Below are 222,491 nucleotides of genomic sequence, written 5' to 3' on the forward strand. Positions count from 1 at the left end.
AGGAACAGCACCTTGCGCGCGCTCTGGCGATACCAGTTCAGCGCGTTGTCGTGGAAGGGCGCGTACAGGTGGGGGTCGGATTTCAGCGTGGCGGTGAAACCGGCCTTGTAGTCCGGGGTGCGGCCCATGAAGCCGTAAGTCAGCCGCGACCAGTGGGCAATGGCGTCGCGGGCCTTGAGCAAGTCCTCACAGGAGCGGCTGGGCATGAAATAGCGGTGGGTGCGATAGCCCTCCGGGTCGATGTCGGTCATCAACTCCTGGCTGTCCGGGTGGTGCAGCGCCTCGTACAGCCGCGACATCGAGTAGGCGCTGTTGCGGAAAGCCGGGTGCCGGCTGACGTCCGCCACCTTCTGGCCGTAGATGTAAACTTCGCGGCCGTCGTTGAGGCTGGCCAGATACTCTTCCGGCGTCATCATTTCGTTCAATGCAGCATGATTCACTTGGCACTCCTCATCATTGTAAGAGCAGCAAACACACTCCCGGACTGCGGGCGACAGCGGGCCCTCCCGTCAGGGATGAGAGAATCGGCGCCATGAGCGCGGCCGCGCGTGGTCGCGACCGGGGGATGGCTACAGCGGTATTGCGTAGTGGGGGTCGCTCAGCATCTGTTTACGATCGCTGCGCATTGGCGATACGGCGTTGAAAACCCCTTCGAAATGCTTGTGTACCATCTGTACATTCCGCTTTCTCAGCGGTTTTCACCTGATCTCGCCTTGGCTTGCGAGAGCGTAAACACATTCTCAGTGGCTGAAGTAACGGCCTAGCAGGACGATGCCGGAAAACAGGACGACGGTATTGATCACCCGGATGAATTGTTCACGTGTCAGCCGCAGGGTGATGTGGCGGCCGGCGAACACCCCGCACAGCATGGCCGGCGCTAGAATCAGCGCCAGCAGCAGCAGGGAGGCATCCATATAGACGCCGGCCAGCGCGAACAGCACGACCCGGGTCAGGGTGCTCAGGCCGATCAGCGTGGTTTGGGTGATGCGCAAGTGTTCTTTTTGTTCGATGCGGCCGGATAGGTAAATGGCGTAGATGAAGCCGCCGCTGCCGAACAGCGCGCTGAACACGCCGCCTACCAAGCCGAAGGGGACCGCCGCGCGTGGCTGGAATTGCCGCTTGGGACTGAGGCCGCTGAGCGAATAAAGAGAATAAGCCACCACAAACACGCCCAAAGCCAGCAGCAGCGCGTCCGGCCGTGTTTTCAGCAAGATGGCGGCGCCGATCAGGCTGCCGGCCACCATGAGCGGAATCAGGCGTTTCAGTTCGCCCAGGTCCGCCTTGCGGCCGTCGCGCAGGATATTGCTGAAGGCGGCGAACATGTCCATCAGCGCCAGCAACGGCACGATCTTGGATACCGGGATGAAAATGGCCAGCACCGGGCTGGCGACCAGGGCGGTGCCAAAACCGGCCACGCCGAAAATCACGTAAGCAATGGTGACCGCCGCAAAGATGGCGCTCAGGTCTTGCCATGGCAAATCCAGCAACATAGGGGTTTCTCCTGGCCCGCCGGTCACGCGTACCCATGGGGGGTGAACCGACGGCTCCTGCTATTTCTCTGACGGCTATTTTGTATTGGATCAGCCGTTCTCAAGTGTTTGCATCCTACTGATTTGCCATGATGTATGTCAAATGGGAATGTTTGTTATTGTAGTATTTGAATTGCATTTAATGATTAATATATTTGTAGAAAAAGTTTTACGCGCGACAACGGCGCTAGTCGGCGAGCCGGACTCGCCGCGACGGGGAGAGTCCGCTATCATCCGCGGCGGATGAAAGGCGAGGAAGCAAGATGAGCGATGAACTGCAAATCACCGATTTGGTGGAAGGCGCAGGCAAGGAGGTGGTCAAGGGCGCCTTGATCACCACGCAGTACACCGGTTGGCTGGAAGACGGCACCGAGTTCGATTCGTCCCACGCGAAAGGAAGGCCGTTCCAGTGCGTGATCGGCACGGGCCGCGTGATCAAAGGCTGGGACCAAGGGTTGATGGGCATGAAGGTGGGCGGCAAGCGCCGGCTGTACGTGCCGGCGCGCTTGGCTTACGGCGAGCGTCAGATCGGCGCTCACATCAAGCCCAATTCCAATCTCTTGTTCGAGATCGAGCTGCTGGAAGTGCTGACCCGCGATGATTGAGGCGGCATGGCGAACAACACACCGGCGCTGGGGCCAGGTGTTGTTCGCCATGGTTCTTAGTCCAGCAGTTTCCAGGCCATGCTTTCCCCGGCGCGCAGCGGCACCAGCGCGTCGCCGTCGTAGGGCAACGTGTCCGGCACCGTCCATGCTTGCTTGGCCAGGGTCACGCGCTCTTTGTTGGCCGGCAGACGGTAGAAGGCCGGGCCGTTGAGGCTGGCGAAGGCTTCCAGCTTGTCCAGCGCGCCCGCTGCTTCGAAGGCCTCGGCGTACAGCTCGATGGCGGCGTTGGCGGTGTACATGCCGGCGCAGCCGCAGCTGCTCTCCTTGGCGTGGCGCGCGTGCGGCGCGCTGTCGGTGCCGAGGAAGAACTTGGCGGAGCCGCTGGTGGCGGCCTTGAGCAGCGCCTGGCGGTGCAGCTCGCGCTTGAGTACCGGGAGGCAGTAATGATGCGGGCGGATGCCGCCGACGAACAGCGCATTGCGGTTCATCAGCAGGTGGTGGGCGGTGATGGTGGCGGCGACGTTGTCCGGCGCGGCGGCCACGTATTCGGCGGCGTCGCGGGTGGTGATGTGCTCGAACACCACGCGCAGCGAGGGCAGTTTGGCCAGCAAGGGTTGGAACACCTGTTCGATGAAGGCCGCCTCGCGGTCGAACACGTCGATGGCCGGGTCGGTGACTTCGCCGTGAACCAGCAGCGGCAGGCCGGTTTCGGCCATGGTTTCCAGCGCCGGCATGGCTTTGTTGACGTCGGACACGCCGAAGTCCGAATTCGTGGTGGCGCCGGCCGGGTAGAGCTTGACCGCGTGGACGAAGCCGCTGGCCTTGGCCTTGCGGATTTCCGCCGGCGAGGTGTTGTCGGTCAGGTACAGCGTCATCAGCGGCTCGAAGCGGCTGCCGGCCGGGCGCGCGGCCAGGATGCGCTCGCGGTAGGCGGCCGCGGCGTCCACGGTGGTCACCGGCGGCTTGAGATTGGGCATGATGATGGCGCGGCCCATCTGGCGACAGGTGTCGGGTAATACGGCGGCCAGCGCCGCGCCGTCGCGCAGGTGAAGATGCCAGTCATCGGGGCGGATCAGGGTCAGGGTTTGCGTCATGGTCTTGCCTGCGGGTAGCGATGAAAAAGGCGGCGGCCAAAAAGAACCGGTTTACAAGCTGCTGCGTGTCGTGAAACGAGGCACGGTGAGCAGGTTTTCAGAATGCTCATGTACCGTGTGTACATTCCGCTTCTTCAGCCGCTTGCGCGCTGTCTCGCCTTTGCTTGCGAGCTTGTAAACAGGCTCTGAGCCATCAGGGTTATTTCCGTTTCAGCACCATGCGGAATTTGCCTTCCGCCGTGGTGTCCGAGGTTAATAGCGCGTTGCCGGTCTGACGGCAGAAGGCTTCGAAGTCCTTGGGCGCGCCGGGGTCCGTGGCGATCACCTCCAGCACCGCGCCGCTGTCCATTTCCGCCAGCGCCTTCTTGGCGCGCAGGATGGGCAGCGGGCAGTTGAGGCCGGAGAGGTCTATGGTTTTGTCGAAATTCATGGTCCGGCTTCCTCAGCCTTATCAGTTACAATGGAGAGAAGCCCGGCCGCTTGAAATCCGTTCGAGGCCGCATCGCCAACGCGCGGCGGACATTGAGCGGAATACAGGCCTGGTCGGAACTGTCCGCGGCTGCTCCCTAAACCCTAAGTTTACGCGAGTCGCCAAGCCATCCTCAAATCGGTCTTCATCATGTGCGTGATCGCTTTTGCCTATAAGACCCCCGGACTGGGCCAGCTGGTGTTGCTGGCCAACCGGGACGAATACTATGCGCGTCCGACCGAACCGCTGGATTGGTGGCCGCAATATCAGAATACGCTGGGCGGCCGCGACGCCGAGTCCGGCGGCAGCTGGCTGATGGTGGACGGCCGAGGGCGCATTGCCGCGGTGACCAATATCCGCGACGGCCATCCGGTCAAAGCGGAACGCTCGCGCGGGGAGCTGGTGGAGCGTTTCGTCGCCGGCGACGAGGATCCGTTCGCCTTCGCCGATTGGCTGCGCGCCGAGCAAGGCCGCTACGCGCCGTTTAACCTGCTGTTCGGCTATACCTCGGACCTGTTTCATTTCCACAGCCGCGGCGGCCAGATCGCCCGGGTGACGCCGGGCATCCACACCTTGTCCAACGCCACGCTGGACACGCCGTGGTTCAAGAGTGAGCGGCTGGCGGAATATTTGCGCGAGTTTCAGCGCGTGCCCACCGAGGATCAGGCTTTCGTCGCGCTGTCCGACGGCACCCCGGCGCCGCTGGGGCAGTTGCCCAATACCCGCATCGGCTCCGCGCTGGAGCGGGTGCTGTCGCCCATCTTCATAAAAGGCCGCGACTACGGCACCCGCGCGTCCATGCTGCTGACGGTGTCGGCGCGCGGCGACATGCAGTTTTCGGAATTAAGTTGGGGCCTGGCCGGCAGGGAAACCGGCCGCCGCCGTTTCACCTTGCGTCCGGGCCAGCCAAGCGCGGCTCCGGCGCGCTGAACGAGGAGTAGTGATTTGAAGACCTTTGCCGCCATCATCGTGCTGGCCCTGTGCGCCGCGCAGCCGGCGTTGGCCGACAACAAGATCAAGAAGAACATCGATTTCGCGCCGGAAGTGCCGTGGCAGGAGGCCGACTACCAGTTGCCGCCGTATCCGGCGCAGCCGGATTGGATCGCCGTGAGCACTGATAATCTGCAGACCAACCAGTATTTCGTCGACGCCAAGACGCTGAGCGCGGGCGAAGACGGCGTGGTGCGGATGATCGTGCGGGTGAAGAGCCCGGCCGGCGCGGAGAATTTGAGCTTCGAGGGCCTGCTGTGCAATGAGGGCAGCTATCGCGCCTACGCCTTCGGCAACAGCATCGATAAAAACTGGATCCGTTCCAACAAGGCGGTGTGGCGCAAGATTGATCATGACGACAAGCTGCGCCGTTCGCTGCGCGATCTGGCCTGCCCGGACAAGCGCGCGCCGCGCGACGCCGAGGAGGCGATCAAGCGTTTGCGTCAGGGCTGAGGCCGCTGAAAATAAAAAGGCCCGCGCCGGATGTCCGGCGCGGGCCTTTTCGCGTCAGGCGCGCAGCGCGCGCCGCCTTTCCCGCCAGGCCGCGTGGCGTTGCGCCAGCGCGTCGAAGTACAGATAGAGCACCGGGGTGATGTAGAGCGTGACCACCTGGGAGAACACCAGGCCGCCCACCACCGCCAGGCCCAGGGGCTGGCGCAGCTCGGCGCCGGCACCCAGGCCCAGCGCAATGGGCAAAGCGCCCATCAAGGCCGCCAGCGTGGTCATCATGATGGGCCGGAAACGTAGCAGACAGGCAGCGTGGATGGCCTGCTCCGGCGACATGCCCTGCTTGCGCTGCGCTTCCAGCGCGAAGTCGATCATCATGATGGCGTTCTTTTTGACGATGCCGATCAACATCAGGATGCCGATGCTGGCGATCACGGTCAGTTCCTGGCCAAACAGCATCAGCGTGACCAGCGCGCCGATGGCGGCGGAGGGCAGGCCGGACAGAATGGTCAACGGGTGGATATAGCTTTCGTACAGCACGCCCAACAGCACGTAGATCACCGCCACCGCGATGCCCAGCAGCAGGATTTGGCTGCCCTGGGTTTCCTCGAAGGCGGCGGCGTCGCCGCTGTAGCTGGTGGCGATGGACGCGGGCAGGGCGATGCGCTCTTTGAGCTGGCGCAGGTGTTGGTCGGCCTGGCTCAGCGGGATGCCGGGCGCCAGGTTGAAGGACAGCGTCACCGCCTGCAACTGGCCCTGGTGGTTGACCGAGATCGGGCCGACGGTGCGTTCCACCGAGGCGATGCTGGACAGCGGCACCAGTTGGCCGTCGGCGGCGCGAACCCGCAGTCGCGAGAAGTCGAACTCGTTGACCTTGAACGGGTCGTCCGCCTGCAAGATCACCTGATAGTTGTCGCTGGCGGTATAGATGGTGGAAATCTGCCGCTCGCCGAAGGCGCTGTACAGCGCGCTGCGTATGCTCTGGATGTCCACGCCCAGCAGGTTGGCCTTGTCGCGGTCTATGTTCAGCTTGGCTTGCAAGCCCTTGAGCTGGGAGTCGCTGGTGACGTCGCGGAAGATGGGATCGGCCTGCATCCGCTGCAAGAGTTTGTCGGACCAGGTGTTCAGGCTTTCCGCCTGTATGCCCTGCAGAGTGTACTGATAGCGGCTTTTGCTCTGGCGGCCGCCCAGGCGCAGGTTCTGCGTGGGGTTCAGGTAGACGCTGAGCCCCGGCACCGCGCGCAGGTCGCGGCGCAGGCTTTCCATGGTCGGGTCCAGTTTGGCGCGTTCGCCGCGCGGTTTGAGCTGGATGAACATGCGGCCGGTGTTGCCGCCGGACAGCGAGGAGGTGGCGAAGGCGACGTTGGGGTTGGCCTGGGTGATGGCGGCGGCGCGTTGCTGCAGTTTGAGCATGGCGTCGTAGGAGATGTCTTGCGCCGCCTCGGTGCTGGCCATGATCTGGCCGGTGTCTTCTGTGGGGAAGAAACCCTTGGGAATTGTGTTGAACATCAAGGCGGTCAGGACAAAGGTGGACAGCGCGCCGGCCAGGGTCAGACGGCGATGCTTGAGCGCCAGGTCCAGCGTGCGGCGATAGCCGGCCAACACCGCGTCGAAGCCGTTCTCCAGCGCGGCGGCCAGCCGGCCGCGCTGGGCTTGGTGTCCAATCGAGTCGGCGCTGAGAAAGCGCGAGGACAGCAAGGGGATCAGGGTTAGCGACACCGCCGCCGATACCAGCACCGCCAGAGACACCACCACGGCGAATTCGTGGAACAGCAGGCCGATCACGCCCTGCATGAAGAAGATGGGGATGAAGATGGCCACCAGCGACAGCGAAATCGACACGATGGTGAAGGCGATTTCACGCGAGCCCCTCAGCGCCGCCTCCATCGGCGACAAGCCCTCTTCGATGTAACGGACGATGTTTTCCAACATCACGATGGCGTCGTCCACCACCAGGCCCACCGCCAGCGTGATGCCCAGCAGCGAGATATTGTCCAGGCTGTAGCCCAGCCAATACATCAGGCCTATGGTGCCGATCAGCGAGATCGGCAGCGACAGCGCCGGAATCACCGTGGCCGCCATGCGCTGCAGGAACATGAAGATCACCATGATCACCAGCGCGATGGTGAGCAGCAGGGTCAGCTTGACGTCGTGGATGGCTTCGCGAATGGACTGCGAGCGGTCGTTGAGCAGGTTCAGCCGCACCGAGCCGGGCAGCTGCGCCTGAAGTTTCGGCAGCTCCTTGCGGATGGCGTCCACCACCGCCACGGTGTTGGCGTCGCTCTGACGCATCACCGCCAGCACGATGGAGCGCTCGCCGTTGACCCAGCTGCCGGTCTTGAGGTTTTCCACGCTGTCTTCCACCACGGCCACGTCGGACAGTCTCACCGGCAGGCCGTTGCGGCTGGCGATCACCAGCTTGGCGAACTGGGCGGCGTTTTGCAGCTGGCGGTTGGCTTCCACCGTCATCAGTTGCGATTTGCCCTCCAGCATGCCCACAGGGGTGTTGACGTTGGCCGCGCGGATGCTGGCGGCCACATCGTCCAGCGTCAGATTGCGCGAGGCCAGCTTGCCCGGATCGGCCTTGATCCGCACCGCGTAGCGCTTCTGGCCGAAGATGTTGACCTGGGCCACGCCCTTGAGGGTGGCGATATTGGGCGAGATCCAGTTCTCGGCGTAGTCGTTGAGGTCGGACAGCGACATGGACGGCGAATTGAGCGCCAGCAACAGCACCGGCGAATCCGCCGGGTTGACCTTGCGGTAGGACGGGGTCGAGGTCATTTCCGTCGGCAGCGAACGCTGCGCGCGCAGCAGCGCCGCCTGCACGTCCACCGCCGCCAGGTCGATATTGCGATCGTTGTCGAACTCCAGCGTGATGGAGGTGCTGCCCAGGGAGCTGGACGAACTGATCACCGAGATGCCGGGAATGGTGGAAAGCTGCTTTTCCAGAGGCGCGGCCACCGAGGAGGCCATGCTGTCCGGGCTGGCGCCGGGCAGGCTGGCGGAGACGTTGATGGTGGGCGTATCGAAGCTGGGCAGCGCGGCGATCGGCAGTTTCTGATAGGCGATCAGGCCGGCCACCACCAGGGACAGGCACAGCAGCACCGTCATCACCGGACGGCGGATGCAGAGCTCGGAGATTTGCATCATTGGCCTCCGCTGGCCGGGCCGGCCGCGGCCGCACGCACCTTGTCGCCGGGGCGCAGATTGAGGCCGCCGTTGGACACCACGGCGTCGCCGACGCGCAGGCCTTTGACAACGGCTTTTTCCTTATGAATGGCCAGCAGTTCCACCGGTACGCGCTTGACGCTGCTGTCGGCCTGCACCGCGTAGCTGAATTTGCCTTCCGGCCCGGTGAGCAACGCCGCCACCGGAATGGTGGTGGCCTGCTGGTAGCGGCCGGCGCCCAGTGAGACGGTGACGAACTGGCCAGGCCACAGCTTGCCGTCCTGGTTGGAGAACTCCGCTTTCAGCGTGAGCGTGCCGTTGGCGCTGTCCACCGCGCTGTCGATGAAGACCAGCTTGCCGTCCACGCTGTCCCCGCTGTCCGGCAGCGTGGCGCGCACCTGCAGCTTGCCGGCGGCCTGGGCCGCGCGCACCGCGCCCAGCTCGCGCTCCGGCAAGGTGAAGGTGGCGTTGATTGGATGAATGCGAGTGATGGTCAGCATCGCCGCGGCCATGCCCGGTTGCGCCAAGGTGCCCGGATAGACGTTGATCACGCCGATGCGTCCGCCGATGGAGGCCCGCAGCGTTTTATAGTCCAGCGCCGCCCGCGCCGCTTCCACTTGGGCGCGGTCGGCGGCGACGGTGGCGCTGAGCGCGTCTGCCTTGGATTGATTGGCGTCCACCACGCTTTGCGAGACGAAGTTCTTCGCCAGCAGGTCGCGGCTGCGCGCCAGGTCGCGTTCGGCGTTTTTCAGCTGCGCCTGGTCACTGAGCGTCTGCGCCTGGGCTTTTTTCAACTGGGCGATTTCCGCCGCCGCGTCCAGCGTGAACAGCAATTGGCCCGGCGCCACGTTTTGGCCTTCCTTGACATGGACTTTGGCCACCACGCCGGAGACCTGAGGCTTGACCTCCACTTTTTCAATGGCGGTGACATTGCCGGTGGCGTTCAGCTCGATCGGCAGATCCTCCGCCGTCACTTTGGCGATGCCAACGGCAATCGGCGGGCGCGCCGCGGTTTTTGCTGCGGCCGCGGTCGTTCTGGAGCCATACCAGCCGGCTAGGCCGGCCGCAGCCAGAGCAAGCGCGGCAGCGCTTGCAACGACTCTTTTATTCATCTTTTATTCTCGCTCTTGGGGCGGGCGCCTAACCCGCCGTGTGGATGCCAGGCGTCGTCCCATCGATACCTGTCGGCGCATGCCTGCATTGCCGCTTGCCGTGGACATGAGTCCGGAGGCGAGCCGCGTTTCCAGGGCGTCCCTCCGCCGCTGGACGCGCGGCCCGGAAGACCGGGCCGGACTCCGTCCGCTCATTGGAATGATAGGGCTGAATAAGCCTTGCGGATCAGGAAGATGCGTTGGCGGGGCGACCTGGGCGCCAGAGGGCTGCGGCCGGAAAGCCGGCGCGGCGCGCGGCATGCGTCCGGTCGAGCTTACTCAAGCCCTTACGTTTTCGCCAAGCGCAAAAGCGTTAATGATTTTGGAAAAAGCTGTTAAATGAAAAATTAGACCATACTGATATGTCCATGGATTAATTGTATAGGCTGATTTGGCCGGGCCATGAGTAATGCGTATGAGAGCTAATAATTTTTAGAATGCCATGGCGGGTGAAGTGAAAAACCACCGCAAAATCATAAGGCTGTGGCAGCTAATGCGGGAAAGGATAGTCAATTTGCGACTAAAACGTTAAATCGCTCGCCGCGGCGTCGTGCTTAGCACTTGAAGTATTCAAAATCCTCAGCGCATAATGGCCGCCAACCACTCTGGATACAATCGAGTGAAGATTCTGATCGTCCCGCGATATCGACGGGGTCGACAATACTTAGGAGAGTAGGCGAGATGGCTGATAAGAAATCGCTACAGACAATCGCGGCCGCCGTGGCGCTGGCCCTGACTTCCGGCGCGGCCCTGGCCGCCATCGTGCCGCCGGGCACCAAGCTGGCCGCCAAGCAGGAATTGGTGCGCTCCAACGGCTCCGAACCGGAGTCGCTGGACCCGATGGTGGTGGAGGGCGTGCCCGCCAACATCATCACGCATGACCTGTTCGAAGGCCTGACCGCTACCGACAACGAAGGCAAACTGCAGCCCGGCGTGGCCGAATCCTGGAAACAGACCGGGCCCACCACCTGGGTGTTCAAGCTGCGCAAGAACGCCAAATGGTCCGACGGCAGCGGCGTCACCGCCGACGACTTCGTCTACGGCATCCGCCGGCTGGTGGATCCCAAGCTGGCGGCTCCTTATGCAGGCACCTTCGGCATCTTCTTCCAAAACGGCGAGGCGATTGTGGCCGGCAAGAAGCCGGTGACCGCCATTGGCGTCAAGGCCCTGGACAAATACACCGTACAAGTGGATACCGCTTTCCCGGTGTCCTACCTGCCGGAACTGATGTCCAACGCCCAACTGGGCCCCGCGCCCAAGGCGGTGATCGACAAGTTCGGCAAAGACTGGGTCAAGCCGGGCAAGATGGTCAGCAACGGCCCCTTCGTGCTGAAAGACTGGCAAGTCAACAGCAAGGTGGTGATCGAGAAAAACCCGCAGTACTGGAACGCCAAGAACGTGCAGCTGACCCGCGTCAGCTTCCTGCCGATCGAAGACCAGAACGCGGATCAGAAGCTGTATCAGTCCGGTCAGACCGACATGACCTATGAGATCCCGCCGGGCAGCTTCGACAAGCTCAAGAGCACCATGCCCAAGGATCTGAAAACCTCCACCATCCTGGGCCTGCGCTATTACAGCCTGAACAATAAGGATCCGCTGCTGAAGGATGTGCGCGTGCGCAAGGCGCTGTCCATGGTGGTGGACCGCGACCTGATGGCCAAGAAAATCACCGGCGACGGCCAACTGCCGTCCTACAGCGTGATGGTCAAGGGCGTGCACGGCGGCCAGCCCACCAGCTACGACTGGGCGCAATGGCCGATGGCCAAGCGCGTGGACGAGGCCAAGAAGCTGCTGGCCCAAGCCGGCGTCAAGCCGGGCACCACGCTCAAGCTGTCCTACAATACCAGCGACTACCACAAGAAGATGGCCATCTTCGTGGCCTCCGAGTGGAAGAGCAAGCTGGGCTTCAATACCTCCATGGAAAACATGGAGTTCAAAGTCTTCCTGAAGAAACGCCACGACGGCGACTACCAAGTGGCGCGCAACGGCTGGCTGGCCGACTATAACGACGCCACCACCTTCCTGGCGCTGGTTCAGTGCGGCAATACCCAGAACGACAACTTCAACTGCAACAAGAAAGCGGAAGAGTTGATCAAGCAGGGCAATGAAAGCACGGATCAAGCCAAGCGCACCCAACTGCTGACGCAGGCCACCAAACTGGTGATGGACGACTACCCGATGATCCCGGTGCTGCAGTACACGCTGCCGCGCCTGGTGAAACCGTATGTGGGCGGCTACTCGCTGAAGAATCCGGTGGATCGTTACCGCAGCAAGGATCTCTACATCATCCAGCATTGATCGGCCGGCTTCGCGCCGACGCCTGAACGCCTCCAGTCCCTAGCGGGACCGGAGGCGCGCTGGCGGACGCGCGTTAGGCTCTGATCTGAAAACGGGGGCAACCCCGGTGTGTTGAGCGGGCCGCCGTGGCAAACGGCGCCCGCCCGTGACTGTCGGTGTCAATCGCCGTTGGTCCGTCCGCAGCCCGCGCATCGCGCCGGCGCGCGTCGGGCGCGGCGAGTCGGAGTAATTTGCAATGTGGTCCTACACTTTACGACGCGTGCTGTTGACGATTCCCACCGTGTTGGCCGTCATCACCGTCTGTTATCTGCTGCTGCACATGACCCCTGGCGGCCCCTTTGACGGGGAGCGCAAAGTTTCCGAGGCGGTATTGGCCAATTTGCAGGCCAAATACCATCTCGACCTGCCCTTGTGGCAGCAATATCTGTACTACCTGAAGAGCCTGCTGCAAGGCGATCTGGGCGCATCCTTCCGTTATTCGGACTGGAGCGTCAACGACCTGGTGGCCAAGGCGCTGCCGGTGTCGGCGGCCATTGGAGGCAGCGCCATCCTGATCTCGCTGGTGATCGGCGTGGTCCTGGGCATCGTCGCCGCGTTGCGTCAGAACAGCGTGGTGGATTATCTGGTGATGCTGATCAGCAATATGGGCAGCGCCTTTCCGTCCTTCATCATCGGGCCGGTGCTGGTGCTGGTCTTCGCCGTCTCCCTGCAATGGCTGCCGTCCGGCGGCTGGAACGACTTTGATCCCCGCTACATGATTCTGCCGGTGGCGCTGCTGACCTTCATCAACGTGGCCACCATAGGCCGGGTGATGCGCGGCAGCCTGATCGAGGTGCTGGGCAGCAACTTCATCCGCACCGCGCGCGCCAAGGGCCTGCCGATGCGCACCATCATCGTTCGCCACGCATTGAAGCCGGCCTTGATGCCGGTGGTGACCTTGCTGGGGCCTCTGACCATTTCCTCGATCACCTCCGCCGTGGTCACCGAGTCCATCTTCTCCTTGCCCGGCCTGGGCAAGCTCATCGTCAACGGCGCGGCCAACCGCGACTACACGCTGGTGCTGGGCCTGGTGGTGCTGGTGACTGTGATTGCCGTGTTGCTCAATCTGCTGGTCGACCTGGCTTACGCCTTCCTCGATCCCAAGATTCGCTATTGACGCGCGTGACCGCGAAGGATTTCCCATGTTGAGAAGCAAACAGAAGCAAGCGGCGATCGCGCTGGAGACCCGTCTGGACGATGCCGCCGTTGAAGGCCGCAGCCCGTGGCGCGATGCGCGCATCCGCTTTTTCCGCAATCGCGCGGCCGTGGTCAGTCTGATCATCCTGTCGCTGATCGTGCTGGCCTGTATCTTTGGGCCGATGTTCCTGCCCCATACCTATGACGACACGGACTGGGACGCCATCAGCCTGGCGCCCACCTGGCAGGGCATGCACTGGTTCGGCACCGACGACTTGGGCCGGGACCTCCTGGTGCGCACCCTGATAGGCGGCCGCATCTCGCTGATGGTGGGCGCGCTGGCCACCGTCGCCGCGGTGATCATAGGCGTGTTGTGGGGCGCCAGCGCCGGCTTCCTCGGCGGCAAGATAGACAACCTGATGATGCGCATCGTGGACATGATGTACGCGGTCCCCTATCTGCTGATCGCCATTCTGATGGTGACCCTGTTGGGCCGCGAGTTTTATCTGGTGGTGCTGACCATCACCATCCTGGCCTGGATGGACATGGCCCGGGTGGTGCGCGGCCAGACGCTGTCGATCAAGTCCAAGGAATATGTGGAGGCCGCGCGCGCCATCGGCGTGTCAACCGCCAACATCATCGCCCGTCACATCGTGCCCAATTTGCTGGGCATTGTGGTGATCTACACTACGGTAACGGTGCCGGGGGTGATTCTGACCGAATCGGTGCTGTCCTTCCTGGGCCTGGGCGTGCAAGAGCCGATGACCAGCTGGGGCGTTTTGATCGGCGACGGCACCAAAACCATGGAAACCCAGCCCTGGCAGCTATTGTTCCCCGCCGGCATGTTGTCGCTGACGCTGTACTGCGCCAACTATATCGGCGACGGCCTGCGCGACGCGCTGGACCCGAAAGATCGATGAGCCCGAGGTAGAACCACTATGAGCATTTTGAAAGTCAGCAATCTCGGGGTCCAGTTCCAGACCAACGACGGCATGGTCAACGCCGTCAACGGCGTCAGCTTCGAACTGGACAAGGGCCAGACCCTGGGCATCGTCGGCGAGTCCGGCTCAGGCAAGAGCCAGACTGTGTTGTCCATCATGGGCCTGTTGGCCCGCAACGGTTCCACCACCGGTGAAGTGCTGTTTCACGGCAAAGACCTGCTGACCATGGGCGCGCCGGAACTGAACGCCATTCGCGGCGACCGCGTGTCCATGATCTTCCAGGACCCGATGACCTCGCTCAACCCCTACCTGACGGTGGAGCGGCAGATGACCGAGGTGTTGGAACTGCACAAGGGCATGAGCCGGCGCGCGGCCAAGAAGCGCGCGATCGAGCTGTTGGAAGCGGTGCGCATTCCGGAAGCGGCGCGCCGCGTGGACATGTACCCGCATGAATTTTCCGGCGGCATGCGCCAGCGGGTGATGATAGCGATGGCGCTGCTGTGCGAGCCGGAAGTGCTGATCGCCGACGAACCCACCACCGCGCTGGACGTGACGGTGCAGGCGCAAATCCTGACCCTGCTGAAGGATCTGCAGCGCGATTTCGGCACCTCCATCATCATGATCACCCACGATTTGGGCGTGGTGGCGGGCCTGTGCGAAAAAGTGATGGTGATGTACGGCGGCCGGGTGATGGAGTACGGCGACGCCGACAGCATCTTCTACCACCCCAGCCATCCTTACACCATCGGCCTGCTGGGCGCGCTGCCGCGGCTGGACCACGACGGTAGCGAGCTGGTCAGCATCCCCGGTAATCCGCCCAATATGGCGCGCATGCCCAAGGGCTGCCCGTTCTCCGAGCGTTGTCAGCACAGCACCGAGCGCTGCGCCGACGAACTGCCGCTGCTGCAGGCCAGCAGCCACAATCCGCAGGTGATCCGCGCCTGTCACAAGCCGGCTGCGGAGCTGGCGCAAGCAGCCCAGGAGGTGGCCCATGTCTGAACAAGCCAAACAGGCCATTCTTTCGGTGCGCGACGTCAAAGTGCACTTCCAGGTCAAGGGCAACGATAGTTGGCCGTGGAGTCCCAAGAAAACGCTGAAGGCGGTGGACGGCGTCAGCTTCGACCTCTACGCCGGGGAAACCCTGGGCGTGGTGGGCGAATCCGGCTGCGGCAAATCCACGCTCAGCCGCGCCATCCTGAACCTGATTCCCGCCACAGACGGTGAAATCGTCTGGATGGGCAAGGATCTGCGCAAGGGCAGCGACAAGGATTGGCTGGCGGTGCGCAAGGACATCCAGATGATCTTCCAGGATCCGCTGGCCTCGCTCAATCCGCGGATGACGGTGGCTCACATCATCGGCGAGCCGCTGCGCGTGCACAAGCCGGAGTTGGGGCCGGAGGAAGTGATGCGCCGGGTCAAGGCGATGATGGCCAAGGTGGGCCTGCGCGAGCAGATGATCAACCGCTATCCGCACGAGTTCTCCGGCGGCCAGTGTCAGCGCATCGGCATTGCCCGCGCGCTGATCCTGGAGCCCAAGCTCATCATCTGCGACGAGCCGGTATCGGCGCTGGATGTGTCCATCCAGGCGCAGATCATCAACCTGCTCAAGGAGTTGCAGCGCGAAATGGGCTTGGCGCTGATTTTCATCGCCCATGATCTGGCCGTGGTCAAACACATCTCCGACCGCATCCTGGTGATGTATCTGGGCCGCGAAATGGAGCTGGCGGAAAAATCCGCGCTGTACGACGCGCCTTCGCACCCGTACACCCGCGCCTTGCTGTCGGCGATTCCCATCCCGGATCCGAAGCTGGAAAAGACCAAGGTGATCCAGATCCTGCAAGGCGACTTGCCCAGCCCGATCAACCCGCCTTCCGGCTGCGTGTTCCGCACCCGTTGCCCGCAGGCGGAGGCGCGTTGCGCTCAGCAGGCCACGCCGCTGCGCCGCGTCAGCGAGCAGAGCCAGTCCTCTTGCCTGTTGGCCTGAGCCGGCTTTGCCCTGCGACAAACCGCCCTTAGGGGCGGTTTTTTCGTCTCAGAACTGTTCACGATATGCTGCGCGTCGTGAGACGTGGCACGGTGAGTACCGCTTCGAAATGCTCATGTACCACTCGACCATTCCGCTTTCTCAGCGGTTTTCGCCTTGTCTCGCTCTTGCTCGCGAGATCGTAAACACGTTCTCAAGAGCCCGGCCTTCGCTATAGTGGCGAGGTGGCATCAAGTAAAATCCAAACATGAAAACCACGTTCAAAATCGCCACCGGCCTGCTGGCCGCGTTGGCCTTGGGGTACTCGGCGCTGCTCTGGGCCGATTCCGACGCCTTATGGAACATCGTCAACCGGCAGTGCCTGCCCAACCAGCAAGCGACCGGCCAGCCGGCGCCCTGCGCCGACGTGAACTTGAGCGGCGGCGAGGCCGGCGGTCACGCGGTGTTGAAAGACCGCAACGGTTGGCTGCAATACCTGCTGATTCCCACTGCCCGTCTCAGCGGCATCGAAAGCCCGGAGCTATTGAGCGAGCGAGCGCCGGATTACTGGGGGGCGGCCTGGCGCGCGCGCAGCTTTCTGGAGCAGCGCTACGGGCGGCCGATTCCGCGCGAACTGCTGTCGCTGACGATCAACTCCCAGTACGGGCGCACGCAAAACCAGTTGCACATCCATATTTCCTGCACCGACGCCACCGTGCGCCAGCAGCTGGACGATCTGAAGGACAGCCTGAACGAAGAGTGGCGGGAACTGCCGGTGGAATTGCAAGGCCACGCCTACTGGGCGCGCACATTGGCCGCCAAGGCTGACGGCGGCCCGGAAGTGGATCCGTTCAAGGCGCTGGCGGCCGGCCTGCCGGAAGCCGGCCTGGCAATGGGCCGTTACGGCTTGGCCTTGGTGGCGACGCGGCTGGCAGACGGGCGCGACGGCTTTATACTGCTAAGCAGCCGCGCCAGCCTGATCGGGGCCAACCGCGCTTCGGTAGAGGAATTGCAGGATCACGCGTGTCCGGCGCTGCGCGCCGGCAAGTGAGCCGTGTCCGCTAGTGGTTCGTATGCGTTGCGTCTCCGCGACAACCCTTCGCATCCCTCTTCTCCGCCAGCTTAGCTCGGTTTCGGAAAAACCTTTGCGCTGGCAAGGGCTTGCCGGTTTAAGCGGGCAGGGGGCCGTGAATCGGAAATGGCGGGTAGTTATGCCAATCGCTTTTCAAGCGGCGGCAAAGCGGATAGCATCCGTCTGCTTTATTTGTACATTGAATTTATTGATTAAATGAGATTAAACAATATGAAAAAATTCGCTCTGACAGTTCTGGCTGCTGCTTGCTTCTCCGCTCCGGCGCACGCTTTCGATCTGGGCTCCATGATCAGCGCCGGTTCCGACCTGGTGAAATCCGCCACCCTCAGCGACGCCGACGTCAAAGCCATGGCGGCCGAATCCAGCGTGATGATGGACAAGAAAAACAAAGTGGCTCCGGCTTCCAACGCCTACTCCAAGCGCTTGGCCAAGATGGTCAAAGGCCTGGACAGCGAAGACGGCACCAAGCTGAATTTCAAGGTTTATCTGACCAAGGAAGTCAACGCCTTCGCCATGGCCGATGGCACCGTGCGCGTGTACAGCGGCCTGATGGACAAGATGAACGACGATGAAGTGCGCTTCGTCATCGGCCATGAAATCGGCCACGTGAAACTGGGTCACACCAAGAAAGCCATGCAACTGGCCTACGCTACCTCCGCTGCGCGCAAAGGCGCGGCCGGCAGCGGCAACGCCGTGGCCGCCAACCTGTCCGAATCCGAGCTCGGCGGCTTTGCCGAGGCGGTGGTGAACGCGCAGTTCTCCCAATCTCAGGAAAGCGATGCCGATGCTTACTCGGTGGGCTTCCTCAAGCGCCACAACTACAACGTTCAAGGCGGTCCGGCCGCCTTGCGCAAGCTGGCGGACTTGTACGGCAACGACAGCAGCCTGCTGTCCAGCCACCCGGCGCCGGGCGACCGCGCAGTAAAACTGGAAAAGCAGATCCAGAGCCTGTAAGCGGCATTCCCTCGCAAGCAAAAAGCACCGCCCAGGCGGTGCTTTTTTCATGACAGGCTTCAACGCCTCTTTCTATCCACTCCGCCACAGCGCAGCAGATCGTAAACAGACTCTTAGCCTCGCTTGACCTTGGGCGGCTTGGCCAGCTGCTTCAGCGCCTGCGCCACCGCCACCAGGCCGAAGCTGGCGGTGACCGTCATCGCCGCGCCGAAGCCGGCACAGGACAGGCCCTGCGGGCCGCGCGCCGCTGTCGCGTCGCAAGCTTGTTGTTCCGGTGTGTTCGGGTAAACCAGCTGTTCGGTGGAGAACACGCAGGGAACGTGCAGCTTCTTGCCGGGTTCGCGGCTGAACTGATGGTGACGGCGCAGGTTGTAGCGCAGCTTGGACAGCAGCGGGTCGTAAGTGACCTCGCCCAGGTCCGCCACCCGGATCAGCGTGGGATCGGTCTGGCCGCCCGCGCCGCCGGACACGATGAAAGGCTGGCGACGGCGCACGCACCAGGCGGCCATCGCGGTCTTGATGCGCAGGCTGTCGATGCAGTCGATGATGAAGTCGTAACCCTGGCCCAGCAGCTGCTCCAGATTATCCTCGGTGACGAAGTCCTCGATCTCTATTACCTGGCAGGCGGGGTTGATCGCGCGCGCGCGATCGGCCAGCGCCGTGACCTTGGCCATGCCGTAGTTGGGGTCCAGCGCGGGCAACTGGCGGTTGGTGTTGGACTCGGCGACATTGTCCAGATCTATCAGAGTCAGCTTGCCGATGGCGCTGCGCGCCAGCGCTTCCACCGCCCAGGAGCCGACGCCGCCGACGCCAACCACGCAAACGTGGGCGGCCTGGAAGCGGGCCAGCGCCTCCTGCCCGTAAAGACGGGCGATGCCGCCGAAGCGACGTTCCAGATCTGCGTTGTGGGTGTCCATGCTTGCAATCGTCAACAATCAAATCGGCGAAGGATACTGCAAGCCCCGGCAACTGACCAGTGCGTCGGCCATGGACGCGGGGCTTGCCCGCGGTCAAAAAAACCACAGTTAAGTGGCTGATTGCTGGGAACCTTTCGTCGGCGGGGCTATCCTTCATTTCAGGTCGGCCATGAAGCGCTTCCTGCTCTTCCTCTGGCCGGCCGGCCTTTGTCACAGCAAGGGAGATTCCCATGAAGCAGCAAAGATTCGATATTGATCTGGACAAGCATTACAACGCCACCGTCGTGGTCGCCTGCGAGGAATGCGGCCATGAAATCCGTCATCATCTCAAGTCCCTGCACCCCGACAGCGTGTTGCGCTGCCATTGCGGCGCTCATGTGAGCATGAGTCCGCTGACCGTTCAACAGGCCGAGCGCCGCGTAAGCGAGATCAAGCAATCGTATCGAATCCATTAAGCCACTGCTGACAATCTGAGAGTGTTTCCACCGGCCGTTCCGGGCCGGATTCGCCGGGCATAACCCGGCCTCCCGCAGCAGCGACACGGCGACCGCAAGGTCGCCGTTTGTATTGGCCGGCCTGGCGGAGTGGTCGGTTCAGCCCGCGGACAGCTGCGCGTCGTAGTCGCGGAAGCCGTCTTCCACCGCCGGCAGAATGTCGACGAACTCGAAATAAGGCTCGGTGACGAGTTTGCTGTCGCGCAGCGCGTCGATCAGGTAATAGAAATCCTTGATCGATTCCGTTTCAAACAGCGCGATATCGCTGCAGCGGGTGGTGAAGGCTTCGGCGTCGAACCAGCGCATGCGCACCGCCGGATAGCGCGCGTAGATCGGACGCAGGGTTTCCGCTTCGAATTGCCGGCGTTCGGGCCGGCTCAAGCGCAGCCAGTTGGGATGGACGCGCAGCAGCGCGAAGAAGGCGTAGCTTTGGCTCATGGTTCCGCTTTCAGGGTGGGTTGGAGTCGCTTTCAATGTATCCGCCCTTGTCAGCCGGCAAAACTCGTGTTCTGCTAAGCCTTTGTCGCCGTCTTCTCGCCGCAGGTCCCGTTGCCGCGGCGCAGGCCTCCCGCCCTTACGGACCGCCGCATGCCCATGATTCCGCAAGCCCGAAAACAACCCGGCCAAGCCCGCTCCCGCCACGTGGTGGCGGCGATTCTGGAGGCGGCTGCTCGCATTCTGGAGCACGACGGCTATGCCGGGTTGACCACTAATAAGGCGGCGGAGCTGGCCGGTGTGAGCATCGGCTCTTTGTATCAGTACTTTCCCAATAAACAGGCGCTGGTGGCGGCGTTGCACGGCCGTCACGGCGAAGAGACCCTGGCCACGGCGCGGGAGGCTTTGCGCCTGAGCGACGGCCTGCCGTGGCAGGCGCAACTGGCGTGTCTGGTGTCCGCGTGCCTGCGCTTGCATCTGGCCGCGCCCGGGCTGCACCGGGTGCTGGAGCGAGAGTGGCCGCAGTTTGATTTGCCGCCGGCGGACAATCCTCAGGACGCCGCGTTGCTGGACTGCGTGGCGGAGTGGCTGGCCGGCTGCGGTTTGCCCGCCGAGCGCGCGCCGCGCCTGCTGCGGATGGCGGACAGCCTGATTCACGGCTTGGCGCTGGAGGACGCGCCGGACGAGGCGGAATTGACACGCTGCGTCGCGGCCGCCTTGGCCGCCTACCTGACCTTGCCGCGACAAGGGCCCGAGATTTCCACTTAGCGAAGGAGCTAATCATGCAATGGATTGATGTACGCAGCGACACCGTGACCCAACCGACGCCGGCAATGCGGGAAGCGATGTTCAACGCCGAGGTGGGCGACGACGTCTACGGCGACGATCCCACGGTGCAAGCGCTGGAACAACTTGCCGCGGAGAGGCTGGGCAAGGAAGCTGCGCTGTTCGTGCCCACCGGCAACTTCGGCAACCAACTGGCCATCTTCACTCATTGCCAGCGCGGCGACGAGGTGATTCTGGAAGAGGGTTGTCACATCGTCTGGCACGAAACCGGCGGTGCGGCGGTGATAGGTGGCGTGCAGCTGCGCACCATCGCCGGCGTGGACGGCGTGATGTCGCCCGAGGCGATTGAACAGCGCATCCGCGTTGGCGAGGATATCCACTGGCCGCGCACCGGCTTGATCTGTCTGGAAAACGCGCACTGCAACGGCCGCGTGATTCCTTTGGAAGCGATGGCCGCCAGCGCAGAGGTGGCGCGTCGCCACCATGTGCCGGTGCATCTGGACGGCGCGCGTATTTTCAACGCCGCGGCCCATTTGGGCTGCGATGCGCGAGACATCGCCCAATACGCCGACACGGTGATGTTTTGCCTGTCCAAGGGCCTGGCCGCGCCGGTGGGCTCCATCCTGGCCGGCAGCGCGGATTTCATCGCCCGCGCGCGCCGCAACCGCAAGCTGTTGGGCGGCGGCATGCGCCAGGCGGGGGTCATCGCCGCGCCCGGCATCGTGGCGCTGAACGAGATGGTGGATCGGCTCAAGGACGACCACGCCAACGCCCGCTACCTGGCCGAGCGGCTGGCCGCGCTGCCCTGCGTCGAGGTGAAGCTGGAAGACGTGCACATCAATATGGTGTGGTTCCGCTTTACCGCCGACATCGACGTGGCCGAGTTGATGGCCGCGTTGCGCCAGGCCGGCGTCAAGGCCAATCCGCCCGAGGGCGGCCTGATGCGCATCGTCACCCACTGGCAGGTGCGGCGAGAGGATCTGGATAGGCTGGTGGAGGCGTTGCAACGGGTGTTGTCCGACTGAACGGAGATCCGACGGCTATAAATTAAGCAGCTGCGGCGTGTGAAAAGGAGGCGGGATGAAACGATGGTTGAGCGCCTGCTGCGCCGCGCTGGCTTGCGGCGGCGCTCTGGCGGGCTCTCTGGACGAGGTGAGGCTGTTCAGCAGCGGCGATCCTCCCTATGTGGAAGTGGGGCCGGACGGCCGGATCAGCGGCGGGCTGGCGGTGGCGCCCGTGTTGGCCATTCTGGACCATCTCGGCCTGCCGCCGTCGCGCATCGAGACGGTGCCGTGGGCGAGGGCCTACGAGGAGGCCAAGACCCGGCCGGGCGCGGCGATCTTTCCTATCGCCAAAACCCGGGAGCGGCTCAAGCGCCTGAACTTCGCCGTCAAGCTGCTGGATTCTGATGTGTATTTCTATCAGTTGGCGACGCGCCGGGATATCCAGGCTCCGACGCTGGCGGCGGCCAAGCGCTATTCGGTGTGCGTGGTGTTGGGAGATTACCGGCAAGAGTATCTGAAGACGGAGGGCTTTCCGAGACTGGATCCGACTTCCGATGCCAGCATCAACGTCAAGAAGCTGGTGTCCGGCCGCTGCGACCTGCTGCCCTCCACCGAGATAGGCATGCGCCGCAAGCTCAAGTCTCTAGGGCTGGACGCGGCGTTGGTGCGGCGCGGCATGAAGCTGTCCCAGCTGGACAGCGCCCTGTACGCCGCCTTCAATCGCGGTACCGCGCCGGAGGTCATCGCCCGTTTCAAAGCCGCCGCGCGGAGCGTGGATTAGCGCCGGGTTTGGCGTCGGCGGCGCGGAGTGCTAACCTCGCGGCCATTGATCCGCAACCGTGATGACGCCGATGTCCGACTATAACGCTCCCGATCCCCACGCCTGGCTGGAAAACCTGGACGACCCCGCCGCCGCCGAATGGGTGGCCGAGCAGAACGCGCGCGCCCAGGCGCGGCTGGACGCGGACCCGCGTTTCGCCGGCCTGCGCGACGAGATCCTCGCGCACCTGCGCGACACCCGCCAGATCCCGTTCTGCGCCGAGCACGACGGCTGGCTGTACAACTTCCACCAGGACGAAGCCCATCCGCGCGGCATTTACCGCCGCACCACGCTGGCGGCCTACCGCGCCGTCGAGCAGGACTGGCAGATCGTGCTGGACATCGACGCGCTGGCCGAAGCCGCCGACGAGGACTGGTATCTGGACGGCGTGTCTCACTGCACGCTGGCACCCTTGCAGGCCATGGTGCATTTGACCGCCGGCGGCGGCGACGCGGGCATTGCGCGCGAATACGATCTGGCCGCCGGGGCATGGCGGGCGGACGGTTTCAGCTTTCCGGAAGGCAAGAGCCATGTGGCTTGGCGGGATCCGGACAGCGCCTGGGTTTGCCCCGGCTGGCCGGGCGCGCCGCTGACGCGTTCCGGTTATCCGCGCGAAGTGTGGCTGGTGGAGCGCGGCGAGGAAGGCCGGCATGCGTGGAGCCAAGTGTTCGCCGCCGGCGAGGACGCGATGATGGTGGCCGCCTGGCGCTTCCTCGACGCCGACGGCGCGACGCTGGACCTGATCGAGTGCTCGGACAGCTTCTACAGCAAAACCTACCATCTGATCGACGAAGCGCTGGACGTCCATGCGCTGTCGCTGCCGGCCAAGGCCGAGCTGGAAGCCTATCTGCATGGCGACCTGATCGTTAAGCTGGCCGAAGACTGGGACGCCGCCGGAACCCGCTATCCGGCCGGCGCCTTGCTGGCGGTGGCGCTGGCGCCGCTGCGGCAGGGGCGGATCGCCGCGCAATTGCTGGTGGCGCCGCAGCCGCGCTTGGCGGTGGAGTCCGTGGAGACCACGCGCGCCAGCGTGGTGGTGAATCTGTTGGACCAGGTTAAAAGCCGGCTGCTGGCCTTCGACAAGGTCGATGGCCTCTGGCGCGAGCGCGCCCTGCCCACGCCCAGCGGCGGGGTGATCGAGTTCGCCGACCAGCCCTGGGACAGCGATATTCTGTGCTACAGCTTCAGCGACTTCCTCACCCCCACCGGTCTGTACCGGCTGGACGTGGCCAGCGGCGCGCAGGAATGCCTGCGTCGTCAGCCGGAGGCTTTCGATCCGGCTGATTTCATCGCCGAGCAATGGCAGGCGCGCGCGCCGGACGGCGAAAGCATTCCCTATTTCGTGGTGCGTCGGCGCGACGCGCCGCTGGACGGCTCCACGCCCACCTTGCTGTACGGCTACGGCGGTTTCGAAGTGCCGATGATGCCTTACTACGTGGAGAACTTTGGCCCGCACTGGCTGCAGCGCGGCGGGGCCTTCGCGCTGGCCTGCATCCGCGGCGGCGGCGAATTCGGCCCTGGCTGGCATCAGGCGGCGCAGGGGGTGAACCGCCAAGTGAGCTTCGATGACTTTATCGCGGTGGCGGAAGACATGGTGGCGCGCGGTCTGACCGCGCCGGCCAGGCTGGGCATCGAGGGCGGCAGCAACGGCGGCCTGCTGGTGGGCGCCTGCATGACGCAGCGGCCGGAGTTGTTCGGCGCGGTGGTATGCGAAGTGCCGCTGCTGGACATGCTGCGCTATACCGAGCTGCTGGCCGGCGCCAGCTGGATAGACGAATACGGCGACCCGGACGATCCGGCGCAACGTCCGGCGCTGGCGGCGTACTCGCCCTACCACCGGCTGCGCGGCGATCTGGCCTATCCGCTGGCGCTGTTCACCACCAGCGCCAAGGACGACCGCGTGCATCCGGCGCACGCGCGCAAGATGGTGGCGCGGATGCGGGAGTTGGGCCACGACGCGCTGCTATTGGAAACCGAGGCCGGCGGCCACAGCGGCAACGCCGGCCAGGAACAGACCGCGCAGGAACTGGCGCGGGTGCTGGTGTATTTGTATCAGCGGCTGATGGATTGAGCGGTGGAGGGGGCTGCGGCAAGCGCCGGCAGCTCCTCCAGGAAAGCCGCGCGCGAGCGCACGCCGGCGGTGCCCGGCTCTTTCTTGTCGTCCTGGATCAGGCGCACGAAGACCAGCGAGCGCTCGCCCTTATTGGCCCAGCCCACATACCAGCCGTAAGGGTGTTCTTCGTCGAACTCGCCGTCCGCCTTGCGCGGATAAGCCATGCCGGTTTTGCCGTGAGCCTGCCAGCCGTCCGCCGCGGCGCTGGTTTCCACGATCTTCATTGTCAGTTCCTGCGCGCGCTTGGACACCGGCAGTTCAAGGTTGACCAGTTTGCGCACAAAGGCCAGCTGTTCCAGCGGCGACACTTTCAGCGAAGAAGCGATCCAGGCGCGCTCCAGGCCGTTGTGCTTGCCCGGGTCGCCGCTGAAGTCGGCGTTGCCGTAGCCGAAGGCGTCGGCGTAACGGCTTAGCCGCTCTTCGCCCAAGGCCTGGGCGATCTGCTGCGAATACCACACCACAGAGTATTTCAGCCAGCGCACCGGATCGGTGGGCTGTTTCCAGTTATCGCCGCCCCAGTCCACATAGCCGTCCCGATAAGGCAGCGCCGGCTGGTGTTCGCTCTGAAGGAAGCCGGAGTCGAAGCCCATCACGCTGAGCGGAATCTTGAAGGTGGAGGCCGGCGTGTAGCGCTGTTCGCAGTTGCCCTGCTGCAGCAGGATGTCGCCGCTTTTGGCGTCGGCCAGCAGGGTGCACAGCGTGGCGGCGTGAGCCGGCAGGCTGAACAAGCCGGCGCAGATCAGGCCGGCGGCGGCGAGGCGTGGTGCATTCATGATGTTTCCCTATGGTGGATTCGGCGCGGCGCGTCCATTGGATCGCCGCGGTCTGGAGTCAGATGGGGGGGCGGATTCCAAAGTTCCACGCGTGGCGCTGTTCAAATTGCCGCCTGTTGTTTCAACCAATCGCTGGGCGGCAGCCCAAGTCGTTGGGCAAACACCCGGCTGAGCGCTGCGGGGCTGGCGTAGCCCACTTGGGCGGCGATGCGCTTGATCGCGTGTCCCTGGCGCAACTGGTGGCGGACGACGGCCAGCCGCCAGTCGGTCAGATAATCCAGCGGGGAGAGGCCGACTTGTTCGCGGAAGCGGGCGGCGAAGCGCGCGCGCGACATGCCGGCCTGTTCCGCCAGCAGTTCCACGGTCCACCCGCGCTCCGGGCGCGCATGGATGGCGTTGACGGCGCGCGCCAGTTTGGGGTCGGTCATGGCGGCGAAAATGCCGCTGTGGATTTGGCCGCTGTCTATCACCGCGCGTATCGCTTGAATCAGAAAGTATTCCATTAGCCGGTCCAGCGCCGCTTGACGGGCGAAGCGCTCGGAGAAGGCTTCGTCGAACAGCAGTTGCAGCGTGGGCAGCAGGTTGGGGGCGTCGTCCAGGTAAAGCACCAGGCATTCCGGCAGCGCCATCGCCAGCGGGCCGCCGGTCTTGAAGCCCAGGTCCAGCGTGGCGCAGACCAGGTCGGCGCCGCGTTCGCCCACCGGCAGCAGGGTGTGGGCGCTGGGGCGCGGAAACAGCAGCGCGCAAGGGCGGTCGGTATCCAGCACCAGGGTGTCGCGCAGCGTGCAACTCAGGCGGCCGCCTTTGAACAAATGCAGATGACCGGCCATTGCGCCAGGGTCGAAGTCCGCCAGATGGCATAGATTGCCATGATGGAACACGCGCGCGGAAAACGCGCTTTGCTGCAACAGGGGCGTCAACAGGTCCATTTCGATACGATCTGCAAAGTTTTCGAGACGATATGACATCGATTGTATTGCAATATGGCTTCCGTGCAGTCCCTATCGTTGTTCAACTTGAATGTCTGGAGCCCATTATGTCCCGCATCCCCACCGTAAACCGCAATCAGGCCAGCCCGGAACTGGGCGCCACCCTGGACGCCGTCAAAGCCAAACTGGGCATGGTGCCCAATCTGTTCTCCACCTTCGCCCAGTCGCCGGCGGTGTTGAACGCTTATCTGGGCTTCTCCGAAGCTTTGGCCAAGGGCAGGCTCAGCGCGCGTCAGCGTGAAGTGATCGCTTTGGCGGCCGCCCAGGCCAACGCTTGCCAGTACTGCCTGTCCGCCCATACCTTGATGAGCAAGGGCGCGGGTTTGAGCGAGACGGACATCCAGGCGGCGCGGGCAGGCCAGGCCGCGGATGCGCAGACCGACGCGATTGCCCGCCTGACCGTGCAAATCGTCGGCCAGCGCGGGGTGCTGTCCGATCAGGACCTGGCCGCGGCGCGCGCCGCCGGCGTCGACGACGGCCTGCTGGTGGAGGTGATCGCCGCGGTGGCGCTGAACACGCTGACCAATTACGCCAATCTGGTCGCCGGCACCGAGATCGATTTCCCGGTGGTGGCCTTGTAGGCGGCGGTTGCCGCTGATTGAGCGAGGCCGAGGCTTGGCCGGCGTATTCGAGCATGCCGGCGGCCTCGGCCGTTTTCGTGCCGACCTTGTCCTGCTCAGCAATGCAGCCGGGCGTGACGCTGGCGCAGCGCTTGCGGCGCAAAGGCCGACGCTGTTGGTTCAGGCGCGCGGCAGCACCGCTCGGCGCAGTCGCTGATGCGTTCCAGCTGCCGCTGGAGCGCCGCGGCGTCGCAATGCGCCAGCGGCTGGCGGTTCCACAGCACCCAGTCCTGGCTGTGCGCGGATTGGCCGATCACTGGCTTGAGCGGATCGTCGCTGAACAGGTTCTGCCGCAGCGGCGACGCGTCCGCTTGCGCCTGCTGCGGAGACAGGCAACAGAACATCAGCAGCTGACGCGCGGGCTGCTCGCTCAGGTGCACCGCGTGTTCGCCCACTTGCAGGGTGAAAAGGCTGTCGTCCATCTGATCCGGAGGCGGAAGCGACAGGGATTGGCAAAGTTCGACGACGGCGTGTTGGAAAGGCGTGGACATGTTTTTTTCTTCTTGGACGGGTGGATGGAAGCCGGCCGCGGGCGGCGGCCGGGGCATGGCGCTTATTCCGAGCGCTGTGGACGCTGGGTGAGCAGTTGCTTCATGACCGTGGCGTACTGAGCACGCCACGGTTCCGTCGTGACGGGTTTATCCGCCGGGGAGGAAGGATGCTCGGCTGACGAGTCCGCAGGGGCGGCAGGCGTGTTCAGCCAACTTTGCAGGATGGCTTTGCGGATATTGGATTGAGTCTCCGAGCGCTGCGTGCCGAGCATCGAGTTTTTCAAAGGATCCAAGTTGCTATCGTACGCTCAAGACCGCGTGGGCCTTGCCGCGGCTTTCAGCGCTGTCGTCTATGCGCACCGGCTTGCCGTTAAGGCTGCCGGTCTGGACGGCGGGAGTTTCGGGGGCCGGGGCGTGCGAGGGGCTGGCGTGGGGCCGGACGGAGGGAAGCCGAGAGGCAATAGCATGATGGCGCTCCAGTGGCGTTGAAATGGCCGCCATTACATCGCGCCGCTCCGGCGACGGCTTTCAGGAAGCGCTCAGAACCTGTTTACGAGCAACTGAGCCCTTATGCGATGAGAGCCGTCTTCAAAATGCTCACGCGCCGCGCGCGCACCCTGCTTGCTCAGCCGCAACGCCTTGTCTCGCTCTAGCTCGCCAGGTCGTAACTACCTTCTCAGCCGCCGTCTTGACCCGGCGGTTGGGCCGGGGGTTCGCCGATCAGGTAGCGCGGCCCATCGCCCTGGCTGGCCGCGCAGTCACCGGGGTTGTACAGCGCGCATTGGCTCAGAGACAGACAGCCGCAGCCTATGCAGTTGCCCAGCCGGTCGCGCAGCCGGGTCAGTTCGTCTATGCGCTGTTGCAGGCGCGGCAGCCAGTCCGCGGACAGCGCTTCCCAGTCGCGCGGGGTGGGCGTGCGCTGGCTGGGCAGGGCGGCCAGCGAGCCTCGGATGTCGTCCAGGCTGATGCCAGACGATCTGGGCCGCGCGGATGAAGGCGACGCGGCGCAGCGCGTCGCGCGGGTACCGGCGCTGGCCGCCGGCGGAGCGGGCGCTGTGCAGCAGGCCTTGGCTTTCGTAATAGCGCAGGGCGCTGGCGGCCACGCCGGAGCGGCGCGCCAGCTCGCCTATGCTGAGCCAGGGGAAGGGTTTGGCAGTGGGAACAGCAGGCATGCGCGGACTCGCTTGACTTAAAGTTGACTTTAACTTTTATCGTGAGGCCAAGATTTTTTCAAGGAGGACGCCATGAACGCGCCAAGCCGTCACACGGAACTGCATGCCTTGCTGGACGCCAACCATGAGTTTTCGCTGATGCACAGCGACACCACCAACCATTGCCCGATGGCGCTGACCGCCTTGGCGGAAATGGGGGCGGAGCCGCACCAACTGCGCGCATTTTTCGATTTTTGGGAAAGCGAGCGCGCAGAGCCTGCGGAAGCGACGCGCTACGATATCGGCTGGGGACGGTGGGACACGGCCGTGGGGCGGTTGGACGCTTTCCCGGCGCTGCTCAGGGTGATGGAGGAGAGAGTGGCGGCGTGCGGCGTGGAAGAAACCGTGCGCGAGGTGCTGGGCAGCCTGCCGTTTTCGCCCGGCGGCGGCGCTTTCCACCCCTTGATCCGGCTGGCTTTCGCTCTGCGCGCCGATCACGACGGAGAGGCGGCGGCGGGTCTTGCCTATTATCTGAGCAGCTATCTGTGCCTGCCCGCCGGTTTGAATGCGAATGCGCCGGTGGCTTCGGTGGAGGATGGGCTGGCGAGCTTGTCGCGGGCGATGGGCGGCTGGAACAGCGCGGATGACTGGATACACGAGCGTTTCGACGCGGTGTTGGCCGATCCGCGTTTCGCCGCCGCGCTGCCCGGCGCGCCGAAAACGGCGAACTGGCTGGACGCGCTGGCGCGGATGGCGCTGCGGGTGTATTGGCAGACCGACAATTTCACCGCGCTGCACATGGTGACGGCGACGCTGGCGCTGCGCGACGTGCTGGAGCATCTGCCCGGCTTGCCGGCGGAAGCGTGGCGCCCTGCCTTGTGGCAGACTTTCTGCGTCGCCTATGTGTCCATCGGCGCGCCGGCGCTGGAGGCGGAGGAACTGCCGGAGGCGCAGCCGGCTTGGCCCTTATTGCTGCAGCGCGTGCTGAACGTGCGCAACGAACATGTGATCAAGCTGGTGTACGCCTGCCAGCGGGAGTTCCAGCGCAGCGGCGACGTTTTCTATCACGCGGCGGCGGCGCGGGCCTTGTGGGACGCGGTGTGAATCACCAGTCCTCCATCTCCTTGGGCACGCCGCCGGACAGAATCGCGTCCTGCATCCATTGAGTCATCATGCTCTCAATACCGATATTGCTCACCAGCGAGGTCATCAGCGCGGTGTGCAGCGGTGAGGCGGCGTCAAGCTGTTCCAGCGTGCGCTGGATCATGTCGTTTTGCTCTTGCAGTGTTCGGAAGGCTAGTTCGCCGGAGGCTGGGTCCTTGAAGTCGCGCAGCAGCCTGCCGACGGCATCGGCGTAGCGCTGTTTGTCCTCTTGCGAGTCGGACGCAGGCGGCGGCAGCTCGCGTAGCGCCGCGAGGAAGGCTATCGCTACTGGATCGGACTGGAAATCCGGCCATTTGTGCGGCGGCGGCTCCACCGGCTTGGCGTCGTCGGTCTCCGGCGTTTCGGCCGGCGGCGCGGCGCCGTCGACGTCTTGCGCCGCGGCCAGCAGCCGCTGTTGCAGCGGGATGAGGTCGTCGCCGGGCGCGGCGGCGCGGCCCATGGCGTAAGGGGTCAGCGAGGGGATCATTCCGGGCTCCTGCCTGCGGCGGCCAAGGCCGCCAGGTCATGTTCCAGTTGCGCGATCAAGCCGCGCAGCGCCTGTTCCGACAAACGGCGGCAGTCCTGGGGCAAGGGCTCCAGGCATTGCAGCAACTGGCGGCTGGCTGGTTCCACGTACTGTTCCGGCGAGAACTCCGCCGCCTGGTCCGCGCAGCGCATCATGAAGCGCGCGTCGGCGTGGTAGTCGATCTGGATGGCGCCGGGCCAGTTTTCCGCCAGCAGCGTCATCAACTGAGGCTGCAGCGCGCGGGTGCGCTTGGGCAGCTGGAGATAGAGGGTGGCGTCCGGCTGATCCAGGCCGCGCAGCCATTCGTCCAGCAGGAGCAGCAGCGTGTCCGGATGGTCCACCGCGGCGGCCAGCATGGCGCGCGCCTCTTGCTCCAGCCGCTCGCGCCAGTTCCAGGCCATGGCCTGGCTGGCGGCCAGATGGGCGGCCGCGTGTTTCAGCGCGGCGAGCATGCCTTGCTGGTAGCCCTCCTGGCTGGCTTGCCGGCGCAAGGATTCGGCCTGGCGCTCGGCTTCGCGCAGCACGCGCTGCGCCTGTTGCCGCGCGTCGCGCTCCAGTTGGTCGGCGCGAGCGGCGCGGCGCAGCTGGCCGCGGCGCACCAGCACGCCTTCAGCGGCGGTCGGCGGGCGGGGTGTGGGGATGTCTCTGGGCATGTTGTAGGGCCAAGGTCAAAATCAGGGCATCGGCCGCCGGTTGCGGCGGCGCGGCGTCGGCCTCCGGCGGGAACAGCAGCGGCAAGCGTTGCGCCAAGGGGCGCGGCAGCCGCTCGCGCCAAGCTTGCAGACGGCCGTAGCCGGTGAGCAGCAGCGCGCCGTGGCTGAGCGCCGGCCGTTGCGCGGCGGCGGCGTCCGGCGGCAGCGCCACGGCGGCGAATTCCTGAGCCCAGTCCGGCAGCCGCAGCAGACCGGCCTGCCAGCCCAGGCCGGCGCGCAAGGCGTGGCAGCCCAGCAGATAGGCGGTTTGCGGCAGCCGCCGCCAGTGGCGCAGCCATTGCCGCGCCAGCGGGTCCAACTGGGCGTCGGCGCAGTCGCTGTCCAGCCGATAGGCGGAAATCACCAGTTCATTGGCCGCGGCGCGCGCGGCGGCGGAGGCGGTCAGCGCCGATGGCAGGACCAGCCTCCGCGGGTGGAGATAGGCCAGCGGGTCGTACAGCAGCGCTTGCAGCGCCGGGGAACGGGCGGCGGGCGGCTTACTCATGTCCGGTCTGCGGCTCGGAGGCGGGGGGCTCGGCGGCGGGTTTGGGCGCCCGGCGCTGCCACAGCCAGCCGGCGGCCGCGCCCAAGAGCGCGATCAGCGCCACGCCGGCCATCAGCCAACTCAGGCCCGAGCCGCGCTCTTCCGCCGGGGCGGTGGGCGCCTGCTGCTGCGCTTCGCTGCGCCGCGACAGCACCACCGAGATATTGTCGTAATCGATGTCGGCGAAGCTGTTCTTCAGGAAGCGCTTGATGTCGTTGACCATCTGCTCCGGGTCCACGTCGCGGTCGTACACCGCCAGCGCGGACAAATGGATGGGCTTGGCGGCGCGGCCGCCCTCGCCGGAATCCAGGTCGTAGCTGACGTGCACGCGCGCGGACAGCACGCCGTCCATGGTTTGCAGCGACTGTTCCAGCCGCTGCTCGATGGCGGAATACAGCCGCGCCTTCTCCGCGCGCGGCGAGGACACCAGGGAATCCGCCGGGAACATCTGCGCCACTTCCACCCGCGGCCGCGACGGCAGGTTGTAGGCCTTCAGCCAGTCCACGGCGGCGGCGAAGTCCGGCTGCGCCACGGCGATGCTGAAACCGGCCTTGCCGCGGTCGGTCTTGTCGGCTTCGATATTGTGGCGTTGCAAGACGGCAATCACTTCATTGGCCTGCTGCTGGTCCAGGCCCTTGAGCAGGTCTTTCTGCTGGCAGCCGGTCAGCAGCAATGCCAGCAATACGGCTTTGAAACCATGGCGGATCATGAGCGCAGCAGGCTTTCTACCGCGCCCACGGTCTTGCGGGTGAGGGTGCTGATCATGGACACCTCCAGGTTGTAATTGGAAGTGCGCTGCTGCAGTTCCATCAGCACGGCGGGGTTGCTCAACAGACCCGGCTGTTCCAACCGTTGCAGAATAGCGTCCTTCTCCATGCCTACATTGACGGCGTTTTGAGAGAAGGCCTGGATCAGGCGGTCGTCCAGCGACACGAGATTGTGCTCGGAACGGGTGATGTCGCTGACCTGAGCGGTCAGCGCGTCCAGAGACTGGGCGGCGATGGGGGTCATGGGGCGGACTCCTGAAGCGCCGGCGCGTGGCCGGCGTCGAGGTTTAGCGGAAGTTCTGGATAATGGCCGCGTCGATGTCCTTGAACACCTTGACGGTGTTGGATTGCGCATTGCGGTACAGGTTGTATTCGGACAGCTTGCTCTGGTAGTCGGCCAGGATCTTGGGGTTGGACGGGTTCTTGTTCAGGTCGTCCAGCGCGGTTTTCAACTCCTCTTGCAGTTGCGCTACGCCGTTGTCGAACTCGCCGGACATATCGCTGAGTGTCCAGTCTTTGTTAGGGAGATCGATTGCCATGGTGAATTACCTTGTGGTTCTAGAGTGGTTTGGGGAAATACCAGTGGCCGGTCGCCATCTTGACGTAACCCTGGTTGCCGTACTTGAAGGACTTGCCCTTGAGCCAGTCGTCCTTCAATTCAATGGCGAATTGCACGTAGCGGCCGCCCCATTGGCGGTAGTAGTCGTCGACGAAGCGACGCGCGCGCAACAGTTCGCCGTCGTCCAGCGAGCCCTGGATCACGAAGGTGACGCCGTTGGGCTGCTCGCTGCGGGTGAAGGGCAGCGCCTGGCGCGACAGGCCGGTTTCGGCCTGACTCGCGGCGGCGGCGTCGTCCACCGGCACAATGTCCACCGCGTCGGCGTAGGGCATCTGCTCGGCCAGCCGCTGCGACAGTGCCTGACTGGCCGGTCCGCCCAGCGCGGCGCGCTGTTGGCTGACCCAAAGCTGAGGCCGGCGCGGGTTGTCCAGCTGCAAGCGGTAATAGGGCAGGTGCGGGTAGTGATCCGCCAGCCAGCGGCCGACGCGTTCGTTTTCCTGCCGCGGGCTGAGCACCCGCGCCGGGCGGTTGTAATCGCCGCGCGCCAGTACCTGCCGCGCCCAGGCGCTATCCCGCTCATTGGCGGCGGAGACGTAAAACACGCCGTCGCGGCCGGGCAGCACCTGGAAGCGTTGGCTGTCGCGTCCCAGCAGCGCGTTCAATTCCGAGGCCTGGCGTTGAGGGGTGTTCCACAGCCAATAGCCGCCGCCGGCCAGCAACAGGACGGCGAGCACCGCCAGCGCCACCGCGGCGGCGGCGTGGCGACGCGCGGGTTTTTGTTCCGGCTGGGGCGCGTCCTGGCCGTGACCCAGCACCTCCGGCGACCAGGACAGGTGCTCCGGCCGCAGCGCCAGTTCCAGCGCGCCGATGCGCAGCGGGCGGTTGAATTCGGCCGGGCGCTTGTCCACGCCGGCGTCGCCCAGTTCGCGCAAAGTCACTCGGTCTGGCTCGGCGCGATCAATCAGCACTTCGAAATTGACGCCCCCCTGTTCCAGGGGAATGAACAGCGCGTCGGCCGGCAATTCCGGCAATTGGCCGGCTTCGGTCAGGGCGGCGGCCGGGCCCACCAGAAACAAGGTCTTGCCCGGTTGCAAAAGGAATTCGCAGCCGCGCAGCGGACTGTTGAGCAGGCGGACCACGATGGGCGCCGGCGCGGAGAGAGTAATGTCTTCAGCTGCCATGGTGTCTGTCGGTGAGTGCGCAAGGTTCTGCGATATTGGCATTCACTTTACGGACAAGACGGAACGGATTCCTGATGGAAAACCGATGAAATCTCGGGTGGGGAATCAGATTCGGGGAGGAGGGAAAAAGCATGGCGGCGTGCCGTGGAAGCGGCGGCCGCCATGTAAAGGGGGATCGGGGACGGCGCGGGTTTAGCGCTCTTGGGCGTCAGCGGCCCGTGCCGCCATTCTTTGTTCTCTAAGGGCCTGCCGTTCTTTCAATTCCTTGATGAGCTCATTTCCCGCCGGCGAGGCGGCCGAGGGTTTAGAACCCGGCTCCTTGCACAGTTTTTGGCTTTGCTCGTCGCGTAATTGCTGTATATCCGCTGCGCTGGCCGCCGCGATCTTGTTCCAGACGCGCGCCGGGCCGGCAGCCGGGGCCGCGGCGGGCTGCGGGCGCGGCGGGGGAAGCGAGCGAATCATGAGAGCTCCTTGCTTGGGGGTGGGGCGGCTTGACGCAGTTTCTGATAGCGCCGCCACACTTGCTCGGCGTAACGCATGCGCAAGGCGCGGCGGCTGGGCGCGGTGCCGGCGTTGTAAGCGCCCACCGCCTCCCAGGAGTAACCGTAGCGTTTCATCATCTCGGCCAGGATGGAGGCGCCGACGATCACGGACAGACAAGCGTCGCCCATCAACTGCGGTTCGGTGACGCCCAACTGGCGCAGCCGCGGCAGATGAGCGCTGTTGATCTGCATCAGGCCCAGGTCCCGGCTGCCGTCGCGGTTGCGTCCCACCGCGTCCGGCTTGAGCCCGGACTCCTGCTGGGCGATGGCGTAGAGCAAGTCCGGCGCGATGTTGAACATGCGGCCGGCGCGATCCCAACAGTCCGCCCGCGCCCCGCCGGCGCACAACAAGAGAGCGGACAACAGGCCGACGCGGATCACGCGGCCTCCGGCTGGCAAGGCTGGGCCTGTTCCGCCAGTTCGCTCAGACGCGGATCGTGGCGCCAGGCCTTGATCCACAGATAGCCTTCGGCCTGCAATTGGCGCCAATGCTGGACTGCGGCCTCCGGGCCTTGCGCGGCCAGAATCAGCGGCAGCAGGCTGGACCGCACCTGGCGGCTGTCCACCTTGGCGAGGAAGGCCCGCAGCGCGGGCACCGCCGCGTCGCCGTGTCGGCAGTAATCGACATAGCAGTGATTGAGGGCGAGCAGGCCCGCTTCCTCGCCGGAGTCCCGCACCGCCTGCACCAGCTCGTCGGCTTGCGCGTACTGGCCTTGCAGCCCCAGCAACAGCGCCAGCACGCTTTGCAGCACCGGATGGTTCTGGCCGTATTGGCAGAGCTGGCGCTTGCCCAGCGACACCGCGTCTTCGATGCGGCGCTCGTAATAGGTCAGCCACAGTTTGAGAATGCTGGCGGAGATGCGCGAAGGATCGCGCTCCAGGCAGGCGTCCAGCGCTTGTTGCGCCTGGGCCAGCTTGCCGGACAGGAATAAATGCCAGGCGTGGTAGTAATGGATGTCGACGGCATCCGGCGCCAGCAGCCGCGCCTGTTCGAACAGGGCCTCGGCCACCGCCTGCTGAGAACGCATGCTGCTGAGCAGGGCCAGCAAGCCCAGCGCCTGCGGGTTGGCCGCGTCCAGCTCCACCGCCTTGTTCACCGCCTGCTGCGCCTGGCTCAGCGCCTGGGCCTGGTCGAACAGTCCCAGCTGGGCCAAGGTCAGATAGCACTCGGCCAAGCTGCAATAAGGCAGCGCGTGGCTGGGGCCCGCGTTGACGCACTGACGCAGCAGCATCAGCGCGCGGCGCAGGCTGGAGGGGGTGTGTTGTTGCAGTTCGTGGCGGCCGTTCAGATAGGTGATGGCCATGTCCAGCGAGCCCAGTTCATTGTTTTGCCCCTGATTCCAGCGCAGGCCGGGAATGCGTTGCGGCAGCAGGCTGGCCAGCCGGGTCTGCAGCGCGGTGATGGGCTGTTCCGGGCTTAGCTCTATGCTTTCATGGTGAATCAGTTGATGGCCGACGGCGCGCACCAATTCCACCCGCAGCTTCCAGACGCCGCCTTGTTGTAGAGTCTGGCCGGCCAGGTAGTAGTCCGGGCGAAGCTGGTCGATCATCGCCACGATGTCGGTGACGTCGCGGCAGTTCTGGGTGATGGTGGCCGGCAGCACGATCAGGCCGAACGGCGAGTAGCGCGACAGACATTGCACCAGAGCGTTGTGCAGGCTGACCGCGTCCAGTTGAGGGTGGGTGCGGAAAGGCAGCACCGCCACCGAGCATTGAGCCGCGAGCGGCGTGGGTTTGGACACCATGGCCACCGGACGGCTGAAGCGATAGCCCTTGCCGTAAACGGTGTCGATGTAGCGGCAGTCCTTGGTTTCCAGCAGGATGCGCCGCAGCGCGTAGATGCAGCGGGTCAGCGATTCCTCGTTGACTTCGCCGTCCGGCCAGACGCGGTCCAAAAGCGCGTCCTTGCTGACCAGCTCTCCCGCCGCTTCCAGCAGAGCGGTCAGCACCGCCAGTTCCTTGGGCGGAATGCTGATTTGCTGCTCGCGATGCAGCAGCATGCCGTCGAAGTGCAAGACGAAGTCGCCAAAAACAAATTGCCTGTTCATGAAGCCATCTTTATGTAACGCCATCTTCTAGTTCCTCTTGCGCGCACGGCGCAATAGCGCACGGCGGACCATGCGGATCGAGTCGACCAATGCCGCGACTTGTGTGCTATTCCCCGTAGCATCGCTGCATGTCGGCGTGTTTTTTGTTCGGTGGATCTGTTGGGTGATTTGCGCTGGTTCTTGGGGCCGGCTGCGGATTCGCATCGCGCGACGTGTATCCGCCGCTTCCCGCCCGCTATCGCCTGGAATTGCCAGTGTCGTCAACTGACGCTCAAAGCCTTTATCCGGTCATAAAAACAGAGAGAGTGGATGGTACTTTTGCCGACGAGGGCCAGCTTGCAAAAAATGTTCAGCGAATGACATGGTCTTGTTCATCCTGTTCTTATGCCATGAGGTTGATAAATAGGGTTTTGATTTCCTTCGCATAAATTTGGGGTGTGTAGGAATACTACGTGAGGGAGTGCTTGCTACAAATGGGAAAACTCTCAAAAACGAGGGGTGCGGCGGGGGCTGGGCCGCGGCCGATTTATGCAAGTTCGGACAGGCGTGTTGGGGTAGTTTGACGCTGTCGCCGGGCATGCGCCGGCGGCCTCTCATCACCGTCGTTCTGGCCTCGCCGCCAAATCAGGAGCGTTTGAAATGCCTTTTAATGTTTCGTCGAAGCCGATCGCCAATCCCCCCGGTTTGGGGGGGCTGTCCGAGCCGCAGCCAAGCGTGGCGTCCGCGCGGCCGCAAAGCCTGCTCGCGGCCGCGCTGAGCGGCGGCGGCATGACGGCGCAGGCGCCGGCTGTCGAACAGAAGCCGGGAACCTGCGACGCCGACGTCTGGCAGGCAGTGCAAGCCGGGCTGGCTCGGGACTGTGCCAAATATTGCGATTTGGCGGCCCAAGGCGCGGCAGATAAGACAATCAGCGCTGAGACGCGCGGGCAATTGCAAGAGCTGCTGCCGAGCTTGACGGAGCTGAAGCAGCGGCTGCAGTCGGAAAGGCTGTCGCCACTGGCGATGGCCGCGAACTTGAAGGCCGGCAACGGCGAAAACTAGACAGGCGCGCGGGCTCGGCCCGGCGTTTGAGCCGCGATGCGGCGCGAGGAGGCATCCATGTTGGACACAGTTGCAAGCGGGGCGGGTACGGTGCGGTTGCAGGGCTTCCGCCGTTTATCGGAATCTTCGGCCTCGCGGCCGGCACAAGGCCTGGCCGCGGCGTTCAACGGCGCGCGGGGCGCGGCGGAACGCAGCGTGGAAGACGCGCCGCCGGCGCGGGGCGGCCAGGTGGTGCTCAGCGACGACAAGCTGCGTTTGCGGCGCGAGGACCTGGGCCAGACCTTGCTGGCGATGAAACGCGAAGCGTATCGCCAGGCGGAGCCGGAGCGCTCGCGCTGGCCGCGCTGGGTGCAGGCACTGAACATCCTTCCGCGCAGCCACGCAGTGACGCCCAAGACGGTGGCCATCGTGGAAAGCTTGCGGCGGACGCTGGCGGCCGGCGATGCGCGGACGCCGCTGGACATCAAGGAATGCGCGCGGCTGTCGCTGGACATGGAGGCGTTGGCGCGCACGGCGACGCCGGGCAGTCCGCTGGCGGAGCTGAGCCAGCGGCTGGCCCTGTTGGGCCAGGCGGCCTGGGCGCAATTGGCGCGGACGGAGGCGGAAGCGCAGCTGCTGCCGCAATTCCAGCGCTTTGATCAGCCGGGCGCCAGCCAGGAACGCAGCGTCGGCGGTGCGGTCGGCGTCGGCCTGGGGCTGGGAGAAGCCGGAGCCGGGGCCAAGGCCACTCTCAGCGTGGGCCTGGCCTGGAGCCGCGGAATGGACAACGACGACGAAGGCTTCGTGTTCCAGAACCAAGGCAAGGCGGTGTCCGCGCGCGCAGGGGTTCAGGGCGGCGTCGGCGTCGCCTCCTTGTCCGGCGCGGTGGAAGGCCGCCGCCAACGCACCGTGGCGACCGAATACGCCAGCGCCACCGCCTTCGTCAAACTGAAGGCGGACCAGTTGGCTCACGGCTCGCGCCGCGACACCTTGGGCCTCAGCGCCCGCACCGCGGTGGGGGCGCTGATCCGCCTGTTCCGCCCCAGCCACGGCAATGAATTGCGTCAGTACCAGCAACTGCAACAGCAGGCTGCGGATCAACAACAACGGCTGGGCGTGTTGCTGGGCTGGCTGGGGCAGCGCGACAGCGCGGCGTCCCTGCCCGGCGCGCAGGTGCCCTATCTGCCGCCCAGCAAGGTGGACAGCGTCAAGGGCAGCGCTTCCGCCCGCGCCGAAGCGGTCGGCGTCGGGGCCGGCGTTGGCGCGGCGGTGGAGCGCATCGACATTCAGGCCGACGCGCTGACGCCGATCTGGCAAGGCCTGCGCCAGGAGCAGGGCGCGGCGCGCAACGCGACGATCGCCCAGCAACGGCTGGCCGGCATTGAACAAAAAGCCGCCGCGCTGATGGGCGCGGACGCGCGCAATCATCCGCTAAGCGGACTTAGCGGCGCGCAGAACATGGCGGCGCTGCGCGAACTGGCGCCGGAGAAGCTGCGCGACGCGGCGGACGGTTTGCGCGCCGAATTTGAACATTTCTGCGCCGTTGCCCAGCAACTGGACGCCGGCATCGGCAAGCGCCAGGGCGGCGCGGCGGTGGAGCGCTCGATTCAGGCCGCCTGGCGCGCGGGAAGCCGCGAGGAAACGTTGGCCAATATGGCGCTGGCCCACGCCGCGTTGACGCTGACCGCGGCGGGCAAGGGCGACGAGAGCCTGTTGCAAAGCCTGGACCAATTGGCGCCGCGTTTGTACGCGCCGCCCATCCGACACGACGCGGCGGCGCTGGCCAAGCGCACCAGCTTTCACGACATGCTGCGCCTGCAAATCCGCGACCGCAGCATCGCCTTGGACCTGGGCGGCGCGCTTGGCCCGCTGGGCCTGAAAGCGGAAGCCTCGCTGACCGAGCGCACCCGGGTGCATCACAACCCGGTGAGAGCGGGGGATTACAAGGACGTGAGACTGAGCCTATCCGGTAATCTGAGCGGCTCTTGGCCGCTGGACGCCTTGCGCGACGCGCTGAGCGCGCAGCTTGCGCCTCACGGCCTGGCAGCCGAAGTGCCGGCTGCGCTGGCCGGGCTGCAAAGTTCTGTGGGCTTGCAAGGCGGCGGCGCGCTGACCCTGCTGCTGCGTTTTTACCGGCCGCAATACCAGACCCAGGCGGATTTCCCGGCGGAGGCCGCCGGCTTCCGGCTCCAATTGAGCCGGGTTAGCGCCAGCGGCAACCTGGGTGTGTCCGCCTCCGGCGGCGTGCCGCTGCAGCCGGGGGTGTCGCTGGAACTGGGCCTTAACGCCGGCTCCTCCGCCACCGCGGTGCTGGGCGAGCGTTGGGGCGACAACAGCCTGAGTGCGCCGCTGATGCACTATTTGCACCTGAAGGCGGTGGATGAGAGCGAGCGCTGGCCGGCCATGAGAGAGGCGCAGCGGCCGGCGCTGGAAGCTCTATGCCGCAAGCTGGCCGAACCGGACTCCGCGGTGCGGCAAGAGGCCGGCTATTACCTGAAGCGCCAGGGCGTGGACGGCGTGGATTTCTTCGCCGCGATGGAGCGCTTCGCGGCCAGCGGCTCCAAGCGCGCCGGGGACGCCGCGCTGGACGCGCTGGACGCGATGATGGAGCGCCAGCTCCCCTTATGGCAGGCGGACAAGCAGAGTTTCGCCGGCTGGGAAGAACTGCCGCTGGCGCGCTAGCGGGCATGGACAACGAACAAGAGGACACATTCTGATGAGAGTCACGGCAAGCGGCGCGGCCACGTTGCCGCCGCGCCCGGAAGCGCCGCCGGCGGCGTCCAGCCGGCTGGCGCAAGCGGTCAAGGGCGTCGACAGTGTTTGCGAACCCGCGCCGCGCCCCTTGGAGCGTTTCCGCGACGCCGCCCGCTTCGTCGCCGCCCTGATGCCCAGAGAAGGCGAAACCGGACTGGTGGACGAAGAGCTGCGTGAAGTGCGCGACCCGCGACATCGCTACCGGGAGTACGCGCAGTCGGCGCACCGGCAATGGGTGGCCAGCGGCGACAATGCCAGGGAAAACTTCTTCGCCTGGATGGATGCCCGCCCTCAGCTGGAAATCAATCTGGCGAGGCCCGGTCAGCCGCCGCGCATGGCGCGCCTGGGCGACGCGCCGCAAGTCAGCTATCTGAGCGACGCCGCCGCGCTCAAGCCCTATTTGGCCGAAGTGGTCGATGGCGTATGGCGGCGGCCGGACGGCGCGCTCATCGACACCGCCGGATCCAACGGCAAGCTGGGCATGCCTGGCTACGCCATCCTGGTGCTGGATCGAGACGACAGGCTGTTCGTCCACGACGCGGTGCTGGGGCGCTTGCACCACACCAGCACCAGCGCCGGCAAGCCGGTGCGGGCGGCGGCGATGATAGAGCTGCGCGACGGCAAGGCCCGGTCGCTGGTGCTGTCGTCCGGCCACTATATGAGCGATCTGGACGATCTGGAACGGCTGCTGGCCTTCCTGGACGGCAAAATGGATCTGTCCAAGCTGGCGGTGCTGGCTCCGCACGAAGACAGGGCGGAACTGGCGGAGGTGATGGCGCCTTACCGCCAGGCCGGGTGCTGAAGCCGGAGCGTTTTCACAGGCAGGCGGCGCGCTGTTTTATGATGAGATGTAGACGGTAATGACCTTCTCTACCTTTCTCCCCGCCATGCCGCCACCCTTCTGCCCTGTTCAAAGGCAACGCGCGGCTGTTCCGTGTGCCGAGAAGGCCCAGCCTGTTTTCGTTTACGCGCCGCCGCCGTCCGCGGCCAGCCAGCCCGCGCCGTTGCGGTCCAGCTCGCGTACCGCTTGCTCGCCGATGCACAGCCCCAGTTTGCGGTAACTCTCGAACTGGGATTCGTCGAACCACTGATTGAGCGTGGACTGGTGCGGGAAGGTCGGATGTTCCGCTCGGTATTGCTGCACGTCCACCGGCTCCAGGCCATGACCCTGAAGACAGGGTTTCAGATAAAGCAGGTGGCCGTTGGCGCCGGAAGCGTAGCGGATGTAGCCGACGGCGAAGGCGGCCCGGCTGAGGCCGGTGGCCGGGTCCCGGCGGATGGCGTCCACGTCGATGTGGATTTCCGCGCCCAGGTCTATCCGGCATTTGCGGATGGCGTTGCCCAGGTCTTCGAAAGTCATTTGCTCGTCCTGACCGGCGTCGCTAATCACGATCAGCCTGCATTCCCGCCGCAGCAATTCATACAGCCCCAGGTTTTCGAAATGGCCGCCGTCGCTGAGGTAGACGAAGTCCGAACGGGCATTGGTCTGGCCCAGCAATTCCTTGAGCAGGTAGATCCAGCCCTGCGGCGGAGACATCGCTTGCAGGTCCGCGCCGGGCTTGCCGGGATTGGGGCACCAGCGCCCCAGCCGCACATTGAACACCGTCAGCAGGAAGGTTACCGCCGGCGAGCTGTGATAGCCCTGGTTGGGGCTGACCGCCGCGCCGGACACCGCCATCAGCGAACCCAGCATCGGCCCCCGGTCCATGCCGGAGACATCGTCCAGCATATAGGCGTTGGTGGGCGCGAAGGCGTCGATGGCTTCCGGCGCGCCGTCCGGAAACTTGTAGCCGCAGTGCCGAGGGGTGAAGGTGAAGGAGGCGGCCTTGCGCTGCTGCCAGGCCAGGTCGTCGCCGGCCACCAGGTTGAGGGCGGTGTTGATCAGGTGGTAGGGCCGTTGCGGCGGCGCGCCGTCCCGGCCGGCCAGTTCGGCCAGCGGCAGGTCGTCGCCGGCGTTGAAGCCGGTGAAGCGGTTGACCGTGTCCGTCCGTTGCGGCGCGCTGGCGCCCAGGTAGCCGCGCGTCAGCCGGTTGCGGTAGAAGTTGTGCAGGGAGAACAGATTGATGTCGAAACGGGAGGAAGCGAACACCGCCAGTCCCAGACAGGCCAGGATCAGCGCCGCGTAGAGCCCGCCGCCCAGGCCCTGCTGTTCCGATGCGGCGAAGTGCAGCGTGGTCCAGTCGCTGAGGTCGCAGTGGCGGAAGCCGCATAGCTGTTGGCGCAGTTGCCAGCCGCCGGCGCGCACCTCCAGCGCGGTCAGCAGCCAGCTGAGGCCTGCGCTGAGCAGGATCAACAGGCCGGCGATGAAGACATAAGGCCCGATGCGGGCGAGCAGGTCGCGCCAGCCGGCGTTTTGCATGCCGCCGGTGCGCGCGGACTGGCCTTGCCACACCGCCGCCAGCGTGGTCAGCAGCCAGGCCGGCAGCGTTAGCGCGCGCAGCCAGTCGGCGCTCACCGCCAGCAGCGGCAGGGACAGCGCCACCACGACGAACAGCAGCGCCAGCGCCAGGTCCAGCGCCAGCAGCAGGCCGCCCAGACGGGACCACCATTCGCGTTGCAGGTCGGAGAAGCTGCGCTTGACCAGGCCGATGTGCAGCGCGGCGGTCAGGGCGAACACCGGCGGCAGCACAAGAAAGACGCCGCCCACCAAATACCAGGCTTGGGCCAGCGGCGCGCGGATGCCCAGGCCGTAATCCAGCGCTTGCAACGCCAGCCACAGCTTGCCGCCGCCGGCCAGGCCGGCCAGCAGCGCCCACAGCACGCTGCGCAGGTAGCCATTGCCGCGCAGCTGGCTGAAGCCGCGCGCCAGCAGGGCCCAGTAGCCGGCGTAAGCCAGACTGGACCCCAGCGCCACTCGCCACAGCGGCAACTGGTGCCAGAAGTCGTCGCGGCTGTCCAGGCGGTTGAGCGTGAACACCGCCATTGCGTAACAGAACAGCAGCAATAGAGCGACGCTGGCGCTGGCGGCGCCGGGCGGGGCGGCGTCCTTGCCGTCGCGGGTGGTGGCGCGCGCCAACAGGGCGGACAGCACGGCGGCGGCGGCGGCCACGGTCAGCGCGGCGGGGCCCGCGTAAGGGGTGGAGGCGATATTGCGCGCCAAGTCCACCAGGAAGTGGGGGCCCAGCAGCAGCGCCAGCAGCAGGCTTTGCAGCACAACCTGGTTGAGGATGAAGTTGCGCCAGTAGGTGATGACGGCGGACAGGGTGTCCAGGCTGAACAAGCCGGTTTTGGGGGTCAGGTAGTTGCTGTAGTCGCGCAGGAACTGGATGGCCGGCTGGCGGCCTTGATGGTCGCGCAGCGTTTGTTCCATGCCGGCGTTGCCGGCGCGGTGTTTGAGCGCGGACAGCCAGCCGCCCAGGTAGCCGCCGCCGGAGACGGTGGACAGATAGTCGAACTCGCGCAGCCAGCGGCTGCTCGCCAGTGCTTGCAGCACGCCCAGATTGAAGGTGGCGCTGCGGATGCCGCCGCCGGAGAAGGCGAGGCCGGCTTGCGGCGCTTCATCGCCGCCCGGACGGTCCACGCCTTCGTCCGCGCGGGCGGCGGCCAGGCCGGCGCGTTCGTCGGCGTGGACTTGGGAGAAGGGCTGGGTCGGGGTGCTCATCGGGTTCTTTCCGTTGGTCCGGCTTTGTCGGCGGGTGTTGGACTGGCAACCATTTCGTCGAGGTGGCTGATGATATTCATGGCCCTGAATCCGCTGCGCGGATGATGATTTTGATTGCCGGGGCTGCCCGGCGGGCAGGGAAAGGATATTTGTTTGGCCAAATATCCTCTCCACTCCTAAAGGCCACCCTGCAAGCCTAGCCTGCGGCTTCCCGCCGGGTCCCGTCAGGCCCGAGGCGCGGCTGAACTCGCGATTTGCTAGCGTCAAATCGCTCAAACAGGCAGCCGCTTAAGACCTCGGGCCTGCCACCCGGCGGCAGGCTTGAAGGGACCCGGGGCGCGTCGGATATGTAGTGTTTTTGGCGTTTTTCTAGTGGCTTCACATTGCTAGCTAAAACCGTGACTCGCCCTCCCTCAACGCCTGGCGTCCTCCAGAATCACCTCCGCCGCCTTCTCCGCGATCATGTACACCGCGGAGACGATGAAGAAGCCGGGGATGCGCGGAAACACCGAGGCGTCCACCACGCGCAGGCCGCTGACGCCGTGAACCCGGAAGCGGCTGTCCAGCACGCCGCCGGCTTCGCGCGCGCCGATGGCGCAGCTGCAGGAGGCATGGTGGCCCCAGGCGTTGTCGCGGACGAATTGACGCAGTTCATCGTCGCTTTGCACGGCCTCTCCGGGCAGTTCCTCTTCCGCGATCAGGTTTTGTTTTTTCAAGTCGGCGGTGAGGCTGCGCACGAACTTGATGCCTTCCACCACTGAGTCCAAATCCTGATCGCCGCCGGGGCTGCCTTCTTCGAAGTAGTGGAAGTTGATGTCCGGCGGGTCGCGCGGGTCGGCGGATCGCAGCGTCACCGTGCCGGCGCGGTTATTGGTATGCGCCTTGAGAATGGCCCAGGTCAGGTAGTTCAGGTGTTCGGGAAACAAGCGGGAGTAGCCGGGGAAATAGCCTTTGAACAGGCCCAGCAGCGCGAAGCAGAACAAGTCCGGCAGCGGCCGCTCTTGCGCCGAACGGCGGATGACCGCCAGCACCGCGCCATTGGTGGTGTAGACGCCTTTGCGGCCTTCCTCCCATTGCTTGTATTGCGGGTCGCCTGGGGCGAACTCCGCGCCTTTCAGCACTTCCCAATGCTTGAAGTTCATCCGGTTGACCACGCCCACTTCGTAGCGGTCCTGCAGATTCTGGCCGACGCCGGGCAGATCCACCCTCGGCGCGATGCCGCGCTCTTGCAAGTGGGCGGCCGGGCCGATGCCGGACAGCATCAGCAGTTGCGGGCTGTTGAAGGCGCCGCCGGCCAGGATCACTTCGCGGCTGCAGCGCGCCTCGCGGCGTTCGCCGGGGGCGTTGCTGACCCGGCCGCTGGCGCGGTAAAGGCCGGCGCCTTTCAGGTATTCCACGCCCACCGCGCGAAGATTCTCGTCGAACAACACCCGGGTGGCCAGCGCGTCCAGTTCTACGCGCAGCCGGTCCGGGTGGCGCGCCGCCGCGTCCAGCACCCGTTCTCGGCTGCCGTTGCGCTGATGGTTGCGGGTGGCCAGCGGCGGGTAGCAGACGCCGACGGCGTTGTCGCGCACCAGCCGCCAGTCGTTGGGATCGGCTTGGCCTTGCAGCAGCCAGCGCCAGCTGCGGTGCGGCACGTCCACTTCGTCGAAGACCTTGTCCACCGACACCAACAAGGTGTCCACCAGGCCGGCGTCGCCCAGCGCGGATTCCGGAATCGCCTTCTCGGTTTGCAGCCAGCCGCGCCAGCCGTGGCGGGTGGGATTGACGCCGAGCAGGCCCAGCCAGCGGTACAGCGGGCGGTGGTGGCAGTTTTCCAGCCGTTCGAAATAGCCGCGCATGTGGTCCGCGCGCCAGCTGTCGTCGCCGGTGAGTTGGGCGATGCCGTCCCAGTCCGCGTTGTGCGGATAGACGGTGATCATGGCGTTGTGGGCGGTGCAGCCGCCCAGCGCGCCGGCGCGCGGGTAGAGCACGCCGTCCACTTTTTGGCCGTTCCATTCCGCGCGGTATTTGGGGTCGCGCTTTTGCTGGGCGTCGTTGGCGTAGTGGCGGACGAAGTAGTCCAGCTTCATCGCCTCGTTTTCCGAAGCCAGCGCGTGGAACACCGGCACGTCGTAATCGTCGGGCAGCCGTTCCGCCTGGGGCTGCCAGGCGTCGCCGCCCTTGAGCGCGCGCGGGTCGCCGCCGGCCTCCAGCAGTAAGACCCGATGCCCGGCTTCGGTCAGCCGCGCCGCCAGTGTGCCGCCGCCGGCGCCGGAACCCACCACGATGTATTCGTATTCGTCCATGGCGCGCGCTTTAGAAGGTTTTCAGGAATTCGATCAGCGCGTATTTGTCGCTGTCGCTGAGGCCGGGCTCCTGAGTCTGGTAGCCGGTGCCGAAGTAATGGCCGCGGTTGACCACGAAGTCCGGGCAGGTGCTCAGTTCCAGCATCGGCTGCGCCAGGTTGGCGAACACCTTGCGCGCTTCTTCGTCGCTGGCGCCCGGCGGCAAGGCCTTGAGGTCGTGCTTGATCTTCAGCAGCAGCTCCAGCAATTTTTTATCGTGCTTGAGCCGTTCGCCCAGCGAGGGATTGTCCAGCGTCACTTGCAGGTTGGCGATCAGGTTGACCGGGGTGCCGGCCGGGATGGGCCCCAGCTCCACGCCGTCCTTGCCGAACAACCAGGGCAGATAGCGTTGCAGCGGGCCTTGCAGTTCTTGCAGCGCATCCGGCAAGTAGCCGACGGGCACGCGCAGATAGCTGCGGGCGGTGGTGCGGTCGATCACGCCGGGCACCTTGTCGCCCAGCATCTTGTCCTTCTCGCGTTTTTCCGGCCACAGCAGTTTCTGGATGGAGTCGTTGAAGGAGTCCATGCGCGCCGCCACCGACGGGCTGGGGTTGAATTTGCCCAGGCTGTTGTTGAGCAGGAAGGGCGCGGTGGACCAGACGCTGATCAAGGAAGCCGGGCGGGTATAGCCGCGGCCGCCGGCCGGCATCTTGTACTGCCAGGGCGCGCCGGTGAAGGGGTTGTGCACGGTGATTTCGCCGACAGAGGGCAGGTCCTTATAGGTTTTGGACGAGAAGTTGTCCCAGATATTGCCCTTGAGCGCGTTGGTGGCCAGCGGGCTGCAGGCGTTGGTCTGCAACAAGGTCACCGGCACGCGCAGTTCGGTGGACAGGTAGTTGTCTTTCAGGAAGTCGTCGGCCTGGACGATCTGGCGCATCTGCGATTTGAAGTCCTCGGTCTTGGTCCATTCCCAGTATTTGTTGAAGCAGGCCAGGTAGCCCGGGCCGGCGCAGCCGGCGGTGGGGTCCAGCGGCGGGACTTTGGGCGGCAGCTTGCTGGAGTGGCAGCGCGCGCAGTTTTCCGCGAACACCGTTTTGCCGCGGCTGAGCTGAGCGGCGTCGCGGCTCAGGTATTGCTCGCCGCCGGGTGCGTCCTTCAGCTTGTGCGGGTCCGTGCTCTTCAGGAAGAACAGCGCCATGTTCACTGTCTGCTGTTCGGTGGACTGCCAGTACACCGAGTTCTTGCGCGCGTCGGCGATCTGGATCGGGGTGATGGTTTTGCCGCCCACCAAGGGGTTGAAGTGGAGCAGCCATTCTTCGCTGAACAAGCCGATATTCAGATAGACGCGGTTCAGCGCGCCCAGCGCGCCCACCGAATCCGAGCCGTCCTTCAGCACTCGCGGCGTCCACACGGTTTTGGGCGGCAGGAAGAACTGAGTCAACGGGCCGTCTTTGACGAAGTCGTTGAACTGCTTGTTGTTAAGTTCGCCGCCGGCCAGGGTTTCCTTGCCCCAGCGCTTGGCGATGTCCAGCCGCGGCCCCAGGCCGTATACCGCGTTCATGGTGCGCGGGTTGTTGATCGAGTCGGTGGAGATCAGCGAGGTGTCCAGCGCGCCGGGGCGCGAGGTGTGGAACAGCTGGAAGGGGAAGCTGCTGGGGTCCGCCTGCCAGGAGAAGATGCGGTCCACCCAGAAGTACTGAGCGCCTACGTTGGAGCTGAGGTTTTCCCACTTAGGATGTTCCGGGTCCGCCGGCGGTTTCACCGGATTGGGGCCGACGTGGCAGAACGCACAGGACATGCCCACGCGGTAGGGGCGGATCAGGTCTTTGTTGTTGTAATACGCCGGGTCTTCGTAATAGCGCTTGGCGTCCCATTTCTTGGCCGCGGCGTCGTCGAAAGCGGGGTTGGGGAACAGGCGCAGGCCCACCACGCCGGTGGCGTAGCCGTAGAAGGAGCCGGCGGGCAGGTTCTTGCCGCGAGCGCCTATGGCCACGCCCGGATATTTTTGCTCGTTCTCGAACGGGTCTTTAGGGCAATCGGCGCGGCGCTGGTCCAGCCACAGGCCGAAGCGTTTATCGTCCGGGCCGCCTGCCTTGTCGAAACAGGGTTCGTTGACCAGGCCCAGGTAGTTCCAGCGGTTGTCGCGGCTGAACTTGAGGCTGGGATGGGAGGACAGGGTCTTGAGCAAGTCCAGGTTGCCGACGCTGACGGTGGACAGTTTGTCCCACAGCCTGTCGTTGCCCCCGGTCCACACCAGCCAGGTGTTGCGCCCCTTGATCTCGGCGGGGTTCAAGGCCACCGCGCCGTCCATGTCCTTGAAGTAGTCCTCGTCGGCGGCGGGGAAGGATTCCACTGTGCGCTGAGCCAGCTTTGCCTCGTCCTGCACGGTGCCGGGTTTGGGCTGATCGTCCCGGCAGCCGGCCAGGCTCAACAGCAATAGCAGCGCCGCTCCCCGGCGCAAGGTGAGGTTCATCCTAGCCATCGCATTTTCTCCAGTGGGCATCGCGGTGTTTTTGATTTTAAGAATTCATTTGGCATTTTAGAGCCTATCTCTGCCTATAGCACGGCTGTGGCCGCGGCGGCGCCTGCGTAGCTTTGCTGAGCGTTATTACTGATGGCGAAAAGCGGCCGGCATGATCGATAGTTGAAAGTTACCCGCGGCGGGGAAAAGGATAATCGCGACGCTGATTAAAGCCGCGGGGGAGGCGTGAGCGTGCTCGTAGCGGCTTTTGTCGCGCGGGCGCCGCAGCGGCGGGCCTGTTCTTTGTGTCTGGCGGGCGCCCGAGCGAAAACTCCGGCTCCCATCAGATTTGCATCAGGATTCGCCCGCGGGGCTGGGGGACACTTTCCCGGTCCAAGCACGAGCCCGGCAGGGCGTTTGACCGATGACCGATAACGATGTGTTGCACCCGCTGGAGACTTTGGAGGCCGCCGCCAAGCGCTGCGCGCCGGCCCAGGACGTCTGGTTGCTGCCGCCGCGCCGGGAAGAGGCGCGGTTGGAATTGAGCTGGGAAGACGGCGCGGAAGCGCTGACCCTGGCGGCGGATTGGCAGGGCCTGCTGTTGCTGGACCGCGTGGAAGTGAGCGTGGTGGCCGGCGCGCTGCCGTTTCAGCCTGTCCGATTGGAGGCGTTCAGCAAGCTGCTGGCCTTCGTCGACGAAGCCAAGGCCGATGAGGCGCGAGACGCGGACGCGCCTGCAAGCGAGGCGCGCTGCGCGCAATTGCCGCTGGTCGATCTGGCGGCCTGGCAGGACCGCAAGCGTTGCGAGTACTGGTTCTTGCTGCAAGTGTTGACGCCGTCGCCGGCCTTCGCCGCGCTGCTGGCGCTGCTGCGCCGCAGCGAGAGCTACTGGCTGGTGCGTTTCCTGCTGGCCCAGTCCGCCTGCGGCGACAAGTTGCAGGCGCTGGGCGAGCGCTACGGCGTGTCTTACTCCCACTTCCGCCGCTTGTGCCGCCATGCGCTGGGCAACGCGGCCAAGACCGAGCTGCGAGACTGGCGCATGGCCCGTTCGCTGCTGGACGTGGCGGAGGGACGGGAAAACCTGACCCAGGTGGCGCTCAAGCACGGCTACGCCTCGTCGTCGCATTTTTCCAATGAAATCAAGGGGCTGATCGGCGTTTCGCCTCGCGGTCTGTCCAACATCATTCAACTGGCCACCAAATGAATCGAAGCTTTTTATCCGCCGCGCTGCTGGCCGCGGCGCTGCTCGCGTCCGTGCCGGCCGCCGCCGCGCCGGAACCGGCGCGCGCCGCCGACTCCGCCGGCTACGTTGCCAAGAAGGAGGGCCTGCGTTCTTTCTTCGACGCGATTTCCTCGCGGCTGAAAAAGCCGGTGATCGTCAGCAAGCAGGCGGCGCGCAAGCAGATCAGCGGCGATTTCGACTTGGCCAACCCGCAGGCGTTGCTGGACAAGATGACCCAGCAGTTGAGCCTGATCTGGTATCACGACGGCCAGGCCATCTATGTCTACGACGCCAGCGAAACCCGCAATGCGGTGGTGTCGCTGCGCAATGTGTCGCTCTCCGCCTTCAACGACTTCCTGCGCAAGTCCGGCCTCTACGACAAACGCTATCCGCTGCGCGGCGATAGTCGCAGCGGCACTTTCTATGTGTCCGGGCCGCCGGTTTTCGTGGATCTGGTGGTCAACGCCGCCGGCTTCATGGACAAGCAGAGCGACGGTATCGAACTGGGCCGGCAAAAGATTGGTGTGGTGCGGCTCAACAACACCTTCGTCAGCGACCGCAGCTATGAGTTGCGCGATCAGAAAATCGTCATCCCCGGCATGGCCACGGTGATCGAAAAGCTGCTGCAGGGCGAAGACAAGCCCTTGCAGACCGCCGGCGTGAATCCGGTACGGCCGCCGGCGCGGGGCAGCGACATCCCGGCGATGCCGGACTTTCCCGCCAGCGGCGAGCTGAAGGCGCCGGCCTACCAGGCCGGCCTCAGCCTGCCGGACGCGCTGAAGCAGGACGCGGCGGCCGGCGACATCAAGGTGATCGCCTATCCGGACACCAACAGCCTGCTGATCAAGGGCACCGCCGAACAGGTGCGCTTCATCGAAAACCTGGCGCTGGCGCTGGACGTGGCCAAGCGCCACGTCGAGCTGTCGCTGTGGATCATAGATCTGGACAAGGGCGATCTGGACCAGTTGGGCGTCAACTGGAGCGGCAGCGTCACCGTGGGCAACAAGCTGGGCGTGGCGCTGAACCCCAGCAGCTCGATCAGCACCCTGGACGGCACCCGCTTCATCGCCTCGGTGATGGCGCTGTCGCAGAAGAACAAGGCCAATGTGGTGTCGCGCCCGGTGGTGCTGACCCAGGAAAACGTGCCGGCCATCTTCGACAATAACCGCACCTTCTACGCCAAGCTGGTGGGCGAGCGCAATGCCAGCCTGCAACACGTGACCTACGGCACCCTGGTCAGCGTGCTGCCGCGTTTCTCCGCCGACGGCCAGATCGAGATGTCGCTGAACATCGAGGATGGCCGCGAGGCCAAGACACCTGATTACGACAGGGACCCGCAGGATGCCTTGCCCGAGGTGGGCCGTACCCGCATCAGCACCGTGGCGCGAGTGCCGCAGGGCAAGAGCCTGTTGATAGGCGGCTACACCCGCGACGCCAATATCGAACAGAACAACAAGGTGCCGTTCTTGGGGAGCTTGCCCTTGGTGGGCGGCCTGTTCCGCTACCGCAGCCAGAACCAGAGCAATACCGTGCGCGTGTTCCTGATCCAGCCGCGCGAGATCGACGACCCGTTGACGCCGGACGCCAGCGATCTATCGGCGGCGGTGGCCAAGGAGGGCGGTATCGCCAGCGATCCGCTGCAGCAATGGGTGCGGGACTACCTGGACCGCGAGCAACGCGCCGAGGGCGCGGCCAAGGGCGCTACGCGTGGACATTAGCGGCCGTCCGCCACCGGTCTTTGGCGTCCGCTCGCCCAAGCACCAGGCCAAGCTGGACGCTCAGCGCGACGCCCAGCGTCAGGGCGAGGCCCGGCAGGCGGACGCGCAGCAGGTGGAGGACGCCAGCCCGGCGGCCGAGGTGCAGCGCTTTGTCCAATCCACCGATGAAATGTCCGCGGCGCTGACCCAGTTCCGCAACCGCCGCGATTACGACAAGAAGCTGGGCCATCTGGCCGACAGCTTCGAACGGGTGCTGGACGAGGAGGCCCAGCCCAAGGCGCAGCAGATCGTGAACGTGGCCAAGTCCCACGGGGTCAGCGCCGAGGAGTTGCTGCGCCAAGCGCGCTCCTTGTTCCCGGACGACAGCGATCTGGTGCTGGTGCTGCGCGAACTATTGCGTCGCCGTCAGCTGGACGAGGTGGTGCGCAAGCGCCTGCAGGCCCTGCTCAAGCAGGTGGAGGACCAGGCCGAGGCCAAGCCGTTGAAGGCCGGCATCAATTGCGCGCTGAAGGCGAGGCTGTTCGGCAAGGCGCTGTCGCTGAGCCCCGGCCTGCTGCGCGCCAGCTACCGCCAGTTTCTGGAGAGCGAGGCGGCGGAAGTGGAGATTTACGCCGACTGGGTGGGCAGCTACGGCTACCAACGCAGAGCGGTGGTGTTGGACTTCATCGAAGGCGCGTTGCTGGCCGACATCGATTCGCTGGACGCCAGCTGTTCGCGGCTGGAGTTCGGCAATCTCCTGGGCAGGCTGAGCCAGCTCAAGCTGCTGCGTTCGGCCGACGCGCTCTTCGTCGGCCGCATGTTGAGCAATCCGCAGGTGTGCGCCTTCAACCCCAGCGAGGCGGACTGGTTGTTGTTTCTGCTGTCGCTGCTGCAACAGCCGCAGCAACTGGACGGCTTGCTGGCGGAGACGGTGGGCGACACCGCCTTGCTCAGCCGCCACAGCGAGCATTCCACCTTGTTGCAGGCGCTGTACCAGGCTTGCAAGGCGCTGCCGCCGCAGCTGTTCGTCGACGAACGCTGGCTGGACGCCTTGCAGGAGGAGTTCCGCCATCTGGCGGCCATCGCTTACCGCCACGAACTGGCCGAGCGCCGGCGCGAGGCCGAGGGCGGCGGCGCGGAGTAAACGAGAGCCGCCAGGCAAGGCGGGGAGATACGTCCCGTCTTGCCTGGCTGTTTTTCCCGGCGGGCCGCGGCCCGCCGCCAATATCGAATCGCTTGGATGACTAACGGTGTTTAATTCCCTGCTCAACGGCGCGCGCTCGCGGCCGGAATTGCTGATCCTGCTGTTGATGGTGATGATCATCGCGATGCTGATCATCCCCTTGCCCACCTATTTGGTGGACTTCCTGATCGGCCTCAACATCGTGATCGCCGTGCTGGTGTTCATGGGCTCGTTCTACATCGACCGCATCCTCAGTTTTTCCACCTTTCCCTCGGTGCTGCTGATCACCACGCTGTTCCGGCTGGCGCTGTCCATCAGCACCAGCCGCCTGATCCTGATCGAGGCCGACGCGGGCGAGATCATCAACACCTTTGGCCAGTTCGTCATCGGCGACAGCCTGGCGGTGGGCTTCGTGGTGTTTTCCATCGTCACCGTGGTGCAGTTCATCGTGATCACCAAGGGTTCGGAACGGGTGGCCGAGGTGGCGGCGCGCTTCTCGCTGGACGGCATGCCCGGCAAACAGATGAGCATCGACGCCGACCTCAAGGCCGGCATCGTGGACGCCGACGGCGCGCGCGAACGCCGCAGCGTGCTTGAACGCGAAAGCCAGCTTTACGGCTCCTTCGACGGCGCGATGAAGTTCATCAAGGGCGACGCCATCGCCGGCATCATCATCATCTTCGTCAACTTCATCGGCGGCATCGCCGTGGGCATGACCCAGCATGGCATGGACCTGTCCACCGCGCTGTCCACCTACACCATGCTCACCATCGGCGACGGCTTGGTGGCGCAGATTCCCGCGCTGCTGATCGCCATCAGCGCCGGCTTCATCGTCACTCGCGTCAACGGCGACAGCGACAATATGGGCCGCAACATCATGAGCCAGTTGCTGGGCAACCCGTTTGTGCTGGTGGTGACCGCGGTGCTGGCGTTGGCGGTGGGCATGCTGCCCGGCTTTCCGCTGATCGTGTTCCTGATCCTGGCCGCGGCTTTGGGCGGCCTGTTCTATTACAAGCGCCGCATGGCACGCAAAGGCCCGTCGGGCGCGGCCCAGACTCCCGCGAGCGCGGCCGCCGGCGCGACGCCGGCGGGCGGCAAGGACAGCACCTTGGGCCTGATAGGCAATCTGGACAAAGTGGCGGCGGAGACCGTGCCGCTGATCCTGCTGGTGCCCAAGGCGCGCCGCGCCGCGCTGGAACAGGCTCAGCTGGCCGAGCGGCTGCGCAGTCAGTTTTTCATCGACTACGGCGTGCGGCTGCCGGATATGCTGCTGCGCGACGGTGAAGGCCTGCCGGACAACCGGGTGGCGGTGCTGATCAACGAAATCCGCGCCGACGAGTTCGAGCTGCATTTCGATCTGGTGCGCGTGGTCAATTACTCGGACGAGGCCGCCGCGCTTGGGGTGCGGCCGGTGTTCAGCACCCAGGGCGCCAGCCAGTGCGCCTGGGTGCGTCCGGCCGACGGCGACAAGCTGACCAAGCTGGGTTACCAGCTGCGCCCGGCGCTGGATGAACTCTACCTATGCCTGGCCGCGCTGCTGGCGCGCCACGTCAACGAATACTTCGGCGTCCAGGAAACCAAGCACATGCTGGACCAACTGGAAGCCAAATACCCGGACCTGCTCAAGGAAGTGCTGCGCCACGCCACGGTGCAGCGCATCGCCGAAGTGCTGCAGCGTCTGCTGGCCGAACGCATTTCGGTACGCAATATGAAGCTGATCATGGAAGCGCTGGCGCTGTGGGCGCCGCGCGAGAAGGACGTGATCAATCTGGTGGAGCACGTGCGCGGCGCGCTGGCGCGCTACATCTGCCACAAGTTTGCCAGCGGCGGCGAGTTGCGCGCGGTGATGATGTCTGCCGAGGTGGAGGACATGGTGCGCAAGGGCATACGCCAGACCTCGGCGGGGGCCTTCCTCAACCTGGAGCCGGCCGCCTCGGATGAACTGATGGACTTGTTCGCGCTGGGTCTGGACGGCATGGGCATCGCTCACAAGGACTTAGTGCTGCTGGCCTCGGTGGATGTGCGGCGCTTCATCAAGAAACTGGTCGAAACCCGCTTCCGCGATCTGGAAGTGGTGTCCTTCGGCGAAATCGCCGACAGCGTGTCGGTGAACGTGATCAAAACCATCTAACCCCGGTTCCTTTAGAACCGATAGCGCGACAAACGTATCGGTTTTAAAGGGGACTGGAATCAAAAAGGAATCCGCCTATGTTCGCCATCGATATTGCCCAACTGGTCCGCTCCGCGTTGGAAGAGAGCGGCTGCGATCCCGCCCTGCTGGGCGAATTGGACAGCCATTCCACCATCGCGCTGGACTTGCACGATCTGCCCAGCATCCATGTCAGCGCTCAGGACGGCGAGGTGTGGCTGTGGTCGCGGGTGGGCGAGCACAACGAGGCGGTGTTGGCCCAGCGCGCCGCCCAGCTCTTGCAGGACCTGATGCAGGGCTGCCATTTTGCCCGCGGCGGTCAACTGCAACTGGCCGCCAATGAGGGTTATCTGGAACTGAAGGCGATGGCGCACCCGGATTATCTGGCCGACGGCAAGCGCTTCTCCAAGGCGCTGAACGGCTTCTTCGACGCGCTGGAGCGCTTCAGCGAGTCGCTGCTGCGATGAAAGCGCCGCGCCTGTTGCGCCGGCTGGCGTATCCGCAACGCCTGTCCGGCCCCATTCTGGAAGCCGCGCTGCCCGAGGTGGCGATAGGCGAGCTGTGCGACATCCGCCGCAGCTGGCAAGACCGCGACGTGGTGGCCCGCGCCCAGGTGGTGGGCTTTCAAGGCCCGCGCGCGGTGCTCAGCCTGATCGGCAACGCGCGCGGCCTGTCGCGCGAGGCAGTGTTGCAGCCCACCGGCCGCGCCTTGGCCGCCTGGATCGGCGAGTCCGCGCTGGGCGCGGTGCTGGACCCCACCGGCCGCATCGTTGAGCGCTTCGCGCCCGAGGCCGGCGTGGGCGGCGAGGAGCGCGGCATCGATGCCGACCCGCCGCCGTACTCTCGGCGCGTGGGCATACGCGAGCCGCTGGCTACCGGGGTGCGCGCCATCGACGGCCTGCTGACCTGCGGCGTGGGCCAGCGCGTCGGCATCTTCGCCTCCGCCGGCTGCGGCAAGACCATGCTGATGCACATGCTGATCGAGCAGAGCGACGCCGACGTTTTCGTCATCGGCCTGATCGGCGAGCGCGGCCGCGAAGTGACGGAGTTCGCCGAATCGCTGCGGGCCTCGCCCAAGCGCGATCGCTGCGCGCTGGTGTTCGCCACCTCGGACTTCTCCTCGGTGGACCGCTGCAACGCGGCGCTGCTGGCCACCACGGTGGCCGAGTACTTCCGCGATCAGGGCAAGAAAGTGGTGCTCTTCGTCGACTCCATGACCCGCTACGCCCGCGCGCTGCGCGACGTGGCGCTGGCCGCGGGAGAACCGCCGGCTCGGCGAGGCTACCCGGCCTCGGTGTTCGACAGCCTGCCGCGGCTGCTGGAGCGCCCCGGCGCCACCCGCGGCGGCAGCATTACCGCCTTCTACACCGTGCTGCTGGAAAGCGACGACGAGCCGGACCCGATGGCGGACGAGATCCGCTCCATTCTGGACGGCCACATCTATCTGAGCCGCAAGCTGGCCGGCCAGGGCCATTACCCGGCCATCGACGTGCTCAAGAGCGCCAGCCGCGTGGCCTGCCAGGTGTGCGACAGCGGCCATCTACAGGCGGCCTCGGCGCTGCGCGCCTTGATGGCGCGGCTGGAGGAGCTGCAAGTCTTCATCGACCTGGGCGAATACCGCCCGGGCGAGAACTCGGACAACGACCGCGCGATGAACGCCCGCGACACGCTGCGCCGCTGGCTGTGCCAGCCGGTGGACGAGGGCGCGGGGTTCGCCGACACCCTGCGCAGCCTGCATGAGCTTGTTGCCTAAGCTGGGCGCGCTGCTGCGCCGTTGTCAGGCGGCGCAATCGCGTTGCGAGGCCGAGCTGGTTCAGCTGGCGCGCCAGGACGGCGCGTTGGCGGCGGAGCAAGAGGCGTTGGCTTCGCAGGGCCAGGGCCTGCGCCAATTGCTGCTGGCGCAACGACCGGCCGGGGCGATGAGCCGCGGCCAGCTCTTCGCGTTGCAGCGCAAGCAGGCGGTGCTCCGCCGCCAGTTGCAAAACCTGGACCTGCAAAGCGGACAGTTGGAGGAGCAGCGCCAAGGCCTGGCCGGCCGGCGCGAGGAACAACAGGCTTTGCGCCGGCAATGGCTGCGCAAGGAAGACAAATATCAACGCTGGGCCAAGTTGCAGCGCCGTCAGGAACGCATGCGGCGTTTGCGGCTGGACGAGGCCGAGCAGGAAGAGAGGACGATATGGAAGCGATGACGCCCATTCCCGCGCCGAGCGCGGACACCCGGCCGGCCACCGCGGCCGACGCGGACGGCGCCGCCGAGGCCTTTGCACGCGAAGCCCAAAGACAGCGGCGAGACGCCGCCGATCCGGACCGCGACGGCGAGGACGTGGCCGGCGAACGCGAGCAAGACCGCTCCCGCCTGCCGGCAGGAACCTTGTGGCAACCGCCGCTGCCGCCGCATTGGCATGCGGCGCGGTTGAACGCCGGCGGCCGCCGCGCGGCGGAGGCCGCTTTGTCGGCGCCGGGCAAACGGGGGCAGGCGCCTTTGGGCGACGGAGAACGTCCGTCCGCCGATGCCCGCGGCAAGACCGCCGCCGGGCCGCAGGGCCTGCGCGCCGCGGCGGCGCTGGCAGCTGAGCACGCCGCCAGCCTGACGCCGGCGGCCGACGCGCCGGTCAAAGTCGGGGCGCAGACGCTGGGGGCGCTGTTCAAGGCCGAGCCGGCGCCGCGAAAAACCGAGCACGCGCCGGCCAAGGGCGAGGTCGCGCTGCCTGGGGCCGCCGCGCGCGTAGAAGCGTCTATCGCCATGTCCACGGCTACGCCGACGCCGCATGGACGGAGCGCGCCGAAAGCAGACGCCGCCGCGCCGGCTCCCGCGCCGACGCCGGCCGTCACGCGCGAAGGCGGCGAGGCGCGCAAGAACGAGACCGCGCCGGCGGCCGCCGCGCCGGTTGCGCCGCAGCAGGCCCAAGCGTCCGCGCCGGCGACGCCGCCGCGCGATACTGCGCCGCCGGCGCGGCCGCGCCAGGACCCGACCCCGGCTCAGGCACAAACGACCTTGTCCGCGGCCAGCGCGCCGGAACCGGCCCAGCCGGGCCTGACCTACCGCTTCCAGCGCTGGGGCGGCGAACACGCGGTGAACGTGCAAAGCCAGCCCGGCGGCGTGCTCAGCCTGCAGCCGTCGGACAGCCTGGTGCAACAGCGTTTGGGCGAGCAATGGCAGTCCGGCAACCCGCAGCAATGGCAGATGGCCCGCGACGACGGCCGCGAGCAGGGGCGGCAGCAGCCGCAGCGGGATGAGGAGGAGGACGCCTGATGCTGGCGCTCAGACAAATCGACGCGCGCGAGCGCGCTTTGCAGCGCGCCGCCGCGGCCTGGAGGCGCCAGGGTTGGGACGCCACGCTGGAAACGCCGCCGCGCGGCGGCTTGTGGTTGTCGGTGGCCGACGCCGAACAGCGCTGGCAGGGCTGGCTGCAACCGCGCGCGTGGCTGGAGAGCGCCGCGCCGGAACTCGCGCGGCTGGCGCTGTCCGCCGGCGTGGAGGCGCAGGCGGCGCAATGGCTGGCGGCGGCGGAACGGCCGTTGACGCCGCCGATGCCGGAGCTGGCCTATCAGCGCTTGAGCCTGGGCGAAGCGGGGCCGGGCGACGCTTTGCCGCGCCAGGCGCTGCTGCGGGTGATGTGCGCGGAGGGGCCGCTGTGGCTGGAGCGCGCGCCGGCGTTCGAGGCGGGAGACGCGCTGGACCCGGCGCCGTTGCTGAGCTGGCCGCTGCGCTTCGTCATCGGCGACAGCCGCCTCAGCCTGGGTCTGTTGCGGGGGGTGGCGCGGGGCGACGTGCTGCTGATCCGCGAGCAGACGGCGGCGGTGCGCTGCCACGACCGCGCGCTGGGCACTTATCAATCGTATGAGGAAGGAATCGTCATGGAATGGGATGAATCGCAACAGACTACGGAGCAGGAAGCGCCGGCGCGAGACATGGGGCAGCTGCCGGTGGAACTGGAGTTCGTGCTGCATCGCGGACGGGTGACGCTGACGGAGTTGCAGGACTTGTGTTGTGGCCAGTTGTTGAACCTGCCGGCGGATGTTGAGCGGCGGGTGGAAGTGCGCGCCAACGGCGCGCTGCTGGGACGCGGGGAACTGGTGCAGCTGGCCGGTCATCTGGGGGTGGAAGTGACGGAGTGGCTGGGCGGAGCCGCCGATGTCGAATGATATTTCGCTGATCGCGCTGCTGGCTTTCGCCACGCTGCTGCCTTTCCTGATCGCTTCCGGCACTTGCTTCATCAAGTTCTCCATCGTGTTTGTGATGGTGCGCAACGCATTGGGTTTGCAGCAGGTGCCGTCCAATATGACGCTCAACGGCATCGCGCTGATGCTGTCGATGTTCGTGATGCTGCCGATCGCTCAGCAGGCCTACAGCCATTACCAGGAAGAACAGGTCAGCTTCAACAGCGTGGAGTCGGTGAGCAACTTCGTTGAGAACGGTCTGGACGGCTATCGCGGCTATTTGCAGAAGTATTCCGATCCGGAACTGGTGAGCTTCTTTGAAAAAGCCCAGGCGCAGCGTACCGAACGCGAAACCGGCAATGCGGCCGAGGACGAACAGCCGTCCATTTTCGCCTTGCTGCCGGCCTACGCGCTCAGCGAGATCAAGAGCGCGTTCAAGATCGGCTTTTATCTCTACCTGCCCTTCGTGGTGGTGGATTTGGTGATCTCCAGCATCTTGCTGGCGCTGGGGATGATGATGATGAGCCCGGTGACGATATCGGTGCCGATCAAGCTGGTGCTGTTCGTGGCGCTGGATGGCTGGACTTTGTTGTCCAAGGGACTGGTGTTGCAGTACCTGGACCTGGCGACGTAATGGGCGGCAAAACCGCCAATGCTGCGTTGCGCCTCCTTGCCGTGCTAGATGCACTGTCTGCGTCGGCGCGCCTTGCCTTGGCCGCTGCGCGCGGTTTTGCCGCCCATTACCTAGACCTGGTGATTGTATGAATGAAAAACCGCCGATGCTGCGTTGCGCCTCCTTGTCGTACGACGGGTACTGCCTGCGTCGGCGCGCCTTGCCTTGGCGGCTACGCTCGATTTTGCTTCCTGAGTCTTGGAGAGCTGAATGGCTTTAATGGCGCGGGCGGAGTGCCGCGCTGTCCATGCCGGCCGCCTCAATTTTGGAGTTTTGCTATGAATGATCTGGTGTTCGCCGGCAACAAGGCGCTGTATCTGGTGCTGCTGATGTCGGCCTGGCCCATCATCGTCGCCACCGCCATCGGCCTGCTGGTGGGCCTGTTCCAGACCGTGACCCAGTTGCAGGAACAGACGCTGCCCTTCGGCATCAAGTTGTTCGGCGTCAGCCTGTGTCTGTTCCTGCTGTCCGGCTGGTACGGCGAAACCCTGCTCGGCTTTGGCCGGGAGGTGATGCGCATGGCGCTGGCCCGGGGCTGAGACGGATGCAGTTTGGCCTGTTCTTCGAAATCCACGGCTGGGTGGCCTCGGCCGCGCTCGGTTTCGCCCGCGTGGCGCCGGTGTTTTTCATCTTGCCCTTCCTGAACAGCAATGTGCTCAGCGGCGTGGTGCGCACCTCGGCCACCATGCTGGTGGCGCTGGGGCTGTGGCCGCATCCGGTGGAGGCGCTGCCGGCCTTTCAGGCGCTGCCCTTCCTCGCGATGATCGCGCGCGAGGCCGCGGTGGGCCTGCTGCTGGGCTGCCTGCTGGCCTGGCCGTTCTGGGTATTCCACGCTCTGGGCAGCATCATAGACAACCAGCGCGGCGCCACCTTGAGCAGCAGCATAGACCCGGCCAACGGGGTGGACACTTCGGAATTGGCCAATATGTTCAATCTGTTCGCCGCCGCGGTTTATCTGCAAGGCGGCGGCATGAGCCTGATGCTGGACTTGTTCCGTCAGAGCTATCAGCTGTGCGACCCGCTGGGCGTTTGCACGCCGGCGCTGCAGCCGACGCTAAGCCTGCTCAATCAGGTGATCAGCAAGGCGGTGGTGCTGGCCAGTCCGGTGGTGGCGGCCTTGCTGTTGTCCGAGGTGGTGTTGGGCCTGCTGTCGCGTTTCGCGCCGCAGATGAACGCCTTCGCGGTGTCGCTGACGGTGAAGAGCGCGGTGGCGCTGTTGATCATGCTGATGTATTTCGGCCCGGTGTTGCCTGATACGGTGACGCGGCTGGCCTTCCCGCCGGAAGCGCTGCCCGGCTGGCTGAGCGCGCCGGTGCGTTGAGATGTCGAACAAGACCGAACAGCCCACGCGCAAGCGCTTGCAGGACGCGGCCAAGAAAGGCCAGTCCTTCAAGAGCCGAGACCTGGTGGTGGCCTGCCTGACCCTGTGCGGCGTCGCCTATCTGGTGTCCTTCGGCTCGCTGGTGGAGCTGATGGGCGCTTTCCGCCAAGTGATCGCCGGCGGCTTCCAGCAGGACATGCAGGGCTATGCCCAGGCGGTGGCCTGGCTGGGCATCAAGCTCTTGCTGCCCATCTTTTTGCTGTGCATCGTCGCCTCCGCCTTGCCGTCTCTGCTGCAAAGCGGCTTCGTGCTGGCCAGCGAGGCCTTGAAGCTCAATCTGGAAGCCTTGAATCCGGTCAACGGCTTCAAGAAGTTGTTCAGCCTGCGCACGGTGAAGGAGGCGGTGAAGGCGCTGCTGTACTTGACCAGTTTCGTGGTGGCGGTGCTGGTGCTGTGGCACAAGCACAAGGCGCTGCTGTTCGCCCAGCTCAACGGCGATCCGATGGGCATGGCGGCGATCTGGCGCGAACTGCTGCTGGCGCTGGTGTTGACCTGCCTGGGCTGCATCGTGGCGGTGCTGGTGCTGGACGCGATCGCCGAGTACTTCCTGTTCATGAAGGACATGAAGATGGACAAGCAGGAGGTCAAGCGCGAGATGAAGGAGCAGGAGGGCAATCCGGAGATCAAGTCTCGCCGCCGCGAGGCGCATATGGAGATCCTGTCCGAGCAGGTGAAGTCCGACATCGAAAACTCGCGCTTGATCGTGGCCAACCCCACCCATATCGCCGTCGGCATCTATTTCAAACCCGAACTGCTGCCCATCCCCTTCATCTCGGTGATGGAGACCAATCAGCGCGCGCTGGCGGTACGGGCCTACGCGGAGAAGGTGGGCGTGCCGGTGGTGCGCGACATCCCGCTGGCGCGGCGCATTTTCGCCAGCCATCGCCGCTATTCCCTGGTCAGCCTGGACGAGGTGGAGGAAGTGCTGCGCTTGCTGATGTGGTTGGAGCAGGTGGAAAACGCCGGAGCGGAGGCGTCTCCGGAGCCGCCGCAGGCGGAGCAGGGGACGGGCGCGTGCGCCGCCGGCTCTGCTGTGGATAAATCCGCCGGCACGCCCGCTTCTGTGGATAAGCGGGATGCTCAGGAGGGCTGAGCGCATTCACGTCCTCAAAACGCGCGGGACCGTGAACAGGCCCTCGCCTGGCTAAGCCAGCCTCTTCCCTGGCCGCTGCGGTCCCAAAGCCGGCAGGACCGTATTGAACAAGCCCGGATATCCGATGCGCCCCCGCCATGAGCGATTCCTGAATGTTTCCCCTCGTCGGCCGCTGTTAAATGACAGCGGCGACGGTCATTTCACACCCAAGACAACCGTCGTCTCTAGCCAGCTCTGCCGGGTTGGTGACAGCGATTAGGAGATGTTTGATGAACCCTGAAGACAATGTCAGCGACGACCGCCTGGCAGAGATGGTCTGGGAAGCGGTAAGCGCAGGCGCCACCCTGAAAGACGTGCACGGCATTCCGCCGGACATGATGGAAGGTCTGTACGCCCACGCTTACGATTTTTACAACAAGGGAAGGCTCGACGAAGCGGAAACCTTCTTCCGCTTCCTATGCATCTACGACTTCTACAACCCCGACTACATCATGGGGCTGGCCGCCGTGTGCCAGCTCAAGAAACAGTTCCAGAAGGCCGCCGATCTGTACGCGGTGGCTTTCGCCCTGAGCAAGAACGACTACCGGCCGGTGTTTTTCACCGGACAGTGCCAGTTGTTCATGCGCAAGGCGGCCAAGGCCAGGCAATGTTTCGAGCTGGTGTGCGAGCAAAGCGACGATGAGTCGCTGCGCGCCAAGGCCCAAGTGTATCTGGACAGTTTGCAGGAGACGGAGGCCGAGCAATCCCGTCAGCAGGAAAAGGAGCAAGCATGAGCGGTAACACTATCGGTCAAGGCTTCAATCTTGGCAGTGCTGAGCTGGCGAAAGCGCTTTCGGGCAATACCCAGGCGAGCGAGAAATTCGTCGACGCCGCGCAGAAGTCTGCGCAAGCGCTGTTCACGATGCGCGTCAGCGATGACGCCGGCGCCGCCAAGCCGCGCGGCGACCTGAACACGCCGCCGCTGACCCAGCCCACGGCCAAGGCCAAGGAAGAGCTGGACGGAGCGGGCAAGCTGACGCTGCTGCTGGGACAGTTGATGTCCTTGCTGGGCAACGTTTCGCTATCGCAGCTGGAAAGCCGCATCGCCACCTGGCGCGCAATGATGGACGCGCAAGCGGCGATGGGCCAGAAGCTGTCGGACGAATTGCAGCAGGCGATAGGCGAGGCGGAACAAGCCACCGAAGCCTACCAGACGGCGCTGGGCGATTTGAAAACGGCCAAAGAAACGTTGGAAGCGGCCAAGCAGAAACTGGCCCAGGCCCAGGCCAAGCTGGATGGCCTGACACCGGAAGACGCCGGCTACCAGCAGGCGCTGGCGGCGCGCGATCAGGCCGCCAACGAGGCGCAGGCCGCCAAGCTCAAGGCCGACAAGGCGGAACAGGCCGCCACCGACGCGCACAATCTGGCCAAGGACAAGACCGCCAAGGCCGACTCGCTGTTGACCCAGGCTCAGGGGCTCAATACCAAGGGCGGCGCGGTGCAGCAAGGCGCGGAAGACCACCTGACCGGCGTGGCCAAACTGACCATGCTGATGGCGATGTTCGTCGAGATGGTGGGCAAGAACAGCGAAGAAAGCCTGAAAAATGATCTGGCATTGTTCCAGGCCATGCAGGAAGGCCGCCAGAAGGAAATGGACAAGAAATCCGCCGAGTACCAGGAAGAAGTGCGCAAGGCGGAAGAACTCAATCGCACCATGGGGTGCATTGGCAAGATTCTAGGCGCGGTGCTGACGGTGGTCAGCGTCGTGGCCGCAGTATTTACCGGCGGCGCCAGCCTGGCGCTGGCCGCGGTGGGCCTCGCGCTGATGGTGGCGGACGAGGTGGTCAAGGCCACTACCGGCGAATCCTTCATGGAAAAGGCCATGAAGCCGATCATGGACGCCGTCATGACGATGCTGAAGCCTCTGATGGACCTGGTGGGCAAGATCGTCAGTGAAACGCTCAAGGCATTCGGCGTGGATAAAAACCTTGCGGATACCATCGGCTCCATCGCCGGCATGATTTACGCCGCGGTTGCCATGGTCTTTGCGGTGGTGGCGATCTCCATGGTGGGCAAGGGCGTCGCTAGCAAGCTGGGCGGGGCTCTGAGCAAGATGATGGGCGATTCGATGCGAAAGATGGTGCCCACCCTGCTCAAGGAGATGGCCAAGAACGGCAGCAAGGTGTTGACCCAGGGCTTCCAGCGCCTGGCCAACAGCCTGGGCCTGCCCAAGGACGCAGCGGCCAAGCAACTGATGGCCAACACCCTCAACCGCGTGGTGGTGGGCGGGGAAGTGGCGCAAGCCGCCACCCAGGCCGGCGGCAATGTGGCGCAGGGCGTGTTCATGAAGAACGCCAGCGACATGTTGGCGGACTTCACGCTGGCGCGCGCCGCGATGGAGCAGATCGAACAATGGCTGAAGCAGGCGGTGGAAGTCTTCGCCAGCACCCAGAAAGTCACCCAGGACCTGACCACGATGATGTCTTCCGCGCTGCAGCAGAATGCTGAGGCCGGCCGCTTCGTGCTGCGTCAGAGTCACGCTTGAGTTAGGAGAGAATATTATGGCAACCATTATTGGCAGTGTTTCCACCCACAATCCGTTTCCGGCGGCGCTTGAATCCGGCGCGGCTGAAAAATCCTCCGTCGCCAAGTCCTTGGTGGACATCAAGGACATCCTGCCCATCCTGAACAGCGCCGGCCGCGACGGCAAGGCGCTGGCCGAAGTGATGAGCGGCCCGCAACTGCGCCCGCCGTCCGCCGAGGTGAGCAAGCAAGTGACCGACGCGCTGAAGAGCTATTTGAGCGAAAAAGCCCAGGACCCGGCTTTTGTTCAGGACCTGGGTGCTGTGTATCGGAAGGTTGAGTCCGGCGTCAGCAAGCTGGTGGACGACAAGGTCAAGGAGCAGGCCGAACAGGGCAAGCCCTTCGACATCAGCGGCATGGCGCCCAACGGCGCGGCCTTGATGGTGGCCGCCATTGTGCTGATGTCGGCGCTGCGTACCGCCGACAACACGCTGAGCAGCAAGCTGTCGCTGGTGGGCTTCGACGCCACCAAGGCCACCGCCGCCTCCATGGTGCGCGAGGGCGTGGCCAATCTGTCCAGCAGTGTTGTCCAGAGCGTCGGTCAGATGGCCATTACCGGCGTGGGCGCCAAGAAGAGCCTGAGCGGCATCAACGCCGAGCGAGGCGCGTTGAAGAACAACGCGCCCAAGCTGGCCAAGCTGGGCGATGAGGGCCGCAACATCCAGTCCACGCTGGGCCGCCAGAACACCGTCAAGCTGGGCACCGACGCCGACGGCCTGAAGCAGGTGGGCTTGAAGCCGCAGCAGCCTGGCGCGGCCAAGCCGGGCGCGGGCGAGTTGAACGCGCAGTCCAACGCCGCCGGCAGCGTGGCGGACGGCATGGCCGGCGACAAGATCGGCCTGCAGTCCAGCAACCAGCGTTTGGCCAAGGAGCATGAAACCGCGCTGCGCAGCGCCGGCGAGAACTTGTCTGTGAAGGGACAGGCGGAACAGCTGGCCATGGACGACACCAAGCTCAAGGCTCAGGCCAAGCAAACCACAGGCAAGGCGATCATGGACAGCTCGTCCGCGGCCAGCAATATTGCCGGAGGTTCCGGCCGCTACGCCGCCACGCTGGAGCAGTCCGAGCAGCAGATCAGCCAGGCTTCCAGCCGCGTGGCCAACACGGCCTCCGAGGAAACCCGCGAGAGCAGCCGCAAATCCGACAGCTTCATCCAGGAGCTGCTGCGCACCTTGGACAACATCAGCCAGTCCAAGAACGCCGCCATGGGCGCGGTGGCCGGCAACATTCGCGCTTGATCCGCTAGCCCGGAACCGGACGGGACCATCCCAGGCTCCGTCCGCCGGCCCGGCCATCCCGGTCGGGTCGGCCTTCCATACCATTCATCCCGCCAGCGCCTGGGCGCCTGCCTCGGCGCTGGCCATGCAGGGGAATCCCCATGAACGGCATTCAAACCACTCTTTCCACGCCGCTGACGCGGCCACAGCTTGCTGAAACCCCGGCCGCCGCGCCGCGCGCCGATGTCGCCGGCGTTGCTGTCGAAACCCGCGCCGCCGCGGCGCAAGGACCGGAGCTGTCCGCGCTCAATACCGCCCAGGGCAAGGCCGACGCGCTGCGCCAGGCCAACGAAACCCTCCGTCGTGTCGTGGAAGGGCAGACCGCCTATGAAAGCAAGCTGGCGGATCAGCGCTGGCAGGCGGCGATTGCCGGCGGCGAACAGCCGCCGGCCGAGCGCGTGGCATTCCAGCGCGGCGCTTTGACGCGGGCGCTGGACCAGGCTCGCGACACGCAGACCCTGACGACTCAGCAGCTCAGCGGCAGCTTGAATAGCGTGGCGCAGAGCGGCTACGTGATGTCCGCCGAGCAAAAGTCGAAGTTGCAGGCCGATATCGCCGACACGCTGGCCGATGCTCCGCCGACGGCGCGCGAGTTTGCCGCGCCGATGCTGTTCTCGGCGCCAGGCGCGACCGGCGACGTGATTTCCGACCGCGAACTGTGGGAAATGATCGGCGACTCCATCGGCAATATCAAGGACGGCTACCTGGGCGTGTATGAGAACGTGGTGGGCAAATACATCGAGTTCTACCAAGAGTTCAGCGACATCCTGTCCCAGATGGCCGGTTGGATCTCATCCAACGACAAGGGCGACAAAGTCACCCTGAGCGTGGGTGAACTGTACGACGCGCTGAAGCAATTGAAGGCGAAATACGAGAACACGGAGTTGTTTGCCAGCACCGCCGATACGCCAGAGAAGGCCAAGGAAGAAGCGGAAAAATGGGCCGCGGAACTGGGCTTGCCCAAGGAGTGTGTGAAGGAACAACCCAAGGGTTCAGGCAGGTACGTGGTGGTTATCGACACCGGTCCGGTGCAGAAAATGATGACGGCGCTGGAAGGGCTGGCGGGCGGCGTGCCGGCGAAAGACAAAAAGGTGGAAATGGACAACGCCAAGTTCCAGTCCTGGCAGTCCGGCTTCAAGGCGCAGGAGGAAAACCTGAAGAACACCCTGCAAACGCTGACCCAGAAATACAGCAACGCCAACTCGCTGTTCGACAATCTTGTCAAGGTGCTCAGCAGCACCATCAGTAGTTGCACGGAAACCGCCAAGTCCTTCCTGCAAGGCTAAGAGCGGCAGACAAAACTCCCGCGATGCCGCGCGCCGATTTGCCGTACGACGGCTACCGTCGGCGCGCCTTGCCTCAGCCGTAAAACCGACTTCTGTTAGCCGCTCTATAAGGCTAAGGAGAACCACATCATGCCCATTACCGGAGCATCCCCTCTACTGACCCGCTCGCTGTCCATGCCGGCGGACGCGTCGCGGCGGCCGGCCACCCCGCTCTCGGAGCGTTTCAGCGGCGGGCGCAGCAGCGCCGCCATGCCGGCGCGTCGCCACTCGGTGAGCGATCCGGCCAGTTTCAAGGCCCAGCATACCCGCGACAGCGTGGCGGCCTTGTTCGCCGCCTCGACGGACGCCAAGGCGCTGGACAAGCTCTACCTGGCTTCGCCCAATGTCTACGCCAAATTGGAAATCGAGGAGTTCGCCAAGGTTTACGCGCAGCTTAAGCAGCAGCTGGATCTCAGTCCGCAGGACGCAAAGTCCCTGGACGATCTGGCGCAGCAATACACCGCCCGAATCCTGAAAGACGGCCTGGGCGCCAAATCCGCCTTCGGCCCGTGGACCCAGAGCACCAATAAGCAATACCAGCTGCGCAATCAGCTGGAGCACAAGCTGGCGCTATTGGCGCACCAGCATTGCGGCGGCGACACCATGAAGCTGGGCAACGACTTCATGCAGCGCGAGGTCAGCACCTTCATCCTGTCCTATGTCGAAACCCAACTGGGGCGTTCACTGGATGCAGCCACCGGCGAGCAAGTGATGGAACTGGTGGACAGTGCGGCGAAGCTGGCCTTCGACGCGCTGCGTCAGAGCCGCGGCGAGATGCTGGGACTGAGCGGCACGAGCCTGGGACGGCAGGCGCGCGACCTCGACACCGTGGCGATTCTGCCGCAGCTGCTGCGCAGCGTGCTGGCGGGGCTGGGGCAGGAGACGCCGCCGCGAGCGACGCCGGATCTTCCCGACGCGCCCAAGGGGCCGGACGCTCCCAAGCCCGATCCCTCCACCGCGCCGGCGGGCGGGCCCAATATCACCATCAATGTCGGTGGCATCAACATCGATAACAGCGTGAATATCACGGGTAGCGGCAATACCTCGGATAGCGGCAACAGCAGCCGCAGCCAGCGCCCCGCCCGTGTAGGGCGAGATCCAAACAGGCTGGTGCAACGTTTGAATCTGAAGATGCATCAGCAGCAGCAAGGCGCTCAGCGCGGGTCGGAGAGCGGCGATGAACAGACCCGCCGCGCGGCCGCCTCTGGCGATGGCGCAGGGCGTTCGTTCCGCTCCATGGAGACGCAAACGGAGGCAACCGGCGGTCGCGATGGAACGTCGCGTACGACCGAAGTGCAAACGCCGGTGACGGATCTGGGCACCTCGCGCATCACCGTCAGCTCGACGGATGCCGAGCGCGTGGTGATCCCCGCGGATGCGTCCACGCAGGCCGACGACACCGCCGCCGCTTCCCCGCTGTCTTTCAAGCTTTGGCGCAGTAGTTTCCCCGAGGTGGTGTTGAAGTCCGTCATTTACCAGTCCGATGCCAACAAGGCGGCCGGCGCGTTGGCGCAGGACATCCGCACCGCCATGCTGCTGGACAGCCGCAGCGAACTGGACCGCGGCCCCCTGGTACAGGCGCGAGATGCTTTTTTACCCAAGCCCGGCTCAAGCGAGGACGAAAAACTTTATGGTGCGGCCATGTCGGAAACAGCGTGGCAGCATTTGCGGCAGGGACTGGAACAGCACCCGCAGCAGGCGCAGCTGCGCGGCCAGATCCTGAAAACAGCGCGCTTGACCAGCATCGGCAAGTTCGAGGGCGACAAGGACTGCGTGATCCGGCGCTTGCTGAACTGGGCGTCCGTCCAGGCGCCGACGGCCGGTCAAGCGACCACTGGCGCCGGCCAGCGCGTGGAAGGGGTGTTGCGGAGAGATCCCTTCAATGTCCAGAATCTGTCCAGCCAGCCGGTAGCCCATGCGGCCACGGCGCAACGCAGCCAGCCGCTGACGGCGCCGACGCGGACGGATACCCCGCCGGTCCAGGCCGATGGCGGCGTGGAACCGGCGCGCGCAGAACCCAAGGCGATGGATCTGCGCAGGCAAGCCTTCCTGCAAGGGATGCTGAACGGTGCCACCGCCGCGCCAGCGGCCCAAGAAGTGGAACGGCTTCAGTCCGCAAGACCTGATCTGGACGCGGCGGAGCCGACCACGGAGTATTTCTCGCCGGTGATTATGAACGAATCGACGGTCAAAGTGGCCGAGCTGAGGAAGAACAAGGGCTTGGAGCAATTGTCCGTCAACACATCCTTGATGGATGGACTGAGCGGGGCCTCGAAGCCCGCGGATAGCGTGCCGGCCGAGCTGACCTCGATGCGTTTCCAGCCAGTGACCATGAGCAAGCTAGGTGTCAAAGTGGCCGAGCTGCGTCGGAACAAGGCCTTGGATCAGCTGTCGGCCAGCCAGGCCTTGATGGATGGATTGCGCGCAGCCTTGAAACCTGTGGACGACACTCCGATTGAGACGCAACAGAGCTGGGGAAGCCTACTGGTTGAAGCCTTGTCGGAAGGCGCTTTGAAGCAACAGGCCGCTCTGCCGGAGACTTTGAGGCAAGCGTTGAGCACGCATCCGCAGCGCCTGGTATTGGCGGAGTTCGCCCAGCGGTTACGAGACCAGACAAATCTGTGTCCGTCTGTTGCTGGGGGGCCTTATCCCTTGGTGGGGGCTTTGTTGGAGGGGCTGGGCGTTAGTGCCAAAGCGCCGTCCCGTGTTATCACTACCGTGGATGGCAAGTATTTTGATGCCAGCGGTGTGAAGGGAGCGGCGCAGTGAGCCCCAAACTTGAGCAACAAGTGGTGGCGGTAATGGCCTGTTGCCTTTCGGTGGAGGAGTCCAAGCTGCAGCCGCAGGCGTTGCTGGTGGATGAGTTGTACGCGGACTCGATGGAGCTGCTGGACATGGTGTTGCTGTTGAACGACGAGTTCGGCATCGAGATCGGCGTCGACGACATCGTCGACATCAAGACCGTGGCCCATGTCTGCCAGGTGGTGGAGCGGCAGCTGGCGCGCCGTGTCGCTCAGTCGCCGCTAGGCTCCGCTTGCGGCAGCGCGGCCTCCAGCGCCTGAAGCAGATCCCGCAGCCGGGCGGAGTCCGGTTGCGGCAGGCGCAGCGCGGTTTGCATTTCCGCCGCCAGGGCGGGCAAGCGCGGCAGGCCGGCGCTGAGGGCCACGCCGTGCAGGCGGTGCGCGTAGTGTTCCGCCTGCGCCCAGTCCCGCGCCTGCAAGGCCTGGCGCAGCGCGGCGGCGTCGGCGTCGCAGCTTTGGCTTAGCAATTGCGTCAGCTCGCCGTCGGGCGGGGCCGGCGCGGCGGGCTGCGGGCCGGGGCGGTGGTCCAGCCACAGCGTCATGATCTGTTCCAACTGGGCCAGCCGCAGCGGCTTTGTCAGGCAGCTGTCTATGCCGCTGTCCAGACACCGCTGCTGGTGTTCTATGCCGGTGGTGGCCGAGATGGCGATGATGGGCAGATAGGGCTGCCACTGCAGCGCCGGGTGGCGGCGCAGCCGCAGCGCCAGTTGATAGCCGCTGATGCCGGGCAGGTTGCAGTCCAGCAGCGCCATCGCAAAGCGCTGGCCCTGATCCAGCAAGGCCAGCGCGGCGGCGCCGTTGTCCGCCGTCACCGCGCGGTAGCCCAGCTGCAACAACTGCTGGGCGATGATGAAACGGTTGGCCGGCTGGTCCTCCACCACCAGGATGGGGTCGCAGGCTTCCTTGAGCGCCGCCGGCGCGCTGACGGCGTCCGGCTCTGCGTCCGCGACGGCTTCGGCCGGCGCATGGCGCACCGGCAGCCACAGCGTGACCGTGGTGCCGCGCTCCGGCTGGCTGTCCAACGCGATGCGGCCGGACATCAACTCAACCAGTTGCCGGCAAATCAGCAAGCCCAGCCCGGTGCCTCCGTAACGCTGCTGGGTGTTGTCCGCCTGCGCGTATTCTTGAAACAAGCGGGCCTGCTGTTCCGGCGCGATGCCGATGCCGGTGTCGCTGACCTGGATGCACAACAGCGCCCGTTCCTTTTCTATTTCCTGCAGTTCCAGCCGCAGGCTCACCCCGCCCTGACGCGTGAACTTGACCGCGTTGCTGAGCAGATTGCTCAGAATCTGGCGCAGGCGCACCGGGTCCACCACTAGCAGGCGGCCGCACAGGCCCAACATTTTCAGCTCTAGCTCCAGCCCCTTCTTTTCCGCGCAGGCGCGATAGATCGCCGCCACGCCGCTGGCCAGCGCCGCCGCGTCGGTGGCCAGCGGCTCCAGGCGCAGCCGCCGGGCGTTGAGCTTGGACACGTCCAGCACATTGTCCAACAGCTCCAGCAAATTCACCGCCGAGGCGTTGGCCAGCGCCGCCAGCTCGCGTTCGCGCGGCGGAAGTTCTGCCTGGCGCAGCAGTTCCACCGAGGCCAGCACCGCGTTCATCGGCGTGCGAATTTCATGGCTCATTACCGCCAGAAAGGTGGATTTCTCCGCCTCGCTGCGTTGGGCGGCGCGGCGGGCGGTGTGGGCGCGCTGAGCGAACACCAACAGCAAGAGCAGGACTAGGCCGACGCCGGCCAGCTCCAGCGCGTAGTAGCGGGCGATGGAGTGCCAGGAGGGCGCGCCGTAATCGGTGGTTTGCAGCCAGTCTTCCAGCATGTGCTCGGTGTCGTCCGCGGTTAGCTGCGCCAGCGAATTATTGATGATGGACAGCAGCTGCGGGTGGTCCTTGTTAACGGCCATCGACACCAGTCTGGGCATTTCGCTGACGCTGCCGGCAATGCGCAGCGAGCCGTAATAGCGGCGGCGGATCATGGACTGCATTACCGCGTCCAGCCCCACCGCGGCGTAGGCCTTGCCGTCCGCCACCGCGTCCAGCGCCGCCAGCGGCGTGGGCGTGGCCACAATGTTCACGGCGGGAAAATTCTCGCGCAGGAAGTATTCGTAAGGGTCGCCGCTTTCCACCGCGATGGTCTTGTTGGACAGCTTGGTGGTGCTGAACACGATGGGCTTGTCCGGCTGGGTGACCAGCACGGTGCTGCCGGAAAAATAAGGATCGCTGAAGCGTATGCGCCGTCCCGCTTCCGGCGGGATCAAGCCGGAGGACAGCGCGGTGAGCAGATCGATGCGGCCGCTCAGCATCATGTCCACCGCTTGCTGGCGGTTGGCCACCGGCACCAGCTCGAAGCGCAGGCCGCTGATATCGGAAATGCGGCTCAGATAAGCCTGGGTCAGGCCGCGGTGCTTGCCGTCCTCCAGGTATTCGATAGGCCAGCCGTGCGGGTCTATCGCGTAACGCACCACCGGGTGCTTGGCTAGCCAGGCGCGCTCCGCCTTATTGAGGCCGGCGCGGCAGAAGCCGGCGGGTAAGCAGAACGCCAACAGCAGACAGGAGAAGAGCAAGAGGCGCGCGCGCATGGCTTTAGTGGCTGGCCAGCCGGCTTTGCAGTTTGAACAGTTCGTTGTCGCTGCGCAGGCCCAGCTTTTTCAGCGCCGATTGCTTCTGGTTGCTGATGGTTTTGATGCTGCGGGAGAACTTGACGGCGATGTCGCTGACCGTCATGCCGTCCAGACAGCAGCGCAGCACCTCGCGCTCGCGCGGGGACAGTTCCGGGTGATCCAGCAGGCTGCGCAGCATGGCTTTCTGCGGCGCAGGCAGGTTGGCGCAGCTCTCGTCCAGCGCGGCGCTCATGTCCGGGCTCAGATAGCCGTGGCCGTCGGCCAGCAGGCGGATGGCCGCCACTAGCTCGTCCAGGCTCTGTTCCTTGCCGATGAAACCGTGCGCGCCGCAGCGCAGCGCCAGCGCCACCGTGGCCGGGGTGTAATAGGCCGACATCACCAGGATGCGCACTCGGGCGAAGCGCCGGCGCAGCCCGCGGATCAGGCTGAAGCCGTCGATGTCGCCGGGGCTGAGCGCGTAGTCGGTGACCACGACGTCGACGCCGTCGTGCTGTTTCAGATGCTGGATCAGCGGCGCGCTGCTGGTGAACTGTCCAGCCACGTTCAGGTCGGTTTCATTGGCCAGGCGGCCGGCCAGGCTGTTCAGCACCATCAGGTGATCATCCAGCAACGTGATCTGTATCGGCTGGCTCCGCAATGATTTGGCATCAGGCATATGAGTATCCCAACAGATGGCGGCGCGGCTGCGCCTTGCGCCATGGTTATGTCTCTGAACCTGTGTACTCTGTTGCGCGGGCGGCGGCTCCGGTTTCGCTCCGGCATCAGGCTTGGTATAGGCCATTACGCAAAGGTTTGGCGGCTTGGAACGCGTGCGCCGCGGGTCTGGCCGGTTGAGGAAACTGAGGGTGGAATGGCGGGACGGGCCAGGCGCTGCGGCGCGGCCGTCGTTGCCTGCGGCGGGGCCGGAGGCGAAGGCGTGCGCATTCGTGATCTCGTTCCCCGGATTGTTAAAGACGGCCAGCAGGCCATTATTCCGTGCCCGCTGCGCCTTGTGAAGCGATTTCGATGCATGCCGGCGGCGTTTAGCGCGCCGGCATGGAGTCGGCGGCGAGAGCCGCCGCCGGAGTGAGGGGGGATGCGCTGATTAGAACGTGTTCATGATCTCGCGAGCTAAGGCGAGACAAGGCGAAAACCGCTGAGAAAGCGGAATGGTCGAGTGGTACATGAGCATTTCGAAGCGGTTTTTAACGCGGTATCACCGAAGCGCAGCAGACTTTGAACAGGTTCTTAGAAACCCGAGAGCACGATCTTGCCCTTGGCCCGGTTGCTCTCCAGCAAGGCGTGGGCGCGCTTCAGGTTGGCGGCGTCGATGCGGCCGAAGCGCTCGGCCACCGTGCTGCGGATCAGGCCGGCGTCCACCAGCTCGGCCAGCCGGTTCAAGAGCAGATGTTGTTGAATCTGGTCGTCGGTGCCAAACAGCGAACGGGTGTACATGAACTCCCAATGCAGCGACACGCTCTTGCGCTTCAGCTCGCGCACGTCCAGCGCCGCCGGGTCGTCAATCAGCGCCAGCTTGCCTTGCGGCGCGATGGCGGCGGCGATCTCCTTGAAGTGGGCGTCTGTCTGATTCAGGCTGGCCACGTAATCCACCTGGGCGTAACCGATGCGCTTGAGCTCCTCGCTCAGCGGGAGACGGTGGTCGATCACATGGTGAGCGCCCAGCTCTTTGACCCAAGCCTGGGTTTCCGGCCGCGAGGCGGTGCCGATCACGGTCAGACCGGTCAACTGGCGAGCCAACTGAACCAGGATGGAGCCGACGCCGCCGGCCGCGCCCACCACCAGCAAACTCCGGCCGCTGGGCGCGCGGTTGTCCAGCACTTGCAGCCGGTCGAACAACAGCTCCCAGGCGGTGATGGCGGTCAGCGGCAAGGCGGCGGCCTGCTCGAAGTCCAGGCTGTGGGGCATGCGGCCGACGATGCGCTCGTCCACCGCGTGCAGCTCGCTGTTGGCGCCGGGACGGTGCAGCGCGCCGGCGTACCATACCTTGTCGCCGGGTTGGAACAGGCTAACCTTGCCGCCCACCGAGCGCACCACGCCGGCGGCATCCCAGCCCAGCACCTTGGCTTGGCCAGCCTCCGGCGCCGCGCCGGCGCGGACCTTGGTGTCCACCGGATTGACCGAGATGGCCTTAACCTCCACCAGCAGATCATGCTCACCGATGACGGGCTCGGGCAACTGCACGTCCCGCAGCGATTCCGGATGCTCGATAGGCAGGTTCTGGTAATAAGCGACGGCTTTCATATTCGTATTCTCCATAGTGCGGGGGCCGATAGCGCCCAGTGTTGATGGAGTGGATGTTATTCCTGTTTTTACGGGCGAAAAGCCAGCTAAAATTCGATTCAGTTTCAAAGAAATTTTGACAATCATGGTCCGTTTCGAAGATTTGCAGGTATTCGTCCGCGCCGCGGACAACGGCAGCCTATCCGCCGCGGCGCGTCAGCTGGACCTGAGCCCGGCGGTGGCCAGCGCGGCGCTGAAGCGGCTGGAAAAAACCGTGGGCGCGCAATTGCTGGCGCGTTCCACCCGCAGCCTGCGGCTGACACTGGCCGGAGAGCGCTATCTGGCCCATGCGCGCGCGGCGCTGGAGGCGGTGGAAGCCGGCGGCCAGGCGCTGGCCTTGCAGCGGCAGGCGCTGAGCGGGGAATTGTCGCTGTCCATGCCGTCGGACCTGGGGCGCAGCCGGCTGCGCGGCTGGCTGGACGCTTTCCTTGAGCGGCACGCCGGCTTGCGCCTGCAATTGCGGATCAGCGACAGGGTGGCGGATTTGTACCGGCAGCCGGTGGACGTGGCCTTGCGCTACGGCGTGCCGGAGGATTCCAGCCTGGTGGCCTTGCCGCTGGCGCCGGACAACCGCCGGGTGTTGTGCGCATCGCCGGACTATCTGGCGCGCCACGGCCGGCCGCAGTCGCCGCAGGAACTACGCCGCCATCAATGCCTGCGCTTGGTGTTGGGCACTGCGCTGCACGAGCGTTGGAGTTTCAGCCAGGGCCAACAGCGGGAGCTGGTGACGGTGGACGGCCGTCGCCAGAGCGACGACGGCGAAGTGGTGAGGCGTTGGGCGCTGGAGGGTTTGGGGATTGCCTATAAATCGCGGCTGGACGCGCTGGACGACTTGCGCGCCGGCCGTCTGCTGCCTTTGCTGGAGGACTGGCAGACCGAGGCCGCGCCGCTGTGCTTGGTGATTCCGCATCGCCTGATGCTGTCGCCGGCGGTGGTGGCGCTGCGCGAGCATTTGCAAGCTTGCTTGCAGGATTACCTGGCTGCGCCTTGAGCGTTGGTTTTCGGTGGGGGAGTGTGGTGGGTATCGCCTGTCGGCTCCCTCATCCTACAAACTATCCTGCGATAGCGCGGGGGGCGCCGTCTTCTTCCTGCCCGCTGGACGGAACCGGTCCTAAAGCGTCCATTCAACAGAATAATCATCGCGATAGGCGTCAGGCTCACAACCTCATCCCCACCCGACCTCAGCCCCCGGCCGTGCGCGCCTGCCAAGCCGGATCGCTGGCGAACCGCTCCACCAGAAAATCCAGCATCGCCCGCAAAGTGGCCGGCATCTGCCGGCGCGAAGCGTAAATACCGTAAATGCCCAATTCCTGCGGCTGATACTCCGGCAACAAAGCCACCAACTGACCGCTGGCGATTAGCGGCGCGGCGGAATACAAGGGTTGCAAGGCGATGCCCGCGCCGGCCGCGGTGGCGGACAACAACACCATGGACTCATTGGCGCTCAGATTGCCGCTGACCGGCACCGCCAACTGCTCGCCGTGACGCTGAAAGCGCCACAGGCTCTTGCCAAAGTAGGAGTAAGTCAGACAGTTGTGCAGCGACAAATCCTCCAACCGCTTGGGCGCGCCGTGGGCGGCCAGGTAGGCGGGAGAGGCGCAGATCACCGACGCGCAACTGGCCAGCGGCCGGGCGATCAGACTGGGGTCCAGCGCGTTGGTGATGCGGATGGCCAGGTCGATTCTTTCTTCCACCAGATTGACCGCGCGGTTGCTGATCTGCAAATCAATGGCGGTTTGCGGAAAGCGGCGCAGAAACTCGGTCACCGCCGCCGCCAGCGCGTCCTGCGCCAGCGACTGCGCGCAACTGATGCGCAGCAGCCCCTGCGGCTGGCCAGGGTCCGCGCTGTTGGCCGCCGGCATCTGACCGGCGATTTCCAGCATCTGCCGGCAACGCGCCAGCGTCTCCTCGCCGGCCGGGGTCAGGCTTAGCCGCCGCGTGGTGCGGTGCAGGAGGCGGGTGCCGGCCCATTCCTCCATCTCCGCCAGATAGCGGGTGATCATCGCCCGCGACATGTCCAGAGTCTCCGCCGCGGCCACCAGGCTGCCGCGTTCGGTAATGGTCACAAACACTTGTGCGGCGGTGATCCTATCCATGATTCGCTCGATTTATGCAACTAACCATTGCTTATTATCCGGTTTTTGATTCGAAAATAGCAATCTATGATTCACATCAGGCTTGCTACCAAGCCGACCGATCTCAAATTCACCAAATGGAAACCATCATGATCCAACACCGCATTTCCGGCAGCTTTGTAGCAGGCGCCCTGTTGATGTCCGCCGCCTTCGCCCAAGCCGACGCTTTGAAAGTCGATGTCTACAACCCCGGCGCCAAGAGCCTGTTCCCGGTGTCCTCGGAACTGGTCACCGGCAAGAGCGAGGCTGTGCTGATCGACGCTCAGTTCCAGCGCAACGACGCCGAGGCCCTGGTAGCCAAGGTCAAGGCCAGCGGCAAGAAGCTGACCACGGTGTTCATCTCCCATCCGGACCCGGACTTCTACTTTGGTCTGGACGTGATCAAAGCCGCCTTCCCGGACGCCAAGGTGCTGGCCACCGCGTCCACCATCGAGGCGATCAAGGCTTCCAAGGACGGCAAGATGGCTTACTGGGGCCCGATCCTGAAGGACAACGCGCCCAAGACCGTGATCGTGCCGGAGCCCATCCAGGGCGACACTCTGAAAGTGGACGGCCAGAAGTTGCAAGTGATGGGTCTGAAAGGCCCGACTCCGGACCGCACCTATATCTGGGCGCCGTCGATCAAGACCGCAATGGGCGGCGTGCTGACCTACGGCAATATGCATGTCTGGACCGCGGACACCCAAACTCCGAAAGACCGCGCGGACTGGCAGAAGTCGCTGAAGAACCTGCAGGCGTTGAAGCCCAAGGTCGTGGTGCCGGGCCATTTCCTGAACAATGCGCCGCACACCCTGGCTTCGGTGAAGTTCACCAGCGACTACCTGAAAACGCTGGAAGCGGAACTGCCCAAGGCCAAGAACTCGGCCGAACTGGTGACGGCGATGAAGCAGCGCTATCCGAAGCTGGAAGGCGTGGCGGATTTGGAGCTGAGCGCCAAGGTGCTCAAAGGCGAGATGAAGTGGCCGCAATAAGGCTCTGAGGGCCGCCAGCGAAAGTCCTGATGCTGCACGGCGCCGACTTGCCGTACTTCATGTACGGTCGGCGTCGGCGCGCCTTGCCTCAGGATTGGTTTGCCGCCCTTTATGCTTTCTACGCCTGAAGATTTGAATGTATGGCCGCCCGCGTTGCGGGCGGCGCAAGAAAGGAAACCGCCATGTCCGGCATTGTTTTGCACACTATTTTTGATCCGCTCTGCGGCTGGTGCTACGGCGCCGCGCCCTTGCTGGAAGCCGCGCGCGGCGTGCCGGGCTTGACGGTGGCGCTGCACGGCGGCGGCATGATGGTGGGCGCCAATCGTCGCCGGGTCAGCCCGGAGTGGCGCCAATTCGTATTGCCGCACGACCGCCGCATTGCCGAAGTCTCGGGCCAGCCTTTCGGCGAGGCTTATTTCGACGGCTTGCTCAAGGATCACGGCGCGGTGATGGATTCCGCGCCGCCCACCACTGCTGTTCTGGCGGCGGAGGAAACGGCCGGCAGCGGCTTGGAACTATTGCATCGCATTCAGCGCGCCCACTTCGTGGAAGGCCGTCGCATCGCGGAATTTCCGGTGCTGGCCGAGCTGGCCGCCGACATCGGCCTGGACGCGGACGCTTTCGCCGCGGCTTACCATCGTTTGGAGGGCGCGGCCACCGACGCTCACTTCCAGGAAAGCCGCCGGCTGTTGGCCCAGGCGGGCGGCCAGGGCTTCCCCACGCTGGCGTTGGAGGAAAACGGCCGCTTGACGGTGCTGGATCTGGGCGCCTACCTGGGCCGGCCGGACGCCTGGCGCGCTCGTCTGAGCCAAGCCGCCTCCAGCGCGGCCCCGGCTGCGACGCAGGCGTTGGCCTGCGGCCCGGACAGCTGTGTGTTGCCGCAATGAGGGAAGGGCATGAGCAAACCGATTTTTGGATGGAACAACATGAACGCTAATCAAACCCCGGGCCAGGGCCACCTGAGCAATGTGGACATCGTCCGCGCCACTTACGAAGGCGATTCCGAGGCCAACGGCCGCAATCTCTTGGCCGCGTTGGCGCCGGACGCGGAGTGGACAGAAGCCGCCGGCTTCCCCTACGCCGGCACCTATGTGGGCGCGGAGTCCATCGTCAAGAACGTGCACGAGCGGTTGGGCCGCGAGTGGGAAGGCTACCGTGCGGCGGTGGACAGCTTTTACGACGCAGGCGAACACGTGATCGCCCAAGGCTTCTACCATGGCGTCTACCGCGCCACCGGCAAAGGCTTTGTCGCCTCTTTCGCCCACATCTACACGCTGCGGGACGGCAAGATCGTCAAGTTCGTGCAGATTGTGGACAGCGCCAAGGTGCTGGAAGCGATGCGGGCCTGAGAACCTGTTTACGATCTGCTGCGCGTCGGCGATACGGCGTTGAAACCCGCTTCGAAATGCTCATGTACCACTTGTACATTCCGCTTTCTCAGCGGTTTTCGCCTTGTCTCGCCTTAGCTCGCTAGATCATGAACCGGTTCTGAAAACCGGGTCCGCCAATAAAAAACCGCCAGCCGGCAACGGTTGGCGGTTTTTTTGCGTAGAGCAGGCGCTCAGGGGCTGATGGCGAAGAACACGAAGGACGCAAAGATCACCAGATGGACGATGCCCTGCAAAATGGTGGTGCGGCCCACGGCCAGCGACATCGAACTGACCAGCAGGGTCAGCACCAGGAAGATGGTTTCCTTGTTTTCCAGGCCCAGGATCAGCGGTTCGCCCATAACCACGAAGATCAGCGCCACGGTGGGGATGGTCAGGCCGATGGAGGCCAGCGCCGAACCCAGGGCCAGGTTGAGGCTGGTCTGCACCCGGTCCGCGCGCGCGGCGTTGGCGGCGGCCAGGCCTTCCGGCAGCAGCACCAGCGCGGCGATGATGATGCCCACCACGGCGGCAGGCGCGCCGGCCGCTTCCACAAAGCCTTCGATCGACGGCGACAGCAGCTTGGCCAGGCTGACCACGCCCACCAGGCAAACCAGCAGCAGCGCCAGGCTGATCAAGGTCACTTTGACGGACGGCGGCGGAGCGTGTTCGTCCTCGCTGTGGCTGCCTTCCAGCAAGAAGTAGTCGCGGTGGCGTATGGTTTGCACAAAGACGAAGGCGCCGTACAGCACCAGGGACACCACGCCGGTGAAAGCCAGTTGCGAGGAGGATAGCAGCGGACCGGGCTCGCTGGTGCCGTAGTTGGGCAAGACCAGCGCCAGCACCGAAATGGCGGCCAGCACCGTCAGCGCCACCTTGGCGCCGCTGAGCTGGAAGTTCTGTTCGCGATGGCGCAGGCCGCCCAGCAGCAGGCAGATGCCGACTATGCCGTTGCAGGTGATCATGATGGCGGAAAAGATGGTGTCGCGCGCCAGCGCCAGCTTGCTTTCTCCGCCGGCCAGCATGAAGGAGACAATCAGGGCGACTTCGATCACGGTGACCGCCAGCGCCAGGATCAGCGTGCCGTAAGGCTCGCCCACCTTGTGCGCCACCACTTCAGCGTGGTGGACGGCGGCGAAGACGGTGCCGGCCAACAGCACCGCCAGCAGGGCGATGAACAGCGAGGAGGCGGCAAAGGTGGGTGCGGCCACGATTGCGGCCCAGGCGACAAGCGGGGCGGCGACGGTCCAGTGGGGAATGGTTTTCAGAGACATTGTTTTCCTTGTTATTGACGGGTTGGAGTCAAGCCGCGGCGCGGGCGCCAACAGACGGGTGCTATCACTATACGAATCGGCCTGCGTTCTCGCGACCCCAACGTAACACGGGGCGCGAGGGCGGCCGGGAACCGGCCGGGGCTCGGGAGCAAAGGGGCGCGGCGCTTGCGCGCGAAGGATATAGACAATGGCAATTGGAAGCGGTTCGCCAATGCCTAAAAAAAATGGCCGGATTTCCGGCCATTGGTTGAGAACGGTGGCGATCAGGCTGCGGTTGCCAGGTTCTCTTGACGTTTCAGGCGCTGGAAGGCGCCCCACAAGGCCAGCGCGGCCGCCGTGCCCAGCAGCAGGTTGACCAGCGGCATCGCCAGCCAGACGCCGTCCAGCTTCAGCCACAGCGGCAACAGCCACAAGGCGGGCAGCAGCAGTATGGTTTTGCCTATGGTCAGCAGCAAGGCCGCCCGCGTCAGCGCCATCGCTTGCAGGGCGATGATGCCGATGATCACCAGGCCGTCGAAAGGTATGGCCAGCAAGTGCAGGCGCAACGCGTGGCTGCCGGCGGCGATCAGCGCCAGGTCTTCGCTGTTGTACATCCGCACGATCAGCGTGGGGAAGAGCTGTACCGCCGCCAACGCCGTCAGACCCAGCAGCATGGTGACGCGCAATCCGTAGCGCAGCGCTTCGCGGGTGCGCTCCGGGCGGCCGGCGCCGGTGGAGTGGCTGAGCAAGGGCTGCAGGCCCACCGCCAGCCCGTGCACCACCAGGGTGAACAGCGCTTCGCTGTAGCCGGCGGTGGCGTAGGCCGCCACGCTGAGGTCCGTGCCCCAGCGCAGCAGCTGGAAGTTGTGGGCGAACATCAGCAAGGCCAGGTTGAACTCCATCAACAGGCTGGACAGGCCCAGCGCCAGGACGGGGCCGCAACAGCGCCAATCCAGCCGCCAGTTCGCCAGCCGCAGGCGCAGCCGCGCGTGGCGGGTGAAAAAATAGCCAAGGCCGGCCAGCATCACGACGGATTCGGACAGCAAGGTGGCCTGGGCCGAGCCGGCCAGGCCCAGCTTGAGCACGCCGACGAACAGGTAGTTGAAGACCACGTTGAGCAGCGAGCCTATCACCATCAACAGCGTGGCCAGCCGCGGGCGGCCGTCGTTGCGCAGCAGATAGGTGGCCACCATTTGGCCCATGGTGAACAGCGCGCCGCCGAGCATCCATTGCAGATAGTTGCGCGCCTCCGCCATCACGATAGGCTGCTTGTCGGCTTGCAGCCATTGCAGCAGGGTGTCCAGATATGTGAGGCCCAACAGCGGGATGGCCAGGCTGATCAGGGCCAGCAGCGCCAGCGCCGCCACCAGGGTGGCGCGCGCGCGCTCGTAGTCGCCGCCGCCTTGCAGGATGGCGATGCGGGTGGCCGCGCCCATGCTCAGCATGGCGCCCAGGCCCACTTGCATCATCACCAGCGGATAGGCCAGGGCGATGGCCGCCAAGCCGTGGCTGCCGACGAAGTGGCCGACGAAGATGCCGTCGATGACCACGTAAAGGCCGGTGGCCAGCATGCCGGCTAGGGAGGGAATGGTGTATTGCCAAAACAGTTTGGACACCGGCAACGTGTCCAGGTCGCGGTGGTTTGTTGTTGTGTGTGACATGGTAGTGCCTAAGGAGAGTTTCAAAAGATCGAAGGACGACCGGGCGGCGCGCCTTGCCTGGGCGGGCCGGATGTTGTCCATTCAATTAATCAATCACGGTTGATTAATTAATTCTTTGAGGTAGCATCTGGGGAAAAGTTCAGAGGCGGATATGGCCAGGAAAACCAAGGAAGAATCGCAAAAGACCCGGGATGCCATCCTGGACGGAGCGGAGCGGGTGTTTCTGCTGCAAGGCGTCGCCAATGCCACCATGGCGCAGATCGCCGACGCGGCCGGCGTGTCGCGCGGCGCGGTCTACGGTCATTACGACAACAAGATGGAAGTGTGCCGGGCAATGGTGGACCGGGTGTTCGAACTGGACGCGCTGCGTTTCCCGGCGGAGCAGGCGTCGGCGGGCGAAACCCTGGTGGCGGTGGGTATGTATTATTTGCGCCAGTTCCACGAGCCTGGCCCGGCGCAACGGGTGACCGAGTTCCTGTATCACAAGTGCGAGCGCAATGAGGAAAACCGAGGCATCCTGCGCCGCCGCGAGCTGATGGACCGCGCCACCATGCATTATGTGCGCCGCCAGTTGAGACGCGCCATCGCTCTGGAAGAGCTGCCGCAGGACATCGAGGTGGGCATCGCGGCCGAGTTCCTGGTGCGTTTGTTCGAAGGCATGTACGGGATGATGGACGGCGGCAAGGCGCCCTTCGCGGCTTGCGAGCGCATTTTGCGCGGGGCTTGGCTGAGTCTGGCAACGGTGCCGGCCTGGAGGGGCCGGGGCTCGCATTCATCCGCATCAATATGAACATTGGGCATTAGGTATGGGTTGCCGCCGCGCGGCCATCTAGACTGGCTCCTCACCCCGGCCGGACCGGGGAACACAGGAGGAGACCATGCAACAAGATCACAAGCGGGAAAGGCGCGCGCAGCGCTGGTTGGAAACGCGCTCCATTGATTATGTCCCGGCGGAGGAGCGGCGCGGCAAAGCCTGGCACCAGGCGCCGTTCTGGTTTGCCGGCAATTTCGTGCTTACCACCATGATGGTCGGCTTCGCCGGGCCACTGCTGGGCCTGGGCGTCGGTTGGTCCATTCTTGCCATTGCGCTGGGCGTGGGTTTGGGCACCTTGTTGATGGCCTGCCACGCCAACCAGGGGCCACGCCTGGGTTTGCCGCAGATGATTCAGTCGCGCGCCCAGTTTGGCCGCCGCGGCGCCGTTCTGCCGTTCATGGCGGCGGTCTTTGTTTATATCGGTTTTAATGTGTTCGACGTGATCCTGGCGGCCGATGCCATCGCCGTGGTGTTTGAAGCGCCGCGGCCGGCGAGCTATGCGGTCTTGATCGCTGCGGCGGGCATTGTGTCCATCGTAGGTCACGATCTGCTGCATGTGGTGCAGCGCTGGCTGACCTGCGTGTTGATTCTGATATTCGGTACGCTGAGCATTGCCCTATGTGTCAGGCTGGCCGCCGCCGGTGGCGTGGAGATGGGCGTTTTCGCCTGGTCGGCCTGGTTGGCGCAGATGTCGGCGGCGGCCGGCTATCAGCTTAGCTACTCGGTGTATGTATCGGATTATTCTCGTTATTTGCCCGAGGAGACGCCGGCCGCGCGGCTGATCGCTTGGACTTGGCTGGGCGCAGCCGGTTCGGCCTTGTGGCTGATGTCGTTGGGCGCGGTGTTGGCGGGGGAGCTGGCGCCGTCGAATGTCATAGAGGGCCTGAGACAATTGGGCGAGGCGCTGGCTCCGGGGTTTGGCGTTTTAGCCGTGCTGATTGCCGCGCCAGCCTTGGTGGGCATCATGGCGGTGAACTTCTACGGCGCCATGCTGACCGGGCTTAGCGCATTGGACGCGATGCGGCCTGTGCCGCGTGGGCTGATTTTCCGCGTGGGCGGAATAACGGTTTCCGCCGTGGTGGTGTGGTTGTCGGCGCTGGGCTTGTCGGCGGATTACCTGGCCAGCTTCAATGTCTTTGTGTCGTTGATGCTTTATCTGCTGGTACCCTGGAGCGCGGTCAATCTGGTGGATTTCTATTGGGTGCGACGCGGGCGCTATGCGATCCGCGACATCTGTCTAGCCGACGGCGTTTATGGGCAATGGTCGCGCCCTGGTCTGTTGTCCTATCTTGGCGGTCTGCTGGCCATGTTGCCCTTTGTGGTGCTGGGGGCCTATGCCGGGCCGGCGGCGAGCGCGTTGGGCGGTGTGGATTTGTCATGGGTGGTGGGGCTGCTGGTGTCCGGCGGCGCTTATTGGATGTTGAGCCGCCAAGAGGCGGCCCAAGCGGCATGGGAGCGGTGAGATGAACAAGATCAAAGTAGCCTGTTGCCAGGTGGCACCGGTATTTGGCGATGTCGATGGCAATTTGGCGCGCGCCGAGCGGGCGCTGGAGTCGGCGGCGGCGCTGGGCGCGCAAGTGGCGGTCTTGCCGGAACTGGCCAATACCGGCTATGTATTCGCCAGCCGCGAGGAGGCGCAGGGCTTGGCCGAGGCGGTTGATGGCCGCAGCGTGTCAGCCTGGGCGGCGCTAGCGCGGCGGTTGGGCATGGCGGTGGCGGCGGGTTTTTGCGAAGCCGGCGCCGATGGCGGTCTGTACAACAGCGCGGTCTTGTTGGGGCCGGATGGCGAACAGGCCTGGTATCGCAAGGCTCATCTGTGGGATGCCGAAAAGCTGATCTTCGATTTGGGCGACCAGCCACCGCCGGTGTTGGATACGCGGTTTGGTCGGCTGGCTCTGATGATCTGCTATGACTTGGAGGTGCCGGAGTGGGTGCGTTTGCCGGCCTTGGCCGGCGCTGAATTATTGTGCGCGCCGGTGAATTGGCCCGTGTTGCCGCATCCGCCGGCGGAGCGGCAGGCCGAGCGTTTCAAGGCTCAGGCCAACGCGGCGTTCAACCGCTTGCCGATCGCGGTGTGCGACCGCCATGGCCGCGAGCGCGGCGTGGACTGGAGCGGCGCTTCGTTGATCGTCGACGCTAACGGCTATCCGCAGGCGCTGGCCGAGACGGGGTTGAAGTCGGACCAGTTATTGCTGGCGGAGCTGGACCTGGCGGCCAGCCGGGACAAGTTCATCAGTCAGCGCAATCATGTGCTTGATGACCGGCGGCCCGGATTGTACTGGGCGCCGCAAGATGAGGACCGCCGGGGGGCGGTGTCCGCAGGCGCAATTGGCGCGGGCTGAGGCCGAACATCTGCCGGCACAGCCGGGTTAGCGCGCTTTGATCGGAAAAGCCGCAGCTTGCGGCGATGTCGGCCAGCGGCCGGCCGCTGTGCTGGATGGCGTGACAGGCGGCTTCCATTCGTGTGAGGCGGATGAACTCGCCTACGCTGGCCTGAAACACCCGCTTCATGCGCCGGTCCATCTGGCCGACGCTGAGACCGGACAGATCGCACAATTCCTCCAGGTGCAAGGGTCGGTCGTAATGGGTCTGGATATGGTCGACGCAGGCGGCGAAGCGTTCGTCCAGCAGCTTCTCGCGGGTGAGCTCGGTCAGGTCCTTGGAAATGCAGACCAGTCCGATCAAGCGACCGTCAGGATCGTGCAGCGATTGTTTGTTGGTCAGACACCAGCCGGGCGCACGATCATGGTAGACGGTGAGGTCCAGCCGGTTGCGCACCGGCCGCTGCTCCGAGAAGACTTGCAGATCCTGGCTGCGGTAGCGGTTGGCCATGGCGCTGGGAAACAACTCGTGCGCGGTCAATCCTTCCGCCTGCCATTTGTTGCGCAGCGCGCAACGTCCCACGCAACCCTCGCTCAAGGCCAGGTAGCGGCTGTTCAGGTCTTTGACCGCGAACACCACATCGGGCAACTGATCGAACAAGACGGCCATCGCCTGCATGGCGTTCAGGTCGCTGACGATGTAGGGGCGTTGCGGCGGCATGGGCATGGCGGGCGGCCTTATAAGCGGTTTACGGTGTGTTGCGCTCCAAAGAAACAGCCAGCCGCCGACGGCGGACCGGACTATCTAATCTTAATGTCATTCATTAATCATTTTTTGAAAACAAAGTGCATTAATTCAACCCATTTTGCAAGTCCGCCGCGGACGGGCCGCGGCGGCTTGGATTGACGTTGCTAGCGCGAGGCTTTTAACCGCTCGCTAATCGTAGCTGGCGCTGACCGTGACGTTGGCGAAAGGTTGACGCGCTTGCAGCGTCAGGTAGTACCAGCGGCCGGCCTGCGGCGCGGCGATGGCCACGCTCTCCTCGTTGCCTGACCCGGCGGATGCGTAGTCGTAATTGCCGGGGGTGGGGTAGCGGTCCAGCGCTACGTAGAGATCGACGTCCCCGCTGCCGCCGCTGGTCCACAGCTTGAGGTTGCGCGCGCCGGCTGGCAGCATGATGGTGGCGTAGGCCGCGCCGGAAGCGGAGGCTGAGAGGCCGCTGATGGAGCAGTTCTTGCCCAGGTAGCTGGGAGAGGTTTCCTTGCACGGCGGCAGCCCCGTGTCGGGCGGCAGCGGCGGCTGGCCGGAGGTGGTGGCGCTTTGCGCCCAACTGGCGAACTCTGCGTCGTAGCGGGCGCCTATCTGCTGGATCTGGTTGCGATAGCCGTTGTAATCGCCGCTGCGGAAGCGGGCGAGGAAGCCGTCCACATCGCCGCGGTGGCGCTCCATCATGAAGCGGGTGGCCATATAGCCCCAGCGGTAGGCGCGGGTGACGTAGTCCGTCATGTCGTAGGTGTTGCCGAAGATCTGGCTCAGCGTGTAAGTGCCGCTGCGGGCGGCGTCAATGGCCGGCTGGTTGCCGTTGCCCAGCGACAGGTATTCGGCCAGCCCTTCTATCCACCATACCGTGGGCAGGCGGGTGCTGGCGCTGAAATCGCCGTACATGTCGAAGCGGCCGTCCAGGTAGTGGATGTATTCGTGTTCCAGGTTCCAGACCTTGAAGGTTGGGCGCAGCCAAGAGGCTTCGTGAGCGATGAAGCGCGCTTGGTTGCCGGCCGCGGCCGGGTCGCCTTCCAGATACATGCCGCCGTTGTCGGTGCTGATGCCGTAGATGATGGAGGCGTACTTGGCGTAGTTGTTGTAATCGTCGAACACCACTACTTCCAGCGAGGTGTTGTTGTCGTTGGCCACCGGCTGTTTGCGGGTTTGCAGCATCTGGTGGAAGTAAGACTCCTCTTTTTGCAGCAGCGCGCAGGAGGACTGCAACTGGTCCAGGGTCATTTCCTGGGAGCGGATGCGGATACTGGCGCTGCAGGTGTAGCGATTGACCAGGATGGCGTCGGCGAGCCGGGTTTCGAAGTCGCAGGTGCCGTAATCGGCGCAGCTGGCGGCGTCGTAATACTTCACCGCCTCGGCGGCGGCCAGCCACAGCTCGTTGTCGTTGCCGGTCATGCTGCTGCCGGAGAGAATGGCCTGGACCTGGGGTTTGATCGCGGGCTTCAGCGCCGGGTATTGCATGAAGCGCAGCCCTTCGCGGGTGGCGTCGCCCAGCTGGAAGGCGCTTTCGGTGCCGAGCAGGGCGCTCTTGTTGGCCAGGGCGAAGCGGGTCAGCGCCGCCGAGTAGCTGCCGTCGTTCTGCAACAGCGGCGTGGCGTTGGCGCGGCCGTGGGCGTAGAAGAACACCGTCAGCGCGCCGGTGAAGCCCTGGCTGGCGGTGGTTTCACGCAGAGCCTGGGCGGCGTTGGGCTGGCTGGCGCTATTGGTGTAGCGCTGCACGATGGCGCGCATGCTGGGCAGATAGTAAGCCTCGTCCGCCATATTGGTGATCAGCTTCATCACCTCGCCGGCGGTCGTGGAGGCCTGGGCGTTGGCGGAGAACAGCGTGTTGCCGTCGGCCAGTTGCTTGATGCCGGGGCGCAGCACGGAGAGCAGATTGGGGTCCAGAGCCGGCAGGGCGCCGCCGCTGGCCAGGTAATAGCCGGCGCGCAGATAGAGGGTGAGGTTGACCAGAGTCATCGAGCCGGCGTTGTACGCCGCGGCTTCTTGGGCAAAGCGTCCGGCGACGGCGTTGAGGTTGGCCGCGCTGTAGAGCGTGGCGGCCAGCTTGCTGTCCACCGAGAACAGGCCGTAGGCGCAGGTGTAGTCGGGCAGGCCGGCCAGGTAGTTGGCCAGCGCCGCGCCGCTGTAGCCGGCCATCGCTTTCACGTCCGGGCATTGCACAACTGCGGCGCGGCGGATCAGCTTGCTTTTGGGCTTGCCGATCACGGTGCGGTCGTCCGGCAAGCGGTAGCGGGATTGCGCGTCGCTTGGCGGACGCTGTTGCCATTGCCGCGGCGGCGGCGCTTGTTTCGGCCGGGCCTGAGCCTGATGAGGGGCTTTTTGCAGCTTGGGCGCGGCCAACGCCGGCTGCGTCAGCAAGGCGGCGGCCAGGCTTAGGCTCAGCGCGGCGAGAGGAATGATCTGCATGGCTTGTCTCCGTGTGTCAGGGCGTGTCCCTGATGGCGAGATCATGCCAATGGCACAGCGGGCTTTCTTGGCGCGCTTGAGCGTCCGCGCGCGCAGATTTGCCAAATCCGCTGCCGGCACAGGGCAGCAGGCTAAGAGCCTGTTCAAAGTCTGGCGAGCCAGGGCGAGACAAAGCGAAAACGAGCTAAAAAGCGGAATGGCCGAGTGGTACATGAGCATTTTGGGCTTGTGCTCACCGTGCAATGCTTCATAAAGCGCGGCAGATCGTAAACACGCTCTACGGGTTTTCGCTAGGCGGTGATTGACGTGGGCGGCGCGAGGCTATATCATGCGCGTCTCTCTGGAGGGGTTCCCGAGCGGTCAAAGGGATCAGACTGTAAATCTGACGGCTCTGCCTTCGAAGGTTCGAATCCTTCTCCCTCCACCAGATTCAACAAAAAAGCCAGGCGTTGCCTGGCTTTTTTGCGTTCCATCGTCTCACAGACCAAGGTGGCGGGCGTGGAAACGCAGCTGTTCCTCAATCAGGCTGGCGACGAAGTAATAGCTGTGGTCGTACTCGGCGTGGCGGTGCAGCTCCAGCGGGTAGCCGCAGTCCCGCGCCGCCCGTTCCAGCGCCTCCGGTTGCAATTGCACGTCCAGAAAGCTGTCGGCTAGGCCAATGTCCACGCGCAGCGGCAGTTGTCGCTGCGCGTGTTTGAGCAACAGGCTGGCGTCCCAAGCCTCCCAGGTGGCGCGGTCTTCGCCCAAGTAGGCGGCGAAGGCCTTCTGGCCCCAAGGCGCGTTGACAGGATGGCAGATCGGGCTGAACGCCGATGCCGAGACATAGTCCTGCGGCCGCTTCAGCGCGCAGATCAGCGCGCCGTGACCGCCCATCGAGTGGCCGGCCACCGCGCGCTGCTCGGTGACGGGGAAGTTGGCTTCGATCAGCGCCGGTAGTTCCCGGCTGACGTAGTCGTACATCCGGTAGTGACGGTCCCACGGCGCCTGGGTGGCGTTCAGGTAGAAGCCGGCGCCCTGGCCCAGGTCGAAAGCCTCGTCGTCCGCCGCTTCCGCGCCGCGCGGGCTGGTGTCCGGCGCGACGATGGCCAATCCCAGTTCCGCGGCGACGCGTTGAGCGCCGGCTTTTTGCATGAAGTTCTCATCGGTGCAGGTCAGGCCGGACAGCCAGTACAGCACCGGCACGCGCCGGTTGGCTCCGGCTTGCGGCGGCAGGTAGACGGCGAAGCGCATCCGACAGCCCAGCGTCTCCGAATCGTGCAGATACTGCCGGTGCCAGCCGCCAAATGATTTGTTGGCGCTGATGTTTTCCAGGTTCACGCGCGTCTCCGGCTCAGTAGTGGATCACGGAACGAATGCTCTTGCCCTCGTGCATCAAGTCGAAGGCTTCGTTGACGCGCTCCAGAGGCATGGTGTGGGTGATGAAGTCGTCCAGACGGAATTCGCCCTTCAGATAACGCTCCACATAGTCTGGCAGTTCGCTGCGGCCGCGCACGCCGCCAAAGGCGGAGCCGCGCCATACTCGGCCAGTGACCAGCTGGAACGGGCGAGTGGAGATTTCCTGCCCGGCCCCGGCCACGCCGATGATCACCGATTCGCCCCAGCCTTTGTGGCAGCATTCCAGCGCCGCGCGCATCACCTTGACGTTGCCTATGCATTCGAAGGAGAAATCAACGCCGCCGTCGGTTATCTCCACGATCACGTCTTGGATGGGCTTGTCGAAATCATTGGGGTTGACGCAATCGCTGGCGCCCAGCTTCTTCGCCAGTTCGAACTTGCTCTCATTGATGTCGATGCCGATGATGCGGCCGGCGCCGGCCATGCGCGCGCCGATGATGGCGGACAGGCCGATGCCGCCCAAACCGAAGATGGCCACGCTGTCGCCGGCCTTGACCTTGGCTGTGTTGATCACGGCGCCCATGCCGGTGGTGACGCCGCAGCCCAGCAGGCACACTTCTTCCAGCGGCGCGGCCGGATTGACCTTGGCCAGAGAGATTTCCGGCAGCACTGTGTATTCGGCGAAGGTGGAGGTGCCCATATAGTGGTAGATGGGCTTGCCGTCTTTGGAGAAACGGGTGCTGCCGTCCGGCATCAGGCCCTTGCCCTGGGTGGCGCGGATCTTCTGGCACAGATTGGTTTTGCCGGACAGACAGAATTTGCATTCGCGGCATTCCGGGGTGTAGAGGGGAATCACGTGGTCGCCCACCGCCACGCTGCTGACGCCGGGGCCGACGGATTCTACGATGCCGCCGCCTTCATGGCCCAGGATGCAGGGAAACACGCCTTCCGGGTCTTCGCCGGACAGGGTGAAGGCGTCAGTGTGGCACACGCCGGTAGCCACCATTTTCACCCGCACCTCGCCAGCGCGAGGCGGCTGCACTTCCACTTCTTCAATGCTCAGCGGCTGACCGGCGGCCCAGGCCACGGCGGCCTTGCACTTGATGATGTCCTGGCTCATGAGCCCTCCTTGGTGTTGGATCGACGCCGTCGGCGGTTTTTGGCCGTCGGCGGCAAAACTTCAATTGTATTTCTCGTGTTTGAATAGATAATCGTGGCAATTGGTAAATGATTTTCTCCGAGGTGGAATAATGTTGGGTTGGGAAGGCATTTGCGAATTCGTCAGCGTGGCGGAACAGGGCAGTTTCACCAAGGCGGCGCAGGCGTTGGGGATTTCCGTCGCTCAGGTCAGCCGTCAGGTCACGCAGCTGGAGCAGCGGCTGGGCGCCAAATTGCTGTATCGAACCACCCGCCATCAGGCGCTGACCGAGATCGGCGCGTTGTATCTGCGCCACTGTCGGCAGTTATTGGATTCGCTGGCGGAGGCGGAGCAGGCGATTTCGCGTCATCAGGCGCAGCCGCAGGGCAAGCTCAAACTCACCGCGCCGCTGGCTTATGGCGAAAGCCATATCGCGCCGTTGTTGACTCGATTTCTACAACGCCACCCGCAGCTGGAGGCCAGCCTGAACTTGTCCAACCAAGTGCTGGATCTGGTGCAGGACGGTTACGATCTGGCGATCCGCATCGGCCATTTGAGCGATTCCACGCTGATAGCGCGAAGGCTGGCCTCGCGTCGCCATCATGTCTGCGCCGCGCCGGCCTATCTGGAGGGCTGCGGCATCCCCTTGGAGCCGGCGGACCTGGAGCGTCACAACTGCCTGTCTTTGGGGGGCGAGCACTGGCATCTGCTGGAAGGCGGCCGCAGGCGGCAGGTGAGGATCAAGGGCAGCTTGCGTTGCAACAGCGGCCACGCCTTGGCGCACGCGGCGCGCTTGGGCCTGGGGTTGGCGCAATTGCCGGATTATTACGTCGCCCGCTTTTTGAGCAGCGGAGAGCTGATCGAGGTGCTGGCCGACTACCGCGAGCCGGAAGAGGGCATCTGGGCCTTGACGCCGCACAACCGCCAGCTGTCGCCCAAGGTCCGGCTGCTGATGGACTTCCTGGCGGACTCCCTGACCGACGATCCGCTGGCCTTGCCGGAATAGCAGGCCGCTTTCGCGGTTGCCAAGCCCGGACGTAGTGGCAATAATCGCGCATTCGATTTTAGGCGAGAGCGTGGAAATGTTGGCGATTGGCGAATGCAGGGTGGAGCGCTTGGTGGTGCACCGGGTGGGCAACGCCGCGCGCGGCGAGGGCGCGCGCTTGTCCGAACGGACCAGCTCCGTGGACGAGGAAGTGTCCTCCTTGTTGTTGGGCGGCTATTTGAAGAACATCGTGTCGGATAAGCGCCAGCATCAGTTTTTCCACGAGTCCGATCTTAATCTGAACGAGATTTACCACTATACCCGCCAGTTTTTCCGCGGAGAGCTGGACTTCCTGGCGGTGTCCCAGCGCATCGCCAAGCATCTGTACGCGCGTTCGCAGCACCCTAACATCAATGCCGGCGACCTGTTGGTGATTTTGTTTTCCGGCCTCAACGACGGAGACCGCGAGCTGCGTGCGCTAGGGGTGTTCAAATCCGAGATCCGCGATGATTTCCTCACCGTGGTGGAGTCCGGCGACGTATTCGACATCAGCCACGCGTCCGGCATCAACCCGCGTTTGATCGACAAGGGCGCGTTGATTTTGGAGCATGGCCCCACGGTGTACGCGGTGGACCGGCTCAGCCGCGAGGCCAAGTTCTGGCTGGACGATTTTCTGAAAGCCATGCGGGTGCCGGACAAGGCATCCAGCAGCAAAATGATGGCCAGCGTGGTGGAGCAGTTGTCGGAGGAGATAGAGGACCCGCTGCAACAGGCGCGCTTCAAGGACGAGTTCCTCAACCTGGTGAGCCGCGAGGAAGACGTGTCGGCCAAGCAACTGGCCAGCGCCGCCGAAAAGTTCGTCCCGCGCGAACAGGTGGATCAGGCCATGGGCTCCGCCGCGGAGTCTTATGGTTTCGCGCTGGACGAGGAGGCTAAATTGCCGGCCAAGGGGATGGCGCGGCAGTTGGAAAAAACCTTGTCCAAGTACGGCGTCGGCCACGGCATCAGCGTGCTGCTGCCCAGCGGCATTACCTTGAAGAACATCCAGTCGCAAAATGACGGCGAAGGCGAATTGACCCTGACCCTGCGCCTCAACAAACGCGGCTGATCGCCAGCCGCGCTTGTGTCTTGCCGCGCCGGTAGCGTGACCGGCGCGAAATCTTTTGTCGTGTTTCCGCATCAAGCAGGGGGCGGGCTAATCGCCTTGCCCTGCTTAGAACCTGTTCACGATCTGCGGCGATACGGCGTTAAAAACAAGCTCAAAATGCTCATGTACCACTTGACCATTCCGCTTTTTCGCTCGTTTTCTCCTTGTTTCGCTCGTGCTCGCGAGATCGTGAACAGCTTAGGCTTGCAGCGCCAGCGTGCCGCTGCGGCCGGGAATCTCTCCCATCACCACGCGGCCGGCGGGCAGCGCGGCCGTGTCCAGGCTGCTGAACAGCTCGATGCAGCTGCACAACTGATAACCCTGGGCTTTCCAGCCCACCAGCAAGTGCTCAAAGGTATAGCCCAGGCGCAAGCCTTCCAGTTCGGCGTGCAGCGTGTACACATGGCCGGTGGCCGGGGCTTCCTCCGTCAGCGCCAGGATGTGGTGATGAACATTGTCGGCGGTAAGTCCGTCCAGGCCGATCAGCTCGTCCAGCGTAGGCAGCGTGGTGGGCAATTGCGGCACGCCCAGCGGCTGGCCGGCGGCGTCCACCGGCTGGAACGGGTGAGTGCCGCGGCCGTCGGACGCATACAGCATGCCTAGCTCGCGCTCATAGGCCAGCGCCGCGTCGTTGATCTGCCAGCCGGCAGCGCCGTGGGTGCGCGCCGGTTCGCCGAAGATCTGTTCGAAGCGTTCGGCCGCCTTGCGCATTTCGGCGCGGGTCCAGGCGGCGTCCTTGCCGGCGACATAGTCCTGCCACTTGATGTGGTCCCAAGTGTGGATGCCGACTTCGAAGCCCTGTGCGCGCACTTCGCGCATCAGCTCGGCTTCGCGCTTGCCGATGTCAGGGCCGGGCAGCACGGTGCCGTACAGCAGGGTGCGGATGCCGTAGTGTTCCACCACCGAGGTGCGCGACACCTTGGACAGGAAGCCGGGGCGGAACACCCGTTTGATCGCGCGGCCGGTATGGTCCGGGCCCAGGCTGAACAAGAAGGTGGCCTTGGCGTGGTGCTGCTGCAGCATGTGCATCAGCCGCGGCACGCCGTCGCGGGTGCCGCGCCAGGTGTCGACGTCGATTTTAAGAGCGAGTTTTCTCATGAAGGATCTCTGGAGCCGGCGCCAGGCCGTGGATCTTGGGGCGGCGCCGGGAACCGCTTACTGGGACAGGTCGCGGCTGGCGGCCACTTGGTCGCGGTAGTAGTCGTAGATGCCGCGCAGCGCGTCGGCCATGGTCACGCTTGGTTTCCAGTCCAGGTCCGTCATGGTGTTGTCGATCTTGGGCACGCGGTTCTGCACGTCCTGATAGCCCTTGCCGTAGTAAGCGCCGGACGTGGTTTCCTCGATCTTCACCTTGTCGGCGTTCAGTTGGTATTCCGGGTAGACGCGGGCCAGGTCCAGCATCATCGAGGACAGTTCGCGGATGGAATAGTTGTTGGCCGGGTTGCCGATGTTGTAGATCTGACCGGAGGCCTTGCCGTCTTTGTTCTCGATGATCTTCATCAGCGCGCTGATGCCGTCGTCCACATAGGTGAAGGCGCGTTTTTGATGGCCGCCGTCCACCAGCTTGATGGTCTCGCCGCGCACGATGTGGCCCAGGAACTGGGTGATCACGCGGCTGGAGCCTTCCTTCGGGGTATTGATGTTGTCCAGTCCGCCGCCGATCCAGTTGAACGGACGGAACAGCGTGTAGTTCAGGCCTTCTTGCATGCCGTAGGCGTGGATCACGCGGTCCATCAGCTGCTTGGAGCAGGAGTAGATCCAGCGCGGCTTGTTGATCGGGCCGCAGATCAACTCGGAGTTCTCCGGATCGAACTCTTCGTCATGACACATGCCGTAGACTTCCGAGGTGGACGGGAACACCAGGTGTTTCTTGTACTGCACGCACTGGCGCACGATGGGCAGGTTGGCTTCGAAGTCCAGCTCGAACACGCGCAGCGGGTTGTTCACATAGGTGGACGGAGTGGCGATGGCCACCAGCGGCAGCACCACGTCGCATTTCTTCACGTGGTACTCGATCCACTCCTTGTTGATGGTGATATCGCCTTCGAAGAAGTGGAAGCGCGGGTGGTCTTTCCATTCGGCCACGCGGTCATCGTGCATGTCCATGCCGTAGATGTGCCAGTCGGTGGTTTCGATGATGCGCTTGGTCAGGTGGTGGCCAATAAAGCCGTTGACGCCGAGGATCAGTACTTTTTTCATTGAGATTTCCTTCATCGTCCCCTGGAGGGGGACTGTGATTTGCATGTGTATTCCGTGAGCGCGCCGCTTCAGGCCAGCGTCAGCGTCTGTGTTGTCGTCGGATCCAGCGCCGCGCCGTCCAGCGTGGCGGATAGTACCTTCAAGCGGCCGCCGTCCACGGCGTCCAGCCACAGCGCGCCGTTTTCTGAGTGTAGCCGGGCGGTTTGCAATTGCTGACCGTGGCCGCCTGCGCGCAGGGTTTTCCAGATCACCAGCCGGCCGCCGTCGATGTCGGCGAAGGCGCCCGGGAACGGATGGGTCAGCGCGCGCACGAAGTTGTGCAGATCGGCGGCGCCGGCTTGCGGGTCAATGCGGCCGTCCTCCGGTTTGCGGCCGCCGAAATAGCCGCCTTGGCTCAAATCCTGTTGGCGGAATTCGGCCTTGCCGGCAAGCAGAGCCGGCAGACTGCGGGCCAGCACCATTTCCGCGGCCACGGTGACCTTGGCGAACACTTCGTCGGCATTATCATCCGGCAAGATGGGCACCGCCATCTGATCGACGAGGGGGCCGTTGTCCGGCTTGACGTTCATCACGTGCAGGGTGGCGCCGGTTTCGGTTTCGCCGTGAATGATGGCCCAGTTGATCGGCACCCGGCCGCGGTATTTGGGCAGCAGCGAGCCATGCATATTGAAGGCGCCGCGCGCCGGGCATTCCAGCAGCGGGGCTTTGAGCATGTGACGGTAATAGAAAGAGAACAGGAAGTCCGGCCGCGCCGCTTGCACTTGGGCCAGCACTTCCGGCGTATTCGGGTCGTCCGGGGTGATCACCGGTATGCCGTAGTCGCGGGCCACCTGCTCCACGCTGGCGAACCAGATGTTTTCATTGGGGTTGTCACGGTGGGTGACCACCAGCGCCACATCCACGCCGCCGCCGATCAGCGCTCTCAGGCAGCGCACGCCGACATTGTGATAAGCGAAGACCACGGCTTTCATGGTTTGTCCTTTTGCTCCAGCACCGCGCCGATCACATAGCGCGGTCTATCCCGCACTTCTTGGTAGATGCGGCCGATGTATTCGCCGAGCAGGCCGATGCCGAACAGCGCGATGCCGATCAGCAGGAAGGCGATGGCGAACAGAGTGAACAATCCGCCCACTTCCGGGCCGACGATGAAGCGCCGCAGCACCAGGTAGACCACCAGCACGCCGGAGCCGGCGGAGACCAGCATGCCCAGCAGCGAGAACAGCTGCAGCGGCACGATGGAGAAACCGGTCATCAGGTCGAAGTTCAGACGGATCAGGCTGTACAGCGAGTACTTGGATTCGCCGGCGAAGCGCTCTTCATGGCCGACGGTGACTTCGGTCGGGTTCTGCGCAAACTGATAAGCCAGCGCCGGGATGAAGGTGTGCAGCTCGTTGCACTGATTGATGGTGTCGATGATGCGGCGGCTGTAGGCGCGCATCATGCAACCCTGATCGGTCATCTTGATGCGGGTCAGCTTCTCGCGCAGGCGGTTCATCGCGCGGCTGGCCAGGTGGCGCCACAGGCTGTCGTTGCGCTGGCGGCGGATGGAGCCGACGTAGTCGTGGCCCTTGTCCATTTCAGCCAGCAGCAGCTTGATGTCCTCCGGCGGGTTTTGCAGGTCGGCGTCCAGCGTCACCACCCGATCGCCGCGGCTGTATTCGAAGCCGGCCAGAATGGCGCGGTGCTGGCCGAAGTTGCCGTTGAACAGCACCACTCGGGTCACGTCCGGCCGCAGGTCGAACTGCGCGGCGAGCATGGCCGGGCTTTTATCGCGGCTGCCGTCGTTGACGAAGACGATTTCATAACGCACGCCCAGCGCGTCCAGCGCGGGGTAGAGGCGGTCGAACAGCGCCGGCAGCACGTCCTGCTCGTTGTATACCGGGATGACGACGGAAAGATCGATTACGCTTTTCATAGATGTTTTATACGCTCAGCACGGGCTTCAGCACGCCGCTCACGGCGGCGCACACGCGTTCCACGTCCTCGTCGGCCATGGCCGGGAACAGCGGCAGGGTGACGGTGCGGCGGCCGATGTCTTCCGCCACCGGGAAATCTCCCGGCTGGAAGCCCATCTCGCGGAACAAGGTGAACAAATGCATGGCGGGGTAGTGCACGCCCACGCCTATGCCCAGGTCTTTCATCCGGGCGATGAATTCGCCGCGGTCCATGCTCATTCGGTCCAGCGGCAACAGCGGCTGGAACATATGCCAATTGCTCTGGGCCATGTCTTCTAGCGGCAGTTCGCAGCCCAGCTGGCGGTCGAAATGGCGGAAATACAGCGCCGCCAGCTCGCGGCGGCGGGCGTTGAACCCCTCCAGCCGCGGCAACTGGCCCAGGCCGATGGCGGCGGCGATATCGGTCATATTGGCCTTGCCGCCCAGCACGTCCACGTCCATGCCGCCGTCGGCGTGGCGGGTCACGCCCTGTAGCCGAAGCTTCTCGAACAGACGGGCTTCGTCCTCGTCGTTCAGCACTAGGCAGCCGCCTTCGCCGCTGGTCATGTTCTTGTTGGCGTGGAAGCTGAAGGACACCAAATCGCCAAAGCTGCCGATGCGGCGGCCGCGCCAGTTGGCGCCCATGGACTGGGCGGCGTCCTCGATCACGCGCAGACGGTGGCGCTTGGCGATGTCGTAGAGGCGGTCGCGGTCCACCGGCAGGCCGGCCAGGTCCACCGGGATGATGGCGCGGGTGCGCGGGGTGATCGCCGCTTCCGCCAGGTTCAGGTCGATGTTGCGGCTGGCGCGGTCGGCGTCGACGAATACTGGTTTGGCGCCCACTTTCAGAATCACGTTGGCGGTGGCCACCCAGCTCAGCGGGCAGGTAATCACCTCGTCGCCGGGGCCGACGCCGGCCACTTGCAAGGCCATTTCCAGCGCGGCGGTGGCGGATGCCACCACCCGTACCGGACGGCCGCCGACATGGGCGGACAGCTCGGCTTCCAGTTGACGGGATTTGGGACCGGTGGTGATCCAGCCGGAACGGAGCACCTCGCCGACGGCGGCGATGGTGGCTTCGTCGATGTCCGGGCGGGTGAAGGGCAGGAAATCCATTTGAGCCTTTCTGCTTAGCTGCGGGCGACCAGCACCACGCCGATGATGATGACGCCGATGCCGATCAGTTTCTGAGCGCTCAGCGCTTCGCCGAACAGCCAATAGGCCAGCAGCGCGTTGACCACGTAGCCGATGGACAGCATAGGGTAAGCGATGCTGACCTCCACTCGCGACAGCGCCATGATCCATACCACCACGCTGACGACATAGCAGGACAGGCCCCCGACGATGGGCAGATTGGTGGCCAGCGACCAGCCTATCGGCAGTACGTTGGAGGCGGAAAAGTCAAAGTGGCCGATCTGGCGCACGCCGGCCTTCAAGCATAGCTGGGCGGCGGCGTTGAGCAGCACGCCGAGCAGAATCAGGCCGAATTCGATCAACTTCATAGTAGAGCGGGTCCAAAGGTTGGCTGTTTCACGGCTTGGCCACCACCAGGCGGCGCGGATCTTGGTAGACCACCCGCATCGGCAGGCCCTGGGCTTGCAGTTCCTGATAAGTGGCGGGGTCGGTCATCGCCAGCGCGCGCGGGGCGGCGTTCCAGGCGGCGACGAATTGTTCCAGTCGCGGCATCCAGCGCTGCGGCTCCTGGCTCTCGCCGAATTCAAACTCATCGACAAACTGCACCAGGGTGACCGGGCGGCCCAGATAGAACGGGAAAGTCTGGTCGTAATAACGGACCGAGAACACCGGCGTGTCCGCATTGAGATAAGGCTGGATCTGGCGGACGATTTCCTTGCTGCCCTTCAGCCGGCCATAGCTGTCGTGGCCGGCGGCGGCGACGCTGACGGCCAGCAAGCTGCCGAAAGCCAGCCAGCACAGAGCGGCCAGCTTGCGTTCGCGGCTCAGCAAGCGCCGGGCGACGGCGGCGCAGACCAGGAACAGCAAGGCGGCGGCGGCGACGAAATGGGCGAAGCCGTGCAGCACATCAAGCGGGATGTCCTCGGACGCGAAACGATCAACAAAGGGGTAGAGCGCAAGCGCGGCCAGCCACAGCAGCAGCGTCGGCAGCAGGTGCTTCTTCAGCGCGGCGGAGGGCATGCGCTGCAGCGTGGGCGCCAGCAGCAGGGCCAACGCCGGGAACATCGGGAGGATGTAGGACGGCAGCTTGGAACTGGATTTGCTGAAGAAGGCGAAGATGAAGACCGACCAGATCAGCAGCAGGCGGCCGACGCGCAGCCGCGCTCCCGGTTCGCGCCAGCCGTCGCGGCACAGCGCCGGCAGCAGGCTGGTCCAGGGCAGCAGGCCCAGCAGCAGATAGGGAACGAAATACCACGGCGCGCCGGTGCGTTTGTGTTCGGTGGTGAGGAAGCGCTCCAGGTGCTCGCGGATGAAGAAGAAGTGAGCGAAGTCCGGGTTGCGCTGGGACACCAGGATGAACCAGGGCGCGGTCAGCAGCAGGAACAAGGCCAGGCCGCTCAGCCAGTGCATGCGTTTCCAGAAGCCCCATTGCCAATTGAGCAGGCTGTACAGCACCAGCGTGGCGCCGGGGATCAACAGGCCGATCAAGCCCTTGCTCAGCGTGGCGGCGGCCATCGCCGCCCAGGTGACCCACATCCAGTGACGGGTCGCGCGCGCGTCGGCGCTGTCGTGTTGCGCCAGCAGGAAGCCGCACAGCGCCACGGTGAGAAAGAAGCTCACCCCCATGTCCAGCGACAGGAAATGGCTGTTGGCGACAATCCAGGCGCAGCTGCCGGCGGTCAGCGCCGCGTAGCGCCCGGCGTCTACGCCCCAGAGCCGGCGCGCGGTGAAACCGCACATCGCCACGGACAGAAAGCCGGTCAGGCCCGGCCAGAAGCGGGCGGCGAACTCGTTGACGCCGAAGGCGGCGAAGCTCAGCGCGCCCATCCAGTATTGCAGCGCCGGTTTTTCGAAGTAGAGCAGGCCGTTCAGCCGCGGCGTGATCCAGTCGCCGCTGTGCAGCATGAACAGCGACAGCGTCGCGTAGCGGCCTTCGTCGGCGTGAATCAGCCCGCGGTAGCCGAGGGAGCCGAACCAGACGACGGCGAACAGCAGCCACAGCGCCGGCTCCTGCCAGGGGCGGGCGGCGCGGCTGGAGAGCCCAGCCGAAAAATGGGGTTGATTCATGCGGAACGGATGGTCATGGGATTGTTATGGGCAGCTGCGCAAGGATACCCGATTTCGTCGTCCTTGTGATTGGCTAAACTCATGTGAGGGCAGGAGAAAGCGGCGGTATCCGGTTCGGTCGCGGCTCTCAGGCCAGCCAGTCTCGCGGGGCCAGAAAGCGCTCGGTCAGCGCCGCTTCCGGGCTGCCCGGCTCCGGCTGGTAATCGTATTCCCAGCGCGCCAGCGGCGGCATCGACATCAGGATGGATTCGGTGCGGCCTCCGGACTGTAGGCCAAACAGGGTGCCGCGGTCCCAGACCAGGTTGAATTCGACATAGCGGCCGCGGCGATAAAGCTGGAACTGGCGCTCGCGGTGGCCCCAGCTATCGCCCTTGCGGCGTTCGACGATGGGCAAGTAAGCGTTGATGAAGCCGTTGCCCACCGCCTGCATGAAGCGGAAACAGGAATCGAAGCCCCAGGCGTTCAGGTCGTCGAAGAACAGGCCGCCGACGCCGCGCGCCTCTTGGCGATGTTTCAGGTAGAAGTACTCGTCGCACCAGCGCTTGTAGTCCGGGTACACCTGTTCGCCGAAGGGCTGGCATAAATCGCGGGCCACGCGGTGCCAGTGCACCACGTCGGCTTCCACCGCATAGAACGGAGTCAGATCGAAACCGCCGCCGAACCACCATACCGGCGCCTCGCCGTCCTTTTCCGCAATAAAGAAGCGGACATTGGCGTGGCTGGTGGGAATGTGCGGGTTTTCCGGGTGGATCACCAGCGACACGCCCATGGCCTGAAAGCCGCGGCCGGCCAGCTCCGGCCGGTGGGCGGTGGCGGAGGCGGGCAGCGCGTCGCCGTAGACGTGGGAGAAATTGACCCCGGCCTGTTCGAACAAGGCCCCCTTGGCCAAGACCCGGCTGCGTCCGCCGCCGCCGCCCGGCCGTTGCCAAGCGTCCTCGACGAATTGAGCGCCGCCGTCCGCCTGCTCCAGCGCCGCGCAGATGCGGTCTTGCAGATCCAAGAGAAAGGCTTTGACATCATTGACGCGCGGCTGGCTCATCGCAGTATCCTGAAGGCTTGAAATGGGCTGCATTGTAGCAGACGGGGCGGCGCGCGCAGGCGCGACCCGCCGGAGCCTTGAACACGGGAGACGCGTATCGTGATTGATCTGTATACCTGGGGCACGCCCAATGGGCGCAAGATTTCCATCATGCTGGAAGAGCTGGAGTTGCCGTACGCCGTGCACACGGTGGACATCGGCAAGGGCGAGCAGTTTGCCGAATCCTTTCTGGCCATCAGCCCCAACAACAAGATCCCGGCCATCGTGGACAGCGACGGGCCGGACGGGCGGCCGCTGGCGATGTTCGAGTCCGGCGCCATTCTGCAATATCTGGCGGAAAAGCATGGCCGTTTGTTGCCGGCTGCGGGCGCGGCGCGCTACGAGGCGCTGCAATGGCTGATGTTCCAGATGGGCGGCTTTGGGCCGATGCTGGGGCAGGCTCACCATTTCCTGCGCTACGCGCCGGAAAGTCTGCCTTACGCGCAGAAGCGATACCACGACGAGGCTTTGCGTCTGTACGGGGTGCTGGACCGGCAGTTGGAAGGGCGAGATTACGTCGCCGGCGAGTATAGCGTCGCCGACATCGCGCTTTATCCATGGGCGGCGCGTCACGAATGGCATCAGGTGGATCTGACGGCTTTTCCCCGGGTATGGGACTGGTTCCAGCGGCTGAGCGTCCGCCCGGCGGTGCGGCGCGGCATGGCGGTGCCGGCGGCCTGAAACGCAAAACCAGCCGCGAACGCAGGGGCCGCGGCTGGCGAGTGTAGGCAAGACGCGCGATCAGAAGTGGTAGCTGATGCCGGCCTTCAGCACGCTGGTGCCGGAGGTCTTGATCAAGCTCTGGCCCGCCATTTGGAAGTCATTGCCGGCGATGTATTCGTATTCGCCACGCAGCGACAGGTTTTTGTGTAGCTGATACTGCGCGCCGAAACCAAGACCTAAGCGGGTGTCGTTGAAAGTCTTGTTGCCAACTTGGTCGATCTTGAGCTTGGTATGGACATTGTTCAGGCTGGCCTTGCCGAAGACTTCCAAATCCTGGGTCACCGGCAGAATGCCCAACACGGCAATGCGTTCGGCCTTGGTGGCGACCGACACATCGCCGCGGCTGCCTCCGAACATGGGCACCGACGGTGCGATGGAGCCGTTGGCCTTGGATTTGCCGAAATCGGCGTAGGACAGTTCGGTTGCCAGGTATTGGTTGAAACGGTAGCCCGCGCCCAGTTCCCATACAGTGCCGGCGGCCTTGGCGTCTTTCAGAATGATGTTGCGGTTGCCGGACTCCAGCTTGGAGAAGTTATAACCGGTGTTGCCGAAGACGTAGAAGCCGGGATCGGCTGCATGCGCGGACAGAGCTGCCAGGCTCAACACGGAAGTGGTGATTAGTTTTTTCATTTTTGAGACTATTTGCTTTGTTGATAACGGCAATATTGTGCGAATAAGAAGCAATTCAGTCTGTTGAGCTTGTAAGCGCTCTTTGTGTGCAGGGTGAAGGGCTTGTGTAACGATCTGTAACAAAATAGGGCGGGCGCCTGAAAGAAAAGATGCCCGCCGAAGCCGGCGGGCACGCAAAGTCACACAAAGGGAAGAGAACGGAACCGTTGCAAGACCGGCTGGGGGCCGATCCGGCTCGTGCAAACAGTTTGCTTCAGCTGGTCCTGGCCTTCCATTGTTGCTGTGTTCTGGCTTGATGACGGTTGGTGACGAGCCGGCTTAGAAGTTTGCTCAGCTGTTAAATTCAACTTTCAGTTGTGATCGCTTGCAACTTTAATTCAGGCTGATAAAGCCGATGCGATTGCGCGGGCAAGAAAAAAGGCAAGCAGGAAGCTTGCCTTGATTGCGAGTGCGCGGCGTTCAGGCGGCGGCGAACAGGGCCCAACCGTTTTGCTCGGCGGCGGTGGCCGGCGCTTGAGCGCGCTGGTTGAAAAACTTCAGGCTGCGCTTGAGCACTTCGCCGCGCTCATTGTCCACCATCACCATATGGTAGCTGTTGGACAAAGGCATGAAATCGACCTTGCCGCCCAAGTGGCGTTGCAGGTGATGGGCGGAGCGCGGGCTGGTGATGTCGTCCTCGTCGGCATGCACGATCAGCGTCGGGCAAGTGATCTGCTCCAGCCGCGACATCAACTGGCGACGCAGTCCATCCACTTGGCGGATGCAGGCCAACGGGATGTAGGCGTAGTGGAAGCGCTCGCCGCGTTCGAAGCGCTGCTGGATCGCTTTGCGGATGCGGGCGTTCTTGATGCCGAAAGGTTCGACCTCCGGCACGCGCATTTTCTTGGCGAGGCCGGGAATGCGGTAGACGATGTGGCGGGCCCAAGTCAGCTTGGGCAGGCTCCAGCCGTCGAGGAACAGCGGCGGCGCGTACAGCGCGAGGCCGTCCTTGTGGTTTTCCAGCCGCGCCACTTCCAGCGCCACCAGGCCGCCCAGGCAAACGCCGGCCAGATGCACTACCTTGTGGCGCGTTTTCAGCTCCAGGTATTCCTTGCGTATGGTTTCCACCCAGTCCTGCCAGCGGACGGACAGCAGATCTTCCGGCTCGCCGCCATGTCCCGGCAGCAGCGGGGTGTGCGTGACGATGTCAGCCTCCTCCAGCGTGCGTCCAAGCGCGCCAAGGTCGTATGCGCTGCCGCCCAGACCGTGTACCAGCAGGGCGGCCGGTCGTGAAGAAACCATGGAAAATACCCGAATCCAAGTTGAGATGCTGGCATTATCCAGGGGCTGCGGTCCTGGGTCTGTTGGCTTCCTGTCCCCGCTTTGTGACGGACCGTGACCCAATTCAGATTATTTAACAAACTGCGGCTTTACTTTTTGCCGGCTCTGGAGGCGGCGTTCCGGCATCTTTATCGGGAGGGTTTAGGGGCTGTTCAAAGTCTCGCGAGCTAGGGCGAGACAAGGCGAAAACAGCTGAGAATGCTGAGTGTGCCAGCGGTACACGCGCATTTCGAATGCGCTACCACCTTGTCATGCCTCATGGCGCGCCGCAGATCGTAAACCGTGCTATTGCTGCGGCTGCATGATGCACAGCGTAAAGCGCGCGCCGCCTAGTTCGCTGGCGGCCACGCTGGCTTGGCCGCCGTGGTGTTCAGTGATCAGTTTGACGAAGGACAGGCCCAAACCGTAGCCGCCGGTGGCCCGGTCGCGGCTGCGGTCCAGACGCAGGAAGGGTTCGAATACCTTGTCGCGTTCAGCCTCGGGGATGCCGCAGCCGTCGTCATCTACATGGATCAGCAACTGGCCGGCGGCGTTGTGACACACCGTCAGCCGTACTTGAGCGTTGGCGTATTTGAAGGCGTTGAGCAAGAGGTTGCGGCTGGCCACGTACATCAGTTTGCGGTCGAAGGCACCATTGCCCAGCGCGCAGTCCAGCTCCAGCTTGATGCCGGGCGGTTTCAGCGGCGTGACCAGATCGACCAGATCGTCGAACCAGTCGTAAAGGTCAACCGTTTCCCAGTGCAAGGGCACTTCGTTGCGGTTGAGCTTGGCGAACTCCATGCTGGTATTGAACAGTTCTTCCAATTCCTGCATATCGCGCTCCATGCCTTCACGGTAGCGCTTCCACTCCTTTTCGTCCTCTTCCTCCTCCAGCATGGTCAGGCCGAAGCGCAGCCGCGCGATCGGAGTGCGGATTTCGTGGGCGATGGCGTGCGACAGCGCCTGGCGCGTTTCCATCTGCCGCTCCAGCCGTGCCGCCATGCTGTTGAAGGCGCGCGACAAGGGCGCCAGCAGCCGGCTCTTGGAGGGTTGTGCACGGGCGCTGAAATCCCCGTCGGCGAAAATCTCCGCCTTGAGGCGCACTTCCAGCAAGTCCTTCCAGAGCGGGCGCAGGCTGAAATAGATCAGTGTGCCCAGCGTGGAGCCGGTCAGCAAAATCCACAGCAGCAGGATTTCCATGTCCTCGCTGATCCAGCTGCTATTGCTGGGCGGCGCCTCCAAGGGGCCCAGCAGCAGCAGGCGCGGATCATGGGGCAGCGGCACGTAGAGCAATTGGTTGTCGAAGTCTAGATAGGGACGGCCGCTCAGCAGCGCGGCGTGGCCTTCCGGTTCGAAATCGTCGGGAGGATGGGCGATCAGCTTGACAGGGTAGCTGAAGGCGCGGGCGATATCGGCGAGTTTGCGGTCCCAATCCTGGTGTGGCGTTTGTTCCAGCTGCTGGCGGATCAGGGTCACGGTGCCGTTCATGAATTGAAGCTTGCTGTCGCGGTCGCTGTTTTCGTACAGCTTGGTGACCATGAAGCCAAAGCCGATGATGATGATCAGCTCAGCCAGCATGGTGGCGAAGAAGTAGCGGGCAAACAGGGTGCCCAGCGACGGCTTGAGCCAGCCGCGAAGACGACGCGCGCTCATGCCTTATTCCCAGTCGCTGCGAGAGAACAGATAGCCTTTGCCGCGAACGGTCTTGATCCGGGCCGGTGCGTCCGGATTGTCGCCCAGCTTGCGGCGCAGCCGCGAAATGCGTGCGTCTATCGAGCGGTCCAGCCCGTCGAAGCCTATCCCGCGCAACTCGCTCATGATGTCGTCGCGCGACAGCACCTGGCCGGCGTGGGAGGACAGCAGCCACAGCAGGTCGAATTCGGCGGTGGTCAGGTCGATCAAGTCCCCGCTCAGCGTCGCCTCGCGCGTGGCTTGGCTGATGCAGAACTGGCCGAAGGTGAAGCTGTCGTCGCCGCCGTTATCGCCATCGGTCTGAGCGCCGGGGCCGCCGCGGCGCAGCAGCGCGCGCACCCGCGCCAGCAGGCGGCGCGGTTCCACCGGCTTGGCCAGATAATCGTCGGCGCCCAGTTCCAGGCCCAGGATTTCGTCCACGTCCTCGTCCCGCGCGGTCATCATCAAAACCCTGCCGTTATAGCGCGGACGGATTTCACGGCAGACGTCGAAGCCTTCCTTGCCTGGCAGCATGATGTCCAGGATCACCAGGTCCGGCTTTTCTTCCAGGATGATGGCCGGCGCGGTGTCGCCGCGGCCGTGCTGGGAGATGCGATAGCCGTGCTTGCTCAGATAGGCGCCTATCAATTCGGCTAGTCTCACGTCGTCTTCGACAATGAGAATATAGGGGGTATCGCTGTTCATGTCCTTCGACGGGATTCTGTGGTTCAAATCAAAATATTAGCACGCGGGGTTCGCCGGCGACTTTAGCATTATCGTGACTGCTATTCGTCATAAATTATCGATAGTTTCTACAAATGACATGGCGTGCTTGATTTTCCGGAACTATCAATCCAGAATCGGTCAGGCAAAAAAAGCCGGCCGTGGCCGCTGTCGTCGCCAGGGACCGGGGAATTAAAACGGGATAAAGAGAATAGGAACTTGCCATATGCAACAGATAAGAGAATGGGCCGTGTGGCTGGCCGTCGCCCTGGCCGGCGCAGCGGCCTTCGCCGTAGTGGCCCTCAATCGCGGCGAACCGGTCAACGCTGTTTGGCTGATTGTGGCGGCGGTGTCGGTCTACTCCATCGCCTATCGCTTTTACGGCCGCTTCATCGCCCACAAAGTGCTGGAACTGGACGCCCGCCGGCTGACCCCGGCGGAAAAATACAATGACGGCCTGGATTACGTGCCCACCAATAAATGGGTGCTGTTCGGCCACCACTTCGCCGCCATCGCCGGCGCGGGGCCGCTGGTGGGGCCGGTGCTGGCCGCGCAGATGGGCTATCTGCCGGGCACGCTGTGGATTTTGGTGGGGGTGATGCTGGCCGGCGCGGTGCAGGACTTCCTGATTCTGTTCTTGTCGGTGCGCCGCGACGGCAAATCGCTGGGTGAGATCATCCGCACCGAATTGGGGGCGATTCCCGGCGTTATCGCCTCCATCGGCATTCTGATGATCATGGTGATCCTGCTGGCGGTGCTGGCTTTGGTGGTGGTCAAGGCGCTGACCGGCAGCCCCTGGGGCACCTTCACCATTGCGGCCACGATACCGATCGCCCTGTTCATGGGCGTCTACACCCGCTATATCCGGCCGGGCAAAATCGGCGAGATTTCCGTCATCGGCTTTATCCTGCTGATGCTGGCCATCGTTTACGGCGGCGACATCGCCAAGAACGAAACCCTGGCGCCGCTGTTTACCCTGAGCGGCACCACGTTGGCCTGGACTCTGATCGGCTACGGCTTCATCGCCTCTGTGCTGCCGGTGTGGCTGCTGCTGGCGCCGCGAGATTATCTGTCCACCTTCCTGAAAATCGGCACCATCGTCGGCCTGGCCATCGGCATCATGATCGTGGCGCCCAATATGCACATGCCTGCGGTGACCAAGTTCATCGACGGCAGCGGTCCGGTGTTCTCCGGCAATCTGTTCCCCTTCCTGTTCATTACCATCGCCTGTGGCGCGGTGTCCGGCTTCCATGCGTTGGTGGCCTCCGGCACCACGCCCAAGATGCTGGAGAACGAAACCCACGCGCGCATGATCGGCTACGGTTCCATGTTGATGGAAAGCTTCGTCGCCATCATGGCCTTGATTGCCGCCTGCGTGTTGGACCCGGGCGTCTACTTCGCGATGAACAGCCCGGCGGCGGTGATAGGCAAGACCGCGGAGGAAGCCGCCCAGGTGATTTCCAGCTGGGGCTTCGTCATCACGCCGGATATGCTGACCCAGATGGCCAAGGACGTGGGCGAGAGCACCATTCTGTCCCGCGCCGGCGGCGCGCCGACCTTGGCGGTGGGCATGGCGCACATTCTGTCCAATGTGATTGGCGGGCCGGCGATGATGGCCTTCTGGTATCACTTCGCCATCCTGTTTGAAGCCTTGTTCATTCTGACCACCATCGACGCGGGCACTCGCGTGCTGCGCTTCATGATCCAGGACCTGTTGGGCCTGGTCGTCAAGCCCATGGCCAACACCGAATCCTGGACCGCCAACTTGATCGCCACGGGCCTCGCGGTGACCGGCTGGGGCTATTTCCTGTATCAGGGCGTGGTGGATCCGTTGGGCGGCATCAACACCTTGTGGCCGCTGTTCGGCATCGCCAACCAGATGCTGGCCGGCATCGCGCTGATCCTGGCCACCGCGGTGCTGATCAAAATGCAGAAAACCCGCTACATCTGGGTCACCGCCCTGCCTACGTTGTGGCTGCTGGTGGTGACGCTGACCGCTGGCTGGCAGAAGCTGTTCCACGCCAGCCCCAAAATCAGCTTCCTGGCGCACGCCGACAAGTTCTCCGCCGCCGCGGCCAAGGGCGAGCTTCTGGCGCCGGCCAAGAATATGGCGCAAATGCATCAGATCATCTTCAATGACTATGTGGACGCCACTTTGACGGCGCTGTTCATGGCGGTGGTGATCGCCATGCTGGTGTTCGCGTTGAACGTGATGCGCAAGTCGCTGGCGGTGAAGTGGTCCACCGCCAAAGAGGTGCCGGCGGTGTTCCGTGAGGAGGGCGCGTAATGAACAAGCTATGGCAGCAATGGGCGAAAACCGCCCGGTTGATGGTGGGCGTCAAGGATTACGACGCTTACGTCGCCAGCCGCCGCCGTTTCAATCCCAACGCGGAGGTGATGAGCCGGGAGGCCTTTTTTCGCCGCTGTCAGGACGAACGCTATGGCGGCAAGAGCATGAAGAAGTGTCCGTGCTGAGTCCTGATGGTTCGGCATAGTTGAACGCCCGGCTTGGCCGGGCGTTTTTCATTGCGTGAGAGGCTGCGCGGTTTGCACGCCGTGCGTTTTATATTTGTAAATGACTATGGGATTGTTTTTCGATTTTCACATCCAAAATGGTTTGGATTTTAGGTGTTTTTCTGTCCTTGGGTTATTCTGTACGGCCTTTCCACTAGCCCGGATGCGTATGCGAAATGCGCGCCGTTGATGGACGATATGAGCGATTCCACGTTTGCAACCCCGATCCTTGACCGCCTGCTGGAGGGCGGAGTAATTGACCAGGCGCTTTACCAGACGGCGCGCGAAAAGCTGCGCGAGCAGGGCGTGGAGCCTTTCTCCACCTTGGGGGGCGGCTTGGACTGGTTGGAAGAGGAAGAGGTGCTGAGCCTGGAGCAAATGATTGAAATCGAAACCAAGGCGGATGCGGATGAAGGTTTTGCTTCCAATGCGGTGCGCAGGCAAGCGGTGGATGAGTACAACCAGGATTGGGAACTGGAGTTGGCCCTGCTCCAGCAGCAACGGACCACTTCATGGCGCGGAAAGTTGGCTTGGGGGCTGGGTGGCGCGGCGTTGCTTGGCGCGGCAGGCTGGTATTTCCTGACGCCGCCGTTGGTGCCGAGATGCGAAGCATCGGTGGTGAAGAAAAGCATACATAAGTCTTTGTGGTCGGCGCAGGCGCACCTGATGTCCCGAAAACCCAGTGCGAGCGCGCCGATAGCGGGCAATTTAGGGAGCCTCAAGCTGGAACAGGTCAAGGAGCTGGGCTACATCAAGACGGAGCGCGCACGCGGTTGCGTGGCCATGTTGGTTATAAATGAGCAACGCGCGCCCATTGCGTACGAGGTAAAGGGGAAGGGCGAGGATATCTTCGTGATGGGGGGCGACGAGCGTTTGCTGCGCACACGCTACGCTCAGTTGAATTCTGATGGGGCGCTGGCGGAATTGGGCAAGCCTTTGGGGCGGGAGGGCGTGAGGCAGGCGCTGCAACAAGGGGTGCTGGACTTTAGCAAGCTGGGTGGTTCGGCGGCCGACGCATTGGCCCGTATGCAAGGAGCGGCTGGCCAGCCGGAAGTAGCCCTAGGCGAAGTATTGCCTTTGAACGATTGCGTACAAGGTGCGGGCGGCGTTTGGAGCTGCAAGCTGATGGTGCAATATCGCGACCCGTTCATGGTTGCGATCGGCAAGGAGGACCGCTTGCTGCTGGAAGGGGAGTTTGGTTTTGTTCGGGACGGGAAAGACTGGCGCCCGGCTGATAACTTCAAGAAGCAGTTTGCCGCAGCCTTGGTGCAAAGCCGGCTGATGGTTATGAAGGGTTTGTCGCGCGAGCAGGTATCGGGCAATGAGTGAATCTCAAGGCGGCTGAAGAGAGACGACGCCTAGGCATGTCCGCAATGCAACCCCACTGCCACCGCCCGGCGTAAACCGGGCGGTTTTGTTTTGGCTTACACAGTGTTTAGTGCAGCAGATGGCTGACGCCGAAGTTGATCAGGCCGCCGCCGACGATCAGCCAGCCAAACAGGATGGAAGCCAGCAGCATCGGTTTGGCGCCGGCCTGGCGGATGGCGGAGAAGTGGGTGGTGATGCCCAGCGCGCCCATCGCGGCGGCCAGCAGCAGGTTGTCCAGCGAGACGATGGCGCCGACCCACGCGGCAGGCAGCAGGTTGAAGGAGTTGAAGGCGGCCACGGCCAGGAAGGCAACGGCGAACCAGGGGATGGCAATGCCGCTCTTTTGTTGACGGCTGCCGTGCGGCTTGGCGGCCAGCCAGCTGGACAAGGCGATCAAAAACGGCGCCAACATCATTACGCGTATCATCTTGGTGATCACCGCGGTGGTCATCGCCGCCTCGCTGACCGATTTGCCGGCGGCAACGGCTTGCGCCACTTCATGGATGGTGGAGCCCGCGAACACGCCGTAGTTGAACTCGGAAATGCCCAGATGGCTAGTCCATTGATACAGCATCGGCCACAGGAACATCGCCACGGTGCCAAACACCACCACGGTAGCGACGGCTACAGCCACTTTTTCCGCATGAGCCTTGATCACCGGTTCCGTGGCCAGAATCGCGGCCGCGCCGCAGATGGAACTGCCGGCGCCGATCAGGATCACGCTTTGCTCGTCCATGCCCAAGTATTTGCGGCCGATGCGGAAAGCCAACAGAAAGGTGGTGCATAGCACCAAGGTATCGATCAATACGCCGGCAAAGCCTACTGCGGCGATGTCCTGAAATGTGAGTTTGAAGCCGAAAAAGATGATGCCCAGTCGCAGCAGCTTTTGCTTGGAGAACTGGATGCCGTGGTGGCTGGCGCCGGCAAAGTAGCGGTAGACGGTGTTGCCTATCAGCATGCCGCCCAGAATGGCGATGGTGAGCGCGGAGAAGCCCAGGTGTTTCATCGCAGGCAAATCCGCTGCGTACAGCGAAGCCACGGCGACGGCGATGGCCAACGCCAGGCCCGGCATGATTTGGCGAAGGTTTGTCATAAGTAAATGCCTGTTTGGTCTATGGCGGATGGAGCTAACGATACGCCCCTCGTTTTCAGTAGAGAAACGGATAAAATAGATATATATCAGTAGTAAAATCGATATTAAGGAGGGGGTATGGGCTTGAAGCTGACCCTGCGCGAACTGGAGGTCTTTGTCGCGGTGGCCGAATACGGCACCGTCACCCAGGCGGCTAGCCATGTCGCCCTGACGCAGTCCGCGGCCAGCCAGGCGTTGGACAAGCTGGAAACCGGCCTCGATGTGCGTCTGTTCGACCGGATCGGCAAGCGGCTGAGCCTGAACGAGCACGGCCGGCTACTGTGGCCCAAGGCGCGGGCGATGCTGGATGCGGCCCAAGACATGCAAAGCCTGTTCAACGCCGGGGCGATGTCTTTGAAGATAGGCGCCAGCAGCACGGTGGCCAACTATTTATTGCCGCAGCAACTGGCGGCCTTCCGCGCCGCCTGGCCGCTGGCGCGGCTGGAGTTGGACGTGGCCAATACCCGCGACATCGTCGATGCGGTAGCGGCGCTGCGTGTGGATTTCGGTTTCATCGAAGGGCCTTGCCACCACCCGGACTTGATTGCTCAGCCCTGGCGTCAGGACGAACTGGTGGTGTTCTCCGCCGCCGATCATCCCTTGGCGCGAGGCGAAGCGGCGCGCCAGGACCTGGCTAAGGCCGAATGGATTCTGCGCGAAACCGGCTCCGGCACGCGCGAGGAAGTGGACCGTTTGCTGTTGCCGCACCTGGCCATGCTCAACGTGAGCATGGAGTTGGGCCATTCCGAGGCGATCAAGCACGCTGTGGCGGCCGGCCTCGGCGTCAGCTGCCTGTCGCGGAGGGTGGTGGCCGATCTGTTGCAGACCGGCGCGGTGGTGGAAGTGAGAGCCGGTTTGCCGGCGCTGACGCGTACGCTGTACCAAGTGCAGCACCGCGACAAGACGCTGACCCGCGGCATGGCCGCGTTCCAGAACATGACGATGGCGGCGCTGCTGGCCTGAATGAAAACACGCCGGACAGCTTGGCTGTCCGGCGAGGATGGATGACGGGACTTAATGCGCGCCGCTGTCGCCGCCGGAGGCGGTGAACGGCGGCTTGGCGAACCACACCAGGCCGATCAGCAGTACGAACAGCACGCCGGACAGCCAGAAAATCTCGTTGGCCGCCATGATGTAACCCTGCTTGGTGATCTGCAGCGAGGTCAGCGCCGCCTGCTGCCCGGAGGACAGGCCGGCCATGTCCAGCAGCCGGAACCAGGCGTTGGAGGCCTGATCGTAGAGGCTGACATGCTCGGTCAGGCGCGCGTGGTGCATCGCCTCGCGGCGGTCCCACATCGTGGTGGTGATCGAGGTGCCGATGCTGCCGGCCAGAATCCGCAGGAAGTTGGACAGGCTGGACGCGCTGGCGATCTGGCTCGGGTGCAGGCCGGATAGCGTGATGGTGGTCAGCGGCATGAAGAAGCAGGCCACGCCTATGCCCTGCACCACCTGTGGCCACACCACGTAGGCGAAGTCCATCTGGGGGTTGAAGGTACTGCGCCAGAAGAAGCAGACGGCGTACACGCTGAAGCTCACCGTCACCACCCAGCGCATGTCCAGCCGCTGCGCGTACTTGCCGATGATGGGAGACAGCACCACCGGGATCAGCCCGATGGGCGCCGCGGCCAGGCCGGCCCAGGTGGCGGTGTAGCCCATCTGGGTCTGCAGCATCAAGGGCAGCAGCACCACGGTGCCGAAGTAGAGCATGAAGCCCAGACTGATGGCGACGGTGCCGACGGTGAAGTTGCGTTGTTTGAACAGGCCGAGGTCGACGATGGGATGCTTCTCTCCAAGCTCCCAGATCACCAGATAAACCAGCGCCAGCACCGCGATCACCGCAAGTGTGATCACCTCGGTGGAGTTGAACCAATCCAGCTCCTTGCCGCGGTCCAGCACCATTTGCAGCGCGCCCACGCCGACGACCAGCAGGGCTAGACCGATGCGGTCGATCGGCAGATCGACGGTTTCGGTTTCGCGCGGCTTGAGGATGCGCCAGGAAATGAAGGCCGCCGCCAGTCCCACCGGCACGTTGATGAAGAAGATCCAGCCCCAGTGCCAGTTGTCGCTGATCACCCCGCCCAGAATCGGGCCGAACACCGGCGCGACGATCACCGTCATCGCCCATAGCGCCAGCGCCATGCCTTTCTTCTCCGGCGGATAGCAGGACAACAGCAGGCTCTGCGACAGCGGAATCATCGGGCCGGCCACCGCGCCTTGCAGCACGCGGAAGAAAATCAGCATTTCCAGGCTGCTGGACATGCCGCACAGCCAGGAGGTGAGCACGAACAGCAGGGTGGAGGCGGTGAACAGCTTCACCTCGCCCAGGCGTTTGGCCAGCCAGCCGGTCAGCGGCACCGCGATGGCGTTGGCCACCCCGAAGGAGGTGATCACCCAGGTGCCCTGGCTGGTGGCCGCGCCCAGGTTGCCCGAGATGGTGGGCAGCGCCACGTTGGCGATGGTGGTGTCCAGCACTTGCATGAACACCGACATCGACAGCGCCAGCGTGATCCAGACCAGCTTGGAGCCGGTCAATGGTGGATGATTCATGGTCCGGCCCCCTTATTCGGCCTTGCCTTCACCCGCGTTGGCCGCCAGCAGCGTCCGCACCAGTTCGTCGGCCTGTTTCAGGTCCGGTAACTGGCCGGAGACGTCCTGGTGGGCGACGAAGGGCTGGGCTTCGGCCACGGCCTTGCCGTCGGTGCTGGAGGTGTCCACCACCACGTCCATCGACAAGCCGACGCGCAGCGGGTGCGATTGCAGGTCTTTCGGGTCCAGCTGGATGCGCACCGGTACGCGTTGCACCACCTTGATCCAGTTGCCGGTGGCGTTCTGCGCCGGCAGCAGCGAGAAAGCGCTGCCGGTGCCGGCGGATAGGCCCACCACTTTGCCGTGGTACACGATCTTGCCGCCGTAGAGGTCGGATTTCAGCTCCACCGGCTGGCCGATACGGATCTTGGCCAGTTGGCCTTCCTTAAAGTTGGCGTCCACCCACAGGTTTTGCAGCGGGATCACCGACATCAGCGGGGTGCCGGCGGCCAGGCGCTGGCCCACCTGCACATTGCGGCGGGCGACGGCGCCGTCCAATGGCGCTTTGATTTCGGTGCGCTGCAGCGCGAGCCAGGCTTCTTTCAGCCGGCTGGCGGCGGCCTTGACCGCGGGCTGCTGCGCCAGCGCGTCCTTGCCCAGCAGCGCGGCGCTGGCTTTTTGCTGTTCGCGCGCGGCGTCCAGCGCGGCCTTGGCGCCGGCGACGGCGTCGTTGGCGTGGCTCAACTCTTCCGCCGACAGCGCGTCGGTGCCGGCCAGCTGTTTGCGGCGCTTCAGATCGGCGTCGGCGCGGGCCAGTTCGGTTTCGCGCAGCGTGACTTGAGCGGCCAGTTGCTGGGTGTTGCTCATCAACTGCCGAGTCTGGCGCACGACTTGAGCGAATTCATTGCGGGCGCGGTCGAAGTTGAGCTGCGCGTCGTTCTTGTCCAGGCTGACCAGCAATTGGCCGGCCTTGACGTGCTGGGTGTCGTCCACCAGGACTTTGGCGACGGTGCCGCCCACTTCCGGGGTGACTTGCACCAGATGGCCGCTGACATAAGCGTCGTCGGTGCTTTCCTGGTGGCTGAGCACCAGCGTCCAGTACGCCCCATAGCCGATGGCGATGGCGGCGAATAGGGTGGTGGCGACGATCAGATTGCGTTTGCGGCCTTGCGCGGTTTTGGTTTTCTTGTCCATGGATGCGTTCTCAGTGGGTGGCGGGCGCAGCGTTGAAGCCGCCGCCCAATGCGGTGTTCAGGGAAACCCAGGCCAGTTTGCGGCCGGCTTCGGCGTCGATGCGCGCCGATTGTTGCGCCAGTGCGCTGTCTTGGGCGTCCAGCAGGTTCAGTTTGTTGATGATGCCGGTCTTGAAGCGGGCGGCGGCGGAGTCGGCGGCGCGACGGCTGCTGTCTTGTGCTTGGCGGGCCTGTTCCAGCTGCTTGCCGCTTTGTTGCCAGCCGCTGACGGAGTCGGCGGCGTCGCGGAGCGCGTCCAGTACGGTCTGGTTGTAGCTGTGCACGGCGATGTCGTAGCCGGCCCGCTGTTTGCCCAAATTGGCCTGGATCGCGCCGGAGTGGAAGAGGGGCAGGCTGATCGCCGGCATGAAGCCCCAGAAGGTGGAGTCGCCGTTCATCAACTTGTTGAATTCCAGCGAGGTCTGGCCGGCGAAGGCGGTCAGCTTGATATTGGGATAGAACTCGGCGCGCGCGGCTTTGACCGCGCCGGCGGTGGCTTCCACCCGCGCGCGTTGGGCGGCGATGTCCGGGCGCTTGCCCAGCAGGTCGGTGTTCAGTCCGTCGGCGTCCATGGCCGGCACCGTCAGCGTCTTGCCGGGCTGCAAGTCACGCAAGGCTTCCGGGCCTTGGCCGGTCAGCGCCGCCAGCGCGTGACGGGCGCGGTCGCTGTCCTGAGTCAGCGCGCTTTGCTGCTGGCGCAGGCGATGCAGCGAGACTTCGTTGCCGCGCTGGTTATCGCCCGGCAGCAGGCCGGCGTTGATGCGGGCCTGGGTTAGCGTCTGGCGGCTTTCTGCCAGTTGGATGCGCTTGGCCAGCACCGCGCTTTGCGCCTGCAGCCGTTGCAACTGGGTGTATTGGGCGATGACGGCTTGTGTCAGCGTCAGCCGGGTTTGCGCGCCTTCGAAGGCGATGGCTTGCTGCTGGCCGACGGCTTCGTCGATCTGGCCGCGGTGCTTGCCCCAGAAGTCGAACTCCCAGCTGCCCATCAGCATCGCGGTGTAGGCGTTGACGTAGTCGCGCGAGATCGGCGCCGGGAACTCGTAATGCAGCTGTGTCATATTGGCGCTGAAATCGAGTTTGGGGCCGCTATTGCCTTCGACGATGCCGACTGCGGCGCGCGCTTGGCGCAGCCGGGCCTCGGCCAGTTTCAGCGAGGGCGCGTCCTGCAGGGCCTTGGCCACCAGCTGGCTCAGCGCGGCGTCGTTCAGTTGCGTCCACCAATCATTGGCGATCCGTTCGCCCTGGCCATCGGTCAGCCGTAATTGTTCGGCTTTGAGCTCAGATGCGGGGACGTTGTCAGGGCCGAAGCTCGCGCAGCCGCCCAACAGGGCGCTGAGCAGCAGGGCGCTGACGCCGTGCTGCCATTGAGTCTTTTTCACCTTGTGGGACTCCCGTGTTCACTTGCTGTATTAGCAATTGGTAAAGTGATTGATGATGTGATAGTCACGCAAGTTATTATAAGGACGAAAAAAAGCCGGTTTCCCAGCTTCAACCGCCCAAGCTGCAGAGCAGCTTGCGCAATAAGCGTTCGAACTCCTGTTTTTCCGCGGCGTCGAAATCCGACCACAACTCGCGGTGGCATTCGCGGGAAACGGGCAGCAGGGATTCCACGAGTTGAACGCCGCCCGGCGTCAACTCCAGCAGGATCTTGCGCCGGTCTTCCGCGCTGGGAGAACGAGCCGCCCAACCGTTTTTGACTAGTTCGTCGGCAATGCGCGTGGCGTTGGTGCGCGATGAATCCAGCGTGTCGCTGATTTCAGACGGATAGAGCGCTTGTTGCGGACAGGCGTATAGCGCCAGCAGGGCCATCCACACCGTCTCGTTGAGGCCGTGATGCTTCAGCTTGTCGCACAGGTGAGCGGACAGCCGAGGCAGGATGTGGTACAGCAAGCGCGCCAGAATGACTTCCTGGCGGGGTACGCCGGGAAAACGCGCTTCGATCCGGTTTACAGCCTGCTCAAGCGTTTGAAATGACTTGGTTGGATTCATGAGCGCCATTTTAGTAACGGATGTTACTATTACGCAAGTGATAATTTTGAAGGGGATGGGACGAGTGCAGGTTGGCGGGACGTTGAATGCAAAAACGCCCAAGAGCGATTGCCTTGGGCGCTGGAGGGTGGAGCCAGCTAGGCTTAGGAAACTGTTCACGATCAGCTGCGCGTCACGGTGGACACACCTTCGAAATGCTCATGTACCGTATGTACATCCCGCTTTCTCAGCGGTTTTCGCCTTGTCTCGCCCTAGCTCGCGAGATCGTGCACAGGCTCTTAGTCCAGAAGCTGCAGCACCCGTTCCGGCGGCCGTCCCACCACGGCGCGTTCGCCGCAGACGGCGATAGGGCGCTCGATCAGCTTGGGATTGTCTATCATGGCGGTAATCAGATGTCTGGGTTCCAGCGTGATGTCGTCCAGGTAGAGTTCGGTGTATTCCTCCTCCTTCTGGCGAATCAAGTCGCGCGGCTCCATGTTCAGCAGCGTCAGCAGGCGCTCCAGTTCTTCGTAACTGGGCGGGTGCTTCAGATACTCTACGATTTCGATTTCCGCGCCGGCGTTTTCCAGCAGGCTCAGCGCCTCCCTGGATTTGGAACAGCGCGGGTTGTGATACAGGCGAATCATGCTGGTCTCTCCTTGTTATGGCTGGCGTGGAGTGGATTGATCGTGGCACGAAATCGAAGCCGGCGCCAGCGGCGCGCGCTTGAAAAGCGCGATATGAGGCTATGACGTTTTATTTACATCAGTCCGGTTTGGCAAGTGCAGGCCTAACCGTTAACATGCATTGACTCTCATTGTTATTTATCCGCCATGCATCCCTCCACACGCAGCCACTTCGGGCTGGCAATCCTGCTGGCGGCCCTGTCCACGCTGGGGCCGTTTTCGATCGACACTTTCCTGCCGGCGATGAGCGCGATCGGGCAAAGCTTGGCTGTCTCGCCACTGCAGATGCAGCAGGCGCTGACAGTATATTTATTGTCTTACGCGGTGATGATGCTGTGGCACGGCTCGATCTCGGACGCGGTGGGACGCCGCCCGGTGGTGCTGGTCACCACCTTGTTGTTCAGCCTGGCGTCGATAGGATGCGCCTTCGCCGACAGCCTGGGCCAACTGCTGTTGTTCCGGGCGCTGCAAGGCTTCTGCGGCGGCGCTGGCTTGGTGGTGGGGCGCGCCATCATCCGCGACAAGCTGGACGGCGCCGATGCCCAGCGGCTGATGTCGCAGGTCACCATGTTGTTTTCGCTGTCGCCTGCCATCGCGCCGGTGGTGGGCGGCTGGTTGTTCGGCGCCTTTGGCTGGCACTCCATCTTCGTGTTCATGGCGTTGATTGGCCTGGCGCTCTTCCTGATGAGCTGGTTCGCCTTGCCGGAAACCCATCATGAGTCCGCGCGCCAGCCCTTGAAAATCAAATACCTGTTGGCCAATTACTGGCAGGTGGGGCGTAAGCGCGAGTTCCAGCTACTGACTGCGGCGGTATCATTCAATTTCGCTGGGTTCTTCCTGTACATCCCATCGGCGCCGGTCTTTTTGATGCAGCATTTGCATCTGGGTCCGGGGCAGTTCCTGTGGATGTTTGGCCCAGCGGTGTCCGGCATCATGTTCGGCGCTTACCTGTCCGGCAAGATGGCGGGGCGGGTATCGCAGAAGGATATTGTGTCTCGCGGCTATGTGGTGATGTTCATCGCCGCCGGCTGGAACTTGCTGTACAACCTGCTTGCGCCGGAGGCCGCGATGCCGTGGGCGGTGTTGCCTCTGGCGCTGTACACAACCGGCATGTCAATCGCCGCGCCATCCATCACCCTGAATCTGATGGATCAGTTCCCATCGCTTCGCGGCACCGCTTCGTCGTTGCAAGGTTTTTTCCAGACCATGATGTCCAGCGTGGTGGCGGGCTTGATCGCGCCATTGGTCTGGGGTAGCCCATTGAGCCTGGCGGCCTGCATGATGGTCATGCTGGTGTTGGGCTTCGTGTTCCGGATGGGCTATAGGCGGAAGGTAACAATGGCATCCTGAGAGCGTCGTGGTGTCTTCACGATTTAAAACCCTATAAAAAAACACCACAGCAGCGCTGTGGTGTTTTTTTTTAGTGCTCAGCTTTCTTTGAAGGCTAAGGCAAACTCGCGTAAGCGCCCGGACTGCTTGGCGGCAATCATGCGGTCACGCAGGAAGGCTAGCAGAATGCCTATTACCAGCCCCCCAAGGACGCCCATCATGATGATCTGCGCACGTTTGGGCTTGCTCTTCAGTTCCGGGATATCGGCCTTGTCCAGCACCTGGATTTGAGACGAGTCCTTGGCTTCCTCAATACGAGCCAGTTCGTATTGTTTGGAGAGCAGCTCAAAGATGGTTTCCTGGTATTTGACATCCCGTAGCCGGCGGAAATATTCAAGGCCAGACTGAGGCACTTTGCCGGTTGGCACCATCACGTCACCAGCGGTTTCTTTGCCGGTTTCCATTTTTGCCAGTTGGGTTTTTAAGCCGGCAAGTTCTTGGCTTGTACGCTGGTACAACGGGTTCTGCTCGGTTGCATAGCTGCGCATAGCTTCCAACTGTACTTCTTTAGCCGCGATACTCGCTTTGAGTTGGGTAACCGTACTCATGATTGCGGAGACCTGTCCTTCCGGTTGAATCATGCCGGTACGTTCCTGGGTTTGGCGCAGCGCGGTTTCCGCTTCGGCAAGTTGTGCTTTGGTTTGCTTGAGTTGGTTTTCAAAGAACAGGCGCCGTTTGGCCGCGTCGGTCACCGCCAGGCTTTGATTCAGCTTGATAAGCTGCTCGATATAGGCATTAGCCAGCTTGGCTGCAAACTGAGGCTCTGAGTCATCCACGCTGACAGTGATTATGCCGTCTTTACCACTAGTAATTGAGCTGGCGTTTTGCAACTCTTTGCGGGTGGCATCCAGAGAGTCTGTTTGATAGCGCTGCTTTAGTTTGAATTGCCGAATCAAATTGTCGGCAACGGTTCTGCTTTGCAGCATACCGATATAAAGATCGTTTGGATTTTTTAGTCCAGAGACGCTGCCGGCAACTCCGGCCAAGCCGCCTAACTGTCCCAGCAGGGCACTCATACCGGCGCTCTGCTGCTGTGGGGGCAAGATTTTTGCGGTTGAGGTAAACGTGGGAGGCAGGAGTAGACTGAAAAGCAGTGCAGCTCCCCCCAGGCAGGCTGTGCTGCCGATAATCCAGTATTTTTGCTGTACTAAGACTCGAATGATTTCCAGAAGATTGATCTCTTCGGAGTCGTCGTGTGGTCTGATGGAGTTCTCATTCATGGACATAATCAATTCCAGGTGTTAAGGCGGCGGATTGCTTATTTCAGGACTTTAAGACCGGCAGCACCCAAGCCGAACTGATAGAGAATCGAGGTCCACTCTTTCAAGGACTGAGTCCAACTGCTGACGACGACTTCGTCTGGTACGACGATGGTATCGCCTGGATTGATGCGTTTCCCTCCCAAGCTGGAGAACCAGCCGGCATTATTGTTGCTGGCCACGGTGCCATCCGCCCGGAGTACATAGGTGGCGGACTTATCGCCGGTCTGGGTGATGCCGCCAGCGAGATCAAGGTAGTCTTTAACCGCGCGTTGCGGGCGATAGATGAAAGCATTGCTTTGATAGACCGCGCCTAAAACATTGACGGTACCTGGTCGGCGTGGAATGGTGATGGTATCTCCATTTTGCAAGGGCAGGTCTGGTAGGTCTTTGACTTGGGCATCGGCTCCGTTGAGTTCCAGTACCACTCTGCCCTCCGCCTTGACCGTGCGCATTTTCTCGGCTAACTTGCGCTGACGCTCCACTTCCGCGGTGATGGCTGCAACATTGTCTTTGTCGGTTTGTTTGGAGAGTCTGGCTGCTGCAGTTTGTTCCAGTTCTTTCTCGAAACGGGAGGCAACCTGATCCAGCTTGATTTGCTGCTCTTTACGTATACTTTCACGCTGCAGGGCAGTGGCAAAGATATAACCATATTCGGTTACCCCACCCAAACGCATGACTAGCTCGCGCAGTGTTTCGCCTTTTTGCAGTTGAAAAGTCCCGGTTTGTTTGACTTCGCCGCTGATCCGGACAAACTCGGTTTCTTGGCGAAGGTCCACCGGCAAAGCTCCAGGAGCGAATACTCGGAAAATATCACCCGCGGCCAGCTTGAGTTGTTTCAAAGATGGCGCGTTGATGTTGCTGGTATCCGGGGTCGCCTGCCATTGCAAGGCAAATTGGTTATCCGTATTTTTCTCCAGCCGCCATGCCTTGTTTTCCGCGGCGGACTCCAGGCCGCCAGCCCAACGCAACAAGTCCGCGGCGCTTTCTCCGGTGGAAAACTCATAAATCGCGGGGTGTTTGACGTCGCCTAGCAGAGCCGTTCTCTTACCGGCAGGGGAGATGCGAACGACATCTCCATCACGTAGGGTCAGGTCGGTGGATTTGTCGCCATCAACCAGAATCTTGTACAAGTCGAGAGTGCCGACTAGTTTGCCATCGCGCATCAATTGGATGTTGCGCATCGAGCCATTGTCGTTGGGGCCGCCGGAGGCGAACAGCGCATTCAGTAATGTGCTCATTCCGCTCAGGGTATAACTCCCTGGCGCCTGAGCATTGCCGACCACATAAACTTGTACTGCTCGCGCTTGCAGCAGACTGGCGCTGAGCTCGAAGTTGTTGAAAACGCGAGAAACGCTTTTCTTGAGAGTGTCTTGCAAGTCCTTGAACTTGATGCCGGCAACGGCTACCGAGCCGACACGGGGCAGGTAGACTGTGCCGTTGCGTTCCACGGTCAAGGTCAGGTCAATGTCGACCATTCCCCAGCCCTTGACCTGAATTTGATCTCCCGCCCCGATGATGTAATCTGGATTGACCTGAGCCGCATCGGTGGGTGCAAACGTCGATGGCGGGTTGTTGAACAGATCGCTGCCAAAAATGGGCAAGGTTTTACCTGTTGCCACCCGGACAAACTCAACAAATGGGCTTAGTTGCTGCTCTTCTTGTTTGCGCGCCTGAACGGGCCGCATTTGGTTTGCTTGTCCAAAACGCGTAGATTGATTCGGGAAGGGGGGCTGGTTGGCAATATTGGGCATGCCGAATGAGGGGTCACTGTCATAGCCCTGCATCATCGTTTCCGAAAAGCCGGCGGCGGCAGATTTGCTATTTGGAGCTGCGTGGGCTGAGGCAGCACCGAAGGCGAAGATGCCAGCAATCAGGCTGATGGAAATGCCGCTTGAAATATTTTTGAAGTTTTTCATTGCTTATAAGGCCATATTCAATAGTTATTCAGTTTAATGATTTCGAAACTTGGATACCGGCTTGATTGGGCCCAATCATCATCGTGGTGCGGTACCGGGACTCATCTCGCTGAGCCTGCCATAGCCAGGCGCCGGAGGCATAACCGATCAGGCTGCCTGCGGCGACATCCGATAACCAATGTTCTTTGCCGGCAACCCGGCCGAGCGCGCCAATTGCAGCCAAACCGTAGAGCCAAGGCTGGTCATATTCTTTGGCAAAGGGGGTGACGGTTCCAAATAGCGCGGCAGCATGGTTGGATGTGAAGCTGCTCTGGAAGCGGGCGGCATCGGCGCTTTGCTTTCGCCATGGATTATCACTGCTATCGGGGCGGGCTCTATTGACCAAGCCTTTGAATGCCATGCTGCCAGCACTTGCCAGAGCGGCGGACTCAAGGGAAATCAGGCCGGTATTGCTCAAACGCTCATCGCCGAAGGCGAAGGCGCTGCCAGCCAGGCCGATTGCCATGAGAGGAGCGGCATCACCGATATGTTTCCAGCCGCGTAGCAGGCGATGATCTTGGCGTTGGTTGATGGCCTTATTGATGGGTTTATCCAGCACCATGGCTGCCAGGGTTAGCCCCGCGGCGGTTGTCAGTGCGCTGGTCTTGTCGTCGAGGCGGGAAAATTGCCGGCCGCTATCCTCGAGACGCAGGCGTATCGCAGGCCAGGGCTGGAAGGTCGGCAATGGTGGATTGACCGCAGGAAGGTTCTGCTCATCGGAGCGCTCCGCAAAATTGCCAAGGCCGTCATACATTTCCACATCACGACGAGGATCGCTGAGAATGTCGTAAAGATCGCCAGGGGACATGACCATTTGGCCAACGTCCCGAGTCCATGGCGACAAGGAAAAATTACCAACAGCTTGAGTGTCCAAGGTCAGCATGCTGTTCAGCGGGATGGATATGAACAGGCCCTTATCTTTATAAGGTGAACTTGGCGTGCCCGGGGAGGTGATGTCGTTGCCATTGGTGCTGGTATACCAAGCGCCAATTTCTATGCCAGAGTGGAAGCGGCGTTTTACCTCGAGACGTGCCCCCATGTCTTTGGCCAGAAAACGCCCGGCGCGGACGGTGGCGGTCACATTCATCGGCAACCGGTAATGCAGGGCGGCGAGAGCGGTTACGGTTTGATAATCGCGCTTGCCGAACCAGCCTTTGACGTCGCGCTGCTGTAGCGCATCGACAGTGAGGTCTACCGCCCAGTGCCGGGTCTCCGGGAAATACAAGACTTGACCGCCTGCGCCACGGAACATTTCCTCATAAATACCAGCAGAGGCCCGCGCATAGGTATTGGCGCCAAATGTCAGGTATTGGTTGAGCATCAGGCGATCAAGCTTGGGGGTATTGGTTTTTTTGTAATCGGCTACGTCGGAGCGCACATGAGGCAATAAGCTATTCGATGCTTGTTTAACGCCAGAAACCGTATTGTATAGGTTGGTGCTCAAGGCGCTGTTCAGATATAGGCCGCTGCCCAGTCTTTTGGTATAGGTCGCCGCCGCTGCGATCTCATAACGAAACGCCCCACTGGGATCGTTAAAATAGACGCCTGTTTTTGGCACAAGACGGAAGCGGTTGGCCTCATTGTCTTCCGCATTGATCTGGACAATATCGCCGTCTTTGCCTGCCATGACTTCCAGGCTGACGCCATCTCGAATGGTAGAGGCCAATTGCTCGGCCGAACGCTCCACCAGTTCAGCATCCCTGCCCGGCTTGATCGAGACGCTTTCCAAGAAAGTCTGCCGATCGACTTTGCCCAGCAAGTAATTGTTCAGCACCGTCAAATTAAAGAAACTATAGGTGACGATAGGCTGCTCCAGCTTGGTGTATACGACGCGGATATTGCGCGTTTCTATTGGAGCAAAATAAAGGGCGGTACGCACCGCGCGACCAACAGCGCGGCCTACATTGGAAATACGGCTATTAGTGAGCTCCAGCAACAGCTCATCACCTTGAACACTGATGCGGATATTCTTGAAATCCTGACGGCTGAGCGCAGATACTAAGCGATGGCCATAGCTGGTATCGTTTTGCCACTGGCTAAGCGTAGGCCGGATCGGCACTTCCAGGCTGCCTGAGAAGTAGGCGGGTTCAGAAATCTTGGGAACAAATTCCCGCTCATTGAGAGGAATTTCAATGGAGGCATTCAGGCTGGTATGGGTATTTTGCTTGGCAAGCTGTAGTCCCAGCCAACCCCAACGGTATTCTATGCCAACTGCCGAGCCCTTTTTTCTTTGGCTGGCAAAGGTATCTTCTGCACGAAAATCTTTTGGGTAATTATTGGCGTCGTATTCGGCTACTAGTGACCAATTCGGATAGCTTTGAGGGGTCCACCGAGCCCCGCCAAAGGGGCCTTCAATACGTCCTGAAGCAAATCCAATCGAGGCCTCTAAATTAGGTAGAATATGTTTACTGGCGACAATGTAGTTGCCCCGCCATAAAGCTGTGCCAAATATGTCTGTGCGCCCATAGGATAGGGCTGGCCATGTCGAGGTTTCAGAGAATATCTTCCACTTTGTATCTATGGCCTTGTCTTTGTAGCTGCCATAACCTCCGCCATACTGCTGATTGTCGAAACCAGCAATACCAGATATAGAGACGTAGCGACCAGAAACTTCCAGGAATGGTAAAATGGTGGCGGAGGTCCAGAGAGTGTCATAGGGCTTGTCCGTGCTAAAACCAAAGCTCAGAGAACCATCGCGGCCAACATCGGCGGATGGCATATTGATGTAGCCAAGCTGACCATTGAGGCTTGGTTGAGCTAAAGCGAGTGGCACGCAATAATAATATGCGCCGCCAATTAAAACCCATTTGATTATCCCGCTGCGCAAAGAAAGTGAAATTGACACAATATTTTTGAATTATTTGAATTTTCTATGGTGCTATGAGGGTGTGATGTTTCGGGGCGCCACATAGCTCAAAATTATAATGGAATACAGAATAAAGCATCAGGCAGTTATCTTTATTTGTTGAAGATAAGCTGCCTGATTAATACAGCTAAGTCCACCTGGCCTAAGCAATCATCAGGCCAAATGGTTGAGCTGTTAGTGATGAGTGGTCGCGGAGTGGCTGGTCGACGAGTCGCTATTGCTCGAGACAGCTACGGCAGCTGCTACAGCGGCGCCGATAGCAGCAATAGTGCCAACGCTCAAGCCAGCAATGCCAGCAGTGGTGCCGGCGGCGCCAGCGGCGGCTGCGGAGGTGGTACCGGCAGCGCTAGAGCCCGCGGCGGAGGTGGCAGCGGCTTCTTCCGCTGCGAATACCGGAGCGGAAAGTGCGCCAGCCAAAGCGATCAGCATGATTTTTTTCAACATGATGAAGTCCTTATATGTTCGAAAGTTGGACACAAGAATATTTGCAAGATACTACAGCCTGCATCATAAGACAGTATATTGTCTTTAGCAAAGTGAATGCTGTATGACGAGCGCTATTTGACGGATTAACTATGGTTTATGTCCAAAAGTGCAGACGAGTTCTATGGGTGCTGAGAACGGCCTGAAAAACCTGCGGCTCTTTAGTGTAGGTCATCTCGCCCGCTGTCGGGAAATGCAGATCTTGCAGACGTGACACCCAGAAGCGCAGCGCGGCGGCGCGCAGCATCAGCGGCCAGGCCTTTTTCTCTTCCGGTGTGAGCTTGCGCTCAGACTGGTAGCCGGAAAGCAGTGCGGCGGCGCGATCATCGTCTATGTTGTGATCATCGTTGCGTGCCCAGTCGTTGACCGCGATGGCCAGGTCGTAGAGTAGCACGTCGTTGCAAGCGTAGTAGAAGTCGATGAAGCCGGCTATGCGGTCGCCGTCCAATAGCACATTGTCGCGGAACAAGTCGGCGTGGATCACGCCCGAGGGCAGGTGATCGAAGCGGTGGCTGTCCTGGAACTGCACCTCCTCGCGAAGCAAGGCGGCGGCGTCTTCGTCCATGCGGGGGTAAACCATGCGGGCGGTTTCGCTCCACCAGCGCGGGCCGCGGGGATTGGCCATCTTGCCGGGGAAGGTGGCGCCGGCGATATGCATTTGCGCCAGCATCTCGCCGACGGCGCGACATTGCGCCGGGGTGGGCTGCGCGACGTCGGCGCCGTCCAGGCAACTGACCAGGCAGGCCGGTTTGCCGGCCAGCATCGAGGCGAACTGGTCTGTATTGTCGGCTACCGGCGCCGGGCAGGCTACGCCGTGGCGCGCCAAGTGGCTCATCAGCGTCAGGTAATAGGGCAGTTCCTGCAGTTTCAGCGCTTCGAACAGCGTCAGCACGTAGCGGCCATGCGTGGTGGTGACGAAGTAGTTGGTATTGGTGATGCCGGAGGCGATGCCCTGCAAGTCCAGCAGCTGGCCCAAGGTGTAACGCTTGAGCCATTCCTGCATCTGGTCATGGCTGACCGTGGTGTAAACAGACATGGTTGCCCTCTCAGAACCGGATCAGCACCCAGCGCGGGATGATGATGCGGTTGGCGGGATCGATCTGTTTCATGGAGCCGGAGCCGTTATCGTCCATCAGGTAGTAGGGCACGCCGTGCGACGGTGTCACCTTGACCATGTACAAATGGCCGTTGAGCCGGTATTCCTCGATCTTGTCTTCGCCCTTCTGAATGATGCGCACCTCAGGTTCCGCGGTGGCGGCGTTTTGTTCGCTGATCGCCGGCGGCGGCGGCACCGGAGTCTTGGCGGGAGGGGGCGTATCGGCCCAGGCGGCTGTCAATGGCAGCAGGGCGAGGGCGGCGAGCAGGCGGCGCATGGCGTGGTCCTTGATTGTCATCAGTTTTAAAGATGCAGCAGTTGTTCGCGCTCTTCGGGCAGCGCTTCAAAACCGCGGGTTTCGTAATGTTTGAAGATAGTTTCGACGATTTGCCGAGGATCGTCGATCAGTTGGATCAGATTCATGTCGTCGGGGTTGATCATGCCCTCGCTGATCAAGCGGTCTTTGACCCAGTCCAGCAGGCCTTCCCAGAACTCCCTGCAGCACAGAATGATCGGAATCTTGCGGCTCTTGCCGGTCTGGATCAGCGTCAGCGCCTCGAACATTTCGTCCAGCGTGCCGAAGCCGCCCGGCATCACCACGTAGGCGATGGCGTGTTTGACGAACATGACCTTGCGGCTGAAGAAGTGGTTGAACTTGATGCTCAGGTCTTGGTATTCATTGGGTTTCTGTTCATGCGGCAGCACGATATTCAGCGCCACGGACGGGCTTCTGCCGTAGAATGCTCCCTTATTGGCGGCTTCCATGATGCCGGGGCCGCCCCCGGAAACGACGGAGAAGCCCGAGTCCGACAGCAGGCGCGCGACTTCTTCGGTCAATTTGTAATACTTGTGGTCGCGCGGCGTGCGCGCGCTGCCAAAAATGCTCACCGCCGGCATGATGCCTTGCAAGGCTTCCGCCGAATCGACAAACTCCGACATGATCTTCATCACATGCCAGGCTTCGCGGGAACGGAAACGCTGCATCATTGCGTGACGATCGCTGGTTTGCGGTAATTTATCGGACAAGCTCATATTCTGCCTCTTTTTATGAAAACACTGTTATTGATCGACGGCTCTTCTTATTTGTACCGCGCCTTTCACGCGATGCCCGATTTGCGCTCTCCGGATGGCCGCCCGGTAGGGGCTGTCTACGGCATGGTGAACATGCTCAGGCGGCTGGAGAAGGAAGTGCAGTTCGATTATAGCGCCTGCGTTTTCGACGCCAAAGGCAAGACGTTTCGCGACGACCTTTACCCCGAATACAAGGCCAATCGCCCGTCGATGCCGGAGGAACTCGCCTCCCAGATTACGGCGGTCCATGAGGTGGTGCAAGCCTCGGGCTGGCCGATGCTGGTAGTGCCGGGGGTGGAAGCCGACGACGTGATCGGCACGCTGGCGCGAGCCGGCGCGGCCGCCGGCATGAGGGTAATCATCTCCACCGGCGACAAGGACATGGCGCAATTGGTGGACGGCCTGGTGTCCATCGTCAATACCATGACCAATGAAACCTTCGACCGCGACGGGGTCAAGGACAAGTTCGGCGTGCCGCCGGAATTGATCGTCGACTACCTGACCCTGATCGGCGACAAGGTGGACAATGTGCCGGGCGTCGACAAGTGCGGTCCCAAGACGGCGGTCAAGTGGCTGGAGCAGTACGGCAGTCTGGACGCCATCATCGCACAGGCGGAAGAGGTGGGCGGCAAGGTGGGCGAGAACCTGCGCGCGGTGCTGGACTGGTTGCCCAAGGGCCGCGAGCTGATCACCATCAAGTGCGATGTCGATCTGAACGCGGACATGCCTTACGGCCTGGACAGCTTGCAGCATGGGGTCAAGGACAAGCCGCGGCTGGCCGAGTTATATCAGGGATTGGGATTCCGTACTTTCTACCGCGAGGTGACCGAGGGTGAAGACATGCCCGCGGTGGCGCAAACCACCGCCGGGGCCCAGGGGGACGACCTGTTCGCCATTGAAGTCGCGCAAGACAGCCCGGCTCTGCCGGAGGCGGTGGCGGAGCGACGTTATGAAACCATTCTGGTCGCTGAGCAACTGGATGCCTGGCTGGCCAAGCTGGCGGTGGCGGACGTGGTATCGCTGGACACCGAGACCACGAGTCTGGACCAGATGCAGGCGCGTATTATCGGCATCAGTTTCTCGGTGCGTTCCGGCGAGGCCGCCTATTTGCCGTTGGGGCATCACTATGCCGGGGCGCCTGAGCAATTGGATCTGGAGCAAAGCCTGGCCAAGCTCAAACCTTGGCTGGAAGACGCCAACAGGAAAAAATGCGGCCAGAACCTGAAGTACGACCGTCATGTATTCGCCAATCACGACATTCGCCTGGCGGGCGTGATCGACGATTCCCTGCTGGCCTCCTATGTGGTGGAAAGCCATGAGCGCCACAATATGGACGATCTGGCGCGCCGTCACCTGGGCGAATCCACGGTCAGCTACGAGGAGATTTGCGGCAAAGGCGCCAAGCAGATCGGCTTCGGCGAGGTGGACGTGGACACTGCGTCCAACTACGCGGCCGAGGACGCCGACATCACGCTGCGCTTGAATCAATACTTCTCCGGCCTGCTGACAGGACGCTTGCGCGAGGTCTACCGCGACATCGAGCTGCCGGTGGCCGAGGTATTGTTTACGATGGAACGACATGGGGTGTTGATAGACCGCGACCGGCTAGCGGCGCAAAGCCACCAATTGGGCACAGAAATGCTGCGGCTGGAGAGCCAGGCTTATGAATTGGCCGGCCAGCCGTTTAATCTGAACTCGCCCAAACAGTTGCAGGAAATCCTGTTCGGCAAGTTGGCCATTCCCACCAAGGGCGTGAAGAAGACTCCGTCCGGCGGTTATTCCACTGATGAGTCGGTATTGGAGGCCTTGGCGCTGGACCACCCCCTGCCCAAGTGCATTCTGGAATATCGCGGCCTGGCCAAGCTCAAGTCCACCTACACTGACAAATTGCCGCTGCTGATCAATGCTGCCACCGGCCGAGTGCATACTAATTACGCCCAAGCGGTAGCGATCACCGGACGCTTGGCCAGCTCGGACCCCAATCTTCAGAACATTCCAGTGCGCACACCGGAAGGGCGTCGCGTGCGGGAGGCTTTCATCGCGCCGCCGGGGCATGTGATTGTCAGCGCCGACTATTCGCAGATTGAGCTACGCATCATGGCGCATTTGTCCGACGACGCCGGCATGTTGCAAGCCTTCGCCAGCGGAGAGGACATCCACCGCGCCACTGCCGCCGAGGTGTTCGGCGTGGAATTGTCCCAAGTCAGCCCTGATCAGCGGCGGGCCGCCAAGGCGATCAATTTCGGCCTGATCTACGGCATGAGCGCGTTTGGCCTGGCCGCGCAGCTGGACATAGAGCGCAGCGCCGCCCAGCAATACATCGATCGTTACTTCATGCGCTATCCGGGCGTGGCAGAGTATATGCAGACCACGCGCGAAACCGCGCGCGAGCGAGGTTATGTTGAAACCGTGTTTGGCCGTCGCTTGTATCTGCCGGAAATCAAGCTCTCGAATCAGGCGCGCCGCGCTGGCGCCGAGCGCGCGGCGATCAATGCGCCGATGCAGGGTACGGCGGCGGATCTGATCAAACTGGCGATGATAGCGGTGCAGAACTGGCTGCAGGACGACGCCATGGGCAGCAAACTGATCATGCAGGTGCACGACGAGCTGGTGCTGGAAGTACCGGAAGCCGAGTTGGAGCGGGTTAAGCGGCGTTTGCCTGAGATCATGGCCGGCGTGGCCAAGCTCAAGGTGCCGCTATTGGCGGAGGTGGGCGCGGGGGAAAGTTGGGAAAGCGCGCACTGAGCGAGATTTGCATCGTAATCTGAAAGCCAGCCGGGTAGGCTGGCTTTTTTCATGCTCATGTCGTTTTGTTGGCCCTGGCCTAAATGCCTGGCTGGTCTGGCGTTTTCGGGAACAAGATCGGTTCCGTTAGCCTCGCTTTGCTCAATATATTGTCCAGACTCCCAATGATACGGGGCCTGACATGCGAACTCAGATCGGTTTCACCCTGATTGAGGCCATGACGGTTCTGGCGATCATGTTGCTGTGTTTGGCGATCGCCGCGCCGGGACTGAGCCGTTTGTTGTTGACGCAGCAATTGCGCAGCCACGCCCAAGCCATGGCCAATCTCTTGCACTTTGCCCGCAGCGAGGCGCTGCGTAGCAACCGTCCGGTATACGTGTGCGCGGCCAACCTGAAGCGGAACCTGCAATTGCAAGGCTGTGCCAAGCAGCGGCAGGTGTGGGACCGTGGCGCCCTGGTTTACGCGGATAAGGAGGGCGGCGTCCAAGCGGGTTACGACAGTCAGGAGCGCTTGCATTTGCTGGTGTTCGCCGTGGGCAAGGTGCGAATGCGCGCGGAGCGGGACCAGTTGCAATTCATGCCGGACGGACGGCTGGCGCGCGGGCAGGGTGCTCGCCTGGTGCTGGAAAGCCCGCGCGCGGGTCTGTGTTTGATTCTGACGGTCAGCGGCTATGGCCGTGCGGAAGTCGGCAAGGCGGATCATGCTTGCCCGGCCTGAGTCCGCCTTGCGCGGCGGCGCTTTGCTGGAAACCATGCTGGCCTTGTTCGTTGTCATGGTTTCAATGTTGGCGCTGTCCTCTGTGCAGCTACGTGCCCTGCTGCATGGCCGCGACGCCTTGTTGAGAGCGGAGGTGATCGCGGCAGCGCTGGAGCTGGGCGAAGCGGCGCTGTTGTGGCCGGAGACGGAAGAGGCGCAGGCGGCTGCGCAACAGCAGGCGGATTGGTCGCGCTTGCGGCTGCGGCTGGAAGGTTTTGGGGGAAACGCCATTGAGGCGCGGCAGTGCCGCGGCGCGTTGAATGCGATGGCGGAGTTGTGTGAGCAGCAGGGCGATGTCGTCTATGTGCGGTTGACTTGGGACGAGAGGGCGGGCGGAGATGGCCCCGGTCGTTTTGCTCGTCGTTACGTGCTGGCATTGGAAGCGCCTTAGCCGTGGCGGCCGGTGTGCGTGACCAGGGTTTTTCCCTGGTGGAGATGATGGTGGCGATGAGCCTGGGCCTGCTGGTGTTGGCGTTGGCCTTGCAAGGCGCGTTGACGATGCAGGGTAGCCTGCGAGCGCTCGAGAGCCGTTTGCGGCGACACCAGGACGGGCAGTTTGCGCTGGCGCAACTGGCGGAGAGCTGGCGCAGGCATGGACGCTTCGCGTGCGCGCAAGCTGCGGAGTCGCCGGGGCGCGGGTTCGAGGCGCCGGAAGGCATGCGCTTTCGCTACGGCGTCGGCGCTGCGGCGGTATCGGTGACGGAGGAGGCGACGCAGACCATGTTGCGTTGGCACAGCGAGGCGGATTGGGAAGAAGCGGCGTTGGCCAGTTGCTCTAGTCTGAGGCTGTTGACGCAGGGTGAACCGGGCTTGCAATGGCGGCGGGAGTCCGGCGCGCATGTGCTGGCCTGGCAGGGGGACGCTGCGGCGGGGCCGTTGCGCGGCGCGGATAGCGCCTCCTTGGAGGTATTGGCCATCGCTTCGCAGCGTTACGTCCTGCGTAGGGAGGGCGACGGCGATGCCTTATGGCTGGAGGAAAACCGGCCCGGCCGCGCGGCGGAGCCGCCGCAATTGCTGGCAACGGGCGTGGCGGCGTTGCGGCAGCGCTTTGGCGTTCGCCATGCCTGTCGGCCGCTGGAGCTGACCTGGCGGGAACAAGCGGATCAACTCAGCGTTGAGGATTGGATGCGTTTGTCGCGGGTGGAGCTGTCGCTTGAGATTCAGTCGGATGGCCGCCGGCAGGGATGGACCACCGTGGTGGCGTTGACGCCGGCCCTGCCGTGCGCATTGGAGCCGAGCGGATGAGAGGCTCCCGGCCGCACGGCGCCGTGTTGTGGCTGATCCTGCCGCTGCTCAGCCTGTTGACGGTGCTGGCCATGGGAACCGCCCGTTCAGTGGCGGTGGAACAGCGCGCCACGCGCAATCTGGCGGAACAGCGGGCGCTGCGGCTGGCGGCGCTGCAGGCCTTGCGGGCGGCGGAGCGGCGAGTTTTGGACTTGAATCTCCGCTTTGAGGATGGCTTGGCGGGCGAAAGCGGCATTCCCTGGCACGGCGACGCCCGCGGCTTGGGTTGGTTCATGCCGGACTGTCTGTCCACCGTTGACGGCGTCGGTTACGGTTTGTGTTCGACCGAGCCAGATTTATGGCGGCGCAGCGTGCAGATCAACGGCGCGCGGTGGCCGCTACTGCATCCTTGCGGACCCAGTCGTCCGCTTGAGCTGACGCCGGGCCGTCCGCCGACATCGTGCTTGCCGGCGCGGGTACGAGTTGGACAGCGTTGGAGCCCGCCGCGCTATGTGCTGGAGTTGCTCAATCCTACATTTCGGTTCGTCGGCGTCGATGGTCGTCTGTTCCGGATCAGTGTGCGGGTTTGGGGCGAAAGCGAGCGTAGCGCGCTGACTGTGCAAAGTTGGTTCTGGGCCGGAGCGGGCGATCAGGCCGGCCGCGGCGGGCGCTTGAACTGGCGGCAATTGGAGGAGGAATGAGGGCGCAAGCCGGGATGACCTTGCTGGAGTTGCTGGCGGCGATGGCGGTGACGGCCATCCTGGCCGCGATGGCCTGGCCGGCTTATCAGCAGCAGATATTGCGCGGGCAGTTGGCTGAGGCGCGCGCGGCCTTGTTGGAGAATCTCCATTTCGTCCAGCGCTGGCATTTGGAAAACCGTTCACAGTCCGGGTCGTGGCCGCCGTTGCCGAGGCCGAGCACGAGCGAGTTTGAAATCAGGCTGGGCAGCGCCAGTCTGGCGGCGGACCGCGCCGGACAAGCCAGTTTCCGTTTGTTGGCCAGGCCCAGGGCGGGGCACCGTTTGGCCGGCCGTTTGCAGTTGAGCCTGGATCAGGACGGCAATCTATCGCAGTGCGGACCGGATGAGTCCGGCCCGCAGTTATGCGTGGCCTGGGGAGATTGAGCGTCGTCGGCCGCGGCTTATCGCTCTATATCGCGGCAGCCCTGAGCCAGTACGCGGCCGCCACGGGTAGTCAAACGCGCTTGCTCGTCCAGCCGCGACCAGATCAATTGTTGGCTTACGTAACGCTCGCCTTGAGCGACCTTGGCCGAGGTCAGCCGATAGCGGTGGTTATTCCAGCTGAGGCGGATAGCGGCGTCGCTCTGCTGGAGTGGATACTCCACCACCACCATTTTGCTGCCGTTGCAGTGGTATTTGACGGTTTGCATGGTCGTGTCGGCGGAGGCCGACGCGGCGGAGGCGCAGGATGCGCTCAGCAGCGTTGCGCCGAGCAACGCTGATTTCCATGCCTTCATGCTCCCTCCTTTTCCCTCCATGGGGCGACTTTCAGCAACAACACCATGCCGGGCAGCGCCAGCGCGGTGCACAACAGGAAAAAATGGGTCCAGCCTATGGCGTCGATGATATAGCCGGTAGAGGCGTTGGCCAGGGTACGGGGCACCGCGGCCAGGCTGGTGAACAAGGCGAATTGGGTGGCGGTGTAGGCCGGGTGGGTGCTTTTGGCGATGAAGGCGACGAAGGCGGCGGTGCCGAGACCGACGCCCAGCGCTTCGAAGCCGATGACCACGGCCAGCATGCTCAGTTCATGCGCGCCGATGGAGGCGAAACGTCCATAGCTAGCCAGCCAGGCGAAGCCCAGAATGGACAGTACCTGAACCACGCCGAAGGCCCACAGCGCCCGGTTGATGCCCAGTTTGATCATCCACAGACCGCCGAGCAGGCCGCCTATCACCGCCGGCCACAGCGCGGCGTGCTTGGCCACCAGCCCGATCTGGGACTTGGCGTAACCCATGTCCAAGTAGAACGGCGTGGCCAGCGAGGTGGCCATGCTGTCGCCTAGCTTGTACAGGAAGATGAAGCCCAGAATCCAGGCGGCGCCTTGCCAGCCCTGGCGGGTGATGAACTCATGGAAGGGCTCCACCACGGCTTCTCGCAGCGTTTTGGGCGCTTGGCCCGCCAGTTTGGGCTCGCTGACTTTTAGCGTCATCAGTACGCCCGGAATCATGAACAAGGCGGTGATCAAGAAGACGCGGTCCCAGGGGATGTAATCCGCCAGGATCAAGGACAGCGAGCCGGGCACCAGGCCGGCCAGCCGGTAGGCGTTGATGTGCACGGTGTTGCCGAGCCCCAGTTCGTTGTCGCTGAGAATTTCGCGGCGATAGGCGTCCAGCACGATGTCCTGGCTGGCGGAGAAGAAGGCCACGCCCACCGCCAGCGCGGCGATGCTCCAGATGTGCTGGCCCGGGTTGAACAGGCCGAAGCCTGCCATGGTGACGATGAGCGCCAGTTGGGTCAGCAGCATCCAGCCGCGGCGGCGGCCCAGCAGCGGCGGCACGTAGCGGTCCATCAACGGGGACCACAGGAATTTCCAGGTATAGGGCAAGCCGATCAGCGCGAACAAGCCGATGGCCTTGAGGTCGACGCCTTCGCTGCGCAGCCAGGCGGGCAGCAGGTTGATCAGGGTGTACAGCGGAAGACCGGATGCGAAGCCGGTGAAGACGCAGATCAGCATCGTGCGCGAGAAGACGTCGCGCCGCCAGTCGATGGTTGTGTTGCTCATGGGCAGGCCAGTTTCTACGGATCGCGCGGCGGGACCGGCCCGCCGCTTGTTGTTATTGGCGCGCCACCCGGTAGAACGCCAGGCTGCCGCGCAAGTTGGGCATGAAAGTCACCCGTTTGACCCCATTCATCACCACGCGTTCCACCACGCGCAGCCGATTCTTGGCGCACAGCGCTTCAAAGTCGCCGAGCATGCACCAGTGAATGTTGGGCGTATCGTACCACTGGTAGGGGATGGTGTCGGAAACCGGCATGTGGCCCTGCAGGATTTGCCAGCGGTTTTCCCAGAAGCCAAAGTTGGGAAAAGTGACGATGGCTTCGCGGCCTACTCGCAGCATTTCGTTGAGAATCTGCTCGGTTTCGCGCATTGCCTGTATGGTTTGCGACAGCACTACGTGGTCGAAGGCGTCGCTGTCGAATTCGGCCAAGCCGGTTTCCAGGTCGCCTTGCAGCGCGTTGACGCCGGAGGCTACGCATTTGACGACATTGCTCACATCCAGGTCCACGCCGTAACCCACCACTTGTTTGTTGCGGCCCAGCCAGGACAGCAGCGCGCCGTCGCCGCAGCCTAGATCCAGAACCCGGCTGCCGGGCGTGATCCAGTCGGCGATCAGGCGCAGGTCGGCGCGCAGCGGCGCCGTGGTTTGCGGGGCGTTCATGCTTGCACCTCCCGCGCCATGCGGTCGAGGTAGGCGCGCATCAATTGGACATAGGGTTCGTCGGTCATCAAAAAGGCGTCGTGGCCGTGTACGGACTCGATTTCGGCATAAGACACCGGCCGGTTGGCGGCCACCAGCGCCTTGACGGTTTCGCGCGATCGCTCCGGCGAAAAGCGCCAGTCGCTAGTGAAGCTGGCTACCAGGAATTGGGCGCTGGCCTTTTTCAGCGCAGCGACCAGGTCTCCGCCAAAGCTCTTGGCCGGGTCGAAGTAATCCAGCGCCTTGGTCATCAGCAGGTAGGTATTGGCGTCGAAGGCGTCGGAGAATTTGTCGCCCTGATAACGCAGATAGGATTCGATCTCGAACTCCACGTCGTAGCCGAAGCGATAGTCTCCGGAACGCAGCATGCGGCCGAATTTCGCGCCCATGCCGTCGTCGGATAGATAGGTGATGTGACCGAGCATGCGCGCCAGCCGCAGGCCGCGCCGCGGCAGCGCATTATGGGCGTAGAAGTCGCCGCCGTGGAATTCGGGGTCGGTGATGATGGCTTGGCGCGCCACGTCGTTGAAGGCGATGTTCTGAGCCGACAGCTTGGGGGCGGATGCGATCACCAGCGCGTGGGCAATGCGCTCCGGGTAGTCGATGCTCCATTGCAGGGCCTGCATGCCGCCCAGGCTGCCGCCTATCACCGCCGCCCAGCGTTCTATGCCCAATCGGTCCGCCAAGCGCGACTGGCTGTAGACCCAGTCGGACACGGTGACGACGGGAAAGGCGGAGCCCCAGGGCTGGCCGGTGGCGGGATTGACGCTGGAGGGGCCGGTGCTGCCATGACACCCTCCCAGATTATTGACGCCGACCACGAAGAAGCGGCGGGTGTCGATGGGCTTGCCGGGACCAACCATATTGTCCCACCAGCCGGCGGCCTTATCGTCCGCCTGGTAGCGGCCGGCTACATGATGGTGGCCGGACAGGGCGTGACAGATCAGGATGGCGTTGCTCTTGGCGGCATTGAGTTCGCCATAGGTCTCGAAGCGCAGCTGGTAGCCTTGCAGTATGGCGCCGCTATTGAGCGGCAAGGGGGTATCGAACACGGCGGTTTGAGCCGTAACGATGCCGACGGAGTCGTGGGAGTCGGACATGATGACTTGAGTGCCTCTTTTGCTATTTTCGGCATGCGCGGCGTTGGCCATGCTCATGCTGTCGCTCCACCGGCGGCCGGTCTGTGCCGGCCATTCTCGTCGCGGAGCCTCCTGTAGGCTACAGTCAGGACTTTAGCATGTCTTGAGCCGCCGGCGACAGCGTCTTGCCAGCCGCGGCGGCGCGCCGGATAATCGGGCGACTTTCCTTCTCTGGCCCGCCATGTTCGGTCGTCTCTTCAAGTTCTTCGTGCTGTGCGGCGTGCTGCTGATGTTGGCCCGCTGGCTGCTCAACCGTCGCCAGCGGCAGAGCCTGCACGAGCTGTTCAGCACGCTGGCCCTGGCGTTGCTAGTCAGCGCGGGGCTGTTCTCGGTGCTGTATCTATTGGGCTGGCACCGTCTTTAAGACCTGTTTACGATCTGCCTCGCGTCGTGAAACCTAGCTCGGTAAGCGCACTTTCAAAATGCTCATGTAGCGTGTGTACACTCCGCTTTTTCAGCCGTTTTCGCCTTGTTTCGTTCTTGCTCGCCAGGCTTTGAACTGCTTTACAGAGAGCCATTGCGCCCATCCTTGATCCCGCTCAGCGCCTCTTGCCCGCTCGCTGGCTAGACTGCCCGGCTTTGGGCGTTGTTTGGCAATGGACCTGACCCGGCATCTGCATACCTTTGGTTATTATCTGAGGCGCCGTTTTGGCGAGCCGGTGCATAAATTATCGCTGGCGGGCAACTTCACCTGTCCCAACCGCGACGGCACCTTGGGGCGCGGCGGCTGTACCTTTTGCAATGTGCGCAGCTTCGGCCGCGATCCGGCGGCCTTGTCGATCAGCGAGCAATTGGCGCGGGAGAAAATCAAGACTGACCGCGCGCGCCGTTATCTGGCTTATTTCCAGGCTTATACCAGTACCTACGCCGAAACCGAGCAACTGCGCCGCTTGTACGACGAGGCGCTGGCCGGCGCCGATGTGGTGGGTTTGTGCGTGGGTACCCGGCCGGACTGCGTGCCGGACGCCGCGCTGGCCTTGCTGGCGGAATACCAGCAGCAAGGCGGCGAGGTATGGCTGGAACTAGGACTGCAGACCGCTCACGACCGGACCCAGGCCCTGATCCGGCGTGGCCACGGCTTGGCTGAGTATCGCGATGCGGTGCGGCGAGCGCATGGCCACGGGCTCAAGGTGTGCACTCATTTGATCGCCGGCCTGCCCGGAGAGGACGCGGCCGCTGTCCATGCCTCGCTGAACGCGGTGTTGGACATCGGCGTGGAAGGATTGAAGTTGCATCCGCTGATGGTGGTGCGCGGTTCGCGGATGGCGGCGCAATACCGGCGGGGCGAAGTGGCGCCGTGGAGCTTGGACGATTACGCGGAAGCGGCGGCCAGCCTGATCCGCCATACCCCGCCGCAAGTGGTGTACCACCGAGTGTCGGCCACCGCGCAGGCGCCAACCCTGATCGCGCCGGACTGGTGCGGCCCGCGCTGGGCCGCCTTGCAGGCGATAGGCCGGCTTCTGGCGCGTGACGGCGGCCAGGGCAGCGCTTTGGGGCGGGCCTGGCGGGCGGATGAGGAGCCACTTGCGTAAATTATCTGCGTGAACGATTGTCAGATTCAGGAGCCGCTCCCGACTCATGGGGGTAGAGAGACCGGAGACACCGCCATGCTGATCAAGAAACCCGCCGATATTTCCTCGTCGGACATCACGCCGGAAGGCGTATATCTGAACCGCCGCCATTTCATGCTGGGCAGCGCGGGCCTGCTGCTGTCCGCTGAGACTTTGGCGGCGCTGGCCGCCAAGAAAAGCCCGCTGTCGACCTTGGCCGGCAACGACAAGGCCAATAGCCTGAAAGAGATTACCGGCTACAACAATTTCTATGAATTCGGCACCGACAAGGCCGATCCGGCGGCAAACGCCGGCAGTCTGAAAACCCGACCCTGGAATGTGTTGGTGGACGGGGAGGTGGCCAAGCCGCGCAGCTTCGGCATCGAGCAGCTGTTGAAATTTCCGCTGGAGGAGCGGATTTACCGGCTACGTTGCGTTGAAGGCTGGAGCATGGTGATTCCCTGGGTGGGTTTTCCGCTGGCCAGCCTGCTTAAACAGATGAATCCGACCTCGCGCGCCAAATACGTGGCCTTCGAAACCCTGCAGCGGCCGGCGGAAATGCAAGGCCAGCGCGGCCGGGTGCTGGACTGGCCCTATCGGGAGGGTCTGCGTATCGACGAAGCGATGCATCCGCTGACCATTCTGGCCGTCGGCCTCTATAACGATGTCTTGCCCAATCAGAACGGCGCCCCCATCCGCTTGGTGGTGCCGTGGAAATACGGCTTCAAGAGCATCAAATCCATCGTACGCATCCATTTGCAGGAAACCGTGCCGGCCACCAGCTGGAATCTGGCGAATGCGCGCGAGTATGGTTTCTATTCCAATGTGAATCCGGAAGTGGATCACCCGCGCTGGAGCCAGGCCAGCGAGCGCCGCATCGGCGAATTCTTCAAGCGCAAGACGTTGATGTTCAACGGCTACGGAGAGCAGGTGGCGGGTTTGTACCGCGGCCTGGATCTGCGCAAGAACTATTGATGGAGCGGGGATGACGACTTTGCGCCTTAAATCCGCTGCCGCCCGTCCTGCCGACCGCGTGTTGGCCGGGTTCAAATGTCTGTTGTTTGTGGCCTGTCTGTTGCCGCTGGCGCGCGCCGCTTGGATCGTGTTGTCCGGAGAAGCGGTGAATCCGGTGGAGTTCATCACTCGTTCCACCGGCACCTGGACCCTGGTTTGGTTGCTGGCGACGCTGGCGATGACGCCGTTGCGGCGCTTTGGCGTCGGCGGCTGGCCGCTTAAGTGCCGGCGCATGCTGGGCCTGTTCGCCTTTTTCTATCTGAGCCTGCATTTCCTGACCTATCTATGGCTGGATCAGTTTTTTGATTGGGCCGGCATCGTCAGGGATATCTACAAACGCCCCTTCATCACCGTCGGCTTTGCCGCGCTGTTGTTGATGACGCCGCTGGCACTGACCTCGACCCAAGGTTGGATGCGCAGGCTCAAGCGCAATTGGGGCCGGCTGCATCGGCTGGTGTACCCGACGGCGCTGCTGGCGGTGGTGCATTACTGGTGGCTGGTGAAGAAGGACTGGAGCCAGCCCTTGATCTACGCCGCGGTGCTGGCCCTGCTGCTTGGGCTGAGGCTGTGGTGGCGTTGGCGTCGGCCGAGTGGCGTTTGATCTCGGGCAAGCTCGCTGCCGACATCGGCGAGGTGGCGCGGATTGGGGTTTGCCTCGCGGCGTGCAAACTTCTACAGTGGCGTTTTGTTTTTTCAGGCTGTGAAGATCATGTCCAAGGGAAAGGCCCCGGTCACTCAGGCGATCCGGGTATTGCGCGAGCATCATGTCAGCTTTAGCGAGCATGTGTACAAGTACGAGGAAAAGGGCGGCACCACGGTGTCGGCGCGAGAGTTGGGCGTGGACGAGCACTGCGTGATCAAGACCTTGATCATGGAGGACGAGAACAAGCGATCGTTGATCGTGCTAATGCACGGGGACCGCGAAGTGGGCACTGGCATGCTGGCCAAGCAGATCGGCGTCAAGAAGGTGCATCCCTGCGATCCCAAGACTGCGGACAAGCACAGCGGCTACCAAGTGGGCGGCACCAGCCCGTTCGGCACCCGCCATGAGATGCCGGTGTATATGGAAGCCAGCATCTTGGAGTTGGAGCGCATCTATATCAACGGCGGCAAGCGCGGCTTCCTGATCGGCATCGATCCCAAGGACGCCGAGCGGGTGCTGAAACCGACTCTAGTCAACGCAGCGGCTTGAGTTCGGGGAAGTTGCGCTGGTAGATGGCGCGAAGGCTGCCGTCGGCCTGCATTGCTTGCAAGGCTTGATCGATTGCCGGCCGCAGCTTGGCGATGTTTGGGTAGCTGCGTGAATACATCAGGGACAGCGCGGTGGCTTTGTCCAGCGGCGTGGGAATGTAGGCGAAGTCGCGCTCATGGCCAGTGGCCTGGGTGCGGATCAGGAATAGGCCGCGCTCCAGCGTCAGCGGCGCCAGGTCCAGGTGGCCGGCGCGCAACAGCCTGATCGCGTTTTCCTCGTCGTTGGTGTTCAGCGTATTCAAGTGGTATTGCTTGAACAGCGGCTGGTACCAATAACCCAGCTGCACGCCGATGCGGTAGGCGTGCAAATCTGCCAGGCTGCGGAAGTCGGCGGGGGGATGGGCGAGCCGGGGCTTGTAATAGAAGAAGTAGCTGCTGCTGTGGATTAGCGGCGGGGAAAAGTCGAAACTGAGCGCGCGTTCCGGCGTCGGCCGATAGGGAAAGGCCGCCGCGGCGCGGCCGGCCTTGATTTCGGCTTCCGCGCGAGGCCAGCTCATATAGTGAAAACGTGCGATATAGCCGGCGCGCCGGCAAGCTTGGCGCACCATGTCGGCGAAGACGCCGTCGGCGGTGAAGCTGCGCGACACATAGGGCGGCCACTCGCCCGTAGCGAAGTCTATCGCCGGTGTTTCGGCGCGGGCGGGCGCGGCCAGGCAATAGAGAACAAGCAGCAGCGGACGCCACATGGCGCGACTCCAGGATCAGGGTGGGAGCATGCTTTGTTATCGCACAGCGCCCACCTCGTCGCCAGCGGGACGGCTACCACCACCAGAACATGAAGCCCCAGGCGGCGTCCACCAAGGCCAGCGCCGCCAACAATGGCATCAAGGCGAGCGCCAGGCGCGGGCCGGAGCTCCAGCGCGCGAGAATGGCGCGCCCCAGCCACAGCGACCACAGATTGGCTCCGGCCAGCAAGGCCAGCCGCGCGTCGTTGGCCCAGAACATCGGCACCCCTTCCGCCTTCAGCAGCGTCACCGTCAGCGCGGACAGGCCAAGGAACACGCCGCAACCGGCCAGCGGGATCAGGCTTTGGGCCAGGTGGTGCAGCCGTTGAGTCCGCCAAGGGCCGGCGATGCGCACGCCGGCGGCCAGGCAGAGCAACAGGCCGCTGCCCAGCGCCAGGGCGGTGGCCAGCACGTAGCTGATTAACGCCGCGCCATCCAGCCAGGAGAACACGTCGTTGTGCTGCGGATAATGAGTCAGCAGCCACCACGGCGCCTCGGTATCCAGCGGCCACAGGATGTCATGATCCACCAGCCATTCCGCCGCCGCCTGTTTCATGGCCACGAACCAAGGGCTCATGGTCCAGTGGAAGGCGCCCATCGCCACCCCCAGCAAGCCATAGACAATCAAGGCGGTTTGCCAGCCATCGGCCTCTTTGGCTGCGACCTTGACCACTTCTTCTGTGGGCGAGCGCAGGCTCAGCTCGATGGCGTCGCGATGGCCGCTGCAGCGGCCGCACATATGGCAGCCGCTGCCGCCTTGCATATGGCGCAGCGGTTGCAGCGGCGCGCAATCCACCGCCTGTATCGGGATGGTTTTGCCTTGCTGCGAGGCTTTCCAGGCGGCTTCGTCCACTCGGTAATACATTGGCGCCAGCTTGGACAGCAGGCCGAACACGCCGTTGACCGGGCACAGGTGGCGACACCAGGCGCGTTTGCCGCGGGTATAGATGAAGCCGACGATCACCGCGGCCACGGTGGAGCCGCCTAGCACCAGCAAGGCGGCCTTAGGGTATTGGTAGACGCTGACCAGTTGGCCATAGATGGTGGTCAGAGCGAAGGCGACGAAGGGCCAGCCGCCCCAGCGCATCCAGCGCGGGATAGGGCGGCCCAGGCCTTTTTGGGCAGCCCACTCGGACAAAGCGCCTTCCGGGCAGAGAACACCGCACCACAGCCGGCCGAACAACACCATGGACAACAGCACGAACGGCCACCAAATGCCCCAGAACACGAATTGGGCGAAGATGGTCAGATTGTTCCAGATCCGGGCGCTGTCTTCCGGCAAGTCCAAGCAGGCCGGCACGATCAGCAGCGCGGCGTAGACCAGCACCACGCCCCATTGCAGCGCGCGCAGCAGGCCGGCGTGATCCCGCAGCCACAAGCCGACGGCGGCCATGAAACCCTGGGCCGTCGGCTGGCGACAGGAACCGCCGGCGCGCGCGGCGACGTCGGCGGAATGGGGAAGCGGCGGGCGGGCGGATTTCATACGGCCAGCGTCTGCTTGCGGTTGCGCCACTGGAACAGCGCCCAGATCGTCGCCCAGAACAGCGCGTAGGCGATCAGGCTCATCAGGGCGGGGTGGGCGCGGTAGCCCGTGAGCGAGGCGATGACGCCGCCGGCCGGGCTCATGTCGTCAAGCAGCGAGGAACTGTCCCACAGCGGGTCGACCAGCGCCGGCAGAATGTCCATCGAGATCAACTTTTCCACGCCGCTGAGGAAGAGCGAAGCGCCCAACAGCAGCAGCATGATTTCGGTGATGCGGAAGAACAAGCGCCAGGACAGATATTTGCCGCCCAGCTGCAATAGATAGAAGGTTAGGAAGGCCAGGCCCAGGCCTATTATGGCGGCAAAGCTCATGCTGGCCAGCGTGGAGCCGTCGGCCTCGGCCAACATGCCGTAGAGGAAGACCACGGTTTCGCTGCCTTCGCGGGCGATGGCGATGGCGGCCAGCAGGGTGACGCCCCACCAGTTGGCATTGCTGGCGTTTTCGCGCAGGCCGGCCTCCAGTTCTTTCTTCAGCGTGCGGCCATGCTCGCGCATCCACAGCACCATGTGCACGATCAGCGCCGCGGCGGTGAACACCATCACGGTCTGGAAGATGTCCTGAGCGCCGGCCATCAGGCTGCTGGCGGCGAACAGGGCCACGGCCAGGCCGACGGCGGCGAGCAGGCCCAGCGCCACGCCGGCCCACAAATAGCGTTTGCCGGCGGCGCCGGCCGGGTTCTGGTTCATCCAGGCATTGAGGATGCCCACGACCAGCAAGGCTTCGACGCTTTCGCGCCAGACGATGAATAGGACTTGTCCCATGAGGTCTACTCCTGAATACGGCTTACACAGCGGATGGGCCGCGTTTACTTGGCGACGATGACGCCTTGGCCGGTCTTCATGTGAAATTCGTCAAAAAACTTGTATTCGCCGGGGGACAGCGGCTGGAAAACCAGGAAGGACTCCGCGCCGGGGCCGAGCACCTTTTCCTTGCGCAGCGGCGTGCTTTCGAATTCGGCCGGGGTCTTGCCGGCATTGATCACTTCAACCTTGAACTTCTTGCCGGCGGGGACCACCAGGCGGGCGGGTGTGAACACGCCGTCCTTCATCACCAGTTTGAACACCGGCATGTCGTCGGCTATGGCCGACATGGACAACAGGCAGGCCGCGGCGGCGGCCAGGGTCAAGGGCGCGAACTTCATCGGAATGGGTCTCCGGATTGAAAACAGCGCAGGCGAAGGCATGCGCTGTCTTATTTTAACGCATGAGAATGGCTTGCGTTTACATTCTCATTCGCATTAATCCTGTTTTTGCAAGAACAACGGGATTAATAGCCGCCTTTTTTGCCGATGCCGGCATAAGTGAATTCGTAGTTCAGTTCAAAGGGCTTGAACCACGGGCCCACGCCGGTTTCCTTGTCGATGTGGCGGCCAAAGTGAGCATGCTGGTTGGCCGACGGCGGCAGGATGGTGTATTTCAGCTTGTATTTGCCCGGGCCTTGCAGCTTGATGTTGTCGCCATAGTGCGGACCGTCGTTGGCCACCATCGGCATCAGATCGCCCTTGAGCACTTCCTTGCCGCCCACCTTGCTCAGTTCATACTTCACCACCAGATAGGGCATCCATGCGCCTTCTTCGAAGCCGTTGGGATTGTTCTTGGTAGCGTGGATGTCGGCCTCCAGGTGGATGTCGGATGCCTCCGCCTTGCGCATCATGCCTTCCGGTTCCATCTTTGTCGGCTGCAGGTAGACCGCGCCGATCTCCATGCCGTTCTTCAGGGCCGGCTTGCCGATCGGGTATTCCTTGGCCATGGCGGCGGCGGAAGCGGTGAGTGCTGCGGTGGCGATAGCCAGTTGGACAAAGCGACGCATATTGTTTCCTTTTGGTTTCAATTGAATAGGGCACTGCTTGGCCCAAGCGGGCCGCTTGGCGGCGAAGGACGCCGGCCTGGCGGATAGGCGCTTTATTCTTGGTTTGCTTGGCCTGCCTAAAAATACTAATGCTAATCATTATCGTTTTCAAACGAAAATGTGTTGTCGAATGTAGCAGATGCGACGCCGGGCGGCGCTGGCCATAGGAATGGCATGCGCCGCGTTGGCGCGCTCGATTGAAAAGACCTTGGAAGCCAGCTTCGCAATGCTTATGCGTCGTTTGCGCATATTGCTTTCCCTGCTGGCTGCTTCTTGCCTAGTGCTTGTTCGCCCGTCTTTGGACGGATTAGTCGTTTTGGGCCGCCAGCAAGCTTAGCTGCCTCAGGCTTTCGTCCAAAATCAGCAACTGCAGCATCTGCTCGGCCAGATGCTCGGCCCCGTTTCGGTAGGCGGCGGCGAAGGTGTCCACCGCCGCGGCGTCGAGCTGGCCGCGGCTGAGCCGCGCCAGACGTTCGCCCAGACCATCCATGCGCGGAGCCAGGCTGGTTTTCAGCCAGCCGGACAGCGGCGGGTTGAAGCCGCGTTTCTTGCGCTGGAAGAAGTCCGCAGGCAGCGCCGGGTGAACGGCGCGGCGGAAGATCAGCTTGGCAGGCTGGGTGAAGCGCTGTTTGCCGTCCACCGCCAGCAGAGTCTGATAGAAGCGGTGGTCCACCAGCGGGGCGCGGCCCTCCAGGCCGTGGGCCATGGTGCACAGGTCGGACTTTTGCAGGATGTAGTCCGGTAGATAATTGGCGAAGTCTATGGCCAGCAAATGATGCAGACCGGCCGGCGCATTGGCCGGCGGCGGACCGATATCGTCCGGCGCGCGCCAGTGGCAGAGTCGCGAGAGCGGCCGGTTGCCTTGCAGGAACAGGCGTTGGCCGGGGGTGAAGCCGGAAAAGCGCAGCGAATAGGCGTCTTGCCAACTCATCGCCAACTCGGTGGCGAGTTTGCCGGCGCCCTTGCCGTCCAGCGAGGGCTGGATCGTCAGCGGCAGCTTGATCAGGCTGCGCCAGCGAGTGCGCAGATGCTTGTTGACGCGCTTGTAGCCAGCCAGCAGCTCATCGCCGCCGTCGCCCAAGAGCACCACTTTGACGTGGCGGCTGACTTCGCGCGCCAGGTACCACGTGGGGAAGCTGGACGGATCGGCGAAAGGCTGGTCGAGGTCGGCGACGATGCGTTCGAAATCGGCCGCCAGATTCTCCGGCATCTGCACCGCCAGATTGGCCAGCCCCATTCTTTGCGCGGAATCGGCGGCGTCGGCGGCCTCGTCCAGCTTGGATCCAGGGAAGGCGGCGGTGAAGCTGCTGAATTGCGTCAACTGTTGCAAGGCCAGCCGGCTGGCGATCACGGTGGAGTCTATGCCGCCTGACAGCAGCACGCCCAGCGGGCGGTCGGCGACGGTGCGCATCGCCACGGCGCGGTCCAGCACTTGAAGCCAGTCGCCGCCGTCCTTGGCTGGCTGCCAGTAGCGCAGTTTGCGCAGGGAGCGGGTGTCCAGGTCAAACTCCAGCCGGTGGCCGTTTTCCAGGCGCTGTATGTGGCTGAACAAGGTGGCGGGCGCCGGGATGTAGCGGTGCGCCAGATAGGCGTCGATGGCGTCGGCGGAAAAGTCGCGCCGCTGGGGCGGCAAGAAGGGCAGCACCGAGCGCACCAGCGAGCCGAAGGCGAAGTTTCCGTCCAGCAGCGAATAGACCAGCGGTTTCTCGCCCATCCTGTCGCGCGCCAGATGCACTTTGCGCTGTTTCAAATCCAGGATGGCGAAGGCGAACATGCCGCGCAGCCGCTGCAGCAGGGTTTCAATGCCCCAGGCCTGGTAGCCGCGCAGGATGAACTCGGTGTCGGAGTGCGTGGTGAAGCGCGCGCCGGCGGCTTCCAGTTCGGCCTTGTCGGCGGCCCAGTCATAGACTTCGCCGTTGTAGCAGATCCAGACCTGAGCATCCTCGCTGGCCATCGGCTGGTTGGCGATGGGGCGCGGGTCGATGATGGACAAGCGCGCGTGCAGCAGCGCGTTGTGGATGTCCCCGTCTGTCGCCGTTTGCCAGTCGGCGTTCAGCCATAATTGATTGGCAGCGTCCGGTCCGCGCCGGCCCAGCTCCGTCAACATGGCCTGGGCGGTGGCTGCGGCGGCGGGGCGTTGAGAGAAGAAACCGGCGATTCCACACATGATTTTCTGTCCGAATGGGCAACGCGCCGGGTAAGCCGCCGAGCGCAGAGCGCTCAGAACCTGCTTACGATCTACTGCGCGTCGGCGATACGGCGTTGAAAACACCTTCGAAATGCTCATGTACCGTGTGTACACTCCGCTTTCTCAGCCGTTTTCGCCTTGTCTCGCCTTAGCTCGCGAGATCGTAAACACGTTCTCAGACGGCACCGCAGGCGCGTTGGAAAAATTGAATGGCCGAAGTATCCGGGCAGGGCGGCGCCAGTGTCAAACCTTGTCGCCGCGCAGATCCGGCAGCAGTGCGGCCACCAAGCCCAGCAGCGGCAGGAAGGCGCATAGCTGATAGACGAATTCGATGCCGTGGCTGTCGGCCAGTTGGCCCAGCACCGCGGCGCCGATGCCGCCGATGCCGAAGGCGAAGCCGTAGAACATGCCTGACACCATGCCCACCCGGCCCGGCAACAGTTCCTGCGCGTAAATGATGATGGCGGGGAAGGCCGAGGCCAGCACGAAGCCGATGCCCAGCGACAGCACGCTGGTCCAGAACAGATTGACGTAGGGCAGTAGCAAGGTCAGCGGCGCGATGCCGAGGATGGAGAACCAGATCACCCGCTTGCGGCCGATGGCGTCGCCGATCGGCCCGCCGAAGATGGTGCCCAGCGCGACCGCTAACAGAAACAAGAACAGATGGAGCTGCGCGGCCTGCACGCCCAAGCCGAAGTGCTTGATTAAATAGAAGGTAAAGTAGCTGGTGATGCTGGCGGTGTAGAAGTATTTGGAGAACAGCAGCACCAGCAGGGCGAACAGCGTCAGCTTCACTCGCGCCGGCGACAACTGGGGCGGCGTTGCGATGGCGGCGGTTTTGGCCTTGCGCTGCTGATGGCTGTACCACTGGCCGATCTTGAACAATACCGCCATCGCCAACAAGGCGGCCAGGCCGAACCAGGCGATGCTGCCCTGCCCCAAGGGGATGACGATCAGCGCAGCCAGAAGCGGCCCGCTGGCGCTGCCGGCGTTGCCTCCCACCTGAAAAATGGATTGGGCCAGACCGGGACGGCCGCCGGAGGCCATGCGGGCCACCCGCGACGATTCCGGATGAAATACCGAGGAGCCTGTGCCCACCAGCGCCGCGGCCAACAACAGCAGGGGGAAGCTGCCGGCGCTGGACAGTAATAACAGGCCGCACAGGGTGGCTCCCATGCCCAGCACCAGCGAGTACGGCATCGGTTTCTTGTCGGTGTAGAGCCCCACCAGCGGCTGCAACAGCGAGGCGGTGCATTGGTAGGTCAAGGTCATCAGGCCGATTTCGGCGAAGCTGAGCTGGTAGTTGCCTTTAAGCAGCGGATAGATCGCCAGCAGCAGCGATTGCAGCATGTCGTTGAGAAAATGGGAGAAACTGATGGCGCCCAGCACACGGAAGCGAGTGCTGTCTTGATCGGGCGTGGCGGCGGTGGCGGTGGTCATGGGCTTGAGAATCATTCAGCTAGTGGGTGAATGTCATACTAGCGAGCAAAATGGCGTCCGTCCTGCCAAAATAAGGCAGTTATCTTTGCAAAAGAGGCATTGTGGCGGACTTCGACCATTTGCATGACTATGACGGCGGCGCGGCCCCGGTGGTGGGCAAGGCGCGTGACTACGCTGCCGGCGGAGTCTCGCCGCGCCACGCCCACCCCACGGCACAACTGCTGTACGCAGTGGAAGGCGTGATGATGGTGACCACCGATCAGGGCCGATGGATCGTGCCGCCGACGCGCGGCATCTGGCTGCCCATCGCCACCTGGCATCAGGTGAATATGCTGAGCAGGGTGCGGATGCGCACGGTGTATGTGCGCGGCGACGCCTTGGCCGGCTTGCCCGAAGAGTGCTGCGTGCTGGCGGTGTCGCCCTTGTTGCGCGAGCTGATTCAGGCCGCAACCGGCATTGCGGTGCCTTACCCGCCGGATAGCCGGGCGGAACGAGTGATGCGTTTGATTCTGGACGAGATCCGCAGCCTGCCGAGCTTGGCTTTGTCCTTGCCGCAGCCGGCGTCGGCGGCGCTGGACCAATTGTGTAGGCAGTTGCTCAGCCACCCCGGCGACGCGCGCGGCGTAGCCGAGTGGGCGGCGCAGGCGGCGATGGACCCGCGCACATTGCAGCGCCGCTTCCAGCGCGAGACCGGGCTGAGCTTCGGGCAGTGGCGGCGACAAGCGCGGTTGATTGCGGCTTTGGAGCGTCTGGCGCGTGGCGCCAGCGTGTTGGAGGTGGCGCTGGATCTGGGTTATACCAGCCCCAGCGCTTTCTCGACGATGTTCAAGCGCGAATTGGGCGCGTCGCCGAGCGCTTTCTTCGATGCGCAGCAGCTTTAGAACGGGGCGGCCAGCCTCAGCGCAATCTCAGCCAGCCGGCGCCCCTGCGCCAGCGCCAGCTGTTTCTCGTCGTCGCTGATGGCTTGTTCGTTGCGCACGCCTGAGACATGGCTGACGCCATAAGGCGTGCCGCCGGTGCTCGTGCGGGTCAGCGCGGTTTCCGTGTAGGGCAGGCCCACCATCAGCATGCCGTGGTGCAGCAAGGGCACCATCATGGTCAACAGGGTGGATTCCTGCCCACCGTGCAGCGAGGCGCTGCTGGTGAACACGCAGGCGGGTTTGCCGGCCAGCGCGCCTTGCATCCATTCCGGGCTGGTGCCGTCCAGAAAATATTTCACCGCCGCGGCCATATTGCCGAAGCGGGTGGGGCTGCCCAGCGCCAGGCCGATGCATTCGACGAGATCCGCGGCCTCGACATAGGGCGCGCCGGCCTCGGGGACGGCGGCCTCGGTGGCTTCGCAGACCGCGGACACCTTGGGCACGGTGCGCAGCCGGGCCTGGCAGCCGGGCACGCTTTCAATGCCGCGGGCGATCAGCCGGGCCAGTTCGCGGGTGGCGCCGTGCTGGCTGTAGTAGAGCACCAAGAGGTCTTGCATGGGTTTGGGGCCTTCTTTGTGAGATCAAAAACGATAGGTCGCGCGCCGCCGCGCAAGCGGATGCATGATAAAGCAACTCTGTGCGGCTTGCCTGATCCGCGCTTTGCCATTATTTTGCCGAGATGCAAATGAGTCGAATCGAACCGTATCTGGGCTTTGCGCGCTTTCTTGCCCGGCGCATGGGCAGTCATCGCGTCGCGCAAGTGTCCGGCAGCCTGACCTTCACCACGCTGTTGGCGTTGGTACCCTTGTTCACCATCGCCTTGACGGTGATTTCCGCGTTTCCGGTATTCTCGGATCTGAGCACCCGTTTCAAGATCATGCTGTTGTCCACGCTGGTTCCGGAGTTCGCCGGCAAGGTGATTACCGTCTATATGCGCCAGTTCGCCGACAACGCGGAGAAGTTGACCGCCGCCGGCATTGTGATGCTGGGTGTGACCGCGTTGATGCTGATGTCCACCATAGACCGTACTTTCAACGCCATCTGGGGCGTGCGCCGCGGGCGGCCGTTATTGCAGCAGAGCATGGTGTACTGGACGGTGCTGACGCTGGGGCCGCTGGTGCTGGGCGGCAGCCTGCTGGCTTGGCGCAGCCTGTTCAAGGTCAGCAAGTTCGATCACGCGCTGCCGGTATTGGCCAATATGGTGGAAGCCGGCGGGTCCATCTTGCTGACTGCTCTGGTGCTGTCGCTGTTGTACCGCATCGTGCCCAACCGTTTTGTGCCGATCAAGCACGCCAGCGTGGGCGCCTTGCTGACCGCGATCTTGCTGGAGGCCACGCGCGCCTTGTTCGGCTTCTACATCGGTCAGGTGGCCAATTACCAATTGGTGTACGGGGCCTTCGCCAGCATCCCGATTTTCCTGTTGTGGGTGTATTGCCTGTGGATGGTGGTGCTCAGCGGCGCGGTGTTCACGGCATCGTTGTCTTATTGGGAGGGCGACGCATGGCGGCGTCGCTTCGAGCCTAGGCGGCGTTTTCTCGATGCGGTGGAGGTGTTGCTGCTGCTGGACGAGGCGCAGAACCGAGGCGAACTGCTGAGCCCGGTGCAGTTGCGCAGCCAGGTGAAGGTGGGCTACGACGAGCTGGGCTGGGTGCTGGACATGTTGAGCTCCCGCGGGTTTGTTCAGAAAAGCCAGCGCGACGGCTGGGTGCTGGGCAAGAAGTTGTCGGCCATCTGCATGGTGGAGCTGTTCGAATTGTTCGTTTATCGCAGCGACAACTACCGCGACGACGATGTCGGCGCCGGCGTGGAAACCCTGTTGGGGCCGATGACGGCCGAGCTTCAGTCCGTGACGCTGGAAGATTTCGCCCGCCGCGTTGGCCGGAAATAATCGCGGTTGGCGTAGAAGGCCGGATCTTCATTGTCCGGCCACCAGCCGGGAATGCCCAGCAGCGGCAGCGGCCACAGCGAGCGCGGGGCCGGCATGAAGTCGTCGTCGTCCAGCCGTCGCGCCAACTCCGTGTCCAGATGGTGCCGCCGGCAAGCTTCGTCCCAGTGGAAGAAGGCTTCCGGCACCGCCAGCGGCAGCGCCTTGCCGCACCAGCCGATATGCGGCCGCAGGCCGACCTCGAACAGCGCGTGGCCGATGGCGTGAACGCCGATGCGACGGTCCCAATCTTGGCGATGTTCCAAAAACAGACGCTGCCATTCCATATCGTCCAGCATCCGGCTGAAAGCCGGGTCGGCGACGGCGACGATGACGCCGCATTCGTCCAACAGCGTGGCCGCGTCGCGCAGCGGGCCGCGCTTGGTCTCTCCGCGGGCGATGGCGCGCAGGTGGCGGCGGTTCAGCGCCTGTTTGCTCCGCGGCCAAGCCAGCCAGGCCAAGGCGTTGAACCAATCGTGCCAGTTGCCGCTGCGGGTGGGGATCTCTCCGGTGTGGCCGATGTGCATCTCGTAATAGGCTTCCGGCTCCAGATCGCAGGCAAAGCGCAGTGCCGGGGGCAGCGCGTTCGGGCGTTGTTGCCGGTAGCGCAGCAGCAGCAGGTCGTAGTCCTCTTGCTCCGGCCAGGAGGCGGGAGCGATCAGCTCGGCGGCGTCGCGTACGGGCCGATATAGAGGGTGGGAGAGATAGTCGGTTTGCCAGGCGCTCACGGTGGACATCTTGGAAAAAGATTCAGGCCGGCATTTTAGCGCAATAGCAGCAATTCCTCGCCGCTGATGCAGTTGCGGCCATTGTTTTTGGCCTGGTACAGCTGTTTGTCCGCCCGGCCCAGCACTTCGTCGATTTCAGTCTCGTCGGCGCGCAGCATGGCGACGCCTATGCTGACCGTGTATTGCAGAGTGCCGGTCTCGCCGTCCGGCAAACGGGCTTCCGCGACGACGCGGCGCAGGCGCTCTGCCGCCAGCAGCGCGTCTTCCATCCGCGTGTCCGGCAGCACCGCGGCGAACTCCTCGCCACCCAGGCGGCCGCAAATGTCGGTGCTGCGCAGCACGTTGCGGCAGCTTTGCGCGAAGTGGACGATGACTTCGTCGCCCTTGGCGTGCCCATGACGGTCGTTGATGTTCTTGAAGTGATCCAAATCCATCATCAGCACGGTCAAGGACAATTGATAACGCCGGTTGCGTTCGATTTCGCGGCTGGACAGCGCGATGAACTGGCGGCGGTTGCACAGGCCGGTCAGTTCATCCAGTGTGGCGAGCTGATAGAGTTTCTTTTCGTGAGCGTCGCGCTGCAGCGCGATGGCGATCAGGTGGGTGCTGCGTTGCGCCAACTGCAACTCTTCCGGCTCGGGTTGGCGCGGATCCGGGTGATAGATGGCGAAAGCGCCGAGCAGTCGGCGGTCGCTGGAGAATATGGGCGTGGACCAGCAGGCGCTCAGGCCAAAGGGCGCCACTAGTTCGCGGTAGCTGGCCCAAAGCGGGCTATTGGCAATGTCGTCGACGATGACCAGGCTTTTACGGTGGACGGCGGTGCCGCAGGAGCCGGCCTCCGGGCCCACCGGCACTTGTGCCAGCAGTTTGCGGTAGCTTGGAGGCAGGCTTTGGCCGGCCGCCAGCCCTAAGGTTTCTCCGCTGGCGTCCAGCAGCATGATGGAACAGACGCCACGGTTCAGTTGCGACTCCATCATTCGACAGATCTGGTTAAGCGTGTCTTGCAACGGCGCATTGCCGGCAATCATCTCCATCACCGCGTTTTCTTCTGCCAGCAGACGTTCGCTCTGGCGACTGTGGGTGATTTCGCGCTCCACCGCCAGAATGCTGCGCAGCTCGCCGCCCAGCCCGAATTCAGGGAACAGCCTCACCTCGAAAATAAAGCGCCGGGTGCCCATGCTCAGCTCCAGTTCGAAGCGGCGGGCCTCGCCGCCGGCGATCAGTCGCTCGCACTCCTCTGCAAAACGCGCGCGCGCGGCTTCGGGCCAGGCTTTGTCATGGACGCTGCGGCCAAGGTGCTCTTCGCGCGCCAGCGTTGAGTAGCGGCTGACGCTGCGGTTGATGAATTGGCAGCGCAGGTTCAGATCGTAGCGGGCAATGACGTCTTCCGAGTTCTCCACCAGAGTGCGGAACTCCTGTTCGCGCCGCAGCATCGCGGACTCGGCCAGCTTGCGCGCGGTGACGATCTGGCACAGCGCGTGGATATGGCTGATGCGGCCCACTTCGTCCTTGTGAAACTGGGTGCGTTGCTCCAGCCATTCCCAATGACCGTGGGCGTGACGCACGCGGAACTCCATGCCGCAGGCGCTTTCTTGTCTTTGCTCCGGGTGGCTAAGCAAGGCGGTGAACAGCGAGCGGTCCTCGGGATGAAGCAGCTCCAGCCAGCGGGAAAAAGCCATTCGCTCAGCGTCCGCCGGCAGGCCTAACAGGGCGTGCAGCGTTTGAGGCGCGCCGCGCACTGCTTGGTCGGCCAGGTCGAACTCGAGCAAACCCAGCCGCGCGTCCTGGAGGGCCTGGCGCCAGCCGCTCAGATCGCCGCCGGGGCCGTGGACGAGGGATGGTGTTTGCAAGCGCAACAAAAGATGGCCGGGGAGCGGGCAGGGCAGGGGAAAGGCCAGTAAATCGGCATGGGCCGCTAGCAGGCCGTCGCGATGGCCGGGGTGGGCCGGGTCCAGCAGCAGCGCGAGGTCGTGCCGGCTGAAACCGTAACTGGTCAGCACGCCGTCTTGGCGCGAGGGCGCCGGCGCGTAGTCGGAGACGGCGAGAAGACGGCCGGCGGCGTCGGCCAGCACGAGCGGCTGTTGGCTGTCCCGGACCTGGCGGCTGAGCGTGGCCAGCTGCCGCCGGCGTCGCCATGGCGGCAGGCCCAGCAGCGCCAACAAGGGGACGAACAACGGCCAGCCGGCGAGCCAGTCGGGCGTCGCGGCTTGCGCGTAGTCGGCCCCGAACAGGCACAGCGAGCCCGCGGCGGCGAACAGTCGACGGCGCGGACTGGCCCGGCGGCGTAAGGCTGGGTTCAAGCGGTTCTCCGAAGGCGCGGCGGCGCGCAAAGCTGCAATGATGGCACCAGGCGCCAAGCTGGGCGCTTTTCGTAATATTGATAGCATTCCCCAGCGTCGTTTTTATGCAACAAATGCAGTATGCTGCAAACATTGTTGCGGAGCTGGCCAAATGGATTACTTCCCGATCTTCCTTAAATTGCAAGGCGCGTCTTGTTTGCTGGTGGGCGGCGGCGAGGTGGCGCTGCGCAAGGCGCGGCTTTTGCTGTCCGCCGGCGCGGAACTGACGGTGGCGGCGCCAGAGTTGACGCCTGAGTTGGCCGAGATGGCGAGGCAGGGCCAACTGACGCATTTGCGCGCCTGTTTCGAGCCGGCCCAACTGAGCGGCCGGCGTCTGGTGGTGGCTGCCACCAACGAGCGCGAAGTCAACCGCCAAGTTTCCCTGTCCTGTCAGGCCTTGAATATTCCCGTCAATGTGGTGGACGACCCTGAACTGTCCAGCTACATCACCCCGGCCATTGTGGATCGTTCGCCCTTAGTGATAGCCGTGTCAACCGGAGGCGGGGTGCCGGTGCTGGCGAGGTTGATCCGCGGCCGGCTGGAAAGCCTGATTCCCAGCGGGTTTGGGCGATTGGCGCGTTTTGCCGCCGGTTTCCGCGATCGGGTCAAAGCCGGCATTCCCGATGTCGAGCGCCGTCGGGCTTTCTGGGAGTCGGTGCTGGAGGGGCCGTTGGCCGAAGCGGTGATCAACGGCGACGAGGCCGCCGCTGTGCAGGCGATGGAGCGAAGGCTGGAGGACGCCGGCGCGCAGACTGCGCAGGGTGCCGTCTATCTGGTGGGGGCGGGGCCGGGTAATCCGGATTTGCTGACTTTTCGGGCTCTGCGGCTGATGCAGCAGGCCGATGTGGTCTTGCACGACAATCTGGTGGCGCCGGAGCTGCTGGAGCTGGTGCGACGCGACGCCGAGCGCATTTACGTGGGGAAGGCCAGGGCCAACCATACGCTGCCGCAAGGCGACATCAACTTATTGATGGTGGAACTGGCGCAACAAGGCAAGCGGGTATTACGGCTCAAGGGCGGAGATCCGTTCACCTTCGGTCGCGGCGGCGAGGAGATCGAGACGCTGGCGGCGCATGGCATCGCTTTCGAGGTCGTGCCCGGCATCACTTCCGCCAGCGGCGCGGCGGCGTATGCGGGCATACCGCTGACCCATCGAGATTACGCGCAGTCGGTGACCTTCGTTACCGGCCACAAGCAGGACGGCAGCATTCACCTTGACTGGCCCGCGTTGACGCGGCCGGCTCAGACCGTAGTAGTCTACATGGGGGTGTCCACTGCTCAGGAGCTGTGCCTCGCTTTCATCAAGCATGGCAAGCCGGCTACGACGCCGGCCGCAGCGGTGGAGTGGGCGACCACTGAGCGGCAGCGAACGGTGGCGGGCACGCTGGGGGATCTGCCGGAACTGATGTCCAAGCATCATATCGCCTCGCCCGCCTTGATCATTGTCGGCGAGGTGGTGGGGTTGGCGGACAAACTGGGCTGGTACCGGACCCGAGTCTGTTGACGTATGTTTTACCGTTGCGCTGGCCGAGAAAAGCGCGCTATACAAGGCGGAAGGCCCCGGGGAAATGAGATGTCGGCAGGCCCTTGGGGAATACTGCTGATACAATGGCGGACTGACGTGTTGATCAACCTTTTTGCTTCAGTGTCCCGGCTCCGCGCCGCCGACGCTGCCAACATGAAGAATCAGGCATGGTAGGTGTATTGATAATCGCGCATGGCGACTTGGGGCGCAGTCTGGCGGATTGCGCCAGGCATATCCTGGGCCGAGAGCCGGAAAATCTGGCATTGATGGCGGTCGACAAGACCGATGACCCGGAAAGCAAGCAAGCCGAAGCCCAGTTGTTGGTGGACAGGCTGGACGCGGGAGACGGGGTGGTGATTCTGACCGATATGTATGGCGGCACGCCGTCCAATATCGCCAGCCGGCTGATCCGCCCGGGACGGGTGGAGGCGGTGGCCGGGGCGAGTCTGCCCATGGTGGTCCGAGCCTTGTGCTATAGCAGCCAGCCGTTGGAAATCGTCGTGAGCAAGGCGATCACCGGCGGCCTGGAGGGTGTGCTGTATATTATTCCGGGGGAAGGCAATGCTGCGAATTGAAGTAGAAATCATCAACAAGCTCGGCCTGCATGCCCGCGCCTCCAGCAAGTTCACTCAGCTGGCCAGCCGCTACAAAAGCGATATCTTCATCGCGCGCAACAATCGCCGGGTCAACGGCAAGAGCATCATGGGCGTGATGATGCTGGCGGCGGCCAAGGGGGCGACCGTGGAGTTGGAGGTGAGTGGGGAGGATGAGCAAGTGGCGTTGGACGCCCTGGTGGCCCTGATCAACAACCGATTCGACGAAGCCGAATAAGCCGGAGCCTAAGGACGGGACGATGAGCATCATCCTGCACGGGGTGGCCATAGGCGGCGGCATTGCCATTGGCCGCGCCCATTTGATTTCGCGCAGCATGGACGATGTCGCGCACTATCTGCTGGAAGACGAGGAAGTCCCGGCGGAGTTGGCGCGCTTTGACGAAGCCATCCGCGACACCCGCAAAGAGCTGGAAATGTTGTGGGGCAGCATTCCGGAGAACGCGCCCGCGGAGCTGGGCGCTTTCCTGTCTTTGCACATCATGCTGTTGGGCGACGTCACCATCTCGCGCGAGCCGCGCGAAATCATCGAAAAACAGCGTTGCAACGCCGAGTGGGCGTTGAAGCTGCAATGCGAGTCCTTGGTCGAGCAGTTCGACGCGATCGAGGAAGATTATCTGCGCGAACGCAAGAACGATGTGCTGCAAGTGGTGGAGCGCATCTTCAAGAACCTGGACGGCGACGTGCCGCAACTGCCGGCGCCGGAAGACCTGGTCGACGACCACATTCTGGTGGCGCATGATCTGTCGCCGGCCGATATGGTCTATTTCAAGGACTCCAACTTCGCCGCCTTCGTCACCGATGTCGGCGGGGCCACTTCGCATACCGCGATTTTGGGACGCAGCCTGGATCTGCCGTCGGTGATCGCCTTGCATCACTCGCGCGAACTGATCCGTGAAGACGAGTTGATCATCGTCGACGGCCTGCAAGGCGTGGTGATCATCAATCCTGACGATTTGGTGCTGGCTGAGTACCGCCGCCGGCTGCGCGCCTGGCGCGACGCCCGGCGCAAGCTGTCGTCTATCCGCAAGTCCAACGCCAAGACCCAGGACGGCACCGCGATCGAACTGCTGGCCAATATCGAGCTGCCGCAGGACGTGGAAGACGTGCGCAAGTCCGGCGCGGTGGGCGTGGGCCTGTTCCGCAGCGAATTCCTATTTCTGGGCCGCGACACTTTGCCGGACGAGGATGAGCAGTACGAGGCTTACCGGCATGTGGCGGAAACCATGAAGGGTTTGCCGGTGACCATCCGCACCATGGATTTAGGCGCGGACAAGAACCCGAAATGGCTGAACCACGCGGTGGCGGACAATCCGGCGCTGGGCCTGACCGGCATTCGACTGTGCCTGGCCGAGCCGCTGATGTTCCGCGCGCAATTGCGGGCGCTACTGCGCGCCTCGGTGCACGGCAAGATCAAGGTCTTGTTTCCGATGGTGAATTCGCTGCCGGAGTTGAAACAGGCGTTGGCGCAGTTTGAATACGCCAAGCAGGAGCTGCGCGAGGAGAAGATCGCCTATTCGGAAGAGATCGAAGTGGGCGCGATGATTGAAATTCCGTCGGCGGCGCTGGTGGTGGGCAGTTTTCTCAAACATATCGACTTCCTGTCGGTGGGCACCAACGATTTGATCCAGTACACGCTGGCGATCGACCGCAATGACGATTCGGTCAGTCATCTGTACGATCCTATCCATCCGGCGGTGTTGAAACTGATCCTGCACACCATCAAGGCCGGCATCAAGGGAGGCGTCCCGGTGTCGGTGTGCGGAGAGATGGCCGGCGACGCCAGGCTGACGCGTTTGCTGCTGGGCATGGGCCTGCGCAAGTTCTCCATGCATCCGGCCAACCTGCTGGCGGTCAAGCAACAGGTGCTCAATACTCACCTGGATCAGATCGCGCCGATTGCGGCGCGCATGCTTAGAACCGAAGACCCTGATAAAATCGCCGATCTTTTGCAACAACTGAATGCCGAGCCGGGCGCCTGATCCGGCTTTTTCCTTTCTTATGCTGAACGATCCCATCGACCTGAACGCCGTGCGGCGGGTGCTGGTCATCAAGCTGCGTCACCATGGCGACGTGCTGCTGACTTCGCCGCTGTTTTCCGCGCTGCAGCAGCAGGCGCCGCATCTGGAGATCGACGCGCTGGTCTACCATGACACCCGGGAAATGCTGAGCCTTCACCCGGCGATTGCGCAACTGCACACCATAGACCGCCACTGGAAAAAACTGGGGCTGCTGGGCCAGTGCCGCGCCGAGTTGGGCTTGCTGAGCCGTTTGCGAGCCCGTGGCTATGATCTGGTGATCACGCTGACCGAGCATAATCGCGGGGCCTGGCTGGCGCGCTTGCTCGCGCCGCGCTGGTCGGTGGGGCCGCAGGGCCCTTATGGGCGCTTTTTCAAGAAGAGCTTTACTCACCGCTATCTGCAGGTGCCGGGCAACCGCCGCCACACCATTGAGATCCATTTGGATGCTTTGAGGCGGATCGGCGTTTATCCGAATGAAAGCCTGCGTGAGCTGGTGCTGGTGCCGGGGCACAACGCAGAGGCCACGCTGGCGGCCAAGCTGGCCGAGCGCGGTTTGCGACCGGGCGCGTACATTCTGGTCCACCCGACCTCCCGCTGGTCGTTCAAGAGCTGGCCGGTGGAAAAAATGAGCGCGCTGATCGACGCCTTGAGCGCGCGCGGCGAGCAACTGGTGCTATCGGCCGCGCCGGGCGAGGAAGAAATGGCGATGATCGCCGACATCGAGGCACGGCTGAAGCGACCGGTGGCCAGCCTGGCCGGCGCGTTGAGCCTGAAGGAGTTGGCGGCGGCGATAGATCAGGCGCGCTTGTATATCGGCGTGGATTCGGTGCCCATGCATATCGCCTCGGCGATGAAGACGCCTTGCGTCGCCTTGTTCGGTCCGTCGGGGGATGTTGAATGGGGCCCGTGGCAGGTGCCGCACCGGGTGGTGTCGGAGCCTGTGCCCTGTCGCCCCTGCGGCAACGCCGGCTGCGGCGGAGGCTGGCAGAGCGAATGTCTGCAGCGCATCAAAGTGGACGCAGTGCTGGCGGCGGTGGACGCGGTCTTGAAGGAGAGCGCATGAAGCGGCTGGCGATTATCCGGCAGAAATACAACCCGGCGGGCGGCGCGGAACGCATTGTCAGCGCCATCGTCAAGCAATTGCAGGCCGGTGGCGAATTCAGCCCGTTGTTAATCAGCCGCAATTGGGAAAGCCTGCCGGGCGTGGACACGGTGAGGGTCAAACCATTCTATCTGGGCAGTGTTTGGCGCGACTGGAGTTTCGCCCGCGCCGCTCGCGCCGCGTGGCGGCAAGCCGGCGCCGACCTGGTGCAATCGCACGAGCGCATTCCCGGCTGCCATGTGTTTCGCGCGGGCGACGGCGTACACGCCGCCTGGCTGGACGCGCGGCTGGAAGGGGCACCCTGGTGGCGACGGCTGAGCACCTTTTGTAATCCTTACCACCATTTCATGCTGCGCACCGAGCGGGCGATGTTCCAGCATCCGGCGTTGCGGGCGGTGATTTGCAATTCGGAATTGGTGCGCGACGACGTGGTGGGCCGTTTCGGCGTGGACCCGCGGCGCTGCACAGTGATCCGCAATGGCGTGGATAGCGATTTTTTCAATCCGGCGGCGGCGCGCGAGCAGCGAGAAGCGCTGCGCGAGCGATACGGCATTCCACAGACGGCGCCGGTACTGGTCTATGTGGGCTCCGGCTTCGAGCGCAAGGGCGTGGCGCAGGCGCTGCGCGCCATCGCGCCCCATGCCGCCGTGCATTTGGTGGTGGTGGGCGGCGACAAGAAGCTGGCGCGCTATCAACGGCTGGCTACGCAATTGGGCGTATCCGAGCGGACGCACTTTACCGGTCCGCAGCGCGATGTACGCAGCCATTACGGACTGGCGGACGGTTTCATTCTGCCAACGCTGTACGAGCCGTTTGGTTCGGTGGTGATTGAAGCGATGGCCTGCGGCTTGCCGGTGTTGACCAGCACGCGTTGCGGCGGTGCCGAGTTGCTGGAGCCGGGTGTTACCGGCTGGCTGGCCGAGGCGGGGGATGCGGCCGCTTGGCAAGACAATGTGGCGGCTTGGCTGGCCGCGCGAGCGGACTGGCCGCGTAGCGGGGAGCTTGCGCGCACACGGGTGGCGGGCTTGAGCGAGAGCAATATGGTGGCACAGATGTTGGTCTTGTACCGGAATCTGTCGTCCGGCGACGGCGAGCGCGGGGCTTGCGCATGAAGGGCTGGCGATGAGGCCGGGACGTTTCCCTGGGCGTTTGCTGATTTTTGCGGCGCTGTTGTTGCGGCTGTCTTGGCAATGGCTGCGCCGCAAACCGGACCCTGAGCGAACGCGCCGGGTATTGATCCTGCATCAGTTTCTGCTGGGCGACGCCTTGATGGCGACCAGCCTGCTGGCCAAAGCGCGCGAGCGCTTCCCCAAGGCGGAGATTGTGCTGGCCTGCCCGCCGGGACAAGCGCCGCTGTATGAAACGCGACCCTATGGGATTCGACCGTTGCCGTGGCAGCCGCGTGATTTTACTTCGATCCGGCGTTTGTTCGCCGAAGAGCGTTTCGACATCGTCTACCTGATGGGCGAAAACCGGCTGAGTTTTCTGGCGCGCGCGATTGGAGCCCGCTGGATAGTGGGCTTTGCAGGGGAAGCGCCGCTTTACAAGAATTGGCTGCTGGACGAGGCGGTGCCGTACGCCGGGGAGCCTGAAGCCTGGACCGATACCGCCGCGCGCTTGATCGACGGACCCGAACCCAGGCCGTTTCGTTTACAGGATTGGCCGACATCGGCAGAGAGCCTGCCATCGTTGCCGGCCCGTTTCGTCGTGCTGCATGTTGGCGCGAGTTCGGCAACCCGCTTCTGGCCGGCATCCAGTTGGAACCGGGTCGCCGCGGCTGTCCGGGCTTGCCGGTGCGTGGTAGTGTGGTCATGCGGGCCAGGGGAGCAGCATTTGCTGTCGGCCATAGAAGTGGGGCCGGATGACCTTGTTATGGCAGGCACGCTGAGCCTGGCGCAATTGCGTGATGTTTTGAGTCGTGCCAAAGCCTGCGTATGCCCGGACACTGGCATTGCGCATCTGGCCAAAGTGGCGGGCACGCCCTTGCTGATGCTGTTTGGACCGGGCAGCGAAACCTTGTTTGGCGCGAGCCGGTTTTTCGCCGGCTTTACCTGTGTTGGCGTCGGCCCTGCATGGTTTCCTTGCCGCAATCAGCGCAGCGTGCATTATCGCGACGTGGATTGGGCTCTGCGTTGTTTTAGAAAATTTGGAAATCAGGCCGGCGAATGCCGCCAGGCGCAGTGTATGGCTGCGATACCTGTCGGGCAAGTGGCCAAGACTTTGGAAAAACTTCTGCATGAATAATCATCTGGGTTGTGAGTCGCGCTGGCATGGCCGCTTGGCCATCGGTCTGTCCTTGGCGTTTTTGACCTTGGCGAATGTGTCCCACACGATTGCGTTGCGCTATGTGATTTTGCTGGTGATGCTGATCCTAGTGGCGAAAAACCATGCCGAACTCAAAAGCTGTTGGCGCGACCAGCGTGGGCCACTGATGGCCATGGGCGCGTTCTTGCTATACGCGTTGTTTCACACCCTATTGCTTTCAATGTGGCCGGAAGCTTCCGCCGGCGAGTTCCGCAGTCAGTTATTGATGGGGGGGGTGTGGTTTGCCACGGGTCTAGCCTTGTTCCATGCGCCTCGGCGCTGGACGATTTCCGACTTGGTCATCGTCGCCGGCTGTGTATTGGCCTTGGCCGAGTTTATCCGTGGTGCGTATGTCTATCTGACTACGGGCCTGTGGCCGTTCAATAATGATGTGTTCACCACCGCCACCAAGCTGGAGTTCACCTTCTTCATGAATTTTGTGCTGGCCTTCATTGTGGCCGCGTTTTGTTTCGGGCAACGTGGGCCCCAGCCGCTCACATTCTTTCCTCGCTGGGCGCTGTGCTTGGCCGCGGCTTTGATTCTGTTTGTCAGCCTCAAAGCGGGCGCGCGCAACGGCATGATTGGTATCATTTATCTGATGCTGTCCATGCTGCTGGTTTATTCAGTGTTTGAAGGCGTGAAAATTGGGTGGGGCAAAACCCTGCTTATTGCCAGCCTGGTCTTGGCTGCCTTGGGAAGCCTTGCCGCATATGCGATCAAGCAAGACAGTCGAAATCAAATATTTTTTGAGTCGGCGACCGCGGGTTGGCATTATGCAGACACCAAAGCTTGGCTGCGTGTAGCGCCGCTACCCAAGTTGTCTAATGGTGTGATTGTGGATGGCTCTGCTTATGAGCGAGTAGCCTGGATTCATAGCGGTCTTGACCTCATCGCGGCCAAACCCATCGGCTATGGCTATAGCCGCAACGCCTTCACCAATGCTTTGACTGCGACGGGTCATCCCAATCAGGTTGGTCACAGTCACAGCGGTTTCATCGATCTGGGTGTGGGCTTGGGCGTGATTGGTATCGCGCTATGGCTGGCGTTTTGCGGCGTGCTGATCTGGACCGGGTATCGGGCCTTCTGTCTTCGGCGCGATACGCTGGGGCTGGTGTTGATGTTGGTCACTTGCGGTTTTCTTGGGCGCATGTTGCTGGAAAGCGTGAACAAGGATCATATGCTGCATATCTTCCTGTTCACCGCCGCCGCCTTGTTGGCGGAGCTGAGACAGCGTGAGAAAGACGCCGCGCATGCGTGATTGGGTGCTGTTCACCGAGTCCTCCCCCAATGTGGGTGGGCAGGAACTGCAACTGATGCAGCAGATGCGCCTGCTGGGGGAGCGCGGCTTTCGCCCGGTGCTGGCCTGCCGACCGCAGACGCGGGTGATGGAGGTCGCGCGTCAACGTGGGTTGGAGGTGTTGCCGCTGCGTTTTCGCAACAGTCTACATATGCCTTCGATCTTGGCCTTGAGCGCCTGGATGCGCCGTCATCGTCCGCGGCTGGCCATCTGCCATAGCGGCCACGACAGTAATAATCTGGCCATTGCCGCGCGGCTGATGGGCCGTGACCGGCCTTTCCTGCTTCGCTCGCGCACTTATCAATCCGGCCAGGCTTCGGCTTGGAGCTATAACCAGCTGATGGACGCAACCATGTTGCCCAGCGCTTATCTCAAGCGTTGTTTGCTGGAGAATCCGGCGATCCTTCCCGAAAAGCTGCACGTGGTCTATCCCGGCATCGATTTCAACGTTTTGGATCAAGCGGCCTCGTTGCCTTTGCCGGCAGAGCTGGAGCAGTGGCTGTCCCGTTCTTCCGGTCCTTTGCTGGTGCAAGCGGCGATGCTGCGCGGGGAAAAAGGGCATAGGACGGTGTTGGCCGCCTTGGATTTGCTGCGTGACAAGTGGCCGGACGCGCGTTATTTGATTGCGGGAGAAGGGCCGGAGCAGCAGGCGATCACGGAGCTGGCGCGCAGCTTGGGCTTGCAGGATAGGGTGTTGCTGGCCGGCGTGGTAAGTCCGGTGGCAGCCCTACTGGCACGCGCCGATCTGGTGTTGATGCCGTCGAGCTACGAGCCCTTGGGCATGTCTCAGATCGAGGCGCTGGGCCTGGGCGTGCCGGTGATCGCCAGCGACACCGGAGGCATTCCCGAGACCATGAGCCATGGCGAGACCGGCATGTTGGCGCCGCCGGGAGACGCCCCCGCCTGGGCCTCTGCGATTGATCTGGCGCTGAGCCAGCCGGCAATGATGAAAATTTGGGCCCAAGCCGGACGCGCCGATGTGCGTTCGCGCTTTGCGCCGGAACAAAACCTGCGGCGCATCCTGGAACTCAGCGGCCTGAGCGCGCCGGGGATGTGATGCTTTGACTGATCACCGCCCCGTGGGTGCGGGTGTTGAACGATAGGAACGAATGAAGAATTCTTTGCAAAGCAATTGGGCGATTTATCGCCGTTTGCTGGGGTATTTGAGCCGCTACTGGAAGGTCTTTCTGATCTCGCTGGTGTCGATGATGGTGGCGGCCTTGACCGAGCCGGCGTTTGCCCGCTTGATGAAGCCCTTGATCGACAACGGGTTCGTCAACCGTGATCCGCATGCGATCACCTGGGTGCCCTTGGCCATCATCGGTGTGTTCGCGGTGCGTGGCGTTACCAGCTTCATCAATGAATACACTTCCAGCTGGTTGACCGGGCACCTGGTGCAGACGCTGCGCGAACAGATGTTCGCCAAGATGCTGCGTCTGCCGGTGCAGTACTATGCCGACAATCAGTCGGGCAGACTGGTGTCGAGGATCTCCTACGACGTCAATCAGGTGACCGAGGCCGGCTTCAGCGTGATTACGGTTACGGTCAAGGACGGGGTCACCGCGATCAGCCTGCTGGCTGGGTTGTTGTATATCGATTGGCAGCTGACTCTGATCTGTCTGCTAGTGTTGCCGGTGGTGTCTTTCTGCATGCGGATAGTAGGCAAACGGCTGCGCAATCTATCGCGCGAGAATCAGCAAAATATGGCTTTATTGACCCAGGTATTGGGCGAGGGCATCAACTGTCAGCGCGTGATCAAGGTCTATGGCGGCGAAGCGCGCGAGAGTGAACGTTTTCACCTAGCGGCGGCGGCGATTCGCCGCAACGCGGTCAAGCAGAGCGCGGCAACGTCCGCCAACACCGGCGTTACTCAGCTGATGATCGCTTGCGCCTTGGCCGCCATCCTGTATTTCGCCACGCTGCGCGCTCAGGACGGCGCTTTCACCGCCGGCGATTTCATGTCCTTTTTGACGGCGATGATGTTGCTGTTCGCGCCGGTCAAGCGCATCACCGGCATTGCCCAGGCCATGCAGCGCGGCTTGGCTGCGGCGGAGTCGGTCTTCGATTTTCTCGACTTGCCGGAAGAGCCCGATCACGGCCGCACCGCATTGCCGCGCACCCGCGGCAAGTTGCAGCTGTCGGGAGTGAGCTTCGGCTATCCGGCGGCGGAGCGGCAGGTGCTGAGGAACATTAATCTGCAGGCTCAGCCTGGCGAGACCATCGCCTTGGTGGGTTCGTCCGGCAGCGGCAAAACCACTTTGGTCAGCCTGATACCGCGATTTTACGATCCGGACGGCGGCGAGATTCGTTTGGACGATGTGCGCTTGCAGGACATGCCCTTGAGCGATCTGCGTCGGCACATCGCCATGGTGAGCCAGGATGTGGTGCTGTTTAACGACAGCGTGGCGGCCAATATCGCTTACGGCGAAGCGTCGCACAGTCGCGAAGCGGTGGTGGAGGCCGCGCGCGCGGCCAATGCGCTGGAGTTCATTGAGGCGATGCCGGATGGTTTTGACACCCTGATCGGTGAAAACGGCGTGCGTCTGTCCGGCGGGCAGCGCCAGCGTTTGGCGATTGCCCGCGCCTTGTTGAAAAACGCCCCCCTGTTGATTCTGGACGAGGCGACCTCGGCCCTGGATACTCAATCCGAGAGATTGGTGCAGAGCGCGCTGGAAAATCTGATGAAGAATCGCACAACCATCGTGATCGCCCATCGTTTGTCCACGATAGAAAACGCTGATCGCATTGTGGTGATGCATCACGGGGAGATTGTCGAAGAAGGCTCGCACGCGCAGTTGCTCGCGCGAGGGGGGCTCTACGCCAAGCTGCATAGCCTGCAGTTCAAGGATGAGGATGCTGCCGCTGGCTGAGCGTTTACGGTGGTGAAAGCAAATTGGCCAAGGCGGATGCCTTGGCCGATTTGTTATGTGGACTGTGATTCAGAGCTTGGCTTCAAACAGCGGGTCTTGCGGCGCTAAGCGGCGGCCGTTCTCCTGAATGGTGTGCCAAACCGGCTGGCCTTGCACTTGCGACTGAACATCGCGCGCCAACAGGCAATAGGCTTCGCGATTGCATTCGCTGGAATAGGCCCGCAACAATGTGACTTTGGCCGGCAGATCGTCCGGATTGTCGCGCAGCGAATCTTTCAGCACCCGAACCGCATCGCGGGTACGGCCGTAGGCGAGGAAAACTTCCGCCTCGCCCACCGGATCGATGCCGCGCTGGCACGGCTTGGTGTAACGTATTTTCTTCCAAAAGAATTGCAGGGCGTAATATCCCGCCATCAGTCCAAAACTGGCGGCAAACGCGCTCAACGCTACCATGTGGCTTCTCCCCTTCCGCTTTGCAACGACTTGGCCTCGCCGGCGGCTCCCCGATATTGTGCGCTCTGGCTTCAAGCTTTGCGCGGGGCTGTCCTGCCGGCCTTCTCCATCTCCGGTAGATTCATTATTCTGATGAAGCGGCGCAAGCGGCAATCCGTAGAAATCCTTACCGGATCTGTACCGATGCCGTTTGAGCGTTAACTATTTCTGTCCAGTATTTTCTCGAGTATTGCAGAAGGCAGGCCGGCCTGAATAGTGGCGCGTCCCAGTTGTTGCAATAGCACAAATCGGATGGTGCCCGCTTCCACCTTCTTGTCGTGGCTCATCAACTCCAGCCAGCGCGCCAGCGGCATTCGCGGGCTTTTGACCGGGAGGCCGGCGGCGGCCACCAGGCCGCGCACGCGTTCGACGTCCGAGGAGGATAGCCAGCCCAGTTCGGCGGAGGCGGCGGCAGCCAGCACCATGCCGGCGCCGATGGCTTCGCCATGCAGCCAGGCGCCGTAACCCAGGCCGGCTTCGATGGCGTGGCCAAAGGTGTGGCCCAGGTTGAGCAGGGCGCGCACGCCTTGCTCCTTTTCATCCTGGCCGACGATGTCGGCTTTCATCTCGCAGCTGCGCTTGACCGCATGCTGCAGCGCATCGGGGTCGCGTGCGCGCAGGCGCGGCATGTTTTCCTCCAGCCAGCCTAGGAAGACTGCGTCGCCAAGCAGGCCGTACTTGATCACCTCGGCGAGGCCGGCGGACAACTCGCGCTCCGGCAGCGTGTCCAGCAGCGACATGTCGGCGATCACCGCTTTGGGCTGGTAGAACGCGCCTATCATGTTCTTGCCCTGCGGATGATTGATCGCGGTCTTGCCGCCGACAGAGGAGTCGACTTGCGCCAGCAGAGTGGTGGGGATCTGGATGAAGGGCGCGCCGCGTTGATAGCAGGCGGCGGCGAAGCCGGTCATGTCGCCGACGACGCCACCGCCCAGCGCGATCAAGGTGGTCTTGCGTTCGGCGTTGCGGGACAGCAACGCGTCGAAGATCAGGTTCAGCGTGCTCCAGTCCTTGTGCTGCTCGCCATCCGGAAGCACAACACTGAAGGAATCGATCCGGTGCCGGGCCAGCGCTTGTTGCAGCCGGGGGAGATACAGCGGCGCCACGGTCTCGTTGCTGACGATGGCGACCTTGGGCAAGGGCAGGTGGGGAAGCAGCAACTCGACCTGTTCCAGCAAGTCCCGGCCAATGTGAATCGGGTAACGGGTGTCGGGCAGGATCAGGTCGAGGGTAATCACAATCAGCTTCCTTGTTCGGGGCGGTGTTTGGGGGGGAGGCCGGAGAGCTGCTCCATCAGGCGGGCAACCAACAGGCTGACATTCTGCTGCGTGGTGTCGACGACGATGTCGGCAACTTCGCGGTATAAGGGGTCACGTTCCTGAAACAGGCTTTCCAGCTTGCCCCTGGGGTCGGCGATCTGCAGTAATGGACGGTTTTTGTCGTGCAGGGTGCGGGCCAGCAAATCGTCTATGGTGGCGCGCAGATAGATCACGGTGCCGTGAGCGGCCAGGCAGGCGCGGTTTTGCGGACGGATGATGGCGCCGCCGCCCGTGGCCAGAACGATGTTGTCCAGGCGGGCGAGGTCGGCGATGACCGAGGTTTCCCGGTCTCGGAAGCGCAGCTCGCCTTCGATGTCGAAGATGGTCGCGACGCGCACGCCGGTCCTGGCCTCGATCTCGTGGTCAGAGTCGTAAAAGGTTTTGTCGGTGCGCCGCGCCAAAGCTCGGCCAACCGTGGTCTTGCCCGCGCCCATCAAGCCGACCAGAAAAAAATTGCCTGCCGGTTTCTCCATGGCAGGCATTGTAGCCGAGCTTGGCCGCTCTGTCTTTCGGCGTTGCAGCAGCGCCTGGGGCGCTGCCGAGGCCGGGGTTTTACTGATTATTGCCGCTTAGGTCCTCTACCACGCGCGGTGTGATGAAGACCAGCAATTCAGTGCGGTTGTCGTACTTCTGCGAACTGCGGAACAGGGCGCCCAGGAAGGGAATATCGCCTAGCAGCGGCACTTTGTTGACGACGTCGTTGATCTGCTGCTGGTAAATGCCGCCGATGACCACCGTGCCGCCGTTCTCCACCAGCACCTGAGTGTTGACCTTCTTGGTGTCCAGCGCCGGTGTGCCGCCCACGGTCAGCGTTGGGCTGACGCTATCCTTGTTGACCTTGATGTCCAGCATCACGTGGTTGTCCGGCGTGATTTGCGGCTTGACGTTCAGGCTGAGCACCGCTTTCTTGAACGAGGTGGAGGTCGCGCCGCTGGACGAGGCCTCCTGATAGGGGATCTCCGTGCCTTGCTCAATGGTGGCTTCCTGCCGGTCTGCAGTCATGATGCGCGGACTGGAAATCACCCGTCCCTTGTTTTCGGTTTGCAGCGCCTGTAATTCCAGGCCGATGATGGCGGACTTGCCCACGCTATAGAGCGCAGTCAGCGAGCCCGCAGGATTGGTGATTGGCAGATTGACGCCGGGAGCAATGACATAGGGTGTTTGCGCGGCGCCGCCCACGATGCCAAGGCGGCCATTGGCGTTGGTGATGGCGTTGCCGAGCCCGCCGCCGGAAATAATGCCGGTGCTGCCTACGCGGTCGAAGGACAGTTTGACGCCCAGATTGCGGCTCCAGTTGTCGGTCGCCTCGACGATGCGCGCCTCGATCAGAACCTGTTTCACCGGCACATCGGTCTTGCCTATGATGTCGCGAATCTTGTCTATGGTGCTGCCGGTGTCGTTGATGATCAGCGTATTGGTTTTGGGATCGATCAGCGCGCTGCCGCGCTCGGTTAGGATGCTTTCCTTCTTGCCGGTAGTGTTCGTGCCATCCAGCACCTTTTTGAAATCCTCCGCCGAGCGGTAGCGCAGCACGAAGGTTTCCGAGCGCACCGGTTCCAGCGTGGCCAGTTGCTGCCTGGCTTCCTGTACCTGTTTGTCGCGCGCCAGCAACTCTTCGCGCGGCGCGATCTGAATGATGTTGCCGGCGCGGCGCTGGTCCAGGCCCTTGGTTTGCAGGATCAGGTCCAGCGCTTGATCCCAGGGTACGTCTTTCAGCCGCAGCGTGATATTGCCGCTGACCGAGTCGCTGGTGACGATGTTGAGGCCGGTGAATTCAGCGATCACCTGCAAGACGGTACGCACTTCGATGTTCTGGAAGTTCAGGGACAGCTTGTCGCCCTTGTACTGCGGTTTCTGATTGCTGTCGGCGTTGGCCGCGGACTCCGGCGCCGGCCGGCGGATTTCGACGACCAGCTGGCCGTCGGTCTGGTAGGAGGAGAAGTCCCAGTCGCCTTGCGGTTGAATCTGGATGCGGCTGTTGCCGCCCTGATTGCGGGCGTCGATCTTGGACACCGGGGTGCCGAAGTCGGACACATCCAGGCGTCGCTGGTTCTGCCTGTCCAGTTGAGTGCCCAGCACGTCCACCAGCAATTGTTTGCCTTCGCGGCGGATATCGACCGGGGTATTGGCGGACGGCAGCTTGATCTCCACCCGGCCTTCGCCGTTCTTGCCGCGGCGGAAGTCCAGCGCCAGCGGCTGAGCGCTGGCGATCTGGGCCTGATTTGGGCGCGCGGCGGTTTGCGGGTTTGCCGCGGGGCGCTCCACCGGCGTGGCGGCTTGCGCGGCGTTGCCCAGATTGGGATTCAGCGTGACCCGCAGCGTGTTGCCGGCTACGCTGCTGCTGTACAGCGCGTTGCGGTTCAGGCTCAGCACCAGCCGGGAGCGGCCGTTGGCTTCCACCGCCACCGCCGATTTAACCAGCGGGCCGCCGAAGTCTTGCTGCGGCTTGGCCATCTTGACGCTGGCGCCCGCAAAGTCGAAGGCGATGCGCGGAGGGTTGGCGATGGCGAAGCTGTTGGGCTGGACGGCGGGGCCGTCAAAGCTGACTTGCAGCACCTGTTGGTCGCCGTCGCCGTTGGCCAGCTGGATCGCGGTGATCGCCGGGCCGGCGTCGGCGAAACTGAACAGCAGGGACAGGCCCAGCCCGGACAACAGTTTGATGGAGTGCTTGCTCATTTGTTTTGCCCTTGTTCGTCCAGGTACATGCTGGTGTTGCGCTGCACCCATTCTCCGTTCAAATCTTCCACGGTTTCAGTCAACTGGATGTCCGTGTCGCCGACTTTCTTGATCTGGCCGAAATTGGGCCCGACGAAATTACCGGCCTGAACGCGGTAAATCGCGCCTTCCGGCGTGCGTACCAGGCCGTAGTTGGCGCCGCCGCGACGGATGACGCCAACAATCTTCAACTTGTCCAGATCGTAGTTTTCCAGAGCTTCGCGCGGCCGCTTCATGTCCGGCGCGTTTGCCAGGTTCTGGTTCTTGGCCGCGGCGAGTTTCTGCGAGTTGAAGGGGTCTAGCAGGTCAAAGGCCTGATAGGCGAACGGCCGGTAGGGCTGAGCCTGAGGCAAAGGCTCGATCTGGCCGCGCAGGCCCTGGGTGTTGGTTTGCATCCACTGGCGCAGATCGTCGGTATCGCTGCTGCCGCAGGCGGCGAGCAGCAAGGGCAGTAAGCAAGCGAGAGTTCTTGTCATGGGTTTTGCGGCTCACTTGTTGGCGGGGGCCGGCTGTATGGCCCGCTCCTCGGGCTCCAGCGCTCGGAAGGTCTTGGCGGTGGCGTCCATGGTCAGGCGCGCGCCCTTGGCGTCCGGCGTCAGGCTGATATCGGCGATGGTGACGATGCGGGACAGCTGTGCCACATCGCTGACGAAGGCGGCCAAGTCGTTATAACTGCCGGTCAGGCGAATGGTGATCGGCACTTCCGCCATCTCGGCCGTCTTGATTTCCGGATTGGGCCGGAACAGTTCGAACTGTAGTCCGCGGCCGATGCCGGCTTGGTTGATCTCGGTCAACAGCGTGTCCATGTTGGATTTGGTCGGCAGTTGCTTGAGCAGGGCGCCGAAGGAAGCGTCGATCTCCTTCAATTGCTGTTGCAGCGCATCCAGGTTGACCGCTTGGCGTTTCTTGTCGACGTATGTCTGTTTGAGCTGTTCTTCCTGCTGCTTGGCGCCGTTGAGGCGGTCCAGCTCATCGCTGAGAACAAAGAAATAACCGAGGCCCACGAAGCAGGCGACCAGCAGCGCCAGCGCGATGACCTGGCCCTGCAGCGGCCAATTGGCGATGTCCTTGGGGTCTAGCGTGCGCAATTCGTCCAGCGTCATGGTTTGGCTCCGTGGGCTGCGGCGGGCTGGCCGGTTTTGGGCGGGGCGGCTTCGCGCAGGCTGCAGTTCAGGGTGAATTCGTTGGCGCGTTGGCCATTGACGCTAGAGGCTTTGACTTCCACCAGTACCGGCGCGTCAAAAACACTGGATTGCGCCAGGCTGCGCATATAGTTGGAAACCCGAGCGCCAGACAGCGCATAGCCGGACAGCGTGAACTGGTTGCCGGTCTGCTTGAAGCTTTTCAGGTAGACGCCGTCCGGGGTTTGGCGGACGAGTTGGTCAAAAACATGCACGCCCTCGTTGCGGCCCTGTTCCAGCCGCTCCACCAGTTGCTTGCGCGACAGCAGATCGTCGCGTTGCTTTTTCAAGGTGCCGATATTCTTGATCTGGCTGTCCAGCTTGGAGATTTCGCCTTGCAGGAAATCGTTGCGCTGTTGTTGATGGGACAGGCGGCCGCCGATGATCAGATAGCTGAGCACCACCAAGGCCAGCGAGGCCACCAGCGTAAGTCCCAGCATTACTTGGAAGCGCAGCCGGTGCGCTGCTTTTTTCTGTTCGCGGTGCGGGAGGAGGTTGATGCGAATCATCAGTCGAACCTCCGCATGGCCAAGCCACAGGCCACCAGCAGCGCCGGCGCGTCCATCAGCAGTTCCTTCAGACGGATATGGCTGGATTGCACCATGGTGCTGAACGGGTTGGCGATCATGGTGCTGATCTGGGTACGGCCGGCCACCGCGTCGTCCAGGCCCGGCAGCATGCTGCAGCCGCCAGCCAACAGGATGTAGTCGACGCGCAGGTATTGCGACACGCTGACCGTGGTGTAGAAGAACTGCAGCGCGCGCTGTATCTCCTGCGCCAGCGAGTCGACGAAAGGATGCATCAGTTCGGACTCATAGCCGTCCGGCAGGCTCATCCCGCGTTTGCCGCTTTCCGCTTCTTCGTAGCTGATGCCGTAGCGGCGCTGGATGTCGCGCGACAATTGCTGGCCGCCGAACACCTGCTCGCGGTAATAAACTTGCTGGTTGTTGCGGATGACGTTGCAGTGGATGCGGGTGGCGCCGATGTCGAACAGGGCGAAGGTCTGGTTCATGCCCTGTTCCGGCAACTGCTGCTCGACTTGTTCAAAGGCCGTCATCATGGCGAAGGACTCGACGTCCACCACCTGAGCGCGCAGGCCAGCCATCTCCACCACCGCCACGCGCTCTTCCACTTTTTCCTTGCGGGCGGCGCAAAGCAGCACTTCCAGATCGTCTATGCTGGACGGCGCCGGCCCCAGCACCTGATGGTCCAGGTTCACCTCTTCCAGCGGGAAGGGAATGCTTTGATTGGCTTCGGATTCGATCAATTCAGCCAAGTTGTCGGTCTGGCTGACCGGCACCAGCAGCTTCTTATAAATCGCCATCGACGTGGGAATGGCGATGGCGACATGGCGGGTGGGGCTGCCCAGCCGCTTCCAGGCGCGGCGCAGGGTTTCCGCTATGCCTTCGATGTCCACCAGATTGCCGTCGCTGATGGCGTCTTTGGGCAAGATTTCAATCACATAGCGCTCAACCTGGCAATTTTTACCCGAGCGGGATAGCTCCACCAATTTGATGGCGGTGCTGCTGATATCCAGTCCCAGCATTGGAACATTTTTAGCCTTCCCCAATCCAAGTTGTTCTAGCCAGGGAGGGGCGGATTTGAGTTTGTCGATAAGCATCAGGTGCCTCGATTGGTCCTATGCGACAGTTTTTTGGCCTGTCGCTGCCATTGTTTGTCTTGCCTGCTTTCACAAGACGTTATAATCCGGTTTCCAGTGAAAGCCCATTGTAAATATGCTAAGACGAATCCTCGCAATACTTGCAGGTCTGTTTCTAGGTGGAGCCGTATTGGTTGCTGGCGCAGGCGCCATTGCAATCATCATAACCTACCCGCGCTTGCCGAGTCTTGATGTACTGACGGACTATCGTCCGAAAATTCCCCTTCGCGTATATTCCGCCGACAATCAACTGATAGGCGAATTCGGCGAAGAGCGTCGTTCCTTCTCCCGAATCCACGAAGTGCCGCAGTTAATGAAGCAAGCGGTGATGGCGGCAGAGGACGAGCGTTTCTACCAGCACAGCGGCGTTGATTACGTTGGCGTGGTGCGCGCGGCAGTTGGCAATCTGGTGTCCGGACACGCCCGTTCCGGCGCCAGCACCATCACCATGCAGGTGGCAAAGAACTTCTTTCTGTCCAGCGAGAAAACCTTTACCCGCAAGTTCAACGAAGCGCTGCTGGCCTTCAAGATCGAACACACGCTGACCAAGGACCAGATCCTGGAGCTGTACTTCAACCAGATCTATCTGGGGCAGCGCGCCTACGGCTTCTCCGCCGCGGCGCAGGCCTATTACGGCAAGCCGCTGGCGGACTTGTCCGTGGCGGAAATGGCGATGCTGGCCGGCCTGCCCAAGGCGCCGTCCGCCTACAACCCCATCGTCAACCCGGACCGCGCCCGTCTGCGCCAGCAATACGTGCTGCGCCGGATGCGCGAGCTCAACTTCATCACTCAGGAACAATACGACGCCGCCTTGGCGGAGCCGATGAAGCTGGCCAGCCAGAGCGCGGACAGCAGCAGCCAGCCGGCACAGTATGTGGCGGAAATGGTGCGCCAGGCGATGTATGAGCGCTATCGCGAATCGGCGTATACCGAAGGCTTCAAGGTTTACACCACGCTGGACAGCCGCCACCAGAAATGGGCGTACGACGCCTTGCGCGCCGGCCTGGTGGATTACGACCGCAAAATGGGCTACCGCGGCCCAGAGAGCACAGTGGAACTGTCCGGCGCCGAAGGCGAGCAGCAGACCGAGGCGCTGGATGACGCCATTAGCGAACTGCGCGACAGCGGCGACATGCTGCCGGCCATCGTCTTGTCCGCCAGCCCGGCGGAAGTGCGCGCCTATATGCGCGGCGGCAAGGTGGCGGTGATCAAGGGCAACGGCCTGGACTTCGCCCGCCGTGCCCTGGGCGGCAAGGTCAGCGCCGCGCAGCAGATCCGCCGCGGTTCGGTCATCCGCATCCGCGCGCATGAAAAAGGCTATTGGGAAATCGTGCAGATGCCGGAAGTGGAGGGCGCCTTCGTGTCCATGGACACCCGCACCGGCGCGATCCGCTCGCTGGTGGGCGGTTTCGATTTCAACCGCCGCAGCTTCAACCATGTGACCCAGGCCTGGCGTCAGCCCGGCTCCACCTTCAAGCCCTTTATTTACTCCGCCGGCATCGAACGCGGCCTGACACCGTCTACGATGATCAACGACGCGCCGCTGTCGGTGGTGGGCGCGGACGGTCAGCGCTGGGAGCCCAAGAACGACAACGGCAAATTCGCCGGCATGATCACCATGCGCAGCGGCCTGACCCAGTCCAAAAACCTGGTGTCCGTGCGGGTGCTGATGGCCACCGGCACCGATTACGCCCAGCAATACATCCAGCGTTTCGGCTTTGCCGCCAAGCAGCATCCGGCCTACCTGACCATGGCGCTGGGCGCCGGCGCGGTGACGCCGCTGCAAATGGTGGAGGGCTACTCGGTGTTCGCCAATGGCGGCTACCGCAGCAAGGGCTATTTCATCGACCGTATCGAAGACCAGTCCGGCCGCGTGCTGGCCAAGACCGTGCCCACTGTCGCAGGCCAGAACGCGCCGCAGGCCATAGACCCGCGCAACGCCTTCATCATGAGCTCCATGCTCAAGGACGTGGTGCGCTACGGCACCGGCTACCGCGCGATGAGCCTGGGCCGCACCGATCTGGCCGGCAAAACCGGCACCACCTCGGATTGGAAAGACGCCTGGTTCGTTGGCTACAACCCCAATCTGGTGGCCGCCGCCTGGGTGGGCTTTGATCAGCCGCGCTCGTTGGGCCGCTACGGTTACGGCGGCACCGCGGCGCTGCCGGTGTGGATCAATTACATGGCCAATGCGCTCAAGGGGCAGCCGGAAGTGGACATGCCGGTACCGGCAGGCATTGTGGTCAAGGCGGGCGCCGGCCAGCGCGGCGGTGACGAGTACTACTATGAAGAGTTCCAGAAGACCAATCCGGAACTGAAGGTGGACAACCACGGCGCAGTGCCGGGCGCGGGCGGCGACGCCAGCGGCGGCGCCAGCGAGACGCAGGACAAGCCTGCCGCGCAGGATGCGGTGGAGAACGTCAAGGACCAGTTGTTCTAGAAACGTGCTCCATTCAATGTGCACAGCCCCGCCTCCAGGCGGGGCTTTTGCATGGGCGGCTAGCTCAGATCACGCCTTGCGCCAGCATCGCCGCCGCCACCTTGCCGAAGGCCGCCACATTGGCGCCGCGTGCGTAGTCTACAGCGCCGTCCGGCTGGCCGCCGTGCCGCACGCAGGCCTCGTGAATCTCCTCCATGATACGACGTAGCCTGGCGTCCACCTCCTGCGCGCTCCAGGGCAAGTGGGTGGCGTTCTGGCTCATTTCCAGGCCGGACACCGCAACGCCGCCGGCGTTGGAGGCCTTGCCGGGGGCGTACAGCGCGCCGGCCCGCTGAAAGCGCTGCGCCGCTTGGGCGGAGCAGGGCATATTGGCCCCTTCCGCCACGCAGAAGCAGCCATTGGCCAACAAGGCTTCCGCATCGTCGGCGTCCAGCTCGTTTTGCGTGGCGCAGGGCAGCGCGATATCGCAGCGCAAGCGCCATGGGCGCTGTCCAAGGAGAAAGTCCAGGCTGTGGTTGGCGGCGAAAGCGGCCAGCCGGCCGCGGCGTTGGTGCTTGTGTTCGACCAATGCCGCCAGCAAGTCCGGGCTGAGGCCATCCGGCAGGCTGAGCGTGCCTTCCGAATCCGACAGGCTGATTACCCGGACGCCCAGCGCCAGCAGTTTTTCCGCCGCGTACAGCGCGACGTTGCCTGAACCGGACAAGGCGGCACGCTGGCCGGCCAGCGTCTGTCCGCGCGTGGCCAGCATGCGCTCGACGAAATACGCCAGGCCGTAGCCGGTGGCCTCCGGCCGCATCAGGCTGCCGCCGTAGCTGGGCCCTTTGCCGGTGAACACGCCTGAAAACTGATTGCTCAAGCGCTTGTGTTGGCCGAACAGATAGCCGATCTCGCGCGCGCCGACGCCAATGTCGCCGGCCGGCACATCGGTTTCCGCGCCGATATGGCGGAACAGCTCGCTAGCGAAGGCTTGGCAGAAGCGCATCACCTCGCCCTCGCTCTTGCCCTTGGGGTCGAAGTCCGCGCCGCCTTTGGCGCCGCCCAGAGGCAGGCCGGTCAAGGCGTTCTTGAAGGTTTGTTCGAAAGCCAGGAATTTCAGCGTGCCCAGCGTCACCGAGGGATGAAAGCGCAGGCCGCCCTTGTACGGCCCCAGCGCGCTGTTCATCTGCACCCGGTAGCCTCGATTGACCTGGACATGGCCGTGATCGTCCACCCAGGACACGCGGAACAGGATGACGCGCTCCGGCTCCAGCAGCCGCTCCAGCAAGCCGTGGTCGAAGAAGTGCGGATGGCTACCCAGGAAGTCGTCCAGGCCGTGCAGCACTTCCGCCGCGGCCTGGTGGAATTCGATTTGTTCCGGGTCGCGCAGGCGAACCCGGTCCAATAAAGTTTGCAGAGCATGATGCATGGACAAGACCTTTGGTGTGGCGGGCCGAGCGGGTGAGCCGGCCCTGTGTTGTCATGGGTCGTGTAAAGAGCGGTCCGCAGCGCCGGAGCTTGATATGAGTTGTGAGCGAGGAGTCCGGCGAAGCGGTGGTATGTCTGCCTGGCCGCGGGTGGCGGGCAAGCTTGCCGCAGGGCGGCGGGGGCGAGCGGGTCCGATCGGACGCGGGGCCGTGAGCCGCGTCGCTCGGGGTGGCCGGACGACGCGGGAATCCCCAGTGTAACCGATATCCCCGTTGCTCTCCCCCCGGCCTGGTCGTCATGACGGGCCGCTTCCCATCGGTATATTTTCCTTGGGGTGCAAACTTGGCGCTTGGGGGCGGTCTATCTCTCTTTGCAAACTATCCGGAGGAGTCGGCCCCATGCTGCAGAATTACTTTCCCATCCTGTTATTCATCGTTGTCGGACTGCTGGTGGGAGTGGTGCCGCTGCTGATGGGCAAGTTGTTGGGGCCCAACCGGCCGGATCCGGAAAAACTATCGCCGTATGAATGCGGCTTCGAGGCCTTCGAAGACGCGCGCATGCGCTTCGATGTCCGCTACTACCTGGTGGCCATCTTGTTCATTCTGTTCGATCTGGAAGTCGCCTTCATGATTCCCTGGGCCGTGACGCTGAAGGAGCTGGGCGGTTTTGGATTGGGCGCGATGGCGGTGTTTCTGGGCGTGCTGGTCGTCGGCTTCATCTATGAATGGAAGAAGGGCGCCCTGCAGTGGGACTGAGGATAGGCTGAGCCAGCGCTCTCGCACCCGCGCCCGCATTGCCGGCGCGGGTTTGTTTTTGGGGACGCGCCTCAGGATAAGACGCGCCGGCCGGCGCGATGTAGTTCAGGCGGGCGTTAAAAACGCTTTCAGAATGCTCATGCACCACCTGTACGTTCCGCTTCTTCAACCGTTTTCGTCTTGTTTCACCTTGGCTCGCGAGATCGTAAACACGTTCTTAGCGCCAAGGCCCAGTCCTGCGCGCGGATCGCCGTTTCACAGGAGGCGAACGCGTGCCGCAAGCGCGGTGTTGCTCAACAAGGATGTCGATGGCGCTCATGACCTGTACTCGTGGGATGGGGGCGCAGTATGGCCGCGGCGGCGGCTGAATGACCCGGATCAAGAAATTCCAAACCATGACTCAGTCCCGGCGCAGCGCTCGCCGGGTGGAAAGAGCGGGGCGGCGGCGTCTAGATCGGAGAAGGGAAATGGGGCGGATCATGGCGCCATCCTTGCGGTTGGCGGTGGCGGATGGCGCCGAGTAGGCCGCCGGACTGCTGGAAATCGTTGATTCGAATCAATGCTCCCGGAATGCCCGAATCCGTACAGTTCGGCCCGAGTACCGCGCCGGCGGTGCAAGCATTCGAGGAGGACATGATGAGCGCGAGCTTCACCAAATCGACCGCCCGCAATATTTTTTACGGCGGCTCGGTTTTCTTTTTTCTGTTGTTTCTGGGGCTGACCCTGGACACCACCCTGGCCTTGCCCAGCCATAACGCCAAGGCTCAACTCACAGAGCAGGCGGTGCGCGGCAAGAAAATCTGGGAGACGCGCAGTTGCGGCGGCTGCCACACCCTGCTGGGCGAAGGCGCCTACTTTGGGCCGGAGCTGGGCAACGTCTACGTGCGCCGCGGCCCGGAATTCATCAAGGGCTGGATGCAGGCGATGCCGACCAACGCGCCGGGCCGCCGCCAGATGCCTCAATTCCATCTGAACCCGGCCGAGCTGGACGACCTGGTGGCCTTCCTGAAATACGCGTCGCGGATCAACACCAATAACTGGCCGCCCAATATCGAGGGCTGATCCCGTCCCATCCCTTTCCCTTGGAGAACACAATGAGCAACGCTACCGTGGCCACGCCGCCGCACGGCGCGGCCGCCGCCGTCGCGCAGGTGCGCTACCGCTCGCAGGCCGTGGCCAAACCCTATTTCATCGCCGCCATTGGCCTGTTCATCGGACAGATCGTGTTTGGCCTGATCATCGGCCTGCAATACGTGATCGGCGATTTTCTGTTTCCCGCCGTGCCCTTTGGCACCGCCCGCATGGTGCATACCAACCTGCTGATCGTCTGGCTGCTGTTTGGCTTCATGGGTGCCGGCTACTACCTGATCCCGGAGGAGAGCGAGCGCGAACTGCACAGCCCGCGGCTGGCCATCATCACCTTCTGGGTGTTCCTGGTGGCCGGCGCGCTGACCATACTCGGCTACCTGGGCCTGCCTTACCATGAGCTGGCCCGGCTCACCGGCAACGACCTGCTGCCCACCATGGGCCGCGGTTATCTGGAACAGCCGCTGATCACCAAAGTGGGCATCGTGTTGGTGGCGCTGTCCTTCCTCTACAACCTGTCCATGACCCTGCTGGCCGGCCGCAAGACCAGCATCAGCATCGTGATGATGCTGGGCCTGTGGGGCCTGGCCGTGTTCTTCCTGTTCTCCTTTGTTAACCCCGACAACCTGGTGCTGGACAAGTACTACTGGTGGTGGGTGGTGCACCTGTGGGTGGAAGGCGTGTGGGAACTGATCATGGGCGCGATGCTGGCCTTCGTTCTGGTCAAGGTGACCGGGGTGGACCGCGAGGTGATCGAAAAATGGCTGTACCTGATCATCGCCATGACGCTGATCACCGGCATCATCGGCACCGGCCACCATTACTTCTGGATTGGCGTGCCGGCTTACTGGCAGCTGTGGGGCTCCATCTTCTCCGCGCTGGAGCCGGTGCCCTTCTTCATGATGACCCTGTTCGCCTTCAATATGGTCAAACGCCGCCGCCGCGAACATCCCAACCAGGCCGCCACGCTGTGGGCGCTGGGCACCGGGGTGATGTCCTTCCTCGGCGCCGGGGTGTGGGGCTTCATCGGCACGCTGTCGGTGGTCAACTACTACACCCACGGCACCCAGGTGACCGCCTCCCACGGCCACATGGCCTTCTACGGCGCTTACGTGATGGTGGTGCTGACCATGATCTCCTACACCATGCCGCTGCTGCGCGGCCGCGAGGCCAATTGCGCGCAGGCGCAGAAAGTGGAAAAAACCGCGTTCTGGGTGATGACCCTGTCCATCGTGGCCATCACCCTGTGCCTGACCGCCGCCGGCGCGGTCCAGGTGTGGTTGCAGCGGATGTCCGCCGCGCCGCTGTCCTTCATGGAGACGCAGGAAAGGATCATGCCCATCTACTGGGGGCGCTGGGTGTTTGGCATCAGCTTCTTCTGCGGGCTGGTGTTGTACGTGATCAGCTTCTTTGTGACCGGCAAGCGCGAGGATTGATGATGGCGCATGCAAGGATGGCGACGCGGAAGGCCCCGGCATGGAACTGAGCGCGCCGCCGGAGCGCCGCGTGCCGGGCGATCTGGCGATGTGGTGTTTCATCCTGGCCGAGCTGGCGGTGTTCGGCGTGTTCTTCCTGGCCTATGCCTGGGCACGCCGGCAACAGCCGGCCTTGTTCGCAGCAGGGCAGGGCGAGCTGGAGCTGGGCCTGCCCACGCTCAATACCCTGCTGTTGCTGGCCGGCAGCGCCGCCATGCTGGCCGCGCTCAGCGCCTTTTCAGCTGGGAGGCAACGCGCCGGGCGGCGCTGGCTGGCGCTGACCTTGCTGGCCGGCGGCGGCTTTCTCGGCTTGAAAGGCTATGAGCTGGTGGGTAAAGCCTTGCAGGGTATCACCTTGTCCAGCAACGATTTCTGGATGTTCTACCTGTCGTTGACGGTGTTTCATTTCCTGCATGTGGTATTGGGCATGGTGATTGTGGCGGCGGTGTGGCGGCTGGCACGCAACGGCCGTTACGCGCCGGAGTCCATGGACGAGGTGGAAACCGCCGCCGCCTATTGGCATATGGTGGATCTGGTGTGGTTGTTGCTGTTTGCTCTGGTCTACGTGGCGAGATAAAGCGGCCGCGCAAAGCCTTATTTCGCATCAAGGCGGCTGCCGCGCCGCATCGGCATCATGCCCTCATGACTTATCCCACCCCTTTTACGTAAACCGGCCTGTGGCTGCTCTTGTCCGGGCTGACCCTGCTGGCGGCCTGGCTGGCCGAAGGCGGCCGGTTGCCGCATCTGGCGCTGATCGCGCTGGGCCTGGCCTGGCTCAAGGGTGTGCTGCTGGTGGAACGCTATATGGGCTTGCGCGAGGCGCCGTGCTGGCTGCGCGCGCTGGTGCAGGGCTGGCTGGCGCTGGTGTCGGCCGCGCTGCTGCTCAGCTTTATCTGAAGGAACGCCGATGAACGCGCCTGAACTCCTGACTATTCCTGTTCCCTTCTATCAGCCGCAAGGCGCGGAGTGCGAGCTGTTCGAAGCCGCCTGGCGTCAACAATTGCCGGTGCTGATCAAAGGCCCCACCGGCTGCGGCAAGACCCGCTTCGTCGCCCATATGGCGGCCCGGCTCGGCCTGCCGCTGATCACCGTTTCCTGCCACGACGACCTGAGCGCCGCAGACCTGGTGGGCCGCCACTTGATCGCCGACGGCGCCACCGTGTGGTGCGACGGCCCGCTGACCCGCGCGGTGCGGATAGGCGGTATCTGCTATCTGGACGAAGTGGTGGAAGCGCGCAAGGACACCACCGTGGTCTTGCACCCGCTGACCGACGACCGCCGCATCCTGCCGGTGGAGCGCACCGGGGAAGTGCTGCAAGCGCCGCCGGGCTTCATGCTGGTGGTGTCCTACAACCCCGGCTACCAGCACGTGCTGAAAACACTGAAACCCAGCACCCGCCAACGCTTCGTCGCCATGGCTTTCGATTTTCCGCCGCCGGAAGTGGAAATCGGCGTGCTGATGCTGGAAAGCGGCGTCAGCGAAGCGCTGGCGCGCCAGCTGGTGACGCTGGCCGGTCAGCTGCGGCGTTTGTCCGGCTACGACCTGGAAGAAGCCGCCAGCACGCGGTTGCTGGTGTACGCCGCCAAGCTGATCCAGGCCGGCCTGCCGCCTTTGCAAGCCTGCCGCACCGCGCTGGCGGAGCCGCTGAGCGACGACGCCGACACCGTGGCGGCGCTGCTGGCGGTGATTCAGACCCAATTCCCCGGCTGAGCGGCATGGAAGACATTGTCGGCGGCTGGTGGGACACACTGGCGCGGCGCGCGGCGCGGCGCGGTTTTCCGGAATGCGCGGTAGAGCTGGCGCAGGTGACGGCGCAAGCGCCGCTGTTCTTCCGCGCCATGGGCGGCGACCCGGCGCTGGCGCTGCGCTCCACCGTGGGCACCGAGCACGGTGCGCGGCGCGGCTGGCTGCAGCGGTTGGCCGGCATCGGGTCCAGGGTGGAGCTGGCCTGGCGAGACAGCCAGGCGCTCTATCTGCCGGAACGCATCGACTACTTTCCCAGCGCGGCTCTCAACCTCGACTGCTACTTCTGGCTGCTGGCCCAAGCCGCTTACGCCGCCGGCAGCAATGGCGACTGGCTGAGCTGCAACCGCCTGGCCGCGGCACGCGCCTTGGCGGACATGCCGGGCCTGGCCGCCGTTTACCGCCGGTTGGCGGCGGCCGCCTTGGAACTGCGACCGAACCCAGCCAGCCTGCCGCCGGCGGAGGCCGGGGTGGAGCGCGCGATACAGGCGGCGCTGAGCCGGCCGGAACACGCCGTGACGCTGCCGCCGTTGAGCCGGCCGCCGCAGCCGGTGCCGTTGTGGCTGCACCCGGAACCGCCGCTGACGGACGCCGACGGGCAGGCCAGCCCCCACGCCGACGGCGAACGCGGCGGCGGCAAGGACGCCCAGCGCCAGCGTCGCCGCTATCGCGCCCGGCGCATGGAACAGGACCCGCGCAAGAACGGCATGCTGATGGTGTTCCGCGCCGAGAGCCTGTTCACCTGGGACGAATACGTCAAAGTCAACCGCCACAATGACGACGACGATGACGGCAACGGCGAAATCGCCGCCGAAGACATGAACCGGCTGACCCTGGGCCAGGACGCTCACACTCGCGGCAGCCGGCTGCGTTTCGATCTCGACCTGCCGGCCGCCGCCTACGACGACACTCCGCTGGGGCCGGGCATCAAGCTGCCGGAATGGCACTGGAAGCGGCAATGCCTGGTGGAGGACCACTGCCTGCTGCGGCCGATGCTGCCGCGCGACGCCGCGCCGGCCCCGCTGCCGGAGCGTTTGCAGCCGCTGGCGCGCCGTTTGCGGCGGCAATTCCAGTCGTTGGCGCCGGAGCGCTGCCGACGCAGCGGCGAAACCGCCGGGCCGGACATCGACCTGGACCGGCTGATCCGCTTCCTTGCGGAACGGCGCGGCGGCGCGGCGCTTAGCGAGCCGGCGCTGTATCAGGACTGGCCGCCCGGCGAGCGCAGCCTGGCCTGCCTGACCCTGGCCGACCTGTCCCTGTCCACCGAAAGCTGGCTGGGCGAAACCGGCCGGGTGATCGACGTGATCCGCGACAGCCTGCTGCTGTTTGCCGAGGCTTTGAGCGCCAGCGGCGACGATTTCGGCCTGTACGGCTTCTCCTCGCTGCGGCGGCAGGAAGTGCGGCTGCAAATCCTGAAAGACTTTGCCGAGCGTTACGACGACGCCGCCCGCGGCCGCATCCTCGCCATCCGGCCCGGCTACTACACCCGCATGGGCGCGGCCATCCGCCAGTGCGCCCGCATTCTGAGCGAGCGGCCGGCGCGGCGGCGTTTGTTGTTGCTGATCTCGGACGGCAAGCCCAACGATCTGGACCATTACGAAGGCCGCTACGGCATAGAAGACACGCGCCAGGCGGTGCTGGAAGCCCGCCGCGCCGGCCTGACGCCGTTCTGCGTCACCATAGACAGCGAGGCGGGCGACTACCTGCCGCATCTGTTCGGCCGCAACGGTTATGCGCTGGTGAGGCAGGCGGAGCGCTTGCCGCAGGCGTTGACCAGGCTGTATGCCAGCCTGACCACATGAGAACCTGCCCAAAGTCTGCTACGCGTCGGCGGGATAGTTAGACAAGGGCGTTGAAACCGGCTTCGAAATGCTTATGTACCGTAAGTGCATTCCACTTTCTCAGCCGCTTTCACCTTGTCTCGCTCTAGCTCGCGAGACGTTGAACAGGTTCTGCACGCGGCCAACAAAACCCCTGATGCTGCGTCGGCGCGCCTTGCCTCAGGGATTGTGTTAGCCGCTCTAGCGGGCGGAATGGCCGTTGTTTGATCAGGCTCCAAGTCCGCTTGAGTCATGACTGGCAAGCTGAAAGTCACCCACAACGAAGACCCTCATGGCCAAAAAATTCCCGCTTCACCCCGCCCACCCCGAACGCATCTGCTGGGGCTGCGATCTGTATTGCCCGGCCCACTCCCTGCAATGCGGCAACGGCTCCAGCCGCACCCAGCACCCGGCGGAAGTGCTGGGCGATGATTGGTATCTGCACGGCGACTGGGGCCTGGAAGATTCGCCTGTCGTACTCAAAGACGGCTGACAAGACAATTCCCCGTTTCTCCCGCCACGCAGCCGGCTCTAATCACATCGAACTAGGCCGCTGCTGCCAATGGCGCATGGCCGTTGGCGGAGCGCAATTTTATAGTGTAAGCCTCCACCCTTATCGAGCCACACCGCCATGAGCCATCTGGACATCCCATCCTTCCTGCGCCACCAGCCGCTGTTCCAGCAACTCTCCCCGGAACAGATACAAGCGCTGGTGCCGCACACCCAAGAACTGCGCGGCCTCAAGGGCCAGGTAATCTTCCAGAAGGGCGACCCCTGCGACGGCATGTTCCTGGTGGTGTACGGCCGGGTGAAGCTGGCGTTGTCCTCGGCGCAGGGCAGTGAAAAAGTGATGGAAATCGTCCACCCCGGCCAGAGTTTTGCCGAGGCGGTGATGTTCCTGGGCCGGCCCTGCCCGGTAATGGCCCAGTTTCTGGAAGACGGCATGCTGCTCAAAGTGGAAGCGGCCGGCATCCTGCAAGCGATAGACCACGACCCGGCCTTTGCCCGGCGCTTGCTGGCTGGCCTGTCGCTGCGCCTGCACGGCCTGGTGCGGGACGTGGAGCGCTACTCCATAGAAAGCTCTTTGCAGCGGGTGATTGGCTATCTGCTGCAACACATCCCGGAGGAGGGCGACAGCCTCACGCCGCAGGTATCGCTGCCGGTGAACAAAAGCCTGATCGCCTCCCGGCTCAACCTGACCCCGGAAACCTTCTCGCGCATGCTGCACCAGTTGATCGAGGCGGAGCTGATCCAGGTGGACGGGCGCGACATCACGCTGGTGGATGTGGAGCGGCTGAAGGCCTTCGGCAGCTGCGCTTAGAACGCCCCGGAGCGTAGCGATACCCACCTGCAACAGGTCTGCCCAATAAGCGGCCGGATAGCCGCCTATTGGCGGTTATCGCCTAAGGCCCCGCCCATATGCTGCCCTGAGTCACAGCAAAGGGTTGAAGTGATCCAAGCCCTGTTTCAAGCGCTGCTCTATCGGCTCCAGCAGGGCCAAGGCTTCTTCGCTGCTGAACAGCAGCGGCTCGTCGCGTCGTTCCAGCAAAGTCAGCAAGGCTAACAGCCCAGTGTGGGCGGCGCGCATATCCATCATCCCGCGCAACAAGGCGGAGTCCAGTTCGACATAGCACTGGTTGATTTGCTGGCCCAATTCGTCCAGCAGCCCCGCATTGCCGGCAGCAGCAGGCAAGCGCTGGGAACAGTGGTGCAGCTGCTCCATCACCGGCACAGCGGCGGGTGCGACAGTTTGGCCTGCGCAGTGAGGACAGGCGGGCGGCGGTATGGCGGGGGGAAAAGTAGAGAAGGTCATCACGGTCTCCATGTCATCTTTGGAAACCTGCCCAGGCGAGGCTGGGGCAGGCACATGACAAGGTTGCAAAACCGGCTGACTTTTCAGTGACCGGCAATCCTTTCGGATTCCCTGCCACAGCCCGCCCCGAATGGGTACGGCGTGGCAGCAGACGTAACGGTGCCAAAGCGGACCGTTGTGTCTGCGGAAAAGTCAGTTTTGGGTTTGCAAGCCCTGCGCAGTGTGATTGAGCACGGCGCGGAACCAAGCCTAAACAGGCTGGGAGGGGGCGTCAAGGGTGGGGGAGGGGAGGCGGGGCAGGTGATGGCTCTTCGGCTGAAGTGAGCCGCTTAGTTATATCCCAGAGCAGAAGCCCCCAATTTTGGTGTGCAAAGCTGGAGAGGATATTTGTCATAACTGGTATTGGAGAGCAGATCAGCGCCCCGACAGGAATTGAATTGATTTTAAATATTGTTGTTTTTAAAGTAATTTATATGTTTTGTTTTGTGGAAATACCCCTAAAGATACCCCCAGGGCTATTTTTTGCTGACAGGAATGGTTGCTTTCGACCCAAAGCGGTTCTTCACAGTTGGCACTCGTCCGCCGCAAAAATGATGCTTAACTTTCAAGTATCGCAAACAGCAGAGGTGTGGCTGTTTGGATTGAACGGACTCTTTAACACAGCTGACCCACTTCTGTCCTTGACTGCAAGTGGCTTACCATAGTTTACGAGACTGGATGAAGTTCAAAGCAGCCAGGGCGTATTGGCGCAGCTCGGCGTCATTGATATCTGTCCGCGGATGGCCTCCAGAGGTGTCGTGGTGAAAGGATGCAGCAAATTCATTGAAATCGCAAAGTGCTCGATGTAGCGGTTGAAGAGCTACCAACGGATTGGGGCTTGTGGCGTTTTTCACTATATCAAGCATTTGCCCGACGGTCTGCCCGTCTTTGAAGCGCTTAGGGAAAGATTTATGCATATGCCCTTCAACTAGCGGGCGAAGGGCCTTGGCCACATCCAAGAGCTTCTCCTGGGGTACCTCTCCAGCAAGGAACTTCTCGGTCAAGACATAGTTCTTGTAGTAGTCAGAAGCGCAAAACTCATCCAATTCAAAGTTGGTGAGTAAGCTGCAGTTGTCGGCGTCGCGATGCAGGCAGAGCTCTAGGGTCTCCCCGACGTTCATGCGCCTGACTCGCTTTCGCAGCTCGCGCAGAAAGTGAGCGTCGTGCCCCAGGACGATAACTTGGGCGCACTCCTCGACCATCTTGACTACCGCGTTTGCCGTGTTGTGCCGGCGGTGGTGGTCCAAGCTGGTGAACACGTCATCAAGCACCACGGAGGCGTGTGCACGATTTGGGTCTGCAAACAGCCTAGCAAGGAAAAATGCAAACGCCAGGGTGCGCTTATCACCTTCGCTCAAGGCTGCGTGGAAGGAAAGCTCCCCGGCCGCGCCAGGGCCGATGTTAACCTTTGCGCCACGTACGTTAATGACGTAGTGCCCACGGGGGTCACCGCCTGCATAAGACGTCGTTAGCTTCTCGATGTTGAAAGGCGCACCAAAGAGACCCAGCCAGTAGTTGATAGCTGTCTGGAAGGTGGTTAGCAGGTTAGCCATCAAGTTATCGAGGTTGGTCTTGGCATCGTTTTTGGCCTTCTCCGCATTCTTGTATTCGTTCCTGGCACTTGTCACTGCGTCCACCAAGGCCTTCACCTCTGGGTCGTGGCGAACCTTCTGTAGCTTCAACGTCATCCGCTTAGCCGTCAGTGTCTGCAAGTCAGCTGTGACCAGGGTCTTCTTATGAGCGCTTATCTTCTCGTTGATAGCATCGATTTCGGCGTTGAAGGTGGTCACCATCGTGATGATGGAGATGAGGTTGGCTTCAATCTCGGCCACATGGCTGCTCTTGATGGCTTCGAGTGGGAACGCCTTCTTATGCTCAGCTATCCTGACCAGGGACTTCTGAGCCTCTTGAATGATGTTCTCCGCTGCGGCGATATCGATAGTCGGCAATGTGAACTCGATAACGCCATTCCAACTGCTTGCAGCACCCTCATTGAAGGCTTGGATGCCTGCCCAACTTGAGAGGAAGGCTGCAGAAATGCCCTGAGTCACTAGGCCGTGCAGGGATTCGATACTTGCTAGGTAGTCTTTGTATGCTTGGTTGAAGTAGGTTTTGTAGGCCTGGATGAGCGCCAGTCCCTCAGTCTTCTGTCCACAAAACGGGCAGTCTGGCTCGGGTTTGTGATGCAGCCCAGTGGCGACCCAGTGCTCTGTTGCAGCCCCAAGATGGGTGTCGAGGTGCTTTTTGACTAGCTCTTCAGCACCGTCTTGCACTTGCTCGAACTCGCTTCCCACGATGGACTTGAACTGCGCCAGGTCAAACGTGGGAGCATTCAGCTTCTTGAAGTCAGGCTTGGCCAGGGTGACTGCAATGTCCTGAGCGTCAGCTATTTGCTTGTCCAGGGCCTGAATTTCGGCATCAGCATTGGGTGCTTCTTGCAAAGCAATGAAGCGGTCCACAGTCAGGTCACTGCGGTAACCTGTCAGAGCCCCTTCGGCCTCGCGGACCTCGCCGGCCTTGGTTCGCTGCAGTTCGCTCTGCTTATAGAACTCGGCTTGGGCGGTGACCGCTGCATCACCAAGAGCAAGCTCTAGTAGTGAAGCACGCTGGTCGGGCGTCACTCCGGAGCTTGCGTAGACGTTACGCTCGACGAATTCTTGGTTAAAGACGTGCAGGTTTGGCTTCTGGCCGGCCCAAACGTTACCATTGAATTGGGCATTAAAGTCACCTGCCGGGGCTTTGAATCGTAGTAAGACCTTCTGATCGTTCTGGGTACCAATCGTCTTGCGTTTGGTCAGCTCGGGTACGTTTGCTGATGCACATGCATTTAGTAAAGCGGCAAGGGTTGATTTACCGCGTGCGTTATCGGCGTAAATAAGCGTAACTTTTTCCAGAGTTATCGGACGCAGAACACCATTTTTGATGACGCCGACATTGTCAATGCTTATGACTTTTTCCAGCATAGCAAACCACCCATATTTCGTTTTCTTGAAAACTGGATACTCGAAGGTATGATGAGGTGCTTTCTTAGTAAGCTCTCCGTCACTTGCTTTTGCTGAGTGCGGTCAAGGCAAGACATTCCCCTAATATACTGGGTTGTGCCCGCGTAGCCATGGGCTCTTTGAGACTACTCTCGCTATCCCAAAGCAGACAGCAGGGAGGGGCCGCTCTTGGCCGTTAGTAGTCAATTGTAAACCGCGTCTTTCTCGTCATTCAGCTAGGCACACACACCTAAATTCCCCCCGAAACCGTGGATTGATCCCTAAGTCTTTGTCCTGTAACGGCTTTTCATCCACGGTTTGTCCACGGCCTCACCCACCGATTCCGTGGATGCCGCATAAACTTCAATAAAATCAATGCGATGAAGGGAAGGGCGAATCCACCATTTCCACGACTTCCGCTGGCAAACCCGTGGATTAATTTTTAAGCAGCGCTCCGAAACCGTGGATGGCCCTTGTCTTCCTTTTTCATGGCTTTTTATCTCTATCTCTTTGTTTTTAAAATAAGAAGAAATACTTAGAGACCGTAAAAGGGTAAAACCCCAATGTGGAAGAAATGGGGCAAACCGTGGAAGTTTGAGGGGAAACCGTGGATTTCGGAGGGCAAACCGTGGATGGGTTGTTCTCAACAATCAATGACTTAGGTCGTGAAGCAGGGTCAATCCACGGAATTTTTTTACCTACTCCCCTACCCAATGGCACGGAAACCGGCGATTTCCGGCCGTTTTCGTCGAAAGTGTTGTGTCAATGTCATATTTGATGTGTAAGAGGCTCCGCAATTTTGCAGTTTGAGCGGTGGAATGCGTGACAGCCCACACAAGGCGGGCTGTCGAGGAGAGGCGCGGGGGTTAGGGCTGGACGTCGGGCGCGGCGTAGAGGCCGAGCTTTTCCAGTTGCGGCAGGCTGATGGCGGTCAGGTGGCCCTGGCGGCGGCCGTGGATGGTCTTCTCGACGCCGTCGGCCAGCACCACCGGGCTTTGCAGCAGCTGATGCTTGAAGATGCGCCCAGTCTTCACCGGCAGCGCGTCGAATTTGGCGCGCAGATGCGGCGCGGTGGAGAGGTGATCCATCACGTGATTCGGTCGGAGGAACAGCGCCATCTCGCTGCGGCCGTCCGGGCATTTGACCCGGTCCCAGCAGTGCGGGTAGTCAAAGCGGCGCGCCTCCAGTTCGGACAGCAGGATTTCCATGATCCAGACCCAGGGCAGGCGGCTGCCGTCGGTGTCGACGATATGGCTGTTCATCTCGGCCATCAGGTCTTCGATGAAGCCGCCTTGCTGCGGGTCGAGGTCGGCGAACTCGCACAGCAAGGCCCAGCTGCACAGCAGGGCGGCGTAGTTCTCCATCATCCGCCGCGCGGTGGCGTCGCCGGTGGGGGCGCGGCTGTGGCGTTCGCACAGCCCCAGGTAATGGCGGTGCAGGTCGCGCAGCCGGGCCGGCTCGACGTCAGCCAGAAACTGCAGCCACGGCCACAGCGGGAAGGCCGGCAGATCATGCGGAATCAACGCGCCTTGTCGCGCCACCGACAGGCTGCTGCGGCACAGCTTGGACTGCAGGCTCTGCACGTCCACTTCCTCGCCGGCCAACAGCACCGGCGCGCACATCAGGTACGGCGTCAGGCTGGCCCCGACGCGGGTGAACTCGAAACGATAGGTCGACTGCAGCAGCGCGTCGATGTCGGACAGCACCGTCTTCGGCAGCTTGGAGAATTCATCCCAGCCCACCGGCTGCGAGGTGAACGACACCGACGCCCGCCGGCGGTGGTCGGTCTTCAGCATCTGCCCGGACAGCACCTGAAACGCCAGCGTGGTCTGCAGGCTCTCTAGCAGCTTGGACTTGCCCGAGCCCTTCTCGGCCTGCATCTGGAAGTGCGGATAGAAGCCGAGCAGGGTTTTGAGGTGCGCGCCCAGGGCCCACACCAGGGGGATGGCGGCCGCATTGTGATGGAAGGTGTCCTGATAGGCTTGGATCACGGTGCGCGCCTGTTGCGGCGTGCCGCGCGGGAAGGTCAGGTTGTAGTACAGGCATTGCTTCTGCGGCTCGACGAAATAGCAGTCCTGCCCCTCTTGCGCCGTCAGCGCGCCGGCCTTCCACGCTAGGCCGACGAAGTTAACCACGTCACGCGCGCCCAGGTCGGCGGCCCGCTCCATCAGGTTGACCAGGCGCTGGAACTGCGCCGGCTTCCAGATCGCGCCGAAGCGGCTTTTCCACCATTCCAGGTTGTAGAGCTTGTCGTCGGTGGCCACCTCGCGCTGCAGCGTCACCCCATGCCGCGCCAGCTGGGCGCTGACGCCGAACACGGTTTCCGGTTGATGGTCGGCCGCGCCGCTGATGGTGGCCAGGTGGCTTTGGATGCGTAGCCGCGACAGGCTGGCCACGCGGAAGGAACACAGGTCGCCCAGCGTCTCGGAACGGTTGCCGTCGTCGTCGGTCTTGAACTCGTCGACGTATTGGGTGAAGTCCTCCTTCACCCGGAAACGCCAGTACACCGCCCAGTCATGGCCGGGGAGTTGCACCCGCCGTGTCCCCTCCAGCCGTTCGCCGCCGCCGGGCATGCCGGGCAACAGCCACGCCTCCAGCTTGCGCAGCCGGCCGCGTAATACGTCCGCGCCGTGCTGGCGCAACACGTCGTTGAGGTCTTCGCCTTCGTCCCAGTCCTGCATGTCCACCAATAGATGGCCGATGTCCGCCGCCGTCAGCTTCTCCGACAAGCGCCAGGCCGCCGCCAGCCCCGGCCGCACGCCGCTGGCCGGATTCACCGGGTCGCTATGGTCCAGCGCCACCCGCACCGCCTTGCCGCGCAATACGGTCCAATCGAGGCTGTCGACATTGCCGACGCCGCGCAGCGCCAGCGCCGCCACGTCCGGCGGGGTGCAGCTTTCCACCGACAGCGCATTGATTGGGCTTTCCACCAGATAGACCAGCCGGGCGCGCTGCAGCCGCTGCGGGTCGCTGCACCAGCCGTGGCCCTCGCGCGCGCCTTGGCATTGGGTCTTCACGCCGCCGTTCAAAGCCGGATCGACATAGCGCAGATCCACCGCCGCCAGCCGGCCGCCGCTGCGCACCAGGAAGGCGACGGCCGCGCCGCCGTGACCCACTTCGCCGGCGGCGATCTTGGCGCTGTGCCAATCGTTCCAGCCCAGCGTCTTGCAGCGCAGCGCGCGCCGGATGACCGCTTCCTCAATGCCCCGGCCGGTCAGGTAGGCGACGGCCGCCTCGGCTTGGGCCAGGCAGCGCTCGCCGATGTAGTCGAGGGTGGACTTGCGCACCGGCGCGGCCTTGTCCTTCATCGCGGGTTTGGGTTGTGGCAGGCCGTACCAGTAGCCCAGCAGCCGCGCGGCCGCCAATGGCGTGTCCAGCTCCGGCTGGCAGTAGCGCAGCAAGTCGATGCAGCTGCCGCCGGCGTCGCCGCTCCAGTCCTTCCAGCCGCGGCCGTCGGCGAAGATCGACAGCGACGCTTGGCTGTCCGGGTGATGTGGGCTGTGATAGTTGCCCTTGCCCTGACGCTTCAGGCCCAGCCGGGCCGCCAGGTCGTGCAAGTCGATCTGTTCCTTGAGCTGGTCGAACCATTGGCCCAGCGCGGTCGGCGCACCGCCAGACAAGCCGGGGACGTCTCGCCCGGTACGCGGGAGAGGGTTTCTAGCATTCATGGGGGTGTCCTTAGAGCAGTTGGCCGATGTCGGCGCTGGCGTCGATGACTTGTTGCTGCAGCGGCGCTAGCAGCCCGGCCAGGCGTTGCGCCGGCAGTGGCTGGTTCTCGGCGCAGTCCAGCAACTCGACCAGGCCTTGCAGGCCGTCGCCGGTGCGCGTCAGGCGCGAGACGCCGGCGCTGACGGTGTGTTCGATGCGGCGGCACAGGCTGGCCAGTTGGCTCAGCGGCTCGCGCAGTTCGGCATGTTCGGGGTTGTCGGCCAGCTGCTGCAGCTGGGCCAGTTGGTGATGGACGGCGGACAGGATCAGGGCGTTCATGCCAGCACCTCCACGGCGAAACCGGCGGTGGTGCGATGAATCAAGGCACGTTGCCCCTGGGCGACCAGCAAGGCGGCGAGCGCGCGGGCTTCGGCTTCGTTGGGCAAGACGGAAACGGGGATAACGGACGCGGGGAAAAAGCGAGATAAGACGCGGGAAAGCTTAGGCATGGTGGCCTCCAATGTGTAGTTGGGGCTGCCGTCCGCTGCTAAACGGGGGAGGCAGGCACGTGACAGGGTTAGCAGACCGGCACATTGGAACCGGCATACCCGAAGGTATCCCCGCCACGACCCGCCATTGAAAAATGGGCGCACCGATAGCGGTGTACGGACGTAAAAAAGCCGCCATGGTGGCGGGTGTCCGCCAATGTGTATCGGGCTGCTAAACCCGGTCGCTGTTTTGAATGCGACGTAAAGATGGTGCAGCAATCGAGCGAGCTTGTCAATTCGCTGGCGGGGGTGGGAGATCAAATTCGCGCAGTTCATCGGGGTGGATATTTCTAAAGCGTGGAGCGGGGTCATCGGGAATGGGGGCGGGTTTTAGCGGGCATATCAATAAAGCCGCCATTCAATATTAAATAAGTGAATTAAATCCATTTCAGCCGACGCTATTCAAGGTCAATTTCAGGGGGCTACATGGCCCGCCGGCCGGCGAGCCATGGCGCTTAGTCCAGGACGCGATGACGCACGCGGCCGGGCGTCACCATCAGCGCTGGCCGAGGCGAGGGCGACAGGCCCGGCAAGGGGCGCAGCCGCTCCGGCGGAATCCGCGCGCCGCCGTGGATGGGCTGGGCCAGGGTCAACGGTTCGCCCTCCAGCGTCTTGTACTGGTGGCAGCAGTCATCGTTGCTGCAGTTGTAGTAATTCTCCTTGGTCGCGGCGCTGAGCATGCGGCTGGTGCGCACCCGCGACATCGCGCCGCACAGCGGGCAGGGAAAGGCCATCTTTGTCTCCTCAGTCCACGATTTCCACTTCTTCAATCAGCGCGCAGGCGGCCAGGTTCTCAATCACGTAGGCGTCGGCGCTGGAGTGGTAGAACAGCACGCTGTTGATGGCGGGGTCTTCCTGATAGCGGTAGCGCATGGCGTGGTGGTTGAAGTACAGCGACAGGTTGTCCAGCCGGGTAATTAGGATGCTGTCGCCGGGGAAGAAGGCCGCCGTCGCCGCTTGCAGGCCGCCCAGGCGCTGTTTATGAAACACCAGGTCGTCGCCGTCGGCTTGCGGGGTCGCGTCGCAGACCGCATCCGGCAGCAAGTCTGCGCCGACCAGCGCCACCAATCGCGGATCATCGCGCCAGGCTGGGGCCAGCAGGTTGTTGACGGCATGGCGCACCAGACGGTGCAGGTTGCGGAAACGCTCGCCCTCGCCGACCCGGACGCGCTCCAGGCAGGCTTTGGGCGCTTGCTCGCGGATCTGCTGCAGCCAGCCGACATTGACGTCCTGCAGCTGCGGATGCTGCGCCCGGTCAGAGTCCTGGGCGCGCTCCAGGCCGCGGAAGCCGATCATGATGCGGTCCAGCAGGATACGGCGCTCCAGCGTCTGTCGCGCGCGCGCCTCGAACAAGGCTTGGTCCTGCGTTTCGCTCATCCAGGCATCCAGCGTGGCGTAATCAAAGGCGGCGTCGAAGTTGGTTTGCTGGCAGAAGTATTGCGCCGGTTGCCAGGTCTTTTGCGCCGGCTGGCGCGCATGGCGGTTGGTGTCCACGGTGGCGGCCAGCGTGCCGGCGATATCGAAGTTTTGCGAACGGCCGGTGATCTCGGAAACGCCCAGCACATTGATGGTGGACAGCAGCCGGCTCTTCGCCTTCAGTGCGTTGAGGCGGGCCTGCGCCGCTTGCGGCTCCGGGGCGGCATGGCAGCTATTTGAGGTTTGATGCGCGTCCATATTGCTGAAGTAGCGGCCGATGAAGTGGTCCAGGGCTTGGCGGGTAGCGTTTTGCATGTCGTGGTCTCGCTTAGCGGTTGATCAGGGCTTGATATTGCTCGTCGCGTTCGGCTTGATAGCGGCGACGGGTCAGCGGGCTGTGCGCCATCGAGGCCGGGGCGGCCAGCGCGGGCAGCGGGCGGTTGAGCAAGGCCAGCAAGTCGTCCGGTTCCGCTTGCGGCGCAGAGTGCAGCGCCTGTTGCAGCTCGCCGGGCAGCTGCGCGGCATAGAGTTCATCGTGATTTCTGCGCAGTTCGGCGCGGCCGAACAGCCGCTCGATGCAGGCCTTTGGCGCTTGCTCCAGCAGCAGCGCCAGCACCGGCAGCTGTTGCCCCCATTGCGTGATTTGATCGTCCAGCACCGCGTCCCAATACTGACGACGCAGCGCGTGGCGCTCCTGCACCAGCGCTTCGCGCTGCTCGAACAGCGCCTCCTGCTGGATCTCGGCTTGAATCTTTTCTTCCTCGGCGATCTTGAGCGTCTCCTCGGCCAATTCCAGGTTGGCCATTTCCTTGTTCTTCAGCTCGCGCACCGCCTTGGTGGGAATGCCCAAGGTCGAGCGCATCGCCTGGCGGCAATCCTTACGCGCCTGCTCGGCTTCGCTGCGCAGCGCCTCGGCGGTTTGGACGCGGCGCGCGGCGTTTTCGGCCAGGGTCTGCCAGGCGTTGAGGTCTTGTTCGAAAGCGGCCAGGCGTTCGGTCAGGCCGGCGATGGCGACAGCGACGGTTTCTTGGGTGGTGGGGTTCTGGATATGCATGGTCTGAGTCCGGGAAGTTATGGGGTTAAGCGCGGCGGGCCGCGATGCGTGCCGCCATCCAGCTCTCGATTTCAGAGGACAGCCAGGCCACGCTCTTGCCGCCCAGCGGCACCGGAGCCGGGAAACGGCCCTGCTTGATGGCGTCGTACACCGACGAGCGGGACAGGCCGCACGTGGCGATGACTTCCGGCAAGCGCAGAAAGCGCAGCGGTTGAGAAGAGGGCGAAGCGGCAACAGCGGTCATGAAGCGTCCTTGTTGGTGGAGGTGGATATCAGTGGATGGCATCGGATACGCCGATCAGCGAACGCAGTATTGCGGAAATTACAAACGGGGTTTTGGGGTTGGGTTGTGCCGCGCTCCCACACAACAAAAAAATTTGAAATGCCCAAAAAACGCGGATTTTGCTATTGACGACGGGCGGGAAAACAAGGACGCGGGCGCAAAATGGCTCACCATGGAACGGCATCGGATGGCGGTGGACGGGCTAGGACGCACTCAGCGGCAAGGAAACGGGGGAAAGCAGGAAAACGCGAAGCGGGGACGGTCAGCGAACAGGGTAACTGCATGCATAGCGTGCATGAAAACGCATAAATCCGGGCGGGGGGACAAGGGCGTGCCAGGCCATACGGCAAGGGCCTGGCACGGGTTCATGCAGCTGCATGATTAGCGGCCCATGAAGTGCGGGGGCGAGGCGGGGCTTCGATAGCGCGCGCTGGGGGTTATGTTGTTGGTAGGCCCAATTTATCAAAAAATGCCTTATTACGCTCTTTGGCTGAAATCAGCAGCCGGTCAAACGAGATTACCTCAATAAATGCTTTGTAATTAGGGTTGTACCCAAAATATCCTAGATGGTCTTTTCTCACAGTCAAACCTAATGTTTTGCATCGACGAATTACGGTTGGTGTAAGGTCGCAAATTGCGTAGCAAAATCCGGGGATGTCATCAGATCTAGGAATGGGGCGTCCTGCTGAAGTTTGTGCTCCCCCCTCTCGTATTCTCTCGAGATATCCGAGAGCTTGCTCTACCGGATCTTTTTCTTCACCTGGGGCTGCATCATTTCTCATTGGTCTTTTTATTTCAACAATGACAATTGATGCCAAAGGGATGCGTTGGCCCTCAGAAACTAATATGGGTTCGTCAAAAATATTTAATGCGCAGATATCCGGTTTTTTTGTTTCAGAGCAATTTGTAATTGGCATGGAAATTAAAGGCTTGTCTGATGCCAGGAAATCATGAAATGCCAATCTCTCATCAATTAGCCAGAGGTTGCAGTTATCAAGACTTATTTCGTTCGATGTCTTTCTCATGGGCATGATGAGTTCATGAATTAGGTCTTCTCGTGCATATCTCCCATCGGGGCCGCGTTCTATTGCTTTCTCAAGAATGTCAATTATGACTTTTCTATGGAAAACATAGTTTGCTAAATCAGATTTTTTAATGTCATCGACCATCTCAAGATAGTCGCTTAGACGTTCTTGGTATTGTAGTGTGGTTTCTCCTTGGGCTGGGTCCATTACTTCATGCCCTTTTGAGAGTAATTCTCCCTCTATTTCAGAGAGCTGTTTGTGCAGAAGTAGGTCGAGTTCTTTATCTGAAATGTCTGGGTCAACACTTAATTTGTCCGCTGAAATCCTCTTTAGGATTGGCCGGTATCGGGGAGCCTTTTTCGAGATGAAATTCTGAACTCGTTCTTCGCCTAATTTTTTACTCTCTTTTAAATAGTTTTCAAGGTGCAGGCTGGATGACTTGATGATTGAGTTTCTTATGTCGGATAAGCTTAGCTCTGTTTCAGAGAAAAGGTCGTTATTTATCTCTTCTATGTCAAACCCAATTCTTTCAGGTCTAACATTGATATCTAGAAATGGCGAGGTAACATAGCAGGCATAAGTAAAATGATCGCCATTTTCATCTTTTAACCTTCCGTGAAGGCCCGGTAACTTGCTGGAAATATTTTCTTCTTCAACCACTCTGCTGGCGGCGCACCAAGCGATAAAGTGTTGCTTGGCGGAGTTCGCTTTTAATTTTATGTGGGTTAATTCAAATGCTTGTTCTTTGACTTTTATTTCCTCTTTGTGTGAGGAAGAGAACATGTATTCATTATATACATCATCTAGGTCTATTATTTCTTCGTCATCTTTTATTGTTATGTGAGGGGCGCCGCCGTCACGAACAAAATACCAAAGGCAATGTTCGAAAAGACTGTTGGCAATAGTCTTGGCCGTTTTGGCAGTTTTTTCTCTATAGGCTTTATTAAAGCCAGAGAGGTGGATGCAGGTACTTAATTTGGTTGGTTCAGTTTTTTTGTTTGTTGTTAAGTTTGATACGCCATTTGCCGCTGTAAATGTGAAGGTTCTGTAGTATATCAATCCGGAGCTGTCTTTAAAGTAGCTGGATATGTTTACTGCCTCAAATGCTTTTAGCCAAAGTAATCGACCAACTCCTCTGCATCCTTGCGAGGATTTATAATCGCTATCGAGAGTCTCAAAGGATGACATGTTTTTGTCATGGAATCCTAATCCATTGTCAAATATTTTAAATCCAATAATATTCTCTTGAGGTGGTGCGCCTCGTTTTGATTTGGCGTCATCAATGAAAAGAGATGTTTGCGGCATTCGAATTATTTCAATTGTAATTTCGCCATAATCCGGGGAGGAGTTTGCCTCTTCTATAGAATGTATAGAATTTACGACAGCCTCGAAAAGCGGCATAAGTCCATGACTTTTAGGTAGGGGTGTATTTCTTAGTCTTCCAGGAAGATGGGTACTTAAGCTCATATTTTCATGCCTCCGTGCGCTTTGTATGCTCAAAATTGCTCGGTCAACCCATCGGGTGGCCTAGTATGCTTCATTTTAGAACATTGGCATGTTGTTTGGCATTGTGCAAGCCTTACGCGCAGAGATTTTTGATTTAAGAATACTTATTAGATTCTTGTGAAGTTGTGTTCAGGTAGTTAGCCCACCACTGCATCATCTTCTTTCGATCTTCCATGTACTCGGCACGGTTGTAAGCTGCTCTTACCTTGTTAGTTTCGATGTGAGATAGCTGGCGCTCAATGGCATCTGGGTTGAAGCCTTCTTCGTTCAAGATGGTTGATGCTGTCGAGCGGAAGCCGTGTACGTCAGCTTTGCCCCTAAAGCCCATGCTGTGAAGCGCGCGGCGCAGGGTTTCCGGCGACATGGGACGGCGTGGGCTATTGCGGTTGGGGAAAATGTGTTCCCGGCCGCCGCTGATTGTGTGGAGCTGGCGGAGCACATTCAGAGCTTGCTTGGATAGCGGGACGAGATGGGGCGGCGCGGTTTTCTTGGATTTCTCCGGCAACTTGCGATGCTCTGGTGGGATGGTCCACAGCGCCTTATCAAAGTCGATTTCTTCCCACCTGGCCATAGCCATTTCTCCTACGCGGGTGAAGGTCAGTAGCATCAGCTTCATCATCAGCTTGGTTTGTACGTTGCCATCGTATTTCTCCAGCGCTTCCAGAAAGCTGGGGATGTCCTCGCGCATCAGCGCCTTGCGCGGGGTGGATTGCTGGCTCTTGAGGGCGTCGGTTAGCGGTGCGGCCGGGTCGCTGTCGCAGCGGCCGGTCAGGATGGCTAGGCGGAAGACTGCTGAGCAGCGTTGACGCAGGCGCTTGGTGGTGTCGATGTTGCCGGCGCTTTCCACCTTGCGCAGCACTTCCAGTAGCTCCAGCGGACGAATCTCGTGGATTGGCCTGTCGCCGATGTAAGGGAAGATGTGGTTCTTCATGGCCGACAGGACGCGCTCGCTGTGGGCGGCGGACCATTCGTGACTTTCCCTTTCATGCCATTCCAGCGCGATGGCTTCAAACGTGTTGGCGGCGGCAGCCAACTTGATCACCTTATCCATCTTGCGCATTGCCGCCGGATCATCGCCATCGGCGATCTGCTTGCGGGCATCATCGCGCTTCAGCCTGGCTTCCTTCAGACTGACTTCCGGGTATACGCCCAGCGCCAGCAGCTTCTCTTTGCCATTGATACGATATTTCAGCCGCCAATACTTCGCGCCTGTCGGCATGACCCATAGAGACAGCCCCTGTCCATCGGTGAGCTTGAGATGTTTGCCATCCTCGCGGGGCTTGGCGTTTTTGATGGCGGCATCGGTTAGGGGCATGGGGGTACTCCTCGCTTTGGGGGTATCGAAATCTGGGGGTACACAAGATACCACCAAAAATACCCCCGCATACCCCCGGCTTTGCTTGGATGGTTTCGGACTGCTTTGGACGTAAAAAAACCCGCAAAGCCTTATTTGGCGCGGGTTTGTGGACTTTCTCGGACTGATTTGGAAGTGTGAGTGGCGCCCCCGACAGGAATCGAACCTGTAACTGCCCCTTAGGAGGGGGCCGTTATATCCATTTAACTACGGAGACGCTTAGATAAACTTGCTGGCTCAGGCGCTGCGGTCCACCGACAGGCGGGCCAATTCCACCAAGGCCTGGCGGGTGTCCGATTCCGGAATCGGCGCCAGCGCGGCGACGGCCTGTTCGGCCACTTTGACCGCTTCGGCCCGGGCGTAGTCCAGCGCGCCGCAGGATTGTACCGCAGCCAGCACGTCCTGGAAACGATCGCGGCTGGCGTGTTCCAGCGCGTCGCGCACGGTGGCGGAGGCTTCCGGATTGCCGTTGCGCATGGTGTAGATCAGGGGCAGCGTTGGTTTGCCTTCGGCCAGATCGTCGCCCAGGCTCTTGCCTATGGTCTCGGCGTCGCCGCTGTAGTCCAGCACGTCGTCGATGATCTGGAAGGCGGTGCCCAGGTACATGCCGTATTCGGCCATTGCCCGCACTTGCTCGGCGCTGGCGCCGGCGCTGAGCGCGCCCACGCGGGCGGAGGCTTCAAACAGCTTGGCGGTCTTGTACTTGATCACGCGCAGGTATTCGTCTTCGGTAACGTCGGTGTTGCCGATGTTGAGCAGCTGCAGCACCTCGCCTTCGGCGATGATGTTGGTGGCTTCCGCCATCACCGCCAGGATGTCCATATTGCGGGTGGTCACCATCATCTGGAAGGCGCGGGTGTAGAGGAAGTCGCCCACCAGCACGCTGGCGGCATTGCCGAACAGCGCGTTGGCGGTTTCTCGGCCGCGGCGCAGGTCGGATTCGTCCACCACGTCGTCGTGCAGCAGGGTGGCGGTGTGGATGAATTCGATCATCGCCGCCAGCTCGTGCAATTGTTCGCCGCCGTGGCCCAGCGCGCGGCCGGACAATAGCGTCAGCACCGGGCGCAGGCGCTTGCCGCCGGCGGAAATGATGTATTCCGCTACCTGGCGGATCAGGACGACATCAGAGTGCAGCCGGGCGCGGATGACGCGGTCTACGGCCTGCATGTCGTCGGCTATCAGTGTACGGAAAAGCGGGGTGGACACGATTTCAACCAGTTATTTGAGATGGGTACGCCAAAGGCGAGAATGTTACCAGAAAAGCCCCTTAAGCCGCCATGGCGCTTACTTCTTAGAACTAAGTCAATGAAATCATTGACAACTTGACGGGCTGTCCGTATAGTTTCGCGTTCTCCCGCAATAGGCGGCGAGATTTTTATATTCAGGAGCTCATGCGAATGTATGCGGTCATAAAAACCGGCGGCAAGCAGTACAAAGTTGTCGTTGGTGAAAAACTCAAAGTAGAACAGATACCTGCAGACGTCGACAGCCAGATCGTACTTGAAGAAGTGCTGATGATTGCTGACGGTGAACAGGTTGTTGTAGGCGCCCCGATGATTGCCGGCGCCACTGTTAAGGCCACCGTTGTTTCCCACGGTCGTGGCGACAAGATCCGCATCTTCAAGATGCGTCGTCGCAAGCACTACCAGAAACATCAGGGTCATCGTCAAAACTTCACCGAAATCCGCATCGACGCGATTTCGAAGTAAGGATAAACAGTCATGGCACACAAAAAAGCAGGCGGTAGCTCCCGCAACGGTCGTGACTCCGAAGCCAAACGCCTGGGCGTTAAGGTTTACGGCAGCGAACTGATTCCGGCAGGTTCCATCATCGTGCGTCAGCGCGGCACCCGCTTCCACGCAGGTGAAAACGTTGGCCAGGGCAAGGATCACACCTTGTTCGCCAAGGTTGACGGCTATGTTGAATTCACCATCAAAGGTGCAATGAAGCGCAAGTTCGTTAATGTGGTTCCGTACACCGGCGTAGACGGCGAATAATTTTTCGCTTTCTAGTGACCGAGAAAGCCCTATCCTGCGATAGGGCTTTTTTTATACCGAGGGGCAAGGCGTGAGGGTTGAAGCGTGTCAATCCTGACCCCTGACTCCTCGCCAGACAGAGGTTGAAAACATGAAGTTTATTGATGAAGCCCGCATTGAAGTGTTCGCGGGCCGCGGCGGCAACGGCGTGGCTAGTTTCCGCCGCGAGAAGTTCGTTCCCTTCGGCGGCCCGGACGGCGGCGACGGCGGCAAGGGCGGTAGCGTGTACGCGGTGGCGGATGAAAACGTCAACACCTTGGTGGAATTCCGTTTCGTTAAGAAATACCTGGCGGAACACGGCGAGCGCGGTCGCGGCGCTGATTGCTACGGCAAGGGCGGCGACGATATCGAACTGAAAATGCCGGTGGGCACGGTGATTACCGACCACGACACGGGTGAGCTGGTGGCGGATCTGACCCACCACGGCCAGCGCGTCATGATTGCGCGCGGCGGCAAGGGCGGCCTGGGCAACATCCATTTCAAATCCTCCACCAACCGCGCGCCGCGTCAATGCACGCCGGGCGAGCAGGGCGAACAGCGCACCTTGAAGCTGGAGCTGAAGGTGCTGGCGGACGTGGGCCTGCTGGGCATGCCCAACGCGGGCAAGTCCACCTTCATCCGCGCGGTGTCGGCGGCGCGTCCCAAGGTGGCGGACTACCCGTTCACCACGCTGCACCCCAATTTGGGCGTGGTGCGGATGGACGATACGCGGAGCTTTGTGATTGCCGATATTCCGGGGCTGATTGAAGGCGCGGCGGAAGGCGCCGGCTTGGGCCACCGCTTCCTCAAGCATTTGCAGCGCACGGGCCTGCTGTTGCACGTGGTGGATGTGGCCCCGTTTGACCCGGATGTTGATCCGGTGCGCGAGGCGCGCGCCATCGTTGAGGAATTGAAGAAGTACGACGAGGAGCTGCACGGCAAGCCGCGCTGGCTGGTATTGAACAAGGTGGATATGCTGCCTCCGGACGAGCGCGAGCTGACGGTGTCCGCCTTCCTTAAAGCCTATGGCTGGCCGGAAGAGCAGCCGGACGACCGTTTCGGCTTCGATATCAAGGCGCCGCGCGTGTTCAGCATCTCCGCGTTGAACCACGAAGGCACCCGCGAGCTGACTTTCGCCATCATGTCCTACCTGGATGTGGTGCGCGCCGAGCAGCGCAAGCTGGCGGACGAGGCGCAGCAGCAAGCCGCCGCCGCGCGCCAAACCGTGATTACCCCGGATGCGGCTATGCATCAGGATACGGCTGAAGAATAAACGGCTTCCTGCCATCTCCGGTAAGCAAAAGGCCAGTCGCGAGACTGGCCTTTTTCATTTCATCCCATAGCCGCGGGCGTGGAGTCGTCGTGTCGCGCACCAGAACAACAGCGCCAGCAGGCTGACGGCTGCGCCCAGTCCGCAAACGGCTTGCCAGCCGGCACGGGCGTAGGTCGCGGTGGCACTTATGGCGCCCAGCCCGCTGCCCAGCGCGTAGAACAGCATGTAAAGGCCGACCAGCCGGCCATGCGCTTCGGGGCGGGAGCGGAAAATCAGGCTCTGGTTGGTCACGTGCAGCGCCTGGCCCCCCGGGTCCAGTAGCAGGATGCCGACCAGCAGGGCGGCCAGCGATTGCTGCATCAGCGACAGCGGCCACCAGGCTAGCAGCAGCAGCGCCAGCGCCGCCGCGCTGGTGCGTTGACCCTGCCCGCGGTCGGCCCACTGTCCGGCGCGCGCGGCAGCCAGCGCGCCAAGCGCGCCCACCAGGCCAAAGGCGCCGATGGCGGTATGGGAATAGTTGTGCGGCGGTGCGCTCAAGGGCAGCACCAGCGCGCTCCAGAAGATATTGAAGGCCGCGAACATCAGCAGCGCCAGCATGCCGCGCACTTGCAGCGCCCTCTCGCGTCGCAGCAAGGTCAACATGGAGGCAAGCAGCGTTGGGTAGCGCATCGCGTTCGCGGAGGGAGCCAGCGCGGGCAGCCGCCGCCACAGGGGCAGCGCCAGCACGAGCATCAGCGCTGCAGCGCAGAGATAAACGCCGCGCCAGCCGGCCAGATCGCTGACGGCGCCGGCGAACACCCGCGCCAGCAGCAGGCCGATGAAGACGCCGCTTTGCGCCGCGCCAACGACGCGCCCTTGCTCATGGGGCGCGGCGGCGCTGGCCGCGTAGGCGATCAGCCCCTGCGTCATTGCCGTGCCCAGCAAGCCCACCGCTAACACGCCGGCCAGCAGCGCGGGCGCGGAGCGCGCCATGGCGACGGCTGTCAGCGCGGCCACCAGCGCCAGCAGTTGCGCCGCCATCAGGCGGCGGCGTTCCAGCAGGTCGCCTAGCGGCACCAGCAGCAGCAAGGCCAGCGCGCAGCCGATTTGAGTGGCTGTGACCACGCCGCCCACCGTCGCCTGGCGGATGGCGAAATCCCGAGCCAGCGCATCCAGCAAGGGTTGAGCGTAATAGACGTTGGCCACGCTCAAGCCGCTGGCGGCGGCGAACAGCCATACCAGGCTGGCGGGCATGTCCACTGCCTGGGCGGGCGGCGACTTGCGCAGCGGCGGGGAGAGAGGGGCAAGCGCGGCTTTCATGATCCCGGTTCCGTTCAATGTAGTTGCAAAATGAAACTGATTGAATGCTAGGGCACCCAGTTTTAAAATGCAACTAATTGATCCATTCACCGCAAACTCAAGGAGAGGCCATGCCGCGCCGCAAGATCATGAACCCGCAGCCGTGTCCGGTGGCGCGTGGCGTCGACATCGTTGGGGACCGCTGGTCGCTGCTGATCGTGCGCGATGCCTTCGACGGTGTGCGCCGTTTTGGCGATTTCCAGCGCAGCCTGGGCGTGGCCCGCAACATCCTGTCGGACCGGCTGCGCAAGCTGGTGGACGCCGAAGTGCTTGCCACTCAGGCGGCTTCGGACGGCAGCGCTTATCAGGAGTATGTATTGACAGCCAAGGGAGAAAGCCTGTTTGCGGTGGTGCTGGCCTTGCGCCAGTGGGGCGAACGGTATTTGTTTGAACCTGGCGAGCCTCATTCGCTGCTGATCGACAAGGGCAGCGGGCAGCCCGTGCCCTTGATGTGGCCCAAGACCCAGGACGGGGCGGCACTGCTGCCCGCCGCCACGGAAGTCCGGAAGTTGACGTGAGTGGATTCCCTGGCGGGCCGCCTCTGCGTATGCAAGTCTCAGGCATGGCCTGTCGTCCTGTTCCCATCCCGCATTCTGGTGTTCTGCCCGGCACCGGCACGCGCGCGCCGATTGTTTGTTCTTATAAATACTTTTTCATGTCCAGGTACACCCATTCCGATACCAAGCGTTACTTGTGTGGGTGCTTGGTTGTTGTATTTTGTCCTCAACAGACCGCGAATTTGCCGAATCTCTGAAATACCAAGTCATTAATTTTTTCTGATGACATGACGTAAGCTTAGATGAGATCGGCATTGGCAGCGGGCAGCGGAGACGGTATAGACAAATTGCTCTATTTATATAACATGAACCGCTCAGCCCCTTGCGGAGCTGGAGCAAATCTAGAGGGCAAAAGCCCCAAGCGCTTTATCTTGTGAAATACCTATGCCCGGCCGTCGGCCCGGGGTTTTCACCGTTGGCTGTAGATGAAGTCTATGAGGAGAAGCAAATGAAGAAAGCATTGGCTGTGATGGCTTTGGGTCTGATGACCGCGTCTATCGGAGCATGGGCCAAGGATTGGAAGGAAGTCCGCTTCGGGGTGGACGCCAGTTACGCGCCGTTTGAATCCAAAGCGGCCAATGGCCAGCTAGTGGGTTTCGACATCGATCTGGGCAATGAAATCTGTAAGCGCCTGAAAGCCAAGTGCGTGTGGGTGGAAAATGATTTCGACGGCATGATCCCGGCCTTGAAAGCCAAGAAATTCGACGGCGTGCTGTCTTCTATGTCGATGACCGAGGCCCGGATGAAGGAAATCAACTTCTCCGCCAAATTGTTCAACACTCCTACCCGCATGGTGGCCAAGACCGGTTCCGGCCTGTTGCCCACCCCGGCTTCGCTGAAGGGCAAGCGCGTGGGCGTGGAGCAGGGCACCATTCAGGAAGCCTACGCCAAGAAACACTGGGCGCCGGCCGGTGTGGAAGTCGTGCCTTACCAGAACCAGACCCAAGTACTGTCCGACCTGACGGCCGGCCGTCTGGACGCTTCGCTGCAAGACGCGGTGCAGGCCGAAGAAGGCTTCCTGAAGAAGCCGGAAGGCAAGGGCTTCGCTTTTGCCGGCAAAGAACTGGTGGACCCGCAAACCCTGGGCGAAGGCGCCGCCATCGGTCTACGCAAGGAAGACAAGGAACTGAAGGCCGACATCGACAAAGCCATCGCCGGCATGCTCAAAGACGGCACCTATAAGAAGATTGAGAAGAGATATTTCAACTTCGACGTTTACGGCAAGTAAACCGTAAGAGCCTGTTCAGGGCCGTATTGCCGTTGTGCGGCAGGCTTTGAACCGGTTCTTGTAAGCCGCCGACAAGACCGTTGCATTGGAACCCGCAGCGCCTCCGTGGCCGGAGTTGGCCATCCGTTTTGTCGGCGGCTCGTCTTTTGCGCAAGTCAGGAACGGCCCGACGCCCACCGTCGCCGCTCCTGAAAGGGGATGAGCATGTTTTTGTATGGATTTGGTTCCATTATCTGGGACGGCACGCTGGTGACGCTGGAGCTGGCGGTGCTGTCCTTGCTGCTGGCCTTCCTCATCGGCCTCATCGGGGCCGGGGCCAAGCTGTCCAGCAATCCCTTGCTGAGCGGCGTGTCCACGCTGTACACCACCTTGATCCGCGGCGTGCCGGACTTGGTGCTGATGCTGCTGATTTTTTACAGCCTGCAGATCGGCATCAACCATCTTACCGAATGGCAAGGTATGGAACGGATTGATCTCAATCCCTTCGTGTCCGGCGTGGTGACCTTGGGTTTTATCTATGGCGCCTACTTTACCGAAACGCTGCGCGGCGCCTTCATCTCCGTGCCCAAGGGCCAGCTGGAGGCGGGCACCGCTTACGGCATGAGCCACTGGCAGGTGTTTTCCCGCGTCCAGTTTCCGCAGATGATGCGTTTCGCGTTGCCCGGCATTTCCAATAACTGGCAGGTGATGCTAAAAGCCACCGCCCTGGTGTCCATCATCGGCCTGACCGACGTGGTTAAAGTGTCGATAGACGCCGGCAAGAGCACTTACAAAGTGTTCTTCTTCACCTTGGTGGCCGGGGCGATCTACCTGCTGCTCACCACGGTGTCCAACTTCGTGCTGATGTGGCTGGAGCGCCGTTATTCCATGGGCGTGCGGGAGGCCGAGCTATGATTGACATCATTCAACAATATTGGCGTCCCTTCCTGTGGTCGGACGGCTACCATCTCTCCGGCCTCGCCGTCACCATGTGGCTGCTGGTGCTGTCCATCGCCTTCGGCTTTGTCGTGTCCATCCCGCTGGCGGTGGCGCGGGTATCCAAGGTCAAGTGGCTGGCGCGCAGCGTCTGGTTCTACACCTATGTGTTCCGCGGCACGCCGCTCTATGTGCAGCTGCTGTTCTTCTACACCGGCATGTACAGCCTGGACGCGGTGCGCGAGGTGGGTTTCCTCAACCACTTCTTCCGCGAGGGTTACAACTGCACCATCCTGGCGTTCGCGCTCAACACCTGCGCTTACACCACCGAGATCTTCGCCGGCGCGATCAAGGCCACCCCTTACGGCGAGATTGAGGCAGGGCGGGCTTACGGCATGAGCAAATTCACCCTTTACCGCCGGGTGATCATTCCGTCCGCGCTGCGCCGCGCGCTGCCGGCGTACAGCAATGAAGTGATCCTGATGCTGCACGCCACTACCGTGGCTTTTACCGCCACCGTGCCGGACGTGCTGAAAGTGGCGCGGGACGTCAACGCCGCCACCTACGACTCCTTCAACGCCTTCGGTCTGGCCGCCCTGATCTATCTGGGCGTCACCTTCGTCCTGGTGGGCCTGTTCCGCAAGGCCGAGACCAGATGGCTGGCCTATTTGCAGCCGGCGAAAACCTGAGAAACGGATTAAGAAGATGGACAAGCTGAATATCCAGAACATTCACAAGAGCTATGGCAGCCACGAGGTGCTCAAAGGCGTTTCGCTGACGGCCAAGGCCGGCGACGTGATCAGCATCATCGGCTCGTCAGGCTCCGGCAAAAGCACTTTTCTGCGTTGCATCAACTTCCTGGAAAAACCGAACCAGGGCAGCATCAGCCTCAATGGCGAGCCCATCCGCCTGGCCACCACCAAGAACGGCGAATTGACGCCGGCGGACCAGAAGCAGCTGCAGGGCATGCGCACCAAGCTGGCCATGGTGTTTCAGCACTTCAATCTGTGGGCGCACATGACGGTGCTGGAGAACGTGATCGAAGCGCCGGTGCACGTGTTGGGGATTTCCAAGGAGGAGGCCACCCAGCGCGCGATCAAATACCTGCGCAAGGTGGGCCTGGACGAGCGCGCCCAAGATAAATATCCGGCGCACTTGTCAGGCGGCCAGCAACAACGGGTGGCGATAGCGCGCGCGTTGGCGATGGAGCCGGAGGTCATGCTGTTTGACGAGCCCACCTCGGCGCTGGACCCGGAACTGGTGGGCGAGGTGCTGAAAGTGATGCAGGCGCTGGCCGAGGAAGGCCGCACCATGATCGTGGTCACCCACGAGATGGGCTTCGCCCGCAATGTGTCCAACCACGTGATGTTCCTGCACCAGGGGCGGGTGGAGGAGGAGGGCTGCCCGGACGAGGTGTTCGGCAACACCAAGAGCGAGAGGCTGAAGGCTTTCTTGTCCGGCAGCCTGAAGTGATCTGAGTCTTACCCTGCTCAAGGGGGATACGGCCCGCCGGCGCATCATGACCGGCGGGTTCGTTGTATTCAGGGTTGTGGATAAATCAGAAAAACGGGAAAGGCTGTGGATAAGTCTGACGGGCTATTGGGGATGGTCGGCGCGGAACAGCGTCCACTCTTCCACTGTGCGGCCGTCCGGCAACTGGCATAGCGAGTACTCATTGCCCTGAGCGTCTTTTTGCGGCAACAGCTTGCCGCCTTTTTCCACGCAATACACCGAGGCCGGATTGGCCATGCCCACCGCCGGTCGCTCCGGGGCCTTGGTCTGGCTGCAGGCGCTCAGGCTCAGCAGCGCGGCGGCGCAAATCAAGATTCTCATGCGGTTTCCTTTCAGGGTCAGGCTGACAACAGCTTGCCGGATTTAAAGGCCTCGCGGCTGGCTACCTTGGCCAGCGACAGGCCGGTGGTGGTGTAAGTGCGGGCGCTGGTGGCGTACAACATGCCCGGGCGGTTGGCGCGGATCTCACTGCAGCGGTCGCTGATCGGGTCGATTACCTCGGCCAGCAGTTCGCCGCTGTCCACCTCGCTGCCCGGCTGGGCGTGATACACCACCACGCCAGCGTGCGGCGCGTACAGGTTTTCCGAACCGGCCAGCGGTGTGGCGGGGAAGGGCAGTTCCGGCAGCGGCGGCGCGGCTTCGGCGATGACGCCGCGGTGGCGCAGGAAGTTGAGGATGCCTTCCGCGTCCTGGCGCGCGTAATCGTGATGGACGTCGCTTTCTCCGCGCAGTTCCACCGTTACCGCCAGGCAGGCCATGTCGATCTGCGCGTCCAGGCCTTCAGCCGTCGCCAGATCGCGCAGCTGCCACCACAGCTGGCTGCAGGCTTCATCGAAGGGATGGTCGCCGGAGTCGGTGGCCAGCAGGGTGGCGCAAGCGCCCAGATAGCGAGACAGCGGCTCGCACTGTTCCCATAGCGGAGTGCCGGTGTACAGGTGCAGGCCGGCGCGGCAGTCGCAGTGCAGGTCCAGCACCACGTCGGCGTCGAAGGCCAGCTTCATCAGCGTGTGGCGCAGCGACTGCAGCTCGCTGTCGGCACGTAGCGCGCCCAATTGCTGGCGCGCCTCCGCGCGGATCAAGGCGGTATTGGCCTTGCCGTCGCGGCCCAGCTGCCCTTTCACCGCCTCGAAAATCGTTTCGGACAGCACCGGGTAATAGCGGTTGAAGTTCTGGCCGCTTTGCAGATCGAAACGCCCCAGCAGCTTCTCGCTTTGGTTCTGGTTCAGGCCGATGGGGTTGGCCACCGGCACCAGGATCACCTCGCCGCGCAGCAGGCCGGCGGCGTCCAGCCGCTGCAGGCCTTGCTTCAAGTGCCAGGCGGTCAGCATGCCGGGCAATTCGTCGGCGTGAAGGCTGGCCTGGATATAGATTTTCTGGCCGCTCTGCGGCACGCCGAAATGGAAGCTAGTCAGATCGCGCTGGCTGCCCAGACTGGGTGACAGCAAGGGCTGGCGGTGGGTGTACATGGGTTCTCCTCTTACGGTGTGCGGCTGGGTTGTGGAATCTTATTCCAAACCTGCCCACGCAAGATAGGGCCGCCGCGCCGAGATGCGTTGACGAACGACCATGCCCCCCGGACAATCATGGCTTTTGCCATTCCACGCCCGCGCGCGTGGTGGAGTGCCCTTGGATTCTCTCTCCGACTTCTTCCAGCCCGGCATCGAGCCCGCCTCCTTGCAGGCGGTGTCGCGCCTGACCGGCGCCTGGCCTTATCTCGCCGTCTTCGTCACCCTGTTCCGCGGCGGAGACGAAGAAGTGCTGATGCGGCTGCTGGTGTTGCGGGAACTGGGCGGCCGCGCAGAAGCGCCGCTATGGACGCCGCAGGAAATCGCCCAGCGTTTCGCCTATCTGAACGACACCAAGCTGGCCACCATTCTGGGACGGCTGCGCGAAGGCGGCCTGCTGGTTTATGACAGCGACAGCGGGGTCTACCAGCTGTCCGAAGGCGCGCGCGTCGCGCTGGCGGCGCTGGCCACCATGGTGGATTTTGCCGGGGACGATGTGGAGCTGGGCTATCTGACCAGCCAAGTGGCCGCCGGCCAGGCGGTGGGCCAGGTATCCGACGAGGCGCTCAAACACCTGCTGGCGCGCTTGAACGAACTGTACGCGGAATTCGAGGAAGCGCTGGAGTCGCAATCCGAATTCCGTATCCGCGCCGCTCAGCACCGCTTGGAAGCGGTGTGGCGCTGGGTGGCCAAATCCACCGAAGTGGTCAAGAGCCTGACCCAGGACGACAGCCTCAGCCTGCTGGTGTTGAACCAGGCGCAAGCCATCGCGCTGGCGCAAAGCCGCATGCTGGCGCTGGCCGGCACGTTTGAGCGCCGGCTGGCGCAATTGGCCGCGCAGCGCGTGCACCTGGGCGGCTCCGGCCTCACCTCCACCGACATCGCGGACTGGCTGCGCCGCATGGCGGCAGGCCAGCTGGCGCACAAGCTGGACGCCTGTCTGTCCATTGCCCCCGAGCCAGCCTTCCTGTCCACGCCGGAGTTGGCCGATGTGGCCGAATTCGAACTGCTGGCGCGTGAGCGCGCCAAGGCCGGCTCCATGACGCTGCCGGGTGGCGAAGCCGCGCCGCTGGCCGACGCGCCGGAAATGGAGCGCTTGCTGGAGGCCGAGGCGATGTACGACGCCTTGCTGGAGCTGGGCATGTCCGGCGCGGCCGACGCCCACATCAGCCAGGCGGTGCTGGCCGACAGTTACAACGAAACCGCCTACCGGCTGTCGTTGCTGTCCTTGATTGGCGATCCGGAAACCAGCAACGACCAAAGCATCGTCGCCGCGCTGGCCAAGCTGCCGTTCAGCCTGCAAGGCGGCGAGCGCGTGATCGAGCCGGACCACCCGGAAGTGGCGTCGCTGTCGGATGCCAGGCTGGTGGCCAGTACGGTAACAAAACCATAACGGAGGCTCGCGGGATGAAAGACCTGCTGAATGGTTTGTCAGTCAGAGACTTACTGGGTTTGCATGGACAGATTCTCACTCGATTACGCGAAGCCAAGGTTCTACGTTCGGAGAACAATCCCACCGGCGATTACACGGAGTGGCTGCTGGCCAGCAAGCTTGGGTTGAGATTGGAGCCCAACTCGAGCAAGGGGTTTGATGCGGTCGATGCCAATGGAGAGCGTATCCAGATCAAGGGGCGAAGAGTCACGCCGCGCAATACATCCCGTCAACTGAGTGTTATTCGGCAATTAGAAGGGCAGCCGTTCGATTGGCTACTCGCAGTGATATTTGATGAGAACTGGGAAGTGCTTAGGGCGATGAAACTGCCCTGGGCCACGGTGAAGCAGTACTCAACTCGCCGAGAGCATGTAAATGGTCATGTGCTGATTTTGCGCGATCAATTGCTGGATGACCCTTCGATACAAGATATAACGGCTCAATTGAGCGAAGACTGAAAATAGTGGAACACGAAATCAAAACCCTGACCGCCCGTCTGCTGGCGCATCGGGTGGTGCCGCGCGGCGACGCGCTGGCGAAGAAGGCGCTGCTGGACGACAGCTTCCGCCTGGAGTTGGACAAGAGCCTGGCCGCCGTCGGCCTGCGTTTGGTGGAGAACCCCTACGCCGAGCATGTGGCCGTGGCGCTGTTGCCGGAAATGACCGAGCCGGTGTTCGGCTCCGGCGACGCCTGGCTCAACAACAACCTGGGCCTGCCGCGCGACGGCGTGGCGTTGCTGGTCATCCTGTGGTCCTTGATCATCCTGCCCAAGCGCGAGCGCCAGATCGCCCGCGTGGAGGCCGGCAAGGAAAATCAGAGCGATATGTTCGGCGCGCAAAAGCCGTTGGAAACCGGCGACGCCGTCTCCACCGGAGTGTCCGAGGACGCGCTCTACGCGGACTTCGGCAAGGCGCTGGGCGGCCGAACCCGCTTCAACGCCAACCTGGGCCGCCTGGTGAATCTGGGCTTTATCGTGCGCCGCAACCGCTGGCTGGACGAAGGCCCGATGCTGGACCTGATGATCGACTACGCCCAACTGGCGCCGCGCATCATCGAAGGGGCGCTGGCCGATGTGCTGCTGCGCCGCGAAGGCCGCGACGCGCTGGCCGACAAGCGCGCGGAAGCGACCGAGGACGAGCAGGAAGCCGCCGCGGACGCCGACGACTCCGCCGGCCCGCTGTTTGACCTGCCGCCGGACGACGACGCGGCCAACGAGGAGACGCGCTGATGTTCCAGATGAAATCGGTGGAAATGGTGCACTGGGACTTCTGGCAGCGGCTGACCGTGCCGCTGGACGCGCAGATCGTCACCATCATCGGCCCCAACGGCTCCGGCAAGACCACCTTGCTGGATGCGATGCGCACCTTGCTGGCGATCAAATGCTCGGGCAAGCGAGATTACAAACGCTACGTTCGCAACAACAAAGAGCCCTTCGCCTATCTGCGCGGCGTGGTGGACAACCCGCGCCGCCCCAGCGGCGGCCTGTATCCGACGCCCTTCTTCCCCATCGTCGCCGACGCTGTCACCTTGCTGTGCCGGGTCAAGAAGCAAGGCGGGGACTGGGTGCGCCACTACGCTATCCTGGACGGCGACGTGCCGCTGGAGCAGGCCGAAGGCCAGGCCCAATGGCTGGGCGTGCAGGAATACCGCCGCCGGCTGGAAATGGCCGGCCTGACCCCGGCGGTGGCCGAAGTGCTGGCGCTGGAACAGGGCGATACCGACAAACTCACCGAATACAGCCCGCGCCAACTGCTTGACCTGGTGTTCCAGGTTTTCGGCGATAAGGACGTGCTGGACAACTACCAGCGCGCCCGCGACGAGCAACGCGCCACCGAGCTGGAACTGGAATCGCTGAGCCGTCAGGAAGAAGCGCTGCAGACGCGGGTGGAAACCATGAAGACCCGCGCCAACCGCTATCTGGAATGGCGGCAACTGAATACCGGCATCGCCCGGCTGCGCGACGAGGCGCTGCCGGTGCTGGCCTATCTGGACGCCAAGTCCACGCTTGGCAATGTCTGGAAAAACTACCGGGGCAATTTCCACGCGCTGAACCAGGCCCGGGGCGAGCATGCCGACACCTTGCAGTTGGTGGCCAAACTCAAGGCCGCGGAAGTGGCCGCCGACGCCTCGCGCAAGGCGGCGGAAACCGCCCGCGTCGGCGCGCAGGAAGCCTTCATGGCGGCCAAGGGCGAGCACGCAGGCGTGGCCGGTCAGCTCAAGGAACGGGACCGGCTGCAAGCGCTGGCCAGCAAGGAATATGGCGCCGACGCCGCCCAGTTGGCCGATAAGCTCGCCGCGTTGCGTGGTGAAGCCGAGCAATTGAAAGACGGCCTGCGCGAACTGAAAAAGCAGCGCCAAGACAGCTCCCAGCATCTGGAGGCGCTGGAAATCGGCCGCGGCCGCGCGCCGGAAGACGTGCGCCTGTTCAAGGCCGCGCTGGACGAGGCCGGCATTGGACATCAGATGTTGTCCGACATCGTGGAAGTACTGGACCCGAACTGGCAGGCGGCAGTGGAGGCGCTGTTGAGAGGTTATCGCCACGTGGTGCTGCTGGAACGCGAAAGCGACCGCCGCGAAGCCTGGCGCATCGGCGAGAAACTGCGTTATCGCCACTTCGTGGTGCCGGAGCGCTGCAGCCCGCCGCGCGCCAACGCCGGCAGCCTGATGGAAGTGGTGCGCTTCTCCGCCGACGCGCCCGAGTGGCTGTACCGGCAGTTGAACAGCGTCAGCCGCGTAGACAGCGCGGAGCAGGGCGCCGACGTCAGCGGAGACTGGATCACCCGCGACGGCTACTTCCGCGAACGTCGCGGCGCGCGCCATATCGGCGTGCCGGCGCATGAGTTCGCCTTCGGCGAAGCCGCGCGCCAATCGCGGCTGCTGGCGGTGCGCGAAGCCTTGAAGGCGTTGAACACGCGCATCCTGGCCGACGAAGAGCGCTTGGTGGCGGCCACCCGCGAGGCCGCCGGCTTGGCTGAATACCTGGGCGGCATGGACGCCATCCGCCAACTGGACAGCCGCGCAGAAGAGTTCGCCGCGTTGGAAACGCGCAAGCAGGGGCTGGAAAGCGAAATCGCCCGCTTGGGCGCGGCGCTGGGCCTTGTCAGCGCGGAGAAGGAAGCCGCCGATCAGCGCTACAGCGACGCTCGGTTGGCGCACGACCGCGTTTGCCAGCGCGAACAGGACAGCCTGGCCGCCTTCCGCCAAAAACAACAGGAAGTGGAGCAGGCGCGTCGCCAAGTGCGCCGCCTGCTGTCCGAACTGCGCGAATGGGCGGAGCGTCTGCCTGAGGCGGCGCTAGCGCCGGATAACGTCGCAGCGCTCGAAAGCGAGTTCGATACCGCCGCGGATGCCAAGCATCAGCTCAACTACCTGGAAGAGCGGCTGCAAAACGGCGACTGGGAGCAGGACGAAGCCGTGCTGGCCTTGAAGGACAAGCTGGTGGAGGATCTGACCGCTCTGGACCGCGAACGTCAGCGCCGCCAGAGTGAAGTGGACCGCTCGCGCGAGCTCACCGACGAAGCGCGCGCCGCCTATATGGGCAAGTTGCGCGCCACCGTCCGCGTCTACGGCCAAAACGTCAAGCGTCTGGGCGAGCTGGCCGGCATCCAGGTGGAAGTGGAACTGCCGCAGCTGTCCAACGACGACGCCGCGCTGGCCCAGGCCGGGCTGGTGCTCAGGTTCAACTTCGACCAGAAGGGCCTGATGGGCATGAACGACGGCGAGGCCTCCGGCGGCCAGCAGGTGATGAAGTCGCTAATCTTGTTGATTGGCCTGATGATGGACGAGTCCAATCCGTCCGGTTTCGTGTTCATCGACGAACCGTTCGCCCATCTGGACATCTTCAACATCGACCGCGTCGCCGGCTTCCTCAAAGCCACCGAGGCGCAGTACCTGATCACTACGCCGAATACCCACAACATCAATATCTTCGCGCCGTCGGAGCTGACGCTGGCCACCCGCAAGAAGCGGCCGGGCGAGCAATGGGCGCCGCCCATTCTGCAAACCCGCCGCCGAGTGGACGGCGGCGAGCCGGCTTGAGCCAGACCACGCAGCCGCCCCTCGGGCGGCTTTTTTCTATTCGACGGGCACTGCCGCTCACGGCTGGTTGTAGCTGTACACGATGCCGTTTATGGTGGACTTGAAGCCGTAGCGCGGGAAGGCAGGATTCGGGTTCTTGGCGAGGTAAGCGTCCGCCAGCGCTTCGGCCGCCTGTCGGTAGAACTTGGTCTGGTTCTTGTTGTACCAAGGGTCGTCGTGGGGGTTGGGGTTGAATTTGTAGCTCTGGTCCCGGCCGCCGGCGATGTAAATGCGGATGCCGCGAGCGCCGGGGCCGGAGCCTCCGCTCTTTTGCTCCACATAGTTGAACGTGATGCCGCTGTTTTTGTAATTGGGCAGGCTGCCGCTGATATTGGCGGCCAGCGCGCCGCCGGCGGTCAGAGACAGCGCGCTGACGGCCAGCAAGGCCGCGACGCGGCGGAACAGGAAGTTGAGTGGGGGATTCATGGCATTCCTTCGGATAATGGTTGAGAACCGTCGACAAGCGGTCGGCTTTGCCGGCGAGGCGTTAGCGTCGTGAAATGGCGCGTAAATGTCGCCTATTTATACAAATGGCAATTAAATTGCGTAATTTAATGACATTTAGATTGTGAAGATAGGCGAGCGTGGAGCGATCAGCAAGCGCCGCATGCCAGTCCTTAAGACCGGGCCGGCTAAGCGGCGATGGCCCGCTTGAGCGGGACAGAGGCTTTTGGATGGCGGCCCGTCGTCGCTGGCCTATGCTGAGAAGGAGGCATGGGCGTAGTGAGAAAGCGGGTTTAAATGGAAGAACGCGACTTGGTGGGCAGCGCCATTCCCATGGCGCAGCTCAAGCTGGAACTGCGGACGAATGGCGTATTGGTCATTTCGGTGTACGAGATTGACGACAATGAGCCGTTTTTCGTCTACGAGTCCGACAACGACTTTGACCCTGAGACGATTTTGAGCGCCGCGGAGCGACGTTTGGACCCGGTGCGGCTGGATGTGTTCAAGCATGTGTTCTTCCAGGCCAGGGACGATGTCGAGGGTGATAGTGAAGAGGGCGAAGGGTAAAGGGCTGCCGCGCACTTGTTCATTGCTGGCCATCACCCCGCCTGGGCGGGGTGTTGATTTTTACGCCGGTCATCAGCTTGATCCAAGGCGGAGGGCAAGCGTCCTTGCTGACGCTCCACACCCAAAGCCAGCCTGGGGGCGGGCTTCGGGTACTGATGGATGGCCCGGTCCCGGAACCGGGCACATGCGCTTAGAACCTGTTTACGATCAGCTGCGCGTCGGCAGGATGGATAGAAAAGGGTGTTGAAACCGTCTTCGAAATGCTCATGTACCATGAGTACATTCCGCTTTCTCAGCCGTTTTCGCCTTGTCTCGCCTTTGCTCGCGAAATCGTAAACCTGTTCTTAGCGCAGGTTCAGCGCTTTGATCGCGTTGTTGATTTCATCCGCCAGACGCACTTCCTGACCCAGCTGCTCATGCCATTGCTGATTTTGGAAGAAGGCGTAGCGCGCCTTGGAGTTGTTGCCGGCTTGCCAGCCGTCTTTCAGTTGACCGTCGAAGAAGAACTGTTCCAGCAGCGCGTGGCCGGCGGCGTGGGCCTGGTTTTGCGCGTGCTGATCGTGCATGCGCGGCGCGCCTATCAGGTGCAGTTCGATGTCGCGGCCCTGCTCTTCGTAGCGTCCTTGGATCGGATGCTCGAACACCAGCGGCTGCAGCGTGGCGTGGGTGATGGTGGCGCGGCCGGTGATGTGGCGCGACGGGGTGTATACGGTCAGGTCCAGCCGCAGGTTCAGGCCGCCCGCCTGGCCGGGTTTGTTGACGTTGTAGCTGACGATGAACAGGCCGGATTTTTGATCGCGATCGATAGTCATGTTTGGACTCCTTGAGATCAATAACATCAGATGAGAAGTTGGAGCGTCTGGTGGGACGTCCAGGCCCAATGGCGATGTGCTAGCCGCGGCGGTAACCGCTGCTGCCCTGTAGTTATATAACCTTTGATTTTATTTTCAGCCGTACTTAATGGCAGTTGGAAATAAAGTGGGGGTGGGGCTTGCGCGCGGGGCTAGGGAAGGAAGGGGAAGAAAAGCGCGCCGCCAGGGCTGGCGGCGCGAGGGAAAGTCAGGCTTGTTGCTCAAAGCGCACAGGCTGTTTGCCCAGGCGCTTGGCCCGCACCACCACAGTGCCGGCGATCTTGTCGTGCCAGCCCTGCTTGCGGGCGTCCAGGCCCACCCAGATCAGGCCCAGCAAGAAAGGGAAGCAGGATACGAAGTAGCCTAGATAACGCAGCGCCGCCTGTCCCGGCGTCATCGGCGCGCCGGTTTTGGCATCCACGATACGAGCGCCCAGCAGCATCTTGCCCGGCGTGCTGCTCTTGAACCACCAGAAGGCCAGCACCGCCGCCGCGGGCAGCACCCAGTTGATCATCAGGCTGGCCAGCGGGCTCAATTCAAAGCGGCCTTGCATCATGGCGGCCTGCATCATCCAACCGTCGCCGCTTTCCGCCACGCGGTTGGTTTCGCCGCTGACGCCGGCCAGCAGCCAGATCGCCGGCGCCAGTGCCAGGCAGAGCAGCAGGGTGTCGACCAGACTGGCCAGCACCCGCAGCCAGAAGCCGACGTATTCCAGTTCTTCCGCGCCCTCTTGCATCTTCAGTCCTCCAGATTGGGTTTGTGCTTGGCCGCCACGCGCAGGTAGTGTTCGGCGGAGTATTGGAAGTAGGCCAGTTCTTTTTCGGTCAGCGGCCGCGCCTGTTTGACCGGGTTGCCCAGATAAAGATAGCCGGACTCCAGCCGCTTGCCCGGCGGCACCAGGCTGCCGGCGCCGATCAGCACCCGCGGTTCAATCACCGCGCGGTCCAGCACGATGCTGCCGATGCCGACCAACACTTCGTCGCCTATGGTGCAGCCGTGCAGGGTGACGTGGTGGCCGATGGTGACGTTGCGGCCTATCACCAGCGGCGCGCCGGCCGGGTCCGCGGCGCTTCTGTGGCTGACGTGCAGCATGGCGAAATCCTGGATGTTGGAGTTCTCGCCTATGCTGATGGCGTTGACGTCGCCGCGGATCACGGCACAGGGCCAGACCGACGCGCCTTCCGCCAACGAGACTTCGCCGATGACCACCGCCGCCGGGTCGATGTAGCAGCTGTCGTGGATTTGCGGCTGATGCCCGTCATAAGGGCGGATATTGCTTTTCATCGGTCTGTCCTCATCTGAAATCGGGTAAAGTTCCCATCATACCCCCACAGGATGCCAATATGAGCCAGAACCCCTTGCTGGACTTTTCCGGACTGACCCGTTTCGCGGAGATCAAACCGGAGCACATTTCCCCCGCCATCGACGAATTGCTGTCCGCCGCGCGCGCCGCGGTGGCGCGGCTGACCGCGGAGCAGGGCGCGCCCAGCTGGGAAAGCTTCGTCGATCCGCTGACCGACGCCACCGAGCATCTCAGCCGCGCCTGGGGCGTGGTGGGCCATCTGAACGCGGTGGTGAACACGCCGGAGCTGCGCGAGGCTTACAACGCTAATATTCCTCGCATTTCCGAGTTCTGGACCGAGATGGGCCAGAACCTGGATTTGTACGCTCGCTTCAAGGCGCTGGCGGCCAGTCCCGAGCATGACGGCTACAGCGCGGCGCGCAAGAAAATCGTTTCCAACGATCTGCGTGATTTCCGCCTGTCCGGCGCGGAACTGCCGCAGGCGGAGAAAGAGCGTTTCGCCGCCATTCAGACGCGGCTGGCCGAGCTGTCCGCCAAGTTCGAGCAGAACGTGCTGGACGCCACCGACGCCTTCAGCCTGTACATCGAGGACAAGGCCGAGCTGTCCGGCGTGCCCGAGGATTCGCTGGAACTGTTCGCCGCCGCCGCGGCCGGCGACGATAAGAGCGGCTACAAGATCACCTTGCAGTTCCCGTTCTATTTCCCGGTGTTGCAGTACGCGGACAACCGCGCGCTGCGCGAAAAGCTGTATCAGGCCAATGTGCAGCGCGCCTCGGAGTTCGGCCCGGCCGAACGCGACAACAGCCCCATCATCCGCGAAAAGCTGCAACTGGCGCGCGAGGAAGCCCAACTGCTGGGCTTCGCCAACTTCGCCGAACTGTCCTTGTTCACCAAGATGGCGGAAAGCCCGGAACAGGTGATCGCCTTCCTGCGCGATCTGGCCGCGCGCGCCAAGCCGTTCGCGGTCAAGGACCGCCAGGAACTGGAAGCCTTCGCCGCCGCCGAACTGGGCCTGGCCAAGCTGGAAGCCTGGGATCTGGCCTACGCCGCGGAAAAGCTGCGCGTGGCGCGTTACGCCTTCTCCGAGCAAGAAGTGAAGCAATACTTCCCGGAAAGCAAGGTGCTGCCCGGCCTGTTCGGCGTGGTGTCCACGCTGTTTGGCGTGGAAGTGCGTCCAAGCAGCGCGCCGGTCTGGCATCCGGACGTGCGCTTCTTCGACATCCACAAAGACGGCCAACTGATCGGCAGCTTCTATTTCGATTTGTACGCCCGCGACGGCAAGCGTTCCGGCGCCTGGATGGACGACGCGCGCGGCCGCCGCAGCAAGAGCGGCCAGGTGCAGACGCCTATCGCCTATCTGACCTGCAACTTTACCCGTCCGGTGGGCGACAAGCCGGCGCTGTTCACCCACGACGAAGTGATCACCTTGTTCCACGAGTTCGGCCACGGTCTGCACCATATGCTGACCCGCGTCGATGAATTGGGCGTGGCGGGCATCAACGGCGTGGAGTGGGACGCGGTGGAGTTGCCCAGCCAGTTCCTGGAAAACTTCGCCTGGGAATGGGACGTGGTGCAGGGTATGACTAGCCATGTGGACAGCGGGGCGACTTTACCGCGCGAGCTGTTCGACAAGATGCTGGCGGCCAAGAACTTCCAGAGCGGCATGGCTACGGTGCGCCAGCTGGAGTTCGCGCTGTTCGACCTGCAGCTGTACAGCGTATTCGACGCCGACAAGGGCGACTGGCTGGCCTTGCTGGACGAGGTGCGCCGCGAGGTGGCGGTGAACTTCCCGCCGGCCTACAACCGCTTCCCCAATAGCTTCAGCCACATCTTCGCCGGCGGCTATTCGGCCGGCTATTACAGCTACAAATGGGCGGAAGTGCTGTCCGCGGACGCCTATGCGGCTTTCGAGGAGGCAGGCGGCGCCAATCCGGACACCGGCAAGCGCTTCTGGGACGAGATTCTGGCGGTGGGCGGCAGCCGTCCGGCGCTGGAGTCCTTCCGCGCTTTCCGTGGCCGCGATCCGCAGATCGACGCCTTGCTGCGCCATTCCGGCATGGTGGAGACGGTTTGAAACGGTCGTTTTATGCCGGAGGAAAAATATTCCGGTCTTTGCCGGAACTCTTGTGAAGCGTCGCGGCTCTAATTTTTTGCTCAGTGGGTTATCTCCAGAGCAGCAAGCGAGCCAGACGCATATCAGGGTAGATTGATATAGTGTCTATTGCGCGCCTCCGTGTAGACGGAGGCGCCTTTTTTTTGCCGCGGATCGCGCGGCTAAAAGATTCAGCTATCTCGCTCTGGTTTGGCGGACGGCGTCAGCGGCTGCAAGATGTGGCGGCGCTGGAAGGTGGGAGTTCGCATCGAGAAGGGCGGCGTCAACGGCGCCAGACGAGGACGGTTGGGATTGCGCGTCGGGCATAATGCCTGTTGCGCGTCGTGCTGCTTGTGCTTGATAGTCAAGAACTTGCTCCGGTTACAACGACGCTTTCGATCATAGGCCGGCATTCCGGGCCTTGGCAAATTACCGTCGTCCGGCTGTTGTTTATTTGTTTAAACACTTTTGTTTAATCAACCACTAAATAATCGACGTAGGTGACTGTCGCCGCCCAAAGCTTGGCAGTGCCGCGCGCTGCGGTTATGGTGTCGGCCTTTGCATGAAAAACATTTGGAGAGCCCGCCGATGCGTTTTGCCACCTGGAACGTCAATTCCCTCAAGGTCCGCCTGCCGCAGGTGATCCAATGGCTGTCCGACAGCCCGGTGGACGTGCTCTGCCTGCAAGAACTGAAAATGGATCAGGATGTGTTTCCGCTGGCCGATATCGAAGCGGCCGGTTATCGCGCCGCCTGGTTCGGCCAGAAAACCTACAACGGCGTGGCCATTCTGGCCCGCGCGCC

General features: G+C 62.9%; 207 protein-coding genes, 2 tRNA genes and 1 pseudogene (2 of these 210 cut by a window edge). 103 read left to right on the top strand and 107 right to left on the bottom strand.

What is annotated here, in order from left to right:
• Nucleotides 1-440, bottom strand: the start of a protein-coding gene (locus ACUXV1_RS03230) for a 4-hydroxyphenylacetate 3-hydroxylase family protein (RefSeq protein ID WP_337883266.1). Its footprint begins 1,087 nt before the window's first position; only the first 440 of its 1,527 coding nucleotides appear in the window; it begins with the start codon at nucleotides 438-440; its stop codon lies off the left edge, out of view.
• 300 nt (nucleotides 441-740) lie between these two features.
• Nucleotides 741-1,490: a sulfite exporter TauE/SafE family protein gene (locus ACUXV1_RS03235; protein WP_043589632.1), complete on the bottom strand. Its 750-nt coding sequence runs from the start codon at nucleotides 1,488-1,490 to the stop codon at nucleotides 741-743.
• Nucleotides 1,491-1,792: 302 nt separating this feature from the next.
• Here ACUXV1_RS03235 and ACUXV1_RS03240 point away from each other — a divergent pair, with 302 nt between their 5' ends.
• Complete coding sequence (locus tag ACUXV1_RS03240; protein WP_043634959.1) at nucleotides 1,793-2,134, top strand: FKBP-type peptidyl-prolyl cis-trans isomerase; 342 nt, start codon at nucleotides 1,793-1,795, stop codon at nucleotides 2,132-2,134.
• A gap of 56 nt (nucleotides 2,135-2,190) precedes the next feature.
• Here the strand turns inward: ACUXV1_RS03240 and pyrC are convergent, their stop codons facing one another.
• Together pyrC and ACUXV1_RS03250 are read right to left on the bottom strand one after the other, a co-directional pair.
• Complete coding sequence (gene pyrC / locus ACUXV1_RS03245; RefSeq protein ID WP_043634962.1) at nucleotides 2,191-3,228, bottom strand: dihydroorotase; 1,038 nt, start codon at nucleotides 3,226-3,228, stop codon at nucleotides 2,191-2,193.
• Nucleotides 3,229-3,427: 199 nt separating this feature from the next.
• On the bottom strand, nucleotides 3,428-3,658 hold the full coding sequence (locus ACUXV1_RS03250) for a sulfurtransferase TusA family protein (RefSeq protein ID WP_043589636.1): 231 nt from the start codon (nucleotides 3,656-3,658) through the stop codon (nucleotides 3,428-3,430).
• A gap of 189 nt (nucleotides 3,659-3,847) precedes the next feature.
• Here ACUXV1_RS03250 and ACUXV1_RS03255 point away from each other — a divergent pair, with 189 nt between their 5' ends.
• Both ACUXV1_RS03255 and ACUXV1_RS03260 read left to right on the top strand, forming a co-directional pair.
• Nucleotides 3,848-4,627: an NRDE family protein gene (locus ACUXV1_RS03255; protein ID WP_043634964.1), complete on the top strand. Its 780-nt coding sequence runs from the start codon at nucleotides 3,848-3,850 to the stop codon at nucleotides 4,625-4,627.
• A gap of 15 nt (nucleotides 4,628-4,642) precedes the next feature.
• Nucleotides 4,643-5,140, top strand: coding sequence for a CNP1-like family protein (locus tag ACUXV1_RS03260; protein ID WP_052370411.1), 498 nt, complete (start codon nucleotides 4,643-4,645; stop codon nucleotides 5,138-5,140).
• 54 nt (nucleotides 5,141-5,194) lie between these two features.
• Here ACUXV1_RS03260 and ACUXV1_RS03265 read toward each other — a convergent pair whose 3' ends face one another.
• Together ACUXV1_RS03265 and ACUXV1_RS03270 are read right to left on the bottom strand one after the other, a co-directional pair.
• Nucleotides 5,195-8,281 carry an efflux RND transporter permease subunit gene (locus ACUXV1_RS03265; RefSeq protein WP_446016830.1) on the bottom strand — a complete coding sequence of 1,029 codons (3,087 nt, stop codon included), beginning with the start codon at nucleotides 8,279-8,281 and terminating at the stop codon, nucleotides 5,195-5,197.
• On the bottom strand, nucleotides 8,281-9,414 hold the full coding sequence (locus ACUXV1_RS03270; RefSeq protein WP_446014655.1) for an efflux RND transporter periplasmic adaptor subunit: 1,134 nt from the start codon (nucleotides 9,412-9,414) through the stop codon (nucleotides 8,281-8,283). Before ACUXV1_RS03270 ends, ACUXV1_RS03265 begins: the two co-directional genes overlap by 1 nt.
• Before the next feature lie 720 nt (nucleotides 9,415-10,134).
• Between ACUXV1_RS03270 and ACUXV1_RS03275 the strand changes: the two genes are divergently transcribed.
• From ACUXV1_RS03275 to ACUXV1_RS03305, 7 genes are all read left to right on the top strand, one after another.
• The gene (locus ACUXV1_RS03275) at nucleotides 10,135-11,751 is read left to right on the top strand and encodes a peptide ABC transporter substrate-binding protein (RefSeq protein ID WP_043634975.1); all 1,617 of its coding nucleotides are present in this window, start codon (nucleotides 10,135-10,137) and stop codon (nucleotides 11,749-11,751) included.
• 235 nt (nucleotides 11,752-11,986) lie between these two features.
• The gene (oppB, locus tag ACUXV1_RS03280) at nucleotides 11,987-12,907 is read left to right on the top strand and encodes an oligopeptide ABC transporter permease OppB (protein ID WP_043634979.1); all 921 of its coding nucleotides are present in this window, start codon (nucleotides 11,987-11,989) and stop codon (nucleotides 12,905-12,907) included.
• A 25-nt stretch (nucleotides 12,908-12,932) separates the two neighbouring features.
• Nucleotides 12,933-13,847, top strand: a complete 915-nt coding sequence (locus tag ACUXV1_RS03285) for an ABC transporter permease subunit (protein ID WP_043634982.1) — start codon at nucleotides 12,933-12,935, stop codon at nucleotides 13,845-13,847.
• A gap of 18 nt (nucleotides 13,848-13,865) precedes the next feature.
• Nucleotides 13,866-14,867: an ABC transporter ATP-binding protein gene (locus ACUXV1_RS03290; RefSeq protein WP_043634989.1), complete on the top strand. Its 1,002-nt coding sequence runs from the start codon at nucleotides 13,866-13,868 to the stop codon at nucleotides 14,865-14,867.
• Nucleotides 14,860-15,852 carry a murein tripeptide/oligopeptide ABC transporter ATP binding protein OppF gene (oppF, locus tag ACUXV1_RS03295; RefSeq protein ID WP_081554480.1) on the top strand — a complete coding sequence of 331 codons (993 nt, stop codon included), beginning with the start codon at nucleotides 14,860-14,862 and terminating at the stop codon, nucleotides 15,850-15,852. The genes ACUXV1_RS03290 and oppF overlap by 8 nt, the downstream gene beginning before the upstream one ends.
• 247 nt (nucleotides 15,853-16,099) lie before the next feature.
• On the top strand, nucleotides 16,100-16,882 hold the full coding sequence (locus ACUXV1_RS03300) for a CDP-diacylglycerol diphosphatase (protein ID WP_043634993.1): 783 nt from the start codon (nucleotides 16,100-16,102) through the stop codon (nucleotides 16,880-16,882).
• 252 nt (nucleotides 16,883-17,134) lie between these two features.
• The gene (locus tag ACUXV1_RS03305) at nucleotides 17,135-17,878 is read left to right on the top strand and encodes a M48 family metallopeptidase (protein ID WP_081554482.1); all 744 of its coding nucleotides are present in this window, start codon (nucleotides 17,135-17,137) and stop codon (nucleotides 17,876-17,878) included.
• Nucleotides 17,879-17,991: 113 nt separating this feature from the next.
• On the opposite strand, the gene tcdA is transcribed toward ACUXV1_RS03305, so the two are convergent.
• Nucleotides 17,992-18,795: a tRNA cyclic N6-threonylcarbamoyladenosine(37) synthase TcdA gene (tcdA, locus tag ACUXV1_RS03310; RefSeq protein WP_446014653.1), complete on the bottom strand. Its 804-nt coding sequence runs from the start codon at nucleotides 18,793-18,795 to the stop codon at nucleotides 17,992-17,994.
• Between the two features lie 230 nt (nucleotides 18,796-19,025).
• Between tcdA and ACUXV1_RS03315 the strand changes: the two genes are divergently transcribed.
• A complete protein-coding gene (locus ACUXV1_RS03315; RefSeq protein WP_019101727.1) occupies nucleotides 19,026-19,250 on the top strand; it encodes a hypothetical protein in 225 nt (74 codons plus the stop codon).
• 138 nt (nucleotides 19,251-19,388) lie between these two features.
• Here ACUXV1_RS03315 and ACUXV1_RS03320 read toward each other — a convergent pair whose 3' ends face one another.
• Nucleotides 19,389-19,727: a darcynin family protein gene (locus ACUXV1_RS03320; RefSeq protein WP_019101728.1), complete on the bottom strand. Its 339-nt coding sequence runs from the start codon at nucleotides 19,725-19,727 to the stop codon at nucleotides 19,389-19,391.
• Between the two features lie 150 nt (nucleotides 19,728-19,877).
• Between ACUXV1_RS03320 and ACUXV1_RS03325 the strand changes: the two genes are divergently transcribed.
• From ACUXV1_RS03325 to ACUXV1_RS03340, 4 genes are all read left to right on the top strand, one after another.
• Nucleotides 19,878-20,492 (top strand): TetR/AcrR family transcriptional regulator, encoded by a 615-nt coding sequence (locus tag ACUXV1_RS03325; RefSeq protein ID WP_081554483.1) that lies wholly within the window; start codon nucleotides 19,878-19,880, stop codon nucleotides 20,490-20,492.
• Nucleotides 20,493-20,506: 14 nt separating this feature from the next.
• Nucleotides 20,507-21,535 (top strand): low-specificity L-threonine aldolase, encoded by a 1,029-nt coding sequence (ltaE, locus tag ACUXV1_RS03330; RefSeq protein WP_446014652.1) that lies wholly within the window; start codon nucleotides 20,507-20,509, stop codon nucleotides 21,533-21,535.
• A gap of 55 nt (nucleotides 21,536-21,590) precedes the next feature.
• Nucleotides 21,591-22,295, top strand: coding sequence for a substrate-binding periplasmic protein (locus ACUXV1_RS03335; protein ID WP_446014651.1), 705 nt, complete (start codon nucleotides 21,591-21,593; stop codon nucleotides 22,293-22,295).
• A gap of 70 nt (nucleotides 22,296-22,365) precedes the next feature.
• A complete protein-coding gene (locus tag ACUXV1_RS03340; RefSeq protein WP_337883259.1) occupies nucleotides 22,366-24,405 on the top strand; it encodes a prolyl oligopeptidase family serine peptidase in 2,040 nt (679 codons plus the stop codon).
• Here the strand turns inward: ACUXV1_RS03340 and blaOXA are convergent.
• Nucleotides 24,387-25,220, bottom strand: a complete 834-nt coding sequence (blaOXA, locus tag ACUXV1_RS03345) for a class D beta-lactamase (RefSeq protein ID WP_052370413.1) — start codon at nucleotides 25,218-25,220, stop codon at nucleotides 24,387-24,389. The genes ACUXV1_RS03340 and blaOXA overlap by 19 nt on opposite strands.
• A gap of 101 nt (nucleotides 25,221-25,321) precedes the next feature.
• Nucleotides 25,322-26,188: a helix-turn-helix domain-containing protein gene (locus tag ACUXV1_RS03350; protein WP_218673400.1), complete on the bottom strand. Its 867-nt coding sequence runs from the start codon at nucleotides 26,186-26,188 to the stop codon at nucleotides 25,322-25,324.
• A gap of 68 nt (nucleotides 26,189-26,256) precedes the next feature.
• Between ACUXV1_RS03350 and ACUXV1_RS03355 the strand changes: the two genes are divergently transcribed.
• On the top strand, nucleotides 26,257-26,790 hold the full coding sequence (locus ACUXV1_RS03355; RefSeq protein ID WP_203390687.1) for a carboxymuconolactone decarboxylase family protein: 534 nt from the start codon (nucleotides 26,257-26,259) through the stop codon (nucleotides 26,788-26,790).
• A gap of 95 nt (nucleotides 26,791-26,885) precedes the next feature.
• Here the strand turns inward: ACUXV1_RS03355 and ACUXV1_RS03360 are convergent, their stop codons facing one another.
• The 4 genes and pseudogenes from ACUXV1_RS03360 to ACUXV1_RS03375 form a co-directional block, all read right to left on the bottom strand.
• On the bottom strand, nucleotides 26,886-27,320 hold the full coding sequence (locus ACUXV1_RS03360; protein WP_162179199.1) for a CesT family type III secretion system chaperone: 435 nt from the start codon (nucleotides 27,318-27,320) through the stop codon (nucleotides 26,886-26,888).
• A gap of 62 nt (nucleotides 27,321-27,382) precedes the next feature.
• Entirely contained in the window at nucleotides 27,383-27,613 is a 231-nt protein-coding gene (locus tag ACUXV1_RS03365) for a hypothetical protein (protein ID WP_446014649.1), read from the bottom strand.
• A gap of 383 nt (nucleotides 27,614-27,996) precedes the next feature.
• The gene (locus tag ACUXV1_RS03370) at nucleotides 27,997-28,401 is read right to left on the bottom strand and encodes a MerR family DNA-binding protein (RefSeq protein WP_446020052.1); all 405 of its coding nucleotides are present in this window, start codon (nucleotides 28,399-28,401) and stop codon (nucleotides 27,997-27,999) included.
• Nucleotides 28,361-28,492: pseudogene (locus ACUXV1_RS03375) on the bottom strand (MerR family DNA-binding transcriptional regulator); the annotation flags it as partial. The pseudogene ACUXV1_RS03375 and the gene ACUXV1_RS03370, both read right to left, overlap by 41 nt.
• A 72-nt stretch (nucleotides 28,493-28,564) precedes the next feature.
• Between ACUXV1_RS03375 and ACUXV1_RS03380 the strand changes: the two are divergent.
• Entirely contained in the window at nucleotides 28,565-29,575 is a 1,011-nt protein-coding gene (locus ACUXV1_RS03380) for a questin oxidase family protein (protein ID WP_446014647.1), read from the top strand.
• A gap of 1 nt (nucleotide 29,576) precedes the next feature.
• On the opposite strand, the gene ACUXV1_RS03385 is transcribed toward ACUXV1_RS03380, so the two are convergent.
• The 10 genes from ACUXV1_RS03385 to ACUXV1_RS03430 all read right to left on the bottom strand — a co-directional run bounded on the left by ACUXV1_RS03385 (nucleotide 29,577) and on the right by ACUXV1_RS03430 (nucleotide 36,497).
• Nucleotides 29,577-30,101, bottom strand: a complete 525-nt coding sequence (locus ACUXV1_RS03385) for a hypothetical protein (protein WP_052370416.1) — start codon at nucleotides 30,099-30,101, stop codon at nucleotides 29,577-29,579.
• Nucleotides 30,098-30,793, bottom strand: coding sequence for a hypothetical protein (locus ACUXV1_RS03390; protein WP_446014646.1), 696 nt, complete (start codon nucleotides 30,791-30,793; stop codon nucleotides 30,098-30,100). The genes ACUXV1_RS03385 and ACUXV1_RS03390 overlap by 4 nt, the downstream gene beginning before the upstream one ends.
• Entirely contained in the window at nucleotides 30,750-31,337 is a 588-nt protein-coding gene (locus ACUXV1_RS03395) for a type III secretion apparatus protein OrgA/MxiK (protein WP_043635018.1), read from the bottom strand. The genes ACUXV1_RS03390 and ACUXV1_RS03395 overlap by 44 nt, the downstream gene beginning before the upstream one ends.
• Nucleotides 31,330-32,085 (bottom strand): EscJ/YscJ/HrcJ family type III secretion inner membrane ring protein, encoded by a 756-nt coding sequence (locus ACUXV1_RS03400; RefSeq protein ID WP_052370417.1) that lies wholly within the window; start codon nucleotides 32,083-32,085, stop codon nucleotides 31,330-31,332. Before ACUXV1_RS03400 ends, ACUXV1_RS03395 begins: the two co-directional genes overlap by 8 nt.
• Complete coding sequence (gene sctI, locus ACUXV1_RS03405) at nucleotides 32,082-32,387, bottom strand: type III secretion system inner rod subunit SctI (protein ID WP_179140697.1); 306 nt, start codon at nucleotides 32,385-32,387, stop codon at nucleotides 32,082-32,084. The genes ACUXV1_RS03400 and sctI overlap by 4 nt, the downstream gene beginning before the upstream one ends.
• Before the next feature lie 43 nt (nucleotides 32,388-32,430).
• Entirely contained in the window at nucleotides 32,431-32,682 is a 252-nt protein-coding gene (locus ACUXV1_RS03410; protein WP_043635026.1) for a type III secretion system needle complex protein, read from the bottom strand.
• Nucleotides 32,683-32,701: 19 nt separating this feature from the next.
• The gene (locus ACUXV1_RS03415; protein WP_446014645.1) at nucleotides 32,702-33,883 is read right to left on the bottom strand and encodes a PrgH/EprH family type III secretion inner membrane ring protein; all 1,182 of its coding nucleotides are present in this window, start codon (nucleotides 33,881-33,883) and stop codon (nucleotides 32,702-32,704) included.
• A gap of 192 nt (nucleotides 33,884-34,075) precedes the next feature.
• A complete protein-coding gene (locus tag ACUXV1_RS03420; protein WP_446014644.1) occupies nucleotides 34,076-34,345 on the bottom strand; it encodes a hypothetical protein in 270 nt (89 codons plus the stop codon).
• On the bottom strand, nucleotides 34,342-34,806 hold the full coding sequence (iagB, locus tag ACUXV1_RS03425) for a type III secretion system invasion protein IagB (protein ID WP_205208309.1): 465 nt from the start codon (nucleotides 34,804-34,806) through the stop codon (nucleotides 34,342-34,344). Before iagB ends, ACUXV1_RS03420 begins: the two co-directional genes overlap by 4 nt.
• The gene (locus ACUXV1_RS03430) at nucleotides 34,803-36,497 is read right to left on the bottom strand and encodes a HilA/EilA family virulence transcriptional regulator (protein ID WP_446014642.1); all 1,695 of its coding nucleotides are present in this window, start codon (nucleotides 36,495-36,497) and stop codon (nucleotides 34,803-34,805) included. The genes iagB and ACUXV1_RS03430 overlap by 4 nt, the downstream gene beginning before the upstream one ends.
• Nucleotides 36,498-37,112: 615 nt before the next feature.
• Between ACUXV1_RS03430 and ACUXV1_RS03435 the strand changes: the two genes are divergently transcribed.
• Genes ACUXV1_RS03435 through ACUXV1_RS03445 form a run of 3 tightly spaced genes read left to right on the top strand, consistent with a single transcriptional unit; the run spans nucleotide 37,113 to nucleotide 41,049 of the window.
• Complete coding sequence (locus ACUXV1_RS03435) at nucleotides 37,113-37,514, top strand: hypothetical protein (protein ID WP_114152454.1); 402 nt, start codon at nucleotides 37,113-37,115, stop codon at nucleotides 37,512-37,514.
• A gap of 57 nt (nucleotides 37,515-37,571) precedes the next feature.
• Nucleotides 37,572-40,175, top strand: coding sequence for a hypothetical protein (locus tag ACUXV1_RS03440; RefSeq protein ID WP_446014641.1), 2,604 nt, complete (start codon nucleotides 37,572-37,574; stop codon nucleotides 40,173-40,175).
• Between the two features lie 34 nt (nucleotides 40,176-40,209).
• A complete protein-coding gene (locus ACUXV1_RS03445; RefSeq protein WP_446014640.1) occupies nucleotides 40,210-41,049 on the top strand; it encodes a hypothetical protein in 840 nt (279 codons plus the stop codon).
• A 162-nt stretch (nucleotides 41,050-41,211) separates the two neighbouring features.
• Here the strand turns inward: ACUXV1_RS03445 and ACUXV1_RS03450 are convergent, their stop codons facing one another.
• The 3 genes from ACUXV1_RS03450 to ACUXV1_RS03460 form a co-directional block, all read right to left on the bottom strand.
• Entirely contained in the window at nucleotides 41,212-43,848 is a 2,637-nt protein-coding gene (locus ACUXV1_RS03450; protein WP_446014639.1) for a hypothetical protein, read from the bottom strand.
• Nucleotides 43,849-44,261: 413 nt separating this feature from the next.
• A complete protein-coding gene (locus ACUXV1_RS03455; protein ID WP_446014638.1) occupies nucleotides 44,262-46,136 on the bottom strand; it encodes a GMC family oxidoreductase in 1,875 nt (624 codons plus the stop codon).
• Between the two features lie 10 nt (nucleotides 46,137-46,146).
• Complete coding sequence (locus tag ACUXV1_RS03460) at nucleotides 46,147-48,597, bottom strand: hypothetical protein (protein ID WP_446014637.1); 2,451 nt, start codon at nucleotides 48,595-48,597, stop codon at nucleotides 46,147-46,149.
• Between the two features lie 403 nt (nucleotides 48,598-49,000).
• Between ACUXV1_RS03460 and invF the strand changes: the two genes are divergently transcribed.
• The 19 genes from invF to ACUXV1_RS03555 all read left to right on the top strand — a co-directional run bounded on the left by invF (nucleotide 49,001) and on the right by ACUXV1_RS03555 (nucleotide 70,361).
• Complete coding sequence (gene invF / locus ACUXV1_RS03465) at nucleotides 49,001-49,780, top strand: AraC family transcriptional regulator InvF (RefSeq protein ID WP_081862728.1); 780 nt, start codon at nucleotides 49,001-49,003, stop codon at nucleotides 49,778-49,780.
• Nucleotides 49,777-51,516, top strand: coding sequence for a type III secretion system outer membrane ring subunit SctC (gene sctC, locus ACUXV1_RS03470; protein WP_446014635.1), 1,740 nt, complete (start codon nucleotides 49,777-49,779; stop codon nucleotides 51,514-51,516). The genes invF and sctC overlap by 4 nt, the downstream gene beginning before the upstream one ends.
• Nucleotides 51,506-52,639, top strand: a complete 1,134-nt coding sequence (locus ACUXV1_RS03475) for a YopN/LcrE/InvE/MxiC type III secretion system gatekeeper (RefSeq protein ID WP_279625748.1) — start codon at nucleotides 51,506-51,508, stop codon at nucleotides 52,637-52,639. Before sctC ends, ACUXV1_RS03475 begins: the two co-directional genes overlap by 11 nt.
• 106 nt (nucleotides 52,640-52,745) lie before the next feature.
• Entirely contained in the window at nucleotides 52,746-54,809 is a 2,064-nt protein-coding gene (locus ACUXV1_RS03480) for an EscV/YscV/HrcV family type III secretion system export apparatus protein (RefSeq protein ID WP_043640875.1), read from the top strand.
• Nucleotides 54,810-54,886: 77 nt separating this feature from the next.
• Nucleotides 54,887-55,294 (top strand): SPI-1 type III secretion system chaperone SpaK, encoded by a 408-nt coding sequence (gene spaK / locus ACUXV1_RS03485; protein WP_446014634.1) that lies wholly within the window; start codon nucleotides 54,887-54,889, stop codon nucleotides 55,292-55,294.
• On the top strand, nucleotides 55,291-56,580 hold the full coding sequence (sctN, locus tag ACUXV1_RS03490) for a type III secretion system ATPase SctN (RefSeq protein ID WP_446014633.1): 1,290 nt from the start codon (nucleotides 55,291-55,293) through the stop codon (nucleotides 56,578-56,580). Before spaK ends, sctN begins: the two co-directional genes overlap by 4 nt.
• Nucleotides 56,564-57,016 (top strand): hypothetical protein, encoded by a 453-nt coding sequence (locus ACUXV1_RS03495; RefSeq protein WP_043640881.1) that lies wholly within the window; start codon nucleotides 56,564-56,566, stop codon nucleotides 57,014-57,016. The genes sctN and ACUXV1_RS03495 overlap by 17 nt, the downstream gene beginning before the upstream one ends.
• Entirely contained in the window at nucleotides 57,004-58,080 is a 1,077-nt protein-coding gene (locus ACUXV1_RS03500) for a SpaN/EivJ family type III secretion system needle length determinant (RefSeq protein ID WP_446014632.1), read from the top strand. Before ACUXV1_RS03495 ends, ACUXV1_RS03500 begins: the two co-directional genes overlap by 13 nt.
• Nucleotides 58,080-58,973, top strand: coding sequence for a YscQ/HrcQ family type III secretion apparatus protein (locus ACUXV1_RS03505; protein WP_446014631.1), 894 nt, complete (start codon nucleotides 58,080-58,082; stop codon nucleotides 58,971-58,973). Before ACUXV1_RS03500 ends, ACUXV1_RS03505 begins: the two co-directional genes overlap by 1 nt.
• Nucleotides 58,963-59,622 (top strand): EscR/YscR/HrcR family type III secretion system export apparatus protein, encoded by a 660-nt coding sequence (locus ACUXV1_RS03510; RefSeq protein WP_043589695.1) that lies wholly within the window; start codon nucleotides 58,963-58,965, stop codon nucleotides 59,620-59,622. Before ACUXV1_RS03505 ends, ACUXV1_RS03510 begins: the two co-directional genes overlap by 11 nt.
• A gap of 317 nt (nucleotides 59,623-59,939) precedes the next feature.
• The gene (locus ACUXV1_RS03515; protein ID WP_019104573.1) at nucleotides 59,940-60,200 is read left to right on the top strand and encodes an EscS/YscS/HrcS family type III secretion system export apparatus protein; all 261 of its coding nucleotides are present in this window, start codon (nucleotides 59,940-59,942) and stop codon (nucleotides 60,198-60,200) included.
• Between the two features lie 5 nt (nucleotides 60,201-60,205).
• Nucleotides 60,206-60,982 (top strand): type III secretion system export apparatus subunit SctT, encoded by a 777-nt coding sequence (sctT, locus tag ACUXV1_RS03520; protein WP_043640888.1) that lies wholly within the window; start codon nucleotides 60,206-60,208, stop codon nucleotides 60,980-60,982.
• Between the two features lies 1 nt (nucleotide 60,983).
• Nucleotides 60,984-62,135, top strand: coding sequence for an EscU/YscU/HrcU family type III secretion system export apparatus switch protein (locus ACUXV1_RS03525; RefSeq protein ID WP_446014629.1), 1,152 nt, complete (start codon nucleotides 60,984-60,986; stop codon nucleotides 62,133-62,135).
• Between the two features lie 269 nt (nucleotides 62,136-62,404).
• Nucleotides 62,405-62,908: a type III secretion system translocator chaperone SicA gene (gene sicA / locus ACUXV1_RS03530; RefSeq protein ID WP_043640891.1), complete on the top strand. Its 504-nt coding sequence runs from the start codon at nucleotides 62,405-62,407 to the stop codon at nucleotides 62,906-62,908.
• Nucleotides 62,905-64,659 (top strand): type III secretion system translocon subunit SctE, encoded by a 1,755-nt coding sequence (gene sctE, locus ACUXV1_RS03535; RefSeq protein WP_052370802.1) that lies wholly within the window; start codon nucleotides 62,905-62,907, stop codon nucleotides 64,657-64,659. Before sicA ends, sctE begins: the two co-directional genes overlap by 4 nt.
• A gap of 16 nt (nucleotides 64,660-64,675) precedes the next feature.
• A complete protein-coding gene (locus ACUXV1_RS03540; protein ID WP_043640893.1) occupies nucleotides 64,676-65,935 on the top strand; it encodes an IpaC/SipC family type III secretion system effector in 1,260 nt (419 codons plus the stop codon).
• 140 nt (nucleotides 65,936-66,075) lie between these two features.
• On the top strand, nucleotides 66,076-67,260 hold the full coding sequence (sctA, locus tag ACUXV1_RS03545; RefSeq protein ID WP_446014628.1) for a type III secretion system needle tip protein SctA: 1,185 nt from the start codon (nucleotides 66,076-66,078) through the stop codon (nucleotides 67,258-67,260).
• 129 nt (nucleotides 67,261-67,389) lie between these two features.
• Entirely contained in the window at nucleotides 67,390-70,068 is a 2,679-nt protein-coding gene (locus tag ACUXV1_RS03550) for a hypothetical protein (protein WP_446014627.1), read from the top strand.
• Nucleotides 70,065-70,361, top strand: a complete 297-nt coding sequence (locus ACUXV1_RS03555; RefSeq protein ID WP_143330155.1) for an acyl carrier protein — start codon at nucleotides 70,065-70,067, stop codon at nucleotides 70,359-70,361. Before ACUXV1_RS03550 ends, ACUXV1_RS03555 begins: the two co-directional genes overlap by 4 nt.
• Here the strand turns inward: ACUXV1_RS03555 and ACUXV1_RS03560 are convergent.
• The 3 genes from ACUXV1_RS03560 to ACUXV1_RS03570 form a co-directional block, all read right to left on the bottom strand.
• A complete protein-coding gene (locus ACUXV1_RS03560) occupies nucleotides 70,313-72,676 on the bottom strand; it encodes an ATP-binding protein (protein ID WP_446014624.1) in 2,364 nt (787 codons plus the stop codon). The genes ACUXV1_RS03555 and ACUXV1_RS03560 overlap by 49 nt on opposite strands.
• Before the next feature lie 4 nt (nucleotides 72,677-72,680).
• Complete coding sequence (locus tag ACUXV1_RS03565) at nucleotides 72,681-73,373, bottom strand: response regulator transcription factor (protein ID WP_043640909.1); 693 nt, start codon at nucleotides 73,371-73,373, stop codon at nucleotides 72,681-72,683.
• 572 nt (nucleotides 73,374-73,945) lie between these two features.
• Nucleotides 73,946-74,959, bottom strand: a complete 1,014-nt coding sequence (locus tag ACUXV1_RS03570; RefSeq protein ID WP_249605220.1) for a zinc-binding alcohol dehydrogenase family protein — start codon at nucleotides 74,957-74,959, stop codon at nucleotides 73,946-73,948.
• 124 nt (nucleotides 74,960-75,083) lie between these two features.
• Between ACUXV1_RS03570 and ACUXV1_RS03575 the strand changes: the two genes are divergently transcribed.
• Nucleotides 75,084-75,989 (top strand): LysR family transcriptional regulator, encoded by a 906-nt coding sequence (locus tag ACUXV1_RS03575; protein WP_081554520.1) that lies wholly within the window; start codon nucleotides 75,084-75,086, stop codon nucleotides 75,987-75,989.
• A gap of 190 nt (nucleotides 75,990-76,179) precedes the next feature.
• Here ACUXV1_RS03575 and ACUXV1_RS03580 read toward each other — a convergent pair whose 3' ends face one another.
• Entirely contained in the window at nucleotides 76,180-77,094 is a 915-nt protein-coding gene (locus ACUXV1_RS03580; protein WP_043589705.1) for a LysR family transcriptional regulator, read from the bottom strand.
• A 128-nt stretch (nucleotides 77,095-77,222) separates the two neighbouring features.
• Here ACUXV1_RS03580 and ACUXV1_RS03585 point away from each other — a divergent pair, with 128 nt between their 5' ends.
• The 3 genes from ACUXV1_RS03585 (at nucleotide 77,223) to ACUXV1_RS03595 (ending at nucleotide 79,453) form a co-directional block, all read left to right on the top strand.
• Complete coding sequence (locus tag ACUXV1_RS03585; protein ID WP_043635428.1) at nucleotides 77,223-78,104, top strand: MBL fold metallo-hydrolase; 882 nt, start codon at nucleotides 77,223-77,225, stop codon at nucleotides 78,102-78,104.
• 182 nt (nucleotides 78,105-78,286) lie between these two features.
• Entirely contained in the window at nucleotides 78,287-78,991 is a 705-nt protein-coding gene (locus ACUXV1_RS03590) for a DsbA family protein (RefSeq protein WP_043635281.1), read from the top strand.
• A 39-nt stretch (nucleotides 78,992-79,030) separates the two neighbouring features.
• Nucleotides 79,031-79,453, top strand: a complete 423-nt coding sequence (locus ACUXV1_RS03595; RefSeq protein ID WP_052370434.1) for a nuclear transport factor 2 family protein — start codon at nucleotides 79,031-79,033, stop codon at nucleotides 79,451-79,453.
• 212 nt (nucleotides 79,454-79,665) lie between these two features.
• On the opposite strand, the gene ACUXV1_RS03600 is transcribed toward ACUXV1_RS03595, so the two are convergent.
• Nucleotides 79,666-80,745, bottom strand: coding sequence for a calcium:proton antiporter (locus ACUXV1_RS03600; protein WP_043635276.1), 1,080 nt, complete (start codon nucleotides 80,743-80,745; stop codon nucleotides 79,666-79,668).
• 263 nt (nucleotides 80,746-81,008) lie between these two features.
• Nucleotides 81,009-82,385: an MATE family efflux transporter gene (locus ACUXV1_RS03605; RefSeq protein WP_446014622.1), complete on the bottom strand. Its 1,377-nt coding sequence runs from the start codon at nucleotides 82,383-82,385 to the stop codon at nucleotides 81,009-81,011.
• A 151-nt stretch (nucleotides 82,386-82,536) separates the two neighbouring features.
• Between ACUXV1_RS03605 and ACUXV1_RS03610 the strand changes: the two genes are divergently transcribed.
• The 3 genes from ACUXV1_RS03610 to ACUXV1_RS03620 all read left to right on the top strand — a co-directional run bounded on the left by ACUXV1_RS03610 (nucleotide 82,537) and on the right by ACUXV1_RS03620 (nucleotide 85,541).
• On the top strand, nucleotides 82,537-83,175 hold the full coding sequence (locus ACUXV1_RS03610; protein WP_052370428.1) for a TetR family transcriptional regulator: 639 nt from the start codon (nucleotides 82,537-82,539) through the stop codon (nucleotides 83,173-83,175).
• Between the two features lie 88 nt (nucleotides 83,176-83,263).
• Nucleotides 83,264-84,661 (top strand): purine-cytosine permease family protein, encoded by a 1,398-nt coding sequence (locus ACUXV1_RS03615; protein ID WP_446014620.1) that lies wholly within the window; start codon nucleotides 83,264-83,266, stop codon nucleotides 84,659-84,661.
• A gap of 1 nt (nucleotide 84,662) precedes the next feature.
• Nucleotides 84,663-85,541, top strand: a complete 879-nt coding sequence (locus tag ACUXV1_RS03620) for a nitrilase-related carbon-nitrogen hydrolase (RefSeq protein ID WP_446014619.1) — start codon at nucleotides 84,663-84,665, stop codon at nucleotides 85,539-85,541.
• Here ACUXV1_RS03620 and ACUXV1_RS03625 read toward each other — a convergent pair.
• Both ACUXV1_RS03625 and ACUXV1_RS03630 read right to left on the bottom strand, forming a co-directional pair.
• Entirely contained in the window at nucleotides 85,432-86,247 is an 816-nt protein-coding gene (locus ACUXV1_RS03625) for a helix-turn-helix domain-containing protein (RefSeq protein ID WP_446014618.1), read from the bottom strand. The genes ACUXV1_RS03620 and ACUXV1_RS03625 overlap by 110 nt on opposite strands.
• Nucleotides 86,248-86,457: 210 nt before the next feature.
• Nucleotides 86,458-88,707, bottom strand: coding sequence for a collagenase (locus tag ACUXV1_RS03630; RefSeq protein ID WP_446014617.1), 2,250 nt, complete (start codon nucleotides 88,705-88,707; stop codon nucleotides 86,458-86,460).
• Nucleotides 88,708-89,049: 342 nt separating this feature from the next.
• Here ACUXV1_RS03630 and ACUXV1_RS03635 point away from each other — a divergent pair.
• A tRNA-Tyr gene (locus tag ACUXV1_RS03635) sits at nucleotides 89,050-89,134 on the top strand.
• A 50-nt stretch (nucleotides 89,135-89,184) separates the two neighbouring features.
• On the opposite strand, the gene fghA is transcribed toward ACUXV1_RS03635, so the two are convergent.
• Both fghA and ACUXV1_RS03645 read right to left on the bottom strand, forming a co-directional pair.
• Nucleotides 89,185-90,018 (bottom strand): S-formylglutathione hydrolase, encoded by an 834-nt coding sequence (fghA, locus tag ACUXV1_RS03640; RefSeq protein ID WP_446014736.1) that lies wholly within the window; start codon nucleotides 90,016-90,018, stop codon nucleotides 89,185-89,187.
• Between the two features lie 19 nt (nucleotides 90,019-90,037).
• Nucleotides 90,038-91,162, bottom strand: a complete 1,125-nt coding sequence (locus ACUXV1_RS03645) for an S-(hydroxymethyl)glutathione dehydrogenase/class III alcohol dehydrogenase (RefSeq protein ID WP_043635262.1) — start codon at nucleotides 91,160-91,162, stop codon at nucleotides 90,038-90,040.
• Between the two features lie 130 nt (nucleotides 91,163-91,292).
• Between ACUXV1_RS03645 and ACUXV1_RS03650 the strand changes: the two genes are divergently transcribed.
• Together ACUXV1_RS03650 and ACUXV1_RS03655 are read left to right on the top strand one after the other, a co-directional pair.
• Nucleotides 91,293-92,186 carry a LysR substrate-binding domain-containing protein gene (locus ACUXV1_RS03650; RefSeq protein ID WP_446014616.1) on the top strand — a complete coding sequence of 298 codons (894 nt, stop codon included), beginning with the start codon at nucleotides 91,293-91,295 and terminating at the stop codon, nucleotides 92,184-92,186.
• Between the two features lie 76 nt (nucleotides 92,187-92,262).
• The gene (locus ACUXV1_RS03655; protein ID WP_337883490.1) at nucleotides 92,263-93,273 is read left to right on the top strand and encodes a nucleoid-associated protein; all 1,011 of its coding nucleotides are present in this window, start codon (nucleotides 92,263-92,265) and stop codon (nucleotides 93,271-93,273) included.
• A 237-nt stretch (nucleotides 93,274-93,510) separates the two neighbouring features.
• Here the strand turns inward: ACUXV1_RS03655 and ACUXV1_RS03660 are convergent, their stop codons facing one another.
• From ACUXV1_RS03660 to hemF, 8 genes are all read right to left on the bottom strand, one after another.
• Nucleotides 93,511-94,410, bottom strand: a complete 900-nt coding sequence (locus ACUXV1_RS03660; RefSeq protein ID WP_194427485.1) for a 4-deoxy-4-formamido-L-arabinose-phosphoundecaprenol deformylase — start codon at nucleotides 94,408-94,410, stop codon at nucleotides 93,511-93,513.
• A 57-nt stretch (nucleotides 94,411-94,467) separates the two neighbouring features.
• Nucleotides 94,468-95,511 carry a bifunctional UDP-4-keto-pentose/UDP-xylose synthase gene (locus ACUXV1_RS03665; RefSeq protein WP_052370425.1) on the bottom strand — a complete coding sequence of 348 codons (1,044 nt, stop codon included), beginning with the start codon at nucleotides 95,509-95,511 and terminating at the stop codon, nucleotides 94,468-94,470.
• 68 nt (nucleotides 95,512-95,579) lie between these two features.
• On the bottom strand, nucleotides 95,580-96,482 hold the full coding sequence (locus ACUXV1_RS03670; RefSeq protein WP_081554530.1) for a formyltransferase: 903 nt from the start codon (nucleotides 96,480-96,482) through the stop codon (nucleotides 95,580-95,582).
• Nucleotides 96,479-97,426, bottom strand: a complete 948-nt coding sequence (locus ACUXV1_RS03675) for a glycosyltransferase (protein WP_019102860.1) — start codon at nucleotides 97,424-97,426, stop codon at nucleotides 96,479-96,481. The genes ACUXV1_RS03670 and ACUXV1_RS03675 overlap by 4 nt, the downstream gene beginning before the upstream one ends.
• 7 nt (nucleotides 97,427-97,433) lie before the next feature.
• Complete coding sequence (locus tag ACUXV1_RS03680; RefSeq protein WP_081554532.1) at nucleotides 97,434-98,561, bottom strand: DegT/DnrJ/EryC1/StrS family aminotransferase; 1,128 nt, start codon at nucleotides 98,559-98,561, stop codon at nucleotides 97,434-97,436.
• A gap of 14 nt (nucleotides 98,562-98,575) precedes the next feature.
• Nucleotides 98,576-98,947, bottom strand: a complete 372-nt coding sequence (locus tag ACUXV1_RS03685) for an SMR family transporter (protein ID WP_019102862.1) — start codon at nucleotides 98,945-98,947, stop codon at nucleotides 98,576-98,578.
• Nucleotides 98,948-98,975: 28 nt separating this feature from the next.
• Entirely contained in the window at nucleotides 98,976-100,646 is a 1,671-nt protein-coding gene (locus tag ACUXV1_RS03690; RefSeq protein WP_446014614.1) for a phospholipid carrier-dependent glycosyltransferase, read from the bottom strand.
• 127 nt (nucleotides 100,647-100,773) lie between these two features.
• Entirely contained in the window at nucleotides 100,774-101,685 is a 912-nt protein-coding gene (gene hemF / locus ACUXV1_RS03695) for an oxygen-dependent coproporphyrinogen oxidase (RefSeq protein WP_043635248.1), read from the bottom strand.
• Nucleotides 101,686-101,784: 99 nt separating this feature from the next.
• Between hemF and ACUXV1_RS03700 the strand changes: the two genes are divergently transcribed.
• Entirely contained in the window at nucleotides 101,785-102,405 is a 621-nt protein-coding gene (locus tag ACUXV1_RS03700; protein WP_114154978.1) for a glutathione S-transferase family protein, read from the top strand.
• A 60-nt stretch (nucleotides 102,406-102,465) separates the two neighbouring features.
• Here ACUXV1_RS03700 and ACUXV1_RS03705 read toward each other — a convergent pair whose 3' ends face one another.
• From ACUXV1_RS03705 to ACUXV1_RS03720, 4 genes are all read right to left on the bottom strand, one after another.
• Entirely contained in the window at nucleotides 102,466-103,077 is a 612-nt protein-coding gene (locus tag ACUXV1_RS03705) for an outer membrane beta-barrel protein (RefSeq protein WP_446014613.1), read from the bottom strand.
• Nucleotides 103,078-103,536: 459 nt separating this feature from the next.
• The gene (locus tag ACUXV1_RS03710) at nucleotides 103,537-104,358 is read right to left on the bottom strand and encodes an alpha/beta hydrolase (RefSeq protein ID WP_019100922.1); all 822 of its coding nucleotides are present in this window, start codon (nucleotides 104,356-104,358) and stop codon (nucleotides 103,537-103,539) included.
• Nucleotides 104,359-104,682: 324 nt separating this feature from the next.
• Nucleotides 104,683-106,029, bottom strand: a complete 1,347-nt coding sequence (locus ACUXV1_RS03715) for an ATP-binding protein (protein ID WP_043635239.1) — start codon at nucleotides 106,027-106,029, stop codon at nucleotides 104,683-104,685.
• A gap of 3 nt (nucleotides 106,030-106,032) precedes the next feature.
• The gene (locus tag ACUXV1_RS03720) at nucleotides 106,033-106,752 is read right to left on the bottom strand and encodes a response regulator (protein ID WP_446014611.1); all 720 of its coding nucleotides are present in this window, start codon (nucleotides 106,750-106,752) and stop codon (nucleotides 106,033-106,035) included.
• A gap of 244 nt (nucleotides 106,753-106,996) precedes the next feature.
• Between ACUXV1_RS03720 and ACUXV1_RS03725 the strand changes: the two genes are divergently transcribed.
• The 3 genes from ACUXV1_RS03725 (at nucleotide 106,997) to ACUXV1_RS03735 (ending at nucleotide 110,613) form a co-directional block, all read left to right on the top strand.
• Nucleotides 106,997-109,057, top strand: coding sequence for a carbon starvation CstA family protein (locus tag ACUXV1_RS03725; protein WP_043635231.1), 2,061 nt, complete (start codon nucleotides 106,997-106,999; stop codon nucleotides 109,055-109,057).
• Nucleotides 109,057-109,245 (top strand): YbdD/YjiX family protein, encoded by a 189-nt coding sequence (locus ACUXV1_RS03730; protein ID WP_043589723.1) that lies wholly within the window; start codon nucleotides 109,057-109,059, stop codon nucleotides 109,243-109,245. Before ACUXV1_RS03725 ends, ACUXV1_RS03730 begins: the two co-directional genes overlap by 1 nt.
• Before the next feature lie 228 nt (nucleotides 109,246-109,473).
• Entirely contained in the window at nucleotides 109,474-110,613 is a 1,140-nt protein-coding gene (locus tag ACUXV1_RS03735) for a hypothetical protein (protein WP_446014610.1), read from the top strand.
• Between the two features lie 106 nt (nucleotides 110,614-110,719).
• On the opposite strand, the gene ACUXV1_RS03740 is transcribed toward ACUXV1_RS03735, so the two are convergent.
• Nucleotides 110,720-111,745 (bottom strand): YeiH family putative sulfate export transporter, encoded by a 1,026-nt coding sequence (locus ACUXV1_RS03740; RefSeq protein ID WP_446014609.1) that lies wholly within the window; start codon nucleotides 111,743-111,745, stop codon nucleotides 110,720-110,722.
• Nucleotides 111,746-111,862: 117 nt separating this feature from the next.
• Here ACUXV1_RS03740 and ACUXV1_RS03745 point away from each other — a divergent pair, with 117 nt between their 5' ends.
• Nucleotides 111,863-112,747, top strand: a complete 885-nt coding sequence (locus tag ACUXV1_RS03745) for a LysR family transcriptional regulator (RefSeq protein WP_081554539.1) — start codon at nucleotides 111,863-111,865, stop codon at nucleotides 112,745-112,747.
• 51 nt (nucleotides 112,748-112,798) lie between these two features.
• On the opposite strand, the gene ACUXV1_RS03750 is transcribed toward ACUXV1_RS03745, so the two are convergent.
• The 5 genes from ACUXV1_RS03750 to arsC form a co-directional block, all read right to left on the bottom strand.
• Nucleotides 112,799-114,331: a DHA2 family efflux MFS transporter permease subunit gene (locus ACUXV1_RS03750; protein WP_043635220.1), complete on the bottom strand. Its 1,533-nt coding sequence runs from the start codon at nucleotides 114,329-114,331 to the stop codon at nucleotides 112,799-112,801.
• A gap of 12 nt (nucleotides 114,332-114,343) precedes the next feature.
• Nucleotides 114,344-115,504 carry an EmrA/EmrK family multidrug efflux transporter periplasmic adaptor subunit gene (locus tag ACUXV1_RS03755; RefSeq protein ID WP_043635217.1) on the bottom strand — a complete coding sequence of 387 codons (1,161 nt, stop codon included), beginning with the start codon at nucleotides 115,502-115,504 and terminating at the stop codon, nucleotides 114,344-114,346.
• Nucleotides 115,505-115,514: 10 nt separating this feature from the next.
• A complete protein-coding gene (locus tag ACUXV1_RS03760) occupies nucleotides 115,515-116,921 on the bottom strand; it encodes an efflux transporter outer membrane subunit (protein WP_446014608.1) in 1,407 nt (468 codons plus the stop codon).
• 109 nt (nucleotides 116,922-117,030) lie between these two features.
• Nucleotides 117,031-117,531: a MarR family transcriptional regulator gene (locus tag ACUXV1_RS03765; protein WP_043635397.1), complete on the bottom strand. Its 501-nt coding sequence runs from the start codon at nucleotides 117,529-117,531 to the stop codon at nucleotides 117,031-117,033.
• A 278-nt stretch (nucleotides 117,532-117,809) separates the two neighbouring features.
• Nucleotides 117,810-118,157 carry an arsenate reductase (glutaredoxin) gene (gene arsC / locus ACUXV1_RS03770; RefSeq protein ID WP_043635213.1) on the bottom strand — a complete coding sequence of 116 codons (348 nt, stop codon included), beginning with the start codon at nucleotides 118,155-118,157 and terminating at the stop codon, nucleotides 117,810-117,812.
• A gap of 186 nt (nucleotides 118,158-118,343) precedes the next feature.
• Between arsC and ACUXV1_RS03775 the strand changes: the two genes are divergently transcribed.
• Nucleotides 118,344-119,546 (top strand): multidrug effflux MFS transporter, encoded by a 1,203-nt coding sequence (locus ACUXV1_RS03775; RefSeq protein ID WP_043635210.1) that lies wholly within the window; start codon nucleotides 118,344-118,346, stop codon nucleotides 119,544-119,546.
• A 77-nt stretch (nucleotides 119,547-119,623) separates the two neighbouring features.
• Here ACUXV1_RS03775 and ACUXV1_RS03780 read toward each other — a convergent pair whose 3' ends face one another.
• The 7 genes from ACUXV1_RS03780 to ACUXV1_RS03810 all read right to left on the bottom strand — a co-directional run bounded on the left by ACUXV1_RS03780 (nucleotide 119,624) and on the right by ACUXV1_RS03810 (nucleotide 128,279).
• On the bottom strand, nucleotides 119,624-120,811 hold the full coding sequence (locus tag ACUXV1_RS03780; RefSeq protein WP_446014607.1) for a GumC family protein: 1,188 nt from the start codon (nucleotides 120,809-120,811) through the stop codon (nucleotides 119,624-119,626).
• 32 nt (nucleotides 120,812-120,843) lie between these two features.
• Entirely contained in the window at nucleotides 120,844-122,763 is a 1,920-nt protein-coding gene (locus ACUXV1_RS03785; protein ID WP_052370423.1) for an SLBB domain-containing protein, read from the bottom strand.
• 28 nt (nucleotides 122,764-122,791) lie between these two features.
• On the bottom strand, nucleotides 122,792-125,647 hold the full coding sequence (locus ACUXV1_RS03790) for a YjbH domain-containing protein (RefSeq protein ID WP_446014606.1): 2,856 nt from the start codon (nucleotides 125,645-125,647) through the stop codon (nucleotides 122,792-122,794).
• Between the two features lie 195 nt (nucleotides 125,648-125,842).
• On the bottom strand, nucleotides 125,843-126,112 hold the full coding sequence (locus tag ACUXV1_RS03795) for a hypothetical protein (RefSeq protein WP_052370432.1): 270 nt from the start codon (nucleotides 126,110-126,112) through the stop codon (nucleotides 125,843-125,845).
• 136 nt (nucleotides 126,113-126,248) lie between these two features.
• Nucleotides 126,249-127,187: a homoserine kinase gene (thrB, locus tag ACUXV1_RS03800; protein ID WP_043635204.1), complete on the bottom strand. Its 939-nt coding sequence runs from the start codon at nucleotides 127,185-127,187 to the stop codon at nucleotides 126,249-126,251.
• A gap of 10 nt (nucleotides 127,188-127,197) precedes the next feature.
• Nucleotides 127,198-127,524: a DUF2782 domain-containing protein gene (locus ACUXV1_RS03805; protein WP_039755176.1), complete on the bottom strand. Its 327-nt coding sequence runs from the start codon at nucleotides 127,522-127,524 to the stop codon at nucleotides 127,198-127,200.
• A gap of 26 nt (nucleotides 127,525-127,550) precedes the next feature.
• Nucleotides 127,551-128,279, bottom strand: coding sequence for an LOG family protein (locus tag ACUXV1_RS03810; RefSeq protein WP_019101898.1), 729 nt, complete (start codon nucleotides 128,277-128,279; stop codon nucleotides 127,551-127,553).
• A 15-nt stretch (nucleotides 128,280-128,294) separates the two neighbouring features.
• On the opposite strand from ACUXV1_RS03810, the gene polA reads away from it, so the two are divergent.
• From polA to ACUXV1_RS03840, 6 genes are all read left to right on the top strand, one after another.
• A complete protein-coding gene (polA, locus tag ACUXV1_RS03815; protein ID WP_446014605.1) occupies nucleotides 128,295-131,063 on the top strand; it encodes a DNA polymerase I in 2,769 nt (922 codons plus the stop codon).
• Between the two features lie 181 nt (nucleotides 131,064-131,244).
• Nucleotides 131,245-131,781: a GspH/FimT family pseudopilin gene (locus ACUXV1_RS03820; protein ID WP_052370422.1), complete on the top strand. Its 537-nt coding sequence runs from the start codon at nucleotides 131,245-131,247 to the stop codon at nucleotides 131,779-131,781.
• Nucleotides 131,765-132,211: a hypothetical protein gene (locus ACUXV1_RS03825; RefSeq protein WP_446014603.1), complete on the top strand. Its 447-nt coding sequence runs from the start codon at nucleotides 131,765-131,767 to the stop codon at nucleotides 132,209-132,211. The genes ACUXV1_RS03820 and ACUXV1_RS03825 overlap by 17 nt, the downstream gene beginning before the upstream one ends.
• A 14-nt stretch (nucleotides 132,212-132,225) precedes the next feature.
• Nucleotides 132,226-133,065 (top strand): PilW family protein, encoded by an 840-nt coding sequence (locus ACUXV1_RS03830; protein WP_179140700.1) that lies wholly within the window; start codon nucleotides 132,226-132,228, stop codon nucleotides 133,063-133,065.
• Complete coding sequence (locus ACUXV1_RS03835; protein WP_446014601.1) at nucleotides 133,062-133,745, top strand: hypothetical protein; 684 nt, start codon at nucleotides 133,062-133,064, stop codon at nucleotides 133,743-133,745. Before ACUXV1_RS03830 ends, ACUXV1_RS03835 begins: the two co-directional genes overlap by 4 nt.
• Entirely contained in the window at nucleotides 133,742-134,167 is a 426-nt protein-coding gene (locus tag ACUXV1_RS03840) for a type IV pilin protein (RefSeq protein WP_446014600.1), read from the top strand. Before ACUXV1_RS03835 ends, ACUXV1_RS03840 begins: the two co-directional genes overlap by 4 nt.
• Before the next feature lie 17 nt (nucleotides 134,168-134,184).
• Here ACUXV1_RS03840 and ACUXV1_RS03845 read toward each other — a convergent pair whose 3' ends face one another.
• Genes ACUXV1_RS03845 through metX form a run of 4 tightly spaced genes read right to left on the bottom strand, consistent with a single transcriptional unit; the run spans nucleotide 134,185 to nucleotide 137,582 of the window.
• Entirely contained in the window at nucleotides 134,185-134,520 is a 336-nt protein-coding gene (locus tag ACUXV1_RS03845; protein WP_446014599.1) for an MliC family protein, read from the bottom strand.
• Nucleotides 134,517-135,785: an AmpG family muropeptide MFS transporter gene (locus ACUXV1_RS03850; protein WP_081554552.1), complete on the bottom strand. Its 1,269-nt coding sequence runs from the start codon at nucleotides 135,783-135,785 to the stop codon at nucleotides 134,517-134,519. Before ACUXV1_RS03850 ends, ACUXV1_RS03845 begins: the two co-directional genes overlap by 4 nt.
• 52 nt (nucleotides 135,786-135,837) lie before the next feature.
• Nucleotides 135,838-136,443, bottom strand: a complete 606-nt coding sequence (metW, locus tag ACUXV1_RS03855; RefSeq protein WP_446014598.1) for a methionine biosynthesis protein MetW — start codon at nucleotides 136,441-136,443, stop codon at nucleotides 135,838-135,840.
• Nucleotides 136,440-137,582, bottom strand: a complete 1,143-nt coding sequence (gene metX, locus ACUXV1_RS03860; RefSeq protein WP_446014597.1) for a homoserine O-succinyltransferase MetX — start codon at nucleotides 137,580-137,582, stop codon at nucleotides 136,440-136,442. Before metX ends, metW begins: the two co-directional genes overlap by 4 nt.
• Before the next feature lie 220 nt (nucleotides 137,583-137,802).
• Between metX and ACUXV1_RS03865 the strand changes: the two genes are divergently transcribed.
• From ACUXV1_RS03865 to ybaK, 5 genes are all read left to right on the top strand, one after another.
• Nucleotides 137,803-137,985, top strand: coding sequence for a protein MIGRI (locus tag ACUXV1_RS03865; RefSeq protein WP_043635174.1), 183 nt, complete (start codon nucleotides 137,803-137,805; stop codon nucleotides 137,983-137,985).
• Between the two features lie 232 nt (nucleotides 137,986-138,217).
• A complete protein-coding gene (locus ACUXV1_RS03870) occupies nucleotides 138,218-139,153 on the top strand; it encodes a TIGR01212 family radical SAM protein (RefSeq protein WP_446014595.1) in 936 nt (311 codons plus the stop codon).
• Nucleotides 139,154-139,228: 75 nt separating this feature from the next.
• A complete protein-coding gene (gene msrP, locus ACUXV1_RS03875; protein ID WP_446014593.1) occupies nucleotides 139,229-140,146 on the top strand; it encodes a protein-methionine-sulfoxide reductase catalytic subunit MsrP in 918 nt (305 codons plus the stop codon).
• Between the two features lie 10 nt (nucleotides 140,147-140,156).
• Nucleotides 140,157-140,786, top strand: a complete 630-nt coding sequence (locus tag ACUXV1_RS03880) for a sulfite oxidase heme-binding subunit YedZ (RefSeq protein WP_446014592.1) — start codon at nucleotides 140,157-140,159, stop codon at nucleotides 140,784-140,786.
• 108 nt (nucleotides 140,787-140,894) lie between these two features.
• Entirely contained in the window at nucleotides 140,895-141,377 is a 483-nt protein-coding gene (gene ybaK / locus ACUXV1_RS03885) for a Cys-tRNA(Pro) deacylase (protein WP_446014591.1), read from the top strand.
• Here ybaK and ACUXV1_RS03890 read toward each other — a convergent pair.
• From ACUXV1_RS03890 to ACUXV1_RS03925, 8 genes are all read right to left on the bottom strand, one after another.
• Nucleotides 141,361-142,122 carry a substrate-binding periplasmic protein gene (locus ACUXV1_RS03890; protein WP_446014590.1) on the bottom strand — a complete coding sequence of 254 codons (762 nt, stop codon included), beginning with the start codon at nucleotides 142,120-142,122 and terminating at the stop codon, nucleotides 141,361-141,363. The genes ybaK and ACUXV1_RS03890 overlap by 17 nt on opposite strands.
• A gap of 73 nt (nucleotides 142,123-142,195) precedes the next feature.
• Nucleotides 142,196-143,644 carry a 4Fe-4S binding protein gene (locus ACUXV1_RS03895; protein WP_446014588.1) on the bottom strand — a complete coding sequence of 483 codons (1,449 nt, stop codon included), beginning with the start codon at nucleotides 143,642-143,644 and terminating at the stop codon, nucleotides 142,196-142,198.
• Nucleotides 143,641-144,465, bottom strand: coding sequence for an FTR1 family iron permease (locus ACUXV1_RS03900; protein ID WP_043635160.1), 825 nt, complete (start codon nucleotides 144,463-144,465; stop codon nucleotides 143,641-143,643). Before ACUXV1_RS03900 ends, ACUXV1_RS03895 begins: the two co-directional genes overlap by 4 nt.
• A gap of 44 nt (nucleotides 144,466-144,509) precedes the next feature.
• The gene (locus ACUXV1_RS03905) at nucleotides 144,510-144,845 is read right to left on the bottom strand and encodes a cupredoxin domain-containing protein (protein WP_019100458.1); all 336 of its coding nucleotides are present in this window, start codon (nucleotides 144,843-144,845) and stop codon (nucleotides 144,510-144,512) included.
• A 125-nt stretch (nucleotides 144,846-144,970) separates the two neighbouring features.
• On the bottom strand, nucleotides 144,971-145,513 hold the full coding sequence (locus ACUXV1_RS03910; RefSeq protein WP_043635157.1) for an iron transporter: 543 nt from the start codon (nucleotides 145,511-145,513) through the stop codon (nucleotides 144,971-144,973).
• A 147-nt stretch (nucleotides 145,514-145,660) separates the two neighbouring features.
• Nucleotides 145,661-145,801 carry a hypothetical protein gene (locus tag ACUXV1_RS03915; RefSeq protein WP_156038908.1) on the bottom strand — a complete coding sequence of 47 codons (141 nt, stop codon included), beginning with the start codon at nucleotides 145,799-145,801 and terminating at the stop codon, nucleotides 145,661-145,663.
• A 58-nt stretch (nucleotides 145,802-145,859) separates the two neighbouring features.
• Nucleotides 145,860-147,719, bottom strand: coding sequence for an asparagine synthase (glutamine-hydrolyzing) (gene asnB, locus ACUXV1_RS03920; protein ID WP_446014586.1), 1,860 nt, complete (start codon nucleotides 147,717-147,719; stop codon nucleotides 145,860-145,862).
• Nucleotides 147,720-147,983: 264 nt separating this feature from the next.
• On the bottom strand, nucleotides 147,984-149,180 hold the full coding sequence (locus ACUXV1_RS03925) for an MFS transporter (RefSeq protein ID WP_081554606.1): 1,197 nt from the start codon (nucleotides 149,178-149,180) through the stop codon (nucleotides 147,984-147,986).
• A 101-nt stretch (nucleotides 149,181-149,281) separates the two neighbouring features.
• Here ACUXV1_RS03925 and ACUXV1_RS03930 point away from each other — a divergent pair, with 101 nt between their 5' ends.
• A complete protein-coding gene (locus tag ACUXV1_RS03930) occupies nucleotides 149,282-150,061 on the top strand; it encodes an AraC family transcriptional regulator (protein WP_446014585.1) in 780 nt (259 codons plus the stop codon).
• Here the strand turns inward: ACUXV1_RS03930 and wrbA are convergent.
• Nucleotides 150,058-150,657, bottom strand: a complete 600-nt coding sequence (gene wrbA / locus ACUXV1_RS03935; RefSeq protein WP_194427517.1) for an NAD(P)H:quinone oxidoreductase — start codon at nucleotides 150,655-150,657, stop codon at nucleotides 150,058-150,060. The two genes, ACUXV1_RS03930 and wrbA, sit on opposite strands and share 4 nt — an antisense overlap.
• A gap of 128 nt (nucleotides 150,658-150,785) precedes the next feature.
• Between wrbA and ACUXV1_RS03940 the strand changes: the two genes are divergently transcribed.
• Nucleotides 150,786-151,988 (top strand): YihY family inner membrane protein, encoded by a 1,203-nt coding sequence (locus ACUXV1_RS03940; RefSeq protein ID WP_081554562.1) that lies wholly within the window; start codon nucleotides 150,786-150,788, stop codon nucleotides 151,986-151,988.
• Here the strand turns inward: ACUXV1_RS03940 and ACUXV1_RS03945 are convergent.
• Complete coding sequence (locus ACUXV1_RS03945) at nucleotides 151,940-152,761, bottom strand: DUF3025 domain-containing protein (RefSeq protein WP_446014584.1); 822 nt, start codon at nucleotides 152,759-152,761, stop codon at nucleotides 151,940-151,942. The genes ACUXV1_RS03940 and ACUXV1_RS03945 overlap by 49 nt on opposite strands.
• A gap of 26 nt (nucleotides 152,762-152,787) precedes the next feature.
• A complete protein-coding gene (locus ACUXV1_RS03950) occupies nucleotides 152,788-155,052 on the bottom strand; it encodes a diguanylate cyclase (RefSeq protein WP_446014583.1) in 2,265 nt (754 codons plus the stop codon).
• 151 nt (nucleotides 155,053-155,203) lie between these two features.
• Between ACUXV1_RS03950 and cysG the strand changes: the two genes are divergently transcribed.
• The 10 genes from cysG (at nucleotide 155,204) to msbA (ending at nucleotide 166,821) form a co-directional block, all read left to right on the top strand.
• Entirely contained in the window at nucleotides 155,204-156,595 is a 1,392-nt protein-coding gene (gene cysG, locus ACUXV1_RS03955; RefSeq protein WP_043635354.1) for a siroheme synthase CysG, read from the top strand.
• Nucleotides 156,596-156,783: 188 nt separating this feature from the next.
• Nucleotides 156,784-157,191, top strand: a complete 408-nt coding sequence (locus ACUXV1_RS03960; RefSeq protein WP_043635143.1) for a PTS sugar transporter subunit IIA — start codon at nucleotides 156,784-156,786, stop codon at nucleotides 157,189-157,191.
• Complete coding sequence (locus tag ACUXV1_RS03965; RefSeq protein ID WP_019100446.1) at nucleotides 157,178-157,447, top strand: HPr family phosphocarrier protein; 270 nt, start codon at nucleotides 157,178-157,180, stop codon at nucleotides 157,445-157,447. Before ACUXV1_RS03960 ends, ACUXV1_RS03965 begins: the two co-directional genes overlap by 14 nt.
• Nucleotides 157,448-157,469: 22 nt before the next feature.
• Entirely contained in the window at nucleotides 157,470-159,209 is a 1,740-nt protein-coding gene (gene ptsP, locus ACUXV1_RS03970) for a phosphoenolpyruvate--protein phosphotransferase (protein WP_043635140.1), read from the top strand.
• Nucleotides 159,210-159,228: 19 nt separating this feature from the next.
• Nucleotides 159,229-160,311: a putative lipopolysaccharide heptosyltransferase III gene (gene rfaQ / locus ACUXV1_RS03975; protein WP_446014580.1), complete on the top strand. Its 1,083-nt coding sequence runs from the start codon at nucleotides 159,229-159,231 to the stop codon at nucleotides 160,309-160,311.
• Entirely contained in the window at nucleotides 160,308-161,462 is a 1,155-nt protein-coding gene (locus ACUXV1_RS03980; protein ID WP_446014578.1) for a glycosyltransferase family 4 protein, read from the top strand. The genes rfaQ and ACUXV1_RS03980 overlap by 4 nt, the downstream gene beginning before the upstream one ends.
• A gap of 10 nt (nucleotides 161,463-161,472) precedes the next feature.
• Complete coding sequence (locus ACUXV1_RS03985) at nucleotides 161,473-162,594, top strand: glycosyltransferase family 9 protein (RefSeq protein ID WP_446014577.1); 1,122 nt, start codon at nucleotides 161,473-161,475, stop codon at nucleotides 162,592-162,594.
• Nucleotides 162,587-163,912 carry an O-antigen ligase family protein gene (locus tag ACUXV1_RS03990; protein ID WP_446014576.1) on the top strand — a complete coding sequence of 442 codons (1,326 nt, stop codon included), beginning with the start codon at nucleotides 162,587-162,589 and terminating at the stop codon, nucleotides 163,910-163,912. Before ACUXV1_RS03985 ends, ACUXV1_RS03990 begins: the two co-directional genes overlap by 8 nt.
• Entirely contained in the window at nucleotides 163,905-165,008 is a 1,104-nt protein-coding gene (locus tag ACUXV1_RS03995; RefSeq protein ID WP_446014575.1) for a glycosyltransferase family 4 protein, read from the top strand. The genes ACUXV1_RS03990 and ACUXV1_RS03995 overlap by 8 nt, the downstream gene beginning before the upstream one ends.
• 52 nt (nucleotides 165,009-165,060) lie before the next feature.
• Complete coding sequence (msbA, locus tag ACUXV1_RS04000) at nucleotides 165,061-166,821, top strand: lipid A export permease/ATP-binding protein MsbA (protein ID WP_446014573.1); 1,761 nt, start codon at nucleotides 165,061-165,063, stop codon at nucleotides 166,819-166,821.
• 69 nt (nucleotides 166,822-166,890) lie between these two features.
• Here the strand turns inward: msbA and ACUXV1_RS04005 are convergent, their stop codons facing one another.
• The 8 genes from ACUXV1_RS04005 to ACUXV1_RS04040 form a co-directional block, all read right to left on the bottom strand.
• On the bottom strand, nucleotides 166,891-167,274 hold the full coding sequence (locus ACUXV1_RS04005; RefSeq protein ID WP_231138282.1) for a type IV pilus assembly protein FimV: 384 nt from the start codon (nucleotides 167,272-167,274) through the stop codon (nucleotides 166,891-166,893).
• Between the two features lie 197 nt (nucleotides 167,275-167,471).
• Nucleotides 167,472-168,551, bottom strand: coding sequence for a 3-dehydroquinate synthase (gene aroB / locus ACUXV1_RS04010; protein ID WP_446014571.1), 1,080 nt, complete (start codon nucleotides 168,549-168,551; stop codon nucleotides 167,472-167,474).
• Between the two features lie 2 nt (nucleotides 168,552-168,553).
• On the bottom strand, nucleotides 168,554-169,114 hold the full coding sequence (gene aroK / locus ACUXV1_RS04015; protein ID WP_043635119.1) for a shikimate kinase AroK: 561 nt from the start codon (nucleotides 169,112-169,114) through the stop codon (nucleotides 168,554-168,556).
• Nucleotides 169,115-169,184: 70 nt separating this feature from the next.
• Nucleotides 169,185-171,308 carry a type IV pilus secretin PilQ gene (pilQ, locus tag ACUXV1_RS04020; protein WP_446014569.1) on the bottom strand — a complete coding sequence of 708 codons (2,124 nt, stop codon included), beginning with the start codon at nucleotides 171,306-171,308 and terminating at the stop codon, nucleotides 169,185-169,187.
• The gene (locus ACUXV1_RS04025) at nucleotides 171,305-171,823 is read right to left on the bottom strand and encodes a pilus assembly protein PilP (RefSeq protein WP_043635115.1); all 519 of its coding nucleotides are present in this window, start codon (nucleotides 171,821-171,823) and stop codon (nucleotides 171,305-171,307) included. The genes pilQ and ACUXV1_RS04025 overlap by 4 nt, the downstream gene beginning before the upstream one ends.
• Before the next feature lie 12 nt (nucleotides 171,824-171,835).
• Nucleotides 171,836-172,450 (bottom strand): type 4a pilus biogenesis protein PilO, encoded by a 615-nt coding sequence (locus ACUXV1_RS04030; protein ID WP_203390746.1) that lies wholly within the window; start codon nucleotides 172,448-172,450, stop codon nucleotides 171,836-171,838.
• Nucleotides 172,447-173,037, bottom strand: a complete 591-nt coding sequence (locus tag ACUXV1_RS04035) for a PilN domain-containing protein (RefSeq protein WP_043635110.1) — start codon at nucleotides 173,035-173,037, stop codon at nucleotides 172,447-172,449. Before ACUXV1_RS04035 ends, ACUXV1_RS04030 begins: the two co-directional genes overlap by 4 nt.
• On the bottom strand, nucleotides 173,037-174,074 hold the full coding sequence (locus ACUXV1_RS04040; protein ID WP_446014568.1) for a pilus assembly protein PilM: 1,038 nt from the start codon (nucleotides 174,072-174,074) through the stop codon (nucleotides 173,037-173,039). The genes ACUXV1_RS04035 and ACUXV1_RS04040 overlap by 1 nt, the downstream gene beginning before the upstream one ends.
• 292 nt (nucleotides 174,075-174,366) lie before the next feature.
• On the opposite strand from ACUXV1_RS04040, the gene ACUXV1_RS04045 reads away from it, so the two are divergent.
• Nucleotides 174,367-176,628 carry a penicillin-binding protein 1A gene (locus tag ACUXV1_RS04045; protein WP_240314999.1) on the top strand — a complete coding sequence of 754 codons (2,262 nt, stop codon included), beginning with the start codon at nucleotides 174,367-174,369 and terminating at the stop codon, nucleotides 176,626-176,628.
• A gap of 64 nt (nucleotides 176,629-176,692) precedes the next feature.
• Here ACUXV1_RS04045 and gdhA read toward each other — a convergent pair whose 3' ends face one another.
• The gene (gene gdhA, locus ACUXV1_RS04050) at nucleotides 176,693-178,033 is read right to left on the bottom strand and encodes an NADP-specific glutamate dehydrogenase (RefSeq protein WP_446014567.1); all 1,341 of its coding nucleotides are present in this window, start codon (nucleotides 178,031-178,033) and stop codon (nucleotides 176,693-176,695) included.
• 397 nt (nucleotides 178,034-178,430) lie between these two features.
• Between gdhA and ACUXV1_RS04055 the strand changes: the two genes are divergently transcribed.
• The 9 genes from ACUXV1_RS04055 to ACUXV1_RS04095 all read left to right on the top strand — a co-directional run bounded on the left by ACUXV1_RS04055 (nucleotide 178,431) and on the right by ACUXV1_RS04095 (nucleotide 186,233).
• On the top strand, nucleotides 178,431-178,787 hold the full coding sequence (locus ACUXV1_RS04055; protein ID WP_019103334.1) for an NADH-quinone oxidoreductase subunit A: 357 nt from the start codon (nucleotides 178,431-178,433) through the stop codon (nucleotides 178,785-178,787).
• A gap of 570 nt (nucleotides 178,788-179,357) precedes the next feature.
• Entirely contained in the window at nucleotides 179,358-179,849 is a 492-nt protein-coding gene (locus tag ACUXV1_RS04060) for a c-type cytochrome (protein WP_306293368.1), read from the top strand.
• A 32-nt stretch (nucleotides 179,850-179,881) separates the two neighbouring features.
• Nucleotides 179,882-181,309 carry a cbb3-type cytochrome c oxidase subunit I gene (locus tag ACUXV1_RS04065; protein ID WP_446014566.1) on the top strand — a complete coding sequence of 476 codons (1,428 nt, stop codon included), beginning with the start codon at nucleotides 179,882-179,884 and terminating at the stop codon, nucleotides 181,307-181,309.
• Nucleotides 181,310-181,349: 40 nt separating this feature from the next.
• Entirely contained in the window at nucleotides 181,350-181,925 is a 576-nt protein-coding gene (locus tag ACUXV1_RS04070; RefSeq protein WP_114153244.1) for a cytochrome c oxidase subunit 3, read from the top strand.
• 110 nt (nucleotides 181,926-182,035) lie between these two features.
• Complete coding sequence (locus ACUXV1_RS04075) at nucleotides 182,036-182,245, top strand: cytochrome C oxidase subunit IV family protein (RefSeq protein WP_446014565.1); 210 nt, start codon at nucleotides 182,036-182,038, stop codon at nucleotides 182,243-182,245.
• A 10-nt stretch (nucleotides 182,246-182,255) separates the two neighbouring features.
• On the top strand, nucleotides 182,256-183,059 hold the full coding sequence (locus ACUXV1_RS04080; RefSeq protein ID WP_446014563.1) for an AAA family ATPase: 804 nt from the start codon (nucleotides 182,256-182,258) through the stop codon (nucleotides 183,057-183,059).
• Nucleotides 183,060-183,064: 5 nt separating this feature from the next.
• Nucleotides 183,065-184,894, top strand: coding sequence for a VWA domain-containing protein (locus ACUXV1_RS04085; RefSeq protein ID WP_446014562.1), 1,830 nt, complete (start codon nucleotides 183,065-183,067; stop codon nucleotides 184,892-184,894).
• Between the two features lie 310 nt (nucleotides 184,895-185,204).
• On the top strand, nucleotides 185,205-185,405 hold the full coding sequence (locus ACUXV1_RS04090) for a DUF3079 domain-containing protein (RefSeq protein WP_043589808.1): 201 nt from the start codon (nucleotides 185,205-185,207) through the stop codon (nucleotides 185,403-185,405).
• Nucleotides 185,406-185,543: 138 nt separating this feature from the next.
• The gene (locus tag ACUXV1_RS04095; RefSeq protein ID WP_043635054.1) at nucleotides 185,544-186,233 is read left to right on the top strand and encodes a Crp/Fnr family transcriptional regulator; all 690 of its coding nucleotides are present in this window, start codon (nucleotides 185,544-185,546) and stop codon (nucleotides 186,231-186,233) included.
• 111 nt (nucleotides 186,234-186,344) lie between these two features.
• Here ACUXV1_RS04095 and ACUXV1_RS04100 read toward each other — a convergent pair whose 3' ends face one another.
• The 13 genes from ACUXV1_RS04100 to ispB all read right to left on the bottom strand — a co-directional run bounded on the left by ACUXV1_RS04100 (nucleotide 186,345) and on the right by ispB (nucleotide 201,746).
• On the bottom strand, nucleotides 186,345-186,725 hold the full coding sequence (locus tag ACUXV1_RS04100) for a hypothetical protein (protein ID WP_143330159.1): 381 nt from the start codon (nucleotides 186,723-186,725) through the stop codon (nucleotides 186,345-186,347).
• A 695-nt stretch (nucleotides 186,726-187,420) separates the two neighbouring features.
• Nucleotides 187,421-189,727, bottom strand: a complete 2,307-nt coding sequence (locus ACUXV1_RS04105) for an AAA family ATPase (protein WP_446014561.1) — start codon at nucleotides 189,725-189,727, stop codon at nucleotides 187,421-187,423.
• Nucleotides 189,728-190,611: 884 nt separating this feature from the next.
• Nucleotides 190,612-193,413, bottom strand: coding sequence for a toprim domain-containing protein (locus tag ACUXV1_RS04110; RefSeq protein WP_446014560.1), 2,802 nt, complete (start codon nucleotides 193,411-193,413; stop codon nucleotides 190,612-190,614).
• Nucleotides 193,414-193,423: 10 nt separating this feature from the next.
• Nucleotides 193,424-193,732, bottom strand: a complete 309-nt coding sequence (locus ACUXV1_RS04115) for a DUF1484 family protein (protein WP_446014559.1) — start codon at nucleotides 193,730-193,732, stop codon at nucleotides 193,424-193,426.
• The gene (locus ACUXV1_RS04120) at nucleotides 193,729-193,902 is read right to left on the bottom strand and encodes a hypothetical protein (RefSeq protein ID WP_446014558.1); all 174 of its coding nucleotides are present in this window, start codon (nucleotides 193,900-193,902) and stop codon (nucleotides 193,729-193,731) included. Before ACUXV1_RS04120 ends, ACUXV1_RS04115 begins: the two co-directional genes overlap by 4 nt.
• A gap of 494 nt (nucleotides 193,903-194,396) precedes the next feature.
• Complete coding sequence (locus tag ACUXV1_RS04125) at nucleotides 194,397-194,675, bottom strand: ogr/Delta-like zinc finger family protein (RefSeq protein ID WP_446014557.1); 279 nt, start codon at nucleotides 194,673-194,675, stop codon at nucleotides 194,397-194,399.
• A 10-nt stretch (nucleotides 194,676-194,685) separates the two neighbouring features.
• Nucleotides 194,686-195,672: a P2 family phage major capsid protein gene (locus ACUXV1_RS04130; RefSeq protein WP_446014556.1), complete on the bottom strand. Its 987-nt coding sequence runs from the start codon at nucleotides 195,670-195,672 to the stop codon at nucleotides 194,686-194,688.
• A gap of 13 nt (nucleotides 195,673-195,685) precedes the next feature.
• A complete protein-coding gene (locus tag ACUXV1_RS04135; protein ID WP_446014554.1) occupies nucleotides 195,686-196,411 on the bottom strand; it encodes a hypothetical protein in 726 nt (241 codons plus the stop codon).
• Nucleotides 196,412-196,436: 25 nt separating this feature from the next.
• Nucleotides 196,437-196,655 (bottom strand): AlpA family transcriptional regulator, encoded by a 219-nt coding sequence (locus ACUXV1_RS04140; RefSeq protein WP_019100960.1) that lies wholly within the window; start codon nucleotides 196,653-196,655, stop codon nucleotides 196,437-196,439.
• Nucleotides 196,656-197,131: 476 nt separating this feature from the next.
• Nucleotides 197,132-199,186 (bottom strand): hypothetical protein, encoded by a 2,055-nt coding sequence (locus ACUXV1_RS04145; protein ID WP_446014553.1) that lies wholly within the window; start codon nucleotides 199,184-199,186, stop codon nucleotides 197,132-197,134.
• Between the two features lie 133 nt (nucleotides 199,187-199,319).
• Nucleotides 199,320-200,540: a tyrosine-type recombinase/integrase gene (locus tag ACUXV1_RS04150; protein ID WP_446014552.1), complete on the bottom strand. Its 1,221-nt coding sequence runs from the start codon at nucleotides 200,538-200,540 to the stop codon at nucleotides 199,320-199,322.
• A 181-nt stretch (nucleotides 200,541-200,721) separates the two neighbouring features.
• Nucleotides 200,722-200,796, bottom strand: a tRNA-Arg gene (locus ACUXV1_RS04155).
• 20 nt (nucleotides 200,797-200,816) lie between these two features.
• Complete coding sequence (ispB, locus tag ACUXV1_RS04160) at nucleotides 200,817-201,746, bottom strand: octaprenyl diphosphate synthase (protein ID WP_143330348.1); 930 nt, start codon at nucleotides 201,744-201,746, stop codon at nucleotides 200,817-200,819.
• A gap of 230 nt (nucleotides 201,747-201,976) precedes the next feature.
• Here ispB and rplU point away from each other — a divergent pair, with 230 nt between their 5' ends.
• The 3 genes from rplU to obgE all read left to right on the top strand — a co-directional run bounded on the left by rplU (nucleotide 201,977) and on the right by obgE (nucleotide 203,867).
• Nucleotides 201,977-202,288, top strand: a complete 312-nt coding sequence (rplU, locus tag ACUXV1_RS04165) for a 50S ribosomal protein L21 (RefSeq protein WP_039753142.1) — start codon at nucleotides 201,977-201,979, stop codon at nucleotides 202,286-202,288.
• A gap of 12 nt (nucleotides 202,289-202,300) precedes the next feature.
• A complete protein-coding gene (gene rpmA, locus ACUXV1_RS04170; protein WP_043640972.1) occupies nucleotides 202,301-202,576 on the top strand; it encodes a 50S ribosomal protein L27 in 276 nt (91 codons plus the stop codon).
• 130 nt (nucleotides 202,577-202,706) lie between these two features.
• Nucleotides 202,707-203,867, top strand: a complete 1,161-nt coding sequence (gene obgE / locus ACUXV1_RS04175; protein ID WP_081556583.1) for a GTPase ObgE — start codon at nucleotides 202,707-202,709, stop codon at nucleotides 203,865-203,867.
• Between the two features lie 54 nt (nucleotides 203,868-203,921).
• Here the strand turns inward: obgE and ACUXV1_RS04180 are convergent, their stop codons facing one another.
• Nucleotides 203,922-205,166: an MFS transporter gene (locus ACUXV1_RS04180; protein ID WP_446014551.1), complete on the bottom strand. Its 1,245-nt coding sequence runs from the start codon at nucleotides 205,164-205,166 to the stop codon at nucleotides 203,922-203,924.
• A 110-nt stretch (nucleotides 205,167-205,276) separates the two neighbouring features.
• On the opposite strand from ACUXV1_RS04180, the gene ACUXV1_RS04185 reads away from it, so the two are divergent.
• From ACUXV1_RS04185 to ACUXV1_RS04205, 5 genes are all read left to right on the top strand, one after another.
• Nucleotides 205,277-205,723: a winged helix-turn-helix transcriptional regulator gene (locus ACUXV1_RS04185; RefSeq protein WP_446014550.1), complete on the top strand. Its 447-nt coding sequence runs from the start codon at nucleotides 205,277-205,279 to the stop codon at nucleotides 205,721-205,723.
• A 487-nt stretch (nucleotides 205,724-206,210) separates the two neighbouring features.
• Nucleotides 206,211-206,990 carry an ABC transporter substrate-binding protein gene (locus ACUXV1_RS04190; RefSeq protein WP_446014548.1) on the top strand — a complete coding sequence of 260 codons (780 nt, stop codon included), beginning with the start codon at nucleotides 206,211-206,213 and terminating at the stop codon, nucleotides 206,988-206,990.
• A gap of 204 nt (nucleotides 206,991-207,194) precedes the next feature.
• Entirely contained in the window at nucleotides 207,195-207,884 is a 690-nt protein-coding gene (locus tag ACUXV1_RS04195; RefSeq protein ID WP_043641009.1) for an ABC transporter permease, read from the top strand.
• Complete coding sequence (locus ACUXV1_RS04200; RefSeq protein WP_019102446.1) at nucleotides 207,881-208,594, top strand: ABC transporter permease; 714 nt, start codon at nucleotides 207,881-207,883, stop codon at nucleotides 208,592-208,594. The genes ACUXV1_RS04195 and ACUXV1_RS04200 overlap by 4 nt, the downstream gene beginning before the upstream one ends.
• 16 nt (nucleotides 208,595-208,610) lie before the next feature.
• A complete protein-coding gene (locus ACUXV1_RS04205; protein WP_043640987.1) occupies nucleotides 208,611-209,378 on the top strand; it encodes an ABC transporter ATP-binding protein in 768 nt (255 codons plus the stop codon).
• A gap of 123 nt (nucleotides 209,379-209,501) precedes the next feature.
• On the opposite strand, the gene ACUXV1_RS04210 is transcribed toward ACUXV1_RS04205, so the two are convergent.
• On the bottom strand, nucleotides 209,502-209,738 hold the full coding sequence (locus ACUXV1_RS04210) for a putative hemolysin (RefSeq protein WP_203390772.1): 237 nt from the start codon (nucleotides 209,736-209,738) through the stop codon (nucleotides 209,502-209,504).
• A gap of 17 nt (nucleotides 209,739-209,755) precedes the next feature.
• Nucleotides 209,756-210,883, bottom strand: a complete 1,128-nt coding sequence (locus tag ACUXV1_RS04215) for a succinylglutamate desuccinylase/aspartoacylase family protein (protein WP_043640993.1) — start codon at nucleotides 210,881-210,883, stop codon at nucleotides 209,756-209,758.
• Between the two features lie 154 nt (nucleotides 210,884-211,037).
• Here ACUXV1_RS04215 and ACUXV1_RS04220 point away from each other — a divergent pair, with 154 nt between their 5' ends.
• Genes ACUXV1_RS04220 through ACUXV1_RS04235 form a run of 4 tightly spaced genes read left to right on the top strand, consistent with a single transcriptional unit; the run spans nucleotide 211,038 to nucleotide 216,392 of the window.
• On the top strand, nucleotides 211,038-212,315 hold the full coding sequence (locus ACUXV1_RS04220) for a hypothetical protein (RefSeq protein ID WP_446014545.1): 1,278 nt from the start codon (nucleotides 211,038-211,040) through the stop codon (nucleotides 212,313-212,315).
• A 14-nt stretch (nucleotides 212,316-212,329) separates the two neighbouring features.
• Nucleotides 212,330-212,812 (top strand): DUF6998 domain-containing protein, encoded by a 483-nt coding sequence (locus tag ACUXV1_RS04225; protein ID WP_446014544.1) that lies wholly within the window; start codon nucleotides 212,330-212,332, stop codon nucleotides 212,810-212,812.
• A 5-nt stretch (nucleotides 212,813-212,817) separates the two neighbouring features.
• Nucleotides 212,818-213,582 carry a hypothetical protein gene (locus ACUXV1_RS04230; protein ID WP_446014542.1) on the top strand — a complete coding sequence of 255 codons (765 nt, stop codon included), beginning with the start codon at nucleotides 212,818-212,820 and terminating at the stop codon, nucleotides 213,580-213,582.
• Complete coding sequence (locus tag ACUXV1_RS04235; RefSeq protein ID WP_446014540.1) at nucleotides 213,582-216,392, top strand: ATP-binding protein; 2,811 nt, start codon at nucleotides 213,582-213,584, stop codon at nucleotides 216,390-216,392. Before ACUXV1_RS04230 ends, ACUXV1_RS04235 begins: the two co-directional genes overlap by 1 nt.
• Before the next feature lie 57 nt (nucleotides 216,393-216,449).
• Here ACUXV1_RS04235 and ACUXV1_RS04240 read toward each other — a convergent pair whose 3' ends face one another.
• Complete coding sequence (locus ACUXV1_RS04240; RefSeq protein ID WP_052370820.1) at nucleotides 216,450-216,857, bottom strand: hypothetical protein; 408 nt, start codon at nucleotides 216,855-216,857, stop codon at nucleotides 216,450-216,452.
• Between the two features lie 315 nt (nucleotides 216,858-217,172).
• Here ACUXV1_RS04240 and ACUXV1_RS04245 point away from each other — a divergent pair, with 315 nt between their 5' ends.
• Nucleotides 217,173-217,442 carry a hypothetical protein gene (locus tag ACUXV1_RS04245; protein ID WP_203390777.1) on the top strand — a complete coding sequence of 90 codons (270 nt, stop codon included), beginning with the start codon at nucleotides 217,173-217,175 and terminating at the stop codon, nucleotides 217,440-217,442.
• A 344-nt stretch (nucleotides 217,443-217,786) separates the two neighbouring features.
• Here ACUXV1_RS04245 and ACUXV1_RS04250 read toward each other — a convergent pair whose 3' ends face one another.
• From ACUXV1_RS04250 to ACUXV1_RS04260, 3 genes are all read right to left on the bottom strand, one after another.
• Nucleotides 217,787-218,254: a DUF1842 domain-containing protein gene (locus ACUXV1_RS04250; protein ID WP_043637141.1), complete on the bottom strand. Its 468-nt coding sequence runs from the start codon at nucleotides 218,252-218,254 to the stop codon at nucleotides 217,787-217,789.
• 247 nt (nucleotides 218,255-218,501) lie between these two features.
• Nucleotides 218,502-219,029, bottom strand: coding sequence for an RDD family protein (locus tag ACUXV1_RS04255; RefSeq protein WP_043637139.1), 528 nt, complete (start codon nucleotides 219,027-219,029; stop codon nucleotides 218,502-218,504).
• A gap of 2 nt (nucleotides 219,030-219,031) precedes the next feature.
• Complete coding sequence (locus tag ACUXV1_RS04260) at nucleotides 219,032-219,577, bottom strand: gamma carbonic anhydrase family protein (RefSeq protein ID WP_019104212.1); 546 nt, start codon at nucleotides 219,575-219,577, stop codon at nucleotides 219,032-219,034.
• Nucleotides 219,578-219,636: 59 nt separating this feature from the next.
• Between ACUXV1_RS04260 and ACUXV1_RS04265 the strand changes: the two genes are divergently transcribed.
• Nucleotides 219,637-221,670 carry a M3 family metallopeptidase gene (locus ACUXV1_RS04265; RefSeq protein ID WP_118268354.1) on the top strand — a complete coding sequence of 678 codons (2,034 nt, stop codon included), beginning with the start codon at nucleotides 219,637-219,639 and terminating at the stop codon, nucleotides 221,668-221,670.
• Nucleotides 221,671-221,879: 209 nt separating this feature from the next.
• Here ACUXV1_RS04265 and ACUXV1_RS04270 read toward each other — a convergent pair whose 3' ends face one another.
• The gene (locus ACUXV1_RS04270) at nucleotides 221,880-222,056 is read right to left on the bottom strand and encodes a hypothetical protein (RefSeq protein ID WP_156038958.1); all 177 of its coding nucleotides are present in this window, start codon (nucleotides 222,054-222,056) and stop codon (nucleotides 221,880-221,882) included.
• Between the two features lie 220 nt (nucleotides 222,057-222,276).
• On the opposite strand from ACUXV1_RS04270, the gene xth reads away from it, so the two are divergent.
• Nucleotides 222,277-222,491 carry the start of an exodeoxyribonuclease III gene (gene xth, locus ACUXV1_RS04275; protein WP_081556592.1) on the top strand. The gene runs 559 nt beyond the window's last position, so the window shows 215 of its 774 coding nt (coding positions 1-215); its start codon is at nucleotides 222,277-222,279; its stop codon lies beyond the right edge, outside the window.

It is taken from the genome of Chromobacterium sp. W521 (assembly GCF_052805975.1).

Excerpts from the sequence above, each read along its gene's own strand:
- ACUXV1_RS03235 (WP_043589632.1), bottom strand. The coding sequence starts at position 1,490 with ATGTTGCTGGATTTGCCATGGCAAGACCTGAGCGCCATCTTTGCGGCG.
- ACUXV1_RS03240 (WP_043634959.1), top strand. The coding sequence starts at position 1,793 with ATGAGCGATGAACTGCAAATCACCGATTTGGTGGAAGGCGCAGGCAAG.
- pyrC (WP_043634962.1), bottom strand. The coding sequence starts at position 3,228 with ATGACGCAAACCCTGACCCTGATCCGCCCCGATGACTGGCATCTTCAC.
- ACUXV1_RS03250 (WP_043589636.1), bottom strand. The coding sequence starts at position 3,658 with ATGAATTTCGACAAAACCATAGACCTCTCCGGCCTCAACTGCCCGCTG.
- ACUXV1_RS03255 (WP_043634964.1), top strand. The coding sequence starts at position 3,848 with ATGTGCGTGATCGCTTTTGCCTATAAGACCCCCGGACTGGGCCAGCTG.
- ACUXV1_RS03265 (WP_446016830.1), bottom strand. The coding sequence starts at position 8,281 with ATGCAAATCTCCGAGCTCTGCATCCGCCGTCCGGTGATGACGGTGCTG.
- ACUXV1_RS03270 (WP_446014655.1), bottom strand. The coding sequence starts at position 9,414 with ATGAATAAAAGAGTCGTTGCAAGCGCTGCCGCGCTTGCTCTGGCTGCG.
- ACUXV1_RS03275 (WP_043634975.1), top strand. The coding sequence starts at position 10,135 with ATGGCTGATAAGAAATCGCTACAGACAATCGCGGCCGCCGTGGCGCTG.
- oppB (WP_043634979.1), top strand. The coding sequence starts at position 11,987 with ATGTGGTCCTACACTTTACGACGCGTGCTGTTGACGATTCCCACCGTG.
- ACUXV1_RS03285 (WP_043634982.1), top strand. The coding sequence starts at position 12,933 with ATGTTGAGAAGCAAACAGAAGCAAGCGGCGATCGCGCTGGAGACCCGT.
- ACUXV1_RS03290 (WP_043634989.1), top strand. The coding sequence starts at position 13,866 with ATGAGCATTTTGAAAGTCAGCAATCTCGGGGTCCAGTTCCAGACCAAC.
- oppF (WP_081554480.1), top strand. The coding sequence starts at position 14,860 with ATGTCTGAACAAGCCAAACAGGCCATTCTTTCGGTGCGCGACGTCAAA.
- ACUXV1_RS03300 (WP_043634993.1), top strand. The coding sequence starts at position 16,100 with ATGAAAACCACGTTCAAAATCGCCACCGGCCTGCTGGCCGCGTTGGCC.
- ACUXV1_RS03305 (WP_081554482.1), top strand. The coding sequence starts at position 17,135 with ATGAAAAAATTCGCTCTGACAGTTCTGGCTGCTGCTTGCTTCTCCGCT.
- tcdA (WP_446014653.1), bottom strand. The coding sequence starts at position 18,795 with ATGGACACCCACAACGCAGATCTGGAACGTCGCTTCGGCGGCATCGCC.
- ACUXV1_RS03315 (WP_019101727.1), top strand. The coding sequence starts at position 19,026 with ATGAAGCAGCAAAGATTCGATATTGATCTGGACAAGCATTACAACGCC.
- ACUXV1_RS03320 (WP_019101728.1), bottom strand. The coding sequence starts at position 19,727 with ATGAGCCAAAGCTACGCCTTCTTCGCGCTGCTGCGCGTCCATCCCAAC.
- ACUXV1_RS03325 (WP_081554483.1), top strand. The coding sequence starts at position 19,878 with ATGCCCATGATTCCGCAAGCCCGAAAACAACCCGGCCAAGCCCGCTCC.
- ltaE (WP_446014652.1), top strand. The coding sequence starts at position 20,507 with ATGCAATGGATTGATGTACGCAGCGACACCGTGACCCAACCGACGCCG.
- ACUXV1_RS03335 (WP_446014651.1), top strand. The coding sequence starts at position 21,591 with ATGAAACGATGGTTGAGCGCCTGCTGCGCCGCGCTGGCTTGCGGCGGC.
- ACUXV1_RS03340 (WP_337883259.1), top strand. The coding sequence starts at position 22,366 with ATGTCCGACTATAACGCTCCCGATCCCCACGCCTGGCTGGAAAACCTG.
- blaOXA (WP_052370413.1), bottom strand. The coding sequence starts at position 25,220 with ATGAATGCACCACGCCTCGCCGCCGCCGGCCTGATCTGCGCCGGCTTG.
- ACUXV1_RS03350 (WP_218673400.1), bottom strand. The coding sequence starts at position 26,188 with ATGTCATATCGTCTCGAAAACTTTGCAGATCGTATCGAAATGGACCTG.
- ACUXV1_RS03355 (WP_203390687.1), top strand. The coding sequence starts at position 26,257 with ATGTCCCGCATCCCCACCGTAAACCGCAATCAGGCCAGCCCGGAACTG.
- ACUXV1_RS03360 (WP_162179199.1), bottom strand. The coding sequence starts at position 27,320 with ATGTCCACGCCTTTCCAACACGCCGTCGTCGAACTTTGCCAATCCCTG.
- ACUXV1_RS03380 (WP_446014647.1), top strand. The coding sequence starts at position 28,565 with ATGAACGCGCCAAGCCGTCACACGGAACTGCATGCCTTGCTGGACGCC.
- ACUXV1_RS03385 (WP_052370416.1), bottom strand. The coding sequence starts at position 30,101 with ATGATCCCCTCGCTGACCCCTTACGCCATGGGCCGCGCCGCCGCGCCC.
- ACUXV1_RS03390 (WP_446014646.1), bottom strand. The coding sequence starts at position 30,793 with ATGCCCAGAGACATCCCCACACCCCGCCCGCCGACCGCCGCTGAAGGC.
- ACUXV1_RS03395 (WP_043635018.1), bottom strand. The coding sequence starts at position 31,337 with ATGAGTAAGCCGCCCGCCGCCCGTTCCCCGGCGCTGCAAGCGCTGCTG.
- ACUXV1_RS03400 (WP_052370417.1), bottom strand. The coding sequence starts at position 32,085 with ATGATCCGCCATGGTTTCAAAGCCGTATTGCTGGCATTGCTGCTGACC.
- sctI (WP_179140697.1), bottom strand. The coding sequence starts at position 32,387 with ATGACCCCCATCGCCGCCCAGTCTCTGGACGCGCTGACCGCTCAGGTC.
- ACUXV1_RS03410 (WP_043635026.1), bottom strand. The coding sequence starts at position 32,682 with ATGGCAATCGATCTCCCTAACAAAGACTGGACACTCAGCGATATGTCC.
- ACUXV1_RS03415 (WP_446014645.1), bottom strand. The coding sequence starts at position 33,883 with ATGGCAGCTGAAGACATTACTCTCTCCGCGCCGGCGCCCATCGTGGTC.
- ACUXV1_RS03420 (WP_446014644.1), bottom strand. The coding sequence starts at position 34,345 with ATGATTCGCTCGCTTCCCCCGCCGCGCCCGCAGCCCGCCGCGGCCCCG.
- ACUXV1_RS03430 (WP_446014642.1), bottom strand. The coding sequence starts at position 36,497 with ATGGCGTTACATAAAGATGGCTTCATGAACAGGCAATTTGTTTTTGGC.
- ACUXV1_RS03435 (WP_114152454.1), top strand. The coding sequence starts at position 37,113 with ATGCCTTTTAATGTTTCGTCGAAGCCGATCGCCAATCCCCCCGGTTTG.
- ACUXV1_RS03440 (WP_446014641.1), top strand. The coding sequence starts at position 37,572 with ATGTTGGACACAGTTGCAAGCGGGGCGGGTACGGTGCGGTTGCAGGGC.
- ACUXV1_RS03445 (WP_446014640.1), top strand. The coding sequence starts at position 40,210 with ATGAGAGTCACGGCAAGCGGCGCGGCCACGTTGCCGCCGCGCCCGGAA.
- ACUXV1_RS03450 (WP_446014639.1), bottom strand. The coding sequence starts at position 43,848 with ATGAGCACCCCGACCCAGCCCTTCTCCCAAGTCCACGCCGACGAACGC.
- ACUXV1_RS03455 (WP_446014638.1), bottom strand. The coding sequence starts at position 46,136 with ATGGACGAATACGAATACATCGTGGTGGGTTCCGGCGCCGGCGGCGGC.
- ACUXV1_RS03460 (WP_446014637.1), bottom strand. The coding sequence starts at position 48,597 with ATGGCTAGGATGAACCTCACCTTGCGCCGGGGAGCGGCGCTGCTATTG.
- invF (WP_081862728.1), top strand. The coding sequence starts at position 49,001 with ATGACCGATAACGATGTGTTGCACCCGCTGGAGACTTTGGAGGCCGCC.
- sctC (WP_446014635.1), top strand. The coding sequence starts at position 49,777 with ATGAATCGAAGCTTTTTATCCGCCGCGCTGCTGGCCGCGGCGCTGCTC.
- spaK (WP_446014634.1), top strand. The coding sequence starts at position 54,887 with ATGTTCGCCATCGATATTGCCCAACTGGTCCGCTCCGCGTTGGAAGAG.
- sctN (WP_446014633.1), top strand. The coding sequence starts at position 55,291 with ATGAAAGCGCCGCGCCTGTTGCGCCGGCTGGCGTATCCGCAACGCCTG.
- ACUXV1_RS03495 (WP_043640881.1), top strand. The coding sequence starts at position 56,564 with ATGAGCTTGTTGCCTAAGCTGGGCGCGCTGCTGCGCCGTTGTCAGGCG.
- ACUXV1_RS03500 (WP_446014632.1), top strand. The coding sequence starts at position 57,004 with ATGGAAGCGATGACGCCCATTCCCGCGCCGAGCGCGGACACCCGGCCG.
- ACUXV1_RS03505 (WP_446014631.1), top strand. The coding sequence starts at position 58,080 with ATGCTGGCGCTCAGACAAATCGACGCGCGCGAGCGCGCTTTGCAGCGC.
- ACUXV1_RS03510 (WP_043589695.1), top strand. The coding sequence starts at position 58,963 with ATGTCGAATGATATTTCGCTGATCGCGCTGCTGGCTTTCGCCACGCTG.
- ACUXV1_RS03515 (WP_019104573.1), top strand. The coding sequence starts at position 59,940 with ATGAATGATCTGGTGTTCGCCGGCAACAAGGCGCTGTATCTGGTGCTG.
- sctT (WP_043640888.1), top strand. The coding sequence starts at position 60,206 with ATGCAGTTTGGCCTGTTCTTCGAAATCCACGGCTGGGTGGCCTCGGCC.
- ACUXV1_RS03525 (WP_446014629.1), top strand. The coding sequence starts at position 60,984 with ATGTCGAACAAGACCGAACAGCCCACGCGCAAGCGCTTGCAGGACGCG.
- sicA (WP_043640891.1), top strand. The coding sequence starts at position 62,405 with ATGAACCCTGAAGACAATGTCAGCGACGACCGCCTGGCAGAGATGGTC.
- sctE (WP_052370802.1), top strand. The coding sequence starts at position 62,905 with ATGAGCGGTAACACTATCGGTCAAGGCTTCAATCTTGGCAGTGCTGAG.
- ACUXV1_RS03540 (WP_043640893.1), top strand. The coding sequence starts at position 64,676 with ATGGCAACCATTATTGGCAGTGTTTCCACCCACAATCCGTTTCCGGCG.
- sctA (WP_446014628.1), top strand. The coding sequence starts at position 66,076 with ATGAACGGCATTCAAACCACTCTTTCCACGCCGCTGACGCGGCCACAG.
- ACUXV1_RS03550 (WP_446014627.1), top strand. The coding sequence starts at position 67,390 with ATGCCCATTACCGGAGCATCCCCTCTACTGACCCGCTCGCTGTCCATG.
- ACUXV1_RS03560 (WP_446014624.1), bottom strand. The coding sequence starts at position 72,676 with ATGCGCGCGCGCCTCTTGCTCTTCTCCTGTCTGCTGTTGGCGTTCTGC.
- ACUXV1_RS03565 (WP_043640909.1), bottom strand. The coding sequence starts at position 73,373 with ATGCCTGATGCCAAATCATTGCGGAGCCAGCCGATACAGATCACGTTG.
- ACUXV1_RS03570 (WP_249605220.1), bottom strand. The coding sequence starts at position 74,959 with ATGAAAGCCGTCGCTTATTACCAGAACCTGCCTATCGAGCATCCGGAA.
- ACUXV1_RS03575 (WP_081554520.1), top strand. The coding sequence starts at position 75,084 with ATGGTCCGTTTCGAAGATTTGCAGGTATTCGTCCGCGCCGCGGACAAC.
- ACUXV1_RS03580 (WP_043589705.1), bottom strand. The coding sequence starts at position 77,094 with ATGGATAGGATCACCGCCGCACAAGTGTTTGTGACCATTACCGAACGC.
- ACUXV1_RS03585 (WP_043635428.1), top strand. The coding sequence starts at position 77,223 with ATGATCCAACACCGCATTTCCGGCAGCTTTGTAGCAGGCGCCCTGTTG.
- ACUXV1_RS03590 (WP_043635281.1), top strand. The coding sequence starts at position 78,287 with ATGTCCGGCATTGTTTTGCACACTATTTTTGATCCGCTCTGCGGCTGG.
- ACUXV1_RS03595 (WP_052370434.1), top strand. The coding sequence starts at position 79,031 with ATGAACGCTAATCAAACCCCGGGCCAGGGCCACCTGAGCAATGTGGAC.
- ACUXV1_RS03600 (WP_043635276.1), bottom strand. The coding sequence starts at position 80,745 with ATGTCTCTGAAAACCATTCCCCACTGGACCGTCGCCGCCCCGCTTGTC.
- ACUXV1_RS03605 (WP_446014622.1), bottom strand. The coding sequence starts at position 82,385 with ATGTCACACACAACAACAAACCACCGCGACCTGGACACGTTGCCGGTG.
- ACUXV1_RS03610 (WP_052370428.1), top strand. The coding sequence starts at position 82,537 with ATGGCCAGGAAAACCAAGGAAGAATCGCAAAAGACCCGGGATGCCATC.
- ACUXV1_RS03615 (WP_446014620.1), top strand. The coding sequence starts at position 83,264 with ATGCAACAAGATCACAAGCGGGAAAGGCGCGCGCAGCGCTGGTTGGAA.
- ACUXV1_RS03620 (WP_446014619.1), top strand. The coding sequence starts at position 84,663 with ATGAACAAGATCAAAGTAGCCTGTTGCCAGGTGGCACCGGTATTTGGC.
- ACUXV1_RS03625 (WP_446014618.1), bottom strand. The coding sequence starts at position 86,247 with ATGCCCATGCCGCCGCAACGCCCCTACATCGTCAGCGACCTGAACGCC.
- ACUXV1_RS03630 (WP_446014617.1), bottom strand. The coding sequence starts at position 88,707 with ATGCAGATCATTCCTCTCGCCGCGCTGAGCCTAAGCCTGGCCGCCGCC.
- ACUXV1_RS03645 (WP_043635262.1), bottom strand. The coding sequence starts at position 91,162 with ATGAGCCAGGACATCATCAAGTGCAAGGCCGCCGTGGCCTGGGCCGCC.
- ACUXV1_RS03650 (WP_446014616.1), top strand. The coding sequence starts at position 91,293 with ATGTTGGGTTGGGAAGGCATTTGCGAATTCGTCAGCGTGGCGGAACAG.
- ACUXV1_RS03655 (WP_337883490.1), top strand. The coding sequence starts at position 92,263 with ATGTTGGCGATTGGCGAATGCAGGGTGGAGCGCTTGGTGGTGCACCGG.
- ACUXV1_RS03660 (WP_194427485.1), bottom strand. The coding sequence starts at position 94,410 with ATGAGAAAACTCGCTCTTAAAATCGACGTCGACACCTGGCGCGGCACC.
- ACUXV1_RS03665 (WP_052370425.1), bottom strand. The coding sequence starts at position 95,511 with ATGAAAAAAGTACTGATCCTCGGCGTCAACGGCTTTATTGGCCACCAC.
- ACUXV1_RS03670 (WP_081554530.1), bottom strand. The coding sequence starts at position 96,482 with ATGAAAGCCGTGGTCTTCGCTTATCACAATGTCGGCGTGCGCTGCCTG.
- ACUXV1_RS03675 (WP_019102860.1), bottom strand. The coding sequence starts at position 97,426 with ATGAAAAGCGTAATCGATCTTTCCGTCGTCATCCCGGTATACAACGAG.
- ACUXV1_RS03680 (WP_081554532.1), bottom strand. The coding sequence starts at position 98,561 with ATGGATTTCCTGCCCTTCACCCGCCCGGACATCGACGAAGCCACCATC.
- ACUXV1_RS03685 (WP_019102862.1), bottom strand. The coding sequence starts at position 98,947 with ATGAAGTTGATCGAATTCGGCCTGATTCTGCTCGGCGTGCTGCTCAAC.
- ACUXV1_RS03690 (WP_446014614.1), bottom strand. The coding sequence starts at position 100,646 with ATGAATCAACCCCATTTTTCGGCTGGGCTCTCCAGCCGCGCCGCCCGC.
- hemF (WP_043635248.1), bottom strand. The coding sequence starts at position 101,685 with ATGAGCCAGCCGCGCGTCAATGATGTCAAAGCCTTTCTCTTGGATCTG.
- ACUXV1_RS03705 (WP_446014613.1), bottom strand. The coding sequence starts at position 103,077 with ATGAAAAAACTAATCACCACTTCCGTGTTGAGCCTGGCAGCTCTGTCC.
- ACUXV1_RS03710 (WP_019100922.1), bottom strand. The coding sequence starts at position 104,358 with ATGGTTTCTTCACGACCGGCCGCCCTGCTGGTACACGGTCTGGGCGGC.
- ACUXV1_RS03715 (WP_043635239.1), bottom strand. The coding sequence starts at position 106,029 with ATGAGCGCGCGTCGTCTTCGCGGCTGGCTCAAGCCGTCGCTGGGCACC.
- ACUXV1_RS03720 (WP_446014611.1), bottom strand. The coding sequence starts at position 106,752 with ATGAACAGCGATACCCCCTATATTCTCATTGTCGAAGACGACGTGAGA.
- ACUXV1_RS03725 (WP_043635231.1), top strand. The coding sequence starts at position 106,997 with ATGCAACAGATAAGAGAATGGGCCGTGTGGCTGGCCGTCGCCCTGGCC.
- ACUXV1_RS03730 (WP_043589723.1), top strand. The coding sequence starts at position 109,057 with ATGAACAAGCTATGGCAGCAATGGGCGAAAACCGCCCGGTTGATGGTG.
- ACUXV1_RS03735 (WP_446014610.1), top strand. The coding sequence starts at position 109,474 with ATGGACGATATGAGCGATTCCACGTTTGCAACCCCGATCCTTGACCGC.
- ACUXV1_RS03740 (WP_446014609.1), bottom strand. The coding sequence starts at position 111,745 with ATGACAAACCTTCGCCAAATCATGCCGGGCCTGGCGTTGGCCATCGCC.
- ACUXV1_RS03745 (WP_081554539.1), top strand. The coding sequence starts at position 111,863 with ATGGGCTTGAAGCTGACCCTGCGCGAACTGGAGGTCTTTGTCGCGGTG.
- ACUXV1_RS03750 (WP_043635220.1), bottom strand. The coding sequence starts at position 114,331 with ATGAATCATCCACCATTGACCGGCTCCAAGCTGGTCTGGATCACGCTG.
- ACUXV1_RS03755 (WP_043635217.1), bottom strand. The coding sequence starts at position 115,504 with ATGGACAAGAAAACCAAAACCGCGCAAGGCCGCAAACGCAATCTGATC.
- ACUXV1_RS03765 (WP_043635397.1), bottom strand. The coding sequence starts at position 117,531 with ATGAATCCAACCAAGTCATTTCAAACGCTTGAGCAGGCTGTAAACCGG.
- arsC (WP_043635213.1), bottom strand. The coding sequence starts at position 118,157 with ATGATTCGCCTGTATCACAACCCGCGCTGTTCCAAATCCAGGGAGGCG.
- ACUXV1_RS03775 (WP_043635210.1), top strand. The coding sequence starts at position 118,344 with ATGCATCCCTCCACACGCAGCCACTTCGGGCTGGCAATCCTGCTGGCG.
- ACUXV1_RS03780 (WP_446014607.1), bottom strand. The coding sequence starts at position 120,811 with ATGTCCATGAATGAGAACTCCATCAGACCACACGACGACTCCGAAGAG.
- ACUXV1_RS03785 (WP_052370423.1), bottom strand. The coding sequence starts at position 122,763 with ATGAAAAACTTCAAAAATATTTCAAGCGGCATTTCCATCAGCCTGATT.
- ACUXV1_RS03795 (WP_052370432.1), bottom strand. The coding sequence starts at position 126,112 with ATGTTGAAAAAAATCATGCTGATCGCTTTGGCTGGCGCACTTTCCGCT.
- thrB (WP_043635204.1), bottom strand. The coding sequence starts at position 127,187 with ATGTCTGTTTACACCACGGTCAGCCATGACCAGATGCAGGAATGGCTC.
- ACUXV1_RS03805 (WP_039755176.1), bottom strand. The coding sequence starts at position 127,524 with ATGCGCCGCCTGCTCGCCGCCCTCGCCCTGCTGCCATTGACAGCCGCC.
- ACUXV1_RS03810 (WP_019101898.1), bottom strand. The coding sequence starts at position 128,279 with ATGAGCTTGTCCGATAAATTACCGCAAACCAGCGATCGTCACGCAATG.
- polA (WP_446014605.1), top strand. The coding sequence starts at position 128,295 with ATGAAAACACTGTTATTGATCGACGGCTCTTCTTATTTGTACCGCGCC.
- ACUXV1_RS03820 (WP_052370422.1), top strand. The coding sequence starts at position 131,245 with ATGCGAACTCAGATCGGTTTCACCCTGATTGAGGCCATGACGGTTCTG.
- ACUXV1_RS03825 (WP_446014603.1), top strand. The coding sequence starts at position 131,765 with ATGCTTGCCCGGCCTGAGTCCGCCTTGCGCGGCGGCGCTTTGCTGGAA.
- ACUXV1_RS03835 (WP_446014601.1), top strand. The coding sequence starts at position 133,062 with ATGAGAGGCTCCCGGCCGCACGGCGCCGTGTTGTGGCTGATCCTGCCG.
- ACUXV1_RS03840 (WP_446014600.1), top strand. The coding sequence starts at position 133,742 with ATGAGGGCGCAAGCCGGGATGACCTTGCTGGAGTTGCTGGCGGCGATG.
- ACUXV1_RS03845 (WP_446014599.1), bottom strand. The coding sequence starts at position 134,520 with ATGAAGGCATGGAAATCAGCGTTGCTCGGCGCAACGCTGCTGAGCGCA.
- ACUXV1_RS03850 (WP_081554552.1), bottom strand. The coding sequence starts at position 135,785 with ATGAGCAACACAACCATCGACTGGCGGCGCGACGTCTTCTCGCGCACG.
- metW (WP_446014598.1), bottom strand. The coding sequence starts at position 136,443 with ATGAACGCCCCGCAAACCACGGCGCCGCTGCGCGCCGACCTGCGCCTG.
- metX (WP_446014597.1), bottom strand. The coding sequence starts at position 137,582 with ATGTCCGACTCCCACGACTCCGTCGGCATCGTTACGGCTCAAACCGCC.
- ACUXV1_RS03865 (WP_043635174.1), top strand. The coding sequence starts at position 137,803 with ATGTTCGGTCGTCTCTTCAAGTTCTTCGTGCTGTGCGGCGTGCTGCTG.
- ACUXV1_RS03870 (WP_446014595.1), top strand. The coding sequence starts at position 138,218 with ATGGACCTGACCCGGCATCTGCATACCTTTGGTTATTATCTGAGGCGC.
- msrP (WP_446014593.1), top strand. The coding sequence starts at position 139,229 with ATGCTGATCAAGAAACCCGCCGATATTTCCTCGTCGGACATCACGCCG.
- ACUXV1_RS03880 (WP_446014592.1), top strand. The coding sequence starts at position 140,157 with ATGACGACTTTGCGCCTTAAATCCGCTGCCGCCCGTCCTGCCGACCGC.
- ybaK (WP_446014591.1), top strand. The coding sequence starts at position 140,895 with ATGTCCAAGGGAAAGGCCCCGGTCACTCAGGCGATCCGGGTATTGCGC.
- ACUXV1_RS03890 (WP_446014590.1), bottom strand. The coding sequence starts at position 142,122 with ATGTGGCGTCCGCTGCTGCTTGTTCTCTATTGCCTGGCCGCGCCCGCC.
- ACUXV1_RS03895 (WP_446014588.1), bottom strand. The coding sequence starts at position 143,644 with ATGAAATCCGCCCGCCCGCCGCTTCCCCATTCCGCCGACGTCGCCGCG.
- ACUXV1_RS03900 (WP_043635160.1), bottom strand. The coding sequence starts at position 144,465 with ATGGGACAAGTCCTATTCATCGTCTGGCGCGAAAGCGTCGAAGCCTTG.
- ACUXV1_RS03905 (WP_019100458.1), bottom strand. The coding sequence starts at position 144,845 with ATGAAGTTCGCGCCCTTGACCCTGGCCGCCGCCGCGGCCTGCCTGTTG.
- ACUXV1_RS03910 (WP_043635157.1), bottom strand. The coding sequence starts at position 145,513 with ATGCGTCGCTTTGTCCAACTGGCTATCGCCACCGCAGCACTCACCGCT.
- ACUXV1_RS03915 (WP_156038908.1), bottom strand. The coding sequence starts at position 145,801 with ATGCGCAAACGACGCATAAGCATTGCGAAGCTGGCTTCCAAGGTCTTT.
- asnB (WP_446014586.1), bottom strand. The coding sequence starts at position 147,719 with ATGTGTGGAATCGCCGGTTTCTTCTCTCAACGCCCCGCCGCCGCAGCC.
- ACUXV1_RS03925 (WP_081554606.1), bottom strand. The coding sequence starts at position 149,180 with ATGACCACCGCCACCGCCGCCACGCCCGATCAAGACAGCACTCGCTTC.
- wrbA (WP_194427517.1), bottom strand. The coding sequence starts at position 150,657 with ATGCAAGACCTCTTGGTGCTCTACTACAGCCAGCACGGCGCCACCCGC.
- ACUXV1_RS03940 (WP_081554562.1), top strand. The coding sequence starts at position 150,786 with ATGAGTCGAATCGAACCGTATCTGGGCTTTGCGCGCTTTCTTGCCCGG.
- ACUXV1_RS03945 (WP_446014584.1), bottom strand. The coding sequence starts at position 152,761 with ATGTCCACCGTGAGCGCCTGGCAAACCGACTATCTCTCCCACCCTCTA.
- cysG (WP_043635354.1), top strand. The coding sequence starts at position 155,204 with ATGGATTACTTCCCGATCTTCCTTAAATTGCAAGGCGCGTCTTGTTTG.
- ACUXV1_RS03960 (WP_043635143.1), top strand. The coding sequence starts at position 156,784 with ATGGTAGGTGTATTGATAATCGCGCATGGCGACTTGGGGCGCAGTCTG.
- ACUXV1_RS03965 (WP_019100446.1), top strand. The coding sequence starts at position 157,178 with ATGCTGCGAATTGAAGTAGAAATCATCAACAAGCTCGGCCTGCATGCC.
- ptsP (WP_043635140.1), top strand. The coding sequence starts at position 157,470 with ATGAGCATCATCCTGCACGGGGTGGCCATAGGCGGCGGCATTGCCATT.
- rfaQ (WP_446014580.1), top strand. The coding sequence starts at position 159,229 with ATGCTGAACGATCCCATCGACCTGAACGCCGTGCGGCGGGTGCTGGTC.
- ACUXV1_RS03980 (WP_446014578.1), top strand. The coding sequence starts at position 160,308 with ATGAAGCGGCTGGCGATTATCCGGCAGAAATACAACCCGGCGGGCGGC.
- ACUXV1_RS03985 (WP_446014577.1), top strand. The coding sequence starts at position 161,473 with ATGAGGCCGGGACGTTTCCCTGGGCGTTTGCTGATTTTTGCGGCGCTG.
- ACUXV1_RS03990 (WP_446014576.1), top strand. The coding sequence starts at position 162,587 with ATGAATAATCATCTGGGTTGTGAGTCGCGCTGGCATGGCCGCTTGGCC.
- ACUXV1_RS03995 (WP_446014575.1), top strand. The coding sequence starts at position 163,905 with ATGCGTGATTGGGTGCTGTTCACCGAGTCCTCCCCCAATGTGGGTGGG.
- msbA (WP_446014573.1), top strand. The coding sequence starts at position 165,061 with ATGAAGAATTCTTTGCAAAGCAATTGGGCGATTTATCGCCGTTTGCTG.
- ACUXV1_RS04005 (WP_231138282.1), bottom strand. The coding sequence starts at position 167,274 with ATGGTAGCGTTGAGCGCGTTTGCCGCCAGTTTTGGACTGATGGCGGGA.
- aroK (WP_043635119.1), bottom strand. The coding sequence starts at position 169,114 with ATGCCTGCCATGGAGAAACCGGCAGGCAATTTTTTTCTGGTCGGCTTG.
- pilQ (WP_446014569.1), bottom strand. The coding sequence starts at position 171,308 with ATGAGCAAGCACTCCATCAAACTGTTGTCCGGGCTGGGCCTGTCCCTG.
- ACUXV1_RS04025 (WP_043635115.1), bottom strand. The coding sequence starts at position 171,823 with ATGACAAGAACTCTCGCTTGCTTACTGCCCTTGCTGCTCGCCGCCTGC.
- ACUXV1_RS04030 (WP_203390746.1), bottom strand. The coding sequence starts at position 172,450 with ATGACGCTGGACGAATTGCGCACGCTAGACCCCAAGGACATCGCCAAT.
- ACUXV1_RS04035 (WP_043635110.1), bottom strand. The coding sequence starts at position 173,037 with ATGATTCGCATCAACCTCCTCCCGCACCGCGAACAGAAAAAAGCAGCG.
- ACUXV1_RS04040 (WP_446014568.1), bottom strand. The coding sequence starts at position 174,074 with ATGCTGGGACTGGATATCAGCAGCACCGCCATCAAATTGGTGGAGCTA.
- gdhA (WP_446014567.1), bottom strand. The coding sequence starts at position 178,033 with ATGCATCATGCTCTGCAAACTTTATTGGACCGGGTTCGCCTGCGCGAC.
- ACUXV1_RS04055 (WP_019103334.1), top strand. The coding sequence starts at position 178,431 with ATGCTGCAGAATTACTTTCCCATCCTGTTATTCATCGTTGTCGGACTG.
- ACUXV1_RS04060 (WP_306293368.1), top strand. The coding sequence starts at position 179,358 with ATGCCCGAATCCGTACAGTTCGGCCCGAGTACCGCGCCGGCGGTGCAA.
- ACUXV1_RS04065 (WP_446014566.1), top strand. The coding sequence starts at position 179,882 with ATGAGCAACGCTACCGTGGCCACGCCGCCGCACGGCGCGGCCGCCGCC.
- ACUXV1_RS04070 (WP_114153244.1), top strand. The coding sequence starts at position 181,350 with ATGGAACTGAGCGCGCCGCCGGAGCGCCGCGTGCCGGGCGATCTGGCG.
- ACUXV1_RS04080 (WP_446014563.1), top strand. The coding sequence starts at position 182,256 with ATGAACGCGCCTGAACTCCTGACTATTCCTGTTCCCTTCTATCAGCCG.
- ACUXV1_RS04085 (WP_446014562.1), top strand. The coding sequence starts at position 183,065 with ATGGAAGACATTGTCGGCGGCTGGTGGGACACACTGGCGCGGCGCGCG.
- ACUXV1_RS04090 (WP_043589808.1), top strand. The coding sequence starts at position 185,205 with ATGGCCAAAAAATTCCCGCTTCACCCCGCCCACCCCGAACGCATCTGC.
- ACUXV1_RS04095 (WP_043635054.1), top strand. The coding sequence starts at position 185,544 with ATGAGCCATCTGGACATCCCATCCTTCCTGCGCCACCAGCCGCTGTTC.
- ACUXV1_RS04100 (WP_143330159.1), bottom strand. The coding sequence starts at position 186,725 with ATGACCTTCTCTACTTTTCCCCCCGCCATACCGCCGCCCGCCTGTCCT.
- ACUXV1_RS04105 (WP_446014561.1), bottom strand. The coding sequence starts at position 189,727 with ATGCTGGAAAAAGTCATAAGCATTGACAATGTCGGCGTCATCAAAAAT.
- ACUXV1_RS04110 (WP_446014560.1), bottom strand. The coding sequence starts at position 193,413 with ATGAATGCTAGAAACCCTCTCCCGCGTACCGGGCGAGACGTCCCCGGC.
- ACUXV1_RS04115 (WP_446014559.1), bottom strand. The coding sequence starts at position 193,732 with ATGAACGCCCTGATCCTGTCCGCCGTCCATCACCAACTGGCCCAGCTG.
- ACUXV1_RS04120 (WP_446014558.1), bottom strand. The coding sequence starts at position 193,902 with ATGCCTAAGCTTTCCCGCGTCTTATCTCGCTTTTTCCCCGCGTCCGTT.
- ACUXV1_RS04125 (WP_446014557.1), bottom strand. The coding sequence starts at position 194,675 with ATGGCCTTTCCCTGCCCGCTGTGCGGCGCGATGTCGCGGGTGCGCACC.
- ACUXV1_RS04130 (WP_446014556.1), bottom strand. The coding sequence starts at position 195,672 with ATGCAAAACGCTACCCGCCAAGCCCTGGACCACTTCATCGGCCGCTAC.
- ACUXV1_RS04135 (WP_446014554.1), bottom strand. The coding sequence starts at position 196,411 with ATGCATATCCAGAACCCCACCACCCAAGAAACCGTCGCTGTCGCCATC.
- ACUXV1_RS04140 (WP_019100960.1), bottom strand. The coding sequence starts at position 196,655 with ATGACCGCTGTTGCCGCTTCGCCCTCTTCTCAACCGCTGCGCTTTCTG.
- ACUXV1_RS04145 (WP_446014553.1), bottom strand. The coding sequence starts at position 199,186 with ATGAGCTTAAGTACCCATCTTCCTGGAAGACTAAGAAATACACCCCTA.
- ACUXV1_RS04150 (WP_446014552.1), bottom strand. The coding sequence starts at position 200,540 with ATGCCCCTAACCGATGCCGCCATCAAAAACGCCAAGCCCCGCGAGGAT.
- ispB (WP_143330348.1), bottom strand. The coding sequence starts at position 201,746 with ATGCAGGCCGTAGACCGCGTCATCCGCGCCCGGCTGCACTCTGATGTC.
- rplU (WP_039753142.1), top strand. The coding sequence starts at position 201,977 with ATGTATGCGGTCATAAAAACCGGCGGCAAGCAGTACAAAGTTGTCGTT.
- rpmA (WP_043640972.1), top strand. The coding sequence starts at position 202,301 with ATGGCACACAAAAAAGCAGGCGGTAGCTCCCGCAACGGTCGTGACTCC.
- obgE (WP_081556583.1), top strand. The coding sequence starts at position 202,707 with ATGAAGTTTATTGATGAAGCCCGCATTGAAGTGTTCGCGGGCCGCGGC.
- ACUXV1_RS04180 (WP_446014551.1), bottom strand. The coding sequence starts at position 205,166 with ATGAAAGCCGCGCTTGCCCCTCTCTCCCCGCCGCTGCGCAAGTCGCCG.
- ACUXV1_RS04185 (WP_446014550.1), top strand. The coding sequence starts at position 205,277 with ATGCCGCGCCGCAAGATCATGAACCCGCAGCCGTGTCCGGTGGCGCGT.
- ACUXV1_RS04190 (WP_446014548.1), top strand. The coding sequence starts at position 206,211 with ATGAAGAAAGCATTGGCTGTGATGGCTTTGGGTCTGATGACCGCGTCT.
- ACUXV1_RS04195 (WP_043641009.1), top strand. The coding sequence starts at position 207,195 with ATGTTTTTGTATGGATTTGGTTCCATTATCTGGGACGGCACGCTGGTG.
- ACUXV1_RS04200 (WP_019102446.1), top strand. The coding sequence starts at position 207,881 with ATGATTGACATCATTCAACAATATTGGCGTCCCTTCCTGTGGTCGGAC.
- ACUXV1_RS04205 (WP_043640987.1), top strand. The coding sequence starts at position 208,611 with ATGGACAAGCTGAATATCCAGAACATTCACAAGAGCTATGGCAGCCAC.
- ACUXV1_RS04210 (WP_203390772.1), bottom strand. The coding sequence starts at position 209,738 with ATGAGAATCTTGATTTGCGCCGCCGCGCTGCTGAGCCTGAGCGCCTGC.
- ACUXV1_RS04215 (WP_043640993.1), bottom strand. The coding sequence starts at position 210,883 with ATGTACACCCACCGCCAGCCCTTGCTGTCACCCAGTCTGGGCAGCCAG.
- ACUXV1_RS04225 (WP_446014544.1), top strand. The coding sequence starts at position 212,330 with ATGAAAGACCTGCTGAATGGTTTGTCAGTCAGAGACTTACTGGGTTTG.
- ACUXV1_RS04235 (WP_446014540.1), top strand. The coding sequence starts at position 213,582 with ATGTTCCAGATGAAATCGGTGGAAATGGTGCACTGGGACTTCTGGCAG.
- ACUXV1_RS04240 (WP_052370820.1), bottom strand. The coding sequence starts at position 216,857 with ATGAATCCCCCACTCAACTTCCTGTTCCGCCGCGTCGCGGCCTTGCTG.
- ACUXV1_RS04245 (WP_203390777.1), top strand. The coding sequence starts at position 217,173 with ATGGAAGAACGCGACTTGGTGGGCAGCGCCATTCCCATGGCGCAGCTC.
- ACUXV1_RS04250 (WP_043637141.1), bottom strand. The coding sequence starts at position 218,254 with ATGACTATCGATCGCGATCAAAAATCCGGCCTGTTCATCGTCAGCTAC.
- ACUXV1_RS04255 (WP_043637139.1), bottom strand. The coding sequence starts at position 219,029 with ATGCAAGAGGGCGCGGAAGAACTGGAATACGTCGGCTTCTGGCTGCGG.
- ACUXV1_RS04260 (WP_019104212.1), bottom strand. The coding sequence starts at position 219,577 with ATGAAAAGCAATATCCGCCCTTATGACGGGCATCAGCCGCAAATCCAC.
- ACUXV1_RS04265 (WP_118268354.1), top strand. The coding sequence starts at position 219,637 with ATGAGCCAGAACCCCTTGCTGGACTTTTCCGGACTGACCCGTTTCGCG.